The organism is Arthrobacter sp. B0427-1-12 (genome assembly GCF_059092905.1).
This window is the reverse complement of record NZ_JBNHIC010000003.1, coordinates 1-226,582: the sequence shown is the minus strand read 5'-3', so window position 1 is coordinate 226,582 and position 226,582 is coordinate 1. Positions and strand designations below refer to the sequence as shown.

Genomic DNA, 226,582 nt, shown 5'->3' with positions numbered 1-226,582 from the left:
CCCCCCCCCCCCCCCCCCCCCCCCCCCCCCCCCCCCTCCCCCCCCCCGCGTCCGGGCGGAAACCCTTAGGCGTCTTCCTCTGCCGCCACGCGGCTCTTCTCCGCGTCGGCCTCCAGCTGCGGATCCACCTTGGCGACCTTTCCGGCCGGGCTCAGCAGGCTGGCCACGGTGGCGACCACGATCGTCGCGACGATGACGCCGAGCGATACGAAGGTCGGAATCTCCGGGGCCCATTCGATCGGCTGGCCGCCGTTGATGAACGGCAGTTCATTCACGTGCATGGCATGCAGGACCAGCTTCACACCGATGAACGCCAGGATCACCGAAAGCCCGTGCTTCAGGTAGACCAGCCGGCTCATCAGCCCGCCGAGCAGGAAGTACAGCTGGCGCAGGCCCATGAGCGCAAAGATATTCGCCGTGAAGACGATGAAGGCGCTCTGGGTCAGCCCGAAGATCGCGGGGATGGAGTCGACGGCGAAGAGCAGGTCGGTCAGGCCGATCGTCACGAAGACGATGATCATCGGTGTGTAGACCTTCTTGCCGTTGACGACGGCGCGGATCTTGTTGCCGTGGTAGTGCTCGGTCATCGGCAGGACCTTGCGCAGCTTCGCAATCAGGGCGTTTTCCTTGTGCTCCTCTTCCTCGCCGTCGTCCTTGGCCTGGTGGTAGGCCGTCCAGAGCAGGAAGGCGCCGAAGATGTAGAACACCCAGCTGAAGTTCTCGATCACGGCGGCACCGATCAGGATGAAGATGCCGCGCAGGATCAGGGCGATGATAATGCCCACCATCAGCACTTCCTGCTGGTACTTACGCGGTACCGAGAACCGCGCCATGATGATGATGAAGACAAAGAGATTGTCGATGCTGAGACTGTATTCGGTGACCCAGCCGGCGACGAACTGGCCGGTATGGTCCAGATCCGTGAACACCAGCATCAGTCCGGCAAAGATCAGGGCCAGAGCCACGTAGAAGGCGACCCACAGGCCGGCTTCCTTCATCGATGGCTCATGCGGCCGCCGGGCCACGAGCAACAGGTCGAAAAGCAGCACCGCGCCGAGCACGATGAATGTGCCTACTTCAAAGGCAACGGGTAATTCGGGCATGTAGAACCTTCCGGGATACGAGTGATTTCCGCAAGTCTCTCCGCCAGCTTCCAGACAGCTGGCTGCTACGCCCGGCCGGGCTTCCGCGCCCTGCGTGTTGACGACCGTAGCACTCGGGATACTCCCCTACGCTCGGGCTAGTTTACTAGACCGGATACGGAAGTGGTGGATCCGTGGCCGGCAGGGCCGCGATGTAGGCCATCTGCACCGGGTCCACCCAATAATTGCGGTGCCCCTGCGGCGCGCCGCCGCCCCGGGGATCGGCCAGTTGCTGGTCCACCGGCCGGGCCGGGTCGCCGCGCTGGCCCCCATGGCCGCGCTCGACCGGCCCGCCGATGATGTCCGTGTCCCGCCAGAAATTGCGCCACGTCACCGCGGCGTTCTGCACGTCGTCGAACAGGCTGCGGTCGAAATACCGCGGAAAGTAGGTGGCGTAGAGCGACTCCAGCGGCGAGCCGCAGGTCACCAGGTGGACCGGCCGTCCCGGCAGCGGCTCGTGCCGGCCGCTCAGCAGCCAGGCGCAGATCACACTTCCCTGGCTGTGGGCGGCAAGCACGACGACGGCGCTGTCCCGCGCGTCGATTTCCTCCCGGATCCCCTCCGCCACGGCGCCGCGGTAGGACAGTCCGGACAGCGGATGGTGCGTCACCGGCCAGAAGCCGGCCACATCGCCGATCCTGCCGACGATTTCGCGCACCGAATCGAACTGGCCGAAGACGACGAACAGCAGCAACAGCACCGCCCCTGCGTGCATGCCGAGGACCACCAGCCGCAGCCACAGTTCTTCCTCTGCCTCGGACATCCACCATTCAACAGCCCAGGCAAAGCCGATGGCCAGCAGGCCGGGCACGGCCAGCGCGGGCCGGGCCATGGCCTCCGGCAGGGCGGCCCGGGCCCGATGCAGCCAGCGCAGCTGGCCGGTCCGGTCCCGGCGCGGCGGGATGGTGCCGACGTCGGGAAGGCGGCGCAGGATCAGGTACAGCACCGCGAGCAGGGCCATTCCGAAGAAGAAGCCTTCCAGCGGCACCACTGCAAGCCGGTTGTCGGTCAAGGTCGCCGGATCGTCCGGCGCCAGCAGGATCGGCTCCCAGCGTTGCGGAGCCGGCCCGCCGGCGTCGGGGTCCAGGAATCCGGCTACGTAGTTGACCACGATTTCGAGCGCCGTACGCAGCAGCGCATTGACGGAATGGAGCAGCACGGCCGCGCCGGCGAGGAGGGCCGACGCGCCGGCATAGTGCCGCCGCTGCCGCCTGCCAGCTCCAAGGAAGGACAGCGACAGCAGCACCAGTGCCGCCAGCAGGACCAGCAGGGTGGAACCCCAGACTCCGACGATCATGGCGTCGAGTCCCGCGCGGCTGCGTTCCTCATCCACGGACGGCAGCAGATCCGCCGGCTCCACCACGGCCGCCGCCGGCCGGAAGACGGCAATGGCTCCCGCAGCAGCCGCCACCAGCACCGTATGCATCAGGGCGTGCCCCAGGACCGGACGGCGCCGCTGGCCGGGACTGCCGGGGCCCAGCGCCAGTCCGCGGTACAGCAGCACCGCGGACATCACGGCGGCGACGCCCCACACGACGGCGGGACCCGTCCACGGCTGGTTCAGCGGATCCGGCGCCCGCCGCAGCACTGTTTCCGCCAGGACGATGGTCCAGCCGAATTGTCCGGCGGTCAGCACGAACCCGGCCAGCAGCATGGCCCAGTGGAGGGTGATGCCGCTCCTGCCCTCGCGTGCTTCCATATGGCCAACCACGTTGATGAAGGTGAAGGGGACGGCGAGATACCAGAAGAATGACCTGGTCAGCTGGCGATAGGCCCGCGACCAGTTGACCATCCGCAGGCGGTGCGACGGCAGTGTCGGTGCGTCCGCCGTCTCCACCCGCTTGCTGCGGTCGAAGGGCGGCGGTTCACCCAGTACGGCAAAGAAGCTGCGGTCCCCGATCCCGGGCACCCGGATTTCGACCTTGTCCTCACCGTTGGCCATACCGGTCTCCGCGACGTCCCCGCGGCACCGGTCAGGCGTGTCCGGCGGACCGCATCTGGCGCAGTTCCTTCTTCAGGTCCGCTACCTCGTCACGCAGCCGCGCAGCGAGTTCGAACTGCAGTTCCGCGGCGGCCGCATGCATCTGCTCGGTCATCTGGGCAATCAGGCCGGACAGGTCCTCGGCGGGAGCAGCCGCCAGGCCGTCCTTGCGGACCTTGGCCTCGGACCGGGCGGCGGAATAGCCGCGCTTGCCTTTGCCGTAGTCGAACTCGCCGAGCAGCGCCTGCGTGTCCGCATCCTCGCGCGCCAGCGTATCGGTGATGTCGGCAATGCGCTTGCGCAGCGGCGTCGGATCGATGCCGTGTTCCTTGTTGTGGGCGATCTGGATGGCGCGGCGCCGGTTGGTTTCCTCGATCGCATGGGCCATGGAGTCGGTGATCCGGTCCGCGTACATGTGCACCTGGCCCGAGACATTCCGGGCCGCGCGGCCGATAGTCTGGATCAGGGAGGTGGAACTGCGCAGGAAGCCTTCCTTGTCCGCGTCCAGGATGCTGACCAGCGATACTTCCGGCAGGTCCAGTCCCTCACGCAGCAGGTTGATGCCCACCAGCACGTCGAACGTTCCCAGCCGCAGTTCCCGCAGCAGTTCCACGCGCCTGAGCGTGTCCACGTCCGAGTGCAGGTACTGGACCTTGACCCCGTGTTCCAGCAGATAGTCCGTCAGGTCTTCGGCCATCCGCTTGGTCAGAGTGGTCACGAGCACGCGCTCGTTCCGCTCCACCCGGGCATGGATCTCGCCTAGCAGATGGTCGATCTGGCCCTTGGTCGGTTTGACGATCACCTCGGGATCGACCAGCCCGGTGGGCCGGATGATCTGCTGCACGTAACCGTCCGACTTGCCCAGCTCGTACTTGCCCGGCGTCGCCGAAAGGTAGACGGTCTGGCCGATCCGTTCCAGGAACTCGTCCCACTTCAGCGGCCGGTTGTCCATCGCAGACGGCAGCCGGAATCCGTGGTCCACCAGCGTCCGCTTGCGGGACATGTCCCCCTCGTACATAGCCCCGATCTGCGGAACCGTGACATGCGATTCGTCAATGACCAGCAGGAAATCATCCGGGAAGTAGTCCAGCAGGCAGTGCGGCGCAGTACCCGGACCGCGGCCGTCGATATGGCGCGAATAGTTCTCGATGCCGTTGCAGAACCCCATCTGCTGCATCATTTCCAGGTCGTAGGTGGTCCGCATCCGCAGCCGCTGGGCCTCCACCAGCTTGTTCTGCTGTTCCAGCTCCGCCAGCCGCACCCGCAGCTCATCCTCGATCCCGGCGATGGCACGGTTCATCCGTTCGGGACCGGCCACGTAGTGCGATGCCGGGAAGACGTACATCTCCTGCTCTTCCCTGATGATCTGGCCGGTCAGCGGGTGCAGGGTATGGATCTGTTCGATCTCGTCGCCGAAGAATTCGATCCGCAGCGCCAGCTCCTCATACATCGGAATGATCTCCACGGTGTCCCCGCGGACCCGAAAGGTCCCGCGGTGGAAGTCCGTGTCATTGCGGGTGTACTGCATGCCGACGAATTTCCGCAGCAGCTCGTCCCGGTTCATTTCCTCGCCCTGGCGCAGGGTGACCATACCGGCAACGTATTCCTCCGGCGTGCCCAGTCCGTAGATGCAGGACACCGTGGCAACGACGACCACATCCCTGCGGGTCAGCAGCGCGTTGGTCGCCGAGTGCCGCAGCCGTTCCACTTCCTCATTGATGGACGAGTCCTTCTCAATGAAGGTGTCCGTCTGCGGCACGTAGGCTTCCGGCTGGTAGTAGTCGTAGTAGGACACGAAGTACTCGACGGCGTTGTTGGGCAGCAGTTCGCGGAATTCGTTCGCCAGCTGTGCCGCCAGCGTCTTGTTCTGGACCAGCACCAGCGTCGGGCGCTGGACCTGCTCTACCAGCCATGCCGTCGTCGCGCTCTTGCCGGTACCGGTGGCGCCCAGCAGGACGATGTCCTTCTCCCCCGCCTGGACCCGCTCGGTGAGCTCGGCGATGGCCGCGGGCTGGTCACCCGCCGGCTGGAACTCGCTGACGACCTGGAACGGTGCGACAACCCGCTTGATATCCTGCGCAAGACTCATGGTTTAACGCTACAGCCCACCGGGGACAATATGGGTCCGGTATCGCTGCCGGCGGACTGCAGCGCCCAGAGCGCGCTGCTTCAGGAGCCCGCTGTGTCAGGAGCCTTCGGCTCCGCCCGAATACGACGGGGGCCGCCACCCGGAGCTGCGGATCCACGCCTCGAGCCGCGGGGTCCCAATGTCGGTGAGCCACGGCTCCTTGGCCTGCGCGTAGCCGGCCGTGCCGTCGTCGTCCGCGTGCGCCTGGGCGAGGCGGCGCTTCAGCGCCAGGTACTCTTCGACGCTGTGATGGTCCTCGCGCAGCCAGTCCCGGAAGGCCAGTGCGTAGCGCCAGCCCGGCGACCCGGCCTCGCGGATGTGGATATGGACCACCCGGCCGGGATCCGCGCTGCCGTGGAAGCGCTTGGCCCAGTGCCCGGGATCCGGATGGCCCGGCTTGGGATTGTCGAACCACTTCCCCGGATAGGCCGGAAAGCCGGCGGCGGCCAGCGCGCCGGCGAAGCCGTCCGCATCGGCGAGGCTGCGGACCGCCACCTGGAGATCGATGATGTCCTTGGCCGCCAGACCGGGCACCGCCGTCGAACCGATATGGTCCACCGCCAGGATTCCTTCCGGCACGGCGGCACGGATCCGCGCGCACAACCGAGCCGCAGCGGCGGGCCATTTCGGGTTGTAGTCGGAGATGACGGGGCGGGCCAGCCTGCTGGTCCTGCCTGCCTGCAGATTGTGGGCGAAGGGCACCAGTCGCGTGTGCCACAGTTCATCGACGGCCGCCAGTGTGGCGTCACGGCTGCCGCTGTTGTCCAGCAGGACGTCCGCCGCGGCGCGCCGCTCCCCGTCCGAGGCCTGCGAGGCGATCCGGTCCTCTGCCTCCTGGAGGGACATGCCCCGGTTGGCGACCATGCGGCGGATCCTGACCTCCTGGGGGGCATGGACGACGACGACAAGGTGGAAGCTGGGTGCCTGGCCCGTCTCCACCAGCAGCGGAATGTCCTGCACGACGACGGCGTCCGAAGCGGCGGCGGCGAGCATGCCCGCGGCGCGCTCCCGGACCAGTGGATGGACAATGCCGTTGAGTTGGGCGCGCTTGGTTTCATCGCCGAAGACGATGCTCCCGAGGGCCGGCCGGTTCAGCGTTCCTTCGGACGTCAGCACGGACGAGCCGAAGGTCTCCACGATGCGCCGCAGTCCCCCGGTCCCCGGCTCGACCACTTCCCGCGCCAGCACATCCGCATCTATGAGCACCGCCCCGAGTTCGCGCAGCCGCCCGGCCACGATGGATTTTCCCGCGGCAATCCCGCCGGTGAGTCCGATCTTGAGCATGCCGCCAGCTTACACAGCACCGCCGCCGGTAAACTGAGGCGGTGACTTCACCCGGTGGTTCCGCTGCACGCTACACGACGATTGCCGGAGACCACCGCCACGAAATCGAAATCAAGCGGTCGCGCTTCATCACCGTGCTGCGGCGCGTCGAAACCGAGGATGCGGCCCGCGGATTGGTCGCGGAGCTGCGGCGGGAATTCCACGATGCCCGGCACCATTGCAGCGCCTTTGTGCTGGGCCCCCGCCGTGAGGTCCAGCGTTCCAGCGACGACGGCGAGCCGTCCGGTACTGCGGGAATCCCCATGCTCGAGGCACTGGTCCGAAGGGAAACGGCACCCGGGGTGACGGACCTGAGCGACGTGTGTGCCGTCGTCGTCCGCTATTTCGGCGGGGTACTGCTGGGAGCCGGCGGCCTGGTCCGCGCCTATTCGGATTCGGTGTCCCAGGCGCTGGATTCGGCGGCCCTTGTTCAACGGCAGCGCATGCAGCTGTTGGCCGTGCCGGTCGATCATGCCGGTGCCGGCCGGCTGGAGAACGACCTGCGTTCCGCCGGGGTGAACGTGCTCTCCAGCGACTACGAAGCGGAACGGGTGCTGATCAACGTTGCCCTTGCGGATAACGACGACGGTCTGGCGGCTTTTCATGAACGCCTCGCCGCCCTGACGGCCGGAGGACCTGCAGCCGAAGTACGCGGCAGCGAATGGGTCGACCTGCCGAAATAGTGGGGGCGCGTCTGGTCCCCTCAACAGGAAGACCCCCGCCAAGGGCGGGGGTCTTCCTGTTACCGTCAGCCAACCGGTGGCTCCGCTCAGCGGAGCCGCTCGGTTATTAGTGGCCGGTCAGCTTCTCGCGCAGTGCGGCGAGGGCCTCATCGGAAGCCAGCGTGCCGGCGTCGGCAGCCGGAGCCTCGGAGGAGTAGCTGGTCGGAGCGGCTTCGCCGCCCTGGCCGGCTGCAGCAGCATCGTCCTGAAGGTGCTTCGCAACCTGCTTCTTGTGGGCCTCCCAGCGAGTCTGGGCTTCAGCGTACTGCTGCTCCCATGCGGCACGCTGTGCCTCGTAGCCCTCAAGCCACTCGTTGGACTCCGGATCGAAGCCCTCGGGGTACTTGTAGTTGCCCTCTTCGTCGTACTCGGCAGCCATGCCGTACAGCGCCGGATCGAACTCGGTGCTGTCCGGGTCCACGCCCTCGTTGGCCTGCTTCAGGGAGAGCGAGATGCGGCGGCGCTCGAGGTCGATATCGATGACCTTCACGAACAGCTCGTCGCCGACGGAGACAACCTGCTCAGCCAGTTCAACGTGGCGGACAGCCAGCTCGGAGATGTGGACCAGGCCCTCGATGCCGTCCTCGACGCGGACGAACGCACCGAACGGAACCAGCTTGGTGACCTTGCCCGGCACAACCTGGCCGAGGGCGTGGGTGCGGGCGAAGGTCTGCCACGGATCTTCCTGGGTCGCCTTCAGGGACAGGGAGACACGCTCGCGGTCCAGATCCACTTCGAGGACCTCGACGGTGACTTCCTGGCCAACCTCGACAACCTCGGACGGGTGGTCGATGTGCTTCCAGGACAGCTCGGAAACGTGGACCAGACCGTCTACGCCGCCCAGGTCCACGAAGGCACCAAAGTTGACGATGGAGGAAACGACGCCCGGACGGACCTGGCCCTTTTCCAGCTTGTTGAGGAAGGTGGAGCGGACCTCGGACTGAGTCTGCTCGAGCCATGCACGGCGGGACAGAACGACGTTGTTGCGGTTCTTGTCCAGCTCGATGATCTTGGCTTCGATCTGCTGGCCAATGTACGGAGCCAGATCGCGGACGCGGCGCATCTCCACGAGGGAAGCCGGCAGGAAGCCACGCAGGCCGATGTCGAGGATAAGGCCGCCCTTGACGACCTCGATGACGGTACCGGTGACGACGCCGTCCTCTTCCTTGACCTTCTCGATGTCGCCCCAGGCGCGCTCGTACTGAGCACGCTTCTTGGAGAGGATCAGGCGGCCTTCTTTGTCTTCTTTGGTGAGCACCAGAGCCTCGACCTGATCACCAACGGCTACAACTTCGCCGGGGTCAACGTCGTGCTTAATAGACAGCTCGCGGGAGGGGATGACACCTTCGGTCTTGTAACCGATGTCAAGCAGAACCTCGTCGCGGTCAACCTTGACGACCGTGCCTTCAACGAGGTCTCCGTCGTTGAAGTACTTGATGGTGGCGTCAACAGCTGCGAGGAAGTCCTCAGAGGTACCAATGTCGTTTACGGCGACCTGAGGGGTACCGGGCTTCTCGGTAGTGGTGATGGTCATGTAGTAGGGGCTCCGATGTGGATAGATTGGATAAGGTCAGTTCTTCAAGCCATGACATAGCAAGGCCCGAAAACCTGAAATGTTAATAGTGGCTCACGCGCAGGACGCGCCCCTCCAGTCTAGTGGTATGGGCCAATCAGGGTCAAAGCGCCGTCCGGCCGGTGCCCGGGCTAGTGCCCGGCCTCCTGCCAGTTGCCGCCGACGCCGACCTGCACCTCCAACGGAACCGACAGATCCGCCGCGGACGCCATCTGATCGCGGACCAGGGCCTCCACCTCGTCCCGCTCCCCGGGGGCAACTTCGAGCACGAGTTCGTCATGGACCTGCAGCAGCATCCGCGACTTCAGCTGCTTGGCCTTCAGATCTGCGTCGACTCCGAGCATGGCCTTCTTGATGATGTCCGCCGCGGACCCCTGGATCGGGGCGTTCAGCGCCGCCCGTTCGGCCATTTCCCTCAGCTGGCGGTTGTCGCTGGACAGATCCGGCAGATACCTGCGCCGGCCTTCGATCGTCGAGGTGAAGCCGTCGAGCCGGGCCTGGTCCACCACGCCGCGAAGGTAGTCGCGGACCGCTCCGAACCGCTCGAAGTACTCCCGCATCAGCGTCCGGGCCTCGTCAACCGGAATGTTCAGCTGCTTGGACAGGCCGAACGAGCTCAGCCCATAGACCAGGCCGTAGGACATCGCCTTGACCTTCGACCGCATCTCGCTGGTGACATCCTCGGGCGCTACTCCAAAAACATGGGAGCCGACGAAGCGGTGCAGGTCCTCGCCGTCGCGGAACGCCTGGATCAGGGCCTGGTCACCGGACAGATGGGCCATGATGCGCATTTCGATCTGCGAGTAATCCGCGGTCAACAGGCTTTCGAAACGGGTCCCGCTGTCCCGCCCCACCACGAAGACCTCGCGGATCCTCCGGCCGGCCTCGCTGCGGATCGGGATGTTCTGCAGATTGGGATTGTTCGATGACAAGCGCCCGGTGGCCGCAGCGGTCTGCACATAGGTCGTATGGACCCGTCCGTCCTCGGCAACGGCTTTCCTCAGTCCTTCCACCGTCTGCCGGAGCTTGGTCGCGTCGCGGTACTCGAGCAGGTGGACCAGAAACGGTTGGCGGCCGCCGGTTTTCGTGGTGAGGTCCGTCAGCGCATCGGCATCGGTGGAGTAGCCGGTCTTGATCTTCTTGGTCTTCGGCAGGCCCAGTTCATCAAACAGCACCGTCTGGAGCTGCTTCGGCGAGCCGAGGTTGATCTCCTTGCCGATGACCTCGAAGGCAGCGCTGCTGGCCGCATTGATGGTTGCCGAGAAATCGTCCAGCAGCCGGTCCAGTTTCTCGGTGGAAACGGCGATGCCGGCCAGCTCCATGTTGGCCAGTACGCGGGCCAGCGGCAGTTCCAGGCCGCCGAGCAACTGATTGGCGCCGCGTTCGATCAGCTGGCCGGCGAAGTACTCGCTCAGCTGCAGCGCCACGAAGGCCTTCATGACGGCCGGCGCCGCGGCATCCTCCGGCAGCGGCAGCGCCGGTTGGCCGCTGCCCTCCGAGGGTGCCGGTGCCACGGAAATCTTCAGGTGATACTGGCTCAGGTCCGCCAGCTCGTAGCTCCGGCGGTCCGGCTGGATCAGGTACGCCGAAATCGCTGTGTCGTCCACGACGCCGGCCAGGTGAAGCCCGCGGTTGGCCAGCAGCTTGTACGCGGCCTTGAAGTCATGGATGACCTTGCGTGCGTCCAGGTCCGCCAGCCACTGCGCCAGTTCCTTCTCAGCGTCCGCGTCCAGGCCTTCGAGCGCAATGTAGGCGGCTGCGGACGGGCTGACAACGGCCAGGCCAACGACGTCGTCACCTCCGGGGACCGGCTCCGTCACCAGCTGCAGCGCGGTGGTTCCCTGGTTGCTCACCTTGAACCAGTGGCGGAGGTCCGCCGCGCTGGCCAGGTAGGTGTGGGCCGGCGCCACCATGGCTTCCTCGGCCACCTCCGGTTCTTCCTCACCGTAGAGGTCGAACAACCGCTTCCGGAGGGTGTTGAACTGCAGCGCGTCAAACAGCTCCTCCACAGCAGCCCGGTCCGGCCGCTGGGCCGCCATGGCTTCCAGCTCCACGGGAAGGTCCAGGTCCCGGAGCAGATGATTCAGCTGCCGGTTGCGCCGGACGTCATCGACGCGCTCACGCAGCGCATCCCCCACTTTGCCCTTAATGGAACCGATGTTCTCCAGGATGCCGTCAAGGCCGCCGTACTGCGTGATCCACTTTGCTGCTGTCTTGGGCCCGACGCCGGGAACACCCGGCAGGTTGTCCGCCGTTTCGCCCACCAGCGCCGCCAGATCCGAATAGGACGACGGCGGCACAAGGTACTTGGCCTCGACGGCGGCCGGATCGAAACGCGGCAGATCCGTGACGCCCTTGCGCGGATACAGGACGGTAACGCGGTCGTTGACCAGCTGAAAGGTGTCCCGGTCGCCCGAGACCAGCAGGACGTCCCAGCCGGCGCTGCCCGCCTGCTCCGCCAGGGTCGCGAGGATGTCGTCGGCCTCGTAGCCGTCCATGGTGATGGTGGGAATGCGCATGGCCTCCATGACCTTGATGATCAGGTCGACCTGGCCGTGGAATTCCTCCGGAGTCTTGTCACGGCCGCCTTTGTACTCGGAATACACTTCGTCGCGGAACGTGGGGGTATCAAGGTCGAAAGCCACCGCAATGTGCGTGGGCTCCTCCTGCTTGATCAGGTTGATCAGCATCGAGGTAAAGCCGTAGACAGCGTTGGTGTGCTGGCCGGTATCAGTGGAAAAATTCTCGGCCGGCAGGGCATAGAACGCGCGGAAGGCCATCGAATGCCCGTCGACCACCACGAGCCGCCGCCGCTCGGTGGTCAGCGCCGTTCCACCGGCACCGGCAGCGGCAACAGCAGTGGGAGCAGCTGCGGAATCATCGGTGGAACCGGCGGCAGTACCGGCGGACACCGGTTTGTTTGTTTCAATCACAGATGCCAGCCTAGTTCCCATGACTGACAATTTCACAGCCGCAGCCGAGGACAACAGATACCGGCAGGAGCTCATCGACGCCGGTGTTCCCGGGGAACTGCATGACTGGCTGAGCCCGCACGGAGTCGGCAGGCTGGTCGCCAAAATGGGCATCAGATTTGTGGAAATGGCGCCCGAACGCATCGTCGCCACCATGCCCGTCGAGGGAAACCAGCAGGTTGCGGGCATCCTGCACGGCGGCGCCCATGCCGTCCTGGCGGAGACGCTCGGCTCCTTCGCCGCATCGATGCATGCCGGCCCTGACCGTCACGTGGTGGGAATCGAGGTCGGCGCCACGCACCACCGCAGCGTGGCTTCGGGCCTCGTGACCGGCACCGCCACGGCCATCCATCTGGGCCGGACAATCACCACTCACGAAGTTGTCATGACGGATGATCAGGGCCGCAGGCTGTCCACGGCCCGGATCACCAACATGATCCGGGATAACCGCTAACGGGACTGCCCCGGACTGTCGGCCTTGGGCAGTTCGTAGCGCAACTCCACCACGCCCTTGCCGAATTCCCTCGTTCCGAGCAGGCGGGCGGCCGCCGTCGTCGTCGTCACCGGCAGCAACTGCTTGCCGGAACCCAGGAACACCGGCACCACAGTAAGGATCAGTTCGTCCAGGAGTCCCTGGTCCGCGAACTGGGCCACCAGCTTCCCACCGCCGACCACCCAGACATCCTTGTCCCCCGCGTCGGCGCAGATGTCACGGTAGAACTCGGCAACATCCCCGCGGATGAAGGTGATGTCGGCACCGGGGATGCCGGGAAGCTCCCGGTGCGTGAAGACCCAGGTCGGAGTCGGACCGTATTCCCACGCATCGGCAGCGCCTGCGTCCAGAATGAAACGGTAGGTGTCCGCGCCCATGACTATCGCGCCGACGCCGCCGATGAATGCCTTGTAGGACTCCTCCTGGCCCTCGAAGCCATTGAATTGGAAGAGCCAGTCCAGGGAATCCTGGCTGTCAGCGATGAAGCCGTCGAGCGAACTTGCCACGTAGTAGATAGTCCTGGCCATAGGGTCATGCTAGCCGCGGGGCAGATCCTTGGCCACAGGGTCCACAGTGACGGTTCCGGCCGCCCCGTCGACCCGGATGCGCTGGCCGGTAGCAATGCGTTCCGTGGCGCCGGCGACGCCGACGACGGCGGGAATTCCGTACTCGCGGGCGACGACGGCCCCATGGGAGTTCGCCCCGCCCATCTCCATGACCAGGCCACCGGCGGTGAGGAACAGCGGTGTCCAGCCCGGGTCGGTCGACGGGGCGACGAGGATCTCCCCGGGCTCCAGGTACGCTCCCACCGGATCGGTCACCACGCGGGCCCGGCCCATCACCGTACCTGCCGATGCCGGACTGCCCGTCAGTGTGTCCGTCGCGGAAGTACCCAGCACGGAAGTACCCAGCCCAAAAGTACCCGGTCCCTGAGCGCCACCCCGGATCGCGGCTTCCGGTTCCGTTCCGTCGGACAGCAGCAGCCGGGGAACATGCCGCCGGCGCAGTTCCAGTTCGTAGGCAGCCCGCCGGTCGTCCGCCACAGCCCTGAAATCCGCGCCGCCGAGCGCGCGGCGGGCTTCGGCCAGGTCAAGGAAAAAGATGTCGGCTGCAGCTTCCAGCCGTCCGGCTGCGGCAATGTCGACGCCGGCCGCCGCCACTTCGCGCCTGGCTGCGGCCAGTACCTGGACCAGATGGTACTTGGGCAGCTCCCGCAGGCCGGCGAGCTGCCGGGTCCGCTCCAGGAGCACCCCGACCGCTGCGGCGCGCAGCCGTCCCCGGGACCGGGCCCTCGCCACCAATTCGTTCCGCATAGCTTCAGCGCCGCGGGCGCCGCGCGCAAAGAGGACATTCGGAGCCAACTGCGGATCGGCCAGGCGAAGGTAGTTGGAGAGCACTCCGATAATGTGCGCCGGGTCCTCGGACCAGCGCGGCATCCCCAGGTCGATTTCCGCCACTGCACGGTGCCCGAATTCGGCCAGGAACTCCGACAACCCGGCCTGCAGGACCGGCGGCAGTGTGCCTGATCGGTAGCGGCCGGTCAGCGTGCACACGTCCACAGTTCCGGCATCCGGCACCCTGAGCGCCGCGTCCGACTCCGGATCCCGGCGGATCCTGCCAGCCAGCTGCCACAACGCCAGATCCATCCCAGTGGTGACATTGTGCGGCAGGCCACGCAGGACCGTCTGGAGTTCCGCTGGTGCAGCCAGGTCGCCGAGCAGCTTGCGGGCCAGGCCCAGGGCCGCGAAACCGGCTGCCGGCACAGGCAGGATCCGCGGCAGCAGGGGAAAGACGGCGGAATCCAGCAGCCGCTGGGCGTTCTCCAGCCGTTCCCGGGCTCGCAGGCCCTCCGGTGCCATCCCCTCCGCCGCAGCCTCCGGCGGCGCCGCCAACCGTGCGGCGAGGCTGTCGCCGAACCGCTCCGCCCGCCGTCGTGCTTCCTGGGGTTGCAGCAGCGCCGCGGCGAAGGTCACCGGCACGTGGAAACGCACGGCAATCCTGCCCACCCGCCTGATCACCGGCAGCCCAGAGGTGTGGACCACCCGGAAACGCTCGTCCTCGAACAGCGCACGGACCACGGCCGCGGAGCGCGCCTCCATCACGTCGAAAACCCGGGTGGCGAGCGCGCGGCCAAGCCGGCTCCGGACCACCTCGGTCAGGTCGACGAAGAACCGCTGCCCTGCTTCGGCGTATGGCGCCGGCCCCTGCAGCGGGTCCGGCACGCTGAAGCCCGCCGTCCGCGCGATCGAGCTGCCGATGACCCGGAAGGCGGCAAGCCCCATCGGGGTGATCGGCCGGGTCAGGCCTTGGGCCAGGCTCAGGCACAGATACAGCCGCAAGTCCGACGGCGGCTGGCCGGAAACGCTGTGCGGTACCGGATACAGCGTGGTGATCGGCCGGGACTGGGTCAGCCAGAGCCTGCCGTCGCTGTCGGTGGCGAATTCGATGTCCTGGGGCGCTCCGAACAGCTCCTCGACGCGGCGGCCCAGCCGGGCCAGTTCTACGATCCGGTCGTCGCCCAGGGACGGCTTCCCCTGGTGCTTGGCACCAAGGCGGCGTTCGAGGATCCGCCCGGAACCGGCGTCGACCACGAAACGGTCCGGATCCACCGCGCCGGACACCACGGCTTCGCCGAGCCCCGGTGCCGCCTCGATCACCGCCTCCCGCCGCCGTCCGGTCACCGGATTGGCGGTGAACAGCACGCCCGCCGCCGCTGCGGGCACCATCCGCTGAACGACGACGGCGATGGCCACCGAGCACTGGTCGATGCCGTTCAGCGCACGGTACGCGACGGCGCGGTCGGTCCATAATGAGGCCCAGCACCGGCGCACCGCCGCCAGCACCTCCGCTTCGCCGGCAACATTCAGGAAGGTGTCCTGCTGGCCCGCGAAGCTGGCGAAGGGCAGGTCCTCCGCCGTTGCCGAGGACCGTACCGCCACCGGCTCCGGCCCACCGGGGCGGTCGGGGCCATCCCGGGCCCCCAGGCCGGCATAGGCCGCGGCAATGGCCGAAGCGATCTCCTCCGGCACCGGCGCGCCGGCCAGGATAGCGCGGGCCTGCGCTGCGAGGCGTCGAAGGTTATCGGCGTCATCGGGGACGCAGGCCTGCAGCGCCGGCAGCAGATCCGGCAGTGCGGTGCCGGAGGCCACCCGAAGGTACGCCGGCGTGAGCACGCAGAAACCGTCGGGCACCGGCAGCGCAGCGTTAATGAGCACTCCCAGATTGGCAGCCTTGCCGCCCGCGGCCGGCAGGGACGAAGCATCCAGCTGCCCCAGCCCGGTGATATAGACCACATTTTATTCTGGCGCGTCGGCCCCGGCCGCGCATACCAACCGGCATCATGGAGGCATGTCTGTTCCCGAATCCCCCGTCAGCCTGTCAGTCGGCGATATTCGAGTCTCGGGTGTTTACGCCCGGCCGGACCATCCGTTCGCGACGCTCGTCGTTGCCCACGGAGCGGGAGCAGGCATGGACCATCCGTTCCTGCACGGTTTCACCCGCGCCTTGAACGACGTGGGTGTCGCCACCCTCCGCTTCAATTTTCCCTACCGCGAAGCAGGCAGGAAATTCCCCGACCGGCCACCGGCAGCGATCGCTGCCTGGCGGGCGGCAATGGACGCGGCTGCGGCGCGCTTGGACGGCGAGCCGCTGTGGGCCGCCGGTAAATCCTTCGGTGGACGCATGGCCTCGATGGCGGTCGCCGAGGGCATGTCCGCGGCCGGGCTGGTCTATCTCGGCTACCCGCTGCACCCACCGGGCAAGCCGGAGAAACTCCGCGATGAGCACCTCTACGGCCTGACGCTGCCCATGCTCTTCCTGCAGGGCACGCGCGATCCGTTCGCGACCCCCGAACTGCTCGAGAAGGTGGTTGCCCGCATCGGACCGACCGCGGCACTTCAGTGGTACGAGGGCGGCGACCACTCCTTCGGCATCACAGGGGTCAGGCGCAGCGCGGACGAAGTGGGGGCGTCGCTGGCGGAGCCGGTCGCGGCATTCCTGCGCTCGCACAGCTGACTTCCCGCCCGGAGCGTGGCCGCCTGGAATCTGCCCGGCCGGCGGAGCCGCGTCACGCCGTCACGGCAGCAGGGACGGCATTGGGCGGCACCGGCTCATGCCGCAGGTAGCTGCGGCGGAAGCGGCCGGTCGCCGCGGTCAGGGCACGTAGCTCGATGGCATACCTCAGCAGTTCCTGATCCGGAACCTCCGCGCTGATTTCAGTTATTTCTCCGCCGGCGGATGTCGTTCCCGTCAGGCGCCCGCGACGGGCGGACAAATCGCTCATCACCGTGCCCACGTACTGGTCCGGAACGCTGATGGTCACCGCCGAGACGGGCTCCAGCAACTGGATGCGTCCCGCCGATGCTGCCTCACGCAGCGCCAGCGCCCCTGCAGCCTGGAATGCGGCATCCGACGAGTCGACGCTGTGGGCCTTGCCGCCGACCAGCGTTACCCGGATGTCCACGACCGGAAAACCTGCGGACACCCCCTTCTGCATCTGCGTCCGGACGCCTTTCTCCACCGAAGCGATGAACGGGCCGGGGACCACCCCGCCGACGATCCTGTCAACGAACTCGAATCCCGCACCGCGTTCGAGCGGTTCAACTTCGATGTCGCAAATCGCGTACTGGCCATGGCCCCCTGATTGTTTGACGTAGCGGCCGTGACCGGCGGCCGGCGCGGCGAAGGTCTCGCGCAGCGGCGTGACCACATCGACGGTCTGCAGTTTCACACCCTGTCCGCGCAGCCTGTCCAGTACTACCTCAGCGTGGGATTCGCCCATGCACCACAGGATCAGTTGATGTGTTTCGGCGTTGCGTTCCACCCGCAGCGTCGGGTCGAACGCGGCAACCTTCCCCAGGTTCCTGGCCAGCAGGTCTTCGTCACCGTGCGAGGCCGCTTCGACCGCAACGGGCATCAGCGGCTCGGGCATTTCCCATGACTCAATGAGCAGCGGCCGCTCCTTGGCCGACACCGTGTCCCCGGTTTCGGCGCTGCCAAGCCTGGCGAGGGCGCAGATGTCCCCGGCGACGGCGTAAGGAACCGGACGCAGTTTGGAGCCGAGCGGGGCGTACAGGTGCGTGATCCGCTCGTCGCTGTCGTGGTCCTGGTGGCCCCGATCGGATAATCCATGCCCGGAGACATGCACCGCCGAATCCTCCCGCAGCGTGCCGGAGAAGATCCGGACCAGGCAGACCCGGCCGAGAAACGGGTCGATGGTCGTGCGCACCACCTCACCGGCGAGCGGTCCGGCGGGATCGCAGGTCAACGGTCCGGTGGGGGTTCCATCGATCTCCGTCACCGGCGGCAGGTCCCGCTCCACGGGCGACGGGAAGGCACGAAGCAGCATGTCCAGCAGTTCGGCCAGGCCGACCCCGGTTTCCGAGGATGTGGCAAGGACCGGAAAGAACGAGCCGCGGGCGACGGCGGTCTCCAGGTCCTTGACCAGGATGTCCAGCTGTATCTGCTCGCCGCCAAGATAGCGGTCCATCAGCGACTCATCCTCGCTCTCCGCGATAATCCCTTCAATGAGCGCGCTGCGTGCGGATTCCGACGCGGTAAGTTCCTCGGTGCCCGCCTGCCGTTCGGTGAGATGGGAATCGTCCGCGGCGTAGTCCGAAACGGTCCCCGTCAGCAGCCCCAGCAATCCCGTCACCGACCCGCCTGTACGCACCGGAAGGTAGAGCGGCAGCACAGAATCGCCGAAGGCCTGCTGGCAGGCGGCAAGGACGGCGTCGTAGTCTGCACGGGGATGGTCGAGGCGGCTGATCACCACCGCCCGCGGCATCCCGACCCGTTCGCACTCGCCCCACAGTTCGGTGGTCACGGCATCCACGCCGCCGGCAGCGGACACCACGAACAACGCCGCGTCAGCGGCGCGGAGCCCGGCGCGCAACTCACCGGTAAAGTCCGGAAAGCCCGGTGTGTCGAGCAGGTTGACCTTCACGTCGTCGATGGCGAGGGGCACCAGCGAGAGCGCAACGGAGCGTTGCTGGCGGATCTCGGACGGATCCGAGTCGCTCACCGTGGTGCCGTCCGTGATGGAGCCCCTGCGCGGGATGGCACCCGTGGCGGCGAGCAGCGCCTCGGTCAGCATGGTCTTTCCCGCGCCCGAATTGCCGACCAGCGCGATGTTGCGGATCTTCTCCGGGCTGTCGCCCGGCGGCGCGGCGGACGCGTCGGTCCACCTCGGATCAGGACTGCCCCGCCCGGAACCCTTCGGCTGCCCGCTTGCACCTTTTGCCGACATGAACACCTCCTGGCATCGTCGCCATCATCCGCGCTCGTTCGCTGCTACCACAGATTCGACACCTTGGGACGACCATACGGCAAGAGCGCAGGCGATGACAGGCATGGGAGGGCGGCCATTAAAAAGCAAAACCCCTCTGACGAGGGGTTTACCGTGCCCAAGGTGGGACTCGAACCCACACATCTTTCGATACCGCATTTTGAGTGCGGCGCGTCTGCCAATTCCGCCACTTGGGCATCGTGTGACGAGTGGATCATCACTACATGCGCGAATACACTCTACATGCCTATAGGCTATTTCAGTGAACCGCGCGTTCCGCGCCGCTATTCCAACGCTTCCAAGGAGCATTAGTGCCTGAGACATCCGACCCCACCCCAACAGCTGCCTCCGCCCGCCGCGTGGTCGTCGCCGAGGATGAGACCCTCATTCGGCTGGACATCATCGAGATCCTGCGCGGCGAGGGCTTCGATGTGGTGGCTGAGGCGGACAACGGCGAGAAGGCCATCGAAATGGCCGAACAGCACAAGCCGGACCTGGTCCTCATGGACGTGAAGATGCCGGTAATGGACGGCATCACGGCGGCCGAGCAGATCGTCAAGGCCCGCATCTGCCCTGTGGTCCTGCTGACCGCCTTTAGCCAGAAGGAACTGGTGGAGCGTGCCCGTGACGCCGGCGCCATGGCTTATGTCGTCAAGCCCTTCTCCCCGGCGGACCTGATCCCCGCGATCGAGATCGCGCTGTCCCGCCATGAGGAGATCAAGGCCCTCGAGAACGAGGTGTCCGACCTGAAGGAGCAGTTCGCCACGCGCAAGCTGGTTGAACGTGCCAAGAGCCTGCTCATCACCAAGATGGGCCTGACCGAACCCGAAGCCTTCCGCTGGATCCAGAAGACGTCCATGGACCGCCGTCTGAGCATGCGTGAAGTCGCCGAGACGATCATCAACCAGGTCAACTAAGCGCCGGCTGAGCGCCGTCCAAGCCTCAACTGCCCTGACATGTGAAGAAGCCCCGGGCCAGCGTCCGGGGCTTCTTCACGTTCTGGCTGCCCCTAGATCCCGTTGACCTTGACCGGCTTGACCGGCCAGGGGCCGACCTTTTCCTTGGTGGGGCGCTGGCGTCCTTCCAGCAGCTGCCCTGCATCGGCCAGGTCGCCGACCTTGTGGACCTTGAGCAGGTTGGTCGAACCGGCCACGCCGGGAGGCGAACCGGCGGCGATGACCACCAGCTGGTCCGGTTCCACGAGCCCGCGCTCCAGCAGGACGCGGTCGACCTGCTTGGTCATCTCATCGGTGTGGGACACGAATTCCACCAGCAGCGGCTGGATGCCCCAGGCCAGCGCCAGCTGGCTGCGGACGTGTTCCACCGGAGTGAACGCGAAGACCGGCTTCACCGGACGCAGGCGGGACAAACGGCGGGCCGAGTCGCCGGACTGGGTGAACGTGCAAATGAACTTCGCGTCCAGCTGGTTGGCGATCTCCACGGCCGAACGCGTGATCGCTCCGCCGCGGGTCTTGGGCTTGCTGCCCAGCGGCGGAATGCGGTCCAGGCCATGCTCCTCGGTGGACTCGATGATCCGGGCCATCGTCCGGACCGTATCGATCGGGTACTTGCCCACGCTCGTTTCACCCGAGAGCATGACAGCGTCCGCACCGTCGATCACGGCGTTCGCGCAGTCCGAGGCCTCCGCCCGGGTCGGGCGCGGATTCTCGATCATGGACTCGAGCACCTGAGTGGCCACGATCACCGGCTTGGCCCAGCGCCGTGCCATCTCGATGGCCCGCTTCTGCACCAGCGGAACCTCCTCCAGCGGCAGCTCCACCCCCAGGTCGCCGCGCGCCACCATGATCGCATCGAACGCGTCGATGATCTCATCCAGCGCGTCCACCGCCTGCGGCTTCTCGATCTTGGCGATGACCGGAGCGCGGCGGCCCTCCTCGTCCATAATCTCGTGCACCCGCTGCACATCGGCAGCATTGCGCACGAAGGACAGCGCGACGAAGTCGACGCCGCGGCGGATGGCCCAGCGCAGGTCGTCCTCGTCCTTCTCGCTCAGGGCTGGAACGTTGACCGCAACGCCCGGAAGATTGATGCCCTTGTTGTTGGAGACGGTACCGGCGACCGTCACCTCGGTGACCACCTTCTCATCGGTGACTTCGACCGCGCGCAGGGCGACCTTGCCGTCGTCGATCAGCAGAGGGTCGCCCACCCGGACGTCCTGGGGCAGCCCCTTGAACGTCGTCGAACAAATGTCCTTGGTGCCCTCTATGTCCGCGACGGTGATGGTGAATGTGTCCCCCGCGGCCAGCTCGTGCGGACCATCGGCGAAGCGGCCCAGCCGGATCTTCGGCCCCTGCAGGTCCGCCATAATGCCCACGGCCTTGCCCAGTTCCGAGGCGGCCTTGCGGACATTCTCGTAGGTGTTGTCATGGACGCTGTGGTCACCGTGGCTCATGTTCATGCGGGCTACATCGACGCCCGCTTCCAGAATTGCCAAAGTGTTTTCGTAACTGGCGATCGCCGGACCGAATGTGGCAACAATCTTCGCTCGTCTCATGAAACCTAGCCTAGTCGTCTTGATATCGGATTAAACACTTGCCGGGTTAAACACTTGCCGGGCCGATGATCCTGCTTTCGGACGCCGTCGGCCCGGCGGTTCGGCTACAGCGGTGCGATCGCCCGGTCGGTCGGCGCCACCGGGGCCGGCAGCCGGGTCTGGCCCGTCAGCCACTTCTCCACCGCCGCGGCGCAGGAACGCCCCTCCGCGATCGCCCAGACAATCAGCGACTGTCCGCGGCCGGCGTCGCCCGCCACGAAGACGCCGGGCGTATTGGTCATGTAGTAACCGTCGCGCCCCACGTTGCCGCGGCCGTCGAACTCCGCCTGGACCTGCTCGGTGATGCCGGCCGGCTCCGCCCCGGTAAAGCCCAGCGACAGGAAGACCAGGTCCGCAGGGATTTCCCGTTCGGTACCGGCCTTCGGCAGGCGCTTGCCGTCGACGAACTCAGTTTCGGCGACCTTGATGGCGCGCAGCTGTCCGTTTTCGTCCCCCAGGAACTCGACGGTGGACGCCAGGTAAGTGCGCTCACCGCCTTCTTCATGCGCGCTGGCGACCTCGAACAGCGTCGGGAACATCGGCCACGGCTGGTGCGCGGCGCGCTCCTGCGGCGGCTGCTTGCCGATGGCCAGCGTGGTCACGGAGGCCGCGCCCTGGCGGTGGGCCGTGCCCAGGCAGTCGGCGCCGGTGTCGCCGCCGCCCAGGATCACCACATGCTTGCCCTTGGCGTCGATCTGGTTCTCCACCGGGTCACCGGCGACCACCCGGTTGGCCTGGACCAGGTAGTCCATGGCGAAGTGGATGCCCTCGAGCTCACGGCCCGGGATGGGCAGGTCGCGCGGCACCGTGGCGCCGGTGGCGATCACGACGGCGTCATAGCGCCGCCGCAGCTGGTCCCAGCTGATGTCCTTGCCCACCTCGACGCCGGTCCTGAAGCGGGTGCCTTCGGCCTTCATCTGCTCCAGGCGACGGTCGATGTGTTCCTTTTCCATCTTGAAGTCGGGAATGCCGTAGCGCAGCAACCCGCCGATGCGGTCGTCGCGCTCATAGACTGCCACGGTCAGGCCGGCGCAGGTGAGCTGCTGCGCCACGGCCAGGCCCGCGGGACCGGAGCCGACGACGGCGACGGTCTTGTCCGTCAGCAGGCGCTGCGGCGGATGCGGGGTGACCCAGCCGTTTTCCCACGCCTCGTCGATGATGGAAACCTCAACCTGCTTGATCGTGACCGCCGGCTGGTTGATGCCCAGCACACAGGACGACTCGCAGGGCGCCGGGCACAGGCGGCCGGTGAACTCCGGGAAGTTGTTCGTCGCATGGAGCCGGTCGATTGCCTCCGCGCCCTTGCCGCGCCAGGTCAGGTCGTTCCACTCGGGAATCAGGTTGCCCAGCGGGCAGCCCTGGTGGCAGAACGGGATGCCGCAGTCCATGCAGCGTCCTGCCTGGGCCTTGAGTACGTCCTGGTCCTGCGCCTCGTAGACCTCTTTCCAGTCCATGATGCGTACCGGGACCGGCCGGCGGGGCTGCGTTTGGCGTTCCCTCACCTTCAGGAATCCGCGTGGATCAGCCATTGGTAACCTCCAAAATCCGGGACCAAGCTTCGTCACCATCGGGGTCAAGGCCCTCGTCGATGGCAGTGGAACGGGCATCCAGCACTGCGGCATAGTCGCGCGGCAGCACCTTCGTGATGCGGCTTACCGTTTCCTCGAAGTCGTCCAGCAAGTGTCCGGCCAGCTGCGAGTCCGTTTCCTCGTGGTGCTTGATCAGCAGCTGGCGAATGATTTCTATGTCTTCCGCGTCCGGCTCCAGGAGCAGCAGTTCGCCCGCGTCCAGGCTCTGCTTGTTGATCCGGGACGGATCCAGGTCCAGCACATAGGCTGTTCCGCCGGACATCCCGGCGCCGAAGTTGCGTCCGGTGCGGCCCAGGATGAGCGCCTGTCCCCCGGTCATGTATTCACAGCCGTGGTCGCCGATGCCTTCGACAACGGCGGTGGCACCGGAGTTGCGGACCAGGAACCGTTCGCCGACCTGGCCGCGCAGGAAGATTTCGCCGCTGGTGGCGCCGTAGCCGATGACGTTGCCGGCGATGACGTTGACGTCCGCCGGGAAGACATTGCCCCGGTCCGGACGCACGATGATCCGGCCCCCGGACAGCCCCTTGCCGACGTAGTCGTTCGAGTCGCCGAACAGGCGCAGCGTAATGCCGGCGGGCAGGAACGCACCAAGCGACTGCCCGGCCTGGCCAGTCAGCGTCACGTCGATCGTGTCCGTGGCGAGGGTCTCCACGCCGAAGCGCTTGGTGACCTCGTGGCCGAGCATCGTGCCGACGGACCGGTCCGTGTTCACCACATCCACCGTGATGCGCACCGGTGCCCGGTGCACCAGGGCCTCGGCGCTCATCGCGATGAGGTGGTTGTCGAAGTGCTTGTCCAGCTCATGGTTCTGCGGGAGCAGGTTGCGCACCGGAACGTTTTCGTCGAACTCGTAGCCGCGCAGGATCGGGTCCAGGTCCAGGCCGTCGGCCTTCCAATGGTCGATCGCCTGGCGCATGTCCAGGAACTCATTGTGGCCGATCGCCTCTTCCAGCGAACGGAAGCCGAGCTCGGACAGGATTTCGCGGATCTCTTCGGCAATGAACTCGAAGAAGTTCACCACGAATTCCGGCTTGCCGGTGAAGCGCTTCCGAAGCTCCGGATTCTGTGTCGCCACACCGACCGGACAGGTGTCCAGATGGCACACCCGCATCATGACGCAGCCGGAAACCACCAGCGGAGCCGTCGCGAAGCCGAATTCCTCGCCGCCCAGCAGGGCCGCGATGACCACATCGCGGCCGGTCTTGAGCTGGCCGTCGACCTGGACCACCACGCGGTCGCGCAGGCCGTTGAGCATCAGCGTCTGTTGCGTTTCGGCCAGGCCGAGCTCCCAGGGGACGCCGGCGTGCTTGAGCGAGTTCAAAGGGCTGGCGCCGGTGCCGCCGTCGTGCCCGGAAACCAGGACGACGTCGGCCTTCGCCTTGGTCACACCGGCCGCCACCGTGCCGATCCCCACTTCAGACACCAGCTTCACATGGACCCGGGCCGACGGGTTGGCCCGCTTGCAGTCGTAGATCAGCTGCGCCAGGTCCTCGATGGAGTAGATGTCATGGTGCGGCGGCGGGGATATGAGTCCTACGCCCGGGGTCGAGTGCCGGGTCCGGGCCACCCACGGGTAGACCTTCTGGCTCATCAACTGGCCGCCCTCGCCGGGCTTCGCCCCCTGCGCCATCTTGATCTGGATGTCGTCCGCGTTGGTCAGGTAGAGGCTGGTGACGCCGAACCGGCCGGAGGCAACCTGCTTGATCGCCGAGCGGCGCGTGGGATCCAGCAGGCGGTCGACGTCCTCGCCGCCCTCGCCTGTGTTGGATTTTGCACCCAGCCGGTTCATCGCGATGGCCAGCGTCTCATGCGCTTCCTTGGAGATGGAGCCGTAGCTCATCGCCCCAGTGGAGAAGCGCTTGACGATGCTGGAGACCGGTTCCACCTCGGACAGCGGCACGGCCGGGCGCAGCCCGGTCCTGAACCTGAGCAGGCCGCGCAGGGTCATCAGGTCCTTGGACTGGTCGTCAATGCCCTTGGTGTAGGCCTTGAAAATGTCATAGCGGCGCTCCCGGGTGGAATGCTGCAGCCGGAAGACCGTCTCCGGATTGAACAGGTGCGGCGGGCCCTCGCGCCGCCACTGGTACTCGCCGCCGTTTTCCAGCAGGCGGTGCGGTTCCTCAACGCCGTCCGCCGGGTAGGCCGTGGTGTGGCGCGCCGCGGCCTCGGCCGCGATGACGTCCAGGCCGACGCCGCCCAGCTGCGAATGGGTGCCGTGGAAGAACTCGTCGACAAGTTCCTGCGACAGGCCCAGCGCCTCGAACGTCTGGGCGCCGCAGTAGGACGCCACGGTGGAGATACCCATCTTGGACATGATCTTCAGGACGCCCTTGCCCAGGCCCTTGATCAGGTTGTAGACGGCCTCGGACTCGGTCACGCCGGTGATATCCCCGTTGCGGACCAGCTCCTCGCAGCTCTCCATCGCCAGGTACGGGTTCACTGCGGATGCGCCGTAGCCGATCAGCACCGCCACGTGGTGCACTTCGCGCACATCGCCGGCCTCGACCAGCAGCGAAATCTTGGTGCGGTTGGCGCTCTTGAGCAGATGGTGGTGTACGGCGCTGGTGAGGAGCAGCGAGGGAATGGGTGCCCACTGACCGTTGGAATCACGGTCCGACAGCACGATGTAGTGCACGCCGCGGTTGATGGCCGCTGATACTTTTTCGCAGATCTCCGCAAGGCGCGCCCGGAGGGAGGCTTCCCCGCCCTCCGGCCGGTAGAGGCCCCGGACCTTGAGGGCAAGGCGCTCGCCCTCGTCGTTGCGGATATTGGCGATCTTCGCAAGTTCGTCATTGTTGATGACGGGGAAGTTCAGCGCCACCTGCTTGGCCCGGACCTGCCCCGTGGACAGCAGGTTGCCGTCCGGACCGATCGAGGTGTGCAGCGATGTGACCAGTTCTTCGCGGATGGCGTCCAGCGGCGGGTTGGTCACCTGGGCGAAGGACTGCACGAAGTAGTCGAAAAGCAAGCGGGGGCGCTTGGACAGCACGGCAATAGGGGTATCCGAGCCCATGGCGCCCAGCGGTTCGGCCCCCGTGCGCGCCATCGGTCCGAGCAGGATCCGCAGTTCCTCCTGCGTGTACCCGAAGGTCCGCTGGCGGTGGTTGATGGAGGCCCGCGTGTGGACCACATGCTCGCGTTCGGGCAGGTCGGAGAGGTTGATCTGGTTTTCCCTGACCCACTGGCCCCAGGGATTGGCGGCAGCGACCTCGGCCTTGACCTCCTGGTCCTCGATGATCCGTCCGGCTTCGGTGTCCACCAGGAACATCCTGCCCGGGGAGACACGGCCCTTCCTGACGACCTTTGAGGGCTCGACATTGAGGACGCCGACTTCGGAAGCGAAGATTACCAGCCCGTCCTCGGTGACCCAGTAACGTCCCGGGCGCAGGCCGTTCCGGTCCAGGGTCGCGCCGACCAGCGTGCCGTCCGTGAAGGAAACGGCGGCTGGACCGTCCCACGGTTCCATCAGCATGGAGTGGTACTGGTAGAACGCCCGGCGTGCCGGATCCATGGTGGCGTGGTTTTCCCAGGCCTCGGGGATCATCATCATGATGGTGTGGGTAATCGGCCGCCCGGACAGCATCAGCAGTTCAGCGACTTCATCGAAGGACGCGGAATCGGATGCTCCCGGGGTGCAAACCGGGTACAGCTCCTCCGGAGCGTCGCCGAGCAGCGGGTTGGACAGCTGGGACTGCCGGGCGCGCATCCAGTTGCGGTTGCCCTTGACCGTATTGATCTCGCCGTTGTGCGCGATCGTACGGAACGGCTGGGCCAGCGGCCACGACGGGAAAGTGTTGGTGGAAAACCGCGAGTGGACAATCCCGAGCTTCGTCTTGAACCGGGAATCGGACAGGTCCGGGTAGAACGGTTCCAGCTGGGCAGTGGTCAGCATGCCCTTGTAGACGATCGTCTTCGAGGACAGCGACGGGAAGTAGACGCCGTATTTGTTCTGCACGCGCTTCCGGAGCCGGAAGGCCTTGGCATCGAGCCCGCGGCCCGGCTCCGAGTCATCGCCGTCGGCATTGGCCAGGAAGACCTGGACAAAGTGCGGCATGCAGGCGCGTGCCATGGCACCCACCAGCTCCGCAACAACGGGCACGTCGCGCCAGCCCAAAATGCGCAGCCCCTCCGATTCGGCGACGTCTTCGATGCCGGCGCGGGCCGAACTCTGTTCGCCCGCCTCCGTGGGCAGGTACGCGGTGCCGACGGCATATTGGCCCGCCGCCGGAAGATCGAAGTCGACAACGGCGCGGAAAAACTCATCCGGGATCTGTGTCAGCAGACCTGCACCGTCACCCGTGCCCTCGTCGGCGCCGACCGCGCCGCGGTGTTCGAGGTTGCGCAGCGCCGTCAGCGCCGCGTCGACGATGTCATGCCCCGGTTCGCCGCGGAGAGTGGCAATGACTGCCAGGCCGCAGGCGTCCTTTTCATTCTCCGGGCTGTACAGGCCGGAAGCCTCCGGGTAGGCGGCGAACCGCTGGAAAGGGGAAACAACCCGCTCCGCCGTGCCCGGCGGGTTTTCGATATACTGGGCGGTCATGGAATAACTGTCCTTCCTCCGCGTTGGAGCGTCAGGAGGGGACGGCGCTGGCCCCGGCACGCAGCACCTGAATCAGGCTGCGCGGAATGTCACGTACAGACGATTCTATGACAGAGGCCACAAAGCCCAGCGCGGTTGGTGAGCAACGGTTCCATAAAGGCCCTCTGTCACAGCTGGCACTTCCCTGGTTTGTTGCAACCTGGTCCGTACCAATCAGTCCACGGCATGGTCTATAGCCGCCAGGGCGGTGGCCCCGGGACTATTTATCCTTGCCCGCACCTGCGGGCGGCGAAGCGTTGCCGGCCTCGCCGTGTGGTTGTGAGAGATTACCACGGTCTGCACGATTGGACGCACCGGATTCCTGCGCGGCGGCGGCGGCAGCGTCATGTTGGCTCTGTGCAGCCGCGGAATTTCCCGGTTCCTCGCGTGCGGCTTCCGTAACCTGCCGTTCACTTCCGGCAAGATTCCGTCCACCTTCTGCACCCGCCGCTTCTGGGCTGTCCGCTTTTGCGCCGTCCGTTTTTGCGTTGTCCGCTTCGGCATCATCCGCGCCGGCAGCCGGTTCCCGCCCAGGCAGGTAGACCGATGTCCCGGCGTTCCTTCCGGTTACACCCAGCACGATGAAGAAGGTAATGGCGACCAGGAAGACCAGGATACTGGTCCACACATTCAGCCGCACACCGAAGATCAGCTCGGCGTCATCGATGCGCATCGCCTCGATCCAGACCCGCCCCAGCGTGTAGTACGCCGCATACAGCCAGAAAAGGCGGCCGCGCCGGAAATGGAACTTCCGGTCCAGTGCCAGCAGGATGACGACGCCGGCCAGGTTCCAGAGCGACTCGTACAGGAACGTCGGATGGAAGAGTGTTCCCGGTTCGGTTCCGGCCGGGAAATTGGGACTGTCCGGATCGATCCGGAGCCCCCAGGGCAGGTCGGTCGGTGCGCCGAACAGCTCCTGGTTGAACCAGTTGCCCCAGCGCCCGATGGCCTGCGCCAGCAGAAGCCCGGGAGCCGCAGCGTCGATGAAGGAAGTCAGTTTGACGCCGGCCCGACGGCAGCCGATCCACGCCCCCACTACACCCAGGGCGACGGCACCCCAGATGCCCAGACCGCCGAGCCAGATCTGCGGGATCAGCGACAGATCGCCCGTGCCGTCAAATCCTGGACCGAAATACGCGTCCGGCGACGAGAAGACGTGGTACAGCCGGCCGCCGATGATGCCGAACGGGATGGCCCAGATGGCGATGTCCCAGACAGCATCCTGCGGGCCGCCGCGGCGCCGCCAGCGGACCGTGGTCAGCCAGAGGGCCGCAATGATCCCCGCCAGGATGCACAGCGCGTAGGCGTGGATCGTGAGCGGGCCGACGGTGAAACCGGACCAGCCGGGGCTGGGAATGCCGGCCGGGATCATGGAGAGTGCATTGACGGTGGTCTGCATGGGTCGGATTCCTTTGGTCCCGGAGGCATATTCGTGGCAGGCGGGATCGGCCGCTGCGCCGGCCGGCCCCGGATCAGCCCAGTCCGGTGCGCAGTTCCGCGGCCAGCGTACCAACCGCCTCCGGCCCGCCGTCCCGCAGGGCCGCGACCAGCGCCGTCCCCACGATGACGCCGTCGGAGTAGGCGGCAATCTCCCGCACATGGTCCGGGGTGGACACGCCCAGGCCCACACAGACCCGCTCCGCTCCGGCTTCCTTGGCCCGTTCGACCACGCTGCGCGCGGCATCGCTGACCTGGCTGCGTGCACCCGTGACCCCCATGATGGAGACGGCGTACACGAATCCGCGGCTGGCCTCCACCGTGCGCTTCATCCGCGCTGGGGTCGAGGACGGCGCCACAAGGAAGACCCGGTCCAGACCGTACTTGTCCGAGGCTTCGAACCATTCCGCTGCCTCATCCGGAATCAGGTCCGGTGTGATCAGTCCGGCTCCCCCGGCCTCAGCCAGGCGCCGCGAGAATTCGTCGACGCCCATGCGCAGGACGGGATTCCAGTAGGTCATGACCAGCACAGCCGCATCCGTCCGCTTGGTGATGCCCGCGACGATGTCGAAGACCTGCGCGACCTTGAAACCACCGGCCAGCGCCCTGGTGGTGGCCTCCTGGATCACCAGGCCGTCCATCACCGGATCCGAATACGGCACGCCGATCTCGATCAGGTCAGCGCCATTGTCCGCTAGGGCCACGGCGGCCTCGATCGCCTCCTCCACGGACGGGAAACCCGCGGGCAGATAACCGATCAGCGCGGCGCGGCCTTCCGCTCTGGCCTTGTCGATCGCGGCGGCGGACTTGCTGGTTACTGCTGCGCTGCTCACAACTGCTCTCCTTCGGCGCCGATCTCTGCTTCCGGCGAATTACTGTCCAGCAGGTCGAACCATTCTGCTGCGGTGGCTACGTCTTTGTCGCCGCGGCCGGACAGGCTAACGACGATGATCTTTTCGGCAGCCGCTTCAGCAGACCCGGCTTCCGCGGCAAGGCGCTGTCCTACCTTGAGTGCGCCGGCCAGCGCGTGCGAGGACTCGATCGCCGGGATGATGCCTTCGGTGCGGCACAGCAGGCGGAAAGCGTCCATGGCCTCCGTGTCGGTGATCGGCTCATAGTTCACGCGTCCGATGTCGTGCAGGTAGGAGTGCTCGGGCCCCACACCGGGATAGTCCAGCCCGGCCGAAATGGAATGCGATTCGATCGTCTGGCCGTCTTCATCCTGCATCAGATAGGAACGTGCACCGTGCAGTACGCCGGGACGGCCCAGCGTGATGGTGGCCGCGTGCCGGCCGGTCTCCACGCCCTCGCCGCCGGCCTCGAACCCGTACAGGGCCACACCGGCGTCGTCCAGGAAACCATGGAAGATACCGATGGCGTTGGAGCCGCCGCCGATGCAGGCGCAGACGGCATCGGGCAGCCGGCCGGCCTGGTCCAGAATCTGTTCCCGGGCTTCTTCACCGATGACCTCGTGGAAGTACCGGACGAGCGCAGGGAACGGATGGGCTCCCGCGGCGGTGCCCAGCAGGTAGTGGGTGGTGTGGACATTCGCCACCCAGTCCCGCAGCGCCTCGTTGATAGCGTCCTTGAGCGTGCGTGAGCCGGCGGTCACTGGTACCACCGTGGCGCCCAGCAATTCCATACGGGCGACATTCAGGGCCTGGCGCCGGGTGTCCTCAGCGCCCATATAGACGACGCATTCCATCCCCAGCAGCGCGGCCGCCGTCGCACTGGCGACACCATGCTGGCCGGCCCCGGTCTCGGCGATCAGGCGGGTCTTGCCCATGCGCTTGGCCAGCAGCGCCTGGCCCAGCACATTGTTGATCTTGTGAGAGCCTGTGTGGTTCAGGTCCTCCCGCTTGAGGAAAATGCGGACCCCGCCGGCGTGCTGGGAAAAGCGCTTGGCCTCCGTCAGCAGGGACGGGCGGCCTGAATAGTTCCGGTTCAGTTCCGCCACCTGGGCCAGGAACTCCGGATCGGCCTTGGCCTTTTCGAAGGTGTCCTCCAGCTCGTCCAGGGCCGCGATCAGCGATTCCGGCATCCATCGGCCGCCGAAAGCCCCGAAGTACGGGCCCGGCGCGTGGCGCAAGCTCTTCCCTCCGCTGAGGAACGCATCGGCCGCGTCGGGCGTGGTATCCGCCAACGGCTCCGGGCCGGCCTGCGCTTCAGGCTTGTCGGTCATGAGGTCCACCGTCCTGTCTTTCCATGCTGATGCCGGGCATGGCGAAACCATGCCCGGCGTAATGTTGCGAAGGTCCTAACTGATCCGGGCCGCTATGGCCCGGGCGCCTGCTTCGCGGAATTCCGTGACCGTGCCGGCCGGATCGTTGTGCCGGACCAGCGCCTCGCCCACCAGAATGGCGTTGGCACCGTTGGCAGCGTAGTGCTCCACGTCGGAGGCGTCCCGCACCCCGGACTCGGCGATGATCACTGCCTGCGCAGGGATCCGATCCGCCAGCGAAGCGAAGATGCCGCGGTCCACGTCCAGCGTCTTCAGGTTCCGGACGTTGACGCCGATGATGCGAGCCCCGGCCGCCACCGCGCGGTCGATCTCCTCCGCGGTGTGCGTCTCCACCAGGGCATTCATGCCCAGCTGGTGGGTCAGCGCCAGGAATTCCTGCAGCTCGGCATCGGTCAGCGCCGCCACGATCAGCAGCACCAGGTCCGCCCCGTGGGCGCGCGCTTCCCAGATCTGGTACGGATCCACCGTGAAATCCTTGCGGAGCACGGGCAGCTGGACCGCGGCGCGCACGGCGTCGAGGTCCGCCAGGGAACCGTTGAACCGGCGCTGCTCGGTCAGCACACTGATGACGGCGGCACCGCCGTCCTCATAGCTGGCCGCCAGGGCGGCGGGATCCGCGATATTGGCCAGGTCCCCCTTGGACGGGCTCTTGCGCTTGACCTCAGCGATGACCCGGAGCGCGGCGCGCGGCTGGTCATTGCCGCCCAGCGCGGCATAGGCGTCCCGCGCGGGGACTGCCTGCGCGGCCAGCTCCTTGACCCGGTCCAGCGGCACCTGCCGCCGGCGCTCCTCGAGATCCTCCCGGACGCCTAAAATAATGTCGTCGAGAACTGTCACGCTAGTGCGTGCTCTTCAGCTTGTGGCCGTCGACGCCGAAACCGGCCTTCTTCATGATCCAGCCGGCAACCAGGCCGATGGCCACGACGACCAGACCGCCCCAGAAGACCAGATGGCTGGCCATCACGAAACCGACGCACGAAGCGGCGACTCCGATCATCATGATGAAGACGCAAGTCCAGGCAGCCGGGCTGTTGCCGTGCCCGATCGGTGCATCGTGGATGCTGGCCTCTTCTTGCTGGGTAGTGGTGGCGTTGTTGGCCATTATCTATCTCCTCATAAACGTTGCTGATTTCATTCTGCCCTATTAACGGAGCAGCCAGGCGGCGAACCGCCCATGTGAAGCCTCAGCGGGTTGGATCCTGCCCCCGGCTCAGTTGGTCCCAGCCATCGATCTCATCGATCGTCCCGTCACCGTCCGCCGGATCGTTTCCGGCGGATGCCTCCGTCGGCGGTGCCTCCTTGCCGCCGGTGCCGGTCCCGGTATCAGGACCGGTACCGGTAGCCGTGCCCGTGCCGGCAGCGGACTCGAACCGCCTGGACCGCACCCAGGTACGGCCGGCAACCAGCAGCCACACCGCGGCGAGGAAAACCAGCACGCCGGACACTGCTGCCACCGCGGGGAATGCGGTCAGGGTGATGTCGACAGGCGCTCCGATGATGCCGATGGCCTTGCCGATCGAAGCGGAGGCGGCCGTGGCCGGATCCACGATGACTGCAAGGGCAGCGGCCGTGATCCCTGCGCCGACCAGCATGATGATCACCGCGATGATGATCCGAGCGACCCGACCGGCGATCGACGCCGCCAGGACACCAGCCAGCGCGACCAGGGCCAGCGCAGTGACCGACACGGCCGCGTCGCTGCCGGGAACATCCAGATTCGGTGTCTGCACCGCCGACGGCGGCAGCTTCACCTGCAGCCAGGTCTGCGTCGTCGTCCCGAAGGCGAGGGCGGCACAGAGCAATCCGCCGAGCACGACGGTCCCCTTGCGCTTCCAGCGCGCCGTCCCGTGCGACATCCCGCGGCTCACAGCGCCGCCTCCCCCACTGCGGCGGTGCCGTCGGCAATTACACTGTCCGCCGTAACAGGATGCAGGCTGGAGGCGATCAGGGCGGCACGCAGGGGCGCAGCGGCCTTGTTCACCGTTTCCATGGCCTCCGTCTCAAGCACGGAATCGGCCACGATGCCGCCACCGGCCTGGACATACGCCCGCCCGCCGCGCAGCAGCGCCGAGCGGATGGCAATGGCCATGTCCATGTCCCCGGCGAAGTCCAGGTAGCCCACCACGCCGCCGTAGAGGCCGCGCTTGTGCGGCTCCAGTTCGTCGAGCAGCCGCAGCGCGCGCGGCTTGGGCGCCCCGGAGAGCGTCCCGGCCGGGAAGGTCGCCGCCAGCACGTCGTAGGCCGAGGCATCCGGTGCGAGCCTGCCGACGACAGTGGAGACCAGGTGCATGATGTGGCTGAACCGCTCCACCTCCATGAACTGGCTCACCTCCACCGAGCCCGGTTCGCAGACCTTGGAGATGTCATTGCGGGCCAGGTCGACGAGCATGAGGTGCTCGGAACGTTCCTTCTCGTCGGCCAGCAGCTCCTCGGCGAGCTCCCGGTCCAGTTCCACCGTCCGTCCGCGGGGCCTGGACCCGGCAATCGGATGGGTGATCACCTCGTCCCCGGTGACCGTCACGAGCGCCTCGGGCGACGAGCCGACAATCGCGTATTCGGCCCCGTCGGCATCGACGAAACTGAACATGTACATGTACGGGCTGGGGTTCAGGTTGCGCAGCACCCGGTAGACGTCCAGGGCCGAAGCACCGCAGTCCAGCTCGAAGCGGCGGGAAATCACCACCTGGAACACTTCGCCGTCGACGATCGCCTCCTTGCCGCGTTCGATCGCCTTCAGGTATTCATTCCGGTCCCAGCTCTCGCGGACGTTCTTCAGGAGCTGCTCCGTATCCACGGTGCCGTTTTCCAGCACGGACACCGGCTGCTCGGCCGGAGCACTGACCCTCCGCAGCATGGACTTGAGCCGCTCCACGGCGTCGTACCAGGCATCGTCGACCCGCTCGCCGCTCCCGTCGAAATTGATGGCGTTGGCGATCAGAGTGACCGTGCCTTCGGTGTTGTCGTGCACGGCCAGGTCCGTCACCAGGTTCATGGCCAGCTCCGGCATCTGCAGGTCGTCCGCCGGAGGGCTGGTGAGCTTCTCCCAGTGCCGCACCGACTCCCAGCCGACGAAGCCGACCAGCCCGGAGGTCAGCGGCGGCAGTCCCTCGAACCGCTCGGTCCGCAGCAGCTCGACCGTCCGCCGCATCGCCTCCACCGGGTTCCCGTCCAGGGGAACACCTGCCGGAGGCTCGCCCAGCCAGTGCGCCTCGCCGTCCTTGGTGGTGAGCGTGGCCCTCGACCGTGCGCCGATGAAGGAATACCTGGACCAGACCCCGCCCACCGCGGCGGACTCCAGCAGGAAGGTCCCCGGCTCGCCCTGCGCAAGCTTGCGGTAGATCGCGATCGGGGTGTGGGCGTCCGCCAGCACCTTCAGGTGCACCGGCACCACGCGGTGGTCCAACGCCAGCGCCCTGAACTCCTCGAGCGTGGGCCTGACGACTCCGAGATCCTGCATCTGCTTCTTTTCCTTCGATTACTGGCTGTGGTTGGGAGCCCCTTTTCGGAGCTGCCGCTTTCAGTGCTGCCGCCTTCGGAACTGTCCGCCTACGACGGCGGCAGCCGGGCCTTGCGGCCGGCGCACCTGTCGGCGGCGGCAGGCGCTTGCAGCGTGCGGTTGCCGCCGGTCAGGCCGGGCCGGCCACGACGTCGATGTCCCGGCCGTCGAAGCAGGTCCGGGTCCCCGTGTGGCACGCCGCGCCGACCTGGTCAACGCGCACCAGCAGGGCATCGCCGTCGCAGTCCAGTGCTACGGACTTGACCCACTGAACATGCCCGGAGGTGTCTCCCTTGCGCCAGTACTCCTGGCGGGACCGCGAGTAGAAGGTGACCCGGCCCGTCCTCATGGTCCGGTGCAGGGCCTCGTCGTCCATCCAGCCGAGCATCAGTACCTCGCCGGTGTCATGCTGCTGCACAATCGCGGCCACCAGGCCGGCGGCGTCGCGCTTGAGGGCACCGGCAAGTTCAGGGGCCAACGGGGAGCCGTGTTGGAGGGCTTGCTGGGACATGGGTTCGGAAGACATCCCTTCAAGTCTAGTGCCAGCGCCAAATCCGGCCGGCACGGCCGGTCGTCCCACCATCCCGCCGTGCCGGCCGGATGGTGGGACGACCGCCACATTCGGCGGCACGGTCCCCACTGCAGCCTCCTTCATGCTAATTTCAGCAGTGATGCACTATGTAGAACCGTCCCGTGAAGTGTTGGCTGAAACCTTGCTCGCCGCAGGAGCCAACTCCCCCACGCTGTGTGAAGGATGGCGCACCCAGGAGCTGGCGGCGCACCTTTACCTGCGCGAACACGGACCGGTCGTCGGGCTGGGGAGCTTGTTCAGGCCGCTGGCCGGCCGGGCGGACAAGGCGATCCGCCGGCTCGCGGCGAAATCGGCGAGCCCCGAGGCCTATTCCAAGCTGGTGGCGGACTTCCGGGCCGGGCCGCCCCGGATGTCCCCGATGCGCCTGCAGTCGGTCGACACGAGCACCAACCTCATCGAATACTTCGTCCACACGGAAGACGTCCGGCGTGCCACGCACCGCTGGGCTCCGCGTGCGCTGGACCAGGGCTATTCGGATGCCCTGTGGGACGAACTCATCAAGCGGGCAGCCATCCTGTACCGCGCCGTCGACCTGGGAATCGTGCTGGTCCGCCCGGACGGTCCCCGGCATGTGGCCAAGCGGGCTCCGGTCTCGGTCGCCATCGTGGGCGAACCAGGTGAGCTGCTGATGCACGCCCACGGCCGCCGCCAGCATGCGCTGGTAACGTTCGAGGGCCAGCCGGATGCCGTCGCCCTGATGAACAGCGCCGAAATCGGCATCTGAAGCATAGGCTCCGGACCTCAGCGCACCGGGTAGCCGGCGTCGCTGATGGCCTGCTTCACCTGGGCGATCATATCGTCCGGCCCGAAATGGAAAATCGAGGCCGCCAGTACCGCATCGGCTCCAGCAGCGATGGCCGGCGGAAAGTGCGCCGGTTCGCCGGCGCCGCCGGAGGCGATCAGCGGAACCTGCACCGCGGCCCTGACTGCCCGGATCATCTCCAGGTCGAACCCGTCCTTCGTGCCGTCGGCGTCGATCGAGTTCAGCAGGATCTCGCCAACGCCGCGGTCCGCAGCTTCCTTGGCCCACGCGATGGCGTCGATGCCGGTTCCGCGCCGGCCGCCGTGCGTCGTGACCTCAAAGCCCGAAGCGATCGCCGGGTCAGTAGTCCGGCGCGCATCGAGCGACAGCACGAGGACCTGGGAGCCGAAGTGGTTGGTGATCTCATCAATGACCGCCGGCCGGGTTACCGCTGCAGTGTTGATCGAGGCCTTGTCGGCGCCGAACCGCAGCAGGCGGTCGACGTCGGCGACTTCCCGCACGCCGCCGCCGACGGTCAGCGGGATAAAGACCTCCTCGGCCGTGCGGGCCACGACGTCGTAGGTCGTGGCCCGGTCGCTGGAGGATGCGGTGACGTCGAGGAAGGTCAGCTCGTCCGCGCCGGCGCGGTCATAGCGGTGTGCCAGTTCCACCGGATCACCGGCGTCGCGCAGGCCTTCGAAGTTGATGCCCTTGACAACCCGCCCGGCATCGACGTCCAGGCAGGGAATGACACGGATGGCAAGGCTCATGGGTCGGTCCTCCGCTAGATCCGGCAGGCGTGGATGCCGCTGACCAGGATGGCCCGCGCGCCCAGGTCGTACAGCTCGTCCATGATCCTGTTCGTGTCCTTGCGCGGCACCATGGAACGGATGGCCACCCAGTCCGAATCGCGCAGCGGCGACACTGTCGGCGATTCCAGTCCTGGGGTCAGGGCATAGGCCTGCTCGACCAGGTCCTTGCGGATGTCGTAGTCCATGAGCACGTACTGCCGGGCCACCAGCACACCCTGCAGGCGGCGGATCAGCACATCCAGTCCGGCGGGCGGCTGGATGCCGCGGCGGCCGATCAGCACGGCCTCGGAAACCAGGATCGGCTCGCCGAATACCGCCAGCCCCGAAGCGCGCAGCGTGGTACCGGTGGAGACGACGTCTGCGACGGCGTCGGCAACACCCAGCCGGACTGAGGATTCCACCGCGCCGTCGAGACGGACGACGGAGGCGGAGATGCCCAGGTCCGCCAGATGCTTGCGCAGCAGGCCGTCGTAGCTGGTGGCGACGCGCTTTCCTTCCAGCTGCTTTTCGTCGGTGAATTCACCCGCGGGACCGGCAAACCGGAAGGTGGAGCCGGCGAAGCCAAGGGCCAGAAGTTCGTCCGCCTCGACCTGGGCGTCCAGGAGCAGATCACGGCCGGTGATGCCGACGTCGAGCGTTCCGGAGCCGACATACACAGCGATGTCGCGCGGCCGGAGGAAAAAGAATTCAATATCGTTTTCCGGGTCCACCATGACCAGTTCGCGGCTGTCGCGGCGCTGGCGGTAGCCGGCCTCGCTGAGCATCTCGGACGCGGACTCGGACAGGGATCCCTTGTTAGGGACTGCTACACGAAGCATTATGGAAGTCTTTCGCTTTTGGATTGTTCGCTGGAGGGCAGGCAAGCTGGCCACGAGCCGCGGATCCGGGACGGCCGGAAGGGCGGCTGCGTGGCTACAGATGCTTGTAGACATCCTCCAGCGTCAGGCCCTTGGCGATCATCAGCACCTGCAGGTGGTAGATCAGCTGGGAAATCTCTTCGGCGGCCGCCACATCGGATTCGTACTCGGCCGCCATCCAGACCTCGGCAGCCTCCTCGACGACCTTCTTGCCGATTCCATGAACACCGGAGTCCAGTTCGGCAACAGTGCGCGAACCTTCAGGACGGTCCACCGCTTTCTCGCTCAGCTCGGCAAAGAGTGTTTCGAAGGTTTTCACACCCCAAGGTTACTGCCTGCCGGTGAATGGCCCGTATTTGAGTCCGCCTATGTGACGAATGCCTCCCGGCGCTGCCGGCCGGCTCAGTGATCGAATCCGTTCAGCGGCCTAATCGGCTCACTGGCCGAATCCGCGCAGCATCGCCGCAGTGGCTACGGCGGCCGTGACCGCTTCATGGCCCTTGTCCTCAACCGACCCCGGCAGGCCCGCGCGGTCCAGTCCCTGCTCTTCGGTGTCGCAGGTCAGCACACCGAATCCTACGGGCACCCCCGTGCGGACGCTGACGTCAGTCAGGCCGTTCGTCGCCGACTGGCAAACATAGTCGAAGTGCGGCGTTCCGCCGCGGATGACGACGCCCAAAGCAACCACGGCGTCGAACTGCGGCGCCAGCCGCGCAGCTGCCACGGACAGCTCGAAGGCCCCGGGAACACGGACCAGGGTCGGTTCGATGCCTGCTTCGGCGGCGGCACGCTGGGCCCCGCCAATCAGTCCATCCATGATCCTGGTGTGCCAGCTGGCGGCGATGATGGCCAGGCGGAGGCCGGCAACGTCCTCGCCGAGCTCGCTGACATTGATGACGGGTGCTCCGTGTCCACTCATGGGTTCCTCTTCTCTCTGTATGTCTTTGCTCAGCCCGGTCTGTGTTCAGCCCGGTCTGTGTTCAGCTCTGCTGGATGGGCTGGGTTTCCAGCAGGGTCAGGAAATGGTTCATCCGGTCGCGCTTGGTCCGCAGGTAACGCTCGTTCTCTTCGCGCGAGGGAACCTCGGAGGAGACCATGTCGACGACGTCGATCCCGTACTCCACCAGGCGGTCCCGCTTGGCCGGGTTGTTGGTCAGCAGCCGCAGGGTGTGCAGGCCCATTTCCTTCAGGATGCCCGCGGCGGCCTGATAGTCCCGCGCATCCACGGGCAACCCCAGCTGCTCATTGGCTTCCACCGTGTCCGCCCCGGTCTCCTGCAGAGCGTAGGCGCGGATCTTGTTGGCCAGCCCGATGCCGCGTCCTTCCTGCCCGCGCAGATAGACGACGGTTCCCCCATGGAGGCTGACCAGGCCCAGTGCCTGTTCCAGCTGTTCGCCGCAGTCGCAACGGTAGGAGCCGAAGACATCGCCGGTGAGGCATTCGGAATGCAGGCGGACCAGCGGCACCCCGTCCGCGGGCCGGGGCGACGAGACGGTCATGTGCTCGACGCCGGTGACAGCGTCCGTCCAGACCTGGACCAGGAAGTCGCCGAAGGCGGACGGAAGCCGGACCACCGGACCACCGGTGACGGCAGCGGGAGGCTGTGCCGGGTTCATTGGGCACCTGCTCCGGTCGTGGCCTGGCTGCGCTGGAAAGCCACCAGGTCCTCGATCGAGATCAGCGGGATGCCGTGCGCGTCGGCGAATTCCCGCAGCGCCGGCAGGCGCATCATCTCACCGTCATCGTGGATCAGTTCGGCAATGACGCCCACCGGCTGCAACCCGGCCATCCTGCACAGATCCACAGCTGCTTCCGTATGGCCGCGCCGAGCCTGGACACCGCCGTCGACCGCGCGCAGTGGAAACATGTGGCCGGGCCGGCTCAGCTGGGCGGGCGTGGTATCCGGATCCGCCAGCAGGCGGGCGGTAACCGAGCGGTCCCCGCCGCTGATGCCGGTGGTGATGCCTGCTGCGGCATCGCAGGAGACGGTGTAGGCGGTGCCCTTGGCGTCTTCGTTGACCTCGACCATCGCGGGCAGCTTGAGCCGGTCGGCGCGTTCGCCGGTGATCGGGACGCAGATGACGCCCGAGGAATGCCGGATCGTCCAGCCCATCAACGCCGGCGTTGAAAATTCGGCGGCGAAGATGATGTCCCCTTCGTTTTCGCGGTCCGCATCGTCGACGACGACGACGGCACGCCCGGCAGCCATCGCCGTGATGGCGTCCTCGACCGGATCCAGGACGATCGTGTTTTCGGGGCTCATGCCTTCACCTCTGTTTCTGCTGCAAACCTGGGGGCGGAAGTGAAGGAAAGCAGCCGTTCGGCGTACTTCGCCAGCACGTCCATTTCCAGGTTCACCGGGTCCCCGGGCTGCTTCTCCCCCAGTCCGGTGTCAGCCAGCGTCATCGGGATGAGGCCCACCTCCAGCCACGGTTCCGGTTCCGCGGCCGGGCTCACGGCGGTGACGGTCAGCGACACGCCGTCAATGGCCACCGACCCCTTCTCCGCTGCGTAGCGGGCCAGGCCGGCAGGCAGTCCGATCCGCACCCGTTCCCACTTGCCCAGGTCTTCGCGCTCCAGGATGCTGCCGACGCCGTCGACATGGCCCTGCACGACATGTCCGTCGAGGCGGCCGCCGGCGGGAACGCAGCGCTCCAGGTTAACCGCCATGCCGGGTTTCAGGGATCCCGTCGTGGTGCGGACCAGAGTTTCCCCGATAACGTCGACGGCAATTTCCGCGCCGTCGATCGAGGTGGCCGACAGGCACACGCCGTTGACTGCGATCGAACCGCCCAGCGGCAGGTCTGTGCCCGTCTGCGGTGCCCGGAAGACCAGGACCGCGGTGTCGTTCTGTTCATCAAGGGTCAGCGAGACAACGGTGCCCCGCTCGGCAATGATTCCGGTAAACATTCTTTTTCTTTCCTTTGTTCAGAATTCGTCGTCGGCACGCAGGGCCGGTTCGGGTTCCAGATGCAGCCTGATGTCCCTGCCCAGCGGTACGGCGAAACCGCCGCCGGCCGCATCCCACCGCCACTGCTGCGCGTCTGCCAGCGTGCCGATACCCAGGTCCTGGACCGATGCCGTGCCGGCGCCCAGCAGTGACGGCGCCAGATAGACGAACAACTCATCCGCCAGCCCGGCGGCGATGAAGGCGCCGGTAGCTGTGGCACCGCCCTCAACCAGCAGGTGCCGCACGCCGCGTTGGTACAGCGCGGCGGCCACTTCGGCCGGGTCGTGGGTCCGGAAATGGACAAATTCAGTGTCGCCGCCGTGGACTGCGGCATCGGCCGGCAGCTCGCGCTGGCCCATGACCACCCGCAGCGGCTGCTTGGGCAACTCGGTTCCGGAGCGGTCGCGTGCGGTCAGCCGTGGATTGTCCGCGAGGGCCGTCCCGGTCCCCACCAGGATGGCGTCGATGCGGGCGCGCAGCTGCTGGCTGTCGGCACGCGCTTCCGGGCCCGTGATCCACTGGCTGGTGCCGTCCGCCGCGGCGATCCGGGCGTCCACTGTTTGGGCCAGCTTGACGGTGATGAACGGACGGCCGGAAGCCACCGAGTCGAACCAGCGGTGGTTGAGTTCCAGGGCGGCGTCCCGGAGCAGGCCGCCTGCGACGTCGATGCCCGCCTCCGCGAGCAGCGCCGCCCCGCCGGCGGCCGCGGCATGGCTGTCGCCCACGGCGTACACCAGGCGGGCGATCCCGGATTCCCTGACGGCCACCGAGCAGGGACCGGTCCGGCCGAAGTGGTTGCACGGTTCCAGCGTGACCACCATGGTGCATCCGCTCAGGCCGGCCCGCCGCGAGGCGGCATTGGCCAGGGCGTCCCGCTCGGCGTGGGGCGTGCCGGCGCCGCGGTGGTATCCCACGCTCAGCACCTCGCCCGCCTCGTCGAGGATGACCGCTCCGACCAGCGGGTTCGCCCCGCGGACCCCCTTGCGGGCGGAGTCGATGGCGAGCTGCATGGCACGCTGCTCCGCGGGGGTGAACTGTTGTTCGTGTTCCCTGTGCATGGCCATTACCTCAGCGCGGGATCGGGCAAGGGGACGTCGATCTGCTGCCTGGCGCGGTTGTGTGCACGGCGCCAGATGACGAAGCCGACCAGGGTGAACGCGCCGTAGAACAGGTACATGAAGGCGGAGGCATAGTAGCCGGCGCTGAACAGGAGCGGCACCCCTACAGCGTCGACGGCAACCCACAGCAGCCAGAATTCGACCCAGCCCTTGGCCATGCCGTAGGTAGCCAGCAGCGAGCCGACAAAGGTCCACGCGTCAGCCCAGACCGGTTCATAGGAGCCAAGCAGCGTAAAGACCGGGGTCAGGGCAGCGGTGCCCAGGATCAGGGCGGCGACCATGCCGACCCGTTCACGGCCGGAAGCCCAGCGCGGCGTAATGGCCGCTCCGCTGCCGGTCCGGCTTTCATGCCAGCGGCGCCAGCCGTAGACGGATACGGCAATGAACATTATCTGGCGGCCGGCCTGGCCCAGGAGGTTCACGGTATTCGCCCCGCCGAACAGACTGCCCAGGAATACGGTCAGGAGCAAGAGGTTGCCGATGATGCCCACCGGCCAGGCCCAGACTTTACGGCGCATTCCGCCGAGGGCGCTCAATAGCCCAAAGACATTTCCCAGCACTTCGCGTAGCAGCAGCGAACTCCCGCCAACGGGAATTTGCGCTTCGAAGAGCCACCGCAGTAAATCCATGCCGTTCCTTCCCTAAGCCGCGGCGGCTCCGGGGTAACGACAGCGAGACGGTGCGGCGGTGGTGCTCCATGGAGCGCCGGACCCGCCGGGTGCCAAACTGTACGTGCTTCTCCCATCCAGACTTTAACTGTCGGTGCCGGAATTTCACCGGCTCAACCGCGGACCTTGACCTGGTTCCAGGTCGCAGCCCACGGGTCGCGGACTATAACCGCCGGTTCGGAATTTCACCGACCCCGGAGCACGTTGTATGCGTCATTATTACATGGATCCATAACTGTCCGGCGAGGGCGGACCGGGACAGGCGTAGCAATGCGTAGCAATTCACATCCCCGGTCACTTCCCCGGCTCCTGCGGACGTCAGTGGGTGGCCGCCTGCCGAAGGCGGGCAATGGCCTCGTTTGGATCTTCGGCTCCGTAGACGGCGGAACCGGCCACGAAGACGGTGGCGCCCGCCTCGGCCGCCCGGACGATTGTCTCCTCGGTGATGCCGCCGTCGACCTGGATGGCAACCTCCAGCCCGGAGCCTTCGATGGCCTTGGCCGCCCGGCGGATCTTCGGCAGCGTGACGTCCAGGAAGGACTGGCCGCCAAAACCCGGCTCCACGGTCATGACCAGCAGCATGTCCAGCTCGGACAGCATGTCCAGATACGGTTCCACCGGTGTGGCCGGCCGCAGCGCCATTCCGGCTTTGGCGCCCCTGGCCCGAAGTTCGCGGGCCAGTTTGATCGGGGCCGTGGCGGCCTCGACATGGAAGGTCACGGATTCCACCCCGGCGTCGGCATAGGCCGGTGCCCAGCGGTCCACATCGGCGATCATCAGGTGCGCGTCCAGCGGCACCGGACTGACTTTCCGGATCCGCTCAACCACCGGCAGCCCGATCGTCAGGTTGGGTACGAAATGATTGTCCATCACGTCAACGTGCACCGCATCCGCGGTGTTGATCCGGTGCAGTTCGGTCTCCAGATTGACGAAGTCCGCTGACAGGATACTGGGGTTAATGCAGCACTTGGCCATGTATTCTCCCTTAGCCCTTGTGGGTCTGTTCCGCTGGTGTCTTTTTCCGGATGATTGCCATGAACATTGCATCTGTCTGGTGGATGTGGGGCCAAAGCTGCGCTGTACCATCATGGCCTGCGTTGACAGCACCCGGCAGGCTGGCCGCATCCAGGGCCGCTCCGGCGTCCAGCAGCTCAAGATCCTCGCGCCGGCGCATGGCGTCGGCCACGACGGCGGTCGTTTCCGCCGGGTGCGGGGAACAGGTCACATAGGCCACGATCCCTCCGGGCTTGACTGCAGCCAGTGCCGAATCGAGCAACTGCCGCTGCAGCGGGCCCAGCCCGGCAAGGTCCGAGGGTTGCCGCCGCCAGCGGGACTCCGGACGCCGGCGGAGGGCACCCAGGCCCGTGCAGGGGGCATCCACGAGAATGCGGTCGAATTCCTCCGGACTTTCGTCTCCAATGGTCCTGCCGTCACCGACCCGGACCTGCCAGACCTCATGGTCGACAGGCGCCAAGGCCTGCCGCACCAGCTGGGCCCGGTGCCCGGCCGGCTCATTTGCCAGCAGCGTCGCGCCCCGCTGCAACGCCAGTGCGCCCAGCAGCGCTGCCTTGCCGCCCGGACCGGCGCACATGTCCAGCCACCGTTCCCCCTCGGCCGGCCGGCCAAGGTCGACCTTGGCCACTGCCTGGGCGATCAACTGCGACCCGGCGTCCTGCACGCGCGTGGTTCCCTCCCGCACGCTCGACAGCCGCCCGACGTCCCCACCGGAATAAAGCGCGGAGCCGGCCACCAGTTCACCCGGCATGGCACCGGCGTCGATGGCTTCGTCCAGCCGCCCCAGTCCGGGCAAGGCCACAAGGTTGACGACGGGCGCGGCGTTGTCCGCCTCCAGAAGCTGCGTCATTTCGCCGGTGTCGCGGCCGTGGGCCGCCAATGACTGCCGCAGCGCCCGCACGATCCATTCAGGGTGGCTGTAGGCCAGGGCGGCCACCTTGGTTTCATCCGTTTCATCGGCGGTCAGTTCCGCTATCCACGAGGCCAGGTCCTGCCGAGAGACGCGCCGGAGTACCGCATTGACCAGCGTTGCCGGACCCGCGCCGATCACTGCCCGCGCCAGCCCGACGGTCTGGTCCAGGGCTGCGTGGGCGGGAACCCGCATGGCCAGCAACTGGTGGGCACCGATGCGAAGTGCGTCCAGGATCGCCGGATCAAGCTGCCCCAGCGGACGGTCCACACAGCGGGCCAGGACCGCATCATAGGTCCCCTGTCCGCGGAGCGCACCGTAGGCGAGTTCCGTGGCAAACCCCGCGTCCCGCTTGTCCAGCCGGTGCCGGCGAATGCTGGCCGGCAGCACGAGGTTGGCGTATGCGTCCTCCTCGGCCACGGCGCGCAGAACCTCGAAGGCCGCAAGCCGGGCCGGATCCGCCCTTCGGGTCCGCTGCGCGGGAGCGGTCTGCGAAAACTGCCGCTGTACGGACCGGTTGCGCTCCCGGCCCTTGGCATCGCGGCGCTTGGCGCCGCCGCCCTGCCGGGACTGACCTCCGCGATCCGGCCGTCCGGAACGGCCGGGGCCCTGTTCCGCGTTCATTCGAAAACCACGTCCTCACGGTTGGCGATCCCGCGGAGCCAGTCGGCCGCGGCCATCATTTTCCGCCCCGCCGGCTGCACCTGGGTCAGTTCGACACCGAAGGATCCGGTGCCTACGACAGCCGACGTGCGTCCGGTGATGCGCAGCCTGCCGGGCTCGATGTCCCGTTGGTCCTGGCGCAGCTTGACCGGAGCGAGTTTGAAGCGCTGGCCATCCAGTGTGGTCCAGGCTCCGGGCTCCGGCGTCACGCCATTGATGCGGCGGCTGATGGCCAAGGCAGGCTGGGACCAATCGATATGCCCGTCCTCCAGCGCCAGTTTCGGTGCGAAAGTCACCTCCCCGCTTTGGGGAACGGCAATGGCCGCACCGCTGTCGATCGCACTGAGGGTCTGTGCCAGGAGCATGGCGCCGCTGCCGGCGAGCCGCTCCAGCAGCACCCCGCTGGTGTCCGAGGGCCGGATCGCTTCCGTCAGCTGACCGAATAGGGGTCCGGTGTCCAGCCCCTTCTCCAACCGGAAGGTGGAGGCGCCGGTGATGTCATCCCCGTTGATCACCGCGTGCTGCACCGGAGCAGCACCCCGCCAGGCCGGCAGGAGCGAGAAATGGAGGTTGACCCAGCCATGGACCGGCACAGTCAACGCTTCCTCCGGGACGAGTCCGCCATAGGCCACGATGGCCGCTACGTCCGGCCGGCAGGCAGAGAGGGCGGCGGTTGCTGCGCTGTCGATGCGGTTCGCTTTGATGATCTCCAGGCCCATTTCCGCTGCCCGCTGCGCCACGGGCGAGGGCGTCAGCACACGTTTGCGTCCAACCGGAGCATCCTCTCGGGTCAGGACGGACACGATGTCGAATCCCGCCTTGACCAGCTGCTCCAGCGAGGGCACGGCCACTGCAGGTGTGCCCGCGAAGAGGACCCTCATCGTTTGGCTCCCCCGAAGCTGCTGCCCACCGTCTGCGCACGCTCGCTGACCGTCCGGGCGGCAACGTCGTTGAACTGCAGATCACGGATCCGGCGCATCGCTTCCCTGCGCTCCTCCTTGGCCAGGCGGTTGATGTAGAGCATGCCCTCGAGGTGGTCCGTCTCATGCTGCAGGGCCCGCGCCATCAGGCCCTCGCCCTCCACCACGATCGGCGCGCCGGTCTTGTCCTGGCCGGTCACGCGTGCCCAGTTCCGCCGGGGCGTGGGAAAACCGAGTCCCGGCACTGAGAGGCAGCCTTCGGAACCCTCCTGGTACTCCTCGCCAACCTCCAGCACGGGATTGACGACGTGGCCGATCCGGCCCTCGATGTTGTAGGTGAACAACCGCAGCCCCACCCCCACCTGGGGGGCGGCAAGCCCCGCGCCGTCAACGTCGAGCATGGTCTCCTCCATATTGGAGATGAGACGCTCAAGCTCCGGACCGAAGTCGGTCACGGTTTCGGACGGAGTGCCCAATACCGGGTCGCCAATGATCCGGATACCCAGAATTGCCATCGGGTCGAAAACCTCTCTATCGCCGTCGAATGCGGCGGGAGCAGGTTCCACCAGCGCGCCAAACTGCTCCCGCCAAGATACTTCAGTCTAATGAACCGGAAGACCGGACAATCACTGCACCAGCGGACCGGTTTGCGGCAGCGCCTGCTCTGGAAGTGGTGCCCGTGCCGGCGGCGGTCCGATGGGCAGCAATGCACGCCCGGCACCGGCCGCACCCCTCGCTGTGTCCCAGACCCGGCGCAGTGCCACGAATTTGTACCAGTGGTATTTCAGCACTTCCGGATTCGCGTGCATCGGACGCACTTCGGTTTCACCGATAGCGACGCCGAGCAGAAGCGGATCTTCGCCGTACCGCCAAGGTTCCCAGGTGCCTGCTGCTGCATCGACCAGGCTCTCTTCTGCCTTCATGCCTGCTACCAGCTGCATGACGACCTTTTCATCCAGCGGCTTGACCATGCCGTCCCGGTCAGTCCCCTTGGTCTTGAAGTCGATCAGGCAGACGCGTCCGCCGATCCTGGCGACGAGATCCAAGGTGCCGGCGTAGCCGACCGTATGATTCCAGACCGTGATTTCCGCGGCGACCGGCTCGACCTGGTACAGCTCCCACCATTCATCGAAACGGACGGCGAACTTCTCTTCCCCGTTGGCCGCCAGCGCTTCCCTGGCCTCGGCCATCCGATGTTCCCGCCCCATGGCGCGCAAGGCTACTTGCTCGCAGTAGGTGTGGACCCGGTCCCCGCGCAGCGCGGCTGCGTCCCGGTACCGTTCGGCAGCCTGTGCGGCGTCCTTAACCACGGCCCGCAGCTGGGCCGGACTGCCCAGGGCCCCGGGCAGCTTGGGATCCTTGGCCAGGCTGGAGGCAGCCATATGACCGAACCATCCCCCCAGCGACGAAGGGGCCTGGGAAATGACCGTCGTGATGGATGGAACGGTTACCGTTTCACCCAGGGAACGGGCATACATCCGGCCGAATTCGGTCTGCTGGGCAAGTGCTGGATCAGTCATGGTCTAAGTGTTTCACCCACCGGGGACAGAATATGGATCGCAATGAAAAGGGGCTCCCGCGCAGCCATTAGGCCGGGCGGGAGCCCCCTGTTGGTGTGGGCGATACTGGGTTCGAACCAGTGACCTCTTCGGTGTGAACGAAGCGCGCTACCACTGCGCCAATCGCCCCGACGTCTAAGAATGTTAGCCTACCTATGCGCCTGCACCAAAACCGGCCGTATGTGGTCATGATCACGGCGTCTTTGTGACCGCTTAAGCCATGATTCACGGCCGGTTAACCGCACCTTTCCCGCGCTTTTCCCGCGGCTTTCCGGGAGAAAACCCATTCCCCTGGCCCCGATTGGACGTACGCGGAAACGTCCGATAGAGTTTTTATTCGTTGGAACGCGGAAAGCGGACCGGAACTGCAGATCAGGATCAGCGGAAATCCGGTTCCTCTAAGCCAAAATCCACATGCGGACGTAGCTCAGCTGGCTAGAGCACCACCTTGCCAAGGTGGATGTCGCGGGTTCGAATCCCGTCGTCCGCTCGCAAGTCACTGTAAGCCGGTCAGCCGGCGGGCCCAATGCGGATGCATGGTCACGGTGGGGTGGCCGAGAGGCGAGGCAGCGGCCTGCAAAGCCGTATACGCGGGTTCGAATCCCGTCCCCACCTCGGTTGCGGTGCTTCGCACTAACCCTTATGGGCGATTGGCGCAGCGGTAGCGCGCTTCCCTGACACGGAAGAGGTCACTGGTTCGATCCCAGTATCGCCCACGCAGCGGTTCCGGTACGGAACCGCTTTTTCACGGAAGCTTCCCCCAGGGGCGAGCAACCACTTGCGGACGTAGCTCAGCTGGCTAGAGCACCACCTTGCCAAGGTGGATGTCGCGGGTTCGAATCCCGTCGTCCGCTCGCATTTGGGCGATTGGCGTAGCGGTAGCGCGCTTCCCTGACACGGAAGAGGTCACTGGTTCGATCCCAGTATCGCCCACGGTTCAAGCAGCATTGATGAAAATGCGAGCAAAAAGCAGCAGGGACGGCAACACCGTCCCTGCTGCTTTTTGCTCTCCCTGGGCCAATAGGCGGCACGGTCGGCCGCACCTAGTGCAGGAGCTTGAGGCCGATCACGCACGCTACGATGCCGAGGACCAGCAGGATCTTGAGCAACGAGGCGGGTTCGCCGTCGAAAATCATCGCGTAGGCGACCGTCAGTGCCGCACCGATACCAACCCAGACGGCATAGGACGTGCCGACCGGCAGCGTCCGCATCGCATAAGCCAGGCCGCCCATGCTCAGCAACAAACCGGCAGCGAAGATGACAGTGGGCCAAAGCCGGGTGAAGCCTTCCGATTTGCCCAATGCGGTGGCCCAAACAGCCTCGAGTACTCCTGAAATGACCAGAACGGTCCATGCCATGACGATTCACATCCTTGCGCCGTCTTGTCGCGGGCCGGGTACGGCGCACCTCGTCCGGGTGCTGGGTCGCAGGGATTAGTATCCCACAACCTGTCCCCCGGCCAAATTCGACGATTCGACAGTTCCGCGCCGGTCTTGGCCGCTGATCGCCCTGAACCTAGGATTAAATGCGACGGGAGTATTCGGCTCCCAGGGAAGAAGGGAGGTGCCGTGTCTGTATTTGACGAGCTCAAGGGCAAGGCCGCAGAGCTGAAGGACAAGGCAGCCGGTCTGGTTGGTAGCAACGCCGACAAGCTGAAGGACGCCGTCGGACATGCCGGCGACTTCATTGACGAGAAGACCGGCGGCAAGTACTCCGGGAAGATCGATGGCCTGCAGGAGAAAGCCTCCGGGCTGATCGACAAGACCGGCAGCGCCAACGCCCCTGAAGCCCCGGAAACCCCGGCTCCGGAAACGCCAACAACGGATCCCGGGAAGCCGGCCGACGGGACCCCTTCGGTCTAACGAGTCCACGAGCGCGACAAAGAGGGCGCCGGTCCTGCCGGGAGGCGGCACCGGCGCCTTTGTCATGCGCGGCGCCTTTGCCGCACCCTACAGCGCTGCTTCTCCCTTTTGTCCTTCCCGTGCCAGGGCGGTGAGGCGGGAAACCGCGCGGAAGTACTTCTTCATGTAACCGCCGGCCATCATTTCCGGTGTGAACAGTTCGTCGAACGGAACGCCGCTGGCGATGATCGGCACATCCTTGTCGTACAGCCGGTCAGCAAGTACGACGAACCGCAGGGCAACCGCCTGTTCGGTGATGGTCTGCACCTCGTGCCAGGCAACGGCGTCGATTCCGTCAATGAACTGGCGGTAGCGGCTCGGATGCACCTTCGCCAACTGCTTGACCAGTTCCGGGAATTGGTCCACGGCCACCGTCCGGCCCTGGAAGTTCTCCATGATGTGCTGTTCGATGCCGTCAGCGTTCAAGGGGTCCGGAGCTTCGGGCAGCCCGCGGTGGCGGAAGTCCTCCCCGTCGATGCGGAGGACGTCGAACTGGTCGGACAGCACCTGGATTTCGCGCTGGAAGTCGACGGCTGCGAAGCGTCCCTCGCCCAGCGAGCCGGGAAGGGTGTTGGACGTCGCAGCGAGTTTGACGCCAGCGTCCGCCAGTTCGCGCATCAGGCGCGACATCAGGACCGTATCCCCCGGATCATCCAGTTCGAATTCGTCGATGCAGACCAGTTTGTACTCGCTCAGCGCATCCACTGTCTTCCGAAAGCCAAGGGCGCCGACCAGGTTCGTGTATTCCACGAACGTACCGAAGGCCTTGGGGCCGGGGCTGGCGTGCCAGAGCGAGGCCAGCAGGTGGGTCTTTCCGACGCCGAATCCGCCGTCAAGGTAAATGCCCGCGCGGCTGGCTGGCTTCCGGAAGCCCAGGAGCTTCTTCAGTCCGGACGGTTCAGGCTGGGCGACGACGGTGGCGAAATGCTCGAGTGCCTTCACCGCGGCGGCCTGCGACGACTGGTTCGGATCCGGACGATAGCTCGTAAAAGAAACCTCGCCGAACCGCGGTGAGGGGTAGAAGCCCTGCAGGAGCTCGTCCACGGAAACGCTCGGCGTGCGCTGTGCGAGGTGCTCAATCTGTACCACTGAAGATCCATTCCATATTCCGGACGGCAGGTCCGCTGAAAATTGCGCCACCGCTACGATACGCCACTCAATGCCCGGTCCCGTCCCCGGCAGGAGTCCGTTACAGTCCTCCACAGTCCTTGCACCACCGCGGCAGCTGTACGAGCAGGACGGCTGCAAGCTTTAGGGCGGGGCACTCTATAGGCTAGGGATGACGAACGCACTCCTTGACGGAAAGGTCCCGTGATATGGCCATCGCAGCTGAATCCAACGAGAAATTCAATGACTACGCCCATCCCGAACGCCTCGTTTCGACGGAATGGCTCGCCGCCAACCTCGGCACCGATGGCCTGGTGGTCGTTGAATCCGATGAGGACATCCTGCTGTACGAAACAGGACACATCCCGGGCGCAGTGAAGATCGACTGGCATACCGACCTCAACGACGAATTCACCCGCGACTACATTAACGGCGAGCAGTTCGCGGCCCTCATGTCCGCCAAGGGCATTTCGCGCGACACCACCGTCGTCATCTATGGCGACAAGAGCAACTGGTGGGCAGCCTACGCGCTGTGGGTCTTCACTCTCTTCGACCATGAGGACGTCCGGCTGCTCGACGGCGGGCGCGACAAGTGGATCGCGGAGGGCCGCGAGCTGACCACCGACAAGACCGAAACCGTCCCGGCCGACTATCCCGTCGTCGAGCGCAACGACGCACCCATCCGCGCCTTCAAGGAAGATGTGCTGGCCCACTTCGGCAATCCGCTGATCGATGTCCGTTCGCCGGAGGAATACACCGGGCAGCGCACCACCATGCCCGCGTATCCGGAGGAAGGCACGCTCCGCGGCGGCCATATCCCCACGGCTGCCTCGGTGCCGTGGGCCCGCGCGGCCGCGGAGGACAGCACCTTCCGCAGCCGCGAAGAACTCGAGGCGATCTACCGCGGCGAGGCAGGACTCAAGGACGGGGACGACATCGTTGCCTACTGCCGGATCGGAGAGCGTTCCAGCCACACCTGGTTCGTCCTCACCCACCTGCTCGGCTTCGGCAAGGTCCGCAACTACGACGGCTCCTGGACCGAGTGGGGCAACGCCGTGCGCGTACCGATCGTCAAGGGCCCCGAACGCGGCACCGTCCCGGCCGCGCGCTGACAGCGGCTGCACAGGTAGGCTTAATGACTGTGAACACAACAGCACTTCCGGCGCAGCTGGCAGAAATCGTCGATGATTTCCAATCGATGGAGGAGCCCGACCGGCTGCAGCTGCTGCTGGAATTCTCCCGGTCCCTGCCTGACCTTCCGGAACGGTACACCGACCACCCGGAACTGCTCGAACAGGTCGTGGAATGCCAGACTCCGCTGTTCCTCACCGTTGAGCTTGGCAACGACGACGACCAGCCGGTGCAGCTGTACTTTTCCGCTCCTGCCGAAGCGCCGACCACCCGCGGGTTTGCCAGCCTCCTGCATGAAGGACTGAACGGCCTGCCGGCCGCCGAGATCCTCGCGGTTCCCGATGATGTGCCGGACCGGCTGGGGCTGACGCGGGCGATCACTCCGCTGCGGATGCGGGGCATGGCAGCCATGCTGGGGCGCATCAAGCGCAAGGTCGCGGAGGCGCAGCGGGGCTAAGCGTCCGGATGGGCGCCCGGAGTACATCCGCCGGTACCCCCGCGACAAAGGCCCTGGAGGCCGCGGGGGTACCGTTTGTGCTGCATGCCTACCGGCATGATCCGTCGGCGGCATCGTTCGGGCTGGAGGCGGCCCAGGCCCTGGGTGTGCCTGCCGCCCAGGTGTTCAAGACGCTCCTGGCGCACGTCGACGGCAAGCCTGCCGTCGCCGTCGTCCCCGTCAGCGGTTCCCTGGACCTGAAGCTGCTGGCTGCCGCGCTGGGACACAAGCGGGCGGTGATGGCGGACCCCAAGGATGCTGAGCGCCGGACCGGCTATGTCGTCGGCGGTATTTCGCCGCTGGGACAGCGCCGGCCCTCCGCCACTGTCGTGGACGAAAGCGCGCAGCTGCACAGCACGGTGTTCGTTTCGGGCGGCAAGCGAGGACTCGACCTGGAGCTGGCACCGGCTGACCTGATCCGGCTGACGGGTGCCGTCGTGGCCGGCATCGCGGCCCGTTGACCTACCCGGGCTGCCCGACGGCGGTCTCCTGGCCCAGCCGGTAATCCGCGGGCCGGCTGCGGCGCAGCACCGCGCCCAGCCACATCTCGACGACGTGTTCCCACCGCTCGGGATCGACGTTCCATTCCTTGGTGTGCCGGGCATGCTGGAACGGTTCATAGGTGACGATCAGCGGATTCTTCGCCGCAAGTTCGGCGGAAGGGCCGAACGGCACGAATTCATCGTCTTCGCTGTGCAGGACCAGGGTCGGGATGCGCAGCTGGTCCGCGCGTGACACCCAGTTCATGCTCTTCAGGTCCAGCGGCGCCGCCAGCCCGGTGAGCTTCCGGCCAGCCGCATTGGACAGCAGCCACAGTCCGAAGCGCCCGGCGGCGGCCGGGATGCGGTTCACGCGGGCCTGGTGCGCCAGGACATCGACCCAGTCGATGACCGGCCCATCGAGTACCATGGCCCGGATCACCCGCCGGTGGATCGACCGGTCCGCAGCCTGCAGGCTGATCGCTCCGCCCATCGACCAACCGAAAAGGACCACGTCCTCGGCTCCCGCCGCCAGCGCGTACTCGATCGCCGCTTCCACGTCCTGCCACTCTGTCATCCCCAGGCCGTAGCGGTTGTCGGCAGCATCCGGAGCTTCGCCGTCGTTGCGGTAGGAAATCAGCAGGCTGGTCAGCCCGAGCGCCTGTGCCGCCCGGACACCGCGCAGGCCTTCCAGCCGGGTAGCGCCGCGGCCATGGACCATGATGGCCCAGGTCCTGGTGGCAGGTTCCGCGCGGACCAGCCAGGCCGGTGCGATGCCACCCTCGACCGGAATTTCCACCTCTTCCTCGGGCAGGCCCGCTGCCGACGGCGACGGGTACAGCGAGCCACTCCACCAGCCGCGGGTAGCGGTGGCCAGATCTCCCGCGTAGACCTGCTCGACTTCGCGCTGGACCGTACCTTCGCGCGGCACGTAGGAGCGGATGGCGCCGATTCGCGCATGGCCGCGTCCGCCGTGGAAAAACAGGCCGTAGGTGCCCGGGACTGTCGTATCCTCGTTGGCCGGCAGGATGACTTCCAGTCCATCCGCAGTGCGCACCACCGCCAGGATTTCAAGGTTCTCGACACGGGTCCGGTTCGGGGTCACCACGGCGCGCGCAAAGTAGGTGGCCAGGCCTGAGGTCGCACCGGCGATAACGGACATGACTCCGGCCCCGATCCCCGCGCCCAGGATGGACCAGCGCAGCCACCCTGCTTCCGTGCCGGACATGTTGCCTGCCTGTCCGCCTGATTCAGCGGGGACCCTCGTGAAACGCCATGCCATGACTCTAAGCCTAACGGCCGAGGGACCCGCCGTGAGCGCAGCGAGTGGCGGGAGGGCGTTGGGCGCTAACGGCCTGTGCAGGTCCGGCCGCTCGTCCTAAGCTAAGCCCATGAGCGAAACCATCGTGGTGTTGACTGAAGAGCCCCTCAACGATGGGGATGTACGCAATCTGGCAACCCTGCAGGGCGGGGAACCGACGGAATTCCTGGTGCTGGTGCCTGAGGACACCCATCGGAACCTGTTGGCAGATTTCCTCGACCACCTGAGCCTGCTGGAAGTCGGCCAGGCCTTCCGGGACCTGGTCAAGGGACAGCCTGATGCCCGGAAGGCCCGCGCCACGGCCGAGGAGTCGTTGAAAGCCTCGCTGCACCTGCTGGCTTCCGCGGGGTTGAGCGCAGAGGGCAGGATCGTCGGGGACGAGGCTGTGCCGGACTTCGTCAAGGCCGTCCAGTCGGCGGGCTCACGGCAGGCCGTCGTGATCACCACGCCCCACGCCGTCGCGGACACCTTCCACACCGATTGGGCGAACCAGGCGCAGGACAAACTCGGGGTACCCGTGCTTCACCTCTACTCCGGTTCGGGATACATTGGCGACTCATGAACGTTAATCCAGCCATGAGTACCCCCGAGACCCCGAATCCCGTACCAGTCCAGAAGAGCGACGAGCAATGGCGCGCGGAACTCACTCCCCAGGAATACGCGGTGCTCCGCCAGGCGGGCACCGAACGCCCCTTCACCGGCGAATACTGGGACACCCACACGGCCGGCGTATATCAGTGCCGTGCCTGCGGTGCCGAACTGTTCACCAGCAAGGAAAAATTCGATTCGCACTGCGGCTGGCCGTCCTTCTGGGCACCGCTGGCCGAAGACAAGGTCCGCTACATCCATGACCGGTCACTGGGCATGCAGCGTATCGAGGTCCGATGCGCGAACTGCGATTCACACCTGGGTCATGTCTTCGAAGGCGAGGGCTATGACACCCCGACGGACCAGCGGTACTGCATCAATTCCGTGTCGATGAAGCTGGTCCCCGCGGATTAATCGCTGCGCAATAAACCCCGCGCAATAGCGGCTTCGATCCGCTGCTTGTGGCGAAGGCGGAGTCCTCATGAGCGGGGCTTCGCCTTCGCTGCTTAACCCGCAGGCCGAGCAATAGAATTGCTAATGATCTAAGGCCTCCGAGATAAGGAATGCTGACCTGTTGCTACGCTCGGAAGCAATCCGGACGGACGCCCTCGGCATGTACCGGCAGGGAAAGAACAGGAAGGTGGATTCCGATGACCGACATGGCAACCGCACCGGCGGAACCGGTGGCCGGAACCCCAGCCGACAGCCCCGCCGGCATCGGGCAGCACCCGGCCTGGCTCCGGCTCAAGGCGGCGGCGACGGCCCTGCGGCCACTGCAGGTCCACGATGGTTCCATTCCCGACGTCGGACACCACGCGGCGGCGGATGCCGCCGTCACGGCGCTCATCGCCGCCGTCGAAGAACTGCTGCCGCATTTCAGGCACGACGCCGGTTACCTCACCGCCGTGGCGGCGGACTTCCGGCGCTGGACAGCATCCCGCTACGCTGTTCCGGATTTCCTGGACTCCCTGCTGGCCTTCCAGCCGCAGCAGCACCGGGTCAATGGCCTGCAGCACCTGGTGGTGTTTCCGATGTACACCCAGAACGGCAGTCCGGACCGCCTGGTCGAGGCCGTCCTCGTGGAAGTGATCTGGCCGGAGTTCGTCGCCGAACTGGAGGCCGGGGAGTACTCCAACAAAATGTTCGTCCCCCTCCGCTTCCTGGACTTCACCCCGGGGTACAACACGAATTCCGCCGTCTTGTTCCCGGAGACCGTAGCCGTCCGGGAAACCCCCACCTTCGCCTGGGGCGCCATCTTCGCCGACCGGGAGTCCGCCCGGTTCCGCTGTGTCCTGCGCGCGGCGGCCCGCACAACGTCCCTGGAGCTGCCGGCCGAAGCCGCCGAACTGCTGGAGGACCAGCAGCTGACGCAGGAAACGTTCGTCATGTGGGACCTGATCCACGACCGCACCCACATGCGCGGCGATCTTCCCTTCGATCCGTTCATGATCAAACAGCGGATGCCGTACTTCCTCTACTCACTGGAGGAACTGCGTTGCGACCTGACCGCGTTCCGCGAAGCCATGCGTGTGGAGCGGGATTCCTCGGCGTCGGAGACCGCCCGGCGGCATGCCCGGCTGGTGCAGTACGCAGTCATCTTCGACCGCATCTTCCGCTTTGCCATTACCGGCAACCGCATCCGCAACTACGATGCGCTTGGAGGGCAGCTGCTTTTTGCCTGGATGCACCAGCATCATGTCCTGCACTGGACGGACACCAAGCTGACCATCGACTGGGCGGAGGCGGCCGGCACCGTTGCCGCCCTGGGTAAGGAGATCGACCAGCTGTACTGGCGCTCCATCGACCGGCCCAGGACGGCACACTGGCTGGCAGCCTACAGCCTCATCTCGGCAACGCTCACGCCGCACCCTGCGTCGGCCTGGGCCAAGGGACCGGACGCGCTCCCGCTGGCCGGCCCGCCCCGGATGCTCACCGACAGGGTGCTCGACGACGAATTCCCGCTGTCCATGTTCTATGAGGCGCTGGAGAAAAAACTTCGGCCGGTCATTGAATCCACTGCCGGCATTACCGGTATGGTGGCCGCATGACAGGAAGCCTGCAAGGTCTGAACGTTGTGGTGGCCGGCGCCACCAGCGCCGCCGGCATCGCCGCAGCATCCGCCCTCAGCGGAGCCGGTGCGGCCGTTATCGCGGTCGGCCGCGACCAGGCCCGGCTCGAGGAGTCCCTTGCCGGCGTCGACCGCGTCACGCTCAGGGCCTGCGATCTGGCTGATTTCGGAGCCGTGCAGGCCCTCGAGGCCCAGATCGCCGCCGATTCCGGCAACGTCGACGGACTGGTGCACCTGGTGGGAGGCTGGCGCGGCGGCGAGGGCATCGCCGGCCAGAACGACGACGACTGGGACTTTCTGCACCGCAATATCCTGACCACGCTGCGCAACACCAGCCGCGTTTTCTTCCCCCACCTGGCCCGTTCGGGACACGGGCGGCTGGTGATCGTCTCGGCGACCGCCGTCGACCATCCCACGGCATCCGGTGCTGCCTACGGAGCGGTCAAGTCCGCGGCCGAAAGCTGGGTCCGCTCGGTTGCCGAAGGCCTGGCCCGGGAACAGTCCCGGCACAAGGAGCATCCGGTCCGGCAGCAGTCGGCCGCCTGCATCCTGGTGGTCAAGGCGCTGCTGGACGAGGCCATGAAGGCCGCCGCGCCGGAGAAGGCCTTCCCCGGATTCACCCATGTGGACGAACTGGCGACAGCGATCGTCAACGTGTTCGATGAAGATGCCGCCGTCATCAACGGCGAGCGCTTCGTGCTGGCCTGACGCCGTCCGCGTACGAAGCCCGCTGTCCCCGCCCCGCTGCCCGCAGGAAACCGTAGGAGATACCCCACCGTGACCGACGCCCTGCCGTTCGCCGCGCCGCTGCACGACGCTTCCATCCGCGGCTTCGCATCCGACAACTACTCGGGCGCCCACCCCGAGATCCTCGCCGCGCTGGCCGCAGCCAACGGCGGGCACCAGGTTTCCTACGGCGAAGACGCCTATACCGGCCATCTGCAGGAGGTGATGGCGCGGCACTTCGGCGAAGGAACCCAGGCCTTTCCAGTCTTCAATGGCACGGGTGCGAATGTCGTGGGCCTCCAGTCCCTGCTGCCCCGCTGGGGCGCGGTGATCTGTGCCGCGGGCGCGCACATCAACGTCGACGAAAACGGCGCGCCGGAACGGGTGGGCGGCATGAAGCTGCTGGCTGTTCCGACCACGGACGGCAAGCTGACGCCGGAACTCATCGACCGGGAAGCCTGGGGCTGGGGAGATGAGCACCGGGCCCAGCCCCTGGCCGTCTCGATCACCCAGTCCACGGAGCTGGGCACGCTCTACAGCCTCGAGGAGATCCGCGCGATCGCGGACCACATCCACGACCGGGGGATGAAGCTTCATATGGACGGGGCCCGCGTCGCCAATGCGGCGGCCTCGCTGCAGCTTCCGCTGCGCAGCTTCACCCGGGATGCCGGCGTCGACCTGCTGTCCTTCGGCGGCACCAAGAACGGCCTGCTCTTCGGGGAGTGCATCGTCGTCCTGGACCCGGAGGCCGCCTCCGGACTTGAGTACCTGCGCAAGATGAACATGCAGCTGGCATCGAAAATGCGGTTCATCTCCGCCCAGTTTATCGCCCTGCTGGAAGGCGATCTGTGGCTCCGTTCGGCTTCCCACGCCAATGCCATGGCCGCCCGCCTGCGTGCCGGCGTCGAGGATATCGACGGCGTCGAGCCCACCCAGCCGACCCAGTCCAACGCGGTGTTTGCCAGGCTGCCGGAAGGGGTGGCCGACAGGCTGCGGAAATCGTTCCGCTTCTACGACTGGGACCAGTCCACCGGGGAGGTCCGCTGGATGTGTTCCTTCGACACCACGGAAGAGGACGTCGACAGTTTCGTGGCCGCCCTGCGGCAGGAACTGGGCTCCCGCTAGGGCACCAACCGGGCCTGCGGCAACCGCAGGCATCCATTGTCGGCGTGCCTGCCCCAAAAGAAACGCGCAAGAGCATAATCTGCCGATGTGAGCGCATTAGGCGACCTGACCCAGGTCCCCCCTGACTTCATGACGGCTCTTGGCACGCTTCGCCGTGCACAGTGCCGGAATGAACTGCGGCTGGAGGAAATCCCTGCCCCCTCCCGCCTGGCACCGTATGCCGTCGCCCTGGGTGCCGAGGTCATCGAACCGCCCGGCTTTGCCGGCCTGGTCCACGGCGGGGCGGGTGCTGCGCTGGCCGAGCAGGAGCCGTCAACTCTCGCCACGGGGCGCTTCATCCTGCTGCACGATCCGGACGGTTCCGCGGTCTGGGAAGGCACTTTCCGCATCGTGACCTACATCCGCGCCCAACTGGAAGCGGACATCGGCAACGACTCGATGTTGGGATCGGTTGCCTGGGACTGGCTGGTCGAAGCCCTGGACAGGAACAACACCCGCTACCGCGCGGCCGGCGGCACTGCGACCCGCATACTCTCGGAAAGCTACGGCACCCTCGGGAACCGCGAGGATTCCATCGACATCGAGCTCCGGGCGTCCTGGACGCCGGAATCGCCCGATGTCCGGGCGCATCTGGAGGCGTGGTCGGACATGGTGTGCACATTCGCAGGCCTGCCGCCGCTGCCGGAAGGAGTCTCCCCGCTGCCCCGCAGGCGCCTTAATTAGCAACTTAATTTGCAACGGTGCGGGCGGCGCCTGCCGCGGGAGGACACGGTCCTCGACTAGACTGGGGGGCATCATGACCTCGCAGAAACCGGAGATCCCGGGACCTCCAGCAGCACAAACCGGCACGCCTGCCCAGGAGGATGAGGGATCCCTTCCGGTCCTGCACACGCCCCGCGAGGGCATCCCGCCGGTGATCTCCACCCAGGCCGGACTCGAACGCGCCGCAGCCGCTCTGGCGGTGGGAACCGGGCCTGCCAGCGTCGATGCCGAACGCGCCTCCGGCTTCCGCTATGGCCAGCGTGCCTTCCTCGTCCAGATCCGGCGCGAAGGCGCCGGCACCTGGCTGATCGATCCGGAGCCCTTCGAGGACCTGAAAATCCTCAACGAGGCCCTATTGGGGGTGGAATGGATCCTGCACGCCGCGACCCAGGATCTGCCCTGCCTTGCCGAACTCGGCCTGCGGCCGGACCGCCTGTTCGACACCGAACTCGCCGCGCGACTGGCCGGCCTGCCCCGCGTCGGCCTGGCCGCAGTCATCGAGACGCTGCTCGGCTTCACGCTGGCCAAGGAACACTCCGCGGCCGACTGGTCGACCCGGCCGCTGCCCGAACCGTGGCTGCGCTACGCGGCACTCGACGTCGAGGTCCTGGCCGACCTGCGTGTGGCGCTGATGGAGATCCTGGAGGCCGACGGCAAACTTGCCTTTGCCGAGGAGGAGTTCGAAGCCGTCCGTGCCGCCCCGCCTGCTCCCCCGCGCGTCGATCCCTGGCGCCGCACCTCCGGCCTGCACCAGATCCGGGACCGCCGCCAGCTAGCGGCGGTGCGGGAACTGTGGCAGGAGCGCGAGCAGCTGGCCGAAAAACGCGATGTCGCCCCGGGCCGGTTGATTCCGGACTCGGCCCTGATAGCAGCCGCCCGGGCGATGCCGGCCACGGTGCCTGAGCTGCTGAAAACGAACGGTTTCCACGGCCGTGCCGCCCAGCGGGAAGCCCCGCGCTGGCTGCGCTGCATTTCGGCGGCGCGCTCAGCTATCGAGCTTCCGCCGCTGAACCTTCCCACCAATGCGCCGCCGCCGCCGCGGGCCTGGCCGGACAAGGACCCCGGCGCCGCCGCCCGGCTGGCCACCGCACGCCCGCGGCTGGCCGAGCTGGCGGAGTCGCTGCACCTTCCGGTGGAGAACCTGCTGACCCCCGACCTGCTGCGCCGTGCAGCATGGCGGCCGGACATGCCGATCAGCCTCACGAGCGTCTCCGACCAGCTGCGCTCCCTGGGAGCGCGCAACTGGCAGATCGAACTGTCCGCGCCGGTCCTTACCGAGGCGTTCCTGAATCCGGAGCCGCTGCCGGAAAAGGCTCCGGCGGGTACCGGCACAGATGCCGGCAACGCGCCGGACGCCGGCAGCGGGAAGCGGTCCGGCCGGACCTCCGCCTCCAGGTCTGCCCGCTCCGGCGGGGCCGAGGGCTCAGGACGGACGCGGCGGCGCACCAGAACGCCTTAGCTGCAGCTGCCCAGGCACTGCTCAGCCCCGGCCGGGCTCGACGAAGCCGGCCTCGTACGCCGCGATCACCGCCTGTGTCCGGTCCCGCACGCCGAGCTTGGCCAGGATTCCCGCCACATGTGTCTTCACCGTCTCGGTGCCTAGGAAGAGCGATCCCGCAATCTCGGCATTGTTCAATCCAGCCGCCAGGAGGCGCAGCACCTCCGCTTCGCGCTCACTGAGCCCCGCCGCCGCCAGCCGATCGCCTCTTGCCGTGCCGTGCAGTTCCACGAGCCGCCGGATGGCCTGCGGCATGACCAGCGACTCCCCCGCGGCCACTGCACGGACCGCCGCCACCAGTTCGCCGGGCCGGGCCCGCTTCAGCAGGAAGCCATCCGCTCCGGCACGCAGAGCCTGGTAGACGTACTCGTCGCTTTCGAAAGTGGTGAGGATCAGGATCCGGGGCCCGGACCGGCCAGTGGACTGGCCGTCGGGTCCTGTCCGGGACACAAGGGTCCGCGTGGCCTGGATGCCGTCGATGCCGGGCATCCGGACGTCCATCAGGATGACGTCGGGGGCAAGCCGGGCGGCCAGCGGCCCGACCTCGCTGCCGTCGCCTGCCTCGCCAAGAACCCGAAGATCCGGTTCCGTTTCCAGGATCGCCGCCAGCCCGGCGCGGACCAGCGGCTCGTCGTCGACAAGCAAGATCCCGATGCTGTCCGTCATAGCGGCCGTCCTTTCAATGGCAGTTCTACCCGAAGTTCCCAGCAGCCATCCTGAATGCCCGCGGCCACCGTCCCGTGGAGCAGGCCTGCGCGTTCCCGGATCCCGGTCAGGCCCCGCCCGCCGGTGACCGGCGCGCCGCCGGCGCTGCCGCCGTCGTCGTGCGTTCCGGGCAAAGCCTTGGCGGGGTTCCGCAGCACCATGACCAGGCTGTCCTCCTCCCTGCCGATCCGCAGCTCGGTCGCCGTCCCGGTCCCATGCTTGAGCACATTGGTCAGTCCCTCCTGCAGCATCCGGTAGGCTTCGCGCGATAACGACGGCGGCACACCGGCTGCCAGCCCAGGGTCCAGGCTGAGCTCCACCCTGACCCCGCCGGCTGCGGCCTCGGCGACCAGCTGCGCCACATCGGCCAGGGCGGGCACCGGCTTGGCGGGCCGGTCGTCCTCGCGGAGGACTCCGAGGACGTAGTCGAGTTCCGCCATGGCGTTCCTCCCAGCTTCCTCCACTGCCCGCATGGCTTCGGCGGCGCGCTCGGGACTGCTGGTGACCAGCAGGCGCGCGGCGGAGGCCTGCAGTGTGGTCACGGTCAGCGCGTGCCCTACGGAATCGTGCAGTTCCCGGGCCAGCTCATTGCGCCGGGCCAGCCGTTCGGCTTCCCGTTCCGCGCGGCGGCGCAGGTCCTGCTGCGATGGTCCCAGCAGGGCCCGCGCCGCCGGCCGTATCAGTCCGCTGATCGGAACCAGCAGCGCCAGCTGCGCCGCCGTAACGCCGGCCAGCAGGGCCGCTCCGCCGGTGCCCGCGCCGAAGAGCGAGTCGGCCACGCCGTCGACTGTCCGGAGATCTCCGGTCGCCGCGAAGATCGCCACCGTGGCCAGGGACGGTATCCCGATGACCAGCGCCACGATCAGCCAGGTCCCGGACAGCAGATGGAAAACGTACCAGAGGCCGCCGCGGACCACATCCCATGCCGTCGCTTTGCCTTCCGGCTCCGGCAGCTCCAGTCCCAGCAGCTCCCGCAGGGCCGTGCGTTCCAGCACCCGGGTGGCCGGCAGCACCGCCGGAACCAGCACTGGCAGGGAGGTCAGGAGCGCGGCGAGCGCGGTGGGAAGCCACGCCCCCCGGCTGTTGGCCTCCACCTGGTTGGTCCAAAAGACCATGGTCAGGAACGGGACGGCCAACAGGCCCCCAATCATGAGGAATATCCCGTAACTCAGCCAGCTGGTCCGGATTCTGCGCACAAGGTCCATTGTTGCCTACGCCAGCCCGCCATCATCCGTGCAGCCATCATCCCTGCCGGCCGCAGTCCGGGCACGCGCCCCGGCGCCGCAGATAGTAGGCCAATGTAGCGGCTCCCAGCGCCACGCCCCACACCGGCCAGAGCAGGGCTGGGCCGAAGGCTGCCAAGTTGGCCGGCGTCAGCTGCAGCGCGTTCGGCGGCGCCGTGACTCCCAGGATCATGGACAGGCCTGCCGGCACGATGCTCACCGCCACGGCTGTCGCCGGAAGCACCGCCAGCATCACCGGAACCCGCCGTCCTGCCAGGCCCGGCATCCAGCGCGGAAACCTTTCGCCCCACGGCCGGACCAGTCCCGCCGTCAGGACGGCGCCAACCACGGCCATGGAGGCCAGCCCCAGCCCGGCCAGTTGCTGGCCACTCTCCACCATCCCCCGATGGAACTCGGCATCGATTCCCAGCGGGATGCCGGCCACCCAGGCAAACCGGGTCGCCGCATACAGCAGGGGAATGACGACGGCGGCAATGGTCACCGGAAGGCCCCAGCGTCCGGCCGCGGCAGCCGACCTCCAGCCGGAACCTTCGGACGTGCGGCCGCAGCGCCGGCAGGCGTTGCGGATTCTGCGGCCAACGTCCACCGAAGCCAGCGCCCAAAGCACCGCCACTGCAGACAGCACCACCTGGTGCAGCAGCGCCGGGCCGTCCAGATTCGCGAACAGCTCCGCCGCGGGCATGCCCAGGAGGAGGTTGATCACGATGAACGGCAGGTATCCCAGCACTGCCAGCACACCCGCATCCCCCAGAAGGACCAGTGCCAGCACTGCTAGGACCCCGGCGTAGCCCTGCACCAGCCGCAGCAGCGCCCGGCGGGGGCCGGCATACAGCACAGCCAAACCGAGGACACTGCCCGCGGCGGCCAGCAGTGCCAGCGCCAGTCCGAGCGGTTCGGACGGCACATCCATCAGGAGATAGAGGGCTCCGCCGTAGCCGGTGCCCACCGGGAATTCGTGGCCGGCCAGCCGCCACAGCAGCATTCCGGCGAGATAGACCGTAGAGAGCGCCGCTGCCAGTGTCGGAACAGCGGCCATTAAGGTAGTCGAACGGTTTCCTGTTTTCGCAGCTACGCTGCTGTTCTGTGTCATGGCAAATACTCTTCCGCCGCGGCCCCGGCGGCGGACCCCGCGCCGGAGGGAAGCGGCTCCCCCGGCCGGGGGAACGTCCCCGGTCCGGGCGCCTTGCCAGCTAAGTTACTAGCAAGTAACATGACCGTTGGCGATCCCCTTATCTCAGCGAGGAGTTCCAAGTGAGCGTTGACAGCCGTCCCGTACCCCGCACCCGCAGGCAGCTCCGCGACGTCGTTTTCGTCGACGGCGTCCGGACCCCTTTCGGCAAGGCCGGTGAGAAGGGCATCTATGCCGGCACCCGGGCGGACGACCTGGTGGTCAAATGCATCCGCGAGCTTCTGCGGCGCTATCCGGAGCTGCCCCCGGAGCGGATTGACGACGTCGCCATTGCCGCCACGACGCAGACCGGTGACCAGGGCCTGACCATCGGCCGCACGGCGGCCCTGCTGGCCGGCCTGCCCCGAACGGTCCCCGGCTTTGCCATCGACCGGATGTGCGCCGGCGCGATGACCGCGGTGACGACGACGGCGTCCGGCATCGCCTTCGGTGCCTACGACGTCGTGGTCGCCGGGGGCGTGGAGCACATGGGCAACCATCCCATGGGCGCCGGTGCGGACCCGAATCCCCGGTTCATGTCCGAGCGGCTGGTGGACCCGGCTGCGCTGAACATGGGAAACACGGCGGAGAACCTGCATGATCGCTTCCCCGCCATCACCAAGGAACGCGCCGATGCCTATGCTGCCGCCAGCCAGGCCAAGCTGGCCAAGGCCTACGCCAATGAGCAGATCCAGCCCGATCTGGTACCCGTGGCAACGATGAAGCCGGAGCAGGGCTGGCGCCTGAACACGGCGGACGAACCGCCCCGGCCCGGGACCACAGTGGAGGATCTTGCCGGCCTGCGCACTCCCTTCCGGCCGCATGGCCGGGTCACCGCGGGAAACTCGGCGGGCCTGAACGACGGCGCCACCGCCGCGCTGCTCGCATCCTCCGATGCTGCCGCCGAACTTGGGCTGCCGGTCAGGATGCGGCTGGTTTCCTATGCCTTCGCCGGCGTCGAACCGGAGGTGATGGGCATCGGTCCGGTGCCCGCCACGGAGAAAGCCCTCCGCCAGGCAGGACTGTCGATCGCCGACATCGGCCTGTTCGAGATCAATGAGGCGTTCGCCGTGCAGGTGCTGTCCTTCCTGGACCATTTCGGCATCGCCGACAACGATCCCCGGGTTAACCGCTACGGCGGCGCTATCGCCGTCGGGCACCCGCTGGCCTCCTCCGGGGTCCGGCTGATGACCCAGCTGGCCCGCCAGTTCGAAGAGGATCCATCGGTGCGCTACGGCCTGACGACCATGTGTGTTGGACTGGGCATGGGCGCGGCCGTGATCTGGGAGAACCCGCACCATGCCGGATACAGCGAAGGAGATGCAGCATGAGCATCGGTGATTACCGGAAACTCGGCGAGCGGTTCCCGGACGAGACCGTCACCCATTCCCACGTCCAGGACATCGCCTTGTCCCACGGCGCGGGGACCCTGGCCCTGATCACCCTGGACAACGGGCTGGAGCACAGCCGTCCGACCACCATCGGCCCCAATACGCTCCTTGAGCTGGGCACTGTCCTGGAAGACCTCAAGGGGCGCGCGGCTGCCAAGGAGATCGACGCCGTAGGCATCACCGGCAAGCCGTACTACTTCGTGGCCGGTGCGGATCTCTCAGCCGTGAAGTCACTGACGGAGAAGGAGCATGGGCTGTGGATGGCCCAGCTGGGCCACGAAGTCTACGGAATGCTCGCGGACCTGGGCGTGCCCAGTTTCGCCTTCATCAATGGGGTGGCACTGGGCGGCGGTCTGGAAGTGGCCCTCCATTCGACCTACCGCAGCGTCTCCAGCGGAGCCAGTGCCCTCGGCCTCCCGGAATCCTTCCTGGGCCTAGTGCCCGGCTGGGGCGGCGTCTACCTGCTTCCCCGCCTGATCGGCCCGGAGAACGCGGTCAAGGTCATGATCGAAAATCCGCTGAGCAACAACCGCCTGCTGTCCGGCCCGGAGGCCTACAGGCTCGGCATCGCCGATGCTGTGTTCGAGCCGGCGGACTTCCTGGAGCAGTCGCTGGTCTGGGCCGCCGGGATACTCAGCGGCGGCGCTGCTACGGATGCCGTCCGCATCCGGCGCGCAGACCTAGGCGACGCCGACGACGAACGGTGGGATGCCGCCGTCGCACGCGGCCGCGCCTTCGTGGAAGCGAAGACAGGGAATGCCTCGCCCGCCCCCGCCAAAGTCCTTGACCTGATGGACAAGGGGCGGAACTGGACCAGGGAGGAATCCGCAGCGGCTGAGTGCGAGGTCCTTGCCGAACTGATGCAGACCCCGGAATTCCGGTTTACCGTGTACGCCTTCCTGGATCTTGTGCAGAAGCGCGCCAAGCGCCCGGCTGGAGCACCTGACCGGAAGCTGGCACGTCCCGTGACCAAGGTAGGCGTTGTGGGAGCCGGCCTGATGGCGGGGCAGCTGGCGTTGCTGTTCGCCCGTCAGCTCAAGGTGCCTGTAGTGATGACGGACATCGACCAGGCCCGGGTGGACCGGGGCGTTGCGGCTGTCCATGCGGAGGTGGACAAGCTGCTGGCCAAGGGCCGGATCTCAGCGGACGCCGCCAACCGCACCAAGGCGCTGGTCACGGGCTCTGTCGGCAAGGACGTATTCGCCGACGCGGATTTCGTCATTGAAGCCGTCTTCGAGGAGCTGTCCGTGAAGAAGCAGGTCTTCGCCGAGCTGGAGGCCATCGTCTCCCCCGAGTGCATCCTGGCGACCAACACCTCCTCCCTCTCCGTAGCCGCGATGGCCGCGGACCTGCAGCATCCGGAACGGGTGGTCGGATTCCACTTCTTCAACCCGGTCGCCGTCATGCCGCTGGTGGAAATCGTGCGGGCGCCCCGGACCGCTGACCCCGTGCTGGCGACAGCCTTCGAAACCGCCCGGCAGCTCAAGAAGACCGCCGTGCTGGTCCAGGACGCGGCCGCCTTCGTGGTCAACCGGATCCTGGGGAGGATGTTCGGCGAAATCACCAAGGTCTTCGACGAAGGCACGGACGCGGCCACCGCGGACAATGCCCTGCGCCCGATGGGCCTGCCCATGACACCATTCAGGTTGCTCGCCCTGGTGGGACTGCCCGTCGGCCAGCACGTCCAGGAGTCCCTGCACGCAGCGTTCGGGGACCGCTTCTATGTTTCCGCCAACCAGCAGAAGCTGATCGACGCCGGCATCAAGGGGCTGTGGACGGACGACGGCGGCACACAGCGGGTGCCTGAGGGCACCCTGGCGCTGCTGGACTTCGGCACCTCCCCGTCGACGCCGGCCCAGGTGCTGCGCCGCACCCAGGATGCGCTCGCGGACGAAATCAGACGCATGCTGGACGAGGGCGTCGTTGCAGGACCGGAGGATGTGGACCTGTGCATGATCCTTGGCGCCGGCTGGCCGATGTTCCTCGGCGGCATCACGCCCTATCTGGACCACTGCGGAGCCTCGGAACGGGTGAACGGGAAGCTGTTCCACCCGGAACTGGCGAGGCTGTAGAGGTGGATCATCCTCTCCGGCACCCGGTGCCCGTCGTGGTCGCGCCGCCACAGGGCCATCTTTAGGGTGGTCAGGACCAGGTCTGTGTCCTTGGACATGGCCGCGGCCAGCCCACGATGGCCCGTGAATACAGGTCGATCGCGAACGCCACGTAGGCGAAGCCTGCCCACGTTCTGACGTAGGTGAAGTCGGTGACCCATCCGTAGTTGGCCTCTCGGCGGTGAACTCGCGGTTGAGCAGATCCCCGGCCCGCTGCCCTCCCTGCCGGGCACGGTGGTCCGGTGGGCCCGGCCCCGGATGACCCCGGCCATGCCCTCATCGCGCATTAGTACGCGCGGCTAACCGAAATTCTCGAGGGCCGACGCGCTCCGCTACGCCCACACAGGACGGACCCCCATGGCCAGGATGTGCAACCTACTGATCCAATGGTGATATGGCGAAGCTGGACAAAGCGGCTGTGTGGCCGATCGTACATACCGAACGACGGAGCCTTATCGAGGACCTATCCGACCTGTCACCGGAGGATTGGCGGACCCCCTCCCTCTGTCCCGGGTGGAACGTCCATGACGTGCTCGCGCACCTGGTGGACACGGCGAAGACGGGCCGGATCGACTTCGTTCGGCGGATGATCGCCGCGCGTTTCGATTTTGACCATGACAATGCGATCGGCGTTGGGCGGGAAAAGCGGGCCGATCCCCGCCAGACGCTGCATGCGATGCACTCGGTGGCCGCCTTGACCAGGACCCCGCCGGCCCCGCTGGCTACGCGCCTGGTCGAAGCCTTTGTGCATGGCGAGGATATCCGGCGTCCGCTCGGGATCGAATCGGCCTACCCCGTTAGGTCTGTCGTGGCCGCCATTGATTATCAGGCTGGCGTCAGCGTCGCGATGGGCGGCGGCAAGGAGAGAGCCCAGGGCGTGCACCTGGTCGCCACTGACATCGATCTGGCCATAGGAAAAGGATCGGAAGTCCGCGGCCAAGCAATCGACTTACTTCTTGCGATCTCCGGCCGACCACTGCCCGGCGGCAGACTCGACGGACGTGGCGCGTCACGCTTCGCCACCACGGCCGAATAACTACCCGGCGGCCACGCTTGCCGGGCACGCCGGTTCCCCACGGAACACCAAGGCCCGGCACGGAGCCAGGCCGGCGAACAACCGGCGCCATGCGGGAGACTCTGGCTTTCGGAGTCGAATCGGGTGCATCGGATTGAAGTACACCCCAACCTGACGTCAGACGAGCTGCTGAAAAGCCGTCAGAATAGAGCCTGATTTCTCAATTCTTGACAAGTAAAGAATGAAGTCATAGAGTTCTACCTGACACTTTGGGATTGGAGGCTGCATGGCAGGTCAGCGGATCGGGTATATGCGCATGAGCACCCTGGACCAGAACGGGCAGCGCCAGCTCGAGGGCCAGGTCCTGGACCAGGTGTTCACCGACGAGGCCTCGGGCCGGGACACGGCCCGGCCGCAGCTGACCGAACTGCTCCGCTGCGCCTGCGAGGGAGACACCGTGGTGGTGCACAGCATGGACCGGCTGGCCCGCAACCTGGACGACCTCCGCTCCCTCGTCCAGAGGCTCACCAGCAATGGAGTGCGGGTGGAGTTCGTCAAGGAAGGCCTGGTCTTCACCGACGAGGACTCCCCGATGGCCCACCTCATGCTCTCGGTCATGGGCGCCTTCGCCGAATTCGAACGATCCCTGATTAAGGAACGCCAGCGAGAAGGCATTGCCCTGGCCCAACAGCGCGGCGCATACCGGGGACGAAAAAAGACCCTGTCCGCCGAGCAGACCGCCGAACTGGCCCGCCGCGCCGCCGCCGGAATCCCGAAATCCACGCTCGCCAAGGAGTACGGGCTGAGCCGGGAGACCGTTTACCAGTACCTGCGCCAAGCCGCCGGAGCTCCCGCAGTGACGGAGACAGCAAATCCGAGTCCTGAAGACTTCCCGTGATACTCATGGCGTCCCTGCGAGCAGCGGGGATACCGACGCCGTCGAAAATAACAGATGACGTGGTTAGCTCAGGTGTTTTATTTCCAACCTTGAGCGGACACCTCATGGGGCGTGCGTTCACGGCTGTCACCCGGCTCCGCAGGACATAGTCTCAACTGGATATCCCATGGAGGACATGGAGGAAGTTCTGGCTGTCGTTCTACCACGGCATCTGACCTAATGACCTGCTGCAACTGATTTCTGCAGTATCCGCATGATGGGGTGCCCACGGCAACGTGCGGCCCCTGTCCCGAAGAAAGGGGTGTTCTCGTGGCTGGAGAGAAATTCGGCAACGACTCAGAGCAACGCCGCGAGCCGACGTCCACCGACGGAGCCGCAGGAAACGGCACGGTTGAGAGAACGGCACAGGGCGGGCAGCGGCCACCCATTGAGCGCCGCCAGTTCGGCGGCACCGAGCGCCGCAGGCCTTCCTGGGACCACGACAATCCCACTCCGATCTCCCGCAGCGACCTGGGCAAAGGACCAGCAGAGCTTGTGGAGCACCGGGGCCCGCAGGTTAAATGGCGGGTATTTATCATTTCCTCCGTAGTGATCCTGGCCTTCTCGGTTTGGGCCATGATGATGCCGGACAATGCCCGGTCCACCATGCAGACCTGGGTGAGTTGGATCGCCACCAACCTTGGCTGGTACTACGTGCTCACCGTAACTCTGGTGATCCTGTTCGTGCTGTGGGTGGCCTTCTCCAAAGAAGGCAGCGTCCGCCTGGGACCAGACCACTCCCGCCCGCAGTACAACCTGTTCACCTGGGTGGCCATGCTCTTCGCCGCGGGCGTGGGGATCGATATGCTCTTCTACTCGGTGACCGGGCCGATCACCCATTACATCGACCCGCCCACCGGGGAGGGCGGGACCGCCGCCGCCCAGGACGCGGTCGTCTGGACCATGTTCCACTACGGCGTGGCCGGCTGGTCCATGTACGCCCTGCTGGGGATGGCCATGGGCTACTTCGCGTACCGGTGGGGCATGCCGCTGTCCATCCGTGCCGCCCTGTACCCGTTGCTGGGCAAGAGGGTACGCGGCGGGCTGGGAGACACCATCAGCATCTTCGCCCTGGTCGGCACCGTGTTCGGCGTGGCCACCTCCATGGGCATTGGCGTAGTGCTTCTCAACGTGGGCTTCTCCTGGCTGTTCGGTCTGCCGGAAGGTTTGAGCCTGCAGATCGCCCTGGTGGTTGTGGCAGTGATCCTGACCGTGGCAGCCTGCACCTCCGGCGTTGACAGGGGCATCCGCTGGATCTCCGAGTTGAACCTCTGGAGTGCGGCGGCGATGATGCTCTACATCCTCGTCACCGGCCAGACCGCTTTCCTGCTCAACGCGCTGGTCGAGAACATTGGCCGTTTCGTGCTCACTCTGCCCGAGCGCACCCTGCAGACCTTCGCCTACGAACCTGGCGGAGCGGAGTGGATGGGCGGCTGGACCCTGTTTTTCTGGGCATTCTGGATGGCCTGGGGTCCTTTCGTGGGCCTGTTCCTGGCCCGCATCTCCCGCGGCCGCACCCTGCGTGAGTTCGTGATCGCGGCGATCAGCGCCCCGGTGCTGTGCGATTTCATTATCGTCTCCCTCTTCGGCAACTCCGCACTTCATGAGGTGGAGAGCGGCAACACCGAGTTCGCCGAGCTGGCCATGGAAAGCCCTGAGGCAGGCTGGTACGCGCTGTTGGAGATGTTCCCGGGAGCGGCATTCCTCATCGGCCTGGCCACCCTGTCCGGGCTGCTGTTCTACCTCACCAGTGCCAACTCCGGTGCCATGGTGATGTCCAACTTCTCCTCCTCCATCCCGGATCCCTCCCAAGACGGTGCCAAGTGGCTGCGCATCTTCTGGGCTGTACTTACCGCAGTCCTCACGGTGGCCATGCTGGTGGCCGGCGGCGTGACCACCATGGAATACGCCACCTTGATCTTCGCACTCCCGGTGACGATCATCGCCTACCTGGTGATGGCCTCGTTCTCCAAGGTACTGCGCATGGAACGCGCCGAACGCGAGGGCCAGGTGTTGCGCCGTCGTTCGGCTGCGGCGGTCACCGGCGGCAACGTCCCCGAGCGATCCTGGCGCCAGCGACTGGCCGGACTGCGCGCCTTCCCGTCCAAGAAGGCGGTTGCGCAGTTCATCGATCGGGTGGTGCAACCAGCCTTGAACGACATCGCCGAGGAGTTCCAGAAGCAGGGTTACACCCTGGAACTGGGCGCGATGCCCAACTCGGAGACCAACATTGACGAACCCACCTTGGTGGTGCGCATGAACGAGTTCCGCGACTTCCATTATCAGGTCGCGGTGGTCCAAGCACCGGTCCCGATGTTCGGCGGGCGGATGACCCGGGAGACGGACGTCTACTACCGGCTCGAGGTGTTCGCCCAAACCGGGTCCGAGGGCTATGACCTGATGGGCCTGACCAAGCAGCAGGTGATCGACGACGTGCTGGACCGATTCGAAGCCCACCTGGCGTTCCTGACCTACTCGTCCGAGACCGATGCCGCCTCTGTGCTCACCCCGCGGATGCCTCACCCGACTGGTTCCCTGCCCGCGGTGCCCAAGTCTGCCGACGACATCCATTAACTCGAGGATAAATGACTCCGTAGGCGAACTTCTTCGAGCAGTAGTCATCACCTTGTAAAGGGATACGGGCTCATCCATATCGATGAGGCCGCTGTAACCGGCGCTATGGCAGGCCGGTTGCAGCGGCCTGCCCTGAGACAGTTCCGGCCGCTGCCTGGGAGACACGAATAGTCCGCTACACCGGGTGGTGGCAGGTCTCAGCTGCCCACAGCCGTTTCGAGGGCTCAGGAGCGGCCTTGTCCGCCTTCCTGCCCAGCAGCGTGACCCCCAGGACGGTGAACGTGGCCGTGAGGATGATTGAGGTGAGCCACAGGGACAGGCCGGGCAGGTCGTGGACGGCCATTTGCGGAATCCGCCCGTCGGGCACGGCAACCACCCCGATAAAGGCTCCTAGCACACCGAAATAGCTGCCCCGCATGAACGACCGGTGCAGCCGGCCGCCCTTGGTTCTGCCCAGCAACTGGAAGGCACCGAATAAGATCGAATACGCGGCGGCGACGGCGTGGACTGCTATCAGCAGCGACCATGGTGGCGACAAGAACGGAATCGTATCCCGCCTTTTCGCCTGAAAACACGCCGCCTGCTGTTGATCAGTTTCCTGATTGTCTTGACCAATGAATGCCGTTTGAATAGCTCGGTGACTGAACAGATAACCCGTGAATGGACGGTAGACGAAGCCCGGCGCCCAGCGTCGGGAACGGCGGCACAGGGCGCCGCCTGGCTGATCGCCTTTGCCCTGACCCTCTCGATCGCAGCAGTGCTCTCCTTCTTCCTGCCCCTGAATGTGGCCGTGCTGGTGGCGGTGTTCCAGGGCGGAGTCGCCCTGCCGCTGGCGTTCGCTCTGGAGCGCAAACTGGGCACCGGTCCGATGGCGGCGGACCATCCGCTGCGGTCCCTTTCAGTCCAGTTGGCCATGGTGCAGATCCTCGCTCTGCCGGCGGTCATCATGATGTACACGCTGAACCCGGCGCTGGTGCCCGCCGCGTTCGCCGCCATCGGCGGTGCGCACTTCCTGCCCTACGTCTGGCTGCACCGCACACGGATCTACCTGTTCCTGGCCCTGGCAGTATCGCTCGGCAGCTGGGCCATCACCCTGGCCGGCGGAGAAGGCGCCTGGCGGCTCGTGATGATCTGGTGGCCGGCCTGTTACATCGTCACCGCCGCCCTGCTGTGGCGCCGGCACCGGCAGCTCCACCCGGCCCAATAGCCGGACATCCTGAACGGCACCCTCAGCGGCGGTGAAGACAACGACGGTCTGCTGGGTGGATTGCTCCAGCCGAATCCTCCGTGCGGTGTGGCACCCGTCCCTGCTCCAGTCACGTGCCCCACGCAAGCCTACATATCAGTGCTTCAGCCGTGCCCTCAGCCGAGGTGGATCATGACCTTTGACGAGCCCGTCGACCGGTCGGCCGCGAGTTCGAAACCGCGAACAGCCTCGTCGATCGACACCTCGTGCGTCATCAGCGGCCGGACGTCCACGCCATCCGCCATGAGCTCGAGCGCCCGGGAGATCTCGTCGACGAACCGGTACGAGCCGCGGTAGTCGATCTCGCGGGTCACGATGTTCCCCAGGGCAGCGGACACCTCGCCCGCCGGCAGGTTGCCGACCTGGACAATGATCCCGCCGCGGCGGACCGCGGCGATGACGCCACCGAGCGCCCGCGGCGCACCGGATGCCTCGATCGCGACGTCGACGTCCTGCGGCAGGACACCGGCCCGCCCCGGGTTCACCGTCTCATCCGCTCCCATGCGGCGGGCGATGTCGAGGGCCGCATCGGAGAGGTCGGCGGCGACCACGCGTTCTGCACCGGACGATTTGGCCGCGGCGACGGCCAGGGCACCGATCGGACCGCAGCCGTTGACGAGCACTGTACGGCCCGCCACATCTCCGGCCCGTGAAACAGCGTGCAGCGCCACGCCAAACGGTTCGGCGAGTGCGGCTTCCTTCGTCGAAACGTTCGCGGGAACCACCCGCAGCTGATCCGGGCGCACCATGCGGAACCGGCTGAATCCGCCCTGTTCATGCGGCTGGAAGGCCGCCGAACCGAAGTAGCGGACTTCCGGCCACAGGTTGGTGCGCCCGGCGATCTCCGGCGCGACGTCGTACTCGCCGACCAGAGTCGCGGGGTGGATCGTCACCGGGGTGCCGACGTCGATCCCGCGCTCCGCGAGTTCCGCGGCCGCGGCCGGGCCGATCTGGGCCACGCGGCCGGCGACTTCGTGGCCCAGGACCAGCGGATCCTTGAGGATGGCGGTGCCGGAGGCGCCGCTCTTCCAGTACGAGACATCCGAACCGCAGATGCCTCCCCACTCCATCTCCACGAGGACCTCGCCGCCGCCGCAGACCGGGTCCGCGACCTCCTCGACCCTCAGGTCGTTCTGTCCATGTACGACGACAGCCTTCACGCGCCGCTCTCCTCTCTATCCACCTGCCGGCGAATCAAAATGTATGGAGTCTCAGAATGTATTGATCAGGCCCATGACGCCGACGAAGAAGACCGCCGCTGCGGAGACCAGAAGCATCACAGTGAATGCCTTGCCGTCCTTGACCAGCGGATCGGTCTGCCGGTGCGAGAGGTAGATGGTCGCGGCCGCGACGCCCATCAGGAAGACGGCGTTGAGGATGCCCGCGAGGACCACCAGGGCGAGCGGCGACGAGACGATGGTGCCGAACAGGCCCCACACGATGGGCAGAACGATCATGATGACGCGCATCCAGCGGTCGCGCTGCTTCTGGTTGTTCCAGTCGAACGCGCCGAACACAGCCAATGTGTTCCCCACCTGGCGGCCGAGGCTCGGGACATTGGCGATGATCGTCTTGAAGAGGGCAATGCCGGCGCCAATGAGGAACACGACGGCGCCCCACTGGCCGACCTGCGTCGAGAAGATGCTGGAGATCGTACCCATGACCTCGTCGCCCTTCGGTACGATTCCCTGTGGGTGCAGGACGGCGGCGCCCAGCATGTAGAACGCGGCGGTCGAGACGGTGTAGACGAGCCAGGAGACCCACGCGTCGAGCTTCATGACGGAGATCCAGCCCCGGGCGCGCTTGGTCCACGCCTCGGAACCGTCGTTCTGGCCGGTCCAGGCGGCGTAGCCCTTCTCGACGCACCAGTAGGTGTAGGCGGTGATTTCACCGGCGCCGACACCGGTGAGGCCGAACATCGACAGGGCGACGCCCATCGAGCCGAGGGCGATCTGGAACCGCATGCCGTCGCCGAGATCCCCCGCGGTCCAGGAGAACTCGGTGCCCTGGATCGCGAACACCATGACAACAGCGAAGACCGCGACGAGCAGGACTAGAGCCGTCGAGATCCGCTCCACCACTGTGTACTTGTTGGTCACGTGGATCGCGATGGCGATGGCGACCAGGATCGCCACCCAGCTGCCGATCGACACGAAGGAGTACGGGTCACCGCCGATCGGCAGCAGCGAGGAGAAGGCGAAGGCTGACGCGCTGATGACGCCGGCCTGGCTGGTGAGGAACTGGACGAACATGAGCAGGATGAGCCAGGCCATCCAGCCGCGCTTGCCGATTCTCGGCGGGACCTCGTCGTAACCGGTCACTGCGACCTTGCCGGTCGAAATGGACCAGCGGCCCAGCTCGACCTGCACCCACACCTTAATGAAGGTGGAGACCAGAACCAGCCAGAGGAGTATGAAACCGACCTCGGCACCCAGCGTCGTTGCGGTCAGCAGTTCGCCGGATCCGACGACGGCGGCGGAGGTGATCATCCCCGGGCCAAGGAACTTGAACCGACCCCGCAAGGTTGTGGGTGGCTCCTGAATGTCCCTGGGATTCAGGGCATACGGATCGGCCAGGTCACTCGTGACATGGATCGGGCCGGATTTAATGGTTGACATACTGATCCTATTGGTGGACGACCGGCCCGAACAGCCGGAAGCGCGGGCTCGCCCAGGCGCACTGCCGCGGGCGGACGCCTCGTCGATGAGGCGTACTTGAAGCGTTGAATATAGTACTCCGGCGCCCAGCGCGTGGCAAACGCTTGCCAACCGTGTCGCGAGGCTACGGAACCAGCATGCTCTCCTGCTCCCGGCCCCGGCCCGGTAGACTGCGGGTCCAGCGGGACTGAATCCTGTAAGTACTGGACGAACGGAGCAGTTATGGCCGAATCTACCTACGCACCAGGACCAATTACGATCGCCCTGCCGACGTCGGACCGGAAGACGTCATTCGATTTTTATACGCAGGGCCTGGGCTTCAGCCCTGTCGGCGATCTTGCCGACGACGGCGTCCCCGAACCACTGCAGTTCGAGCTCAACCCGGGCCTCCGCCTGATGTTCATCCCGACCGGCGGCTTCGGCTGGGTGACAGGGAACCGGACTACCGCGGAGCCGGAGGTGAGCGAATGCCTGATGGCGCTGCCGGTGTCCGGACGGCAGGACGTGGACAGCGCTGTGGAGCGCGCACGGCGCGCGGGCGGGGAGATCGTCGTCGAACCCGGCCAGCAGGCATGGGGCTACGTCGGCGTCTTCGCCGATCCGGACGGTCACCTATGGCAGGTGCTGTCCGCTGCCGATGAGAAGGCCTGACAACACCAGCACCGCCTAAGCAGCTACGGCACAGTCAGAGGATATGCCCTCCCCCTGTCCAGCGCGGCGGCAAAACCCGCCGGAGTAATGGCCTTCAATTCCAGTCCGAGCAGCCCGGCCAGGCGCCAGATCCTCGGCGGCACCAATCCTGCCGGCGAGCGCAAGGCCGCCGCATCCTCCAAGGCAGCCTCCAAGGTAAAGAGGTTTTCAACGACCTTGCCAAACGGGCCGTCGGCGACGATACGGCCCCGGTCCATGACGATCAGCCTGCCGCACACCGCTGCCGCGAAGTCCATATCGTGTGTCACCAGAACGGCCGCCCCGCCGGTGGACGTGTGTTCGGCGATCAGGGACTGCAGCAGTTCCACACCAGCCTTGTCCAGTGATGTGGTCGGCTCGTCCAACGCCCAGAGTTTCGGCCCGGCGGCCACGATGGATGCCAGGGCCACACGCTTCCGGTCCGAGCCGGCAAGCTCGTAGGGGTGCTCCCCCGCGGCTGCTTCCAGGCCCGTCCGGTACAGTGCATCGGCCACCCGGTGCGCCACGACGGCCTTGTCCAGCCGCTGGTTCCTGGGACCGAATCCCACTTCGCGTTCCACCGTGCGTTCGAAGAGCTGGTTGTCGCTGTTCTGGAAAAGATAGCCAACTTCGCCGGCCAAGTGACCGACCGGATGGTGCGCGGTATCCCTGCCGGCGACGACCGAGCGGCCGGCCTGTGGCTTGGCCAGACCATTCAGCTGGCGCAGCAGCGTGGTCTTGCCGGCACCGTTCGGCCCCATGACGGCGATGCGCTCACCGGGCCTGATCTCCAGCGACACATCGTCAAGGGCCGGGTCCGTTCCGTGGCCGCGGCGGCGGCCCACAGCCGGCGCCAGCCACCGTTGCCGGCGCTTGGCCGGCTGCCCATACGTGAACCGTGCGTGCTCGACGACGGCGAGCGGCGCGGCGGGCGAAGCCGCAGCGGGCGTCGCCACAGCTGCGGCGCCAACGGAGGCACCGCCGTCGTACGCTGCCGGTTCACCCCGGAGCCGCGGCGCAAAATAGGCTGCCGTCTCCGCCTCATCGACGGGCAGCGCGCGGGCGTCCTCCGCGGGTTCCACGAAGCGCGCCAGCTCAACATAGGGATTGCCGAAGACCGGCAGCGCGGCGACCTCGGGTGCCCGGACCACGCTCTGCCACGGTCCGCGGAAGCGGCACCGGCCTTCGTCCAGGACGATCATGTCCTCCGCCTGCCGCGCGAACCCATCGAGGGACTGACCGCAGACCACCAGGGCCACGCCGTTCCGTTGGAGTTCGTCCAGCAGTTGCCGAAGGGCAGCCCGGGACGGTGCGTCCAATCCTGCTTCGGGTTCATCGAGGATCAGGACCTTGGGGCCGGTCACGGCCATGGAGCCGATGACCAGCTTCTGCAACTGACCGCCCGAAAGGTGCAGCGGGGAGCGGTCCAGCAGCGGGCCCAGGCCCAGTCTTTCCGCCACGGCCGCTACCCGCTCACGGATCAGCCGGCGCTCGAGTCCCTGGTTTTCCAGGCCGTAGGCCAGTTCCTCGGCCACCGTGGACTTGACGGTGGAGAGCTGCGTCCGCGGGTTCTGGCTGACGTAGCCCACCAGCGAGCTCCAGGCGGGGAAATCGAGCTGCGGATCGTCGGCCAGGCCCTGGAAGGAGATCTGCTCGGAACCAAGCCCGAGGGTGCCCAGCATCTGCCCGTGCCCCGGTCCGGGAAGGTGGCCGGCGAGGATCCTGGCCAGGGTGGTCTTGCCGGAGCCGGAGCCGCCTACGATGGCCAGGCTGCTGCCGGGGGCCACCTCGAAGCCGATGCCGGCCAGCACTGGCCGGTCACCGGGGCGATAGCTGAACCGGGCCAGCTCCAGGGAGATCACAGCCACACTCCCCTGCCATACCAGTAAGCAGTGAAGAGGCCGGTGAAACCGACTGCGGCCAGGCGGAAGGCCTTCTGCCCGGCGGAGTCGACGGTTTCGGCATAGCTGGTGCGTGGTCCAGGGCGGCTGAAGCCGCGGGATTCCAGCGCCCGTGCACGTTCCTCGACGTCGACCAGCAGCCCGAGTACCAGCGGTACCGCCAGCATCAGAAACGCCCGTAGCCGGGAGCTGAGACCCCGGCGCAGCACCAGCCCGCGGGCCTGCTGGGCCTCGGAAATCTGCGCCGCACGCTCGGAGACGATGGGGGCGAACTGCAGAGCGGAGCAGACGACGAATACGAGCTTCGGATGCCAGCGGCGGCGGTTCAGCTCGGCCATCAGATCGGACACCGAGAGGGTGTAGGAGAAGATCAGGAAGGCCAGGACCAGGACGGCCAGGCGCAGGGACATCGAGATCCCGAACAGCAGGCCCTCCGCGGTGACACGGAGGATCCCCCACTGCGCCAGGACCTGCCGGCCTTCGGGAAAGAACAGCGCGTGCATCAGCAGCAGGGACACCGTCATGGGCAGCACCAGCAGCGCAGCGGCGGCAGCAATCCGCCCGCCCTGCCCGGACCAGACGAGTCCGGGCAGGAGCAGCCCGGCAATCACCGCCAGCGAAAAGACCCAATGGTTGACCACGAGGGCCAGCACCATGGTCACCGCGGCGGCGGTCAGCAGTGTCAGCGGACTGAGGCGCCGGAACATCGCTTCGGTCAGCGGTTTCCGGCCAGGACGTTGTGGGTCCGGACGAAGTGGAACTGCCGGCGGATCCGCGCCGGCAGGGCGTAGACCAGGAACGCCACGACGGTGAAGACCACGGCCTTGTCCAGCGGATCGGACAGCAGGCCCTGCTTGGTGGTGGCCGCCAGCAGCGTGTCCCCCATGGCGCGGAAGGAACTGACAATCGCGCCGGTGCCGATACCGGAGGTTCCGCCGAAGACGAAGGTGGCGATGGGCGCAGCGACGACGCCGGCCACCACGCCGACGAACAGGCCGGCAACCGGGACCAGGTAGAAGCGCCGGAACAGCCCGTAGCGCGCGGCGCAGCCGGCCAGCAACCCGATCAGGGCGGAGCCGGCGGCGAACGGCAGCACGGTGGGATTGATCAGCATCCAGACAATGTTGGACAGGGCACCCGTGGCCGCCCCGGCGGACGGTCCGGCCAGGACCGCTACCAGGACGGTGCCGATGGCATCCAGGTACAGCGGCAGGCCGAGGCTGCCGGCGAGCTGGCCGATGGCGATGTTGAGGGCCAGCGCCACCGGCAGGAGGACGACCGACGTCGTCGGCAGGGTCGGCAGGACGCCGACGATCAGCAGCACGGCTCCGGCCAGGAAGCCGGCCAGGGTGACCAGCGCGGCCGGATTTCCGACGCCGGTGACAATCTCCGCGGGCTGGGTGGCGATCAGGAAAAGGTACGTTGCGGCGATGAGTGCGCCGCCCAGCCAGCCGAGCCAGCGGCGTGATGTGTTCCGGGTGGGATCGGTGACAGTCAGTGATGTAGACATAGGTCCTCGGTGGGGTGCACGAAATCATGGCAGCACCTATGTCACCTCGGTACCTGCGGCGGGAGCCTGTCCCGGCAGGAAACCATCCTACCGTGCCGGATTACTGAGCCGGCTCCCCTAGCGATCGGGCCAGGTCGCCAATCCGCTGGATGAGTGCGGTAAAACATGCTTCGGGATCATTGCCGGTGATAATGCGTGCGTTCGGCGGTTTGCCCCATATGCCGCGGAAGTCGGCGATCGTGGTTCCCGCCAGCAGGGGCGAGTCAGCCTCCACATCCACGGTGGCCAACTGCGTTTCCCAGGCCCCCTCCCCCATGGCCACGGTCGCGGCGAAGGGATCATGCAGGTGTGCCAGGAAACCCTGGTTCTGTGCGCGGTGGAATTCCATGTAGAAACGGAGGGCATCGGACAGGCAGGCCACCAGTCGGTTGGCGGAGGTGCTGCGCCGCCCCACCGGATCAGCCGGGTCCAGCAGTTCCGGCGCAGCGCCTGCGGCCTCCGCCAGCAGCCACAGGTGCTCCGGTTTCATTTCGATCCGTTCGGTGGTCTCCAGGGCGCAGACAATCGGCAGCTGGCCCTCCGGTGCTCCCAGGTACGCCCGGTAGACGGCCTTGGCTGCGTGCGGGTCGACGTAGGTGTTCCACTCGGCGGTCGGCGTCGTGTTGCCTGCGTAGTTGAAGGCGCCGCCCATGATCACCAGTCCCCTGAGCAGTTCCGGCAGCCGCGGCTCGGCTTCCAGAGCCAGCGCCAGATTGGTCAGGGGCCCGGTCACCAGGCCGGTGATTTCCCCGGGATGCGCCCGGGCCGCCTCCACCCAGACCTCCACGGCGTGGCGCGGCGAAATCCCCTGCCGGGGTGCCGGCAGGACCGCATAACCCAGCCCCTGCGGTCCATGCGTGTCTTCGGTGGTTTGCAGCGGAACCTGCAGCGGCACTTCGCTGCCGATGGCTACCTCAATGCCGGACCGGCCGCAGAGCTCGAGCAGGGCCAGGTTGTTCTGCGCCACCTGGCGCGCCGGCACATTGCCCGCGGTGCAGGTAATGGCGAGGATCTCGGCTTCCGGATGAGCCAGCAGGTACACCAGGGCCAGGGCGTCGTCAATGCCGGTGTCCACGTCCAGCAGCAGTTTGCGCATGCTAGAACAGTGCGACCTTGGGCACCGTCGGGAAGATCTCATCGAGTTCGGCCAGTTCGTCGTCGGTCGGAACCCAGCAGACCGCCGTCGCATTTTCACGGATCTGCTCCGGCCGGGTGGCCCCGGCGATCACGCTGCACACGGCGGGCTGGGCCGCCAGCCAGGAAAATGCAACCTGGAGCTCGGTGAGGCCCCGCTCTTCGGCGAAGGCCGAGAACTGTCCCAGCTGCTCCCAGTCGGCGTCCTCGAGCATGTGCGTCCGCACCCGGCTCAGCCGGCTGCCTTCGGGCGCCTTGCCCCCCTTGTACTTGCCGGTCAGCAGGCCGTTGGCCAGCGGGAAATACGGCAGGACGCCCAGCCCGTAGGCTTCGGCCGCGGGGGTGACTTCCAGTTCCGCGCGGCGGTCCAGCAGGTTGTAGTGGTTCTGGGCGGAGATGAACCGCGTATAGCCGCCCAGCTGGGCGGTGAATTCAGCTTCCGCGATCTGCCAGCCGGCACGGTTGGAGTGGCCGATGTAGCGGACCTTTCCGCTGGTCACCAGATCGTCCAGCGCGGCCAGGGTCTCCTCGATCGGCGTCAGCGGGTCCGGGGTGTGGAACTGGTAGAGATCGATCCAGTCGGTGTTCAGCCGGCGCAGCGAGGCTTCGGCAGCTTGGACGATATAGCGGCGCGAACCGCGTGCATCCCAGTCCGGACCGTTCGCGCCCCGGGCGTCCATGCCGAACTTGGTGGCGACGATGACGTCGTCCCGCCGACCACGCAGGGCCTTGCCCAGCAGCTCCTCGCTGAGTCCGGGAACCTTGCCGTACGTGTCCGCGGTGTCGAACAAGGTCACCCCGGCGTCGATGGCGGCATGGACGACGGCGGCAGCCCCCTCGGCGGTTTCCGTCGCCGTATCGGCGCGGCCCAGATTGTTGCACCCGAGGCCGGTGACGGACACGGTCAGTCCGGAGTGGCCCACTCTGCGGTATTCAGTCATGGAACCCAGCCTAGCGCGAGGGCGTTAGGCTGGCGTGCAGTTCCGAAGCGGGACAGTTCAGAGCCGCGGCAGCGGGCCGGTATGGGACTCCTGCCCCAGGGGCCGCGCCACCGGAACCTTGGTGCCCAGCACCTGCGCCACGACATCCTGGGTGACCTGGCGCGCGGTCAGCCCCACGCGCTCCATGACCTCGCTGCGGGTGCCGTGGTCCAGGAACTCGACGGGCAGCCCGACCTCGTTGAGCGCGGTATCCACGCCCGCCTGGCGCATCTCCTGGCGGATCCGCGAACCCACGCCGCCGGCGCGCACGCCGTCCTCGATGCAGATCACGATCCGGTGCTTGGCCGCCAGTTCGACGATGGACTTCGGGACCGGCAGCACCCAGCGCGGGTCAACCACGGTGGAGCTGATGCCCTGGGCGCCGAGCCCGTCGGACACGCTCAGCGCCAGCGAACTCATCGCACCCACGCTGACGATCAGCACGTCGTTGTCGGTGGAGCCGGCCGGCCGGCGGGCCAGCACATCCACGCCGTCGGAAAGGCGTTCGATCGCTTCAACCTCCGCCCCCACGGAACCCTTGGAGAAACGGACCACGCTGGGAGCATCGGAGATGGCGACCGCCTCGCGCAGCTCCTCCCGCAGGCGGGTGGCGTCGCGGGGAGCCGCCAGGTGCAGGCCCGGCACAATCTGCAGCATGGACAGATCCCACATGCCGTGGTGGCTGGCGCCGTCCGGGCCGGTGACGCCGGCCCGGTCCAGGACCACGGTCACGCCCGCCTTGTGCAGGGCGACGTCCATGAGCAGCTGGTCGAAGGCGCGGTTCAGGAAGGTGGCGTACACCGCGACGACGGGGTGCAGTCCGCCGTAGGCCATGCCTGCCGCGCTGGTCAGCGCGTGCTGCTCGGCGATGCCGACGTCGAAAACCCGTTCCGGATACTTGGCGGCGAATTTATGCAGGCCTACCGGGATGAGCATGGCGCCGGTGATGCCGACTATATCCTTGCGCTCGTCGGCGATCCGGGAAATTTCGTCGGCGAAGACGGACGTCCAGGACTGGGCGCCAGCGGAGCCGACGGGCTCGCCGGTTTCCGGGTCGATGATGCCGACGGCGTGGAACTGGTCCGCTTCATGCGCCCGGGCCGGCGCGTAGCCGCGGCCCTTCTGCGTCATGGCGTGCACAATGACGGGCCCGCCGTAGTTCCGCGCCTGGCGGAGCGCATTTTCGACGGCGGCAAGGTCGTGGCCGTTGATCGGCCCCACATACTTCATGCCCAGGTCGTCGAAGAGGCCCTGCGGTGCCCACCAGTCCTTGAGGCCTTTCTTGGTGGCGTGCAGGCCCTTGTAGACGAACCGGCCGAGCGGTCCGCCGTTCTGCAGCCGGTGCTTCCACCAGTCCAGCGTGCCTTCGTAGACCCGGTGGGTGCGGACGGTATCGATGGTCGGCCGCAGCGAAGCCAGGTAATCGGCAACTCCGCCGACGGTCGGGGCATAGGACCGCCCGTTGTCGTTGACCACGATGACCACGCGGCGGCGTTTGTCCGCGGCGATGTTGTTGATGGCCTCCCACGCCATGCCGCCGGTGAGGGCACCGTCGCCGACGACGGCCACGACGTACCGGTCCCCTTCACCGGTCAGCACTCGCGCCCGGGAAATCCCGTCCGCCCAGGACAGCGACGAGGAGGCATGGGAGCTTTCCACGATGTCGTGCACCGATTCGGCGCGGGAGGGATAGCCGGAGAGCCCGCCCTGCTGGCGCAGCGTGCTGAAGTCCTGGCGGCCGGTCAGCAGCTTGTGGACGTAGGACTGGTGGCCCGTATCGAACACCACACTGTCGCGCGGCGAATCAAAGACCCGGTGGATTCCGAGTGTCAGTTCCACCACGCCAAGATTCGGTCCCAGATGACCGCCGGTTTGCGAGACGTGGGTAATCAGGAAACGGCGAATCTCCTCCGCCAGCTCTTCAAGCTGTTCCGGGCCCAGTTTGCTGAGGTCGTGCGGATGTTGGATCGTTTCCAGAAGTCCCAACGGTCCCTCCCCTTACTAAGAATTCTCTGCGCGGATGGGGCAGACATGCCGCAGGCGCATCCTTAACCATAACGCCCGGGGGACGGCCTGCACGCGAAACAGCCCGGTTCCCTCAACGGTTTGCCACCGCTGAGGGGACCGGGCTGTCGCCGGCAGGTTCCCCTGCTGGCCCGTTAGCTGGCCGAGATCTGGCGCAGCACGTACTGCAGGATGCCGCCATTGCGGTAGTAATCGGCTTCACCCGGCGTATCGATGCGCAGGACCGCGTCGAAGGTGACGGGCTGGCCGCCCTCCTCCGGCGTCGCGGTGACCTTCAGCGTCTTCGGGGTGCGTCCCTCATTCAGCTCGGTGACGCCCTCCACGGAGAAGGTCTCCGTGCCGGTCAGGCCCAGGGTGGCCGCGTTCTGGCCGGCGGGGAACTGCAGCGGCAGCACGCCCATGCCGATCAGGTTGGAGCGGTGAATGCGCTCGTAGCTCTCGGCGATGACGGCCTTGACGCCCAGCAGCGCGGTGCCCTTGGCGGCCCAGTCACGGGAGGAACCGGAGCCGTATTCCTTGCCGGCCAGGACCACCAGCGGGGTGCCCTCGGCCTGGTAGTTCATCGCGGCGTCGTAGATGTACGTCTGCGGACCACCGGTCTGGGTGAAGTCGCGGGTGAAGCCACCCTCGACGCCGTCCAGCAGCTGGTTCTTCAGGCGGATGTTCGCGAACGTACCGCGGATCATCACCTCGTGGTTGCCGCGGCGGGAACCGTAGGAGTTGAAGTCCTTGCGCTCCACGCCGTGCTCCAGCAGGTAGCGACCGGCCGGGCTGTCCGACTTGAAGGAACCGGCGGGGCTGATGTGGTCCGTGGTGACGGAGTCGCCCAGCTTGGCCAGCACGCGCGCATCGGTGATGTCCTCGACCGGATCCGGCTGGGGCTTCATGCCCTCGAAGTACGGTGGCTTCCGGACATAGGTGGAGTCCTGGTCCCAGGCGAAGGTGTCGCCGGCCGGAGTCGGCAGGGACTTCCAGCGCTCGTCGCCTTCAAAGACGCTCGCGTAGGACTTGGAGAACATCTCCTGGTCGATCGAGGAGTCGATGACCTGCTGCACCTCGACCGGGTTCGGCCAGATGTCCTTCAGGAAGACGTCGTTGCCGTCGGTGTCCTGGCCCAGCGGATCGTTCTCGAAGTCGAAGTCCATGGAACCGGCCAGGGCGTAGGCGACGACCAGCGGCGGGGAGGCCAGGTAGTTCATCTTCACGTCCGGATTGATCCGGCCTTCGAAGTTGCGGTTGCCGGACAGCACCGAGGTGATGGACAGGTCATTGGCCTGGACCGCGGCGGAGATCTCCTCCTCCAGCGGACCGGAGTTGCCGATGCAGGTCGCGCAGCCGTAGCCGACCACGAAGAAGCCAAGCTTCTCCAGGTATGGAATCAGGCCGGACTTCTCGTAGTAGTCGGTGACGACCTTGGAGCCCGGGGCAATGGAGGTCTTGACCCACGGCTTGGACGTCAGGCCCTTATCCACGGCATTGCGGGCCAGCACAGCGGCCGCCAGCATCACGGAGGGGTTGGACGTGTTGGTGCAGGAGGTGATGGACGCGATGGAGACCGCGCCATGGTCCAGGATGAACTCGCGGCCGTCGGACATCTGGACCGGAACCGGGTTGGACGGCCGGCCCGCGGCGTTGGCGGCGGCGGAGTGGTGGCGGACAGTGGAGGTCATGGCCGGGGCATCGGAAGCCGGGAAGGACTCTTCCAGGGCCTCGTCCAGGGCATCCTCGTCACCGGTGCCCACGTAGTTCGGCAGGTCCTTGCGGAACTGGTCCTTGGAACGGGTCAGTTCGATGCGGTCCTGCGGACGCTTGGGGCCGGCGATGGATGGCACGACGGTGGACAGGTCCAGCTCGATGTACTCGGAGAACTTGATCTCGTGGGACGGATCGTGCCAGAGGCCCTGTTCCTTGGCGTAGGCCTCGACCAGCGCGACACTCTCCTCCGAGCGGCCGGTCAGGCGCAGGTAGTCCAGGGTGACGTCATCGATCGGGAAGATGGCGGCCGTGGAACCGAATTCCGGGCTCATGTTGCCGATGGTGGCGCGGTTAGCCAGCGGAACCGCGGCAACGCCCTCGCCGTAGAATTCGACGAATTTGCCGACCACGCCGTGCTTGCGCAGCATCTCGGTGATGGTCAGCACGACGTCGGTGGCCGTGGCACCGGCGGGGATGGAACCGCTCAGCTTGAAGCCGACGACGCGCGGAATGAGCATGGAGACCGGCTGGCCGAGCATGGCAGCCTCGGCCTCGATGCCGCCGACGCCCCAGCCGAGCACGCCCAGGCCGTTGACCATCGTGGTGTGGGAGTCCGTGCCGACGCAGGTGTCGGGGTAGGCACGCAGCTTGCCTTCGACCTCACGGGTCATGACAGTACGGGCGAGGTATTCGATGTTGACCTGGTGGACGATGCCGGTTCCCGGGGGAACGACCTTGAAGTCGTCGAAGGCCGTCTGGCCCCAGCGCAGGAACTGGTAACGCTCGCCGTTGCGCTGGTACTCGATTTCCATGTTGCGCTCGAGCGCACCGGCGTTGCCGAACACGTCGATCTGGACGGAGTGGTCGATGACCAGCTCGGCCGGAGCCAGCGGGTTGACGCGCTTCGGATCGCCGCCGAGCTCCTGGACTGCCTCACGCATGGTGGCCAGGTCCACGACGCAGGGAACGCCGGTGAAGTCCTGCATGATGACGCGGGCCGGGGTGAACTGGATTTCAGTGTTGGGCTGGGCATCCGGATCCCATCCGGCCAGCGCGCGGATGTGGTCCGCGGTGATGTTCGCACCATCTTCGGTGCGTAGAAGGTTCTCAAGAAGGACCTTGAGGCTGAAGGGAAGGTTTTCGGAGCCTTCCACCGCGCTCAGCCGGAAAATTTCGTATTCGGTACCGGCTACATTCAGTACGCCCTTGGAACCGAAGCTGTCCACATTGCTCATAGCTGGACTCCTCTCGCCACGCTTTATCTTTGTCAGGTGGTCAACTGCCCGCTAGTTAGGTTCTCCTAATTCACGGCTACATGACGGATACCGGAATCCGGCCTGGAGCCGGCATAAACCGGTGGAAATCCGCCTATCACTGCTCCCATCCTAGTCCCCAGCCTGTCACGCTCTGGCTGTCACACTTTGTCCGGCACCAGCAGCGCGAAGGACTCCATGTGGTGGGTGTGCGGATACAGATCGAACACCCGCAGGTCCTCGAGCCGCCACCCCTCGGCCAGGAAGTAGCCCAGGTCCCGGGCGAAGGACGCGGGATCGCAGGAGACATAGCCGACGGCGCGGCGGGCCGCTCCGGCCAGTTGCCGGACCACCGCCTTGCCCGCGCCGATCCGCGGCGGATCAAGCACGACGGCGTCGAAGCCTTCCGCGCGCCACTGCAGTACCCGGTCGACCCGGCCTTGGATGATCTCCACCTGCGGCTGCGAGTGCAGGTTCTTGCGCGCGTCGCGGCTGGTCCCCGGGGAGCCTTCGACCGAGAGCACGCTGCCGGCTGGTCCGACGGCTGCTGCCAGCGGGGCGGTGAACAGCCCGGCACCGGCATAAAGGTCCGCCACTTTCTCCCCCCGTTCCGGACGCACCCCGGCCAGCACCGCACCGCCAAGCACGTCGGGTGCTTCGCGGTGGATCTGCCAGAATCCCTCGCCGGTCACCCGGTAGTCGTGTCCGAGGGCGCTCTCCGCCACCCAGGTCCGTCCGCGCAGCCGCTCCAGCGTCCGCTCCGCGGGGCGCCATAGGGCGACCGACGCCGGCTGTGGCAGGCTGCGGGCGATGGCCGCGGCCCGGGCGGCCGTCGGTTTGGGCTCCGCGTCCTCCGGCGGAATCAGCAGCACCAGCGGGGCGGAACCGTTCGCCGGTGCGGCCACCTCGACCCGCTCCATGCCGGCGAAGTCGAGTTCCCACAGCCGCAGCGCGTTGATCCCCGCAACGGCCAGCGGCATGTCTTCGACGGCGATTAGCCGGTTTGAGCGGTGGGCGTGCATGCCCAGCCGGCCGGCGCCGTCGACGTCGAAGCTCACCCGGGTGCGCCACGCCAGCCCGTCGGGTGCCTCCGCCGGCGTGGCCTCGACCGTTACGTCGCGGTCCACACCGGCGATCCGCCTCAGCTGCTCGGCAAAGACAGCGGCCTTGAGCCGGCGTTGCACCGGCAGGGCGATATGTCCGAATTCCGCACCGCCCACCGCCTGGCTGCCGGCCGCATCGGCCAGCAGGGCATCGGCCAGCGGCCAGGGATGCGGCACGCGGTCGGGTGAAGCCTCCACCACCTGGACCGCATCGCCGCGCCAGAACTTGGCACCGGCGTCGTAATCCGTCAGGCGAACCCGCACCACCTCGCCCGGCAGCGTGTGCCGCACGAAGATCACCCGCCCTTCGTGGCGGGCCACGCAGTGGCCGCCGTGGGCCACGGGTCCGACGGTCAGCTCGATCAGATCGTTCATCTCAGGTCCTGGTACTTTCTGGCCGCTTCGGAGGAGGCGAGCTGCCACGGCACGCTGGCCACCATGACGCCCGGTTCAAAATGCAGCCTGGTCTTGATGCGCAGCGCCGTCTGGTTATGCACCAGTTGCTCCCACCACTTGCCGACCACATATTCGGGGATATACACCACAATCAAGTCCCGCGGGGAATCGCGCCGGATGTTCTTGATGTAGTCCATGATCGGCGTGATGGTTTCCCGGTACGGCGAGGCGAGGACGGTGATGGGAACCGGGATCTCGTACTTCTCCCAGTCTGCCAGGGTCTGTTTGGTCTCTTCCGGGTCGATGTCCACGATCACCGCATCCAGCTTCGACGGGCGGGACGCCCGGGCGAAGGCCAGGGCCCGCAGCACTGGCTTGCGCAGGTGGGACACCAGAATGATCGCATGGACACGGGAGGGCAGGGCGCGGGCGGAGGTGTCCTGGCCGAGTTCGAGTTCCTTGGCCACATTCACGTAGTGCGTCCTGATGCTGGTCATCACCGCGTACAGCAGGGCGATGGCCAGCAGCGTGATCCAGGCACCGTTGGCGAATTTGGTCACCGTGACAATGAGCAGCACCAGGGCGGTCATACCGAAGCCGAAGATATTCACCGCCCGGGACTTGAGGATCCGGCGGCGGCGTCCGCGGTCGACGGTCCGCACCAGTTCCCGGCTCCAGTGCCGGATCATCCCCAGCTGGCTCGCCGTGAAGGCAATGAAGACCCCGACGATGTAGAGCTGGATGAGCCTGGTCACGTCGGCGTTGAAGGCGATGATCAGCACCAGGGCGGCCGCGGCCAGCAGCAGGACACCGTTGCTGTAGGTCAGGCGGTCGCCGCGCGTGCGCAGCTGCCGGGGCAGGAAACCGTCCCGGGCCAGCACCGAGGCCAGTACCGGGAACCCGTTGAAGGCGGTGTTGGCAGCCAGCATCAGGATCACGCCGGTGGCGGCAACGATGATGTAGAAGAAGACCGAATCGGTGCGGAAGATAGTTTCCGCCAGCTGGCTGACCACCGGATGCTGGATGTAGTCCTCCGGGACCGGGCGGCCGTCCAGCCGCAGCTGCGCCTGGGGGTCCTGCACCACGTGGAGCTGTGTGGCGGACGCCAGGTACAGCAACCCCGCCAGCATGCTGGCGGCGATTACCCCGAGCAGGAGCAGTGTCGTGGCCGCATTTTTGCTCTTGGGCTTGCGGAAGTTCGGCACGCCGTTGCTGATCGCCTCCACGCCGGTCAGTGCCACGGCCCCCGAGGAGAAGGCGCGGAGGATAAGGAATGCGCCGGCCAGACCCACCAGGCCGGCGTCGAGTCCCGCCTCCGGGAGGATCTCGAAGTCCGCACTGGGTGCCTGCCGGAGCGTGCCCGTCAGGCTCTGGACGATTCCCACCAGGCACATCCCCAGGATCGCAGCCATGAAGATATAGGCCGGCACCGCCGCGGCACGTCCGGCCTGCCGGATGCCACGCAGGTTGACCACCGCCAGGATGACGACGCCGACCGACGCGGCCAGCGTCTGGCCGCCGTGGAGCACGGGGAAGGTGGAGACCAGGTACTGCGAGGCGGAGGCAAGCGATACGGCGACCGTCAGCACGTAGTCCATCATCAGCGCGGACGCCACGGTGACGCCTGCCCGCCGGCCCAAATTGGTGCCAGCGATCTCGTAGTCGCCGCCTCCCGAAGGGTAGGCGTAGACATTCTGCCGGTAGGACGCAACGACGGTCAGCAGCACCACCATGACGCCGACTCCCACCCAGGGGGAAACGGTCACGGCGGCGACCCCGGCCAGCGCCAGCGTCAGGAGAATTTCATCCGGCGCATAGGCCATCGAGGACAGGGCGTCCGACGCAAACACCGGAAGGGCCAGACGCTTGGGCAGCCGCGTCTCCCTCAGCCGCTCACTGCGGAAGGGCCTGCCCACCAGAATCCGCTTCACGGCGTCCAGGAAAGTCAGCACAGCCCTCAACGCTAGTCCCAATGCCCTGGATTGTCATAGCGGCGCAGCCCGGGGGCCGCGCTGTTGGCGAAGCGTTCGTCGGCGGAACATAATGACGACGGGGCGGAATACCGCCGCGGGACAACCGCAGTGAACACAGGAACAGGAGCGCATGTGGCACACTTCGTGATCATGGGGTGCGGCCGTGTGGGCGTGACCCTCGCGCATACTCTCGACGACGCCGGCCATTCGGTGGCCGTTATCGACCAGGACGACCGGGCTTTTCGGCGCCTGCGCAGCACGTTCTCCGGCCGGAAGGTGACCGGGATCGGCTTCGACCGGGACACGCTGAAGAACGCCGATATCGAGAACGCATACGCCTTCGCCGCCGTCTCCAGCGGCGACAATTCCAACATCCTGGCCACCCGGGTGGCACGCGAAACGTTCCATGTCCCGCACGTCGTCGCGCGGATCTATGACCCCGGCAGGGCGGAAATCTACCAGCGGCTGGGCATCCCCACCGTGGCCGCGGTCCGCTGGAGCGCGGACCAGGTGCTGCGCCGGATCCTGCCCGAACAAAGCATCAGCGGGGACTTCCGGGAATCCTCCGGCCGGCTGATCCTGGGCGAGCTGGCACTGCATGAGGAATGGGTTGGCCATTCCCTGCGGGAGATCGAGAAGGCCACCGGGACCAGGATCGCCTACCTGACGCGGTTCGGCGAGGGCATCCTGCCGGCCGCCGACATGAGCTTCCAGCAGGGCGACGTCGTCCACGCCATGATGGCCGTGGCCGACGCGGATGAGATCAGCCGGGTCGCCTCCAAGCCCCCGGTCAAGGAGTCGGAATGAGAGTAGTAATCGCCGGCGCAGGCAGCGTGGGCTCATCGATTGCCAGGGAATTGCTGGCCCACAACCATGAAATCCTGCTGATCGACCAGAAACCGGAGGTCATCGGCCGCAGCGGGCTCAAGGGCGCGCGTTGGTTGATCGGCGATGCCTGCGAACTGACGACCCTCAAGGACGCCAGGCTGGAGGAAGCCGACGTGGTGGTCTCCGCCACCGGCGACGACAAGGTCAACCTGGTGGTGTCCCTCCTGGCGAAAAGCGAGTTCGGTGTCGGGCGCACGGTCGGGCGGGTCAACAACCCGAAGAACGACTGGATGTTCGACGATTCCTGGGGCGTCGACGTCGCTGTCAACACGCCGCGGCTGATGACGGCGCTGGTGGAGGAAGCCGTGGAGATCGGTGACCTGGTGCGCCTGCTCACCCTGCAGACCGGGGTGGCCTCGATGGTGGAGTTCACGGTCCCGCAGGATTCGGAACTGATCGGAACCACGCTCGGCGCCATCGACTGGCCCACGGATGCCACGGTCGTCGCGATCCTGCGCGACGACGTGCCGATCACCCCCAGCCGGGACGACGTCATCGAGGCCGGCGACGAGCTGTTCTTCATCACGACCATCCCGGCCGAGGACGAGCTCCGGAAGGTGCTCGCTGCCCGCCCGCGCGGCGATTAATGCCAGCGATTAATAGCAGCGATTAATCGCGGCGGTAGCACGGGCGTCGTACTGGTGCGCCGCGATTTTCTAGACGCCCGCGTTCTTCTGGGCCTCGGCACGGATGATCCCGGCGGGCCGCGACACCAGCCAGGCCACCCACAGGCCCAGCGCGTACAGCGGGACGCCCATCAGCAGGCGGGTTGTCCCGAGCGCCACCAGACCGGATTCGCCCATCAAGTACAGCGGGACCTGGACCACCAGCCGCAGCGCCAGGACTGTAATGATGATCCAGGTGGCGATGTTGTACACCCGCCGCCGCGCCCGGTCCCTGCGCCAGTGGACGCCCTCGCCCCGGATGAAGCCGAAGGCCACCCCGGCCAGCGGCCATTTGATCGCGAGGGAAATCAGCATTGCTGCGATGTACGCAGAATTGGTGACGAATCCCCAGACGTAGAAATCCTCGGCCCGGCCGGTGGTGTTGGCCACCCACGCACAGATTCCGACGCCCACCAGGCCGGACAGGGCCTGAGTGACCGGAGTGCGCTGGACCAAACGGACAATCGTGAACACCGCGGCGACTGCCAGGGACGCAATTAGCGCCGCCTGCAGCTGTGCTGACACAGTGAAGACGACCAGGAAGACAAGACCGGGCAGGATACCCTCGGCGAGGCCGCGTATGCCGCCAACGGACTTCAGCACATCGATCTGCCCGTCATCGCGCCGTTCCAGGCCGGCCTTGGCCGCGTAGTCCCGCGCCAAATCTGCGGCAGCCGAAGGCTCAACTGCATGCGCCTGCCCTGAAGCAGCCGAGGGCTCCGATGCGTCCGGGTGCTGGGACCCGGAATCCCGTTCTTCCGCCGGCTGGCTCACTTACGCCTCCTGTTGGCTAATGATCTCGTAACGGGGATTGTAGATTGTTGGCAGACCATCGACGCGGCTGACCATGCCCTCGAACCTGAGCTGGGTGCCGGCATTGATCCCCTTCACCTGCCGCTGGCCCAGCCAGACCAGGCGGACCCGGTCGTCCCCGCGTGGGGTAGTCCCGCGTCCGCTGTTGGAACGGCCGGCCTTGCCTCGTTGATCAGTCGTCCGCGACGCAGCGTCCGGGTGCGGACGAGCGTACTTGTCCGCGTCCGTCACGATGGCGGTAAACCGGGGTGACGCCCCCGCGGGCAGGATGGTGACGGCATCGATATAGCCCTGGGCCCGAGCCCGGCCCCGGACCGGCAGCCTGGAGATGGACGGCACCGCGACGGCGGGCAATGCCCCGGTCGGCGTGGCGGTAGCCGTCGCTGTATGCGTCGCAGTGCTAGCCAATGTGGGTTACTTCCGGACCGCGCTTGAGCCGATCCACATCCAGCGCAGGCTTCGCTGCCGCACCCGGGGTGGGCTGGGCGTCCTTCGGCAGCCGCAGCTGGAGCAAATCGCGAGGCGGCAACGGCTGTTCTCCGCGGACCACGACGACTTTGCGGAACAATGCTTCAAGGTCCTTCGCTGCGTCACGGTCCAGGGCGGCGGTTCCGCCGAACACCCCGCGCAGGAACCAGCGCGGCCCGTCAACTCCGACGAAGCGCGCCACGCGGTAGCCCTTGGAGCCGTCGGCTGCCTGCGCGGGAAGCTTCGCCACGACCTCCGTTCCGAAGCTGCCCTGGATCTCTTCGACCGTACCGCCCTGGGAACCGACCGAGGTGCCGATCTGGCCCCGGATGTCCTCCCACAAGCCCTCTGAACGGGGCGCCGCGAAGGCCTGAAGCTGGAGGCTGTTGCCAGCCAGGTCCAGAGTCACCGCTACGACCCGCTGGGTCCGTTCCTCGACCTCCAGGCGCAGCTGAAGACCTTCACGGGGCGCGATGCGCAGGGCGCCCAGATCCACGTACCCTTCCGCCGACTCGACTTCGGACTCGTCGAAAGGCCCATTGGCCCGGCGGTGCTCGTCGCTGCCCGGCACTGCTTCCGCAGCCGGTTCAGTCCCGGCCGCAGTGTCTTCCTGCGCGTCCGTGCCTTCCGGCGCCGCAGCGTTTTCCGGCGCGTCCGTATCCTTCTTCTTCCGGCGGCCAAAAAACATATCGGATCCTCTCCTCACATCTGTCCGGTTCCTTTGAAAAGGAAACGGTCGACAGCCGGCATACGTTACCGGCGTCCGCAATTCCGTCCGTGGTCCCTTACCGTGCCGCCGTGCTGAAGCCGCCGGTCGAACCGAATCCTCCGGTGCCGCGCAGTGAGTCCGACAATTCCGCCACGGGGACGAAGCTGGCGCGCTCGACGCGCTGGATCACCATCTGGGCAATTCTATCGCCGCGGCTAAAGCTGAGGGTTTCGGTGCGGTCCGTATTCAGGAGGGTGACCGCGATTTCGCCGCGGTAGCCGGCATCGACCGTGCCTGGCGCATTGACGATGGTCAGTCCATGCTTGGTGGCCAGTCCGGACCGTGGATGGATCAGCGCGACGAATCCCTCCGGCAGGGCGATCGAGACCCCAGTGGGGACCAGGATCCGTTCGCCCGGGCCCAGTTGGAAGTCAATGCGGCTGCGCAGATCCGCCCCGGCATCGCCCGGGTGGGCATAGCTGGGAGCTGGAAGACCGTCGTCGAGCATCTTCAACTGGACCGTCAGCGTGGGCTCTGTTTCCTGCACGATTCCTCCGGAATCCATGTTCTTCGGGCCGCTTCGGCCCAACTGCCGCCCCTCACTCTAGCGCCTCGGGCAACGGTTCAAGGCATTCGTGCCCGGCTGCCCCGCCAAGATGAAATGGCCGCTGAAAAGTGAAAAGCTGATGCCATGGCAGACGAGGCACCTACCACCCAATCCGAGTCCGTGATCTACCAGGAGCGGCTCTGGCCGGCCCCTTGGGTCTGGATCGTGGTGCTCGGTGTGTCCGTGGCCGCGATCTTTGTCTTTGCGCCGATTAACCTCACTGCCGGTTACATCGCCGCCGTCGTGCTGGCCATTATCCTGACCGTCCTGCTGGTGTTGTCCACACCGCGGATCACGGTGACAGACAGCACGCTGCAGGTGGGGCGGGCCACCATCGAACGGCACTTCGTCGGCAGTGTGGAGGCCTTCGAAGGCGATGCCGCGACCCAACAGCGCGGCCCCCAACTCAACGCCACCGCCTATCTGTGCATCCGGGGCTGGATCTCGCCGGTGGTGCGCATCGAAATCACCGATGAAGCGGACCGTACTCCGTACTGGCTGACATCCACCCGGCACCCGAAGAAGCTGGTCGCTGCTCTGGCCGGCGACCGCTCATAGCTGCCGCCCCGTACTTTCGACGGCGGACCCTGCCGTCAGGGTGGCAACAACCACATTGCCGATAATGGCCCGGTGGTGGTCCCGAAGCTCTTCGGCCAGCAGGTCCCTGCCGAAAAGGGTCCGGAAGGTATAGCGGTTGGCCACCTGGTACACACAGTAGGAACTAATCAGCATGTGCACATCGGTGGCATCCATGTCCGTGTGGAAACTCCCGTCCGCCCGGCCGCGGGAGAGCATGTCCTCAATCAGCGCGATAACCGGCATATTGAGTGCCCGGAGCTTTTCCGACCGGATCATGTACTCCGCGCGGTGGATGTTCTCGATGGAAACCAGCCGGACGAACTCCGGATGGTTCACGTGGTGGTCATAGGTGAACTCGGCGAGCTTGCGGATCCCGTCGATGGGAGCCAGCTGCCCAAAATCCAGATCCTGCTCCCCCAGTCGGATGACAGCGTAGGCGCGTTCCAGGATCTGGATATACAGCTGCTCCTTTGAGCCGAAATAGTAGTAGATCATCCGCTTCGTGGTACGCATCTGTGCCGCGATTTCGTCCACCCGGGCGCCCGCAAACCCGTCGGCTGCAAATACCTCGGAGGCGATGCGGAGAATCTCCTCACGGGTCCGTGCGGCATCCCGTGTGGACTCCGCTGCCTTCCGATTTGCCGGTCCCGCCATGTTCAGTGCCTGCTCCAATGTAGTTCCGCTTGCTGTACTGCGTGTCGTTCCGGTTTATAGGTCCGGTTTTAGGCCCGGCGCCTGAATGCCGGGAGTTTAAATACCAAGGGGCCGGCGGACCGGCTTGAGCCGAGCCACCCGCCCCCTTGAGAAACCGCCCAGGTTTGGCGCCGCCGTCTATAGAAGGATCTAGCCTTCGCAGTCCTTGCAGTAGAACAGACCGTTCTTCTCCTTGGCAATCTGGGAGCGGTGACGCACCAGGAAGCAGGAAGAACACGTGAATTCGTCGGCCTGGGCCGGAAGAACCCTGACCAGCAGTTCTTCTCCGGAGAGATCCGCACCGGGAAGCTCGAAACCTTCGGCGGCCTCGGCCTCGTCTTCGTCCACCACGGCGGACTGCTTGTCCGTGCGGCGGGTCTTCAGCTCCTCGATGGAATCTTCGCTGATTTCTTCTTCTGTCTTCCGCGGCGCATCATAGTCAGTCGCCATAGTTAGTTGCTCACGCTCCGGTTTGTGCAGTTCGTGTATCTGGAACCAGGCCGTTGGCATTCGGCTGATTCGTCAAGACACAACGTTGTAAGGGCCTGGTTTGTGCCCGTAACGCAGGAATTGTTGCTGATTTCATTCCGAAATCCAAACCGAAACAGAAAAACGGCATAACCGCTCACGTCGCAGGTCCCTGTGATCTGGAACTCCCGCGCCACACCACCGTATGGAATATGAAATCCTCCCGGAGAATGGCACAGTTGTCCACAGGTATTAATGTCTCGTGGAGGATTTTCATGCAGGATCTACGGCTGGTGGGTGTCCATGATGATGGCGAACATCTGCTGTTGAGCGGAGACTTCGGCGAAACCTACCGGCTCCGGATCGACGAAGCCCTGAGGATCGCATCCTCGCGCACCGCAGTCAGACCCTCTGCACGCACCTCGAAGCAGAAGTCAAAGCAGTCTCCCGAGACGGTACTGGCCCCCCGGGATATCCAGGCCCGCATCCGCGCTGGTGCCACGGCGGAAGAAGTCGCGGCCGAATCCGGCATGGAGATTGCCCACATCCTTCGCTACGAAGGACCTGTCATGGCCGAACGCGATTACATGGCACATCAGGCCCGGACGATCGAGGTGACCGGGCCCGTTGCCGGCCATGATGGCTACCGCTCGGCCTTCGGCGACGACCCTGCGACCCTGGGTGAGATGGTTTCCCACCGGCTCAAGGCCTTCGGCGTCGACGCTTCCAATGTTGAATGGGATTCGTGGCGCCGTCCGGACGGCTCGTGGGAAGTTGTGGCACGGTTCGAACTCGTGCAGGATTCCAAGGTGGACGTCGGGGAGGAACCCCCTGCCAAGTGGATCTTCAGCCCCACCCGCAAGACTGTCACCAACGCCAACCGGTGGGCGCAGGTCCTCAGCGAACTGGAACCGTTGGATGGGCCGTTGCCGTCGCGCCGGCTGGCCGCGGTCTCCGACCGGGTATTCGACTTCGAAACGGATGCTGCCCCGGAAGAGACACAGGCCCAGGACAAGGCGGAGGACATCGATTCCAACAATTTGCTGGACGTGCTGCGGTCCCGCCGAGGCCAGCGGCTGGGTGCTGACGAAGACGGTGACGATGCCCTCGCCTCGATGCTCGCGAAGGGCAGCATTCCGGCAGCGCACCCGCGCGACGGCCTGGACGGAATCGGGAACGACGGCGACGGGCTGGCTCCCGCAGCCAAGCAGCAGTTCGGTGGCCTCAGCCTCGCGCCGTCCTCCAAGGCGAGCAAAGAACCTGACGGACTGCCACAGTTGCACGACGGCGTCAGCACGGCAACGCGGGAGATCACCATCATCGCCCGCCCGCAGACCGGCGAAACACGTGCGGATGACCAGCCAACAGATGCCGGTACAGACGAGGCCGGGACGAGCGCCGGGCCGGAAGATTCCGGCAAGACCGATGCCAGCGAGGCCGGAGTTGACCAGTCCGGATCTGCCGAACCGGGCGCGGACGCATCCGCCCGGGCTTCGGAATCCGCTCCCCGGCCCGAAAACACGAAAGCAGACGGCACCCAGCAGCACGGCAAGTCGCCAGCCAGCCAGCCGAACGAGCGCCGGCAGTTCAAACCCAAGCGCTCAAGCGTTCCCAGCTGGGACGATATCCTCTTGGGCAAGAAGGGCGACTAGGTCGGGATACCTGTCCATTCGTTCAAATGGCGTCAGGTAACCCCAAGTGAGATCCCGTCGTGATCGATGGGTCGCAGGTGTCGCGGCAGTAATAGTCACGCTGGCCACATGGCTGGCGCTATGGGCAATCCAGAGTGTCCCCATTTTCTGCGCCCTGGCCTTTCCTTGCCCCCAACCTGATGCCCGCGTGTTTCCTGCTATCGTGTTCGGCGGACTGATGATCGTTCCGCTGATAATCATCATCTAGACGTGCGTCGGCAAACGTCGCCGTTTCGATCGGACATTGGCGAATGTCTCTTATATTGTCTTGATCCTGCTGGCCCTGACTGGCATGGCCGCAGCCCCATTTGCAGGCGGCTTCAGTATCTTGTTCTAACATTCAATGCTTCTTCTGGACCGAACGCGGTGGGATAACGCGGCTTTTACGCCGGCGTCTTATTTTGTCAGTGGTGGCTGACTGACTGATTGTCAGGAAGGCATTCAGGCACAGGCACCTGTTCGGTGAGGGGGCGATGATCCACAGCTCATCGCCGCTGCCCGGGTCCGTGCCTGCCGGGAGCATGCCGGCCGAAACCGCCGGCCAGCCGGTCCCGGTGTCACGCTCGGGGCCGGCCGGTTCCCTGACCATGGTGCCGGCCGGGCTGCTGAACCTCGCCTCCGCCGTGGACACGCTGCAGGATCCGGCCCGGCTGCGGGCCTGGCTCGACGCCCAGGAAGCCCGCGTCATCGACCGGATCACCGCCGTCGCCGAAACCGAAACCTGGATCCCCGAAGCCGGCGCCTCTCCGTTGGCCGGAACCGTCGCCGCCACCGACATCGCCACCGCCCTGACCATCCCCGAACACACCGCCCTGGCCCTGATGAGCGACTCGGCCACCCTCGTCAACAATTCCCGCCGACCTGCGCACCTGGTACCGCGTCCGCGACAAAACCTGCCGCTTCCCCGGCTGCAGCGCCCCCGCCCTCCGCTGCGACCTGGACCACACCGTCCCCTGGGCCGCCGGCGGACCCACCGGCCACCACAACCTGTGCAGCCCGTGCCGCAAACACCACCGCACCGGACACAAAACCAGATGGAAACCCAGCCAGCCCCGCCCCGGCACCATCACCTGGACCTCAGCGGCCGGCAAAACCCACACCACCCCCGACCCCCCGCCGCAAACCACCCTGCCCGACTGGCTCCGGACCCCCCCCGGCGCGCCGCAGGACAGGCCGCCCGACCCCCGGACGGACCAGGCTCCGCCGGACCCGGAAGCACCGCCGCCGTTCTGACCCGGCCGCCTGGGGGCAGCAGTAACGTCAGCGCTGCCCTCCGTCAGCGTTCACTGTCTCAGCGTCTCCTGTCTGCCCGTTCCTGCTGCCGCGGCCCTGCGGCACGGAGCACACCTCGAAATGGAACGGCAGGGTCTGCTGGCCGGTCATCAGCCTGTCAAAGCCCAGGCCGTTGGCGTGATGCGCCGTGACCCGCCGCATGTGGTGCCGGCGACACAGGGTCTCGTAGCCCACCACCGGTTCCGCTGATGTCTGCGGATCCTGCAGACCCGCCACCGGCAGCGCATCCTGACCGGGCATGCCGTCCTCAGCGACGGCGTCAGGCTTCCGCGGCTCCACATCTCCCACTACTACCTGTTCGCCATGGACGACCATGACCCCGTCCACGGTCCGGGCATTGTGCGTGGCGCGGCGCCCGCACCAGCACAATGCTTCGACCTGCAGCACCTGGATTCGGTCCGCAAGTTCGATCAGCCGCTGGGAACCGGGAAACAACCGGGTGCGGAAATCCGAGGTGATGCCGAATGCGAAGACATCCACTGCCATGTCATCGACAATCCGTGCCAGTTGCTCCACTTGCTCCGGAGCGTAGAACTGGGCCTCGTCGCAGATCAGATAGTCCACCCGCTCGCCCTTGGCGCGGCGGCGCACAACCTCGTCCCAGAAATCGGTTTCCGGGGTCACCTCGACGGCAGTGGTCTGCAGGCCCAGCCGGCTGGAAATCATGTTCCCGCCGGCACGGTCATTGCAGCTGAAGAGGATGCCGCCCCGCCCTCGGGCGCTGTGGTTGTAGTCAAGTTGCAGGGCCAAGGTGGATTTTCCGCTGTCCATCGTTCCGGAGAAGAAAACCAGCTCAGCCACGCGACCCCTTTCCAGTCTGCTTCTTCCGCCCAACCGGGCCTGGCGTTGTTTCGAGCCGCAGCAGCGGAACTTCACGCTCCACCTTCGTGAGGGAGCCGTGTTGGCCCACCACGGACATTGCCGACGAATTAACCCGCCGCGTGTCGTAGAAGGCGACCGGTTCCCGGGCGGCGACCAGGACGTCTCCGATCCTGGGCAGCACCCCGGGATCGACAGCTCCGAAATAGCCGGCTGCGATGGCTTCGGAGCGGGTCATCACCCACGCATACCTGCCATGGGCGGAGCGCCAGGCCTGCAGCACCTGCCCCCGGTGGCGTTCGGTGGCGTCCGGTTCGAAGTACAGGTGGACCATCCGCGGCTCTCCGGCGGTATGCCGGACCCCTGCCACCAGCTCCGGCGACGCTGAATAATCCAGCCGGTGCCGCGCGTGGACGTCCAGCATGCCGTGGTCCGCGGTCAGCAGCAGCAGCGTGTCGGAGGGAACCTGCCTGCTGAGGCGGCGAAGGGATCCGTCCAGTTCCTCCAGTTCGTGGCCCCACTCCACCGACTGGCAGCCGTAGCGGTGGCCGGCTTTGTCCAGTTCGTTCCAGTACAGGTACATCAGCATGCGGTCACTGGAGGCCAGCTGCTCCGCCGCCGCCGCGGTGCGGGCGTGGGCGGACGACGCCGGCACAAACGTTCCACCGCGAAGCGCTGCCTGCGTCATACCCGAGCCCGCGAACTTCGGCAGGCTCACGGTGGCTACCGGGAGCACCTTCGCCACGCGTTCCAGGACGGTCGGATGCGGCTGCCAGCGGGCAGGGACGACGTTCGGATCCCAGCCACCGAGCAGGTTGACGACCTTGTCCTGGCCGGGGTCGACGACGTCGTACCCCACCATCCCGTGGGACCCCGGCGGCAGTCCGGTACCCAGGCTGGCCAGGGAGGCGGCCGTCGTCGATGGGAAGGCAGAGGTGAGCGTCCGCGAACCGGCCAGCGCTTTCCGCAGGAAGGGCGCGTGGCCGCCGCGCTGCTTCAGCAGCGCCTTGCCCAGGCCGTCCACCATGATGACGCAGATGCGCTTTGCGTCCGGAATCTGCAGGACGTTGCTGAAGCCCTCGACGCCCAAGACCGCAGCGCAGCTGGACAGCAGCTCGGCGACCGAGTTGCGGCCATAACCGGGCGCCGGCGGGAGGGGTTCCATGTGGTCAAGGTCCGCAGTGCTGAAGCCCGCAGTGTCAAAGCCCGCATGACCGGTAGCTGAGCCGGGTACCGCTGCCGGGGTATCGCTCATCGGCTACCGCTGGTGGTGTCCGCGGTTGAACCGCGATCCCAGGCTCGCCAGGCGCGGGCGGGGTTCCCCGGCCGGTTCCGGTGCCCGGTGGGCCGCCGGCGGCGCGGTATTGACCTTCCTGAGGGCATGCGCGAAGGACTTGGCGTTCTGCACTGCCTTGATGCCGTCCGCCTCGGCGCTGACGCGCAGCACAATGTCCTCCTGCGCGATGGTTCCGGTGTAGCCGTGGTCCGCCTCGCACTGCGGATCACCGCAGCTGGCCGGGCCCATGTCCAGTCGCTGGCCCCCGGACCAGGCGATCGCCAGCGTCAGCTCCCGGGCCTGGTCGGACGGCTTGTAGTTCTGCGGCTGGGCGAACATGTAGCTCAGCACAACGGAGCTGATCTGGCTGACCGGCACCGATTCGGTCGAAACCTGGGCCATCACCTGGTGGCCTTGCTCATCCAGCTGCTGGTCATCGACGTGGGTGATGACCAGCATGTCCTCCGTCAGCACCAGCACGGTGATGTGGCGGTGCACCTCGGTCCGCTCAATGTGCGTTTCCAGATGCACCAGGTGGGACAACGGTTCCCTGCCGTCCAAAGCATCGTGGACCACATCCGCTACGAGGCACGGGTAGAACCCGGCCCGTTGAAGATCGCTGTCGAGGCTTCGGCTTTCGGCTGATTGTGCGGGAATCATGGTTCCAGTTTCCCCCACGAACGACGATTGATCCTAACCGTGTCCTCAGTCCCGCATGGCCCGGCGGGCGCTGTCGGTGCGCTGGCGGGGGTTTCCGATCCGCACATCGGCGCTGAGGATATTCAATCCGGACGTTGACACCAGGACCGGATTAAATTCCACGAGGGCGATTTCAGGATGTTCGTCCTTCATCACGGCCAGCCGCGAAATGAGTTCCTCCAGCGCGGCCACGTCAACCGGCGGCAGGCCCTGGTAGCCGAAAAGCTTGGTGGCCGCACGCGGTGCGCGGACCAGGTCCGCCACGTCCACCGTCGTCAACGGCGGAATGCTGTGCGCCCAGTCATCCAGGAGGTTCACGGCATCGCCGGCCAGGCCGAAGGACAGTACGGGGCCCAGCAGCGGATCCTCAATAGCCCGCAGCGTGCAGGCCTGGCCGGAGGGTGCCATCGACTGCACCTCCAGTCCGAAGGTTCCGAACGGAGCCAGGACCTGCTTCATCTGCTCGATGTTGCGCTGCAGCGACTCCGCGTTCAGGATGCTCAGCCGCACGCCCCCCATATCCAGCCGGTGCCGCAGGTGTTCATCCGTCGTCTTAATGGCCACGGGCCACCCCAGCCGGTCTGCCGCGGCGACCGCCTCATCCGCCGATTCGAAGGGCACCGATGGCAGGACGCGGATGCCGTAGAAACCCAGCAGTTCCGCGGTTTCTTCGGCGCTGAGCCGCAGGAGCCTGTCGCCGGGCACCCGTTCCACCAGCTGGTCGATCCGGTCCGCCGCCTTCGCGGTGTCAATGCCCTCCGGCTCCACGAACACACCGTGGTCCCGCCGGGACCAGGCGGCATAGCGTACGACGTCGGCCAGCGCGGCTACCGCTGTGCCCGGACTGCTGTAGCAGGGCACCCCCGGCTGGCGGTTGTCCACTGCAATGGCATCGGCTGCAGACGCCGTCGAGGCCAGCAGGCCCTCGGCCACAATAGCTGGGTCCAGAATGCCGGTAAAAGCTGCCACGACGGGCTTGCCCGCCAGCTCGACGCATTCCTGCAGGCAGCCGACGATACGCTCGACGGTCAGGCCATGCGCCGGCAGCAGCGCCACCACCGCCGAATGTACGTCGGGCGACTGCAGTGTTTCCAGCAGGCCGCGGCGCAGCACAGGCAGGGCAACCGACGGGCCGGCGTCGAGATCCAGATCCGCCACAATCTGCCGGACATCGAGTCCGTGGCCGGTGGCCGCATCCGCAACAATCCGTCCCAATGCCTTGGAATTGCTGAACACGGCCACTGACGCGCCACCGGGCAGCGGCTGGCTGGCCACGATCTGGGCTACGTCCATCAGCTGCTCGTTGGTCGAAACACGGATGACGCCGGACTGCCGCAGCATGGCGTCCAGCGCACCGGGGGGTGCCTGGGTGGTGCGGACCACGTGGCCGGGCGGCAGCTGCAGGCCCAGGACATCGGACTTGGCCACAATCACCGGCTTGCTGTGGGAGAGCCGGCGCGCGATCCGGGAAAACTTGCGCGGATTGCCGAAGGATTCCAGGTAGAGGCCCACGGCATGGGTGTCCGGATCGTCCTCCCAGTACTGCATGACGTCGTTGCCGGAGACATCCGCGCGGTTGCCGGCGGACAGGAAGGAGGAGATGCCCAGCCGCCGGCGGCTCGAAGCCGCGTACAGCAGCACGCCCATCGCGGCGGACTGGGTGAACAGGCCCAGCCCTCCGCGGCGCGGCATCTCCGGAGCCATGGAGGCGTTGAGGGACACCGCGGGATTCGTATTCGCGATGCCCAGCGAGGCGGGGCCGATGACCCGCATCCCGTTCGCCCTGGCTTGGCGCACCAGGTGACGCTGGCGCGCGACTCCGCGTTCGCCGTCGTCCGCGTAGCCCGCCGTCACCACCAGCAGTCCCTTCACGCCGGCCGCGATGCATTCCTCGACCACGGCAGCCACCTGGTCATACGGCACGGCGATCACGGCCAGGTCCACCGGTTCCGGCACCTCGGCGATCCGCGCATAGGAAACCATCCCCGCCAGCTCGAACGCTTCCGGGTTGATCGCGTAAACCGGGCCGGTGAAGCCGCCTTCGATCACATGTTCCAGCAGCTGGTAGCCAATGGTCCCCCAGTCCCGGCTCGCCCCGACGACGGCGATCGACTTCGGCGCCAGCAGGCCGGCGACGCTGCGGGCCTCGGCGCGGTGCTCCCGCGCTTCCATCACCGCCCGGGACTTCTCCGTCGGGTCAATGGCGAACTCCAGCGCGACGACACCGTCGTCGAACCGGCGCTGCACCTCGTAGCCCGCTTCGGCAAACACCGTGAGCATTTTCCGGTTCTCCGGCAGCACCTCCGCGGAGAAGCGCCGGATGCCGTTTTCCCGGGCGGCGGCGGCCAGGTGCTCCAACAGGATGGAGCCCACCCCGCGGCCCTGATGCTCGTCGGCGATATTGAAGGCCACCTCGGCCTCCGCCGGCTCATCGAGCCGGTCGTACCGTCCGACGCCGATGATCTCCGGACCCTTCGTCACTGCGAAGGCCACGCGGTTTATATGGTCCATCGTCGTGAACCGCTCCAGCTCCTTGGCCGACAGTTTGGCCTTGTAGGTGAAGAACCGCAGGTAGATGGAGCTCTGGGACTGGGACATGTGGAAGGTCTGCATCGCCTCCGCGTCCGCGGGCATGATCGGCCGCAGATGGGCCGTCGCTCCGTCGCGCAACACGACGTCGGCTTCCCAATATTCCGGGTAATGTCCGTGATCCGCCATAGACTCACTGTATTCCACCAAGCATCAGTAAGGATCCGCTGCACCTATGGCCCGCCGCCAAACTTCCGCTCCCGCGCAGGACTACACGGAGAACATCGTCGACGTCGACGTCGCCTCCGAGATGGAGGTCTCATTCCTCGAGTATGCGTACTCGGTGATTTATTCGCGCGCGCTGCCGGACGCGCGGGACGGCCTGAAGCCGGTGCAACGGCGCATCCTCTACATGATGACGGACATGGGCCTGCGGCCGGACCGCGGACATGTGAAGTCGGCCCGCGTGGTCGGCGAGGTAATGGGCAAGCTCCATCCGCACGGCGACACCGCCATCTACGACGCCATGGTCCGCATGGCGCAGGACTTCTCCCTGCGCCTGCCGCTGATCGACGGCCACGGAAACTTCGGCTCGCTCGACGACGGCCCGGCCGCACCGCGGTACACCGAGGCCCGCCTCGCCCCGGCAGCGTTGTCGCTGACGGACCATCTGGATGAAGATGTCGTGGACTTTGTGCCCAACTACGACAACCAGCTCATGCAGCCGGAGGTCCTGCCCGCCGCCTTCCCGAACCTGCTGGTCAACGGCGCCAGCGGCATTGCTGTCGGCATGGCCACCAACATGCCCCCGCACAACCTGGGCGAGGTGATCGCTGCTGCCCAGCATCTGATCGCGAACCCTGAGGCGCAGCTGGAGGACATCATCCGGTTCATCCCTGGGCCGGATTTCCCGTCGGGCGGAAAGATCGTCGGGCTGAACGGCATCAGGGATGCCTACGCCTCCGGCAGGGGTTCGTTCAAGACCCGCGCCAAGGTGGAGGTCGAACAGCTGACCGCCCGCCGGACCGGCCTGGTCGTAACGGAACTGCCGTACGTGGTGGGCCCCGAAAAGGTCATCGAGAAGATCAAGGATGCCGTCACCGCCAAGAAGCTCCAAGGCATTTCCGACGTCGTCGACCTGACGGACCGCAACCACGGCCTGCGGCTGGTGATCGAGCTCAAGGCCGGCTTCAATCCGAACGCCGTCCTGCAGCAGCTGTACCGCTTCACGCCGATGGAGGATTCCTTCGGCATCAACAACGTTGCCCTGGTGGACGGCCAGCCGCGGACCCTGGGGCTGCTGGAGCTGCTGCAGGTCTATGTGGGCCACCGCCTGGACGTGGTGCGCCGCCGCACCTCCTTCCGGCTCGGGAAGAAGAAGGACCGCCTGCACCTCGTCGAGGGCCTGCTGGTGGCGATCGTGGATATCGATGAGGTCATCCAGATCATCCGCGCCTCGGACGAAACGGCCGAGGCACGCACGCGCCTGATGTCCGTGTTCGACCTGACCGAAATCCAGGCCAACCACATCCTGGAACTGCGCCTGCGCCAGCTGACCAAGTACTCGCGGATCGAGCTGGAAAAGGAACAGGAAGAGCTGCGCCGGGACATCGCGGAGCTTGAAGCCATCCTCGGCTCGGACAGCCGGCTGCGCGAGCTGGTGTCCGGGGAGCTGGGCGAGATCGCGGCCAGGTACGCCACCCCGCGCCGCACCGTGCTGCTCGAGTCCGAGGCCACCGGCCCCCTTGCCGGTGCCGCTGCACCGGCGGCCGCCAAGGCAGCGAAGGGCGCCAAGGCCGTGCTGCCGCTGGAAATTGCCGACGACCCGTGCTGGGCTATCCTCTCCAGCTCCGGGCAGCTGGCCCGGACCGCGGACCAGCAGGAACTGGCCGAATCGGGCCAGCGCGTCCGGCACGATGTGTTCCGGTCCGTGGTCCGGACCTCGGCCCGCGGCGAAATCGGGGCCCTGACATCCTCCGGCCGCATGATGCGGCTGCAGGTGCTGGACATGCCGGTGCTGGCACCCGCCGCCGGGCTGCCCAACCTGGCTGGCGGCGTGCCCGCCAAGGACTTCATCACCCTGCACCGCGGCGAATCCCTGGTGGCGCTGGTGCCGCTGAATGCCATGCTGGCGCTGGGCACGGCCCAGGGCGTGGTCAAGCGGGTCACACCGGACTACCCGCTGAACCGGGAGGACTGGGAAGTCATTACGCTCAAGTCGAAGGACGAAGTGGTCGGCGTGGCCGTGCCGCAGGAGGGCGACGACCTGGTCTTCATTACCAGGCAGGCCCAGTTGCTGCGCTTCGCCGCCGACGCCGTCCGGCCGCAGGGGCGGACCGCCGGCGGTGTCGCGGGCATCAGGCTCGGTGCCGAGGACCGGGTCGTCTTCTTCGGCGCGGTCTCCCCCACGGATGAGGCCGCCGTCGTAGTCACCATTGCCGGGGGCACGGCAGCGCTGCCGGGGATGGCGCACGGGTCGGTCAAGGTCACCCCCTTTGCCGAATACCCGGCCAAGGGACGCGCCACCGGCGGTGTGCGTGCCCACCGGTTCCTCAAGGGCGAAGACGAACTGACGCTGGCATGGGCCGGTCACGGTCCGGCCAAGGCCGCCGGCTCCAACGGCGTCGCCCGGGCCCTGCCGACCGAGCACGGCAGGCGCGACGGCTCCGGCATTCCGCTGGCCCATCCGGTCGACGCCGTCGGTCCGTCACAGAGTTAGACCGTCACAGAGTTAGACCGCCCCCATGGCCATCACACCGGAGACCAAGGACTGGACCTGGGTCCTCGACAAAGCCTGCCCCGAGTGCGGCTTCGATGCCCGCACCATGACGCCCGCGGCCGCAGGAGGCATCATCTGTGACGCCGTCCCGCGCTGGCGGCAGGTGCTGCTGCGGCCGGACTGCCGCCGCCGCCCGGATGAGCGGACCTGGTCGCCGCTGGAGTATGCGTGCCACGTGCGGGATGTGTTCGGGGTCTTCACCGAGCGGCTGGACCTGATGCTGCGCGAAGACGCTCCAACCTTCGCCGACTGGAACCAGAATGCTGCAGCGATGGCCGGTGATTACGCCAGCGCAGCGCCGGAGCCCACTGCGCGCGAACTCGAACAGGCGGGCCTGGCGCTGGCCGCGCGCTTCGATGCCGTTCCCGGGCAGCAGCATTGGGACCGGAAGGGCCTGCGGGGCAACGGATCGCTGTTCACGGGGCCACACTTGCCCAGTACTTCGCCCACGACATCGTCCACCACCTGCACGACGTCAAGGGGTAGCGGCCCGGCGCTATCGCCGTTAGCCGGCCTATTGCCCGACCAGGTCGCCTGCCGGACTTCCCAGCTCCAGCCGCCTGTCGCAGTAAGCTGCGTCCTGCGGATTATGGGTCACCATCACCACGGTCTTGCCGGCCAGGCCGGAGCGCAGGTCCAGCAGCAGCTGCTGGCCCGCCTCACGGTCCAGATGCGCGGTCGGCTCGTCCAGCAGGACGACGTCCGCCTCCGTCAGCAGTGCGCGGGCGACCGCCAGGCGCTGCCGCTGGCCACCGGACAGCCAGGTGCCCGCTGGACCGATCCGGGTCTGCAGGCCCTCGGGCAGCCCCGCGGCGAAGGAACCGAGCCCCACCGCTTCCAGCGCGTCCCGGATCTCCCGTTCCGCCGGCGGATTCGACTTGTCCCTGGCGAGCAGCAGATTGGCCCGGATGCTTGAGTTGAACAGGTGCGCCTCCTGCGGACACCAGGCGATGCGCCGGCCCGCAGTTTCCTGCCCCGGAAGTTGCCGGCCCAGCGGCTGCCCGTTCACCAGGTAGTCGCCGTGTCCGGGCGCCAGGAAACCCAGCAGGACGCCCAGCAGCGTGGACTTACCGCTGCCCGACGGCCCGGTGACGGCCAGCCATTCCCCGGCCCGGACTTCGAAGGACAGGTCAGTGAAGACGGGCTCCGCCTGCCCGGGATAGCGGTATTCAACGTTCCGCAGCGCCAGGGATGTCACGGCCGTGGGTTTGCCGCCGCGGTCCCCGCGCACCGCGGCGGTTCCGGTCTCGGCAGTGCAGGTCTCGGCAGTGCCAAGCTCAGCCGTTCCGAGGCCTGGAATGACCCTATCGCCCAGTCCGCGCCAGGCGGACCACTGCTGGACCGCGGCGTTGATGGCGATGAAGGGTTCCGCCAGGGCCAGCTGCATGAGGATGACGACGGCGGCAATCCCGGGATGCACGTCCGTCGCCGCAGCTGCCTGGATCATCAGCAGCGCGCTGGCGGAGCCGGCCAGCACCGTCAGTCCGTTGGCCAGCCCCTGTGCCCAGGCGCTGCGCTGGACGGCTGAGGTCGCAAGCCCATCGATGCGGCCGACGTCGGCCCGGACCCGGTCTGCCGCACCGTTGGCCACCAGGTCCGGAGCGGCCGCCAGCAGCCGTGTCACGGCGTACAGCGAGCGGGCCTTGAGGTTGACCGTGGCAGCTTGGGCGGCCCTGTCCGCGGCCAGCGCGGCGGCCGGTGCCACCACCACACCCACCACGGCGAGCAGCAACTGCCAGATCAGGCCGGACGGCATCAGCAGCGCCGTGGCAACGCAGGACGCGGCCGCTGTCAGCAGGCCGACCAGCGGAGCGAAGACCGCCCGAGGCGCCACGTCGCGCAGTTCGTCGACGTCGCCCACGAGCCGGTCCAGCGCCCCGCCGCCGCGCGCCAGCTTCCGCCACGCTTCCGGGCGCTGCAGCAGTCCGTTCCAGAGCCGGAGCCGCAGGTTGTTCGTGCTGTCGAAAACAGCGTCGTGCAGCCGCAGCCGTTCGTGGTAGCGCAGCACGGCACGCCCGATGCCGAAGAACCGCACGCCGACGATGGTCGTCATCAGGTACAGGATCGGCGGCTGCTCGCTCGCCCTGACAATCAGCCAGCCGGACAGTGCGGTCAGTGCCACGGCGAACAGGGTCGCGCCGAGGCCAAAGCTCAGCGCCGCCACGAACTGCCGCTTCCACGGCTGCAGCATGGCCACGTTCTGCCAGAACGGCTGCCGGAACGTCGGCGCTTCAGCGGCTGCCTGCCGGGAGGCAGCGGCCGAGACACCGTCGGTACCGTCGGCAGCAGTTTCCCGTACCGGCCCGGAAACAGCGGAGCCCGTCCCCGCCGGGCCCATCCCAGCAGCACCCGCACCGGCAGCACCCGCACCGGCAGTGCCGGCCGCACGCCTCACGGGGATCAGCTGATCGGCCAGCGACGCCGTCGCAGGATCGTGGGCCACCAGCACCACGGTGACCTTCCCGCGGAGGGCGGCGAGCGCCGCCTCGATGGCACGGGCGCTTGCGCCGTCCAGGTGGGCGGTGGGTTCGTCGGCCAGCAGCAGCCGGATGCCAGGTACATGCTCAACCCTTGCCAATGCCCGCGCGACCGCCACGCGGCGCAGTTCGCCGGGGCTCAGCTCCGCGGCGGCGGTGTCCACCAGGTGGGCCGCATTGATCCGGGAGAGCGCCTGGACGGCGGCCGCCCGGGCGTCCACGCCGGCGGCCAGGCCGGCATAAAGGGCGATCTCCTCCACAACCGTCTCCCCGATCAGCACCGGATGCTGCGGGATCCAGGCCACGGTTCCCTGTCCGACGCCGGCCACCTCGCCGCTGATCCGCATCCTGGCTCCGTCCCGGCGCAGGCCCGCGAGGACCTCAAGGACAGAGGTCTTGCCGCTGCCGCTCGGACCGGTCAGGGCGGCGATGGTGCCGAAGGGAATGGCGCAGGTGAAGCCACTGACGGCTGCGGTTTCCCGTTCCGGATAGGTAATGGACAGGCCGCTGACGGTAACCGGTTCCGCGCCGTGAGCGCCGGGAGCGCCGGGAGCGCCGGTCCCGGCCGGAACCAGCGGGCGGCTGGACGGAGCCTGCAACACCTCAGTGGTCCGGTTGAGCGACTCAAGGCCGTCTTCGCTGGCGTGATGGGCCGACCCCAGGTCGCGCAGCGGCTGGTAGCACTCCGGGGCCAGGATGAGCGCCAGCAGGCCCGCCTCCAGGGTCATGCCGCCGTGGATCAGCCGGACTCCGATGAAGACCGCGACGATGGCCACCGAGATCGTCGCGATCAGCTCCAGCGCCAGCGAGGACATGAACGCAACCCGCAGCGTTGCCATGGTCCGGGTCCGGTACTGCTCCGACACGTCGCGCAGCGCCCGGGTCTGCGCCGCGGCCCGCCCCAGGCCCACCAGGACCGGCAGGCCGCGGGCCAGTTCCAGCAGGTGGTCGGAGAGCCGGTCCAGGGCGGAGGCCGCCTGCCGGACCTTGTCCTCCGTATGCAGGCCGATCAGGATCATGAAGACCGGCACCAGCGGCACGGTCAGCACGATGACCACGGCGCTGGTCCAGTCGGCGGCGAGGATGCGCACACCGATCAGCAGGGGTACGACGGCGCAGGTCACCAGCGCGGGCAGGTACTTGCCGTAGTAATTGTCCAGGCCGTCCAGTCCGCGGGTGACCAGCACGCTGAGGGAACCGGTCCCCCTCTCCGGCTGCGTGCCGCCGTCGTCCATCAGTCGCCGGATCAGGGCGCCGCGCAGCTCGTCCTTCACTCCCGCAGCAGCGCGCTGGGCCACGGCGTCCTGTCCCCACACCGCCAGCGAGCGCAGGACGGCGCCGGCAGCGCCGGCGGCCAGCACCCGCGGCAGGTCGAGCGTCCCACCGGCCAGCCCGGCGACGCCGGCGGCAACGGCGTCAGCCAGCAGGACGAGCCCGGCAGCCTTCAGGGCGGCCAGCAGCCCCAGCAGGTACAGGGCTCGTTTGCTCGTGGGGCTGACCGGCAGGACGGGTTTCATGGATCTTCCTTGCGCTCTTGGGTGCTGCCGTTACTGCACCGTGACGGCGTGGGCCGCCGGGATGCTCGAGATGCTGACCCGCTTGCGGAAAACCCAGTAGGTATACCCCTGGTACAGCAGCACTGCGGGGATACCGAACGCCGCGATAACGCTCATGACGCCCAGGGTGTAGTCCGATGACGAGGCCGACTCCACGGTCAGGCTGAAGGCCGGATCGAGGGTGGACGGCAGCACGTTGGGGAAGAGCGCTGTGAAGATGGTCGCCGTACCGGCCACCAGGAACACACCGAGTCCGGCAAAGCTCCAGCCTTCGCGGCCGCGCCGGGCCATCGCCCACGCCCCGGCGGCGCCCGCCACCGCCACGGCCAGCGTGAGCCAGGTGACGGATTTGCCGTACATCAGGTGGACGGCGGTGGCCCACACTGCCATGGGCAGCAGCCCCACCGGCAGCCAGCGCAGCAGCAGCCGGCGTGCCCGCACACGGATCACACCGTCTGTCTTCAGCATGAGGAACGCTGCGGCGTGGACCAGGCAGAAAAGCACGACGGCGGCCCCGCCCAGGAGCGCGTAGCCGTTCAGCCAGGCGAACGGGCCGCCGACCCGGTCGCCGTTGTCATTCAGCGGCAGGCCGGTGGTGGTCAGGGCAAGGGCGGCGCCGACGCCGAAGGCGGCGACGAAGGAGCCCAGCGCAATGGCCCAGTCCCAGCGGTTGCGCCAGCGGTCCGAATCCATCTTGCCCCGGTACTCGAAGGCGACGGCGCGGAAGATGAGGCCCAGCAGCACCAGGACCAGCGGCAGGTACAGAGCGGAGAACAGGGAGGCGTACCAGAGCGGGAAGGCCGCGAAGGTGGCCGCCCCCGCCGTCACCAGCCAGACCTCGTTGCCGTCCCAGACCGGGCCGACAGTGTTCAGCAGGACGCGGCGCTCGGTATTGTTGCGGGCAAACAGCTTCATCAGCATGCCGACGCCCAGGTCGAAGCCTTCCAGGAAGAGATAGCCGGTCCAGAAGAACGCGATGATGACAAACCAGACGGTGGGCAGGGTTTCCACGTCAGACCTCCGGGTTGAGGTGGGCAGGGGCGGTCGTGGGCAGAACGTCAGTAGGCAAAGGCGAGGACATCGTCTTCCTTCCCTTCGGCACCCGGGTGGCTGCCGTCGTCGTTCCCGTCCTTGTCCTGCCCGCCGTTGCGGCCGGCATGCAGCAGCTCCGGCATGGCGGAGGGCACGCCGCCGCGACAGTAGGCGACGAGCAGCTTGACCTCAACCACCAGCAGGACCGCATAGACCGTGGCGAAGGCGATCAGTGAGAAGAGCAGTTCCCCGGTGGAGACGCCGGGTGAGACGGCGGCGGCGGTGAACATGAAGACGCCGTCGACCCCGTTCGGATCCGGGTTCGGCGCCACCACGAAGGGCTGGCGGCCCATTTCGGTAAAGATCCAGCCGGCCGAATTCGCCCCGAAGGGCGCCAGGATCCCGAACACGGCCAGCCGCATCAGCCATTTGGACTCCGGGACGGTTCCGCGCCGGGTGAGGAACCAGGCCGCGAATGCAGCCAGCGCGGCCAGGCCGCCAAAGCCGATCATGATCCGGAAGCCCCAGTAGGTGACCGCCATGACCGGTACGTAGTCGATTTCGGCCCCGGCGCGCTCACCGTACATCGGATCGTCCGGCAGGTGGGTTCCGTAGTCTTCCTTGTACTGCGGCAGCAGCGTGTTGATGCCGTCCACATCCGTGGTGAAGTCGCCGTTGGCAAGGAAGGACAGGACGCCCGGCACCTCGAAGACCGCGACGATGTCGTCGCAGCCCTCCGGACTGACACTGCCCAGAGTCAGGATGGAGAAGGCGGTACCGTCGTGGCAGGCGCCTTCGGCGGCGGCCATCTTCATCGGCTGCTGGTCGAACATCAGCTTGGCCTGCAGGTCGCCGGTGAGGCCGGTGCCGGCGAAGGAAATCATGGCGACGAGGGCGCCCATCCGCAGCGAACGCAGCCAGACTTTATGGTCGGAGGCGTCGCGGCCGGTGGCTTCGTTCGTGCCGACAATGACCTTCTTGTCCGGGCCGACCGTGTCGATGCCGTCGCGGCGCCGCTTCCACAGGTGGTACCAGCTGATGCCCAGCAGGAAGCCGCCGGCGACGGCCAGGGCACCGAAGATGGTGTGTGTGAACGCCACGACAGCGGTGTTGTTCGTGAACACAGCCCAGGCGTCGACCATGACCGGCCGGCCCTCCACCATTTCGACGCCGACCGGATGCTGCATCCACGAGTTCGCCACGATGATGAAGTAGGCAGAGCAGACGGATGCCGTCACGGCGCCCCAGAGGCTCAGCAGATGCACTGGCTTGGGGACCCGGTCCCAGCCGAAGATCCAGACTCCCAGGAAGATCGATTCGACGAAGAACGCCAGCAGCGACTCCATGGCCAGCGGCGCACCGAAGACGTCGCCGACGAAGCGGCTGTATTCGCTCCAGGCCATGCCGAACTGGAATTCCTGTACCAGCCCGGTGGCCACGCCCATGATGAAGTTGATCAGGAAGAGCTTGCCCCAGAACTTGGTCATCCGCAGGTAGTTGTCCCGCCCGGTGCGGAACCACAGGGTTTGCATGACGGCCACCAGCAGTCCCAGCCCGATGGTCAGCGGCACCATCAGGAAGTGGTACACGGTGGTGATGCCGAACTGCCAGCGGGCGATTTCCAGTGCTTCCACGGCTGTCCCTTCGTCGCGGATCCGCGGCGGCCGGTCCCGCCGCCGGATTTCTACATCCCGTAGAATTTCTACGTCGCGTAGAAGACTACGCTTCTACGGAATGTAGAACAAATCGGGAAAACCCGGTAACTTTGGACAGGGACCGCAGTGGACCTAGCTGATATCGCAAGGCCGGCACGTAAAGGACATATATGGCAACTCTGGGAGATCTGGAACGCACAGTCATGGACCTGCTGTGGGAAAAAACCGAGGCCATCACCGCCAACACCCTTCGGGATCTGCTCGCCCAGCGGTCCGCGACCAACAACGGCAAGGAACTCGCCGTCACCACAGTCCTGACTGTGCTATCCCGGCTTGAGAAGAAGAACCTGGTTGTGCGCGAACGTGATATCCGGCCGCACCGTTACCGGGCCTCCACCAGCCGCGTCGAGCACACCGCTGAACTGATGCACGAGGTACTCGGTTCCGCACGGGACCGCGAGGCAGTGCTGGCCCGCTTTATCGGCACGGTCACCGAAGGCGAAGCAGAGGCGCTGCGCAAGATCCTCGGCGCCGGCTGACCTTTCATGATCCTGGCCTCCTGGCTGCTGGCAGGCCTGGCCGTCGTCCTGGCATGGCCGGCGCCGGTGATGCTCTCACGCGCCCAGTGGCCGGCACGCTCTCCTTTTACCGCCATGATCCTGTGGCAGGCAATCGCCCTCGCCGGCGGCCTGTCAATGATCGGCGCCATGCTGGTCTGGGGGATCGCGCCGCTGGGTGACAACCTGATCGTGGCCCTTGGCGGTCTATGGGAGGTGGTGGTCAACAACAGGCCGGCGGAAACGCTGGGCCTGCTCCATGTCTTCGCGCTCAGCGCAGCGTGCCTGCTGAGCGTTCATTTGGTTTTCACCCTGCTGCTGACGCTGTACCGCATCCTGACCCAGCGGCGGCGGCACCGGGACATGCTGAACCTGCTCAGCTCGCCCGCCCCCGACTCCCCCGCGACACTGGTCATCAACCATCCGGCGCCAGTGGCCTATTGCCTGCCCGGCGGCGGCCGTTCCGTGACTGTCCTCTCCGACGGTCTGCTGAGCCTGCTCAACGAGGCCGAACTTGACGCCGTCATGCGGCACGAGCGGGCCCATCTAACCCAGCGGCACCATCTGCTCCTGTGGGCCTTCGCGGCCTGGCGTGCTGCCCTCCCGTGGCTGCCGACGTCGCAGTTGGCCCAGCAGGCAGTCATCGAGCTGATCGAGATGCTGGCCGACGACGTCTCCCTCAAGCAGGTGGACGGGAAGGTCCTCATCCGCGCCATTGCCATCGTTGCCTCAGGCTCGGCCGGCGGGCCCGCCGATGCTGCCGGACCCGCCGATGCCCGTCAGGCCTCGGCCCTGCGCGGCCAGCTGGCCGAAGTGCACGACGCCAGCCAAGAGATCACCGCCCACCGGCTGAAGCGCCTGCTCAGCCCGCAGCCGCCGCTGGGAGCCGGCGGCCAGGCCGCGGCTTTGGCGGCGTCGGCCCTGCTGCTGGCCGTCCCCACCGGCCTGCTGGTGGCACCTCAGTTGTTCGGCTGAGTTCCCGGCGAGCGGCCCGGGCTCAGGCGTCGATCATGTCCCGGTCCAGCACCGCTGCGCCGGCGATGATGAATTCCTTGCGCGGGGCAACATCGCTGCCCATGAGCAGGTCGAAGGCACGCTCGGCCGCCTGGGCGTCCTCCACCCGGACCCGCCGAAGCGTCCGGTGCCGCGGATCCATTGTGGTCTCGGCAAGCTGGTCTGCGTCCATTTCGCCCAGGCCCTTGTAACGCTGGATGGGCTCCTTGTACTTCCTGCCCTCCCGTTCCAGCCGGCCCAGCAGCTGGTGCAGTTCATTCTCCGAATACGTGTAGACCAGCTCGTTCGCTTTGGCGCCGGCATTGACGACCTCCACGCGGTGCAGCGGGGGCACGGCCGCGAAAACGCGGCCTGCCTCCACCAGCGGCCGCATGTAGCGGAAGAACAGTGTCAGCAGCAGCGTCCGGATGTGGGCCCCGTCCACGTCCGCATCCGTCATCAGGATGACCTTCCCGTAGCGGGCGGCATCCAGCTGGAAGCTGCGGCCCGAACCTGCGCCCACTACCTGGATCAGGGCAGCACATTCGGCATTGGAGAGCATGTCCCCCACAGATGCCTTCTGGACGTTGAGGATCTTGCCGCGGATCGGCAGCAGGGCCTGATGATCCGAGGATCTTGCGTGCCGCGCGGTGCCCAGTGCGCTGTCGCCCTCGACAATGAACAGTTCGGAGCGGGTCACGTCGTCGGTGCGGCAGTCCAGGAGCTTGGCCGGCAGCGAAGACGTTTCCAGGGCGGTCTTGCGGCGCTGCGTTTCCTTGTGCATGCGCGCGGAAATACGGGACTTCATCTCCGCGACAACCTTCTCCAGCAGCTGTGAACTCTGCTGTTTGTCCGCGCGGGCGGTGGAGTTGAGCTTTGCCGTGATCTCCTTTTCGACCACGCGGGCGACGATGGCACGCACCGCCGATGTGCCCAGGATCTCCTTGGTCTGGCCTTCGAACTGCGGCTCCGCCAACCGGACCGTCAGCACCGCCGTCATGCCGGCAAAAACGTCGTCCTTCTCCAGCTTGTCATTGCCGGCCTTCAGTTTGCGGGCATTGGCCTCGACGACTTTGCGGAAGGTCTTCAGCAGCGCCTGTTCGAAGCCGCTTTGGTGGGTGCCGCCCTTGGGGGTGGCGATGATGTTCACGAAGCTGCGGACGGTGGTGTCGTAGCCCACGCCCCAGCGCAGCGCAATGTCCACTTCACAGTCGCGCTCCACTTCGGCAATCCTGCTATGGCCGCTGTCGTCGAGCACGGGAACGGTTTCCTTGAACTTCCCCGACCCGTGTACCCTCCAGACATCCGTCACGGCACCGTCTGCGGCCAGGAAATCAACGAACTCGGAAATTCCGCCGTCGTGCTGGAAGACTTCCTCGACAGGCCCGCTTTCGCCCGGCGTCCCCGGCAGCCGGCGCTCGTCGCGCAAGGTGAACCTCAGGCCAGGGACCAGGAACGATGTCTGCCTTGCCCGGGCCTGCAGTTCCTCGTAGGAGAACTTGGCGTCCGGGGTGAAGATCTGGCGGTCCGCCCAGTACCGGATGCGGGTCCCGCTGACACCGCGCTTTGCCTTCCCCACCACATCGAGCGAGGAGCTTGCCACGAACGGTTCGAACTTTGCCGTGGGAGTGGCCGATTTTCCGGAATCGGCGAAATGCCCCGGCTCACCGCGGCGGAAGGACATTTGGTACGTCTTGCCGCCGCGGTCCACCTGCACATCCAGGCGCGAGGACAGTGCATTGACGACGCTGGCGCCCACACCGTGCAGACCCCCGGATGCCGTGTAAGACCCGCCGCCGAACTTTCCGCCGGCATGCAGCTTGGTGAATACCACTTCGACCCCGCTCAGGCCCGTCTTGGGTTCGACGTCAATGGGGATGCCCCGGCCGTCGTCATGGACTTCGACGGATCCGTCCCGGTGCAGGATGACCGTGATGCTTTGCCCGAAGCCGGTTAGCGCCTCATCCACCGAGTTGTCGATGATCTCCCAAAGGCAGTGCATGAGTCCGCGCGAATCGGTGGAGCCGATGTACATGCCCGGACGCTTCCGAACTGCTTCCAGCCCTTCCAGTACGGAAAGATGCCGGGCAGTGTAGTCAGAACTTGGTGGCGTCACGTGCTTCGAAACTCCTAATGCGGTCGACTTGCTGGTTGTCGGCAGGAAATCCCCGACTCTACTAGCCTAATCCCGGCTGCCTGCTTGGCCGCGAAGGCGCCACCGGCGGACAATATTTGAGCGTTCAGGCAACAAAGGGGTACGCGCTGAGCGAACGGAGGCCGAACCTCCAAATATTTCCAAGGTCAGGATGGTTGTATAGATACAACGCATCATCTAAGGAGGCCATCATGACAACAGCAGTAGCAGACCGGACCCTGACTGCGGCAGACCGTTGCGACCGCTGCGGGGCACAGGCCTACGTCCGCGTTGTACTGGAGTCCTCCGGAGGGGAGCTGCTCTTCTGCGGACACCATGCCCGCAAGCACGAGGACCAGCTGCGGCCCCTTGCCGCGGAATGGCGGGACGAAACGAACCGCCTGCATGAGAAGGATTCCGCGGGCGCCAAGAACTAGGCTTTATGGCTCGCTCCCGTGGCACCGCCAGGGGAGCAACACCGGACTATTAAATGGCTGTGGGCCCCTCCTTGCGGAGGGGCCCACAGCCATTTAATCCGGCCGTTCACATCGGCACCGGCGCGCTGGACCTGGGCCTTGAGGCGCCTGCTGGAGCCGGCCCCTGAAAGGCCGGCTCCGCGGTCCTTTAGTCCAGGTAGTCGCGCAGCACCTGGGAACGGGACGGGTGGCGCAGCTTCGACATGGTCTTGGACTCGATCTGCCGGATCCGCTCCCGCGTCACGCCGTACACCTTGCCGATTTCATCCAGCGTCTTCGGCTGCCCATCGGTGAGACCGAAGCGCATGGCGACAACGCCCGCCTCACGCTCGGAAAGCGTGTCCAGCACCGAGTGGAGCTGCTCCTGGAGCAGCGTGAAGCTGACGGCGTCCGCGGGAACAACGGCCTCGGAGTCCTCGATTAGATCGCCGAACTCCGAATCCCCGTCTTCGCCCAGCGGGGTATGCAGGGAAATCGGTTCGCGGCCGTACTTCTGGACCTCGACGACCTTTTCCGGCGTCATGTCCAGTTCCTTGGCCAGTTCCTCAGGAGTTGGTTCACGGCCAAGGTCCTGCAGCATCTGCCGCTGCACACGGGCCAGCTTGTTGATCACTTCGACCATGTGGACGGGGATACGGATGGTCCGCGCCTGGTCCGCCATGGCACGCGTAATCGCCTGCCGGATCCACCACGTGGCGTACGTCGAGAACTTGAAGCCCTTGGTGTAGTCGAACTTCTCGACCGCGCGGATCAGGCCCAGGTTACCTTCCTGGATCAGGTCCAGGAACAGCATGCCGCGGCCGGTGTACCGCTTGGCCAGGGAGACGACCAGGCGGAGGTTGGCCTCCAGCAGGTGGTTCTTGGCCCGCTTGCCGTCGTGGACGACCCACTGCAGCTCGCGGACGAGCTTCGGATCCAGGTCCTTCTCCTTGGCAAGCTTTTCCTCGGCGAACAGGCCTGCTTCGATGCGCAGGGCCAGATCGACTTCCTGCTCCGCATTCAGCAGCGCCACCTTGCCGATCTGCTTCAGGTAATCCTTGACCGGATCCGCCGTCGCGCCGGCGGACACGACCTGCTGGGCCGGAGCGTCTTCATCATCGGCATCCGAGTAGACGAAGCCGGTGCTGGTGGTTGTTTCCTCTTCGCTTTCCTTCTTCAGCTGCTCTTCGTCGGGCGCCTCTTCGGCAGGGGCATCCATGTCCAGTGCCTCATCGTCTGCCGTCTCGTTGACGGTGGCAGCGGAGTCCTTGGCACCTGCCGCTTTGCCGGCAGTCTTGGCAGCGGCGGGCTTGCGGCCACGGGGCTTGGAAGCCGCCGCGGCGTCGGTCGTCTTCGCAGCAGACTTGGTGCGGGTGCCGGCCGACCTCGCACCGGTCTTGGTGGCGCCCTTGGCGCCTGCGGCAGTGCTCTTGTCCGCACCGGAGGCACGGCGCGCAGTGGTGTTGTCTACCTCAGGGGTTTCATTGGCCGGTGACACAGAGAACCTTTCATACGGCGTCTTGTGGCATCACCTGCGGGTAACACCACTATGACCCTGTCAAGTCCGTGATTGAAATCAAGCAAATCCGGCAGTTCAGGGTCCACTTAAGCAGAACCTCAACTACCGCGCCGTTGTTCCCTCAGGGGACTCCCAGCGACACTTGATACACGAACCCGACCGGGTCTCGGTTCCCATTGTCTCATGATTTTGGCGGGCCCGGCGCACCTGCGGGCGACTGCCGGAGTGAACACGAGCCCGGCGGCGTCTCCTCAGGCGGTATCTCCGGCGGCGTCTCCTCCGCCGGCCATGCGGTACGACCCCTTCCAAGCGCTTTCCCTGACGGTGCTCCAGGACGGCAGTGCACCAACGGCAAGCAGCTCGCGCAGCAGCCGCGCCAGATTGTAATCGGGACAGTCCGCCAGGCACCGGTCGAGGTACTGCTGGGCGAGCGAACCGCGGGCCCGCGCCCATTCGATCCAGGCCAGCATGGTCAGCAGCGCGGCCTTGGCATCCCCCTCCGCCACGGCCGCCAGCTCGCGGAACAAGGCATGGGCCGCATCGATGCGGCCCCAGTCCGGGCGTTCAGTGGATCGTCCCACCAGGACTGCCCCGAAACACTCCGCTGATTCCTTGAGATCTGCGTCAGCCAGAATCTCCATCAGGTCGACCGGCTCCCAGCCGCTGGGCAGCCGGAGGACGCTGGCAGATTCGGACAGCAGTCCGCAGCCTGCGGCACCGGCCACAGCGATGGACAGGCCCGCGGAGGCGCTCAACGCTCCGGCACTCCAGACTGGCAAGCAGGAATCCCGCCGTCTTCGGATCCCGGCGCAGTCCGCCGTCGGTGGCCCCGTCCCTGGCCAGATCGATGCAGCGGTCCCAGACCGCCAGAGTCTGGGCGAACTGCACCGCCTCGAGCCAGCAATTCCCCAGCCGGTCCGCTACATCCGCTGCAGCCTCCAGCACCTGGGCAGCCCGGGGCCAGCACGGCGGATCGCCTTGGGCCACTGCAGCTTCACTGGAGGGTGCGAAACTGCTGCCTTGGTAGACCATTTCGGTGCTGAGCAGGCTGGATTTGATGGTCTCAACCGGGCGTCCCGGCCACGGGCAGCAGCCGGAATCGGTGCAGAAATAGTCCCGCCAGTGCGTTTCCGAGATGTGCCAGGCCTCGCGCAGCGGCATTCCGGCGTCCGCGAGCTCCAGGCCCAGAAGGCACACAAGGTCTGCGTGCGGAGGGCTGGCACGCTCCAGCCAGGGCTCCTGCGTGTACATGGCCAGCAACGTGGCGTCCGCGGTCCGATCTGCCTCCAGGAAGCCGCGGACCTGCGAGGCATAGCCCAGCAGATCAAGCGGCTCGCTGGCCTGCGGCAGGTCCAGGCGAAGGGTCGCGCCGACCCGGGTGCCGGACAGGGCAATGAACACCAGGCTCTCGCGGGGCTGGAAGCCCAGGCAGTGGGGAATATAACCCAGGATGTCCGAAGGGGAGGTGACTTTGATGGGGGTGGAGTCGGTTGTCATGCCAGCAGTCTGTTGACCCGGCGAATCCGCCGGAACGGCCAGACGGGACTATGTGCACAGCCGGCCTGCCGCCACCGGTTGTGCAGGAGCAGTCGAGGCAGTAACAGTCGACGCCGAGCAAGCCGCCCCAGGAGCCGGTTAAGCGCCGGAGCTGGTTAAGTGCCGCGGCGCTCCCGCCGCCGGCTGCGCTCCCTAACCAGGACTTCCTTCACCGTCGGCACCCGCACTCCCTCGGCCGCCATCCGGGTACGGACCTTCCGCCGCGTGACCAGGATGCCGGTGATTCCGATGGCAATCACCACGAAATGGACGCAGAGCGCGATCCGGAAGGAATCCAGCGCATAGAGGTCGCCGCCCGAATATCCGGCGGCGAAGAGCAGATCGAGGATCACGCCGACCAGGAACATGGTGCTCAGTGCCGCGAAGAACCCGCCTACATTGACGATTCCGGTTGCCGTCCCGATCCGATGTGCCGGGTTAAAGGTCCGGGCAATGTCGAAACCGAGCATGGACCCGGGCGCGCCGATGGCCAGCACGCCGACCAGGACAATGAGAAGCCACAGCGGTGCACGCCCGGGATACAGCAGAACAGCGGCCCATGCCGCCGCGGTGGCGCAGCCCACTGCGATCACTGCGCTCGACCGGCGCAGCGGATGCCGGGCCGCCCAGTAGCCGAACATGGGCCCGCACACTATCGCGACCACCACGAAAATGGACATGAGCGCAGCAGCCGTCGTCGGGTCGAGCCCCTGCGCCGAAATAAGGAATGGATAGCCCCAAGTGAAAATAAAGACATTGCCTGCGAACTGGGTGGTGAAATGCGACCAGAGCCCCAGCCGCGTGCCGGGCTGTTGCCAGACGCGGACCACCGACACGCCGGTCTGACGCCAGGTGGAGGGCTCCGGCCGGTCCGTCGAATGCGGCGGATAGCTCCGGACCACCGCAAGGGTCAGTACCAGGGACAGCACGGACAGCGCCGCGACGGACACGAATGCCGGGCTCCAGCCGACGTTGTTCAGGATGGCTGCGAACGGCACGACGCTGATGATCTGCCCGAGCTGGCCCAGCATGCCGGTCCACTGGATCAGCATGGGGATCCGCCGGCCCTCGAACCATGCAGGCACCAGGCGCAGCACGGAGATGAATGTTGTCGCGTCTCCTGCGCCGACCAGGACACGGCCCAGGATTCCTTCCGGCACCGACGAGGCGAGTGCCAGCTGCAACTGCCCGGCCAGCATCAGCGACGCGCCGGCGGCAAGCATGACCCGTGCCCCGAACTTGTCGACGAGCACTCCCACGGGCACCTGCAGGCCGGCATAGACCAACAGCTGCACGACCGAGAAGATGGATAGGGTGGCGGCGGTGGTCCCGAATCGTTCGGTAGCGTCGATTCCGGCCACCCCGAACGACGTTCGCTGGGTAACCGCTGCAATATAGGCAAAGACGCCAACGCCCCAGACCCACCAGGCTCGTTGACTGTTCATGCCCCCTATTATGTTCGCCCGCAAATCGCGGCGGCTAATCCTCGATCCATGGCTCGTCGCCGTGGTCCCCCGGAATCGGCCACCCGGGACCGTCGTCGTGCCGGTCGGCCAGGTACGCTTCGATGGCCGCGCCGAGTTCATCCGCATCCGGCAGCTCGTCGTTCTCCTTGACCAGCAGCGAACGGCGGACGGTGGAACCGGCGTGCTCGTCGTAGCGCCGTTCCAGGCTGCTGACCACACCCTGCACCTCGGCGGAACCATTGACCTGCTCGGCAATCTGCCGCTCAACATCGCGGCCCAGCTCACGCAGCCGGTCGGTGGGAAGCATCAGCGACGTCGCGGCCCCCAGGTACTCCATCCCGGCGACGGCGGCCACCGGGTACTCGGCCTCCGCCAGATAGTGGGGTACGTGGACTACGTAACCAACGACGTCGTGTCCCCACTCGGCCAGCCGCAGTTCCAGCAGGTGGCCGACCGACGCCTGCAGGTCCGCCGTCGGTTTCCAGGCCGTGATGCCGTCGATGAGGTCGGGGCGGTTGCCGTGCGCAGTAACGCTGATGGGCCGGGTGTGCGGCACCGGCATGGGCACCGAATAGATCCAGGTGACCAGGCGGACTTCCAGCTGTTCCACCAGGAACCGCACCGCGGCAGCGAAGCGTTCCCATTGCAGGTCCGGCTCGAAGCCGGTCAGGAAGAGGAACGGACGGCCCAGGCCATCCCGAAGGCGGTAAAGCTCCAGCCGGGGCGGCTCGTATTCCTCCAGATGGTCCTCGACGAACGAAATCCGCGGACGGCGCGACCTGTAGTCGATCAGCTGGTCGGCGTCGAATGCGGCGACCAGTTCATGCTCCAGGCTGTCAAGCAGTTCGGTCCTGATCTGGGAGACCACCTGCCCGGCTTCGGTAAAGCCGGTGAAAGCCGCCAGCAAATCGAGGCCCTTCAGTTCCGCCGAATCGATGAGTTCCGCGTTGGTACTGAAGAGAGTCAGTGGATCCAGCATTCCTTCCTCCTTCATCCCGGCTCCTGCCGACTGTAGCTGCCGTTGGTCCCAAGGGTGTAACGACGCGGCCGCCGGGTTCCATTCCGCACACCTTTCGAAAATAGGGAATCAGCGCCACCGGCGCCACTTAGGCAGCCGCCGACGGCTGGGGCCCGACCACGATCAAGACTACGATCAGTACAACGCGCCCGAGCGCCGGCCCGCGCGCGCCAGCCCAGAGGAATGAGGAACAGCTTCGTGAACAACACTCCGGAACTCAATCTGACCGCGATCGCCAAGGACGTGAAGAAGGCCGCGTGCGACGCCGTAGTGATCGGCGTGGGCCAGACTTCCGATGGCCCTGTCCTGCTGGAAAATCCCCTGGCCGAAAAGTCCGCGCAGGCCCTGCGCGAGTCCCTGCCGATCCTCGGCGTGACGGGTGCCGCCGACGAGGTCCGCCGGTTACCCGGGCTGCCCGAAACCGGCGCGGACATCCTGGTGCTGGCCGGCGTCGGACGCCTGCCGGACGGCTCCGTTCCGCCTCACGCCGGGCCGGGCACATCCGCACGGGGTGCATCCTCCCTGGGCACATCGCCGCTGGGCGAAGAAGCGCTGCGCCGTGCCGCCGGCTCCGCCGTCCGCCAGCTGGCCGGCGTCGGTTCGGTCCTGCTGGCCCTTCCGGCGCCGACGGTGGCCGCGGCAGCCGCCGTCGCCGAAGGAGCCGCCCTGGGATCCTATTCCTTCACCGCGCACCGCAGCGCCACGGCCGGCAAAGTGAAGAACGACGTCGGACACGTCACCATCCTGACGCCCGCGGCCCACGACAAGCAGCTGCAGGCAGCCCTGGCCCGGGCGGCCGTTTTGGGGCGCAGTGTCAATGCCACCCGCTCGCTGGTCAACCAGCCGCCGAGCCACCTCTACCCCGAAACGTTTGCCCAGGCTGCCAAGGAGCTGGCCCGGTCCCTGCCCGTCAAGGTCACTGTGCTGGACGAGAAGAAGCTGGAGAAGGACGGCTACGGCGGCCTGACCGGGGTCGGAAAGGGCTCGGTACGCCCGCCGCGCCTGGTCAAGATCGAGTACTCCCCCGCCCGGGCCAAGGTCAAGCTCGCGTTCGTCGGAAAGGGCATTACGTTCGATTCCGGCGGACTGTCCCTCAAGCCGGCCACCGGCATGATGACCATGAAGTGCGACATGGCCGGCGCCGCCGTCGTGCTTAATGCCACGCTGGCGATCGCCGAACTGGGCCTGCCGCTGACTGTGACGGCTTGGCTGTGCCTGGCGGAGAACATGCCGTCCGGCACGGCCCAGCGCCCCTCCGACATCATGACAACCTACGGCGGACGGACCGTCGAAGTCCTCAATACCGATGCGGAAGGCCGCTTGGTCATGGCCGACGGTCTCGCCGCAGCGAGCGAGGAGAAGCCTGATGCGCTGATCGACGTCGCCACGCTGACCGGAGCGCAGATGGTGGCCCTGGGCAACCGGGTCTCCGCGGTCATGGGCGACGATGGCGTGCGCGACGCCATCAAGGCGGCAGCGGACCGGGCCGGGGAACTGTTCTGGCCCATGCCGCTGCCGGAGGAGCTGCGCCCGAGCCTGGACTCCCGCGTTGCCGACATCGCCAACATGGGCGAAAAGTACGGCGGCATGATGACGGCGGCACTTTTCCTGCGTGAATTCGTGGGCGAGGCCGACGGCGGGAAGATCCCGTGGGCACACCTGGACATCGCCGGTCCCGCGTTCAATGAGGGAGATCCTTACGGCTACACGCCCAAGGACGGCACCGGTGTCGCGGTCCGCACACTGGTGGCCTACGCCGAGGACGTGGCGGCCCGGGCCGCGTGACCGGCATCGGCCGGTGCCTTGAAGGGGCCGGTGACTCTGCGCACTACTGCCCCGGAAACACCCGCGCCAAGTGGAGGATTGAGTCCTCCGGAGGATAAGGTGAAACCCGAAGTAACCAATCCAGCCGATTGACTTACAAATCGACACCCAGACGTGCAAGAAACACGTCCTCAATAACGCGAAGGAGCGTCTAGTGGCCGAAACGGCAGCTTCGCAAGAATTCGACATCCTGGTACTCGGTGGAGGCAGCGGTGGCTACGCCGCTGCACTGCGCGCCGTGCAGCTCGGCTTCACGGTCGGTCTGATCGAGAAGGGCAAGCTGGGCGGCACCTGCCTGCACAACGGCTGCATCCCCACCAAGGCCCTGCTGCACTCGGCGGAACTGGCCGACCACGCACGCTCCTCGGCCAAGTACGGCATCAACGTCAGCCTCGACTCCATCGACATGAGCGCTGTCAATGCCTACAAGGACGGCATCATCGCCGGCAAGTACAAGGGCCTGCAGGGCCTGATCAAGGCCAAGGGCATCACCGTTATCGAGGGCGAAGGCAAGCTCGTTTCCCAGGACACCATCGAGGTCGGCGGAACCCGTTACAAGGGCAAGAACATCGTCCTGGCCACCGGTTCCTACTCCCGGACCCTGCCCGGGCTGGAGATCGGCGGCCGGGTCATTACCTCGGACCAGGCCCTGACCCTGGACTACGTGCCCAAGAGCGCCGTGGTCCTCGGCGGCGGCGTCATCGGGGTGGAGTTCGCCTCCGTCTGGAACTCCTTCGGCGTCGACGTGACCATCGTCGAGGGCCTGCCATCCCTGGTCCCGAACGAGGATCCGGCCATCATCAAGCAGCTGGAGCGCGCGTTCAAGAAGCGCGGCATCAAGTTCAGCACCGGTGTCTTCTTCGAGAAGGTCGAGCAGAAGGCCGACGGCGTGGTTGTCACGCTGGCCAACGGCAAGACCTTTGAGGCCGAACTGCTGCTTGTCGCTGTTGGCCGCGGCCCCGCCACCGCCAATTTGGGCTACGAGGACGCCGGCCTGACCATGGACCGCGGCTTCGTCATCACCAACGAGCGCCTGCACACCGGCGTCGGCAACATTTACGCTGTCGGCGACATTGTTCCGGGTGTCCAGCTGGCCCACCGCGGCTTCCAGCAGGGCATCTTCGTCGCCGAGGAAATTGCCGGCCTGAAGCCGGTCGTCATCGATGACATCAACATCCCGAAGGTGACCTACTGCGAGCCGGAAATCGCCTCCGTGGGCCTCAACCAGCCGCAGGCCGAGGAAAAGTTCGGCAAGGAGAACGTCGAGACGGCGGAGTTCAACCTCGCCGGCAACGGCAAGAGCGCCATCCTGGGCACCGGCGGCACCATCAAGATGGTCCGCCAGAAGGACGGCCCCATCGTCGGCATGCACATGATCGGCGGCCGCATCGGCGAGCAGATCGGCGAAGCCCAGCTGATCGTCAACTGGGAAGCGCACCCGGAGGACATTGCTCCGCTGCTCCACGGGCACCCGACCCAGAACGAGGCCCTCGGGGAGGCCGCAATGGCCCTCGCCGGCCGCCCGCTGCACGGCTGATCAACGCCAAGTCCGGGTATGTCCGTCCGTCCGGACGGACATACCCGGCCCATTCACTCGACCATCAGCAAGATACTTTTGAAGGAGAAACGGGGACATCATGTCGGAATCCGTTAACTTACCGGCACTTGGCGAGAGTGTCACCGAAGGCACCGTCACCCGCTGGCTCAAGCAGGTCGGCGACAGGGTGGAAGTAGACGAGCCCCTGCTCGAAGTCTCCACCGACAAGGTGGACACGGAAATTCCGTCTCCGATCGCCGGCGTCATCGAGGAAATTCTCGTCGCCGAAGACGAGACCGCCGAAGTAGGCGCACCGCTGGTCCGCATCGGCTCCGGCAACGGAGCGGCCCCCGCACAGGAAGCACCCGCCCAGGCGGCTCCCGCAGCGGCCCCGGCCCAGGAAGCACCCGTGCAGGAAGCACCCGTGCAGGAAGCCCCGGCCGCACAGCCTGCACCGCAGGGCGGCGCTGGCACCGAGGTCACCCTCCCGGCCCTGGGCGAGAGCGTGACCGAGGGCACCGTCACCCGCTGGCTCAAGCAGGTCGGCGACAATGTCGAGGTCGACGAACCGCTCCTGGAAGTCTCCACCGACAAAGTCGACACCGAGATCCCGTCTCCTGTGGCCGGAACGCTGCAGGAAATCCGGGTGTCCGAGGATGAAACCGCCGAGGTCGGCAGCGTGCTGGCCGTCATCGGTTCCGGTGCCGCTGCTGCGGCCCCGGCAGCCGAGGCTCCGGCCCCGGCCGCTGAGCCCGTCGCCGCCGCCCCGTCCGGTGACCGCGAAGCTCCGGTAGCGGTGCCCGCCCAGCAGGCACCTGCCCAGCCTGCGGCTCCGGCACAGGCTCCGGCGCCCGCAGCTCCGGCCCAGGCTCCGCAGGCACCGGCTGCCCCTGCAGCCGGCGAGGAAGGCGCCTACGTCACCCCGCTGGTCCGCAAGCTGGCCAACGAGAGTGGCATCGACCTGTCCACCATCACGGGCACCGGCGTCGGCGGCCGCATCCGCAAGCAGGACGTGCTGGCTGCTGCCGAGGCCAAGAAGGCCGCAGCAGCGCAGGCTCCGGCTGGGGCCCCCGCAGCCGCACCGGCGGCTGCCGCACCGGCTCCGACAGCAGAACCGTCGCGCCTGCGCGGCACCACGGAGAAGGCCCCGCGCATCCGCCAGGTCATCGCCCGCCGCATGCGCGAATCCCTGGACATTTCCACCCAGCTGACCCAGGTCACCGAAGTGGACGTGACCAAGATCGCCAAGCTGCGCGCCCGGGCCAAGAACACCTTCCAGGCCCAGAACGGCGTGAAGCTGACCTTCCTGCCGTTCTTCGCCAAGGCAGTTGCCGAGGCGCTGAAGCAGCACGCGAAGCTGAATGCCTCCTACGACGAGGAAACCCAGCAGATCACCTACCACGACGCCGAGCACCTGGCCATCGCGGTCGATACCGAGCGCGGCCTGCTGGTTCCGGTGATTGCGGATGCCGGTGACCTGAATGTTGCCGGCCTGGCCCGCCGCATCGCGGATGTAGCCGAGCGCACCCGGACCAACAAGATCGGTCCGGATGAGCTCTCCGGCGGCACGTTCAGCATCACCAACATCGGCAGCTTCGGCGCCCTGTTCGACACCCCGATCATCAACCAGCCGCAGGTCGGCATCCTGGGCGTCGGCAGCATCGTCAAGCGCCCGGTGGTCGTCACGGATGCGAACGGTGACGACTCGGTCGCCATCCGTTCCATGGTCTACCTGTCTCTGACCTACGACCACCGCTTGGTCGACGGTGCGGACGCGGGCCGCTTCCTGCAGACCCTGAAGGCACGCCTTGAGGGCGGCGCGTTCGAGGCGGACCTCGGCCTCTAGCCCTTTAGGGCAGTGCCCAGACCTAGGACCATGGTCCAAGGACATCAGGCGGGTGCCGCTCTTCGGAGCCGGCACCCGCCTGATGCATTTCCCTGCCCTTATACCGAGCACGCCCAGCCGGACCCGGCACCCTACTACATCTTGTAGAAATATCTGCCCCGCCGCGGCGTTATCGCCCTGTTTGTACCGTCTGCGCTGACTAGACTGGCACTATGGACATCCTCTACAACATCATGGTCTTCCTGCACATCGTCGGCGCGGCAATGATTGTCGGCATCTGGATCGGCAACATGAAGAAGCCGACGGTGCACCCGCGCCAGTTCGACGGCGCCGCCACGCAGCTTGTCACCGGCATCATCATGATGGGCCTGATCCCTGCGATGGACCTCGACGCTAACTACCCGAAGCTGATCATCAAACTGGTGATCGCCCTGGCCGTCGGCGTGCTGGCTTTCATCGGCATGCGCAAGTACAAGGCGGACCAGCCCATCGCCCCGGGAATGGCACACGCCGTCGGCGGCCTGGCCCTGCTGAACGTCGCCATCGCCACGCTCTGGAACTGACACCAAACGTACCGAAGCGGCGGCACCTGGCCGGGCGGCCGCCGTCGGCTTCGGTTGCGTGAGCCAGCGCACTTGCGCCTAGGATGAAGACGACGGGCCCGGCCCGAGTCCGGTCCCGGCGTTCGATGACCAACGTTTGAGGAGTGCATATGGCTACAACACGTTCAGCCCACACCGAATGGAGCGGAGACCTCGCCAGCGGCAGCGGGCAGACCACGCTCGACACTTCCGGACTGGGAACCTACGACGTCACCTGGAAGGCGCGTTCCGAGGAAGCCGGAGGCATGACGAGCCCCGAGGAGCTCATCGCGGCCGCGCACTCTGCCTGCTTCTCCATGGCATTCAGCCACGCGCTGAGCCAGGAAGGCAAGACGGCCGAACGCGTCGAGACCAAGGCCGATGTCGACTTCCAGCCGGGCGAGGGCATCACCGCCATCCGCCTGACGCTGAAGGCCTCCGTTCCCGGCCTCGGCCAGGAGGACTTCCAGCGCATCGCCGACGGAGCCAAGACCGGCTGCCCGGTGTCCCAGGCGCTGGCCGGCGTCAAGAGCATCACCCTGGACGCCACCCTGGAACACTAACCCCTGACTGACTGGAAGGCCCCCTCCGCCATGGAGGGGGCCTTCCGTGTCCCCGTCCCAAATGGTGGGATGGTCCCATGAGAATCATGATCGGTGGGGCCTCTGGAATGATCGGCAAGGAACTGATCCGCCGGCTGCGGGCATCCGGGCACGACGTTACGCGTCTGGTCCGACGCAGTCCGCGGAATGGACAGGAAGTCCAGTGGGATCCGAACCGCGGGCAGCTGGACCCCCGGTCGCTGGAGAATTTCGACGCCGTCATCAACCTTTCCGGCGCAGGAATCGGCAACCGTCCGTGGACGCGCAGCTACGTCGAGCAGCTCTATTCGAGCCGCATCAACGCTACCCGCACGCTCACCGCAGCTATGGTCGCCCTCCCCGCACCGCCGGCCGTCTTTGTCAGCCAATCGGCCTCGGGCTACTACGGGGACCGCCGTGAGGAAACACTCTCTGAGAATTCGGACTCGGGGCGCAACCTGCTGGCGGATATCTGCCGCAAGTGGGAGGCGGCTGCCGCCGAAGCACCCGCGCAAACCAGAACGGTTATCACCCGGACCGGCGTCGTGATGTCGCCCTACGGCGGCGCGCTGGCCAGACTGTTGGTGCCGCTCCGGCTCGGCGCCGGCGGGACGCTGGGTACGGGAAATCAATGGTGGCCCTGGATCTCGCTCAATGACGAAGCGCGCGCCATCGAGTTCCTGCTCAGCTCCGGAATTTCCGGGGCCGTGAACCTGTGCGCTCCGGAACCGGCCCAGGTCTCCGAACTGATCGCCGCCCTTGCCACTGTCCTTGGCAAGCCGGCCCGGCTCCGGGTGCCGGAGGCCATCCTGACCGCCGGACTCGGGGAACTGGCCAAGGAACTGCTCCTGGCCAGCGCCCGGATGCAGCCGCGCGTCCTGGCGGCGGCCGGCTTCACCTTCGAACAGCCAACGGTGGAGAGCCTCAGCCAGTGGGTCAAGTCCCAGATTGCCTAGGTTGACAAAGCCAGGTGCCTGCTAGGGGGCAGGCTGCTGCCGGACCTCGGAGATGCGCCAGCTTCCATTCACCTGCTGGAGGACGAATTCCAGGTGCTGCACCGTGCTGTCCACCTTGGTCCGGGCCGGGTTGCCTGCCGCATCCACCTCCGTGAATCCCGACGTCGTGGCCACGGCCGCCACCGGAATCCGGCCGTCTTCGCCTTTCGGTCCGGGGTGGACATCCGCCACCGACATCCGGAGCCCGGCCAGGACATGTCCGGACTCTTCCAGCTGCCGGGCGATGCCGCGGTCCGCCTGCATGGCCTCGGAACCGGCGGTATTGACCTGTTCGAGCAGGCCGAAGGATCCGGTCCTGAACGCCTGGGCGGACCGCGGCCAGGGCCTGCACCGCGGCAGCCGCGTCTGCTCCTGCCAGTGCTGCCGTCATCTCCGGAGGCAGTTCGTCCGCTGGCGCTCGGTCTGTGCCAGCGTCCGGCCCGTTATCCGTGCCGGCGTCCGTGCTGCTGCCGGTGCCGCCATCTGCGGCGGAGTGGGAGCGTACGGCCGTCGCCGTCGCGGCCGGTTCCTGCGCGGTCACGGACTGGACCACGCGCGGCGCCAGCGCTACCGCCAGGACTGCAACCAGGGCCGCCGCGGAGACTGCCACCGCCCCGTTGCGGGCGAGCACCCTCCTGGCGACTGCGGTCCCCGTCCCGTTGCCGCCGCGCCCGCGATCCCGGTGCGAACCCCGGCTTCCTGCCGCCGCCTCCTTCGCCCTGAGGCCCGGCCGCCCCTGTTTCAGCGGCCCGCGCTGTAACAGTCCGCGCTTCAACGGCAACCGGGACCGCTTCTGCTCCAGGACTTCCCGCCTGGTGACCAGTTCCGGCAGGACAGCCGGATGGACCGGCGCGACCAGGTCCAGCGGGGCCGCCTGGCCGGTCCGGAACACCGAGTAGGCGAATTCGGCGGCGCTGGGGCGGGCGGACCGGTCCTCCTGCAGTGCCGACTCGATCAGGGTCATCAGTTCCCCAGGCACCTCCGGAACCAGCACGGAGAGCGGAGGCCGCTGCTGCGTAGCGGCGGGAACCCGCCCGGTCAGTGCAAACCAGCCGAGGGCTCCCAAGGCGAACACGTCGGCCTCCGGATGCTGCCTGCCGGCATCCGTCCCAGCAGACGGGTCCCCCGCCGGATCGATGAACCCCGGAGTCCCCTGGCGGCTGCCGCGGACTTCGCCGACAATCCGCCCCATGTCCAGGTCTGACAGCAGCGGCTTGCCCTGGGCGGTGAAGAGAACATTCCCGGGCGCCACGTCTGCGTGCGTGACGCCCTGGCTGTGCAGGTACTCCAGTGCCTGGGCGATCGGCATCAGGACCGTGATCACCTCCCCCACCGGAGCGGCCCGCGGGCTGAGATCAGCCGGGCCAGGGAATCGCCGGGGGCAACGTCCATCAGGAGCCCCGGCCCCTGGTCGGTTTCCAGCATCCTATGGACGCGGATCAGATGGTCATGGCGGTAGCGGCCGAGGAATGCGATCTCGCGCTGCAGTTCATGGCACACGGCCGCGTCCGCAGCCAGGACCTTCAGCGCGAACTCCTCCGCCGTGATGTTGTCCGCGACCAGCCAGACGGCCGCCGAGCCTCCTCTGCCCAGCAGCCGCACCACAGTGAATCCCGGCACCAGCGGCAGGCGTTCCGCCCCGTCACCGGCGGCCGGTTCGGATCCGCCCTCGAAATCGTCCATACCCTCAGTCTGGGCCAATCCGGATCCTGCCGCTGGAGTTTTCCACAGGGCATGTGACCCGACCCGCGTAATGCGGGACGGGGAAATTTACCCGGCGGGTCTAGGCTGGTAGGCATGACTCTTGAGTTCACCCGTATGGGGCTGGCCCCGGATTATGTCGACTATGAAGAGGCCTGGGAGCTGCAGCGGCAGCTGCACGCCGACGTCGTCGCCGGAGCCGCCCCCAGCACCGTCCTCCTGCTCGAACACGCCGCCGTCTACACGGCAGGAAAGCGGACCGAAGACCATGAACGGCCCTACGACGGGACTCCCGTCATCGCCGTCGACCGCGGCGGCAAGCTGACCTGGCACGGACCCGGCCAGCTCATTGCGTACCCGATCGTGGCGCTGCCGGAACCGACCCGCGTAGCTGACTACGTCAATATCCTTGAGGAAATCCTCATCAACGTCCTCAAGGAGTTCGGCGTCGACGGCGAACGCATTGAGGGCCGTTCGGGTGTCTGGCTGCCTGCGGACAGCAGAGGACCGGCCCGCAAGATTGGGGCGATCGGCATCCGAGTGAACCGCCGGGTGACGATGCACGGCTTCGCGCTGAACTGCAACAATGACCTGCGCCCCTTCGGCCAGATCATCCCCTGCGGCATCAGCGACGCCGGCGTCACCAGCCTCAAGGAGGAAACCGGCAGGGACATCAGCCCCGCGGACGTCATTGACAAAGTGGAAGAGGAATTCCGCCGGTTCACGTCATCCCTGGTGCTGGACCGCAGCACTGCGACCGGCCCGGAATCCACCACCAACCAGCCGGAAGGAGCCCTGCTGTGACCCTCGCCCCCGAAGGAAGACGGCTGCTGCGCATCGAGGCGCGCAATGCCGAAACGCCTGTTGAACGGAAGCCATCATGGATCAAGGCCAAGGTCAACATCGGTCCGGAGTACACGGACATGAAGAAGCTGGTCCGCAAGGAGGGCCTGCACACAGTCTGCGAAGAAGCCGGCTGTCCTAACATTTTCGAATGCTGGGAGGACCGGGAGGCCACCTTCCTGATCGGCGGTGACCAGTGCACCCGGCGCTGTGATTTCTGCCAGATTGACACCGGCAAGCCGCAGCGCCTCGACGTGATGGAGCCGCGCAAGGTGGCAACGTCGGTCCAGCAGATGGGCCTGCGGTATGCCACGGTGACCGGCGTCGCCCGCGACGACCTGGACGACGAAGGCGCCTGGCTCTATGCCGAGACCATCCGGGCGATCAAGACGATGAACCCCGGCACCGGCGTCGAAATCCTGATCCCGGATTTCTCCGGCAAGCCGGAACTGCTGCAGCAGATCGTCGATGCCAATCCCGAGGTCTTCGCGCACAATGTGGAGACGGTTCCCCGCATCTTCAAGCAGATCCGGCCCGGGTTCCGCTACCAGCGGTCCCTTGACGTGATCACCTACGGCCGCGAGCAGGGCATGGTCACCAAGTCGAACCTGATCCTGGGTATGGGCGAAACTCGCGAGGAAATCTCCGAGGCGCTGCGGGACCTGCACGCTGCCGGATGCGACCTCATCACGATCACCCAGTACCTGCGCCCCACCGAACGGCACCACCCGGTGGAGCGCTGGGTGAAGCCGCAGGAATTCGTCGAACTGCGTGACGAGGCTGAAGAGATCGGTTTCCTGGGCGTGATGAGCGGGCCGCTGGTCCGCTCCTCCTACCGTGCGGGCCGCCTCTGGGCCACGGCCATGCGGAAGAAGGGACTGGAACTGCCCGCGGAACTGGCGCACATCGCCGATTCAGGAACCACGCTGCAGGAAGCCGCCACGCTGGTTTCCGCTGGTTCCTAAATACCTGCTGCGGGCGCCGGCCGGATCCGTCGCCTGCAGCAGGTAAACCCTGCCGCTCCACCGCGGTGCCGGGCCGCCAGCTCCTGCGCCATCCCGTAGAATTGAAGCATTATGGCCAATAGCACTCAATCCGATCAGCCCAACAAGAAGAGGCGTCTGTTTTCGCGCCGCCCAAAGGCTGACAAGCCAGCCAAGCAGCCCGGCCGCATGAAGCAAATCGTTGAGGTCTTCAACATGACCCGCCGCAACGATCCCAACGTTGTGTGGCTCATGCTGCTGGCTTTCCTTGGCGTCGTCGCCGTGGGCCTGGTCATCGGGTTCCTGATCAACAACTGGATCACGCTGCTGATCATCTCCATTCCGCTTGGCCTGCTGGCTGCGACCTTCATCCTGTCGCGGCGCGCTGAGCGGGCCGCTTTCGCCCAGATTGACGGGCAGCCCGGCGCCTCCGGCGCCGCATTGAGCACGCTGCGCCGCGGCTGGATCCTGCAGGAGCAGCCGGTCGCGGTCAATCCGCGCACCCAGGACGCCGTCTTCCGCGCCATCGGCCGGCCCGGCGTCGTACTGGTCACCGAAGGCCCGTCGCACCGGGTGAAGCAGCTGGTCGACGCGGAGCGGCGCCGGCTCACCCGCATTCTCCCCAACGTGGCCGTCCATGTCGTGGAGACCGGCCATGGCGAGGGGCAGGTGGAGCTGAGCAGGGTGGCACGCACCGTCCAGAAGCTTCCGAAGTCGCTGACCAAGCAGGAAGTCCACGCCGTCAACAAGCGGGTGACCGCCCTCGGCAGCAACAAGCTGCCGATCCCGAAGGGCATCGATCCGTACAAGGCGCGGCCGGACCGGCGGGCAACGCGCGGCCGCTAGGCAGGCGCTGACAACACAGAGGGAGGGCTTCCAGCCATTGCGGCCGGAAGCCCTCCCTTTGTCGTGCAAGTGCCGGGGCTCCTGCGGGTGGTCCGGCAGGTCCGGTCCTCGCTACATCCGGACCAGGACGGTGCCCATGGCGCGGTCGTGCAGGCCGCGCTGGTCGGCATCGAAAACGACGGCGGGAATCACCAGGCACAGCAGGACGGTACGGACGACGGCGGCCAGCAGGCCCGGGGCACCGCCGTCCAGTTTCCGTACGCCGATGCCCACGATCCGGTGTCCGATGCTGAAACCGAGGGTCCCCACGAGCAGCAGCTGCTCCACGGCGAAGACCCCCAGGATACCGGCCGGCGCACCGTCGAAGAGCGCGGTGCCGATCAGGTAGCACAGCAGCCAGTCGATGCACAGCGCGGCAAGCCGCCGCCCCACACGCGCAATCGAGCCGCTTCCGGACTCCGGCAGGCCCAGGCGCTGTCCGGGCCAATTTTGTATGTTCGACGGGGGCGGACCCTCAAGCCAGGACCCGACATCTCTTCTATCAACCACACTGCAAGGTTATCCTGCCCGTCCAGAAAATAGGGCTGCACTGTCCCGGCCGGCGCCCGGAACCGCTAGGCTTAGCCTCAGTCGAAGAAAGACGAAACATTGCGGAAACAATTCCGACACCAACGGGAAACTGCCGGCTTCTAGTCTGGTATCCGTTGCGGGCACGAAGTACAGCCAAGCAAGAACTTGTGGCCCCGTGCCCTCTTCAGACTAATGATGCATAAGGAGCATAGCTAGATGTTCAAAACCGCGGACGAAGTCCTCAAGTACATCGCCGATGAAGACGTCAAGTTTGTCGACATCCGTTTCACCGATCTGCCCGGTGTCCAGCAGCACTTCAATGTGCCCGCCAAGACGGTTGATGCAGACTTCTTCGTCAACGGCCAGCTCTTCGACGGATCCTCCATCCGCGGCTTCCAGGGCATCGCCGAATCCGACATGCAGCTCATCCCGGATGTCACCACCGCTTTCATCGATCCGTTCCGCATCGAGAAGACGCTGGCGCTGAATTTCTCCATCGTGAACCCCCGCACCGGCGACCCCTACCACCGCGATCCGCGCGGCGTCGCCGAGCGCGCCGAGGCCTACCTGGCTTCCACCGGCATCGCCGACACCGCTTACTTCGCTTCCGAGGCCGAGTTCTTCGTCTTCGACAACGTCCAGTACGAGTCCTCCCCGCAGGGGAGCTTCTACAAGGTGGACTCCATCGAAGCCCCGTGGAACACCGGCCGCCAGGAAGAGGGCGGCAACCTGGGCTACAAGACGCCGTTCAAGGGCGGCTACTTCCCGGTGGCCCCGGTGGACCACCAGGCGGACCTGCGCGACGCCATGTGCCTTGAGCTTGAAGCCGCGGGCCTCGAGGTCGAGCGGTCCCACCATGAGGTCGGCGCTGCCGGCCAGGCGGAGATCAACTACAAGTTCACCACGCTGGTGCACGCGGCCGACGATCTGCTGAAGTTCAAGTACATCGTCAAGAACACGGCCACCTCCTGGGGCAAGTCCGTGACCTTCATGCCCAAGCCGATCTTCGGCGACAACGGCTCGGGCATGCACTGCCACCAGTCCCTCTGGAACGGCAGCGAGCCGCTGTTCTACGATGAGAAGGGCTACGCAGGCCTGTCCGACCTTGCCCGCTGGTACATCGGCGGCCTGCTGAAGCACTCCTCCGCAGTCCTGGCCTTCACCAACCCGACGGTCAACTCCTACCGGCGCCTGGTCAAGGGCTTCGAGGCGCCGGTCAATATGGTGTACTCGCAGGGCAACCGCTCCGCCGGAATCCGCATCCCGATCACCGGTTCCAACCCGAAGGCCAAGCGCATCGAGTTCCGCGCTCCGGATCCCTCGTCCAACCCGTACCTGGCCTTCGCCGCCCAGCTGATGGCGGGCCTCGACGGCATCAGGAACCGCATCGAGCCGATGGATCCGATCGACAAGGACCTCTACGAGCTGCCCGCCGAGGAAGCCAAGGACATTCCGAAGGCCCCGGGCTCCCTGGAGGAAGCGCTGGAGGCATTGGAACAGGACAACGAGTTCCTGCAGGCCGGCGGCGTCTTCACCCAGGACCTGATCGACACCTGGATCGAGTACAAGCGCGAGAACGAAATCAAGCCGCTCCTGCTGCGTCCGAACCCCTATGAGTTCGAGCTCTACTACGGCTGCTGACCGGACGCGCAGCGCGCAGCCCTGACGAACGACGCCGGTCCCCGCCTTCCGAAGCGGGGCCGGCGTCGTTCGCTGCTGTCTTCTGTTCAGGTGGCCCGGCTGGGCCGCCCTCAGTCGATTTCCGTGACGGCGGTCAGGATAAACACCGAATCCTCTGCAGCCTCCACCGAATGCCGCTCCCGCGGGATCGGCACGATCTGGTTCTCATTCACGGTGACGCGTCCGCTGGCGGAAACGATGGCGATGGAACCTTCCAGGACATAGACAGTCGCGGCCACCGGCGGATTGTGCTCCCCGAGTTCGGCGCCGCCCTTCAGCGCCAGGACCGTCTGGCGCAGCGGGCCGTCCTGGGCGATCAGCACCGCGCTGCGTCCGTGCGGTGCCTCCAACGCCAGGGCCAGGTGTTCCTCCGCCAGTTTGGATACGTCTGTCATGGTGCCCTCCATTGTCCTCGCCGGACTTTGTTGCCGGATACGCCCAGCCTAGCGCGAGGGGACCCGGCCGAGCGGAACGAGGTTGGGGAAGCGCGACAGCGCTATCCAGCGGTCAGGCAGCGTAGAAGATCCGCTCGAAGATCCCCCGGGCCCGCCGGGTGAGCCGCAGATAGTCTTCCTCGATCGCCGCCGCATTTCCGGACTCGTAACCGCACCAACGCGCCACGGCTTCGAGGTCGCGCCGGGAGGACGGCAACAGGTCCGACGACTTGCCGCTCCAGATCACGTTCGCGGATCGGATACGGCTGGCAAGGGACCAGCTCTCCGCAAGGACCTGAGCGTCGGCTGCGGAGATCAGTTCCGCGTCGACGGTGGCGCGCAGCGCCGGCAGGGTGGAAGTCGTTCGCAGCTGGGGAATCCCGTGGGCGTGCTGCAGCTGCAGGAGCTGGATCAGCCATTCCACGTCGCTGAGGGCTCCGCGTCCGAGCTTCAGGTGGCGTGAGGGGTCCGCTCCGCGCGGAAGCCGCTCGGATTCGACGCGGGCCTTGATCCTGCGCACCTCCCGGACATCCGCTGCCGGGATGGCCTGCGGATACCGGATCGGATCGATGAGCTCCGTAAAGGCACGGGCCAGGTCGTCGTCGCCGGCCATCGGCAGGGCGCGCAGCAGCGCCTGAGCCTCCCAGATCAGTGACCACCGGCTGTAGTACTCGCGGTAGGAGTCCAGGGAGCGCACCAGCGGTCCGTTCCTGCCTTCGGGCCGCAGCGCGGCGTCGATTTCCAGCACCCGTTCCGCCCGCACCGCCGGAACCAGCGGCTGCGTCAGCAGGGCCGACAACTGGCCGACGATCTTCTCGGCCTGCTGCTGCGCTTCATCCTCGTTGGCACCGGGCAGCGGCCGGTGGACATAGAGAACATCGGCATCCGAACCGTAGCCGATCTCCCGGCCGCCCTGGCGCCCCATCGCCACCACCAGCATGCTCGTCTTCCGTTCCTCCCCGGAGAGCACCGCGTTTTCGGCCACATGGAGGGCACCCAGTACCGCTGCCCGGTCGGCATCGGCCAGGGCAAGCCCGACGGCGGACTGGTCCAGCATCCGGGAGCTGTCCGCGATGGCGGTGCGCAGGATTTCCCGCCGTCGGATCAGCCGGACCAGCCGCATGGCCTCCCGGGGTTCAGGATGGCGTGACAGCTTGGCCTGGATTTCCTGCCACTGGGCCTCGAACGGCAATGGCTTCAGGTCCGCGTCGGAGCCCAGCCAGGCGGTGGACTCCGGGGAGACTTCCAGCAGGTCCGTGATGAAGCGGCTGCTGGAGAGGATATGGCACAGCCGTTCGGCCGCAGCCGTGGAATCGCGCAGCATGCCCAGGTACCAGTGCGTCTCGCCCAGGGCCTCGCTGACCCTGCGGAAGCCCAGCAGCCCGGCATCGGGATCCACGCCGTCCGCCAGCCAGCCCAGCAGGACCGGAAGCAGCTGGCGCTGCAGCGCCGCCCGCCGGCTGATGCCTTTGGTCAGGGCTTCAATGTGGCGCATGGCGCCGCGCGGATCGAGGTAGCCCAGCGCTGCCAGGCGGGCCTGGGCGGCTTCGGGCGTCAGCTTCACTTCATCGGTGCTGAGGTTCGCCGCCGTCGCCAGCAGCGGTCGGTAGAAGATCCTCTCATGCAGGCCGCGTACCAGCCGCTTGGTCCGCTGCCACTTTTCCACCAGCGCCTCGGCCGGAGGCCGGGCAGGTACCAGCGAACCGAGCATGGCCTTCGCCAGTGCCCGCTGGGCCGCTTCACGTTCCGGCATGAGGTGGGTCCGGCGCATGTGGACCAGCTGGATCCGGTGTTCGAGCACGCGCAGCCAGCGGTAGGATTCGTCGAACTCCCTGGCGTCGTGGCGGCCAATGTAGCCGGCCGCGCTCAAGGCGGCAATGGCCGACGTCGTATCCCGGACCCGCAGCGTGCCGTCCGCCCGGGCATGGACCAGCTGGAGCAGCTGGACTGTGAACTCGACATCGCGCAGTCCCCCCGCGCCGAGCTTGATCTGGCGGTCGAGTTCGCGGGCAGGGATGTTCTCCGTCACCCGCCGGCGCATCGCCTGGACGGAATCCACGAATCCCTCCCGTTCCGAGGAGGACCAGATCAGCGGAGCGACGGCTTCTTCGTAGCGGCGGCCCAGCCCGGCGTCGCCGGCGATGCCGCGGGCCTTCAGCAAGGCCTGGAATTCCCAGCTCTGCGCCCACCGCCGGTAGTAGGTCAGATGCGATTCGAGCGTGCGGACCAACGGTCCGTCCTTACCTTCGGGGCGCAGGTTCGCGTCGACTTCCCAGAGTGCCGGTTCGGTTCCGGGCGTGGACACCGCCCGGGACAAACCGGCCGCCAGCCCTGTACCGATCGCCGCGGCCCGGGCTTCGTCCAGACCGTCCGCCTCGATGACGTACACGACGTCGACGTCGGAAATATAGTTCAGTTCCCCGGCTCCGCACTTGCCCATGCCAATGACCGCCAGCCGTACCGCGGCAACGTCCTCGGCAGGGTGCTTCGCAGCCAGTTCGGCGCGGGCCACGGCGAGTCCGGCGTCGAGCGCAGCCGCGGCGAGGTCCGCCAGTTCCTGTCCGACGGCGGGCATGTAGTCCGTGGGCGATGCTGCGCACAGATCACGGATCACCAGGTCGACCAGGTGCCTCCGGTAGCGGATGCGCAACAGATTGTAGGCATCCTTGCCGGTCAGCCGGGCCACCGGATTCGCTTCCGCAGGATCGGCCTGGACCGCCTCCAGCAGGGAGGCACGCAGCCGGTCAGCCGGCGTCGTCCGCGGTTCCGGTGAGGCAGGCACCCGCACCGCGTCAACATGCTCCGGCCGGCGGATCAGGAAGTCCGCGAGCGCCTCCGACGCGCCGAGCAGGCGGAACAGCGGCTCATTGTCGCGGTCCCCCGCGTTGACCAGTTCCTTCAGTTCCGGGACCCGGGCCAGCAGCCGCACCAGCGACTGCAGGGCCAGGTCCGGGCTGGCCGCCAGGGCCAGCCCCTCGAAGAGGCGATCTTCGTCGACACCGTGCAGCTCCGGAGCAGCCAGGAACCGGGCGCTCTTTTCCAGGTCGGTGAAGCCGCTGGCGATCAGCTGGCGGTTGAGGCTCATGGCTTTACAGGATGCCGAGATTCCGTTGCAGTTCAAAGGGCGTCACGTGCAGCCGGTAGGCGTCCCATTCCTGGCGCTTGTTGCGCAGGAAGTTCTCGAACACCTGCTCGCCGAGGATCTCGGCGACGAGTTCGGAATCCTCCATCGAGCGGACCGCATCGTGCAGGCTGGACGGCAGCGGATAATGGCCGAGGGCGCGCCGCTCGGCCGCGGACAGGCTCCACACGTCGTCCTCGGCGGCCGGCGGCAGGTCGTAGCCTTCCTCGATGCCCTTCAGGCCGGCGCCCAGCAGCACGGCGTAGGAAAGGTACGGGTTGGTGGCCGAATCGATCCCGCGATACTCGATGCGTGCGGACTGGCCCTTGCCCGGCTTGTACAGCGGGACACGCAGCAGCGCGGAGCGGTTGTTGTGGCCCCAGGACAGGTGGCTGGGCGCTTCCCCGCCGCCCCACAGCCGCTTGTAGGAGTTCACGAACTGGTTGGTCACCGCGGTGAATTCCGGCGCGTGGTGCAGGATGCCGGCCATGAACTGGCGGGCCGTCTTCGACAGCTGGTACTCGGCTCCGGCTTCGTAGAAGGCATTGCTGTCCCCCTCGAACAGCGAAAAGTGCGTGTGCATGCCGGAACCCGGATGGTCGGAGAACGGTTTGGGCATAAACGTGGCGTAGATGCCCTGCGTGAGGGCGACTTCCTTGACCACGGTGCGGAACGTCATGATGTTGTCCGCGGTCTGCAGGGCGTCCGCATAGCGCAGGTCGATCTCATTCTGGCCAGGTCCGGCTTCATGGTGGCTGAATTCCACCGAAATGCCGATGTTCTCCAGCATGGTCACGGCCGTGCGGCGGAAGTCCTGGGCGACCCCGCCGGGCACGTGGTCGAAATAGCCGGCCTGGTCCACCGGCTCCGGGTAGCCGTCCGGACCCGGTTCGCTGGACTTCATGAGGTAGAACTCGATCTCCGGATGCGTGTAGCAGGTGAACCCCATGTCCGCGGCCTTGGCGAGGGTCCGCTTCAGCACATTGCGCGGGTCGGCGGTGGAAGGTTCGCCGTCGGGAGTCAGGATGTCGCAGAACATTCGCGAGGTCTGTTCCTTCTCCCCCCGCCACGGCAGGATCTGGAATGTGGAGGGGTCCGGCTGCAGCAGCATGTCGGACTCGAAAACGCGGGAGAGGCCCTCGATGGAGGAACCGTCGAAGCCCAGCCCTTCGTCGAAGGCACCCTCGACCTCCGCCGGAGCCAGCGCCACGGATTTAAGCGAGCCGACGACGTCGGTGAACCACAGACGGACAAAGCGGACGTCGCGCTCTTCGATGGTGCGCAGAACGAATTCCTGCTGGCGGTCCATGCCTACCTCTTTCACTGCATAAATCCAAGCGTTTCCGGTCTGGAATCACTCTACTAAGCAATGTGCCCGGCGGATGCATACCGCAGCCACGGCATCCCGGTACAGCCTGAGGTATCCGTTCTCCAGTAGGCTCGGGCTATGAGTTCTGGAGAAACCACCGCCCCCTACGGATCCGGACCGGGCCGCGGAAACACGCCTCAGGAAACACCCCAGTCGGCTGTGCGCACCCGGGTGCGCACTCACCATCTGCAGCAGATCAAGGACTCCGGCCGCAGGTTCGCGATGCTGACCGCCTACGACCAGTACACGGCGCAGATCTTCGACGAGGCCGGCGTGGAGGTCCTGCTGGTCGGCGATTCCGCGGCCAACAACGTGATGGGCTATGAGAGCACGCTGCCCATCACCCTTGAGGAGATGATCGTCTTCTGCAAGGCCGTCGCCTCCGGCGCCCGGAACGCGCTGGTCGTTGCGGACCTGCCCTTCGGCAGCTACGAGGCCTCACCGGCCCAGGCCATCGGGTCCTCGGTGCGGCTGATGAAGGAAGGCCGAGTCCAGGCGGTCAAGATGGAGGGCGGCAGCCGCTATGTGGAACATGTGCAGGCGATGACGGCCGCCGGCATTCCGGTCATGGCCCATGTTGGCTTCACCCCGCAGAGCGAGCATGCCCTGGGCGGCTACCGGGTCCAGGGCCGCGGGGAATCGGGACAGTGGATCGTGGACGACGCCGTTGCGCTGGCCGAGGCGGGCGCGTTCAGCGTGCTGATGGAAATGGTTCCGGCGGAGGTAGCCGCACAGGTGGACCGGGCGGTGGCGGTGCCGACGATCGGCATCGGTGCCGGAAACGCTACCACCGGCCAGGTCCTGGTCTGGCAGGACATGGCCGGACTACGGACCGGAAAAACCGCGAAGTTCGTCAAGAGGTACGCGGACCTGCATACAGTGCTGTCCGATGCCGCCAAGGCCTATGCGGAGGAGGTGCGCTCCGGCGCGTTCCCCGGCCGGGAGCACTCCTTCTAGCGCACCTTCCCGGCCCGGAACGGATGTCCGGGCAGGACATCCGTCCGGCCCGGACATCCTGGCTAGTCGTCCTCGTCGCCGGCTTCCCAGGCCTCGTTCCGCTTGGCCACTTTCTCGAGCGCCTTCGCTGCCTCTTCGCGGGTGTCGTACGGGCCAAGGAGCTGTGTCCAGTCCGACAGGGCGTCCTCTTCCACTTCGTGGGTGACGACGTTGTACCAGTACCTGGGCATGATTCGCACCTTTCTCCGCCGGTAGCTTGGGGCCGGTAGCTTGGGCCGCTGGCCACGGACGGTCGCTGCGGCTATAAGATCGATACTATGCCTCAGAATGTCGCCAGTGCACCCCTAGGAACCCTGGTACAGGGCACGGTGAGCTCCGTGCTCCCCGTACCCGACGCCATCAAACGGCCGGAGTACGCCTGGAAACCTGCACCGGGGAAGTTCACCGGCTCCGAAGTCAAGTCCGCGGAAACCATCGAGAAAATCCGCATCTCCAGCAAGATCGCCGCCCAGGCGATCGTCGAGGTTGGCAAGCACATCCGGCCCGGCGTCACCACGGACCAACTGGACCGGGTATGCCACGAATTCCTGCTGGACCACGGAGCCTACCCCTCGACGCTGGGCTACCGCGGATTCCCGAAATCGCTGTGCACCTCGGTCAACGAAGTCATCTGCCACGGCATCCCGGACGACACCGTCCTGAAGGACGGGGACATCATCAACCTGGATATCACCGCGTACAAGAACGGCGTCCACGGCGACACCAACTTCACTTTCCTGGTCGGGGAGGTGGATGAGGAATCGAGGCTGCTGGTGGAACGCACCCGGGAGTCCCTGAACCGGGCTCTGAAGGCGGTGGCTCCCGGACGGGAAATCAACGTCATCGGCCGCGCCATCGAATCCTACGCCAAGCGCTTTGGCTACGGAGTGGTCCGCGATTTCACCGGCCACGGCGTCGGAGAAGCCTTCCACACCGGCCTGATCATTCCCCACTACGACGCCGCACCGGCCTACAGCCGGGTCATGGAGGCGGGCATGGTCTTCACCATCGAGCCGATGCTCACCCTCGGCACCATCGAGTGGGACATGTGGGACGACGACTGGACCGTGGTGACCCGCGACCGCAAGCGCACGGCACAGTTCGAGCACACTCTGCTCGTGACCGAATCCGGAGCCGAAGTGCTGACCCTGCCTTAGCGCCGGACCGGATGTCCGACGCCCCGACGACCTACGGAGAGACCATGGCTAATGACCAAAAGAAGGATGCCGGCAAGGAAGGCAAGAAGTCCTTGATCGGGATCGACATCGGCGGCACCGGCATCAAGGGCGGTATCGTCAGCCTCAAGTCCGGCAAGCTGGTGGGCGACCGGTTCCGCATCGATACCCCCAAGCCGGCAACCCCCGAGGCAGTCGCTGAGGTCCTGGCCCGCATCACGGCCGAGCTGGACTCCCGCGACAAAGCTCCGGCGCCGGATTCCCCGGTCGGCATCGACTTTCCCGCCATCATTTCCCATGGCGTGGCGTACTCGGCCGCCAATGTGGATCCGTCCTGGATCGGAACGGACGTGGACCGGCTCTTTACCGAACGCCTTGCGCGTCCGGTCCAGGTCATGAACGACGCCGATGCCGCCGGCCTGGCGGAGGTCCGGTATGGGGCCGGGCAGGGAATCGACGGGACGGTGCTGGTGATCACCCTGGGAACCGGCATCGGATCGGCATTCATCTTCAATGGACAGCTGGTGCCCAATGCCGAGCTCGGCCACCTGGAACTGGACGGCTTCGACGCCGAACAGAAGGCCTCAGCCTCCGCCCGCGAACGGGAAGACCTTGGCTGGGACGACTACGCCAAGCGCCTGCAGCGGTACTTCTCCCACCTGGAATTCCTCTTCTCCCCCGAACTCTTCATCGTCGGCGGCGGCATTTCCAAACGCAGCGAGGACTTCCTGCCCAAGCTGCAGCTGCGCACGCCGATCGTCACCGCCGAGCTGCGGAACAACGCCGGGATCGTAGGGTCGGCGCTGCAGGCGGCGCTGACCTTCGGCCACCTCAAAAATTAATACGGCCGAGCCGGGCTACTGGGCGGTGAGCCGCCGCTGGACGCCGGTCGGTGCCTGGCCGGCCGCCGCATCGGCCTGCTCGCGGAGCTGGGCGATCGCCTTCTCGAAGTCCTCGAGGGAATCGAAGGCCTGGTAGACGCTGGCGAAGCGCAGGTAGGCGACCTGGTCCAGTGTTTGCAGCGGTTTCAGGATCGCCAGGCCGATCTCATGGGCGTCGATTTCCGCCACGCCGCTGGCCCGGATGGTCTCTTCGACTTCCTGGGCCAGCATGGCCAGGTCGTCATCGGTCACGGGCCTGCCCTGGCAAGCCTTGCGCACGCCGTTGACGACCTTGGCCCGACTGAAAGGCTCGCTGACGCCCGAGCGCTTGATCACACTAAGGCTTGTCGTTTCCACGGTACTGAACCGGCGTCCGCACTCCGGACACTGGCGGCGGCGCCGGATCGAGGAACCATCGTCGGTCAGGCGGCTGTCCACCACACGGGAATCCGGATTGCGGCAAAACGGGCAGTACATTATTCTCCCCTTTGCTCGCCTGTCGCCGGATACGGATACTTCATCGTAGTGCCGGAAGGTGCGGAATTACAACCATGTGACTATCATGTGCGCCGCCGGACCCTCGACCCTAGCTGAAGCGGACGTTGATCGCGTCACCGTGGGCCGGCAGGTCCTCGGCATTGGCGAGGCTGACGATGTGGCCGTGCAGTTCCTGCAGGGCGGCCTTGTCATAGTTGATCACCTGGATGGCGCGCAGGAAGGTGGTCACGTTCAGTCCGGAGGCGAAGGCCGCCGTACCGCTGGTCGGCAGCACGTGGTTGGATCCGGCACAGTAGTCGCCCAGACTAACCGGGCTGTAGTTGCCGACGAAGATCGCGCCGGCATTGCGGATGCGGGCGGCGACGGCGGCTGCGTCCTCGGTATGGATCTCCAGGTGTTCGGCGGCATAGGCGTCGCAGACGGCGATGCCCTGCTCCAGCCCATCCACCAGAACGACGCCGGACTGCTGCCCGGCCAGCGCGGTTTCGACGCGTTCCCGGTGCTTGGTCAGCGCAACCTGGGATCCGAGTTCCGCCCGCACGGCGGCAGCCAGGTCCTCGGAGGCGGTGACCAGGACGGATCCTGCGTTCGGGTCGTGCTCGGCCTGGCTGATCAGGTCGGCGGCCACCAGACGGGGATCAGCCGTGTCGTCGGCAAGCACGGCGATCTCCGTCGGCCCGGCTTCGGCATCGATCCCGACAACACCCTTGACCAGCCGCTTGGCGGTGGCCACAAAAACATTGCCCGGACCGGTGATGACGTCGACCGGATCGATGCCCCCGGCCTGGCTGTCCGCCGGCGCGGGAATCCCGTAGGCAAAGGCAGCAATGGCCTGCGCTCCGCCGATGGCATAGACCTCGTCGATGCCCAGCAGCGCGGCGGCGGCCAGGATGGTCGGATGCGGCAGCCCGCCGAAATCCTTCTGCGGCGGCGAAGCAAGGGCAATGGAGCCGACGCCGGCCGCCTGCGCGGGGACGACGTTCATGACGACCGAGGACGGGTAGACGGCCAGTCCGCCAGGAACGTAGAGGCCGACGCGGGCAACCGGGACCCACTTATGCGTGACAGTCGCACCCGGAGCGATGTCGACGTCGACATCGGCCGGCCGGTGCGCCGAAGCAAAGGCGCGTGCCCGTGCGATGGATTCCTCCAGTCCCGCACGCACTGCCGGATCCAGCTCCTCCAGGGCCTCGGAGATTGCCTGCACCGGTACGAGCGGATGGTCCTGCTGCACGCCGTCGAACTTGGCGGCCAGTTCGGAGAGGGCCTCGAAGCCCCGCGCCCGCACGTCGGCGATGATCTCTTCCACGGCCTGCGAGGCTACGTCGAAGGTGGTTTCCGCCCGCGGCATGGCCGCCTTCAGCTGTGCCGTGGTCAGATGCCGGCCACGCAGGTCGATGGTGCGGAAAGCGGAAAAGGCAGTGTCAGTCTCGGTGGAAGTCACGCCTTCCATTGTATGTCCCGTCCTGCGCGTCCCGTCCTGCACGTCCCGCACCTGAATGTCCCGCCTGCAGGACAGTCCAGCATGACTTAATGGTTCATAAACCGCACCGCGGCCACCCGCGGACATACCGTGGAGGAAGAGGACATCATGCCTCCCCAAAGTTCAGCCGAACGACATGGAGCAGCACCGTGAGCGCGTCAACAGCCGGCATTTCCCCCGAGCCCATCGGGCCCGGCGAACACTTCGACACCTTCCGCGAGGTCTTCCGCCGCCATGCGGCCGGCGTGGCGATCATCACGGCTTATCTTGACGGCAAACCCTATGGCTTCACGGCGACCTCGCTGGCCTCCCTCTCCGCCACCCCGCCCAGGTTCACCTTCAACATAGCGCAAACCAGTTCCTCGTGGCCGGCGATCGCGCGCGCAAAATTCATCGGTGTCCACGTTTTGGGCCTGGAGAACCAGGAACTGGCGGACCGTTTTGCCCGCACCAAGGATCGCTTCGAGGGCAGTCACTGGCTGCTGGGCGAACATGGCGTTCCGGTCCTGAAGGATGTGCCCGGTTGGCTGATCGGCCGCATCGAGGCACGCTTTCCCTTCGACCAGAATGCCGTCGTCGTGGCCCAGGTCGTCGGCGGTCAGATCAGCGGCTACACCACGCCGCTGCTGTACCACTCGGGCCAGTACAGCCGGCCGGCGCCGCTGGAATACGAGATCTAGCGGCGCCTACGCGTCGAGGCAGGCCGGGCCGAGCAGCACCTTCAGGTCTCCGAAGAGCGACGGCGTCGGATTGACCCTCAGATCCACGCCGAGCTTCATCAATTCGATCTTCCGCGCGCTGTTGAGCCGTACATGGACCTCGGTGGTTCCCGGATGAGTGCGCAGCACCTCCCCGAGCGAGGTCACCACGGCTTCGGTGGCCTTGTGGTTGGCCATGGAGATGACCACGGGACCCGAATGCCCCTCGCTCAGGTCGGGGACCGTCAGTTCCTGGGCGTTGAGCGTCACCGCGCCGTCGTCCCGGCGCTGAAGCCGGCCACGGATGACCACGATCAGGTCTTCGGCCAGCACCGTCGCGATCGGAGCGTAGGCCTGGCCAAAGAACATGACCTCCATCGAGCCGCCGAGGTCTTCCACTTCCGCACGGGCGTAGGCGTTTCCGCTGTTCTTGGCAATCCTGCGCTGCAGCGAGGTGATCATGCCGGCGATGGTGACGATGGCGCCGTCGGCCGGTCCTTCCTCGCTGATCACGGAGGTGATGGACAGATCCGCGTGCTGGCTCAGGATGCCGTCGAGGCCCTGCAGCGGATGGTCGGACACATACAGGCCCAGCATGTCGCGCTCGAAGGAGAGCTTGTCCTTCTTCTCCCACTCCGGCAGGTCCGGGACTTCCACGCTCAGGCCTGCCCCGGCATCGGCATCATCGAAGGCGCTGAACAGATCGAACTGATTGGCGGCCTCATTGCGCTTGAGCACGACGACCGAATCGACGGCCTCTTCATGAATCATCGCCAGGGCGCGGCGCGGGTGTCCCAGGGAGTCGAAGGCACCGGCCTTGATCAGCGATTCGATGGTCCGCTTGTTGCAGACGACGGCGGGCACCTTCTGGAGGAAGTCGCTGAACGAGGTGAAATTGCCCTGCTCCTCGCGCGCACCCACCATGGCATGGACGACGTTGGCGCCCACGTTGCGGATGGCCCCCATCCCGAAGCGGATGTCCTTGCCGACAGGGGTGAAGTTGAGCGCCGATTCGTTGACATCCGGCGGCAACACAGTGATGCCCATGTGCCGGCACTCGTTCAGGTACATGGCCAGCTTGTCCTTGTCGTCGCCGACCGAGGTCAGCAGCGCGGCCATGTATTCCGGCGCGTAGTGGGCCTTCAGGTAGGCCGTCCAGTAGGACACCACACCGTAGGCCGCCGAGTGCGCCTTGTTGAACGCATAGTCGGAGAAGGGCAGCAGGATGTCCCAGAGGGTCTTGATCGCGGCCTCGGAGTAGCCGTTGTCCTTCATGCCCTGCGAGAAGCCCGCGAACTGCTTGTCCAGCTCCGCCTTCTTCTTCTTGCCCATGGCGCGGCGCAGAATATCCGCCTGGCCCAGCGAGTAGCCGGCCAGTTTCTGCGCGATCGCCATGACCTGTTCCTGGTAGACGATCAGGCCGTAGGTTCCACCCAGGATGTCCTCGAGCGGTTCGGCCAGCTCCGGGTGGATCGGCACGATTTCCTGCAGGCCGTTCTTGCGCAGCGCGTAGTTGTTGTGCGCATTGGCGCCCATGGGGCCGGGACGGTACAGCGCCAGCACGGCGGAGATGTCTTCGAAGTTGTCCGGACGCATGAGCTTGAGCAGCGAACGCATCGGCCCGCCGTCGAGCTGGAACACCCCCAGTGTGTCACCGCGGGCCAGCAGTTCATAGGACGCCTTGTCGTCCAGGTCCAGGTCCTCGAGGACCAGGTCGATGTCCCGGTTCAGCTTGATGTTCTCCAGCGCGTCCGTGATGATCGTCAGGTTGCGCAGGCCCAGGAAGTCCATCTTGATCAGGCCGAGGCCCTCACACGTGGGGTAGTCGAACTGGGTGATGACCTGGCCGTCCTGCTCGCGGCGCATGATCGGGATGATGTCGATAAGCGGCTCGGAGGACATGATGACGCCGGCGGCGTGGACGCCCCACTGGCGCTTCAGGCCTTCCAGGCCGAGGGCGGTTTCGAAAACCTTCTGCGAATCCGCGTCCGACTTCAGCAGCTCGCGCAGCTCCTCCGCTTCGCCGTACCGCTTGGCCTCGGTGTTGTGGACGTCCGCCAGGGCGATGCCCTTGCCCATCACATCCGGCGGCATGGCCTTGGTGAGACGCTCGCCCGTGGAGAAGGGATAGCCCATCACGCGCGAGGCGTCCTTCAGGGCTTGCTTGGCCTTGATCGTGCCGTAGGTGACGATCATGGCCACGCGCTCGTCGCCGTACTTGTCGGTGACGTACTTAATGACCTCGGGGCGGCGGCGATCGTCGAAGTCGACGTCGAAGTCGGGCATGGACACACGGTCCGGGTTCAGGAAGCGCTCAAAGATCAGGCCGTGCTTGAGCGGATCCAGGTCGGTGATGCGCATGGCGTAGGCGGCCATGGAACCGGCACCGGAGCCACGGCCCGGACCCACCCGGATGCCGTTGTTCTTGGCCCAGTTGATGAAGTCGGCAACCACCAGGAAGTAGCCAGGGAAGCCCATCTGGGTGATGACGCCGATTTCATACTCGGCCTGCTTGCGGACCTCGTCCGGGATCCCGTTCGGGTACCGGTAGTGCAAGCCCTTCTCGACTTCCTTGACGAACCACGACTCCTCGTTTTCGCCGGGCGGGCACGGGAACCGAGGCATGTAGTTGGCACTGGTGTTGAATTCGACATCGCAGCGCTCTGCGATCAGCAAAGTGTTATCGCAGGCTTCCGGATAGTCGCGGAAAATCGCCCGCATCTCCTGCGGGGACTTGAGGTAGAACTCGTCGGCGTCGAATTTGAACCGCTTGGGATCCGCCAGCGTCGACCCGGATTGCACGCACAGCAGGGCGGCGTGTGCCTTGGCGTCCTCGGCGTGCGTGTAATGCAGGTCGTTCGTGGCGACCAACGGCAGGCCCAGGTCCTTGGCCAGCTTGATGAGGTCCGCGTGGACCCCGCGCTCGATGTCCAGCCCGTGGTCCATCAGCTCGCAGAAGAAGTTTTCCTTGCCAAAGATGTCACGGAAGTCCGCTGCCGCCTGCCTGGCTTCCTCGTAGAGCCCCAGGCGGAGCTTGGTCTGCACCTCGCCGGAGGGGCAGCCGGTGGTGGCAATCAGTCCCTTGCCGTAGGTTTCGAGCAGTTCGCGGTCCATGCGCGGCTTGTACAGGTACCCTTCCAGCGACGCCAGCGAGGACATCCGGAACAGATTGTGCATGCCCTCGGTACTGGCGGACCAGAGCGTCATGTGGGTGTAGGCGCCGGCGCCGGAGACGTCGTTGCGGCCGCCGTCGCCCCATTTGACACGGGTCTTGTCCTGCCGGGCGGTACCCGGAGTCAGATAGGCTTCGACACCGATGATCGGCTTGATCCCGGCGTTGCGGGCCTTGCTCCAGAAGTCGAACGCGCCAAAAACGAAACCGTGGTCGGTCGTGGCCAGCGCGTTCATGCCGAGCTCTTCGGTGTGGCTGAAAAGGTCGGTCAGCCTGGCCGCGCCGTCCAACATCGAGTATTCGGTGTGGTTATGCAGATGGACAAACGATTCATGAGTTGCTGTAGCCACCGAACCATTCTAGGCGCTGCCGCCTACACTTCGCCGGACGACAGGCTGTCGAGAGCGAACTGCAGGTCCGCCGGGTACCTGCTCACGTATTCCACCCACTCCCCCGTCCGGGGGTGGGCAAAGCCGAGCCGGTGGGCATGCAGCCACTGCCGGGTCAGGCCCAGATCCGCGGCGAGCCGGGGGTCCGCCCCGTACGTAAGGTCGCCTGCGCAAGGATGCCTGAGCGCGGCGAAATGGACGCGGATCTGGTGCGTGCGTCCGGTTTCCAGATGCACTTCGACCAGCGTCGCCTTGCCGAAGGCCTCGATCACTTCGTAGTGCGTGACGGACGGCCTGCCGTCCTCCACGACGGCAAACCTCCAGTCGTGGCCCGGATGGCGGCCGATCGGCGCATCGATGGTACCGGTCAATGGATCCGGGAGTCCCTGCACCAGGGCGTGGTAGACCTTGTCGACCGTGCGTTCCTTGAAGGCCCGCTTCAGGACGGTATAGGCCTGCTCGGTCTTGGCCACCACCATCGCGCCGGAGGTACCGACGTCGAGCCGGTGCACGATACCGGCCCGTTCCGCAGCACCCGACGTCGAGATCCGGTAGCCTGCTGCGGCCAGGGCCCCCACGACGGTCGGACCCACCCAGCCCGGGGAAGGATGGGCGGCCACGCCGACGGGCTTGTCGATCACCACGAAGGATTCGTCGTCGCCGAGGATCTTCAGATCCTCCACGGCTTCGGGGACGACCTCCAGCGGATCGCGGCGCTCCGGGATCTGCACGTCCAGGACCGCGCCTGCAACGAGGCGGTCGGACTTGGCGACCCGCCGGCCCGCAGAGCTGACGTTGCCCTCGGTGCACAGCGTCGCTGCCGCGGAGCGGGAGATGTCCAGCAGCCGCGCCAGCGCCGCATCCGCACGCTCGCCCGCGGCGGTTTCGGGCACGGTCAGGGATTCACGCATGATCGCCGTCCGGCCCTTCAGCAGACCTGTGCGGGGGGCTTTCTGCGGCGGCCTGCTTGCCGTCCACGCCGATGCCGCGCAGGGTCAGCACACAGATGAGGATGACGGCACCGACCACGGCCGAGTCGGCAATGTTGAAAACTGCGAAATTCGGCAGGGCGATGAAGTCGACGACGTGACCCAGGCCGAAGGAGGGTTCCCGGAACAACCGGTCCGTGAGGTTGCCCAGCGCACCCCCGGCCAGCAGGCCGAAGGCGATGGACCACCACACGGAACCCAGCCGCCGCGAAAGCCAGAAGACCACCAACGGGACAACGGCCTGGACGATGGTGAAGACCCAGGTGAAGTCCGAGCCGATCGAAAAGGCGGCCCCCGGATTGCGGATGAAGTGCCAGCTCAGTACGGGCGGCAGTACCGGGATGATCTGTCCCTCGGTCATCGTTCCCACGACCCACCATTTGGTGAGCTGATCAAAGAGGTAGGCAAACGCCGCACAGCAGGCCATCACCGTTAGGTACTTGGCCCGGCCGGTACGGTGCTTCGGTCCCGCACCGGCCGTCGGTTCGGGTGCGGCTGAGGCCGCTGGTTGATCAGTCATCGCGCTTTCGTTCTCGCAGGGGGGGGACAAGTCCTGTTCCGATTATCGCGGACGCAGGAACGGGCAAAGGCCGGCAGCCGGGTAAGTCCCGGCCACCGGCCTTGCAGTCCGGAGCCGGGCTCCGGACCGGAAGTCAGGACGATGCGGTCTCCGTGGCGACGGTACCGCGGGCATCCAGATCGCGCAGCTGGCCTTCGATGTAGGCCTTCAGACGCGAACGGTAGTCGCGTTCGAAGCCGCGCAGCTGCTCCACCTTGCGCTCCAGGACAGCCTTCTGCTGCTCCAGGGCGCCCAAGGTCTTGCGGCTCTTTTCCTGCGCATCGTTGATCAGCCCATTGGCCTCGGCCTGGGCTTCGGCGATGATCTTGTCACGCTGTTCAATACCGGCATTGACGTACTCGTCGTGCAGCTTCTGGGCCATGGCCAGCACACCGGCCGCTGATTCGGCTGTCGCTGCGTGCGTGGACTGTGCTGCAGGGGCGGCGGCAGCGGCAGGCGCCGCCTTGGACGATCCGGTCTTGGACTCTTCCGCCCGGGCCGCCTGGGCGTGGGACTCTTCGGCCTTGGGTTCCGCAGCCTGGGGCTGGGCCTTGGACGCTTCGGCCTTGGTCTCGGCCTTGGTCTCGGCCTTCGTCTCGTTCTTGACAACTTCGGTCTTGGTACTGGCGGCTACGGGCGCCGGCACGGCGGTGTTCTTCTGCTGGCCGCCGGTTGCTTCCACCAGCTTCTTGCGCAGCTCCTCGTTTTCCTGGTTAAGGCGGCGCAGCTCCACGACGATCTCATCGAGGAAGTCGTCCACCTCATCCTGGTCGTAGCCTTCCCGGAACTTCGTAGGCTGGAACCGCTTGTTGACAACGTCTTCTGGCGTCAGGGCCATCTGGTCACCTCATCTGGATTCTGTCGGCGGCGGCCACCGTCTTCAGGCCGGCACCGCGGTACCGATTCCGAACGGCCAGCCCCTTGGGAACCAGGCCGTTCGTGTCTAGCATCGCTTCACTCTATAACTTTTCGGTTCGCCGGGACGAACCGGAAGTCCTATCTGGACAGCCCACCCAGAATGGCCAGCAGGATGCTCGTGGCCAGCCACAGTACGAGGAATGCGAGGTCAAGGGAGATCGATCCGATGCGCACCGGCTTGATGATCCGCCGAAGTGCCCGCAGCGGCGGGTCGGTGATCGAATACACCACGTGCGCCAGGACCAAGGCGATTCCGCGCGGACGCCAGTTCCGTGCGAACATCTGCACCACGTCGTAGACCAGCCGGATAATCAGCGCGAACTGGAACAGGAGGACCAGCAGATACAACAGTGCAAACAGGACATTCATGCAGTGGCCCCGTCACATGCAGCGGTGGCCGGCACTAGCTCTGGTTGAAGAAGCTGGTCTGGGACTCACTGGCTTTCTTGTCGTCCCCCAGGACCTCGACGTACGACGGCGACAGCAGGAAGACCTTGTTCGTTACGCGCTCGATGCTGCCGTGCAGTCCGAAGACCAGGCCGGCGGAGAAATCGACGAGCCGCTTGGCGTCGGCCTCACCCATGTCCGTGACGTTCATGATTACCGGAATACCGTCGCGGAAGCTTTCACCGATGACCTTGGCGTCATTGTAGGAACGCGGGTGGACCGTGGTGATCTGGCGCAGGCCGGAGACATCTTCGCGGGAGGAGGGTGCACGCTTGATCGGGGTCACCGGGGCCCTGTACTCCTCTGCCTGCACGGGCTTGGCAGGCGCGGGCTGGGCGGGTTCCGGGCGGCGCTCTTCGCGGTCGTAATCCACGGGTTTGTCCTCATTATTCTTCGGTGCAATATGGTGTTCGTCTGACTCGTAGTGCTCGTCACCGTCGGCGAGCCCAAGATAGATCATTGTCTTGCGCAGTGCGCCAGCCATAGGTAGCTCCTATCGTGTCCTGTTCGGCACGGTTGTCTGCCGGGTGGCCGCCGGGCGTCCGGAAAGCCTAAATATCTCCAGCACTGACGCTATCGTAAAGGCGGCCGGGGGCCGAGGACATCTGAGCCGACACGCAGGTGTGTCGCACCGGCCAGCACCGCTTCCTCCAGGTCGCCGCTCATCCCGGCCGAGATGTCCGTTGCCGCCGGGTAGCGCGCCTGGACCTGGGCCGCAAGCGCCGCGAGACGGCCGAAGGCCGCTGCAGGGTCGGCCCCCAGTGGGGCAACGGCCATCAGGCCGCCGAATTCAAGCCCCTCGGCAGCATCGATCAGCCCGGCAAGGGCCAGCACATCAGCAGGGTCCGCGCCTCCGCGCGCTGTCCCGTGGTGGCTGGCGTCGTCACCGTTCTCCGCTGAACGGTCCTCCAGATCCACCTGGACCAGGCAGCGCAGCGCTTCCCTGGCTGGCAGACCTTCCTCGCTCCGGCGCTGCTGCTCGTTCTTCATCGCCTTGGCCAGGGCCTTGACCAGCGGCCCGCGGTCCACGGAGTGGACGGCGTGGGCATACCGGACCACCGATTTTGCCTTGTTGGTCTGCAGCTGCCCGATGAAATGCCATTCGAGGTCCAGCCCCGACAGTTCCTCAGCCTTCGCTGCGGCCTCCTGGTCACGGTTCTCCCCGACGCTGCGGACCCCGAGCCCCGAGAGCAGAGCGACGTCGCTGGCTGGAAAATATTTAGTGACAACGATCAGTTCCGGCTCCGGCCGTCCGCCCGGGCATTGGGCGGCCGCGGCGCGGACGCGTTCCCGGACAGCTTCCAGCCGTTCGGCCAGTTCGTTGCGCCGCTCCGGCCTCATGACTGCCACACCAGCCCGGCGAAGCGGCCCGCACGGCTGTCCCTGCGGTAGGAAAAGAGGGATTCGTTTTCCATGGTGCAGCCGGGGATCCTTTCGACCGTGACGTCCAGGGAGGCAAGCTGATGTTCGACGCCGGCAGGCAGGTCCAGCGCGGGCGTCCCCCAGGAGGTGGTCGAGTGCAGCGCCGGCAACGCCGCCGCGGCAGCATGCTGCATCTGCTCGGGCACTTCGTAGCAGTTTCCGCAGACGGCCGGACCGATCCAGGCCCTGACGGCACCGCCGCCGCGGGCGCGCACGGCCGCCATGGTATTGGCGATGACTCCGTCGAGCAGGCCCCGCCTGCCCGCATGCGCCACCGCCGTCACGTAGCTGCCGCCTGTTCCCGCGGCAAGGACCACCGGCACACAATCGGCGACCAGTACCGCAAGCGGCCGGCGGCCGGATGCGGAGACCATGGCGTCGGCTTCAGCCCCGGGTCCGGAGTCCGGGCCGGAGGCAGACGCCTCCGCCCCCGCTTCCTCGGCCGCGAACCGGACCGTGGCGGAATGGACCTGGTTCATGAACGCGAGGGAGCCGGGCTGGATGCCCATTTCCCGTTCCAGCCCACGGCGGTTCGCCTGCACCCGCGCTGCATTGTCCGGCACATGCAGGGCGAGGTTGCCGGCTGCCGTGCTGGTGAATCCCGCCCACAGGCCGTCGTCGACCTGTTCACGCCACCAAAACACCCTCAATACCCTCGCATGATTCTGTCTAGTCCCCTCCGCCGGCATGCCGGCGGAAGCCGGGGCCCGTCAGGGCCCCGTACCTGGATTTACTGCTTACTTAAGGAAGTCCGGCACATCCAGATCATCGGAACGGCCCGACGAAAGGTCCGGTTCGACCACGGCAGGCAGCTCGACGTCGAAGCCGGCATCAGCGGGCAGGGGGGCGTGCTGCTGCTGGCGCTGCGACCAGGTGTTCCGCCCGGCCGAGGAAGGTGCAACTGCCGGCACCGCCGGAGCGGAGATGCTGCCGGCCCCGTAGCCGCCGCCCGGACGCTGGGCCGGAACCTGATTCGGAACCTGGTTGGGCCGGCCCTGGCCGGAACCGAAGCCGCCCTGCTGGCCCGCGGAGCCTCCCTGCGGCGCATGCTGCTGCCCGGCTGCAGGATTGGCCTGCGACGTGACGTCCACCTGGTCGAAGCCGGCGGCGATGACCGTGACCCGCGCTTCGTCGCCCAGGGCGTCGTCGATCACGGCACCGAAGATGATGTTCGCCTCCGGGTGGGCTACTTCCTGGACGAGGCGTGCGGCCTCGTTGATCTCGAACAGGCCCAGGTCCGAACCGCCCTGGATGGACAGGAGGACGCCGTGGGCACCGTCGATCGAGGCTTCCAGGAGCGGCGAGGCAATGGCAAGCTCGGCAGCCTTGACGGCCCGGTCCTCGCCGCGGGCGGAGCCGATGCCCATCAGGGCCGAGCCGGCGCCCTGCATCACGGACTTGACGTCGGCGAAGTCGAGGTTGATCAGGCCCGGGGTGGTGATGAGGTCGGTGATGCCCTGGACACCGGACAGCAGGACCTGGTCGGCGGAACGGAACGCATCGAGCATCGAAACGTTGCGGTCACTGATGGACAGCAGGCGGTCGTTCGGGATGACAATCAGGGTGTCGACTTCATCGCGCAGGGTGTCGATGCCGCTTTCGGCCTGGTTGGACCGGCGGCGGCCCTCGAAGGTGAAGGGACGGGTGACAACGCCGATGGTCAGAGCACCGAGGGAACGGGCGATGCGCGCGACCACCGGAGCACCGCCGGTGCCGGTACCGCCGCCTTCACCTGCCGTGACGAACACCATGTCGGCGCCGCGCAGGACTTCCTCGATTTCCTCAGCGTGGTCCTCGGCAGCCTTGCGGCCCACCTCAGGATCCGCGCCTGCCCCAAGTCCGCGGGTCAGTTCGCGGCCAACATCCAGCTTGACGTCGGCATCACTCATAAGCAGAGCCTGTGCGTCTGTATTGATGGCGATGAACTCCACCCCGCGGAGCCCCACCTCAATCATTCGGTTGACGGCGTTCACGCCACCGCCGCCGATGCCGACGACCTTGATGACGGCCAAGTAATTCTGCGGTGCTGCCACGTCCTGTGTCCCTTGTTCGAATCTGTGCACTGACCAAAAACCGGCTGATCCGAAACCCATCGCCCCGGTCAAACCTTCACCTGCGCAACCTTAACCCTCAACTTTAGGGTTAGAGTTATGTCAAGTAACTTCTTATTGAGACGCTATGGGGACCGGCACTTTCATGCAATGACCCGCACAGCGTGTCGGTTTATTCTACGTAATTTCATCCGCCTGCCCGAAACCGGACCAGCGGGCGCCGAAGGGCAGGCAGAGGTTCACTCCTGTGTTTCCGTTCCTGTTCCACTGATCCCGTTTGCCGGGCCGCTACCGCGTGACCGGCCGGGACGGCGCGCTAATATCATAGACCTCAACCGGCACCTCCCCCTCCGGGGCGGCCAGCAGGGCTTCGAGCACGCGGGCCTTCAGGTCGTTGCCCTCCGCATTGCCCCAGACGATCTTCCGGCCGCCCGTCAGCTTCAGCTCAACGGAGTCTTCGGTTGCCGCCGACGCGTGCTCCAGCTGGGCCAGGACGGGCGCCGGCAGCGCCGCAAGGACATCGGTAATCGTCGAAAAGACCGCGCCGTCAGTCGCGGCCGCACCGCCGTCGATCAGAGGGAGCCGGGCGCTTTCGCGGTCCGGAACCTCCGCCAGTTGGGTTCCTAGCCGGTCGATCAGCACGAACCGATCACCGTCCTGCAGCACGGCCACGGGTACGCGTTCGCGCACCTGGACCAGCAGGGTCGAGGGCGGCTGCGCAACGACATCGATCTCGTCCACAGGCGGCAGGGAATCCAGCAGGCCCTGCACCCTTCCTTCGTCCACCTGCGGCAGCGGAACGCCTTTGAGCGGCTCCAGCGCAGCGTTCACCTGGTCCGAGGCGGCCAGCACGTTGCCTTCCACCACGATGGTCTTGACGGCAAGCAGCGGAGAAAACACGACCGCGGCCAGCAGGCCGGCGATCACGGCGACAGCAGCGGATCCCCACACCAGCCACCGGCGGCGCCGGCGCCGGCCGGGCGGCTCCGGGAATGCCAGCACGGTTGCCCTGGCACCCGGCGTTCCGGCGGGTCTCCCCTCCGCGCCCCCGTGGGCCTCAACACCGGCCGGCACGGCCTCCGGCTTGCTGCGCCGCACGAGCCCAGCCACCCCCCGCACGCCGGCACTCCGCGCGCCTGCCAGGCGGGCACGGGCGCTCCGGGCGCCGGTCTTCCGGGCGGCTGGCTTCCGGAAACCCATCCTCCAGGCGCGCCCCGGCGAACCGGCATCGCCGTCCGGGCCCGGCGCATCCGGCACGGCCGTCCCGTCGGGGAGTGCCCTGGTCGCTGAGATGACCGCATCTTCCTGTGGCCGGCTGCCTGGCCTGGTAACCGGACCGTGGTCCGATTCCGGCGCGCGCACGGTCGCGCTGATCTCCTCATCGGCGGTCGCTGTCCGTGACAGGTCCGCAGGAACGCCCCGCGCCTTCTGCCGCGCGGATGCCTGCCCGGGCGCCACAGAGGGAACCGAAGGCTTTCGGGGCCTGCTAGGCGCCATCGCCCACTCCTGGCGTCAGGGCGGAGCCGGCTTGCTTCTGCCGCAGCAGATCCACCAGCATCGGACCGTACTGGGTAACGTCGCCCGCCCCGACGGTCATGATGATGTCTCCGTTCCTGGCCCGGCGGACGATCTGCTCCAGCGCCTCCGCGGGCTCCGCTTCGTAGCCGCCGGGGCGTTCCAGCCGGGACGTGATCATTTCGCTGGTCACTCCCGGAATCGGGTCTTCCCGCGCCGGATAGATATCCAGGACGGTGGCCGAGTCCGCCACCTCAAGGGCAGCCGCGAATTCCTGGGCGAACTGCCGGGTCCGGGAAAACAGGTGGGGCTGGAAGAGCACATGCACGTTGTGGCCGCCAGCCACCGAGCGGGCGGCACGCAGCGCCGCGAATACCTCCGTGGGATGGTGGGCGTAATCGTCGAAAACACGCACGCCGGCGCCTTCGCCCCGGAACTCGAAGCGACGTGCCGCTCCGGAGAAGGCTGCCAGGCCTGCCGCTGCCCGGGCCGGGTCCACGGCAAGTTCCAGGGCCACTGCAAAGGCCGCGGCCGCATTGAGCACATTGTGCCGGCCGGGCACCGCCAAGGGCAGCTCCTGCTCGGCTGGTTCCCCGTCGAGCGTGAACAACAGCCGACTGAGGCTGGCGCCCTCGGCCTCCTGCGTCTGCGAAATCCGCAGATCCGCCGTGTCCGCATAGCCATAGGTACGCACGCGCTGCCGCCCGCCGGCCCGGGCCACCAGCGCGGCTGCTCCGGGATCGTCCGCACAGGCGATGAGCACGCCTTCGGCCGGCAGCAGTGCGACGAACCGGTCGAAGGAGGCATGGACAGCCTCGGCTGATCCGTAGTGGTCCAGGTGGTCCGCTTCGACGTTCGTGACCACGATGATCTGAGGCGAATAGTTCAGGAAGGAGCCGTCCGATTCATCGGCCTCGGCGACGAACACTCCGCCGGTACCCAGCGCCGCATTGACGCCCAAGGCAGCGACGTCCCCGCCGATGGCAAAGGACGGATCCGCCCCGGCGGCCTGCAGCATCACGGTGACCATCGCCGTCGTCGTGGTCTTGCCGTGGGTGCCCGCCACTGCCACCAGCTGCTGGTCCCCCATGGCGGCGGCCAGCGCCACCGAACGGTGGATGATGCGCATGCCGGCCGCGCGTGCGGCGGCCAGTTCGGGATTGTCGGCGCGGATTGCCGTTGAGACCACGACGGTGTCCGCTCCGCTGACGTGCCCGGCATCATGGCCGACGAAAATCCTGGCGCCCAGCTCTTCGAGGGCGCGCAGTCCGGGCGAATCCTTGGCATCCGACCCGCTGACGGCCAGACCCCGCGCGAGCATAATGCGGGCGACCGCGGACATGCCGGCGCCGCCCAGGCCGATGAAATGGATCCGGCCAAGATCCGCCAGGGCAGGCCTGCCCCGTCCGGTGTCCGTCATTGCTGTCCCCGTTCCTGTTCGGCGGCCTCGAATACCAGCTGTGCCATCCGCCGGTCCGCATCCCGGATCCCGAGGCGCGTGCCGGCGGCGCTCATCGCCGCAAGCCGGTCCGTATCCTGCAGCAGCGGCAACAAATGACTGCGGACCCATTCTGCGCTAAAGTCCTCGTCCGCCACCAGTACAGCTCCCCCGGCGTCCACCAGCCCGGCGGCATTGAGCGCCTGTTCCCCGTTGCCGTGCGGCAGCGGAACCAGGACGGCGGGCAGCCCGACGGCGCTGACCTCGCAGACGGTGGCCGCTCCGGACCGGGCCAGCAGCAGGTCGGCGGCCGCGTAGACATCCTCCATCGCGTCCACGTATTCCACCTGGCGGTATCTGGCCGCCGCGGCCGGCCGGCCGGCGTCGTCCAGCAGCTGCTTGCCCCGTCCGGTGATGTGCAGGACCTGGACCCCGGCGGCGGACAGCTCCGGCAGGGCCGCTGCAATGGTGCGGTTGATGCTGGCCGCCCCTGACGACCCGCCGGTGACGATCAGCGTCGGCAGGTCCGGCTCCAGCCCAAGCTTCTTGCGGGCGTCCGCCCGGTGCGCTGTCCGGTCCAGCTGCGCGATGGCCGGACGCATGGGCATGCCGACCCAGCGGGCGTGCGGCAGCTTGGTCCCCTGGAAGGCGACCGCCACGAAGCGGGTCAGCCGCGCACCCACCCGGTTGGCCAGGCCCGGCCGGGCATTGGCCTCATGGATCACCAGCGGCAGCTTCCGCCGCCAGGCGGCGATGTACATGGGGGTGCAGACATAACCGCCGACCCCCACGACGACGGCGGCCCGGGCGCTGTCCAGGATGTCACCGGCCTGCCGCACGGCCCTGGCGAACCGGAACGGCAGCTTGAACAGGTCGGCGGAAGGCTTGCGCGGCAGCGGCACACGGTCGATGGTGACCAGCTCATAGCCGGCGGCAGGAACCAGCCGGGTCTCCATGCCGCTGGCGGTTCCGACGGCGAGGACCGATGCGGCGGGCTGCCGGTCTCTGATGGCGTCGGCGATGGCCAGCAGCGGGCTGATGTGCCCGGCTGTGCCACCACCGGCAAGGACAACGGACACGGAGGTCTCGGTCATGGAGCGGCTGTTTCACTTTCTCTGGCAGGGCTGGACTGACGCTGGGACAGGTACTTCCGAAAGCGGCCCGGCTTCGCGGCAGTGCCGGCTTCCCGGGGGCGGGCGAAGGCAAGCAGGACTCCGACTGCGGCCAGCGTGAAGGTCAGCGCGGATCCGCCGTAGGAGATGAACGGCAGCGGCACGCCGATGACCGGCAGCAGGCCGGTGACCATGCCGATGTTGATGAAGGCCTGGCCGATGATCCAGACCAGCAGGGCGGCGGAGAGAATCCGCACGAAGCCATCTTCCTGACGCAGGGTCATCCGCATCACGGCCACGGCGAAGAGCCCGAAGAGGGCCACCACGACCAGGGTCCCCACCAGTCCGAGTTCTTCGCCGATGATCGTGAAAATGAAGTCGTTGTGGGCTTCCGGGATCCAGTTCCATTTCTGCCGGCTCTGCCCCAGCCCCACGCCCAGCCAGCCGCCGGAGGCCAGGGCGAACAAGCCGGCGTTGGCCTGGTCGCAGAGCCCGGCGCCGCAGTCGGTGCCCAGCCAGGCGCTGATGCGGCTGGACCGGTTGTCGCTCAGGAGGGACATGCCCGCGGCGACGACAGCCGCCGCGCCGCCGCCCAGCAGCAGCAGGCGAATAGGGGCACCGGCAAAGAAGAGAGCCGCGGCGAGGATCAGCATCAGGATCATCGCCGTGCCAAGGTCCCGGCCCAGCAGGACCATCCCGATCACCAGCCCGCCCAGGGGAAGGACCGGGACGACGGCGTGCCTCCAGTTCCCCAGCAGCGTCGCCTTGCGGGACAGCACGGCTGCGCACCAGAGCGCCAGTGCCAGTTTGGCCGGTTCCGACGGCTGCATGCTGAAGCCGCCGATCTGGATCCAGTTCTTGTTGCCGTTGATCTCCTGGCCGATGAGCAGCACCAGGAACAGCAGCACGATGGCCACACCCAAGGCAGGCCATGCGAGCCGCTGGTACATCCGCAGACTGAACCGGGACAGGACGAACATGGCCACCAGCCCGCCGACGGCCCACATGCCCTGCCTCAGGAAGAGCGAGAAGGACGACGTGCCGTCGGCGATGGCTTCCACCGATGATGAAGAAAGAACCATCATCAGGCCGATGGCAGTCAGGGCCAAAGCCGATCCGAGGATCATGTAGTAGCTGGAGCCGCTGTCCTTCCTGCCGGATCCTTCGAACAGGCGCCACAAACGCAGCAGGAAGGCCCCGGCACCCGTGGCCTTGGCTGCCCGGCCGCGCTTGCCGGACGACTCCGGCACGGACACCCGATGACGGGAGGGCGTGGTCACCATTAAATCTCCTTGGCGGTCTGCTCCTGCCCTTCCACAAGCCGGCGGACCGCTTCGACAAAGGCTTCCCCGCGGTGGGCGTAGGAAGAGAACTGATCCATGGAAGCTGCCGCCGGGGCCATCAGCACCGTGTCGCCGGTTCCGGCGATCCGAGCTGCCGCGGCCACTGCCAGCGCCATGATCCTGTCCCCGTCCAGCGGTGACAGCGGACCATCGGCGGCTGCCTGCACCTTTTCAGTGTCTCCCGCGGCTGCCTCGATCACGGGAACATCCGGTGCGTGTCGCTCCAGCGCCTCCAACAGCGAGGCGTTGTCGGTACCGATCAGCACCACGGCCTTGAGCTGTTTGGCGTTGCGGCTCACCAGCTCGTCGTACGCCACGCCCTTCGACAGGCCACCCGCGATCCAGACGACTGAGGGGAAAGCCTGCAGCGAGGCATTGGCCGCGTGGGGATTCGTGGCCTTGGAGTCGTTGATCCACCGGACGCCGCCGGCCTTGGCGACGAGCTGGATGCGGTGGTCGCCGGGAAGGTAGCTCCGCAGCCCCTCGCGCACCGCTGCCGGCTCGACGCCGTAGGCGCGCACCAGCGCGGCCGCAGCCAGGGCATTGGCCACCATATGGCGCGGTGCCGTCTCGCCCAGGTCCGCCAGCGAGGCGAGCTCAGCCGCTGAATCCCGGCGCTGTTCGATGTAGGCCCGGTCCACCAGCAGGTTCTCCACGGTTCCGAGCATGCTGATGGCAGGCATGCCGGTGGTGAAGCCGATGGCCCGGCAGCCCTCGACGACGTCGGCTTCCTCCACCATGTGCTCGGTTTCCGGGTCGTCAACGTTGTAGACGCACGCGACCCGGGTATTGGCATAGACCTTGGCCTTGTCCGCCAGGTAAGCATCATAGGAACCGTGCCAGTCCACATGGTCCTGGGCGACATTGAGGCAGACACTGGCCAGCGGTGACAGGGACTCGGACCAGTGCAGCTGGAAACTGGACAGCTCCACCGCGATCACGTCATAGCCCAGCGGATCGCGGATCGCGTCAAGGATGGGAGTGCCGATATTGCCCGCGGCGATGGCCCGCAGTCCCGCTGCGCGCAGCATGGATTCGGCCATGCCCACGGTGGTTGTCTTGCCGTTGGTGCCCGTGATGGTCAGCCACTCCGCCGTCCGGCGGCCCTGGCGCTGCCGGACCCGCCAGGCCAGTTCCACGTCGCCCCAAATGGGAATGCCTGCTTCTGCTGCCGCGGCCAGCAGCGGCTGGTCCGGGTTCCAGCCAGGTGAGGTCACCACCAGTTCGGGCGGGGCACCGTCCACCGGGGGCAGCCTCCGGGCCGCCTCGCCGCCCAGCAGCACGGCGGCGGCGCCCACGATCTTCAGGGTGTCCGCCTTGGCCAGGTTTTCGTCGCTGTCCTTGGCATCAACGATGACGACCCTGGCACCGAGTTCGATCAGTGTGTCCGCAGCCGAAAAACCGGAGGCTCCGATTCCGGCCACGACCACGCGCAGCCCGGCCCAGTCGGAATCCCACGTAGTCAGTCCGGCCAGCCGTGAATCCGCTTCGTTCATTGCCCGATCACCCAGTCCCCGTAGAACAGGCCGACGCCGACGGCGACGCACAGCCCAGCGATGATCCAGAAGCGTACCACCACGGTAACTTCCGCCCAGCCCTTGAGTTCGAAGTGGTGCTGCAGCGGCGCCATCTTGAAGACGCGTTTGCCGCCGGACAGCTTGAAGTAGCCGACCTGGATGATGACCGAGAGCGTGATCAGCACGAACAGTCCGGCCAGGATCACCAGCAGCAGCTGGGTGCGTGAGAGGATCGCGAATCCGGCGATGGCGCCGCCGATGGCGAGCGAACCGGTGTCCCCCATGAAAATCTTGGCCGGTGAGGTGTTCCACCACAGGAAGCCGATCAGGGCACCGGACAGGGCGCCGGCGAGCAGCGCGAGGTCCATCGGATCACGGGTTTCGTAGCAGACAGCGCTGTCGAGGTTCGGCAGTCCGCAGGTCTGGTTCGCCTGCCAGATCCCGATCAGCATATAGGCGCCGAACACCATAACCGCAGCACCCGCGGCCAGTCCGTCCAGGCCATCCGTCAGGTTCACGCCGTTGGTCGCGGCAGTGACGATCAGGTTGGACCAGATAATGAAGAGGATGGCCCCGGCCACGGTCCCGGCCACGGCCAGGTCCAGCGGAGTGTCCCGGACGAACGAAATGGCGGTGGACCCGGGCGTCCGCCCCGCCTCGTTCGGGAAGTTCAGGGCCAGGATCGCGAAGACGACACCCACGGCGGTCTGCAGGATGATCTTCGCCTTGGCGTTCAGGCCCAGGCTGCGCTGCTTGGAAATCTTGATGAAGTCGTCGAGGAAGCCCACCAGGCCCATCCCGACCGCCAGGAACAGCAACAGCAGCCCGGATATTGACGGTCCCGGCGAGTCCGGATTCATCAGCCAGACCAGCAAGTGGGTCAGGCCATAGGCGGCCACGACGGATGCCAGGATCACCGCCCCGCCCATGGTGGGCGTGCCGCGTTTGGTGTGGTGCGCCGTCGGACCGTCATCGCGGATGAACTGGCCGTAGCCCTTCTTCACCAGCAGCCGGATGAACAGCGGGGTGCCGACCAGCGCCAACACCAAGGCCATGGCCGAACCGATAAGCAATGCGATCACAGCTGTGCCCCTCCGTCGGCGCGCCGGGCAATACGGTCCCCCAGGAAGCGGAGACCGGCGCCGTTGGATGACTTGAACAGGACCAGATCCCCGGGCTGCAGCTGCTCCTCGAGCAGCGCGGCGGCAGCGTCGGCGTCGTCCACGTAGACCGATTCGTTGCCCCAGGAGCCTTCCAGCACGGCAGCGTTGTGCATTGCTTTGGCGCCGGCGCCGACCACCACCAGCCGGGAAATATTCAGGCGCACGGCGATCCTGCCCAGCGCATCGTGCTCCAGGACCGAATCCTCGCCCAGTTCCAGCATTTCCCCCAGGACGGCCCAGGTGCGGCGGTCCTGGTCCCGGCCCAGTTCGGCCAGTGTGCGCAGGGCGGCCCGCATCGACTCCGGATTGGCGTTGTAGGCATCGTTGATGACGGTGACACCGTCGGCGCGCTCGGTGCGCTCCATCCGCCAGCGGCTGACGGGGCCCTGTCCGGTCAGCGCAGCAGCAATGTCCGCGCCAGGTATCCCTGCCGCGTAGGCAGCGGCGGAGGCTGCCAGCAGGTTGGCCACATGGTGGCCGCCGATGAGTCCGGAGTCGACACGATGGGTGGAACCGTCCGGCAGGACCAGCTCGAACCCGGGATGCCCCTCTGCGGAAGTGGACAGATTGGCTGCCCGGAGGATGCTGTCGGCGCGCCTCGGCGGCGCCCCGCCTGGCAGCTCGAAGTCGGGCGCAGCGGTGAAATAGAGCCGGGTCGCTTGGGTGCGTGCGGCCATCGCCAGCACGCGCGGATCGTCCGCGTTCAGTACTGCCGTACCTCCGGCGGCCAGCGCCTCCACCAGTTCGCCCTTGGCCTGGGCAATATTCTCCACGCCGCCGAATTCGCCGGCATGCGCCGTTCCGACGCCGAGCACCACGCCGACGTCGGGCTGGACCATCCGGGCCAGGTAGTCGATGTGCCCGATGCCTGTGGCTCCCATTTCCACGACCAGGTAGCGGGTACCGCGGTCCGCGCGGAAGATCGTCAGCGGCACGCCCACCTCGCCGTTGTAGGAACCGATCGGTGCCACGGTTCTTCCATGGCGGGCCAGGATACCTGCCAGCAGATCCTTGGTGGTCGTCTTGCCGGCGGAGCCGGTGATGCCGACGACGGTCAACTCGCCTTCAGCGCGCAGCCGGCGGACGATTTCCGCTGCCAGTTCGCCCATGGCCAGCACTGCGTCCGGCACCTGGATGCCTGCAAAGACCCGGCCGTTGCGGTCCGTGACCTCGCGCTCCACAAGCGCAAGTACGGCCCCGGCCTCGAAAGCCTTCGCGACGTAGTGATGCCCGTCCGACTGCTCGCCGGGCTTGGCAATGAACAGCCCGCCGGGTTGGATTTCCCGCGAGTCGGTAGTGGCGGACGCCACGGTCACGGACGGGGAGCCGGCGGCCTCGCCAATGAGGCGGCCGCCGGTGATTTCAGCAATCTCTGCTGCGCTTAGTTCAATCATGTCGATCTAGGACTCTATCGCTTTGTCGGTAACCACGGAGAATCCATGGCGAATTAGTGCCTCGCGCAGCTCAACCCTGTCGTCGAGTGCCAGGTTGACCCCCTTGACCTCCTGCCACACTTCGTGGCCGCGGCCGGCGACCAGGATCGTATCGGCGGGCCGCGCCATGGCCGCGGCGCGTTCGATGGCCGCTGCCCGGGGAAAAATTTCCAGCACCTCGCAGTCCGGCTGGCCCGCGTCCCGCGCCTGCAGTGCGCCCCGGAGGACATCGGCGCGGATGGCGGCATCGTCCTCGTCGTGCGGGTCGTCGTCGGTGATGATGACGACGTCGGCCAGCCGCGCCGCGATGGCGCCCATCACCGGGCGCTTGGTCTGGTCCCGCTGTCCGGTGGCGCCGAAGACGGCGATGACCCTGGAGCCGGGTGTGTCCTGCCGCACCGACTCAAGGGTGCGCTGCAGCGCGTCCGGGTTGTGGGCAAAATCGACGATCCCGGCCGGCGCTTCGCAGATCAGCTGCATCCTGCCGGGCACTTCCACGGTGAACGGGTCGTGTTCCGCCAGTGCCCGCTGGAGCACCGCCAGAGGCGTACCCCCGGCCAGCACCATGAGCGTGGCCACGGCGGCGTTGGAAACGTTGAAGGTGCCCGGCAGTCCGGTCCGCACGGCCAGCGACCTGCCATCCCGGCACTGCAGCCGGAAGCTGTGGCCCAAGCCTTCCCGGACAACGTCCTCGACGGTCCAGTCCGGCTCGGCGGAGCCGGTTACGGAAGCGCGGGCTGCCACGGTCCGTACTGTCAGGGTGTCGACGCCGGCGGCAGCGGCCATTTTCCGGCCCCACTCATCATCGACGGCGATCACGGCCGTGCGGGCGCGGTCCGGCTGGAAGAGGGCGGCCTTGGCGGCGAAGTAGTCCTCCATCGTGCCGTGCAGGTCCAAATGGTCCTGGGTCAGGTTGGTGAACCCGGCGACGTCGAAGCGGACGCCGTCGACCCGGCGGTAGGAAATGGCATGGGACGAGACCTCCATGGCCGCCGCATCGAGGCCCCGTTCCCGCATCAGCGCCAGCAGTCCGTGCACCTGGGGTGATTCCGGGGTGGTCAGCACACTCGGAATCGGTTCGCCGCCCGCATTGATCTCGATGGTTCCGATCAGCCCCGTGGACTTGCCCAGGGCGCGCAGCAGGGAATTGATGAAGTAAGTGGTCGTCGTTTTGCCGTTGGTTCCGGTCACGCCGAACAGTGTCGGCGCGGAACCGTCGGCCGGCCGGCTCTGGAAGACTTCGGCAGCCAGCGGGCCCACCAGCGCGCGGAGGTTCCCGGCCCGCAGCACGGGCAGTCCCCCGCCCTGGCCTGCCAGCAGTTCCAGGCCTTCCGGGTCAGTGAGCACGGCGGCGGCGCCGTTGGCGGCAGCCTGCGCGGTGAACTGCGCCCCATGGCGCTGGGCGCCGGGCAGCGCCACATAGAGATCGCCGGGCTCGATGCTGCGTGAATCGACAGCCAGCCCGGTGACTGCAAGCTGCCACGCGCCGTCGTCCGTTCCGTCCGCCAGCGCCACAGACGGCAGCCCCTGCGCAGCGGCGAAAGCCGCCACGGCTTCCAGGGTCACGGGGGCAACATGCTCCGGCCGCATGGCTGATGCAGAACGGACAGACCGTTCCTGAGGTGATGACAACTGCTTGCTCCAGGACTTAGTACATAACGGGGTACACAACAGGCTCCCCGGTGGACGGCTTGACGTTCTTGCTGCGCAGGGCGTGCTCCATGACCGCTTTGAACGCGTCGGCATGGGCCAGGGTCTGCAGGGCGTTCGGCGGGCGCTGGAGCGTTACGACGACCACGTACTGTGGATCATCCATCGGCGCCGCGCCGGCAAATTGAATAGTAAACCCATCGAAGCCCCCGTTCGGACCCGGTGCCTCCGCCGTGCTGGTCTTGGCGCCGACGCGGTAGTCCGTGAGGGCACCGTACTTACCGGAGCCTTCGGCCACAGTTGTCTCCAGCAGGCCCTGGACCTTCCTGGCGGTGTCCTCCGACACCACTTCGATGCCCTCAGACTGCTCCACCGGATGCTCCGTGCCATCCGGATCGATGTACGAATCGATCAGCTGCGGCTTCAGCCGGATGCCGTTGTTGGCGATCACCTGGTAGGCCATGGCCGTGTGCAGCGATGTCTGGGCCAGGCCCTGGCCGAAAAGGACCGTGTACTGCTGGCGGATGTCCCACTGGTCCGGCGGTGCCAGGATGCCTGCCGTCTCGCCGTTGAGCCCGATCTCTGTTTTCTCGCCGATGCCGAACTTCCGCAGCCAGTCATAGCGCTGCTGCGGGGTCAGCTGCTGGCCGATCATGACGGTGCCCGTGTTCATCGACCTGGCGAAGATGCCGGCCGCCGACCGCTGCTCGGTGCCGTGGCTGAAGGCATCGCTGAAGGTCTGGCCGTCCACGGTGTAGGTCGGCGGCACCTCGATCCGCGTCGTCGGCTCGATGATGCCCTCCTCGATGGCGGCGGCCATCGTGATCATCTTCGTCGACGAGCCGGGCTCGTAGGACGTAGTAACGGACAGCGGCTTGCGGAATTCGGCCGGGGTGGCACCGGGATTGTTGGGATCCGGCGTCGTGGATTCGGCCATCGCCGCGATGCGTCCGGTCTTCGCTTCGACGACGACGATGTTGCCCCATTCGGCGCCGGTTTCCTCCACCTTTTCGGCGATGGTCTGCTGGGCGAACCACTGCAGGTCCTGGTCGATGGTCAACCGGACGGACTGCCCGTTGACGGCAGGCGTTTCCTCATTCGTGGCGTAAGGAATGCGGGCCCCGTCCCCGCCGATCTCAAAGGTCTTGGTTCCCGGTGTACCTTTCAGATGCTCGTTCTGGACCAGCTCCAGACCTTCCAGCGGCTCATTGTCCGAGCCGAGGAAGCCCACTATGGATCCGGCCACTGCCCCCGACGGGTAGGTGCGCAGCGTCGTTTCGTCCGCGTAGACGCCCGGGACTTTGATCTCCAGTGCCTTGTCCTTCAGCTCCGGGGTGACGGATTTGGCCACGAAGTTGAAGGGCTTGTCGCCCAGGACGGCCGCTTCGGTTTCTTCGGGCGTTTGGCCCAGCACCTCGGCCAGCTCCGCCAGGCCCTGGTCCATGGAAACCTTGACAATGTCGCCGGTTTCGGGGTCGCGGCGGGTATATTCCTCGATGCCCTGGGAGAGCCTTTGGTCGACGACCACGTCGAAACGCTGGACGCTGCGGGCCAGCACATTGCCGTTGGCGTCCAGGATGTCGCCGCGCAGCGGCGGTACCGTGACATTCACCAGCCGCTTGTTGACCGCTGCCTGCGCCATGCCCGCGGGGTCGAGCCCCTGTATATGGAACAACCGGCCGCCCAGCACGACCAGCAGCACCAGCACGATCGCCAGTCCGGCCCGCAGCCGCTTGATGCCGAGCACTGCCCGCTGATTATCCCTGCCTTCGGCCTCTGCTGTGTCCACCACGGGTCCTCGTCACTGTCGTTGGTGGACAGTATCCCTACTGTCCGTTCTGCTATCCGTTCTGCTCCCCGCGCTGCTGCATGGGGGCTGGAATGGTTCCGCCATTAAGTTCGGCCGGATCCAGTTCAGCCTCGGCTGCCGGAGCCCGCTGGAGCGGAGTCCGCTGGAGCGGAGTCCGCTGGACCGGCGCGTCCTGGACTCGTGCTTCCTGGGCCGGCGCCTCGGCTGCCGGATCCTCCCGGGCCGGATTTTCGGCGCCGCCGGAAGCCGGAGCGGCAACCGCCGGTGCCGGAACCAATGCGTCCGGATCGCCGCCCTCCTGGGCCGCTTCCGGCTCACCGGTCACCGCCAGGGTCTCCAGATCGATTGAACCAAATGATGACGACGCCACCATTCCCAATTCTGCCGCCTTCGCGGACAAATTCTGTGGAGCCAGCTCGTTTTCGACCTGCTGTGTCAGGCTTTGGTTCTCCTGAGCGAGGCTGACCTGCTCATTGCGCAGCTTGACCAGTTCGTACTGGCCCGTCGATACCGAGATGTTCAGCACCAGCACGGTTGCCAGTGCCGCGACCAAGACTGCGAAGCAGAAGACGACAAAGGGAGCACGGCGCCGCACCGGTCCGTCCGGCACCAGCGACAGCGGCGTCCGCCGGCGCTGGGAGTCGGCTGTCCGCGGCGAAGTGCTCTCCAGGATGCGGACGGCATTGCCGTCAAAGGCATGCATGGTCGGCTCAGCGTTGGGGTGCGGCTTGGTGCTCATGCTGTCTTCCTATCCTTGATTCGCTCTACTGCTCGCAGTTTGGCCGAGGCGGCCCGGGGGTTTTCCTGGATTTCCTGCTCGGTGGGTACTTCGGTTCCCCGCGTCAGGGTCTTCAGATGGGGTTTGTGCTCTTCAAGCTCCACTGGGAAACCCAGCGGAGCGGACGATCTTGATCCGGTGGCAAACACGTTCTTGACGATCTTGTCTTCCAGGGAGTGGTAGGAAAGCACGACGATGCGGCCGCCGAGCCGGAGCGCATCTACCGCTGCCGGGATGGCCCGCTCCAGTACGTCGAGTTCCTCATTCACCTCGATGCGCAGGGCCTGGAAGGTCCGTTTTGCCGGATGGCCGCCCGTGCGTGCCGCGGCCGCAGGGACGACCTTGCGGATGGCGTCGACCAGCTCTCCGGTCGTGGCGAACGGCCGCAGAGTCCGCGTGGCAACGATGCTCGCGGCGATCCGGCCGGCGAATTTTTCCTCGCCCCAGCGGCGAATGATGCGCAGCAGGTCCTGCTCAGGGTAGGTGTTGACGACGTCCGCCGCAGTCCTGCCTTTGCTGGTGTCCATCCGCATGTCCAGCGGGGCGTCATAGGAATAGGCGAATCCCCGTCCCCTTTCATCCAGCTGCAGCGACGAGACGCCGAGGTCGAAGAGCGCGCCGTCTATACCGTCGAAGCCGAGGTCCTCGACGACCTCCGCGATCTCGTCATAGACGGCATGGACCAGGTCGGTGCGGTCCGCGTAGGCCTTCAGCCGTTCCCCGGCAAGGGCCAGCGCTTGTTCGTCACGGTCGATGCCGATCAGGTGAAGCTGCTCAAAGCGCTGCAGCAGTGCCTCCGAGTGGCCTCCCATGCCCAGCGTGGCATCGACGACGACGGCACGGCCGCGGCGGCTGGCGGCGGCTTCGACCGCCGGAGCCAGGAGGTTGATGCAGCGGTCGCGCAGTACGGGGATGTGCCGCTCCTCGGTGGGGCGCTGCTCACCCATCCGCCTCGTCCTTTCGCCGCCGTCGTGGTTGAATTCCGCATTAAGCGGCGGATTCTTGGACCAGATCCCCATCCGCGCCTGACCGGTGCCGGCCTGACTCCGGGGAAGGTGAGTCAGGAAGTTCTCCGGTGGGGCGGCTGGAGATCTCATTCAAGAATCCGCCGTCGTACTGTGAGCGACTGTGCCCTGAGGGATCAGTCAGAAAATTCCAGGTAGTGCATCTTCGTCAGTTTCCGAGAACGCGTTCTCTTTCTCTGCCAGGTAGGTGTTCCATGCTTCGGCATCCCAGATTTCAGCCCGCGTGCCTGCGCCGATCACGGCAAGCTCCCGGTCGAGTCCCGCATACGTCCGCAGGTTGGACGGTATGGTGACCCGGCCCTGCTTATCCGGGATTTCATCGGAGGCTCCCGACAGAAAGACGCGAATATAGTCCCGTGCCTGACGCGAGGAGATAGGCGCTGCCCGCATCTGCTCGTGGACCTTTTCGAATTCCTTCTGGCTGAAGACGTAGATACAGCGCTCCTGACCCCGGGTCAGAACCAGCCCATCGGCCAGTTCGTCGCGGAACTTGGCTGGAAGAATCAACCGCCCCTTTTCATCCAGGCGCGGCGAATATGTTCCGAGAAACAAAGCCACCGCCCGTCTGATCCGGGGAAACTGACCACCCCCTGCGCCACTACCCTCCTAATGCCTCCACTTTACTCCACAACCCTCCACGAACAGCAAACGCCGAACCGCGTGGCGCGCCCCGGACACGGAAAATATCCCGGGAATCCGCGGCGGGAACTCTGGTGGTGGGAAGTGGAGGAAAAAGCGGCCTCTGGCAGCCCTTAAATATCAAAAGACCCACACACGGTGGGTCTTTTGCCCAGACGGAGAGCCCGGCGGGGAGGAAAGTGGAGGACGCCCGGGGAACCTACTGCTGATCGCGCTTGCGTTCTTCCCACTTGTCTTCGAGGTTCGACATGAAGCTGCTGCGCGGCGAATGGGACTTTCCGCGGCCGGAACCGCCGGCCGGCATCCTGCCGCCGTTCCGCCTGGTAGTGGCCCAGTACACTCCGGCGCCCATGATGATGAAGCCGAGCACCCCGACGGGGATGATCTGGGCGCTGACACCGATGAGCAGGACGAGAATGCCGACGACTGCTGTCAGCGCACCAAGGACGATGTGGCGGGTGGAAAGGGAACGTCCAGCCGCTGTCCCGAGTGAGTTGGCGAATTTGGGATCGTCGGCGTGCAGCTGCTGCTCCAGCTGTTCCAGCAATCTCTGCTCATGTTCCGAGAGTGCCATCACTGCCTCCTTGCTGGTCCGTTCCGGAATGCCTCTTATTACCGAGAACGGACGTGAATTCCCATTAGTTCCGCCAGCATATCGCTGGCGGTTCCCTTTATCTAAGGATAGTTGGCATCGCACGTAACTGAAAGTCGGAGAGCTTCGTGACGGCGCCGCGAGATCCCTGTATTCACGCGGGTTTTTCGGGTTTCCTCTCCGCCTTCGGGGTCCCCGGCCTGAGCAGCGCAGCAGGCTGCACTCCATGGGCTCCGAACCTGGTATTGACCCGGTCCAGGGCCTCCTCTGCGAGGCGCCAGTTGTCCTGGCGGCGGTCCAGGGACAGCTGCTGTGCCGTACCGGCAGCTTCCTGGAGCTGCTCGGCCCGCAGCCCGATCAGGCGCACTGGCATCGGCCGGTCCCCCACGGCCGCCAGCAGCGCCACTGCCGCCCCGTACATCAGCTGCGCACTGTCAACGGGTTCAGCCAAGGTCCTGGTCCGGGTGATGGTGGAAAAATCCGCATACCGGAGCTTCAGGGATACGGCGCGGCACTGGAGGCCGCCAGCCCGAAGCCGGGCAGCGGTGCGGTGCGCCAGCCGAAGCAGCTCCCGGTGCAGGACGCCATCCTCAGCCGTGTCCTGCGCGAAGGTTTCCTCGGCCCCAATGCTCTTCTCCTGCCGAACCGGGGTGACGGGCCGCGGATCCCGGCCCCAGGCCAGGTCATGCACGTGCACTCCCGTGGCTCCCAGCAGCCGGCGCAGGACGGACACCGGAGTCTGTGCCAGGTCCGCAACCGTGGAGATACCGACCCGGGACAGTACTTCCCGCGTTCTGGCGCCGACGCCCCAAAGGGCTTCGACCGGCAGCCCGTGCAGGAAGTCCACGGTTTCCTCCGCCGGTATCAGCAGGAGTCCGTCCGGTTTGGCCCGCGTGGAGGCGATCTTGGCCACAAATTTGGTTGAAGCGATGCCGACGCTGGCGGTGATCCCCAGTTCCGCGGCCACCCGATTCCGGATCAGCTCTCCGATCCGGCGCGGCGGCCCCAGCCGCCGGAGCGCACCAGCGACATCCAGGAAGGCTTCATCAACGCTCAGCGGTTCAACCAGCGGAGTAATGGCATCGAACACCGCCATGACCCGCTTTGACATCGCATAGTACTTGCCGTGCTCCGGCTCCAGGAAAACCGCTTGGGGACACAGCCGCCGCGCGGCTCCCACGGGCATCGCAGAACGGACGCCGTACCGGCGCGCCTCATACGAGGCCGAGAGGACCACTGACCGGCCGGCCTGTCCTCCGACAATAACCGGCCTGCCCTTGAGCTCCGGATGGTCGAGCAGTTCGACAGAGACAAAGAAAGCATCCATATCAACATGCAGGATCGTGCAGTCTGCATCGTGGTTCACTCCTACATGGTAGGCACCGGGGCTGACAGTTCCATCCCCACTCTCTGCGCGGGCGGCACCCCTGCGGCGGCAACCTAGACTGGTAGGGAGCAAATCACCGAAACAAAGGGTGCACATGAACTCGGAAACGTCCCGGACGCTCCTGCCATCGGTCGCGGGTGAACAGACAACTTACACGGAGGCCCTCACCGCGGAACTGGCATCATTCCTGGAGGCGCAGCGGGCCATTCTGGCCGGCGTCTCGGCGGACACCCTCCCCCTGGTGGACGCACTGCGCGACCTGACCCGGGGCGGCAAGCGGCTCCGGGCTCTGCTCTGCTACTGGGGTTGGCGCGGTGCCGGCGGCGGCAGGACCGACACTGCGGTGGTGCGCGCCGGCGTCGCACTGGAACTATTCCAGGCGGCCGCCCTCATCCACGATGACATCATCGACAGGTCGGACACACGGCGGGGCGCCCCGAGCGTACACCGGCGCTTCAGCAACACCCATGGCAGCATGGGCTGGCACCTGGACGGCGACCGTTTTGGTGAAGGTGCGGCAATCCTGGCCGGCGACATGTGCCTATCCTTCAGCGAAGAGGTGTTCGCCGCCGTCGGACCGCGGACTGCCCACGGGACAACGGCACGGGCCATCTTCAACCGCATGCGCACCGAGGTCATGGCCGGCCAGTACCTGGACATCCTGGAGGAAGTGGCCGGACCGGGCCAGGCACCTGGGTCGGCGGTCGACCGGGCAATGAACATCCTGCGCTATAAGTCCGCCAAATATTCCACCGAGCATCCGCTCATGCTCGGCGGGGCGCTTGCCGGTGCACCTGCCGACCTGATCGATGCCTATTCGGACTTCGCCCTCCCCCTGGGCGAGGCCTTCCAGTTACGCGACGATGTGCTCGGTGTTTTCGGCGATCCGGCTATCACCGGCAAGCCTGCCGGCGACGACCTGCGCGAGGGCAAGCGGACCATCCTGATCGCCCAGGCGCTCAACCTCGCAGCCCCGGCCGAGGCCAGGCTGATCACCGAACACCTCGGGCAGCCGGCTCTGACGGACGCACTCGTCGGGCGCATCAGGAACATCATCGTCGAGTCGGGAGCACTGCAGGCGACGGAAGACCTGATCACTGAACGCTCCGCGGCCGCCTATGAGGCACTCGACCGCCTGACTGTCGACGGCCTCTCCCGCGCCGCGCTCGACCAGCTGGCCCAGGCCGCGATCAAGCGAACCGCCTGACCGGCGGCAGGGCATCCGCAGGCGTTACCAGGCCAGGGCCTGGGCGCGCCGGCGGATCTCGGTTTTCCGGCCTTCCCTCAGTGCATCCACTGGACGTCCCGGCAGGGACTCGTCGCTGGTGAAAAGCCAGCGCAGGATCTCCTCATCGCCATAGCCGGAATCCGACAGCACGGCAATAGTTCCCTTTAGGCTGTCCAGCACCTTGCCTTCAACGATGAACTCCGCGGGAACGCTGCGAATATTGCGCTCACCCACGCGCACTGCCAGGAGGGCGCGCTCATCCAGCAGGCTGTGCACCTTATTGATCGGCAGGTGCAGCCGTTCACTGACATCCGGAAGCGGCAGCCAGTCGGCAATCAGTTTTTCAAGTTCACTCACACCATAAGCGTGCCACGGCAGCGGGCCCACCAGCTACCTGAGAGTGGCACGGCCAGGCAGACACGCCGTCCAACGTTACGGACGGCTTTTCCCGGACTGTTGTGGTAGACGCCGAATAGTGTACATTCACAAGCGTCACAAGTGTCACACAGACAACTTGAGACTCACTTGTACCTACAACCACATAAGTCACAACCGAGGTGAACCGCAGCCCGGCGCTGCCGACCGCCAACAACAGACGAGGAACGCCCATGACTGCCCAGCGCCCGACAAGGCCGAAAAGACTGCTCGCTGTCAGCACCGCCCTCCCGGCCGTAATTCTTTCTTCGGTCGCGCTCGCACAGCCCGCCCAGGCGGATGTTCCGGCCAAGTCCGTCCTCATGCCCCGGACCCTGCCCGCGACGCAGGCGCCGTCCCTCGGCGCCGCACGTACCGCCGTCGTTCCTGCCGCCGACGTTCCGGCGATGCTGCCGTCCACCCTGCGGGCCGGCACCCCGGATACCTACACTGTCGAGGCGGGGGACACCGTCACCGCCATCGCCGCCCGCTTCGGGCTCAATGTAAGCGCCGTCTTGGGCGCCAACGGCCTGCAGGCCCACACGGTCATCTACCCCGGCCAGACGATCAAGCTCGCCGGCGGAGCTCCCGCCGGTGCTGCTCCCGCCGGTGCTGCTGCCCCAGCCTCCACCTACACCGTGGTCGACGGCGATACGCCTACGGCCATCGCAGCCCGGCACGGGCTCGACCTGGCCACCTTCCTGTCTGACAACGGTCTGTCCATGAATTCGGTCATCTACCCGGGTCAGCAGTTCACGGTCGGCGGGGGCGGACTTGCTGCTGCGTCCGTCACGACGGCGTCCAGCCAGCCGGCCACCTTCCAGGCCGCCTCCACAGAGACCGGTGGAAAGTACACCATCGAGGAAGGCGACACCCTGACGTCGATCGCTGCCGGCCTGAATGTCGGGCTGGGCGAACTGATGCAGGCCAATAATCTGAGCGCCAACAGCGTCATCTACCCCGGCAAGGAACTTTCGGTTCCGGGCGGTGCCGTAGCCAGCCATGCCATGGACCTGGTCCCCTCGACCTTCCTGCACTACACCTACCCGGCCGACGTCGTCGCCGATGCCAACAAGAACAAGGCGACGCTGCTGTCGATGCCGGCCCCGAGCCCGGAGCAGATGCAGGCCATCGTCCGGGACACCGCCGTGCAGATGGGTGTCGACCCCTCGCTGGCACAGGCGTTCTCCTGGCAGGAATCCGGCTTCAACCAGCAGGCGGTCTCCCCCGCCAACGCCATCGGCGCCATGCAGGTGATTCCGTCCTCCGGCCAGTGGGCTTCGGAGCTGGTCGGCCGTGAGCTGAACCTGCTGGACCCCTACGACAATGCAACGGCCGGCGTGGCCATCATCAGCGCCCTCCTGCGCAGCACCGACAGCATGGACGACGCCATCGCTTCCTACTACCAGGGCCAGGGTTCGGTCCAGGCACACGGCATGTTCGAGGACACTAAGAACTACGTCGCCTCCGTCAAGTCCCACCAGGCGCGGTTCTAGAACACACTGGACAATCGGGGCAACCGCCGCGGTTGCCGCAGGGGCCCGGATCTAGCGATCCGGGCCCGTTTGCGTTCAACACTTAGGATTTAAGAGTGCAGGAACGCGGAACGGATTCATTGACAGGCGCTGTGATCGACCAGCGCTACCTCATTAAGTCGCGCCTGGCACGCGGCGGCATGTCGACCGTCTATCTGGCCACGGACCAACGCCTTGAGCGCGACGTCGCCCTCAAAGTGCTGTTCCCGCATTTGGCCGAGGACAGCAGCTTCCTGGAGCGGTTCGAACGCGAGGCGAAGTCCGCTGCCCGGCTGTCCCACCCGCACGTCGTCGGTGTCCTGGACCAGGGCACCGACGGTTCATTGGCCTACCTCGTGATGGAATACGTACCCGGCCGGACCCTGCGGGCGTTGCTGGACGACCAGGGCCAGCTGTCCCCGCGTCAGGCGCTGGCACTGCTGGACCCGGTCATCGAAGGGCTGGCCGCGGCCCATGCCGCCGGACTGATCCACCGCGATGTCAAACCGGAGAATGTCCTGCTCGCGGCCGATGGCCGGATCAAGATCGCGGATTTCGGCTTGGCCCGCGCCGTAACGGCCAATACCAGCACCGCGACCCTCGTCGGGACGGTGGCCTATATTGCCCCCGAACTCGTGACCGGCGCCGCGGCCGATGCCCGCTCGGACATCTATTCGGCCGGGATCATGCTTTATGAAATGCTGACCGGCCGCCAGCCCTTCTCCGGAGAGGCTCCGATCCAGATCGCTTTCCAGCACGTCCATTCCACCGTACCCGCCCCGTCGGCGGTCATCCCCGGCCTGGCCCGGGACCTGGACGAACTGGTCCAGTGGTGCACTGCCCAGGATCCGGAGGAAAGGCCTGTGGACGGCACGGCGCTGCTGGGCGAACTGCGGCATATCCGGACAGCCCTCAGCGACGCGGAACTGGACTTCGACGGCGGTACCGCCCCCGCACACGGGATTACCGGGGCCGCGGCAACCGAAGTGGTCTTCTCCCCCGCGCCCAGGCCGCAGTCCACCGAAGTCATCCGCGGCGCGGACCATCCCACCGCGGTAATCGCCGCTGGCCACCATCCCACGCAGGCCCTGCCGGACCTCCGCCAAGCCGGCCTTGGAGGCGCCGGTGACACCGGCGGCGCAGGCGATGCCGGCGGCGGCTTCAGCCCGGGCGGGGGCAGGCAGCTGAGCCGGCGGACCCAGGACCGGCTGGCGCGGAAGGACTTCAAGGCCTACCAGAAGCGGCAGGCGCGGGCAGCACAACGCCCCGAACACAGCCTGCGCCGCGGCAATCCTCGCCGGCGCGCGGCCCTCTGGATGGCCCTGTTCGCCGTCCTGGCGGTGCTGGCCGCCGCCGGCGGGTGGTTCTTCGGCTCGGGCCCTGGGGCCGCCGTCGAACTTCCGGACGTTTCCAACCGGCCGGTCTCCGAAGCACAGGCGGTGTTGGCCGGACTGGGATTATCGTCCCGGACCGAGGAAGCCTTCGATGACAACATCGGAAACGGCCTGGTGGTACGTTCGGAGCCCGAGGCGCCTGCCATGATCCGGAAGTTCCAGCCTGTCGTCCTGGTCGTCTCCAAGGGCCCCGAACTCTTCGAAGTTCCCAACCTGCTCCAGAAGGACGTCGGCGCAGCAACCGAAGATCTCCGTGAGATCCGGCTCACCCTCGGGCAGGTGACTGAAGCCTACGACGAAACGGTGGCGGCCGGCTTGATCGTCGCCCAGGAACCGCGGGCGGACGACCAGGTCCGTCGCGGCACGCCCGTCAACCTGGTCGTCTCGCTGGGGCCGGAGCCCATCGACGTTCCCGTGGTGACCGGAATGAGCCAGGATGAGGCTGTCCAGGAGCTGGCGGACGCCGGCCTGAGGGCCTCAATCGCCCCGGAAACCGTCTACGACCGCGATGTTCCGGCCGGAGCGGTGGCAGCCCAGCGCCCGGACAGCGGCCGGTTGAACCGTGGGGATGCGGTGGCGCTGACGATCTCCAGAGGCCCGCGGATGGTCGAAGTACCGAGCTTCATCGGCCAGCCGGTGAACCAGGCCCGGCGTGAGCTCGAACGGCTCGGCTTCCGGGTGGAAGTGGACGAAATCCTGGGCGGTTTCTTCGGCACGGTCCGGGCCCAGGATCCGGTGGTCGAAAGCGTGCCCGAGGGATCCCTGATCACACTGACCGTCGTCTAAGGCCAGGGGCCGGCTCAGCGCTTGGCCAGGGCTCCGGCCACCAGGAAGGCCATCTCCAGCGACTGCATGTGGTTCAGCCGCGGATCGCAGACTGACTCGTAGCGTTCCAGGAACGCTTCCTGGTCGATCGGATCCGCTCCGCCCAGGCATTCGGCGACGTCGTCGCCGGTCATCTCTACGTGCAGCCCGCCGGGGAATGTTCCCAGCGAATTGTGCACCTCGAAGAACCCCCGGACCTCGTTGATGACGTCGTCGAAGTTGCGGGTCTTGTAGCCGTTGGGGGACGTGACTGTGTTGCCGTGCATGGGATCGGAGACCCACAGCACCTGCGCCCCGGATTCCGTGACCTTCCGGACCAGGTTGGGCAGCTTTTCCCGGATGTTTCCCGCGCCCATGCGGGTGATGAACGTCAGGCGGCCCGGTTCCCGGTGCGGATCCAGCTTCTCGATGAGCGCCAGGGCGTCATCGGGCGTGGTGGACGGACCCAGCTTCACGCCGATGGGGTTGCGCACGCGGGACAGGAAGTCCACGTGGGCGCCGTCCAGCTGGCGAGTCCGCTCCCCAATCCAGAGGAAGTGGCCGGATGTGTCATAGGGCAGTCCCGTGCGGGAGTCGATCCGGGTCAGCGCGCGTTCGTAGTCCAGCACCAGTGCCTCATGGCTGGAGAAGAATTCGACCCGCTTCAGCGCATCAAAATCGGCACCGCAGGCATCCATGAACCTGACCGCGCGGTCGATTTCGCGGGCCAGGGACTCGTAGCGCGAGTGCGCAGGATTGGCGGTAAAGCCCTTGTTCCAGTGGTGCACCAGGCGCAGGTCGGCGAACCCGCCCTGCGTGAAGGCACGGATCAGGTTCAGCGTGGAGGCGGAGGTGTGGTACGCCCGGACCAGCCGGGAAGCGTCGTGCCCGCGGGACTCAGGAGTGAAATCGAACCCGTTGACCATGTCCCCGCGGTAGGCCGGAAGGGTGACGCCTTCGCGGGTTTCATCATTGGACGAGCGCGGCTTGGCAAACTGGCCTGCCATCCGCCCCATCTTCACCACGGGCAGCGACGCGCCGTACTGAAGCACCACGGCCATCTGCAGGATCGTCCGCACACGGGCGCTGATCTTGTCCGCGGTAGCACCCTCGAAGGTTTCGGCGCAGTCGCCGCCCTGGAGCAGGAACGCCTTGCCCTGGGCTGCCGCGGCCAGACGCTCGCGCAGAATGTCCACCTCGCCGGCGAAGACCAAGGGCGGGAGCGAGGAAAGTTCGGCGACCGAGGACTGAAAGACCTGCGGATCCTGCCAGGTCGGCTGCTGGACCTTCGGGAGCTCACGCCAGGCATCCAGTCCCGGATAGGTGGTCGCGCCCGGGGCGGCGGCGGAACGAATCTGCTGTCCGGAAGTCGTTGTTTCAGTCACCATTTAAGGGTAATGGCAATTCCAGGCTGCTTCGTCCGGCATCGTAACGCTGGCACATACGCCTGTCATATAGGCGCAGATTAAGCTAGGCTGCGCCGCCCCGCACTGGACCGGGACCTTCGGATCCGCTGCCGTCGGCTGCCGGACCCGGGACGCCTTCTGCGCCGCCCGCCTCCGCAGCCGGGCTGCCGCCGTCGTCCCGTTTTTCGGTGTTGCGTGCCTGCGGACCGGGCCTGCCGTCGGGAGGGAGTCCAGCCGCTGGACCGATCACGGTGATACTGCCCGGCGCTTTGCCTGCTTCCGCTTCCTCCGGTGCCTCCGGTTCCTCCGGGGGCATCCGCACCGCGGCCTTGCGGGCTTCCTCGCCGGACTTACCGGCCTTCCGGGCCGCCGCCAGCTTTTCCTTGACGGTGCTGGCGTACACGTCCACATACTCCTGGCCGGACAGCCGCATCAATTCATACATGATCTCGTCCGTCACCGAACGCTGGACGAAACGGTCCTCGGCAAGCCCCTTGTAGCGGCTGAAGTCCATGGGCGTGCCGATGATGATGCCTATCCGGCGTATGTTCGGAATGCGGCGCCCGATCGGCTGGACCTTGTCTGTGCCGATCATGGCTACTGGAACCACCGGCACTCCCGCGGTCAGCGCAAGCTTGGCCACCCCTGTCTTGCCCCGGTAGAGCCGCCCGTCAGGGCTGCGTGTTCCCTCCGGATAGATGCCCAGCAGGCCGCCCCTTTCAAGGACGCCGAACCCGGCCGTCAGGGACGAGGCGGAGGCCGCACCGCCGGAACGGTCCATGGGGATCTGGTTGGTCAGCTTGAAGAACAGGGCCGTGAGCTTGCCCTTGAGGCCCGTGCCGGTGAAGTACTCGGATTTGGCCAGGAAAACCACCGGACGCGGCACGGCCGACGGCAGGAAAATGGAATCCGAGAAAGACAGGTGGTTGCTGGCCAGGACCGCGCCGCCGTCGGGGATGTTGTCCAGTCCTTTAACCCAAGGACGAAACAGCAGTTTCACCAGCGGACCAATGAATATCCGTTTCATGACCCAGTAGAACACGCTGCCAGCCCTCCACGTCCGGACAGTTTCGCCGTAAGTTACGCCGAAAGTTACGTCGACAACTCCGACGCAACCACACTATGCCACCTTACCGGCGCGTGCATTCGGCCTGCGCCCATGCAGCGGACGAGCCGGTGTGAGATTCCCGCCGGGCAGTGACACCATATACCTATGACGACGATTGCGGGCGCCGAAGCCTTCGCCAGTGACGGGCATGGCCCCAACGCACGGACAGGCGTGGTCCTGAGCCACGGCTTCACCGGTTCTCCGTCCAGCATGCTGGATTGGGCGCAGTATTTGGCGCAGCAGGGCTACGCTGTCCGGCTGCCGCTGCTTCCCGGCCACGGCACGACCTGGCAGGATCTGGCCCGCACTCCCTGGAAGCTGTGGTACCAGGAGTATGAACGTGCCTACCGGGCACTGAGCGAAGTGACCGACACCGTCGTCGCGGCCGGACTCTCGATGGGCGGCACCCTCGCCCTGCGCCTGGCCGCCCACCAGCCCGTTGCCGGCGTCGTGGTCGTCAATCCCGGCCTGACTTTCTACGACCGGCGCGCGCCATACACTGGCCTGCTGAAGTACTTCATCCGTTCGGTTCCGCCGATCGCCAACAGCATCAGCAAGGAAAATATGGACGAGGGCGCCTATGAGCGCACTCCGGTGGCCGCGGTGCACCAGCTCTACCTGCTGTTCCGCAGCACCATCGCCTGCCTTCCCCGGGTCACCGTGCCAACCCTGCTCTTCCGATCGGAAACGGACAACGTGGTACCGGAGAGCAGCGTGGAACTGATCCGGCGCCATATCGGCACCAGCCAGCTGGACATCGTGCGCCTGAAGAACAGCTACCACGTGGCCACGATCGACCATGACGCTCCGCTGATCTTCGAGCGCTCCGCAGATTTCATCCACACGCTCACTGCAGGAGCCGACCATGAGCGGACGTGAGCCAGGCTCCAATGGATCCACCGAGGACGAGGTGTGGCGGGACCTTGTGGCGCGGCTTGAGCAGACGCCCAGCATGGATGAGCTCACCAGCCTGGACTCGGACGCCGGCCCCACCGAGGGCCCTCTGGACGGCCGGACCGGCCGGGGGGCCCCTGGCGCTGCCGGGCCGGAAAACACCGGACCGGCAGGACTCAAACCGGCCGACGGCGGTGGCCCGCCTTCCAGCGGTCCCGGCGGTTCCGCCCACGGCGGCTCCGATGCCGGCGAGCGCGTTCGGGCGATCTTCGCCAACCAGCCGCTGATCAGGCCCGCCCCGGCTGCCAAACCCACCGGTGCCCAGCCGCCCGAATCGGGCAGGGCCGTAACCCCGCCCGGCGGACCCCGGGACTATGTGGCCGCCGAGGATGGGGAGGAAGGTTTCATCCCGCCCGAGCCTCCCCCCTTGGGCGCCGGGGATCCGATGGTTGTCCTGGCCTGGATCGGCGCGGCAGGCGGTCCGCTTGCCCTGCTGCTGGCGTCGATGTTCTGGCGCAGCCTGCCGGCGGCTGCCATTGTCGGCATCGTGGCCGTCTTCATCGCCTCGGTCGGCTACCTCGTCTACCGCCTTCCGCAGCACCGGGAGAATGACGACGACGACGGCGCCGTCGTCTGAGCAGCCCCGGCCGCCGGGGTTCCGGCCGTTACCTTCGAACGGAAACCCGTGACAGGTCCGCCGCGCCGACCATCCCCGCCTCCGGCCCCAGCGCCGCAAGATCAATGGCGGCGGCGGGCCGGAAACCCCGGCCCGTGAGATTGCGTGCGAACGACCGCCGGACCGGCTCAAGCAGGAGCCGCCCGGCCGCGGACAGGCCGCCGCCAATCACGAATTTGCCGGGATCCAGCGCAGCGGCGAGGTTGGCCAGGCCGAGTCCCAGCCAGTCGCCGACTTCTTCGATGAGCTCAATGCAGGCCGGGTCGCCCGCAAGGGCCAGCCGGGTCACCAGCGCACCGGTGATGGCCTCCACGTCCCCGTCCACGGCGTCCAGCAGGTCCTGAGCCATTGGCGAACGGGCCGCCGCCAGCTCCCGGGCCTCCCGGCCCAGGGCGTTCCCGGAAGCGTACTGCTCCCAACAACCCCTGTTTCCGCATTCGCAGCGGAGCCCCTGCGGCATGATGATCTGGTGGCCGAACTCTCCGGCCACACCGTAGCGGCCGCGTTCCAGCCGGCCGTCCATGATCATGGCACCGCCAATACCGGTGCCCAGCGTCACGCACACCAGGCGGCTCTGTCCGGCCCCGGCGCCAAAGCGCCATTCCGCCCAGGCGGCGGCATCGGCGTCGTTCACGATCAGCACCCGCCGCCGCAGGAGCCGTTCCAGGTTGCCCCGCAGCGGTTCATTGCGCCACGCCAGATGCGGACTGAAGAGCACAGTGCTGCCACTGGTGTCCATCCAGCCGGCGGCGCCGATACCTACGGACCCGATGCGGTGGCCGGCCGAAAGCTCGGCCACCAGTTCGGCAATGACCCGCTCGACTTCCCGCGGATCATGACCCGGAGTGTCCCGCCGGGCGCTGGCGAGGATCCTGCCGCCGTTATCGACGACCCCGGCGGCGACCTTCGTCCCGCCGATGTCGATCCCGATGGCGTTGCCGTGCCGGCCCAGCCGCAGCGGCAGGTTCGGATGCATCCCCCGGTACGGCTGCGGCGGGGACATGCCCAACCTTGAAGGCAGCCACGGCCGCCCCAGGGTACGGTTCAGCCGGCGCGGACGGAACCGGGGCGGGAAGCGGCGTGGGGCTGGCATCACGTCCAATTCTAGGACGCCGCCGGCCCGCGAGGGACCGTTGCGGATCCGTAAGTTACCAGCGGGTAGAGGCCATCCGGGCTGGTGTACGCTGGTGTCTACCGTGGTCCACGGCAGGTATCGAAGGAGCTATCGTGCGCGAATACAGCATTCCCACTTTGGTGGACACCCCGGCGAACTCCAACATCACAGACCTGGTGCTCCGGCATACCGGGGCGGCGGAAAATCCGGCGTTGTTTTCACGCCGGGACGCCGCGGGAAACTGGCAGGACATCAGTGCGACCGACTTCCTGGCGGATGTACAGCGCCTGGCCACCGGCCTGATTGCTTCAGGCATCCAGCCCGGGGACCGGGTGGCGATCATGGCCCGCACCCGCTACGAATGGTCGCTGGTGGATTTTGCCATCTGGTTCGCCGGTGCCGTCTCCGTTCCCGTCTATGAAACATCCTCCCCCAGCCAGGTGGCGTGGATCCTCGGGGATTCCGGTGCCGTGGCCGCGTTCGTGGAATCGGCCCGGCACGGAAACGTGGTCCGGCGGGCGGCCGCCCTGGCGGATTCCCCGGCGGGTATTTCAGCGGATCTGTCCGCCCTCCGGCATGTCTGGGAACTGGACGGCGCCGGGCTGGACCCGCTCCGGGAGGCGGGCGCCGCCGTCGGCGGGGATGTCCTCGAGCGCGCCCGGTCCACGGCGGGACTGGAGGACCTGGCCACCATCATTTACACTTCTGGCACCACCGGGCGCCCCAAGGGGTGCGAACTGACCCACGGCAACTTCGTCAGGCTGGCAGACAACGCCGCTGCGGCCCTGCCGGAGATTGCCCGCCGGGACGCCAGGACCATCATGTTCCTGCCGCTGGCCCACGTCTTTGCCCGGTTCATCTCCGTCCTGTGCGTAGCGGCCGGGGTAACCGTCGCCCATACTCCGGATGTGAAGAACCTGCTGCCGGATCTGCAAAGCTTCCGCCCTGACTTCATCCTGGCCGTCCCGCGCGTGTTCGAACGCGTCTACAACAGTTCGCTGCTGAAAGCCGAGGACAACGGCAAGGGGAAAATCTTCGCCGCCGCCGCGCAGGCGGCCATCGACTGGTCCAGGGCGCAGCAGGAAGGCTCCGTGGGCCTGGCCCTCAAGCTCAAGCATGCACTCTTCGACCGGCTCGTCTACCGCAAGATCCGCGAGGCCTTGGGCGGGCGCGTCAAGTATGCCGTCTCCGGCGGCGCGCCGCTGGGCGAGCGGCTGGGGCACTTCTTCCACGGCATCGGCGTGACGGTGCTTGAAGGCTACGGACTGACCGAGACAACGGCTCCAGTGTCCGTGAACACCCCCCGCCTGATCAAGATCGGCACCGTGGGCGCCCCGCTTCCCGGAAATGCCGTGCGGATCGCTGACGACGGCGAGATCCTCGCCAAGGGTGTCTGCGTGCTCCGCGGTTACTTCGGGCGGCCGGACCTCACCGCGGAGGCGTTCGACGACGGGTGGTTCCGTACCGGGGACATCGGCGAGCTGGACGAGGACGGATTCCTGAAGATCACCGGCCGCAAGAAGGAAATCATCGTGACGGCCAGCGGCAAGAATGTCATCCCGGCAACATTGGAGGACGCCATCCGGGCCAATGCCCTGGTCTCGCAGTGCGTAGTGGTCGGTGACCACAAGCCGTTCATTTCCGCCCTCATCACGCTGGATGAGGAGGCCCTTCCGGGCTGGCTGGAACGCAACGGGCTCCCAGCCGCCATGCCCATGGCGGAGGCAGCCGGAAACGACAAGGTCCGCGCTGCGATGCAGGCCCTGATCGACGAAGCGAACCAGGCCGTGTCGCGGGCCGAAGCCATCAGGGAGTTCCGGATCGTTCCGCAGGACTTCACGGAGGCCAGCGGCCACCTGACCCCGTCGCTGAAGGTCAAGCGGGCCCAGGTGCTCGCCGATTATGCGTCGGTGCTCGATGACATCTACGGGATGACGTCCACTTCGCGCTGAGCCAGGGCTAGATCGGCTGGGAGTCGCTGACCGCCACGTCGAGGGACAGCAGCGCGTTCTCCACGACCTCGGTCAGCGCCGGATGGATCCAGTACTGTCCGCGCGCCATCGTCCTGGCGTCCAGGCCGAAGGACATGGCCTGGACCAGCGGCTGGATGATCATGGAGGCCTCGGGCCCCATGATGTGCGCGCCGAGCAGCAGCCCCGACTCCTTCTCCGCCACCAGCTTCACAAAGCCGGTGGTGTCCTCCATCGCCCAACCGTACGCCGTCGAACCGTACTCCTGCACCGCCGTGACGATCTCCACGCCGCGGCCCGCGGCGTCCACGCGCGCCTGGACTTCGGACATCCCGACGCTGGCGATCTGCGGCGAGGTGAACACAGCGCCGGGAACGAAGCGGTGGTCCCGCGCACGCAGCGACTGTGGATTCACCAGGTTGTGGGACACGATCCGGGCCTCGTGGTTGGCCACGTGCTTGAGCTGGTACTCGCTGCTGACATCGCCCAAGGTCCACACGCCCTCCACCGGCGCCCCGTCCGCGAGCACGCGTTGGTACTCGTCGGCCAGCAAGCGCCCGTCGGGCGCCAGATCGAAGCCGGCCGCGGCAACGTCCAGCCGGTCCGTATTGGGGATCCTGCCGGCGGCGAAAAGGACGACGTCGGCATCCAGTTCCTGGGTGGCCCCGCCGTGGGTGCCGGTCAGCACGGCCCGGACGCTGCCGTCGTCGTTCGCGGCCACGTGCGACAGCTCATAGCCGAGGCGGACATCCCAGCGTTTGGCGGCTTCGACGGTGAATCGCTCCGACACCAGATCGTCCTGCGAGCGCAGCAGCTGGATGGAGCGGTTGATCTGCGTGACCCGGGAACCGAAACCGGCGAAGATAGCGGCGAACTCCGCCGCAATGTAGCCGCCGCCGACGACCAGCACCCGGTCCGGCAGCTCATCGAGCCGCATGACGGTGTCCGAGGTGTGGACTTGGGGCAGGTCGAGGCCCGGGGTCGCGGGCAGCCTGGGCCGGGAACCGGCGGCCACGACGATCTGGTCTGCCTCGATAACCTCGCCCGACTCCGTGACCAGGCTCTTCGGTCCGGTGAACCGCACGTTCTCGGTATAGAGGGTGACATGGTCCAGTTCCACGTCGCGGTACCGCTTCCCAGCCTCGGAGATCGCGTCGATCCGTCCGAAGATCCGGTCGCGGATCTGCGGCCAGTGCACCGCGGCGATTGCCGCATCCACGCCCAGGCGCCCGGCTTCGGCGGCTGCGGCGGCAAGCTGGGCCGGATACACGTACATCTTGGTCGGGATGCAGCCAACGTTCAGACATGTTCCGCCGAAGGTGCCGCCGTCGATAATGGCGACCCGCTTGCCGTCCCAGTCCGGGGTGATCAGGGAGTTGCCGGAGCCGGAGCCGATGATGGCCAGATCAAAATGAGTCACGCTAGGCAGTCTAGCCGCGGGCGGCACCGGGAAGGCGCCACCCGCGGCAGCGGGACCTACTAGCGCGTCGCGCCTTCCCCCAGCCTCGCAAGCTCGGCCGGGGCCCGCGGCGCTAGCTTGCGTCGATGGCCAGCAGCAGGTCGCCGCCCTGGACCTGCTGCACCCCGTCGATAGCCAGGCGCTGGACGGTGCCGCCCACCGCAGCCGTGATCGAGGCTTCCATCTTCATGGCCTCGATGGTGGCCACGGTGTCCCCGGCCTTGACCGTGTCGCCTACCTTGACCGTGAGCGTGACGGCGCCGGCAAAGGGAGCCGCGACGTGGCCGGGGTTGGATGCGTCGGCCTTTTCGGCGACCCTGACATCGCTTTCGACGCTGCGGTCCCGGACCGTGACCGGACGAAGCTGGCCGTTCAGCGTGCACATTACGGTGCGCATGCCCTTCTCATCCGGTTCCGAAATGGAGCCGAGCGTGGCGAGCAGGCGGACGCCCTTCTCCAGCTGGATGACATGCTCGGAACCGCGCTGCAGGCCGTACAGGTAGTCGCGGGTGTCCAGAACCGAAACATCACCGTAGGTTTCCCGGGTTTTCGCATAGTCCTTCGCCGGCCCGGCAAAAAGCAGCCGGTTCAGCGTGCTGCGGCGGGTAGCGGAGTCCCCCTTGAGCGCGGCCTGGTCCGCGTCGCTGAGCTCCGCCGTGAGGGGCTTGAAGCTGCGCCCCTGCAGCGCCTTGGTCCGGAACGGCTCAGGCCAGCCGCCGGGCGGGTCGCCCAGCTCGCCGTTGAGGAAGCCGATCACCGAGTCGGGGATGTCGTAGTTCTGCGGATTCGCCTCGAAGTCCGCCGGATCCACGTTGCTGCCGACCAGCTGCAGCGCCAGATCGCCGACGACCTTCGAGGACGGGGTGACCTTGACCAAGTGGCCGAGGATCCGGTCCGCGGCCGTGTACATGTCCTCGACCGCTTCGAACCGCTCGCCCAGGCCCAGCGCGATGGCCTGCTGCCGCAGGTTGGACAGCTGGCCGCCCGGGATCTCGTGGGTGTAGACGCGCCCGGTGGGACCCGGCAGGCCGGATTCGAACGGGGCGTAGACCCGGCGCACCGCCTCCCAGTACGGTTCCAGCGCGCTGATGTTCTCCAGGCTGATCCCGGTGTCGCGCGGCGTGTGCGCCAGCGCCGCCACCAGCGCGGATGCGGACGGCTGGCTGGTGGTCCCGGCCAGGGACGCACTGGCGACGTCGACGGCGTCGACCCCGGCATCCACGGCGGCCAGCAGCGTGGCCAGCTGGCCGCCGGCAGTGTCGTGGGTATGCAGGTGGACCGGCAGCGGGAACTTCTCCCGCAGCGCGGTGACCAGCTTCGCGGCCGCGGCCGGGCGCAGCAGCCCGGCCATGTCCTTGATGGCCAGGATGTGCGCGCCGGCGTCGACAATCCGCTGCGCCAACTCCAGGTAGTAGTCCAGCGTGTACAGCTTCTCGGCCGGGTCCAGCATGTCGCCGGTGTAGCACAGCGCCACTTCCGCGACGGCAGTACCGGTGGCCCGGACCGCCTTGATGGCCGGCTCCATCTGGGACACATCGTTGAGCGCGTCGAAGATCCGGAAAATATCGACGCCGGTGGCGGCCGCCTCCTGCACGAAGGCCTCGGTGACCTCGAGCGGATACGGGGTGTAGCCGACCGTGTTGCGGCCGCGCAGGAGCATCTGGATGCAGATATTGGGCAACGCCCGCCGCAGCGCCGCCAGGCGGTCCCAGGGATCCTCGCCGAGGAACCGGAGGGCGACGTCGTAGGTGGCGCCGCCCCAGGCCTCCACGGACAGCAGCTGCGGGGTCAGCACCGACACGGCCGGCGCGGCAGCGACCAGGTCACGGGTCCGCACCCGCGTGGCCAGCAGGGACTGATGGGCGTCCCGGAAGGTGGTGTCCGTGACCGCTACCGGCGTCTGGGCCCGCAGCTCGGCGGCGAAGCGCTCCGGACCGAGTTCCGCCAGGCGCTGGCGGGATCCGGACGCCGGAACCGCAAGCTGGGTCCCGGTGGCATCGCCGGCCCTGCGGACGGGTGCGGGCAGCTTCTCCGCCGGGTCCACGTGGACTTGCAGCTCGCCGTGTGGCTTGTTGACCGTCACGTCCGCCAGCCAAGTCAGCAGTTTGGTCCCGCGGTCGGCGGAGACCCGGGCTTTGAGCAGTTCCGGACGTTCATCGATGAAGGACGTGGCCACATTGCCGGCGACGAAGTCCGGGTCCTCCAGGACCGCCTGCAGGAAGGAAATATTGGTGGACACCCCGCGGATGCGGAATTCCGCCAGTGCGCGGCGGGCCCGGCTGACCGCCTGCTTGTAGTCCCGCCCACGGCAGGTCAGCTTCACCAGCATCGAGTCGAAATGCGGGCTGATCTCAGCCCCGGCATAGACGGTGCCGCCGTCCAGGCGCACGCCGGCGCCGCCAGCCGAACGATACGCTGTGATCTGTCCGACGTCGGGCCGGAAGCCGTTGGACGGGTCTTCTGTGGTGATGCGGCTCTGCAGCGCGGCGCCCCTGAGGAAAACCGTGTCCTGGCTCAGTCCCAGATCCGCCAGCGTCTCGCCTGCGGCGATGCGCAGCTGGGCCTGGACCAGATCGACGTCGGTCACCTCCTCGGTCACCGTGTGCTCCACCTGAATGCGCGGGTTCATCTCGATGAAAACATGCTGGCCGGCCCTCTCACCCACCGTATCCACCAGGAATTCGACCGTACCGGCGTTGGTGTAGTTCAGCGCCTTCGCGAACTTGACCGCATCCCGGTACAGCGCCTGGCGGATATTCTCATCCAGGTTCGGGGCGGGGGCGATCTCGATCACCTTCTGGTGGCGGCGCTGCAGCGAACAGTCGCGCTCGAACAGGTGCATGACATTGCCTTCGGCGTCGGCCAGGATCTGCACCTCGATGTGCCGCGGGCGCAGCACCGCCTGCTCCAGGAACACGGTCGGATCGCCGAACGCCGTGCCGGCCTCGCGCATGGCGGCATTGAGGGCTTCAGGCAGCGCTTCCCGGGTATCCACCCGGCGCATGCCCCGGCCGCCGCCGCCGGCTACGGCCTTGACGAAGATCGGAAAGCCGATCTGGTCGGCGGCGGCCAGCAGCTCCTCCACATCGGCGCTGGGAGCGCTGGAATTCAGCACCGGAATACCGGCCTTGCGAGCCGCCTCCAGGGCGTGCACCTTGTGCCCGGCCAGTTCGAGTACTTCCGCGGGAGGACCGACAAAGGTGATGCCCGCGGCGGCAGCCGCACGAGCCAGGTCCGGGTTCTCGGAGAGGAACCCGTATCCGGGGTAGATCGCGTCACAGCCGGCGTCCTTGGCGACGCGCACGATCTCGTCAACGTCAAGGTAGGCCCGGACCGGATGGCCTTCCTCACCGATCAGGTAGGCCTCGTCGGCTTTCTGGCGGTGGATGGAATTCCTGTCTTCGCGCGGGAAGACCGCTACGGTCTTGGCGCCCAGCTCATAGCCGGCGCGGAACGCGCGGATGGCGATTTCACCGCGGTTCGCTACCAATATCTTCGAGAACATGCCTCTCCTGCATCTTTACGGGGTCGGTAAGAATACGTGATGACAGTCTCACGGAGGTATGCCATCCGATACAAATTGTCCGTCCTACATGACGAACCAACCAGTATTTGTGGCGAATCCTACAATTCGCGGCCCGCTCCGAAGGGCATCGTCGGCGAGGGCAGTCTTTCGGCCGCTGGCCGCAACCGGCCCCGGAATTCGGAACCTGCAGCATTGAACATATGATGATGCCTGGATCTTGGGCACACAGGTTAGGCAGCGGTTTATCAAGTGCAGGTAGTGAGCATCAGCAGCCTCAAGGGCGGCGTCGGCAAGACGTCGGTAACCCTGGGATTGGCGTCCGCTGCACTCGCAGCGGGAATTCCAACCCTGGTCGTGGACCTGGACCCGCATGCCGATGCCACCACCGGACTATCCGTCCGTGTCCGTGGGCACCTGGACATCGGGCAGCTGCTCAGGACAGCCCGGAAGGCGGATCTTGCGGCCAACGTCGTGCCCAGCCGTTGGGTGACAACGGAAGCCGCCTTGCGCAGCAACCCCGCGGGTGCCGCACCGGTCCTTGATGTGGCGATGGGATCGGCCTTCTCCGGCATCTATGACCGGCCGGATCTGGGCCGCCGGGACCTGCGCAGACTGGACACTCTGCTCTCGCGGGTCGGCCGCTATGGCCTGGTGCTCGTGGACTGCCCGCCCTCGCTCAATGGCCTGACCCGGATCGCGTGGACGGCCAGCAACCGCGTCATGCTGGTTGCGGAACCTGCCCTGTTCTCGGTCGCCGGCACGGAACGGACAATGCGTGCCATCGAACTCTTCCGGCGGGAGTTCGCGCCGAATCTGTCCACCGCCGGCGTCATCGCGAACCGTGTCCGCTCCGATTCCGGCGAGCATACCTACCGGCTCGCCGAAATGAGGCGGATGTTCGGCCAGTTGCTGCTCTCCCCCATCATCCCCGACCAGCTTAACTGGCAGCAGGTGCAGGGGGCTGCGCACGCTGTGCACCACTGGCCCGGTGAATTGGCCAGGCAGTCGTCCGCACTGTTCGATGAGCTGCTCAGGAGCCTGCTGGACTCCGGGCGGCAGCGCAGCCGCACACCACGCCTTAGCTGATCTTCCGGGCCGCCCGGCGCTTGCTCAGCTCGTCGTCGGGAAATTCCTGGTCCACCGCGTGTTCGCTCGGCAACTGCGCAAGGCTGCCTTCGACCTCGCGCCAGACCCGCCCCACCGCGATGCCAAAGACCCCCTGGCCGCCCTGGACCAGATCGATGACCTCATCCGCGGACGTGCACTCGTAGACACTGGCGCCGTCACTCATCAAGGTAATCTGGGCCAGGTCTTCGACACCGCGTTCACGCAGGTGTTCCACCGCGGTGCGGATCTGCTGCAGCGAGACACCGGTGTCCAGCAGCCGCTTCACCACCTTGAGCACCAGGATGTCGCGGAAGCCATACAGCCGCTGCGACCCGGAGCCTGAGGCTCCGCGGACCGCCGGTTCGACCAGTCCGGTCCGCGCCCAGTAGTCGAGCTGCCGATAGGTGATGCCTGCAGCCTTGCAGGCCGTCGGACCACGGTACCCGGCGTCTTCATCGAGCACGGGCAGGTCTTCGGTGAACAGCAAGCCCTGGGCGCTGGCCGGAATGGCCGCGCCCGGTGCCGCGGCATGGGAAAGCTTGCCGGCGTTGCCTTTCGGACTCACGTGTACCCTCCTCGTCTTAGTCCCCCCAAAGGGAAGTCGGCCTTAGCCGCACCTGCGGAGAGCTCCATCTAAGTCTGCATGGAGATACGGGCCGGTGCAACGGAAACCTTGTGATTCCACGTTAGGCCCGCGGGAGCCGTTGGGCAAAGATCCTGCGCCATTCGCCCAGGCGTGTCGCGCGGTCAGTTCTCGAAATCTTCGGGTTCCACGTCCGCCAGGAACTCACGGAAACGCTTCATCTCCGTCTCAGCGCTTTCCTCGCTTTCCGGTTCCGATTCCTCTTCCTGGGTTTCGGAGATCCGCACGCCGGCGTCGTCCATGACTTCCTCGGCGCAGTAAATGGGACAGGGAATGCGCAGGGCTATGGCGATCGAATCGGAAGCACGGGCACTGACCGTCGTGCCGTCGTCAAACACCAGCCGCGCGTGGAAAACGGTGTCCTGGACCGTCACCAGCTGCACCTGGGTGATGGAGCGGCCCAGCGCATGGACCACATTGCAGAGCAGATCGTGGGTCATGGGACGGGGTGGAACGATTCCCTGCTGCGCGAAGGCGATGGCGCTGGCCTCGGGGGCACCGATCCAGATCGGCAGGTGCCGGTCCCCGTGGGTCTCCTTGAGCAAGACAAGCGGCTGATTCGAGGGAAGTTCGATCCGAACTCCGACGACGTCTACTTCCAGCATGTGAAGTCCTCCATTCAGCGGTCAGTCTGTCAACGGGCCGGCACCCGGCCGGAGCCCGGCGGCTCAGCGGTCCATGCGGGCAATCTGTCCGTGCACCAGCGCGGTGTGCAGGCTCAGGCAGAGGTCGCTGATTTCGCGGGCAGCCTCCGCCGCCCGCGCCTTGGACGCGACGTCCTTCCGGGATGCGGTCGGGGCAACCGCCCGTTCCACCAGCCCCAGTTCCCTGTCGGCTGCGGCGCGGATGGTACGCAGATGGCGCGGTTCGAGACCGTGCGCCTCGAGCTGCCGGCAGGCCTTAACGACCCTGAGGGCATGCTCGTCGTACTGCCCGTCCAGATCGCCGATCAGGCCGAAGCTCATCAGCTCCCGGATGAATTCCGGCGTCGCACCGGAATCCGCAGTCAGCTGGGCGAGCGTCATGATCCGCGACTTGCCCGCCAGTTCGTCCGCAAGCTGGTCCGAGACCATCCGCGGGGCCAGCGTCATGCCCCCGGGCAGGGAATCCGGGCGTTCGCCCCGGTCGATCGCGTCGACGTAATCCTTGATGACCTTCAGCGGCAGATACTGGTCCCGCTGGAGCGCCAGGACGAACCGCAGGCGCTCAACGTCCTGGACCGTGTACTTGCGGTACCCCGCGGGTGTGCGCTGCGGGCTGATCAGGCCCTTCTCCTCCAGGAAACGGATCTTGGAGGCACTGATCTGCGGGAAATCCTCACGCAGTTCAGAAAGGACTTGCCCGATGTTCAGGACGCCGCTGTGGAAGCGGTCCCTCGCTGCGCCCAGCGGACGGCGCGCAGGCTGTGAAGCTGGCACTGTTGTTAATCCTGCACCTTGGTAGCGGACGGGGCGGGTACACCTGCGGCATAGAACGTCAGGCGGAACTTGCCGATCTGGACTTCGTTTCCGGTGCGGAGGTTGACGCTGTCCACGCGGTCGCCGTTCACATAGGTGCCGTTGAGGCTCCTGGTGTCCACCACGGAAAAACCGCCCGGTGTCCGGCGGAACTCGGCATGCTGGCGCGAGACGGTCACGTCGTCGAGGAACACATCCGCATTGGGGTGGCGCCCTGCCGTCGTGACATCCTGGTCGAGCAAAAAGCGCGCGCCGCTGTTGGGGCCGCTGTGGGCGATCAGCAGAGCCGAGCCGGCTGGCAGCGCCGCTACGGCCGCCCGTTCCTCGGGGCTGAGCTTCGGTTCGATGGTGGCAGCCTGCGGCAGGGGCGGGAGACTGATCGACGTCGTCTCGTTGGCCGGAACGGGCTCCGCGCCCACTTTCCGTTCTTTACCTGCAGCTGTGCTGCTGTCGCCCACCATGGGTAGTCCTCCCGTTGAATTGGTAATGGCCAACCGGTCCCGGACCGGCTGGCCATGACGATTGCTGAACCGCGCTTATTGAACCGGTAGTCCTAGCCTACCTGCTGCTCGTACTCCGAAGCACTGAGAAGGCTTTCCAGCACGGAGGGGTCCTCAAGCCGCACTTCCATCAGCCAGCCTTCGCCGTACGGATCGGAGTTGACCAGCGACGGATCCGAGTCGAGGGCTTCGTTCCTGGCCACGACCTCGCCGGAGACCGGAGCGTAGATGTCGCTTACGCTCTTGGTCGATTCGACTTCACCGACCACATCGGAAGCCGAGATGGTGGAACCGGGTTCGGGCATCTGGACGTAGACGACGTCGCCGAGTGCGTCCTGGGCGAAGTCAGTGATGCCAATGCGGACGATGCCGTCTTCGGCTTCGCCGATCCACTCATGTTCGGCGGTGTACTGCAGATCTGCGGGAACGTCGCTCATGGAAGACCTTTCTCAAACAGCGGACTGACGGTTGCCCAACGGGTCACCTCTGAAAGTATATGCACAGGTGCCTGCCCTACAAACGCAAAAGTCCCCGCGGTCTTTGCGACCGCGGGGACTTCCCTTCGCGTCGGGTTGACAGGATTTGAACCTGCGACCCCTTGACCCCCAGTCAAGTGCGCTACCAAGCTGCGCCACAACCCGTTGTCCAGCGGAAATCATCCCGGCTGAACCACCTCCACGAGTTTACAGCATATCCGAAGACATTTTGACCACCGCGGCTCCCGGCGCGCCCATGACCTGCCGGACCACCGGGGAGCCCCTGTCAGTGCTTGCGGGCGCGTTTCTCCCGCACGCGCATGCTCACCTCGATCGGTGTGCCCTCGAATCCGAACGTCTCGCGCAGCCGGCGGGTGATGAAGCGCCGGTACCCCGGGTCCAGGAATCCCGTGGTAAACAGTACGAACTTCGGCGGGCGGGCCGAGGCCTGCGTGCCGAACAGGATCCGCGGCTGCTTGCCGCCGCGGACCGGGTGCGGATGCGCTGCCACGAGTTCGCCAAGGAAGGCATTCAGCTTGCCGGTTGGAATCCGCTTGTCCCAGGATTCCAGCGCCCGGTCCAGTGCAGGCACCAGCTTGTCCTTATGCCAGCCCGTCCGGGCGGAAATGTTGACCCGCGGTGCCCAGTCCACGTGGGCCAGGTCCTGCTCGATCTCGCGCTCCAGGTAACGGCGCCGTTCGTCGTCGAGCAAGTCCCACTTGTTGAAGGCGAGCACCAGCGCGCGGCCCGAATCGATGGCCAGCTGCAGAATGCGCACATCCTGTTCGCTGAGCACCTCATCGACCGCCAGGAGCACGACGGCGACCTCCGCCTTCTCCAGCGCGGACTGGGTCCGCAGCGAGGCGTAGAAATCCGCCCCCTGCTGCATATGGACCCGGCGCCGGATGCCGGCGGTATCGACGAAGCGCCAGGTCCGCCCGCCGAGTTCGATCATCTCGTCAACCGGATCGCGGGTGGTTCCGGCCTGCGGGTCGACCACTACACGTTCGCTGCCGGCCAGCTTGTTCAGCAGCGAGGACTTGCCGACGTTGGGACGGCCGATCAGCGCTACGCGCCGGGGGCCGCCGGTGCGCTCCAGACCGCCATAGGCGGAGAACTCCGGCAGGACCTCCAGCACGGCGTCCAGCATGTCGGCGGTGCCGCGGCCGTGCAGTGCGGAGACGGGGTACGGCTGGCCGAAGCCCAGGGACCACAGCGCGGCGGCGTCAGCCTCCTGCACCATATCGTCAACCTTGTTGGCTACCAGGATGACGGGCTTCTTCTTGCGCCGCAGCATCCGCACCACAGCCTCGTCGGTGGCCGTGGCGCCGACATTGGAATCGACCACCAGGAGCACGGCGTCGGCCATGTCGACGGCGATCTCCGCCTGGTCGGCCACGCGGGCATGGATGCCGCGCGCGTCGTGCTCCCAGCCGCCGGTATCGACCAGCGTGAAGTTCCGTCCGCTCCAGTGTGCTGCGTAGGTCACGCGGTCACGGGTAACCCCGGGCGTGTCCTCCACGACGGCCTCCCGGCGGCCGAGGATGCGGTTGACCAAGGTGGATTTTCCGACATTCGGCCGGCCCACGATGGCCAGCACCGGGTCCAGCCGGAGCGGGCCCTCTTCCTCGGGTTCCTCGCCGAGTCCGGCCAGCAGAGCCGCATCCTCCTCGTCGAGTTCATAGTCGGCCAGGCCGGCCCGCAGGGACTCGGCCCGGCGCTCAGCCTCGGCGTCGTCCAGGGCCTCGAGGTGTTCGGCGATGTGGTCCTCGCCCTCGGGCAGATACTCCTCGCCGGCAGATCCGCTGGCTGCCGAGTCGTCGCGAGCGGCGCTGCGGGATAATTTCTCGCTCATGGTCGCCTTCCTGTTGTTGATGTCATGTGAAGCGGGACGGGTACGCGGACGCGCACCTAGCCCGCGGTACCGGTGACGACGCCGAGCACCGCTTCGACGGTCTGCTCGAAGTCCAGCTCCGATGAATCGATGGTGACCACGCCGTCCGCGGCCTGCCGGAAATTGACCACCCTGGAATCCTTGGCGTCCCGCGCCAGCACCTGGTCCTTCAGCTGGTCCGCGTTCTGCGTTCCGCCCAGCTGGGCGTCCCGCCGGCTCAGCCGTGCCTCCTCGCTGGCGGTCAGCAGGATCCGCACCTCGGCGGTGGGAGCGACGACGGTGGTGATGTCCCTGCCCTCAACGACGATGCGCTGGCGTGCCTCCACGATGATCTGCCGCTGGCGGCGGATCAGCTCGGCCCGGGCGCCCATGGTCGTGGCCACGGCGCTGACCGCGGAGGAAATGGAGGGTTCGCGGATGGCCTGGGTCACATCCGTGCCGGCGACCCGCACCTCTTCCCGGTCCGGGTCGACGGCGATGGCCAGGTCCAGCTCCCGCGCGGCCCGTTCCACTTGCTGCGCGTCCGAAAGATCCACACCGGTGTCGATGCAGTGCCAGGTGACGGCCCGGTACATCGCACCGGTATCCAGATAGGCGGCGTGCAGGCGGCGCGCCGCCTCCCGGCTCACGCTGGACTTCCCCGAGCCGGACGGCCCGTCGATGGCCACGACCAGCGGCTTGCCCAGTCGATAGGCGGCGAGCTCTTCCAGGGCCAATGTCATTGCACAACCTTCCAACCGCGTCCGGTCAATGATTCAGTCAGTTCCTGCCGTTTGCTCGGCAGCACGGAGATTTCGGCCAGACCAACCGGTTGCCCGGGCGAATGGTCCAGGCGCAGGTCCTCCAGGTTGACCCCGATCTCCCCGATCTCCGTCAGCAGCCGGGCAATCTGCCCGGGACGGTCGTCCACCAGGACGGTCAGCCGTGCGAAGGACTGCGGCGGCGCACCGTGCTTGCCCGGAATCCGGGCCTGGCCGGCATTGCCTTCGGAAATCAGCTGCGCCAGGTCCAGCCGGGCGCCTTTCGCCGTCGGATTCTCCAGCGTACCGATCAGCCGGTTCAGGTCCGCGCGGACTCCGTACAGGATGTCCACCAGCTTCGAGGCGTTGGCGCCGAGGATCTGCACCCACAGCCCGGGATCACTGGCAGCGATCCGGGTCACGTCCCGCAGTCCGTTGCCGGCCAGCGCCAGCGCATGGGGTGGTGTTTCCTGCAGGCGGCTGGCCACCAGGGAGGAGACCACCTGCGGCAGGTGGGACGTCAGCGCCACGGTTTGGTCGTGTTCATCCGCCGGCATCCGGACGACGACTGCGCCCAGGTCAATGGCCAATGCTTCGGCCATCTTGAGGGCGCCCGGCGACGTTCCCTCCGCCGGACAGAGCACCCAGGTCATGCTGGTGAAAAGCTCGCCGCGGGCGGCCACGGGACCGGATTTCTCCCGCCCCGCCATCGGGTGGGTTCCAACGTAGCGGGATAGATCGCCGCCGCCGGCCTGCAGTTCGGCCAGGACAGAAGCCTTGACGCTGGCGATGTCGATGACGACGGCGTCCGGATAGTCCGCGAGCGCCCGCGCCACCAGGGACGCGGTCACGTCCGGCGGCGCGGCAACGACGACCAGTTCGGGGGCAAAGGATTCATCGGCGGAACCCAGCGGACGGCCGGCCCCGATGTCCACGGCCACGGCCTCCGTGGAGGGCGAGACATCGGAAAGCACGACGTCGATGCCGCGGGCGCGCAGGCCCAGGCCGATGCTGGCCCCGAGCAGTCCCGCGCCGATCACCAGGACGGGTCCGGACAGGTGGGTATCGCGTTCGTGGAATGCGGTCATCGCCTACATTCCCACCGCGGCCAACAGGTGGCCGACCTCGTGGCGCCCGAGCGCGCGCACGGTGCCCTGCCGCTGGTCCCCCAGCGAAATGGGGCCGATCTTGATCCGGACCAGCCGCTCCACCGGGTGTCCGACCGCGTCAAACAGGCGGCGCACGATCCGGTTCTTTCCGGAGTGCAACACCACCTCAACCAGCACGTGGCCCGGGGTAGAGTCCACCAGCCGGAAGGAGTCGACGGAGGCGATGCCGTCTTCCAGTTCGATGCCTTCGCGCATCCGTGCCCCAATTCCGTGGGCCATGGGTCCCCGGACCTGGACGAGGTAGGTCTTCGGCACCTCGTAGGAGGGGTGCGTGAGCCGGTTGGTGAGCTCGCCATCGTTGGTCAGCAGCAGCAGGCCTTCCGTGGACACGTCCAACCGGCCGACATGGAACAGACGCTCCCCCTTGTTTTTGAGGAAGTCGCTGATGCAGGGGCGCCCTTCGGGGTCCTCCATGGTGGAGACCACGCCCTTGGGCTTGTTGAAGACGTAGTAGACCAGGGTCTCGTCGAGCTGGATGCGGATGCCGTCCACGTGGATCACAGAACGCTGCGGGTCGATCCGCACGCCCAGTTCACGGACCACCTGGCCGTCGACCTCCACCCGGCCGGCTTCGATCAGCTCCTCGCAGACCCGGCGGGATGCAACACCGGCACCGGCCAGCACCTTCTGCAGGCGCACGCCCTCCGGATCGTGCAGCTCGGACTGGACCGGCGCCGTGCGTGGCTTCGAAGGACGACGGCGGACCGGACCAAGGTTCCGGCCGAACCGTTCGTTGCCGAACGGCCGGGCGCCGGACTGCTGGGCGGGACCGCCCCGGGCTGCGCCTGTCTTGTCCACGTCTGCCTTGCCAGCCTTGGAACCGGCGCCCTTGGAACCGGCGGCACGCGAACCTGCGCCCTTGGACGAGCGCCGGGATTCGGTGCCGTGCCCGTAGGATTCCTTGCGTCCGTACGAATCCTGCCGCCCATGGGCTTCCTGCCCGGCCGATGCTTTCCCGGAGGTGCCCCTGCCGCGCTCACCGGCGCCGCCGGAATCCGCACCACGCGGGCTCCCGCCGCTGAAGCCCCTGCCTTTGGAGTTCCCACCAGTGGAGCTTCCGCTCTTGTAGCCGCCGGAGGATGCGCCGGGGCCGCCGGCCCTCCGCTGTCCACCGCGGGGGTTGTTGCGGCCGGATCCGGAGCGGGGCGCCTGAGTCATTGAATGTCCTTACAGCTAGCGGGTCAGTACATGGTGTCGTCAAAATCGGCGAGATTTTCGAGCCCGGGAAGGTGCGGCGCCAGCTGGGGCAGCTCGGCAACACTTCCAATACCCAATCTTTCCAGAAAATACGACGTTGTCCGGTACAGCAGTGCACCGGTTTCCGGATCGGTTCCGGTCTCTTCGATCAGGCCGCGCTGCACCAGTGTGCGCACCACGGAATCCACGTTCACTCCGCGGATGGCGGAAACCCGGGCCCGCGAAACGGGCTGCCGGTACGCGATGACTGCCAGCGTCTCCAGCGCCGCATGGGTCAGGCGCGCGGTCTGGCCTTCCATGACGAAGCGGGAAACGATGGGGGCGAAGTCAGAGCGGGAAAAAATCCGCCACCCGCCGGCGATACTGCGCAGCTCGAACCCCCGTGGCTGGATTTCCCGGAGCGGACGGCCGGCTTCCTCGGCTTGATCCTGATCAGTATAGCCGTCGTACTCGCGCTGCAGCCGGGCCAGCAGGTCCTGCACCTCGGGAACGGGCAGGGCCAGCGCCGTCGCCAGCTCGACGTCGGTGACCGGCTCGTCGACGACCATGAGCACAGCCTCCACCGCGGCTTTGGCGCCGCCCGGAACGGCGTCCAGCTCTGCGTCCCCGCCGTCGGTGCGCAGCTCCTGCTCCGCGATGCGTTCAGTCATCCGGTCCCTCCGCTGTCGTGTCGGTTGTCGTGTCAGTGTTCCCTCCGCCCTCGAACTCTTCGCTCAGCCCGGCGCTCGTCCAGCCGGTTCCGGACCCGGTCCAGCGGACCTTCAGCTCGCCCAGCGGCGACGCCTGGTCGAAGGCCACCACGCCGTCGCGGAACATTTCCAGCAGCGCCAGGAAACGCGCGACGACCACCATCGTGTCCCCGGCATCGGCGGTCAGCCGGCGGAAGCTCAAGGCCGCGCCGGGGGCGAGCATGGCGCCGAGTACATCAGCCTGCTCCTTGACGCTCACCGGCGGCGCGTGAAGGTGGTCCAGCCCAACCTCCGTCGGAGCCGGTTCCTTCGGTTTGAGCGCCTGCCCGGCCAGTGCTGCGAACTGCTCCGGTGTGGTCCGCCAGATGAGTTCGGGCAGCAGCGCGGCAAACTGCGGCTCCAGCCCGGCCTGGCGCGGGAACCGTTTGCCTTCTTCGGCGAGCCGGTCCCCCAGCACGGCGGCGATCTGCTTGAACGCCTTGTACTGCAGCAGCCGCGCAAACAACAGGTCCCTGGCCTCCAAGAGCGCTATGTCCTCGTCGCTTTCAGCCTCCCCCGCCGGCAGCAGTCGGGCCGCTTTCAGATCAAGCAGCGTCGCCGCAATCACCAGGAACTCGCTGGCCTCGTCCAGGGCCCATTCCTGGCCCAGGTCCTGGAGCCGGCGGATGTAGGAGATGAACTCGTCGGTCACCTGTGCGAGCGCAATCTCCGTGACGTCCAGCTCATGCTTGGCGATCAGCCCCAGCAGCAGGTCGAACGGACCGCTGAAGTTATCCAGCCGGACTTCGAACCCGGCCGGCTGCCGCTCTCCGGACTCCGTTTCAGCCACGGACTCTCAGGATCAAGGGGCTCCGCCGCGGGCGATGAGTTCCTTGGCCAGACGGCGGTACGCGTCCGCACCGGAGTGATTGCCGGCGTAGGTGGTGATCGGTTCGGCCGCGACGGTGGCATCGGCGAACTTGATGGTCCGCTTGATCACCGTCTCGAAAACCTTGTCCCCGAACGCCTCCACCAGACGGCCGATGACCTCGCGGGCGTGCAGCGTGCGGGCATCGTACATGGTGGCGAGCACACCGTCGAGCTGCAGCCGCGGATTCAGCCGGTCCTGGACCTTTTCGATCGTTTCCATCAGCAGCGCCACGGCACGCAGTGCAAAGAACTCGCAGATCAGCGGGATGATCACGCCGTGGGCGGCGGTCAGGGCGTTGACCGTCAGCAGGCCCAGCGATGGCTGGCAGTCGATGAGGATGACGTCGTACTGGTCCTCGACGTTGCGCAGGGCCCGGGCCAGGACCTGTTCGCGCGCCACCTCATTCACCAGCTGGACCTCTGCCGCGGACAGGTCGATGTTAGCCGGAAGCAGGTCGATGTTCTCGATCTCCGTCGCGTGGATGGCCTCGCGGACATCCACCTTCCGGTCCATCAGCACGTTGTACACGGTGAGGTCCAGTTCGTGCGGGTTAGCGCCCAGCCCCGCGGACAAAGCGCCCTGGGGATCGAAGTCCACCAGCAGGACTTTGCGCCCGGCTTCGGCCAGGGCCGCGCCCAGGTTGATGGTGGATGTCGTCTTGCCGACTCCGCCCTTCTGGTTCACCATGGCGATGACCCGGGCCGGGCCGTGCGCGGCCAGGACCGGCGGCTCGGGAAATTCAGTCAGCGGGCGCCCGGTGGGGCCCACGACTGCATCGTCCGCTTCCTGCAGAGTTGCTGAACTCTGTTCGCTGCTCACGTATTTATCCCAGCTTCCGTCATCGTGCATGTTCTGTTCAACGTTACCGTGGCCGATTGCCGATCCCTGAATGCGGCGGCGAGCCTTGACCCTCAACCTGAGGGTGAAAGTGCCTGGCTGCCGGCGGTTTAACACGGCAGGCGTGGCCGGTCCCGTCCGGGTACCGGCCACGCCATTCTATCTGTTCTATCCATCTCCAGCCGCTCGGCTGTGGCTGAGCGCCGCCTAGTTGATGCCGGCCCCCACAAGGCGCTTACCGTCGTCGGACTTGTCCTCGGCCACCGAGGCGGGCAAGGCTTCGCCATCCGGAGCGGCCCCCACCGCTGCACCGTGTCCATGGTCCGCATTCATCGTGCCCTCGTCGAAAGGCATCCGGCCGGACAGGACATCGGTGACCCGCGGACGGTCGACTTCCTTGGTCCAGGTGCCGATCAGCAGTGTGGCCACGGCGTTGCCGGTGAAGTTGGTCAGCGCGCGGGCCTCAGACATGAAGCGGTCGATGCCGACGATCAGGCCAACTCCGTCCACCAGGTCCGGCCGGTGCGACTGCAGGCCGCCGGCCAGGGTGGCCAGGCCGGCGCCGGTGACGCCGGCGGCACCCTTGGACGCGATGATCATGAAGACCAGCAGGGAAATCTGCTCGCCCAGTTCCAGCGGCGTCCCCATCGCCGTGGCGACGAACAGCGCCGCCATGGTCAGGTAGATGGCGGTGCCGTCCAGGTTGAAGGAGTAGCCGGTGGGCACGGTCACACCGACGACCGGCTTGGACACGCCCAGGTGCTCCATCTTGGCGATCAGCCGCGGCAGTGCTGCTTCCGAGGAGGAGGTGGAGAAGATGAGCAAGTATTCGCGGCCCAGGTACTTCATCAGCTTGAAGATGTTCACGCCGGTGACCAGCTTCAGGATCGTACCGAGCACCACCACGATGAACAGCGCGCAGGTGATGTAGAAGGCAACCATGAGGGTCGCCATGCTGACGATCGCCTGCACACCCGTGGCGCCGACGACGGCGGCAATGGCTCCGAAGGCGCCGATGGGAGCCAGCCACATGATCATGATCAGGATGCGGAACACCAGCGCCTGGATGTGGCCGATGCCCTTGAGGATCGGCGCGCCGGCCGGACCCATCTTCTGCAGCGCGAAGCCGACCAGCAGCGCCACGAACAGGGTCTGCAGGATGCTTCCGGCCGTCAGCGAGGACAGCAGCGACGTGGGGATGATGCCGAGCAGGAAGTCGACGGTGCCGCGCGCCTCTTCCCCGGAGCCTTCGACCTCATAGGTGGAGCCGGCGATGTCCAGGCCTTCGCCCGGGTGGATGAGGTTGCCGACCACCAGTCCGATACCGAGCGCGAAGGTGGACATCAGCATGAAGTAGCCCAGGGCCAGACCGCCGACCTTGCCGACAGTGGCCGCCTTGGCAATGGAACCGACGCCGAGGACGATCGTGCAGAAGATGATCGGGGCGATCATCATCTTGATCAGCGCGATGAACCCTGTGCCGATCGGCTTGAGGGACTGCGCGAACTCGGGGGCAGCCAGGCCGACGACGGCACCGAGCACGACGGCGGCAATCACCGCGATGTAGAGGAAATGGGTCTTGTCCCTCTTGGTCCGCGGTTTGATGTTGCGGGTCATGTTCGGGCCTGCGGCGGTATCTGCGGGCACCTGCGGCGTGGAAGCCATTGGTTTCTCCTTCGAAACGGCTGATGGATAGCTGACACCCATGGTGCGGCACGCGGGTGAGCGGAATCACTATTGCGTTCATAATGTTCGCCGCGCCACATTGGCGGCCCTGCCGGCGCCTAAAGTAGAGCCATGAAAAGCTGGAGCATCGCCCGCCGTTTCCTGGTGGGCCAGCTGATCTTCATCGCGCTGTTGACGGCCGTAGTCTCCGCCGCGCTGTTCATCGATGCCCGCAGCCAGAATTACGCGCGGGCGGAACAGCGGATGCTCTCCATCGCGACCGCCTTCGCGGACAGCCCGTTTGTTGTTGCCGAGGTGCAGAAGCCATCCCCCTCGGAAACACTCCAGCCCTATGCCCTGAAGGTCATGCAGGATGCCGGCGTGGATTTCATTACGATCATGGCCCCGGACCGGACCCGGTTCACCCATCCCGATCCCGAGGAACTTGGCCGCCCGTATATCGGCTCCATCGAACAGGCCCTGGCCGGGCAGCCGTTCACCGAGGTGTTCGCCGGTACCCTGGGGCCATCTGTGCGGGCCATTGTCCCCGTCCGCGGCGCAGCCGGCGAGGTGGTGGCGATGGTCGCCGCCGGGGTGACGGTGACCAATGTTTCGGTAGCCATGAATGCGCGGCTGCCGTTCGTCATTGCCCTCTCGCTGGCGGTGATGGCCGCCTCCGCGCTGGTTTCCTGGCTGCTCAGCCGGTACCTGCGCCGGGTGACCCTGGGCTGGGGGCCGGAACAGCTCGCGCGGATCTTCATCTCCTACGACGCCCTGCTGCATTCGGTGCGCGAGGGCCTTGCCCTGGTGGACCCCGCCGGCCAGCTGGCACTCTACAACGACCAGGCGGCCCGGTTGCTCAACCTCCCGCTGCGCAAACCCAATGCGCCGGCCGCTGCGGTCGAGCCGCTCCCGCTGCCGCCTTCCCTCAAGGAGCTGTTCCTGTCCGGCCGGAGTGCCCAGGATGAAGTCCATGTGACCGAGGACCGCGTACTCATTGTCAGCCAGGCCGAGGCCATGCCGTCGGCATCGGGCGGCAGACCGCAGGGGACCGTCGCGACGCTGCGGGACCACACGGAAATCGAGGCCCTCACCGGCGAACTGCAGACGATGCGCACGTTCACCGAGGCCCTGCGGGCCCAGACCCATGAACATTCCAACCGCCTGCACACCATCGTTTCCCTGATTGAACTCGGGCGCGGCAACGAGGCGCGCGAATTCGCGGCACGGGACCTGCAGCACTCTCAGCAGCTGACCGACGAGGTGGTCTCCGCCGTCGATGAACCGTTCCTCACCGCACTGCTGATGGGCAAGGCCGCGCAGGCCAACGAACGCGGGATCGAGCTCAGCATCAGCGGCCACGGAGACCTGGGGCAGGACACCCTGGGCAACGCCGGGCTCGATCCCGCGGAGCTCGTCACCATCGTGGGCAACCTGCTGGACAACGCCTTCGACGCGGCGGCCGGCTCGGCTGCCAAGCAGGTCGCGATCGATTTCCTGACGGCAGACGCCACGCTTGAGATCATGGTGGAAGACAGCGGCCCCGGAATCGACCCCGAACTGCGGGAGCGGGTCTTCGACCTGGGCTTCAGCACCAAGGAACCAGGCCCCCAGGGGCGGGGCGTCGGCCTGGCCCTGGTCCGCCAGTCAGTCAGCAGGATGGGCGGCGAGCTCTACATCGAGAACGCCCCCGGCGCGGTCTTTACCGTCCGGCTGCCGCTCCATCCCCGAAACAGCAAAGGCAGAGGCGAAGAGACAAAGTGAGCGAACCGATCCGTGTCCTTGTCGTGGAGGACGAGGACCTCACCGCCCAGGCCCATGCCGAATATGTCCGCCGGATGGACGGCTTCGAAGTCGCCGGCATCGCCCGGACCGGATCCGAGGCCACGGCCCGCCTCGGGCTGGGACGCCCGAAGGAAGCGGCCGGCCCCCGTGCGGCCGACGTCGACCTGATACTGCTGGACATGAACCTGCCCGATCTGCACGGCCTGGACATTATCCGGCGGATCCGCGGTGCCGGCCTGCCGGTGGGCATCATCGCCGTGACGGCGGTCCGCGAGCTGCCGGTAGTACGCCAGGCCATCGGCGCCGGCGTCGCCCAGTACCTGATCAAGCCCTTCACCTTCGCGGCCTTCGCCGAGAAGCTGACCCACTACCGGAGCTTCCGCGAGAGCCTGGACCGGCAGGCCGCCGCCACCACCCAGGCGGAGGTGGACAAGGCGCTGGCCGCGCTGCGCGCCCCGGGCCAGGCGGCGATGCCGAAGGGTCTGGGCGAGGAAACCCTCAACAGTGTCATCGCACTGCTCCAGCAGAGCAGCCGGCCGGTTTCGGCCGTGGAGGTCACGGAGCAGCTGGGCATCTCCCGTGTCACCGCGCGGCGCTACCTGGAGCATCTGGCCGACCAGCAGTCCGTCCTGCGGTCGCCCCGCTATGGCACCCGCGGACGCCCCGAATTCGAATACAGCTGGCGGCGGTGACCGTCAGCCGCGCAGCACGCGGGCCAGGGATTCCAGCACCGAGGCGTCCTCAATGGTCGACGGCACCGTGTAGCTGTCGCCGTCCGCCATCTGGCGCATGGTCTTGCGCAGGATCTTGCCGGAGCGGGTCTTCGGCAGCGCCGGGACCACGCGGACGTCCTTGAAGTCGGCAACCGCGCCGATACGGCTCCGCACCAGGGCCACCAGTTCCGCCCGCAGGTCCTCCTCGGCGATGTCCGCCCCGGCCTTGAGCACCACGTAGCCGCTGGGCCGCTGGCCCTTGAGTTCATCGGCGACTCCAATGACGGCGCATTCGGCCACGGCCGGATGGGCGGCGACCGCCTGTTCCATGGCCCCGGTGGAAAGCCGGTGGCCGGACACATTGATCACATCGTCCGTCCGGCCCATGACGAAGACGTAGCCGTCCTCGTCCATATACCCGGAGTCGCCCGTCGTGTAGCAGCCCTCGAAGACCTTCAGGTAGGAAGAAATGTACCGTTCGTCATTGTCCCAGAGCGTGGGCAGGGTGCCCGGCGGCAGCGGCAGCCGGATGACGATGTTGCCCTCGGTTCCGGCCGGGACCGCCTGTCCGGCGCTGTCTACGATGCCCAGCCGGTAGCCGGGCACCGGCACGCTGGGCGAACCCGCCTTGACCGGCAGCGGTTCCAGGCCAATCGGATTGGCGCAGATCGCCCAGCCGGTCTCGGTCTGCCACCAGTGGTCGATCACCGGAACCTCGAGCGCGGCCGAGATCCACGCGTAGGTCTCCGGATCCAGCCGCTCCCCCGCTGCAAACAGCGTCCGGAGGCTGCCGACGTCGTACTTTTCCAGTTCCAGGGCATCCGGATCCGCCTTCCGGATGGCGCGCAGCGCTGTGGGCGCGGTGAACAGAACGTCCACCTGATGGTCCTGGACCACCCGCCAAAAGGCGCCCGCGTCCGGCGTGCCCACGGGCTTGCCCTCGTACAGGACCGTGGTGGCTCCGGCCAGCAGCGGCGCGTAGACAATGTAGGAGTGGCCCACCACCCAGCCGACGTCGGAGGCGGTCCACATCACCTGGCCGGGGCCGACGCCGTAGATGTTCGCCATGGACCACGCCAGCGCGACCGCGTGGGAACCGTTGTCCCGCACCACGCCCTTGGGCGCACCTGTGGTGCCGGAGGTGTACAGGATGTACAGCGGATCGGTGGCGGCGACGCTGACCGGACCGGCGGGCGCGGCCCCGGCCGCCAGCGTGTCCCAGTCATGCCAGCGCGCGCCCTGCTGTCCCGCCCCGCCGGCGACCTCCTCAATCGAATGGGCGAAGCCCTTCCGGGCCTTCACCACAACGTCCGCCACCGGATGCACGGCCAGCGCCAGCGCCTCGGCGACGGCCGGGAGGTATTCGATCCGCCGGCCCGGCTCCATGCCGCCGGTTGCGGTGACGACGGCGGCGGGCCGGGCATCGTCGATCCGCGCCGCCAGCTCGCGCGGGGAGAAACCGCCGAAGACCACCGAATGGATGGCGCCAAGGCGCGCCGTGGCCAGCATGGCGATCACCGCCTCGGGAATCATCGGCATGTAGATGATCACACGGTCGCCGTGCCCGACGCCCAGGCCGGCCAGGACGCCGGCGAACGTCTCCACCTCGGCCAGCAGTTCCGCATAGCTGTACCGGCGCTGGATGCCCAGCATCGCAGAATCGTAGATGAGCGCAGTGGCACCACCGCGGCCGGCCGCGACGTGGCGGTCCAAGGCATTGAAGCTGGTGTTCAGCCGCCCGTCGGGAAACCAGCGGTAGAGCGGCGCCCTGCTGTCATCGAGGGCCCGCCGCGGCGCGGCATCCCAGTCCACCAATGAGGCGGCCGAGAGCCAGAAGGATTCCGGATCCTCCATGCTCTGCTCGTAGCAATCCCGGTAGCTGCGGCCTTTAGCCGGTCCCATAATGCCCTCCGCGCGACGGTAACGTGATGCAGCTCATACTAGCGCCGGAGTGAAGAGTAGGGCAAGATGTTTGTATACACAAAGCCGTTGACTTTCCAATCTTTTCAAGAAAAAGGGTTGCCGGAAGCGGGCGGATGTATACAATCGAAGGGAAGACGATCAGTGCGGAGCACTACGGAGGGAGGGCCAATGCGGGCCAGCGACCGCGCCTACCGGGCGCTTCGGGAAGACATCGTCGAATGGCGCCTGCCCCCGGGCACCGTCCTGGGGGAGGTGGAGCAAGCCGAGCGGCTTGGCGTCTCCCGCACTCCCCTGCGCGAGGCGCTGGCCAGGCTGACGGCGGACGGCCTGGCCAGACCGCAAAGCGGACGGGGCGTCGTCGTGACCGATATCTCACTGGAGCACATCAGCGAACTCTTCGAGCTGCGGCAGGCACTCGAATGCCAGGCCGCGAACCTGGCGGCCCGGCGCGGAAATCCCGAGGTTTTCCGCCGGCTCCGGGAGGAGTTCCTGGACGCTGCGTCGCTGCTGCAGGACGATCCGAGCCGCCACGACTACTACGACCTGGTGGAAAGACTGGACTCGGCAGTGGACGATGCCATGGCGAACTCCTATCTGCAGCAGGCCCTGCGGAACCTGCGCCTGCACTTGGTGCGGGTGCGGCGGCTGGCCAAGGACAACCCCAGCCGGCTGCTTGCCGCGGCGAACGAGCATGCAACCATCGCCGAGGCGATCGCCAGCGGGGACGGGCCGCTGGCCAGCGCGGCCACCGCCATCCATCTGCACAAGAGCCTCGAGCACCTGCGCGGAACCCGGAACCTCAGCCCCCAGCCGGCGGGCAACGAACCTGATACAGCATCATCTGAAAGGACAGCTTCATGACTGTGAACCACCACGTGCGCGTCTACCGCAGCGAAGAAAACCTGGCCCGCAAGGATCAACTGGCGTGGAAGATCGCCGAGGTTGCGGCCGACCCCGTCGAGGTTGCCGACGACGTAACCGACATGGTGATCAACCGGATCATCGACAACGCCTCCGTCGCGGTCGCTTCGCTGCAGCGCGCGCCGATCGTCGCCGCCCGGGCCCAGGCGTTGACCCACGCACCGACCACCAACGGCAAGGGCGCCTGCGTCTTCGGCATCACGGAGCGGGTCTCCCCCGAGTGGGCGGCCTGGGCCAACGGTGTTGCGGTGCGCGAACTGGACTACCATGACACGTTTCTCGCCGCCGAATATTCCCACCCCGGGGACAATATTCCGCCGATCCTTGCCGTCGCCCAGCACGTCGGCGCCGGCGGCCGGGACCTGATCCGCGGCATCGCGACCGGGTACGAAATCCAGGTGGACCTGGTCAAGTCGATCTCGCTGCACAAGCACAAGATCGACCATGTGGCCCATCTTGGTCCCTCGGCGGCCGCCGGCATCGGCACCCTGCTGGGCCTCGACGCCGAAACCATCTTCCAGGCGGTCGGCCAGGCCCTGCACACCACCACCGCCACCCGCCAGTCCCGCAAGGGCGAAATCTCCACCTGGAAGGCGCATGCACCGGCCTTCGCCGGCAAGATGGCCGTCGAGGCAGTGGACCGCGCCATGCGCGGGCAGACCTCCCCCACCCCGATCTACGAGGGCGAAGACGGCGTCATCGCCTGGCTGCTGGACGGCCCGCAAGGCTCCTACGAGGTTCCGCTGCCCGCCCCCGGCGAAGCCAAGCGGGCGATCCTGGACACGTACACCAAGGAGCATTCCGCCGAATACCAGGCCCAGGCCTGGATCGACCTGGCCCGCAAGCTCCACCGCGAGCATCCGGAACTCGCGGACCCGGCCAACGTCAAGAGCATTGTCATCCACACTTCGCATCACACGCACTATGTGATCGGCTCCGGCGCCAACGACCCGCAGAAGTACGATCCGACCGCTTCCCGCGAGACGCTGGACCATTCCATTCCCTACATCTTCACCGTGGCCCTGCAGGACGGTGCCTGGCACCATGTCGACTCCTACACTCCGGAGCGCGCCGGACGCCAGGACACCGTGGACCTGTGGCAGAAGGTCAGCACCGAAGAGGATGCCGAATGGACCCGCCGGTACCACTCGCTGGACCCGGCCGAGAAGGCCTTCGGAGGGCGCGTGGAAATCACCCTGACCGACGGTTCCACCGTCGTCGAGGAGATCGCCGTAGCGGACGCCCATCCGCTGGGTGCCCGGCCCTTCGCCCGCGAACAGTACATCAGCAAGTTCCGCACCCTGGCCGAGGGCCTGGTGGAACCGGCGGAAATCGAGCGCTTCCTGGACACCGTCCAGCGGCTGCCTGAGCTGAGCGCCGGCGAGCTGGACGGGCTCAACATTACTGCCAAACCCGGCGTCATCGACCTGGCCGCCGGACCGAAGGGGCTGTTCTAGATGCTCTACGCCCACACCACCCCGGAGCAGAAGCGCCGGACGCTGCGGGACGGACTCGCTTCCGGCGAACTCCTCCAGTTCCCGGGCGCCTTCAACCCGCTTTCGGCCAGGCTGATCGAGGAGAAGGGCTTCGACGGTGTCTACATTTCCGGCGCCGTCCTGGCCAATGACCTTGGCCTGCCGGACATCGGCCTGACCACCCTGACCGAAGTGGCAACCCGCGCCGGCCAGATCGCCCGGATGACCGACCTGCCGGCCCTGGTGGACGCGGACACCGGCTTCGGCGAGCCGATGAACGTGGCCCGCACCGTCCAGGAACTGGAAAACGCAGGCCTGGCCGGCTGCCACATCGAGGACCAGTTCAACCCCAAGCGCTGCGGGCACCTGGACGGCAAGAACGTGGTCGACCTGGACACTGCCACCAAACGGATCCGCGCCGCGGCCGACGCGCGCCGGGATCCCAACTTCCTGATCATGGCACGCACCGACATCCGTGCGGTGGATGGCCTGCAGGCCGCACAGGACCGGGCCAAGGCCCTGGTCGACGCCGGCGCGGACGCCATCTTCCCGGAGGCAATGCGGGACCTGGGCGAATTCGAGGCCATCCGCAACGCCGTCGAGGTGCCGATCCTGGCCAACATGACCGAGTTCGGCAAGAGCGAGCTGTTCACCGCCAAGGAGCTGGCTTCCGTGGGGGTCAATATGGTCATCTACCCGGTGACGCTGCTGCGCATGGCCATGGGCGCGGCCGAACGTACCCTGGACACACTCAAGGCCGAAGGTACCCAGCAGCCCCAGGTGGAGAATATGCTGACCCGTGCGCGTTTGTACGAATTGGTGGATTATGAGGCATACAACCGCTTTGATACGTCCGTGTTCAATTTCCAGGTACCCGGTACCCACTGATGTGGCAGCCATCCAGGCAGCCTGATCGACAGCCAGAACTTTCGATAACAGACAAGGAAGTCCCATGAACGCCGAAACAATCGAAGTCCGCAAGGGCCTGGCCGGAGTTGTCGTCGATACGACCCGGATCTCGAAGGTCAACCCGGAAACCAATTCGCTGCTCTACCGCGGCTACCCAGTGCAGGAGCTGGCAGCGAAGTGCAGCTTCGAGGAGGTCGCGTACCTGCTGTGGCACGGTGAGCTGCCCAACCAGGAACAGCTCGCCGCCTTCCAGAAGGTCGAGCGCGCCGGCCGCGCGCTCGATCCGGTGGTCAAGCAGGTCATCGATGCCCTTCCCGCGACGGCCCACCCGATGGACGTCTGCCGCACCGCCGCCAGTGTCATTGGCGCCCGGCATCCGCTGGCCGAGGATTCGACGGCCGAGGCCAACCTGACCAAGTCGATGGACCTGTTCGCGGCGATGCCCGCCGTCGTGGCCTACGACCAGCGCCGCCGGCACGGCCAGGACCCGGTGCCGCCCCGCGCGGATCTGGACTACTCGGCCAATTTCCTCTACATGACCTTTGGCGAAGAGGCGGCCCCGGACGTGGTGGAGGCCTTCAAGGTATCCATGGTGCTGTACGCGGAGCATTCCTTCAATGCCTCCACGTTCACCGCACGGGTGGTCACCTCGACGCTCTCCGACCTCCACTCCGCCGTCACCGCAGCCATCGGCGCCCTGAAGGGACCGCTGCACGGCGGAGCCAATGAAGCCGTCATGCACACCTTCGAGGAGATCATCTCCTCCGCGAAGGGCGGCGATCTTGCCGGCCATGCGAAGGCGTGGCTAGAGGACGCGCTGGCCAGCAAGAAGAAGATCATGGGCTTCGGCCACCGTGTCTACAAGCACGGCGATTCCCGGGTGCCGACGATGAAGGCTGCCTTGGACAAGATGATCGCGCACTACAACCGTCCGGACCTTGCCGAACTCTACGCAGCGCTGGAAGCGGCCATGGGCGAGCGCAAGAACATCCAGCCGAACCTGGACTATCCTGCCGGGCCGGCCTACCACCTGATGGGCTTCGACACGCAGACCTTCACGCCGCTGTTCGTCGCCAGCCGCATTGTCGGGTGGACCGCCCACATCATGGAGCAGCTGGAAGCCAACTCGCTGATCCGTCCGCTGAGCGTCTACGACGGCCACGACGAGCGCCACGTGTCCTAGCTGACTGCCACAAAAAATGCAAGGGCCGTTCCCGCGCCAGCGGGAGCGGCCCTACGTATAGACCGCCGACAGCACCGATTCATGGTCCTGGGCCAGGGTGATGCGGACGTTGAACCGCTCGCCGGCCAGGAACCGGGGCAGCCAGTGCTCGGCGTCCTGCCACATCTGCTCCACCGGCAGCCGGCCGACGTCGAACCACTCCGGATCGATCTCGCTGGAGCCCGTGGGCTCGCCGGACCAGCGCCATCCGACGAAGACGGTGGCATGCATGTCCCACTCGGACCGGCTGGGAAATTCAAAGAGCACAGCGCCCATTTCCCGTAAGTGCCGCGGCTGTACCCTGATCCCGGTTTCCTCCTGCAGTTCGCGGCTGGCCGCTTCCGCCAGAGATTCCCCCGGCTCCACCTTGCCGCCGGGCCCCACGATCTTTCCTGTGCCGAAGCCGGTCTTCTTATGGCCCAGCAGGACCTGCCGGCCGCCGTCCGGGGTATTCCGGAGCAGGAAGCACAGGACAACCGCCTTCGGAACCGTCTTCGGAGTCATGGAGCCAGTGTAGGGTGTTACCGCTCAGCCGGGCTGCCCAGTGCCCTGGGGTGGGCGGCCGCATAGACCTCCCGCAGGGTTTCCGCGGTGACCAGTGTGTAGACCTGCGTGGTGGTCACCGAAGCGTGTCCCAGCAGTTCCTGGACGACGCGTACATCCGCTCCGCCCTCCAGCAGGTGCGTCGCGAACGAATGCCGAAGGGTGTGCGGGGACACGTCCTGCGTGATCCGCGCCTTGCCTGCGGCGGCCTTGAGGATGGTCCAGGCGCTCTGGCGGCTCAGCCGGCCGCCCCGCGCATTGAGAAAGAGCGCCGGTGTCCCCTTGCCCTTGGCGGCAAGGCCGGGCCGGGCGCGGACCAGGTAGTCGTCAATCGCCTTGGCCGCATAGGAGCCCAGCGGCACCAGCCGCTCCTTGGAGCCCTTGCCGAAAAGACGTACGACGGCGGGACCGCCGTCGGTGCCGGCGTCACCGGCCGCTGCGGTCTGCTCCGCCCCGGCTGCAAGGTCGTCGATGTCGAGTCCGACGGCCTCGCTGATGCGCGCGCCCGTGGAATAGAGGAACTCCAGCAGGGCACGGTCCCGCAGGCCGGACGGTGTATCCGTCCCGACGGCCTCGAGGATGCGCGTCACCTGGGCAACGGAGATCGCTTTGGGCAGGCGTTTGCCCGGCATCGGCGGATGGACATCGCTGGCCGGGTTAGCGGTGCTGATTCCCTCCAGCGCCCAGAATCTGTGCAGTCCGCGGACGGCGACGATGGTCCGGGCCGCGGACCGCACACTCAGCGCGGCGGCTCCGTCCGCCCCGTCCGCCAGCGCCTGCGCAAAGGCAGTCACATCGTGCCGGGTGATCCGGTTGACTGAGGATATGTTGCGGGCGGCCAGGAAACGCAGGTACCGCAGCAGATCCCGGCGGTAGGCCGCCAACGTATTGGCGGCCAGTCCGCGCTCCACGGCCATGTGCTGAAGATAGTCGCCAATGGCCCTGCCGAGTTCGGAGGACCGGAGCGCGGACGGTGCCGCCGAAGTCTCCCGGACACCGGGGTCTGCCGTCATCGACTAGTCCTGCAGTGCCGTCCCGGCCGGCCACAGGTGGTGCTGGCTGTGGTGTTCCGGCCACGGCGCATCCGCTGGACGAAGGTTGGCAAAGCCGTCCCGCTTGGCTGCGGCCGCGGCCAGGACACCGACAACGGCCGACGGATTGTGCAGCCGCCCTTCAAGGGCAGCGCGCACTGCGTCTTCCAGCTCCACCCACTGAAACTCGATTTCCGCTTCTTCATGGGTCCGGACATGCCGCTCCGCTTCAGGGACCGGGCTGATGCCGCGGGCCAGATAAATCCGGATGGCCTCGCTGGAGGATCCCGGCGAATTGAAGAAATCGACCAGGACGTTCCATTCGGCGGCGGCCAGGTCGGCCTCCTCCGCCAGTTCCCGGGCGGCAGCGGCCACGAAATCCTCGCCGTCCACGTCCAGAAGTCCGGCCGGAACCTCCCACAGCGCCATGCGTACCGGCTGCCGGTACTGGCGCAGCAGCAGCACCTTGCCGTCGTCGTCCAAGACGACGACGGCGACGGCGCCCGGATGCTTGATGTAATCGCGGACCAGGGGCTCCGCCCCCTCGGTCAGCCGGAACTTGTCCTGGACCACATTCCAGATGCGCCCCTGGTAGACGATGCCGGAACGGATCAGCCGCCGGGGGCTCTGCTCATCGGCGAAACTGCCCGGCTGGTCGCCGCTGGACTGGTCACGGGTGAGCCGGGCCATGGCCTAGGCCTTCGCCTTCTGCGGCGTTGCGGCCTTCGGAGCCCGGCCCGCGGGCCGCCCGGAGGTCCGGTCACCCTTCTGGTGCGCCAGTGCGGCCGCGATCAGGCCGGCGAACAGCGGGTGCGGCCGGGTCGGACGCGAGCTGAGCTCAGGGTGCGCCTGGGTGGACACGTAGTACGGATGCACGTCCTTCGGCAGCTCGACGAACTCCACCAGCTTGCCGTCGGGAGATGTTCCGGAGAACACCAGTCCGGCCTGGCCGATCTGGTCGCGGAACTGGTTGTTGACCTCATAACGGTGGCGGTGGCGTTCGCTGACCTTCGTGGTGCCGTAGGTCTGCGCGACCACGGACCCCTCAGTCAATGCTGCTTCGTAGAGTCCCAGCCGCATGGTGCCGCCCATATCCCCTTCACCGGCGACGATTTCCAACTGCTCTTCCATCGTGGCGATGACCGGGTACTTGGTGTCCGGGTCGAATTCACTGGAGGACGCGCCCGCCAGGCCCACGACATTGCGGGCATATTCAATCACCATGCACTGCAGGCCCAGGCACAGGCCCAGGGTGGGCAGCTTGTTCTCCCGGGCGAATTTCAAGGCGCCCAGCTTGCCTTCCAGGCCGCGGATGCCGAAGCCGCCGGGCACACAGATCGCGTCCACGCCGTCCAGCGCCGTGGACGCTCCCGCGGGAGTGTCACAGTCGTCGGAAGGCACCCAGCGGATATTGACCTTCGCCTTGTTGGCGAAGCCGCCGGCACGCAGCGCTTCGCTGACGGACAGATAGGCATCAGGCAGATCGATGTACTTGCCGACCAGCGCGATTTCGACTTCATGGTCCGGGTTGTGGACGGCTTCCAGCAGCTTGTTCCACTTGGTCCAGTTGACGTCCTTGAACTTCAGGTCCAGTGCCTGGACGATGTAGGCGTCCAGGCCCTGTGCATGCAGCGTCTTGGGGATGTCGTAGATGCTCGGCGCGTCCGGGCAGCCGATGACGGCATCCGAATCGACGTCGCACATGCGGCCGATCTTCTCCCGCATGGCCTCGGGGACCTCGCGGTCCGAACGGATGACGATCGCGTCGGGCTGGATGCCGATCGAGCGCAGCGCGGCCACGGAATGCTGCGTCGGCTTGGTCTTCAGTTCGCCGGACGGGCCGATGTAGGGCACGAGGGAAACGTGCACGAAGAACACATTGGAACGGCCGATGTCCTGGCGGACCTGGCGGGCCGCCTCCAGGAACGGCTGGGATTCGATATCGCCGACAGTGCCACCGATTTCGGTGATGATGACATCCGGGGCCTTCTTGGACTGAGCCGCCAGGCGCATCCGGTGCTTGATCTCGTCGGTGATGTGCGGGATCACCTGGACCGTGTCGCCGAGGAACTCGCCGCGGCGTTCCTTGGCGATGACCGCTGAGTACACCTGGCCGGTGGTCACATTGGCCGAGGCATCGAGGTTCTCATCCAGGAACCGCTCATAATGGCCAATGTCCAGGTCCGTTTCGGCGCCGTCGTCGGTCACGAAAACCTCGCCGTGCTGGAAGGGGTTCATCGTGCCCGGATCCACATTCAGGTAGGGATCCAGCTTCTGCATCGTCACGGACAGGCCGCGCGACCTCAGGAGATGGCCGAGGCTGGACGCCGTCAGCCCCTTTCCCAGCGAAGACGCTACACCGCCGGTGACGAAAATATGCTTGGTTGGCTGGGGGGACTTGGAAAATCGGGAAATTGATCGCTGCACCACGGAATTCGAGCCTATCATCTTCACGGGCTTCCCCGCCGCCGGGACCGCCCTCGTTTATGCATCGTGGTGAACCGCACACGCGGTTCGGTTACTGACGCGCGGTAATTTCTTGAGCCGATGCTCCATCCTCCCACAGCGCGCGGGCATCCTCGAGCAGTTCGCGCGCATGCTCCCGGGCCGAGCTGGAATCCTCCTGCCCAGCCAGCATCCGGGCCAGTTCCTTGACCCGCTCGGCATCGTCGAGGACCGACACGTCGCTGGCGGTGACCCCCTGCCCGTCGCCGCCCTTGGGGGAGGTCTTGATGACCCGGATGTGCCGGGTTGCGAAGGCCGCGACCTGCGGCAGGTGCGTTACCACGATGACCTGGACGTGGCGGGCGAGTATGGCCAGCCGGCGGCCGATTTCGACGGCGGCCTTGCCGCCCACGCCCGCATCGACCTCGTCGAAGACGAAAGTCGGCACGGGATCGACGGCGGCAAGCACCACCTCGATGGCCAGCATGACGCGGGAGAGTTCACCGCCCGATGCACCCTTGCCCAGAGGCCGGGCCGGAGCTCCGGGATGGGGCTGCAGCAGGAAGGAGATGTCATCCGAACCGTGGGCCATGAGTTCACCGGTCGGCTCCACCTGCACCACCAGCGTCGCAGCGGCCATGGCCAGGGCGGAGAGCTCATCGCTGACCCGCTGCCCCAGCTCCCCGGCCGCCTGGCTGCGCAGCGCGGTCAGCTCTGCGGCCTGCTCCTTCAACTGCTCCTCAAGGGCGGAGATTTCCTGCTCCAGCTGTTCGATCCGGGTCGAATCATCCGAGAGCTCGTCAAGGCGGGTCCGGCTGGCAGCGCTCCACTCAAGGACCTCGTCGATGGACGGTGCATACTTGCGCACCAGCTTGGCCAGGTCCGCCCGCCGCGCTTCGACTTCGGCCAGCCGCTCCGGTCCCTCGCTGTCCAGGGAAGCACTGTAGCTGGAGAGTTCCGCCGCCACATCCGCCAGGATATAACCCACTTCCGCCAGGCGTTCGGCAGCCGCGGCCAGCTGGGGATCATGCCCCCCGGCCTGTTCCAGCGTCCGCTTGGCCGCATCGACCAGGGACGTCGCGTCCCCCGATTCGGTGTACTCCTCGGCGACCAGGGCCTGGTGGGCCAGCAGCGCTGCCGCCCGAAGTTCCTCGATATTGCCCAGGCGCACGGCCTCGGTCTTCAGCTGCTCGTCTTCCCCGGGCTGCGGGTCGATCCCGTCGATCTCCTCGAGCGCGGTCTGGAGGGATTCCGCCTCGCGCAGCCGCTCCCGGGCATCCCGGTGCAGCTGCTCGACCTCCGCCGAGGCGGCGCGCCAGCGGTCGAAGCCGCGGCGGTACTGAGCCAGCAGCTCCGCGAGCCCGGCTCCTGCGTATTTGTCGAGCGCTTCGCGCTGGGCCACGGCGCTCTTCAGGCGCAGCTGGTCCGTCTGGCCATGGACCACCACAAGCTCTTCGCCCACCTCGGCGAGGACGCCGACCGGAGCGGCGCGCCCGCCCACATGGGCGCGGCTGCGGCCATCCGCATTGACGGTACGGGCCAGCATCAGCTCCGCGCCGCCGTCGTACTCTTCGATGTCCCCGCCGGCCTCCGCCACGCGCCGGGCGGCCGGGCCGTCCGGTTGGACGCGGACCACGGCCTCCGCGACCGCGGACTTGGCCCCGACACGGACCGCACCGGCGTCCGAACGGGCGCCAAGCAACAGCCCCAGTGCCGTAACGACCATGGTCTTGCCCGCGCCGGTCTCGCCCGTGACGACGCTGAAGCCCGGGCCAAGCGGCAGGGTGGCGTCCGCGATGACGCCCAGGTCCCGGATGCGGATTTCCTCAATCACGTGGTGCGCCCTTCCTCCTCGGACCTCGGCGCCTCGACCGGCCCGTCCTCCGGTGCCGGCGCCAAGTGGTGCGGTTCAACAGTGTGCAGCGGTTCGATCGCGGGAATCTGCGTCGTCTTGGCCGCCGCCGCGTCGCCGTGGGTGACCGGTCCGCGCCAGCCCTGAGTCGGCAGCTGGAACTTGCGGACCAGCCGTTCGGAGAAGGGCGTTGGATGGGTCCGGGCCAGACGGACCGGTATGTCCGAACGGGTCACCTCGATCCGTGCGCCCGGCGGCAGCTCCAGCGTGCGCCGGCCGTCGCACCACAGCACGCCGCCCGCGCCGGTGCGTGAGAGCACCTCCACGGCCAGCACCGATGTCGGCGCCACGACCAGGGGCTTGGTGAACAGGGCGTGGGCGCTGATCGGCACCAGCAGCATGGCATCCACCTCGGGCCAGACCACCGGACCGCCGGCGGAGAAGGCATAGGCCGTGGAACCGGTGGGGGTGGCCATGACCACACCGTCGCAGCCGAACGAGCTCAAGGGCCGGGCGTCCACTTCCATAACGACTTCCAGCATGCGTTCCCGGTTGGCTTTTTCCACGGCGGCCTCGTTGAGCGCCCAGGTGTGGGCGATCAGCTGTTTGTCCAACCAGACCTTGACATCAATGGTCATGCGTTCCTCGACGGTGTAGGACCGGTTGACCACCCATTCCACGGTCTGGGCGAGGTCCGCCCGTTCACTTTCGGCCAGGAAGCCGACGTGGCCCAGATTGACCCCCAGCAGCGGCACCCCGGCGTCCCGGACCAGCTCCGCCGAACGCAGGATGGTGCCGTCGCCGCCCAGGACCATGCCCAGGTCCACACCTGCCAGCTCCACATCCTCATCGAGGATTTCCGTGGGCGCTGTGAGGATGCCGTAGACCGTCTGGATGTTCTCCAGTTCCTTGCGGCGCATCACCGGGACCAGGCCGGCGGTGTGGAGCTGGGTGCAGGTTTCATGCGCCGCGGCCATGGCGTCCTGCCGGCCGGTGTGGGCCAGGACAAGAATCCGTCTGCTCATTTACGCTCCTCCGCTGCCATTGACGCTGCCTCCGGTACCGCCCCAGTCTCCGGTGAAGCAGGCAAGTGCCCGGGAGACCTCTTCCTCCAGCCCACCTTCGATCCTAGGTGCGGCCTGTGACAATGGCACAACTATCCACATAAAGAATTCCACGTTGCCGTCCTGGCCGGGCAGGGGGCTGCGCGCGATCCCGCGCACCTGCAGCCCCAGCCGAAGCGCCGCGCGGACCACTTGGGCAACCGCCCGCCGTCGTTCACTTCCCGAGGTCACCACCCCGGTGCTGCCGAGCCGTTCCCGGCCCACCTCGAACTGCGGCTTGACCATCAGCAGCAGGTTTCCGCCCCGGCGCGTGGCCGTGGCCAGCGGCTCAAGGACCAGCGTCAGCGAGATGAAGGACAGGTCCGCCACGGTCAGGTCGGCAGGTCCACCGATGTCCGACGGCGTCAAATAGCGCACGTTCATGCCCTCGTAGACGCTCACCCTGGGATCGGTCCGCAGTTCTTCCACCAGCTGTCCGTGCCCCACATCGACGGCGGCGACGTGCCCGGCTCCCGCCCGAAGCAGCACATCCGTGAACCCGCCGGTCGAGGCGCCGGCGTCCAGGCACCGCAGTCCGGCAACCTTGACCTCGGGAAAGGCCGCCAGCGCGCCGGCCAGTTTGTGTCCAGCCCGGCTGACATATTCCGGTCCGGTCTCCGCGGCCAGCTCGAGGGGCGTGTGCGCGCTGACGGAGGCCGAGGCCTTCTGCAGCACGGTTCCGGCCGAGCTGACACGGCCGGCGGCGATCATTTTCGCGGCGAGTGTACGTGAGCGGGCAAGGCCGCGGGTGACAAGTTCCTGGTCCAGGCGGGTCATCAGCGGCTAGTCGGATTCCGCGTCGAGCTCGGCCAGCAGCCGGTCATGGAGCTGCTCGTAGGCGGCTGCGTGCTGTTGTGTCGGCAGGCCCGGCACCTCCGCCAGCGCCGCCATAATCGCGTCAACGTCGGGGTTTCCGGTGGCTTCCATCTCCTCCGGCCAGTACGCCGCGGCCGATTGCGGCTCTTCGTCTCCGGTCGTCATCTGCCTGTCCTTGCGTCAACCCTCGATTTCCGGCAGACGGGCGGATTCCGCCCCCGGGGTGGCCGTCCACCAGGCCGCGCATGCCGCACGCCAGGTGTCCAGGTCCCCGCGCCCGCCTTCCAGCATAACGACGCCGTCAGCCACCCGGGCGGCCGATCCGCCGCAGCGGAAGATCCCGCCGGCTTCGACAACCTCCGGATACGGCTCGTACAGGCCGCCCAGATCCTGCAGCAGGTACTTCGGACGCTCGGCGGCACGTGCAGCCAGGATGGTTTCCACCGTATCGACGCCGGTGAGCACCGCGGCGGTATCGATCCCGGCGTTGGTGCCGCCAAGAATATCCGTGTCCAGCCGGTCCCCCACGATCAGCGGCCGGCGCGCGCCAAGGCCGCCTGCCGCCGTCTTGAACAGCGGCGCTTCGGGCTTGCCCGCCACCAGCGGTATCCGGCCGGTTGCGGCCCGCACCGCCGCAACGAGGGAACCGTTGCCGGGTGCAATGCCGCGCGCCTGTGGAATGGACATGTCGGTGTTCGTGGCTACCCAGAAGGCGCCGGCGGCGATCGCGTACGATGCCTCGGCGAGGTCCCTCCAGCCCAGACCGGGATCAAAGCCCTGGATCACCGCCTCCGGCTGATCGAGGGCAGAGTGCACCGGCTCCATCCCGTGCGCCCGAATCTGCTCGGCAAGCTCGGCGCTGCCGGTGACCAGGACCTTGGCACCGGCGGCCACATGCCCGGCCAGCAGCGCCGCTCCCGCCCGGGCGGATCCGAAGACCTGCTCCGCGGTAGCCGGCGCCCCGAGTTCCCGCAGGTGTGCCGCAACCTCTTCGGCGGAGCGCGAAGCATTGTTGGTCACGTAAGCCAGGGCCACGCCGACCTCCGCCAGCCGTTCCAGTGCTTCGGCAGCCCCGGGAACGGCATGCGGCCCCCGGTAGACGACGCCGTCCAGATCGGCCAGGACGGCGTCGTACCCGGAAATGAGCATGCCTGCGGACGCAGACGGTACCGAGCCGGATTCAGTCATCAGTCCGCCCGGTGTCCTCCGCCGAGTCCGGACCGGCCGAGTCCGGGCCTGTCGGCTCCGGTTCCGGAGCAGATTCCGGTTCCGCGGTTTCGTCCTGCTCCGCTGGGGCCTTGGCTGCTGCCTCCCCGCCCGGTTCGTCCGGTGCTTCTGCTGTGCTTTCCCCGCCGCCCTGCGGTGCGCCGCCCTGCGGTTCAGAGGAACGCGGCTTCCGCGGCTCCTCCTCATCACCGACCAGGTCGATGATCTCCGGTTCCGCGAAATCCCCGACTCCCAGCGCCTTCTCGGCAACCAACGCCTGGCGCCGCCACTGGCCCGCCTCATCGGCGCGGCCAACCCTTTCGAGCGCATCGGCGTAGGCCCTGAACAGCCGCGGGCTGAAGGAGAAGGCCCGGTTGCGGTCCAACTGGGGAATCTCCAGCGCGGTCACTGCGGCTTCGTACTCCTCAAGATCGGCACGTGCACCGGAGGCAACCATCGCCAGTTCGACTTGACCGGCGGAATCAAGTTCCGCCGCGTCCTCCGAACGGACTAGATCCAGGGCCCTGTCCGGCCGCCCCAGGCCGCGTTCGCAGTCAGCCATGGTCGGCAGATGGACATTGGAGCCACTGATCCTGCGGAAGGTACGGAATTCCCGAAGAGCCTCACCGTAGTGGCCCGCGGCATAGGCGGTGACCCCAACGGCTTCACGGACCGCTGCCATTCGGCCACCGCGCCGGCTCGCCGCCAGCGCATGCTGGAACGCCAGCTCCGGCTCTTCATCGATGAGCCGGCCTGCCATGACCAGATGCTTGGCCACCCATTCCGCGCTGCGGGATTCCAGCGTCTTCAGCTGCGCCCGGGTGGCACGGTCCAACTCCGAGCCGGTTACGTCCTCGTCGATTTCCGGCGAACGCGGGCGTTCCGGCCGGTTGGAGCTGCGCAGGTCAGCTGCGGTCCCATGCTGCGGTGCAGCCGTCTCAACCGATTCCGACACCGACTCCTCGCCTGGCCTGCCCCGGTACGGCTTGCCGTGACGTTCCTGGCCACGGTGCTGACGGCCGTCCTGCGGCTGGCCTTGATATGGCCGCCGCTCGGATCCCCTGTCACCGCGGTACCCGCGGTCTGCATTCTCACTGCGCTCACCGCGTTCACCACGGCGATCGAAAGAGCGCTCACCGCGCGGCTCGAATCCGCGTCCGCCCCGCCGGCGATCGTCCCCGCCAAAACCGGAACCGGAATCGGTGCCCCTGCGCTCGGGCCGTCCGCGTTCCGGGCGTCCGGCGGAGGCCCCCCGGTCGAAGCGGCGATCATCGCGCTGTTCCCGACGCTGGAAGCCGCCGCGCTCACCGGTCTGGCCTTCCCGGCGGAAACCGCCGCGCTGGGCATCCTCGCGCCTGCCGCGATACTCACCCTTTTCGCCTTCGCGGCCGAATCCGCTGCCGCCGCGGCCTTGGCCGTCCGTGCGCCGGTCGTAACCCGGCGTCCTGCCTTCACCGCGCTGATAGCCGCCACGGCCCTCGGCACCGCCGCGCTGACCTTCCCGGCCCTGGTATCCACCGCGCTGGAAATCGCCCCGCTCGCCCTCACCGCGCCGATAGCCGCCACGGCCTTCAGCACCGCCGCGCTGACCTTCCCGGCCCTGGTATCCACCGCGCTGGAAATCGCCCCGCTCGCCCTCACCGCGCCGATAGCCGCCACGGGCTTCAGCACCGCCGCGCTGACCTTCCCGGCCCTGGTATCCACCGCGCTGGAAATCGCCCCGCTCGCCCTCACCGCGCCGATCCGGGCGGTAACCGCCGCCCTCGGTGCGGCCTTCACGCGACCGGTAACCGCGAGGAGAACCACCTGAATTGCTGGTGGGGCGGTATGCACCGCCTGAGGATCTGCCGCGCCCGCCGCCGTGACCACCAGAACCGCGGCCTTGGCCTCCGTCGTTGTGCTCTGACATGGCTGTTGATTCCTCTCGTCGTGAGCCGACCAACGGGGTCAAATTGCAGTCGCTCGTCGCTATGGATCTGTTATCAGGACACCAGTAAAAAATGTCCCGATCAATTCTAGTGCGAATCGCATCCCGTGCATTCGACTTTACCGCCCGGCCCGGCAGTCCACCCGAGGCAGCCCAGGACAATCCGCGCGGCTTGCTGTCCGGGGTGCAAGGGGGTGTGTAGCGGGGTGGGGTGGTGTTAAAGGGGTCAGGCCCCGCCGTCGTCGGCGGGGCCTGGCCCTGTTACGGTGTGTCCGGCGGTGTCCTACTCTCCCACACCCTCC

The 226,582-nt window shown here is 66.7% G+C and carries 194 protein-coding genes, 8 tRNA genes, 2 pseudogenes and 2 riboswitches; of the genes and pseudogenes, 65 read left to right on the top strand and 139 right to left on the bottom strand.

The genetic code is table 11. The annotated features are described in order from the left end of the window. Window positions 1-65: 65 nt before the first annotated feature. The 4 genes from AC5RWU_RS04425 to coaE form a co-directional block, all read right to left on the bottom strand. The gene (locus tag AC5RWU_RS04425) at window positions 66-1,103 is read right to left on the bottom strand and encodes a TerC family protein (RefSeq protein WP_494029268.1); all 1,038 of its coding nucleotides are present in this window, start codon (window positions 1,101-1,103) and stop codon (window positions 66-68) included. Window positions 1,104-1,248: 145 nt separating this feature from the next. Continuing rightward, window positions 1,249-3,084 (bottom strand): hypothetical protein, encoded by a 1,836-nt coding sequence (locus AC5RWU_RS04420; protein WP_494029269.1) that lies wholly within the window; start codon window positions 3,082-3,084, stop codon window positions 1,249-1,251. 31 nt (window positions 3,085-3,115) lie between these two features. Then, window positions 3,116-5,212 (bottom strand): excinuclease ABC subunit UvrB, encoded by a 2,097-nt coding sequence (gene uvrB, locus AC5RWU_RS04415; RefSeq protein ID WP_494029270.1) that lies wholly within the window; start codon window positions 5,210-5,212, stop codon window positions 3,116-3,118. Window positions 5,213-5,308: 96 nt separating this feature from the next. Then, window positions 5,309-6,535, bottom strand: a complete 1,227-nt coding sequence (gene coaE / locus AC5RWU_RS04410; RefSeq protein WP_494029271.1) for a dephospho-CoA kinase — start codon at window positions 6,533-6,535, stop codon at window positions 5,309-5,311. 41 nt (window positions 6,536-6,576) lie between these two features. Here coaE and AC5RWU_RS04405 point away from each other — a divergent pair, with 41 nt between their 5' ends. After that, window positions 6,577-7,257, top strand: a complete 681-nt coding sequence (locus tag AC5RWU_RS04405) for a YigZ family protein (protein WP_494029272.1) — start codon at window positions 6,577-6,579, stop codon at window positions 7,255-7,257. A 106-nt stretch (window positions 7,258-7,363) separates the two neighbouring features. Here the strand turns inward: AC5RWU_RS04405 and rpsA are convergent, their stop codons facing one another. Together rpsA and polA are read right to left on the bottom strand one after the other, a co-directional pair. Further along, a complete protein-coding gene (rpsA, locus tag AC5RWU_RS04400; protein ID WP_494029273.1) occupies window positions 7,364-8,830 on the bottom strand; it encodes a 30S ribosomal protein S1 in 1,467 nt (488 codons plus the stop codon). 170 nt (window positions 8,831-9,000) lie between these two features. Then, the gene (gene polA, locus AC5RWU_RS04395) at window positions 9,001-11,649 is read right to left on the bottom strand and encodes a DNA polymerase I (RefSeq protein WP_494029450.1); all 2,649 of its coding nucleotides are present in this window, start codon (window positions 11,647-11,649) and stop codon (window positions 9,001-9,003) included. 172 nt (window positions 11,650-11,821) lie between these two features. Here polA and AC5RWU_RS04390 point away from each other — a divergent pair, with 172 nt between their 5' ends. Continuing rightward, window positions 11,822-12,295: a hotdog fold thioesterase gene (locus tag AC5RWU_RS04390; RefSeq protein ID WP_494029274.1), complete on the top strand. Its 474-nt coding sequence runs from the start codon at window positions 11,822-11,824 to the stop codon at window positions 12,293-12,295. Here the strand turns inward: AC5RWU_RS04390 and AC5RWU_RS04385 are convergent. After that, window positions 12,292-12,861: a dihydrofolate reductase family protein gene (locus AC5RWU_RS04385; RefSeq protein ID WP_494029275.1), complete on the bottom strand. Its 570-nt coding sequence runs from the start codon at window positions 12,859-12,861 to the stop codon at window positions 12,292-12,294. The two genes, AC5RWU_RS04390 and AC5RWU_RS04385, sit on opposite strands and share 4 nt — an antisense overlap. Window positions 12,862-12,870: 9 nt before the next feature. Next, entirely contained in the window at window positions 12,871-15,627 is a 2,757-nt protein-coding gene (locus AC5RWU_RS04380; RefSeq protein ID WP_494029276.1) for a PEP/pyruvate-binding domain-containing protein, read from the bottom strand. 55 nt (window positions 15,628-15,682) lie between these two features. On the opposite strand from AC5RWU_RS04380, the gene AC5RWU_RS04375 reads away from it, so the two are divergent. After that, window positions 15,683-16,348, top strand: a complete 666-nt coding sequence (locus AC5RWU_RS04375) for an alpha/beta hydrolase family protein (protein WP_494029277.1) — start codon at window positions 15,683-15,685, stop codon at window positions 16,346-16,348. A gap of 52 nt (window positions 16,349-16,400) precedes the next feature. On the opposite strand, the gene AC5RWU_RS04370 is transcribed toward AC5RWU_RS04375, so the two are convergent. Further along, the gene (locus tag AC5RWU_RS04370) at window positions 16,401-18,581 is read right to left on the bottom strand and encodes an elongation factor G-like protein EF-G2 (protein WP_494029278.1); all 2,181 of its coding nucleotides are present in this window, start codon (window positions 18,579-18,581) and stop codon (window positions 16,401-16,403) included. Window positions 18,582-18,735: 154 nt separating this feature from the next. Further along, window positions 18,736-18,817, bottom strand: a tRNA-Leu gene (locus AC5RWU_RS04365). Between the two features lie 114 nt (window positions 18,818-18,931). Here AC5RWU_RS04365 and AC5RWU_RS04360 point away from each other — a divergent pair. Further along, window positions 18,932-19,537: an ANTAR domain-containing response regulator gene (locus tag AC5RWU_RS04360; RefSeq protein ID WP_494029279.1), complete on the top strand. Its 606-nt coding sequence runs from the start codon at window positions 18,932-18,934 to the stop codon at window positions 19,535-19,537. Window positions 19,538-19,629: 92 nt separating this feature from the next. Here the strand turns inward: AC5RWU_RS04360 and pyk are convergent, their stop codons facing one another. From pyk to hisI, 11 genes are all read right to left on the bottom strand, one after another. After that, complete coding sequence (pyk, locus tag AC5RWU_RS04355) at window positions 19,630-21,135, bottom strand: pyruvate kinase (protein WP_494029280.1); 1,506 nt, start codon at window positions 21,133-21,135, stop codon at window positions 19,630-19,632. A gap of 104 nt (window positions 21,136-21,239) precedes the next feature. Further along, the gene (locus tag AC5RWU_RS04350) at window positions 21,240-22,703 is read right to left on the bottom strand and encodes a glutamate synthase subunit beta (protein WP_494029281.1); all 1,464 of its coding nucleotides are present in this window, start codon (window positions 22,701-22,703) and stop codon (window positions 21,240-21,242) included. Then, window positions 22,696-27,306: a glutamate synthase large subunit gene (gene gltB, locus AC5RWU_RS04345; RefSeq protein ID WP_494029282.1), complete on the bottom strand. Its 4,611-nt coding sequence runs from the start codon at window positions 27,304-27,306 to the stop codon at window positions 22,696-22,698. The genes AC5RWU_RS04350 and gltB overlap by 8 nt, the downstream gene beginning before the upstream one ends. Window positions 27,307-27,565: 259 nt before the next feature. Then, window positions 27,566-28,744 carry a prolipoprotein diacylglyceryl transferase gene (gene lgt, locus AC5RWU_RS04340; protein ID WP_494029283.1) on the bottom strand — a complete coding sequence of 393 codons (1,179 nt, stop codon included), beginning with the start codon at window positions 28,742-28,744 and terminating at the stop codon, window positions 27,566-27,568. Window positions 28,745-28,817: 73 nt separating this feature from the next. Continuing rightward, a complete protein-coding gene (gene trpA, locus AC5RWU_RS04335) occupies window positions 28,818-29,615 on the bottom strand; it encodes a tryptophan synthase subunit alpha (RefSeq protein WP_494029284.1) in 798 nt (265 codons plus the stop codon). Then, window positions 29,612-30,964, bottom strand: coding sequence for a tryptophan synthase subunit beta (gene trpB, locus AC5RWU_RS04330; protein ID WP_494029285.1), 1,353 nt, complete (start codon window positions 30,962-30,964; stop codon window positions 29,612-29,614). Before trpB ends, trpA begins: the two co-directional genes overlap by 4 nt. 75 nt (window positions 30,965-31,039) lie before the next feature. Continuing rightward, window positions 31,040-31,861, bottom strand: a complete 822-nt coding sequence (gene trpC, locus AC5RWU_RS04325; protein WP_494029286.1) for an indole-3-glycerol phosphate synthase TrpC — start codon at window positions 31,859-31,861, stop codon at window positions 31,040-31,042. Window position 31,862: 1 nt separating this feature from the next. Next, complete coding sequence (locus AC5RWU_RS04320; protein ID WP_494029287.1) at window positions 31,863-32,126, bottom strand: HGxxPAAW family protein; 264 nt, start codon at window positions 32,124-32,126, stop codon at window positions 31,863-31,865. An 82-nt stretch (window positions 32,127-32,208) separates the two neighbouring features. Continuing rightward, window positions 32,209-32,892 (bottom strand): Trp biosynthesis-associated membrane protein, encoded by a 684-nt coding sequence (locus AC5RWU_RS04315; RefSeq protein ID WP_494029288.1) that lies wholly within the window; start codon window positions 32,890-32,892, stop codon window positions 32,209-32,211. Next, the gene (locus AC5RWU_RS04310; RefSeq protein ID WP_494029289.1) at window positions 32,889-34,481 is read right to left on the bottom strand and encodes an anthranilate synthase component I; all 1,593 of its coding nucleotides are present in this window, start codon (window positions 34,479-34,481) and stop codon (window positions 32,889-32,891) included. The genes AC5RWU_RS04315 and AC5RWU_RS04310 overlap by 4 nt, the downstream gene beginning before the upstream one ends. 169 nt (window positions 34,482-34,650) lie before the next feature. After that, entirely contained in the window at window positions 34,651-35,031 is a 381-nt protein-coding gene (gene hisI, locus AC5RWU_RS04305; protein WP_494036910.1) for a phosphoribosyl-AMP cyclohydrolase, read from the bottom strand. A 160-nt stretch (window positions 35,032-35,191) separates the two neighbouring features. Between hisI and AC5RWU_RS04300 the strand changes: the two genes are divergently transcribed. Then, the gene (locus AC5RWU_RS04300) at window positions 35,192-35,836 is read left to right on the top strand and encodes a TIGR03085 family metal-binding protein (RefSeq protein ID WP_494029451.1); all 645 of its coding nucleotides are present in this window, start codon (window positions 35,192-35,194) and stop codon (window positions 35,834-35,836) included. A 17-nt stretch (window positions 35,837-35,853) separates the two neighbouring features. Here the strand turns inward: AC5RWU_RS04300 and hisF are convergent, their stop codons facing one another. The 15 genes from hisF to AC5RWU_RS04225 all read right to left on the bottom strand — a co-directional run bounded on the left by hisF (window position 35,854) and on the right by AC5RWU_RS04225 (window position 47,454). Further along, complete coding sequence (gene hisF, locus AC5RWU_RS04295; RefSeq protein WP_494029291.1) at window positions 35,854-36,624, bottom strand: imidazole glycerol phosphate synthase subunit HisF; 771 nt, start codon at window positions 36,622-36,624, stop codon at window positions 35,854-35,856. 14 nt (window positions 36,625-36,638) lie between these two features. Then, window positions 36,639-37,484 carry an ATP phosphoribosyltransferase gene (hisG, locus tag AC5RWU_RS04290; RefSeq protein ID WP_494029292.1) on the bottom strand — a complete coding sequence of 282 codons (846 nt, stop codon included), beginning with the start codon at window positions 37,482-37,484 and terminating at the stop codon, window positions 36,639-36,641. A gap of 94 nt (window positions 37,485-37,578) precedes the next feature. Then, window positions 37,579-37,842 carry a phosphoribosyl-ATP diphosphatase gene (locus tag AC5RWU_RS04285; protein WP_494029293.1) on the bottom strand — a complete coding sequence of 88 codons (264 nt, stop codon included), beginning with the start codon at window positions 37,840-37,842 and terminating at the stop codon, window positions 37,579-37,581. A 117-nt stretch (window positions 37,843-37,959) separates the two neighbouring features. Continuing rightward, complete coding sequence (gene ribH, locus AC5RWU_RS04280) at window positions 37,960-38,442, bottom strand: 6,7-dimethyl-8-ribityllumazine synthase (protein ID WP_494029294.1); 483 nt, start codon at window positions 38,440-38,442, stop codon at window positions 37,960-37,962. Between the two features lie 61 nt (window positions 38,443-38,503). Then, a complete protein-coding gene (gene ribA, locus AC5RWU_RS04275; RefSeq protein ID WP_494029295.1) occupies window positions 38,504-39,139 on the bottom strand; it encodes a GTP cyclohydrolase II in 636 nt (211 codons plus the stop codon). Further along, window positions 39,136-39,786 (bottom strand): 3,4-dihydroxy-2-butanone-4-phosphate synthase, encoded by a 651-nt coding sequence (gene ribB / locus AC5RWU_RS04270; RefSeq protein ID WP_494029296.1) that lies wholly within the window; start codon window positions 39,784-39,786, stop codon window positions 39,136-39,138. Before ribB ends, ribA begins: the two co-directional genes overlap by 4 nt. After that, window positions 39,783-40,433 (bottom strand): riboflavin synthase, encoded by a 651-nt coding sequence (locus AC5RWU_RS04265; RefSeq protein ID WP_494029297.1) that lies wholly within the window; start codon window positions 40,431-40,433, stop codon window positions 39,783-39,785. Before AC5RWU_RS04265 ends, ribB begins: the two co-directional genes overlap by 4 nt. An 18-nt stretch (window positions 40,434-40,451) precedes the next feature. Further along, window positions 40,452-41,531 carry a bifunctional diaminohydroxyphosphoribosylaminopyrimidine deaminase/5-amino-6-(5-phosphoribosylamino)uracil reductase RibD gene (ribD, locus tag AC5RWU_RS04260; RefSeq protein ID WP_494029298.1) on the bottom strand — a complete coding sequence of 360 codons (1,080 nt, stop codon included), beginning with the start codon at window positions 41,529-41,531 and terminating at the stop codon, window positions 40,452-40,454. 5 nt (window positions 41,532-41,536) lie between these two features. Next, window positions 41,537-42,220, bottom strand: a complete 684-nt coding sequence (gene pnuC, locus AC5RWU_RS04255) for a nicotinamide riboside transporter PnuC (RefSeq protein WP_494029299.1) — start codon at window positions 42,218-42,220, stop codon at window positions 41,537-41,539. Window positions 42,221-42,320: 100 nt separating this feature from the next. Then, a riboswitch (FMN riboswitch) is annotated at window positions 42,321-42,465 on the bottom strand. A gap of 112 nt (window positions 42,466-42,577) precedes the next feature. Then, window positions 42,578-43,234 carry a ribulose-phosphate 3-epimerase gene (gene rpe, locus AC5RWU_RS04250; protein ID WP_494029300.1) on the bottom strand — a complete coding sequence of 219 codons (657 nt, stop codon included), beginning with the start codon at window positions 43,232-43,234 and terminating at the stop codon, window positions 42,578-42,580. 10 nt (window positions 43,235-43,244) lie between these two features. After that, complete coding sequence (locus AC5RWU_RS04245) at window positions 43,245-44,807, bottom strand: RsmB/NOP family class I SAM-dependent RNA methyltransferase (protein ID WP_494029301.1); 1,563 nt, start codon at window positions 44,805-44,807, stop codon at window positions 43,245-43,247. Further along, window positions 44,804-45,727, bottom strand: a complete 924-nt coding sequence (fmt, locus tag AC5RWU_RS04240) for a methionyl-tRNA formyltransferase (RefSeq protein ID WP_494029302.1) — start codon at window positions 45,725-45,727, stop codon at window positions 44,804-44,806. Before fmt ends, AC5RWU_RS04245 begins: the two co-directional genes overlap by 4 nt. After that, window positions 45,724-46,281 carry a peptide deformylase gene (gene def / locus AC5RWU_RS04235; RefSeq protein WP_494029303.1) on the bottom strand — a complete coding sequence of 186 codons (558 nt, stop codon included), beginning with the start codon at window positions 46,279-46,281 and terminating at the stop codon, window positions 45,724-45,726. Before def ends, fmt begins: the two co-directional genes overlap by 4 nt. 111 nt (window positions 46,282-46,392) lie before the next feature. After that, window positions 46,393-47,286, bottom strand: a complete 894-nt coding sequence (locus AC5RWU_RS04230; RefSeq protein ID WP_494029304.1) for a cytochrome — start codon at window positions 47,284-47,286, stop codon at window positions 46,393-46,395. Window positions 47,287-47,382: 96 nt separating this feature from the next. Beyond that, a tRNA-Val gene (locus tag AC5RWU_RS04225) sits at window positions 47,383-47,454 on the bottom strand. Between the two features lie 287 nt (window positions 47,455-47,741). On the opposite strand from AC5RWU_RS04225, the gene AC5RWU_RS04220 reads away from it, so the two are divergent. From AC5RWU_RS04220 to AC5RWU_RS04200, 5 genes are all read left to right on the top strand, one after another. Then, window positions 47,742-47,815 (top strand) — tRNA-Gly (locus AC5RWU_RS04220). Between the two features lie 54 nt (window positions 47,816-47,869). Further along, window positions 47,870-47,940 (top strand) — tRNA-Cys (locus AC5RWU_RS04215). Between the two features lie 29 nt (window positions 47,941-47,969). Then, window positions 47,970-48,041: transfer RNA gene (locus AC5RWU_RS04210), tRNA-Val, on the top strand. 64 nt (window positions 48,042-48,105) lie between these two features. Further along, a tRNA-Gly gene (locus AC5RWU_RS04205) sits at window positions 48,106-48,179 on the top strand. A 7-nt stretch (window positions 48,180-48,186) separates the two neighbouring features. Further along, window positions 48,187-48,258, top strand: a tRNA-Val gene (locus AC5RWU_RS04200). A 110-nt stretch (window positions 48,259-48,368) separates the two neighbouring features. On the opposite strand, the gene AC5RWU_RS04195 is transcribed toward AC5RWU_RS04200, so the two are convergent. Further along, the gene (locus AC5RWU_RS04195) at window positions 48,369-48,683 is read right to left on the bottom strand and encodes a DMT family transporter (RefSeq protein ID WP_494029305.1); all 315 of its coding nucleotides are present in this window, start codon (window positions 48,681-48,683) and stop codon (window positions 48,369-48,371) included. A gap of 13 nt (window positions 48,684-48,696) precedes the next feature. After that, a riboswitch (guanidine-III (ykkC-III) riboswitch) is annotated at window positions 48,697-48,761 on the bottom strand. A gap of 132 nt (window positions 48,762-48,893) precedes the next feature. Between AC5RWU_RS04195 and AC5RWU_RS04190 the strand changes: the two genes are divergently transcribed. After that, entirely contained in the window at window positions 48,894-49,187 is a 294-nt protein-coding gene (locus tag AC5RWU_RS04190; RefSeq protein WP_494029306.1) for an antitoxin, read from the top strand. A gap of 87 nt (window positions 49,188-49,274) precedes the next feature. Here the strand turns inward: AC5RWU_RS04190 and zapE are convergent, their stop codons facing one another. Further along, window positions 49,275-50,315 carry a cell division protein ZapE gene (gene zapE, locus AC5RWU_RS04185; protein WP_494029307.1) on the bottom strand — a complete coding sequence of 347 codons (1,041 nt, stop codon included), beginning with the start codon at window positions 50,313-50,315 and terminating at the stop codon, window positions 49,275-49,277. A gap of 227 nt (window positions 50,316-50,542) precedes the next feature. On the opposite strand from zapE, the gene AC5RWU_RS04180 reads away from it, so the two are divergent. The 3 genes from AC5RWU_RS04180 to ybaK are packed head-to-tail and all read left to right on the top strand — an operon-like array spanning window position 50,543 to window position 52,421. Further along, entirely contained in the window at window positions 50,543-51,445 is a 903-nt protein-coding gene (locus tag AC5RWU_RS04180) for a sulfurtransferase (protein WP_494029308.1), read from the top strand. Window positions 51,446-51,468: 23 nt separating this feature from the next. Beyond that, on the top strand, window positions 51,469-51,921 hold the full coding sequence (locus AC5RWU_RS04175) for a SufE family protein (protein ID WP_494029309.1): 453 nt from the start codon (window positions 51,469-51,471) through the stop codon (window positions 51,919-51,921). An 8-nt stretch (window positions 51,922-51,929) separates the two neighbouring features. Beyond that, the gene (ybaK, locus tag AC5RWU_RS04170) at window positions 51,930-52,421 is read left to right on the top strand and encodes a Cys-tRNA(Pro) deacylase (protein ID WP_494029310.1); all 492 of its coding nucleotides are present in this window, start codon (window positions 51,930-51,932) and stop codon (window positions 52,419-52,421) included. A gap of 1 nt (window position 52,422) precedes the next feature. On the opposite strand, the gene AC5RWU_RS04165 is transcribed toward ybaK, so the two are convergent. Continuing rightward, a complete protein-coding gene (locus tag AC5RWU_RS04165) occupies window positions 52,423-53,667 on the bottom strand; it encodes an alpha/beta hydrolase family protein (RefSeq protein WP_494036909.1) in 1,245 nt (414 codons plus the stop codon). Between the two features lie 163 nt (window positions 53,668-53,830). Here AC5RWU_RS04165 and AC5RWU_RS04160 point away from each other — a divergent pair, with 163 nt between their 5' ends. The 7 genes from AC5RWU_RS04160 (at window position 53,831) to AC5RWU_RS04130 (ending at window position 60,488) form a co-directional block, all read left to right on the top strand. Continuing rightward, window positions 53,831-54,322 (top strand): hypothetical protein, encoded by a 492-nt coding sequence (locus AC5RWU_RS04160; protein ID WP_494029312.1) that lies wholly within the window; start codon window positions 53,831-53,833, stop codon window positions 54,320-54,322. A gap of 14 nt (window positions 54,323-54,336) precedes the next feature. Beyond that, window positions 54,337-54,762: a peptide-methionine (R)-S-oxide reductase MsrB gene (gene msrB / locus AC5RWU_RS04155; protein WP_494029452.1), complete on the top strand. Its 426-nt coding sequence runs from the start codon at window positions 54,337-54,339 to the stop codon at window positions 54,760-54,762. A gap of 236 nt (window positions 54,763-54,998) precedes the next feature. Then, window positions 54,999-56,396: a DUF6421 family protein gene (locus AC5RWU_RS04150; RefSeq protein ID WP_494029313.1), complete on the top strand. Its 1,398-nt coding sequence runs from the start codon at window positions 54,999-55,001 to the stop codon at window positions 56,394-56,396. Then, the gene (locus AC5RWU_RS04145) at window positions 56,393-57,124 is read left to right on the top strand and encodes an SDR family oxidoreductase (RefSeq protein WP_494029314.1); all 732 of its coding nucleotides are present in this window, start codon (window positions 56,393-56,395) and stop codon (window positions 57,122-57,124) included. Before AC5RWU_RS04150 ends, AC5RWU_RS04145 begins: the two co-directional genes overlap by 4 nt. Window positions 57,125-57,193: 69 nt before the next feature. Then, window positions 57,194-58,267, top strand: a complete 1,074-nt coding sequence (locus tag AC5RWU_RS04140; protein WP_494029315.1) for a threonine aldolase family protein — start codon at window positions 57,194-57,196, stop codon at window positions 58,265-58,267. A 129-nt stretch (window positions 58,268-58,396) separates the two neighbouring features. After that, complete coding sequence (locus AC5RWU_RS04135) at window positions 58,397-58,990, top strand: DUF3000 domain-containing protein (protein ID WP_494029453.1); 594 nt, start codon at window positions 58,397-58,399, stop codon at window positions 58,988-58,990. Window positions 58,991-59,063: 73 nt separating this feature from the next. Beyond that, window positions 59,064-60,488 (top strand): HRDC domain-containing protein, encoded by a 1,425-nt coding sequence (locus AC5RWU_RS04130; protein WP_494029316.1) that lies wholly within the window; start codon window positions 59,064-59,066, stop codon window positions 60,486-60,488. 21 nt (window positions 60,489-60,509) lie between these two features. On the opposite strand, the gene AC5RWU_RS04125 is transcribed toward AC5RWU_RS04130, so the two are convergent. The 3 genes from AC5RWU_RS04125 to AC5RWU_RS04115 all read right to left on the bottom strand — a co-directional run bounded on the left by AC5RWU_RS04125 (window position 60,510) and on the right by AC5RWU_RS04115 (window position 63,512). Beyond that, on the bottom strand, window positions 60,510-61,193 hold the full coding sequence (locus AC5RWU_RS04125) for a response regulator (RefSeq protein WP_494029317.1): 684 nt from the start codon (window positions 61,191-61,193) through the stop codon (window positions 60,510-60,512). Continuing rightward, a complete protein-coding gene (locus AC5RWU_RS04120; protein ID WP_494036908.1) occupies window positions 61,190-62,383 on the bottom strand; it encodes a sensor histidine kinase in 1,194 nt (397 codons plus the stop codon). Before AC5RWU_RS04120 ends, AC5RWU_RS04125 begins: the two co-directional genes overlap by 4 nt. Window positions 62,384-62,474: 91 nt before the next feature. After that, window positions 62,475-63,512, bottom strand: coding sequence for a hypothetical protein (locus tag AC5RWU_RS04115; RefSeq protein ID WP_494029319.1), 1,038 nt, complete (start codon window positions 63,510-63,512; stop codon window positions 62,475-62,477). A gap of 215 nt (window positions 63,513-63,727) precedes the next feature. Here AC5RWU_RS04115 and AC5RWU_RS04110 point away from each other — a divergent pair, with 215 nt between their 5' ends. Together AC5RWU_RS04110 and AC5RWU_RS04105 are read left to right on the top strand one after the other, a co-directional pair. Further along, window positions 63,728-64,975, top strand: coding sequence for a thiolase family protein (locus AC5RWU_RS04110; protein WP_494029320.1), 1,248 nt, complete (start codon window positions 63,728-63,730; stop codon window positions 64,973-64,975). After that, the gene (locus AC5RWU_RS04105) at window positions 64,972-67,107 is read left to right on the top strand and encodes a 3-hydroxyacyl-CoA dehydrogenase NAD-binding domain-containing protein (protein WP_494029321.1); all 2,136 of its coding nucleotides are present in this window, start codon (window positions 64,972-64,974) and stop codon (window positions 67,105-67,107) included. The genes AC5RWU_RS04110 and AC5RWU_RS04105 overlap by 4 nt, the downstream gene beginning before the upstream one ends. A 70-nt stretch (window positions 67,108-67,177) precedes the next feature. Here the strand turns inward: AC5RWU_RS04105 and AC5RWU_RS04100 are convergent, their stop codons facing one another. Further along, entirely contained in the window at window positions 67,178-67,426 is a 249-nt protein-coding gene (locus AC5RWU_RS04100) for a DDE-type integrase/transposase/recombinase (protein ID WP_494029322.1), read from the bottom strand. A gap of 114 nt (window positions 67,427-67,540) precedes the next feature. On the opposite strand from AC5RWU_RS04100, the gene AC5RWU_RS04095 reads away from it, so the two are divergent. From AC5RWU_RS04095 to betT, 3 genes are all read left to right on the top strand, one after another. After that, a complete protein-coding gene (locus AC5RWU_RS04095) occupies window positions 67,541-68,182 on the top strand; it encodes a maleylpyruvate isomerase family mycothiol-dependent enzyme (protein ID WP_494029323.1) in 642 nt (213 codons plus the stop codon). A gap of 265 nt (window positions 68,183-68,447) precedes the next feature. After that, window positions 68,448-69,059: a recombinase family protein gene (locus AC5RWU_RS04090; RefSeq protein WP_494029324.1), complete on the top strand. Its 612-nt coding sequence runs from the start codon at window positions 68,448-68,450 to the stop codon at window positions 69,057-69,059. Between the two features lie 426 nt (window positions 69,060-69,485). Continuing rightward, on the top strand, window positions 69,486-71,672 hold the full coding sequence (gene betT / locus AC5RWU_RS04085; protein WP_494029454.1) for a choline BCCT transporter BetT: 2,187 nt from the start codon (window positions 69,486-69,488) through the stop codon (window positions 71,670-71,672). A gap of 175 nt (window positions 71,673-71,847) precedes the next feature. Here the strand turns inward: betT and AC5RWU_RS04080 are convergent, their stop codons facing one another. Further along, on the bottom strand, window positions 71,848-72,210 hold the full coding sequence (locus AC5RWU_RS04080; RefSeq protein ID WP_494029325.1) for a DUF2306 domain-containing protein: 363 nt from the start codon (window positions 72,208-72,210) through the stop codon (window positions 71,848-71,850). 99 nt (window positions 72,211-72,309) lie between these two features. Here AC5RWU_RS04080 and AC5RWU_RS04075 point away from each other — a divergent pair, with 99 nt between their 5' ends. Continuing rightward, window positions 72,310-72,879, top strand: coding sequence for a DUF7010 family protein (locus AC5RWU_RS04075; protein ID WP_494029326.1), 570 nt, complete (start codon window positions 72,310-72,312; stop codon window positions 72,877-72,879). A gap of 155 nt (window positions 72,880-73,034) precedes the next feature. Here the strand turns inward: AC5RWU_RS04075 and AC5RWU_RS04070 are convergent, their stop codons facing one another. Together AC5RWU_RS04070 and AC5RWU_RS04065 are read right to left on the bottom strand one after the other, a co-directional pair. After that, window positions 73,035-74,078 (bottom strand): L-idonate 5-dehydrogenase, encoded by a 1,044-nt coding sequence (locus tag AC5RWU_RS04070; RefSeq protein WP_494029327.1) that lies wholly within the window; start codon window positions 74,076-74,078, stop codon window positions 73,035-73,037. 51 nt (window positions 74,079-74,129) lie between these two features. Next, complete coding sequence (locus AC5RWU_RS04065; RefSeq protein WP_494029328.1) at window positions 74,130-75,536, bottom strand: Nramp family divalent metal transporter; 1,407 nt, start codon at window positions 75,534-75,536, stop codon at window positions 74,130-74,132. Window positions 75,537-75,797: 261 nt separating this feature from the next. On the opposite strand from AC5RWU_RS04065, the gene AC5RWU_RS04060 reads away from it, so the two are divergent. Then, window positions 75,798-76,226 carry a VOC family protein gene (locus AC5RWU_RS04060; protein ID WP_494029329.1) on the top strand — a complete coding sequence of 143 codons (429 nt, stop codon included), beginning with the start codon at window positions 75,798-75,800 and terminating at the stop codon, window positions 76,224-76,226. 23 nt (window positions 76,227-76,249) lie between these two features. Here AC5RWU_RS04060 and AC5RWU_RS04055 read toward each other — a convergent pair whose 3' ends face one another. The 9 genes from AC5RWU_RS04055 to AC5RWU_RS04015 form a co-directional block, all read right to left on the bottom strand. Beyond that, a complete protein-coding gene (locus tag AC5RWU_RS04055; protein WP_494036911.1) occupies window positions 76,250-78,055 on the bottom strand; it encodes an ABC transporter ATP-binding protein in 1,806 nt (601 codons plus the stop codon). Between the two features lie 47 nt (window positions 78,056-78,102). Then, window positions 78,103-78,852 carry an energy-coupling factor transporter transmembrane component T gene (locus tag AC5RWU_RS04050; protein ID WP_494029331.1) on the bottom strand — a complete coding sequence of 250 codons (750 nt, stop codon included), beginning with the start codon at window positions 78,850-78,852 and terminating at the stop codon, window positions 78,103-78,105. 8 nt (window positions 78,853-78,860) lie between these two features. After that, entirely contained in the window at window positions 78,861-79,655 is a 795-nt protein-coding gene (locus AC5RWU_RS04045) for an ECF transporter S component (protein WP_494029332.1), read from the bottom strand. Window positions 79,656-79,755: 100 nt separating this feature from the next. Then, window positions 79,756-80,790 (bottom strand): nucleoside hydrolase, encoded by a 1,035-nt coding sequence (locus AC5RWU_RS04040; RefSeq protein ID WP_494029333.1) that lies wholly within the window; start codon window positions 80,788-80,790, stop codon window positions 79,756-79,758. Between the two features lies 1 nt (window position 80,791). Continuing rightward, on the bottom strand, window positions 80,792-81,769 hold the full coding sequence (locus AC5RWU_RS04035) for an aldo/keto reductase (protein WP_494029334.1): 978 nt from the start codon (window positions 81,767-81,769) through the stop codon (window positions 80,792-80,794). 57 nt (window positions 81,770-81,826) lie between these two features. Continuing rightward, window positions 81,827-83,794 carry a 1-deoxy-D-xylulose-5-phosphate synthase gene (gene dxs, locus AC5RWU_RS04030; RefSeq protein WP_494029335.1) on the bottom strand — a complete coding sequence of 656 codons (1,968 nt, stop codon included), beginning with the start codon at window positions 83,792-83,794 and terminating at the stop codon, window positions 81,827-81,829. 173 nt (window positions 83,795-83,967) lie between these two features. Next, a complete protein-coding gene (gene acnA / locus AC5RWU_RS04025) occupies window positions 83,968-86,763 on the bottom strand; it encodes an aconitate hydratase AcnA (RefSeq protein WP_494029336.1) in 2,796 nt (931 codons plus the stop codon). 179 nt (window positions 86,764-86,942) lie between these two features. Next, on the bottom strand, window positions 86,943-88,259 hold the full coding sequence (locus tag AC5RWU_RS04020) for a class I SAM-dependent RNA methyltransferase (protein WP_494029337.1): 1,317 nt from the start codon (window positions 88,257-88,259) through the stop codon (window positions 86,943-86,945). Further along, window positions 88,256-90,232 (bottom strand): APC family permease, encoded by a 1,977-nt coding sequence (locus AC5RWU_RS04015; RefSeq protein ID WP_494029338.1) that lies wholly within the window; start codon window positions 90,230-90,232, stop codon window positions 88,256-88,258. Before AC5RWU_RS04015 ends, AC5RWU_RS04020 begins: the two co-directional genes overlap by 4 nt. A 153-nt stretch (window positions 90,233-90,385) precedes the next feature. Here AC5RWU_RS04015 and AC5RWU_RS04010 point away from each other — a divergent pair, with 153 nt between their 5' ends. Further along, window positions 90,386-91,060, top strand: coding sequence for a potassium channel family protein (locus AC5RWU_RS04010; protein WP_494029339.1), 675 nt, complete (start codon window positions 90,386-90,388; stop codon window positions 91,058-91,060). Next, window positions 91,057-91,728 (top strand): potassium channel family protein, encoded by a 672-nt coding sequence (locus AC5RWU_RS04005; protein WP_494029340.1) that lies wholly within the window; start codon window positions 91,057-91,059, stop codon window positions 91,726-91,728. The genes AC5RWU_RS04010 and AC5RWU_RS04005 overlap by 4 nt, the downstream gene beginning before the upstream one ends. 69 nt (window positions 91,729-91,797) lie before the next feature. On the opposite strand, the gene AC5RWU_RS04000 is transcribed toward AC5RWU_RS04005, so the two are convergent. The 4 genes from AC5RWU_RS04000 to dut all read right to left on the bottom strand — a co-directional run bounded on the left by AC5RWU_RS04000 (window position 91,798) and on the right by dut (window position 94,343). Next, window positions 91,798-92,580, bottom strand: coding sequence for a DUF3159 domain-containing protein (locus AC5RWU_RS04000; RefSeq protein ID WP_494029341.1), 783 nt, complete (start codon window positions 92,578-92,580; stop codon window positions 91,798-91,800). After that, complete coding sequence (locus tag AC5RWU_RS03995; protein WP_494029342.1) at window positions 92,581-93,027, bottom strand: single stranded DNA-binding domain-containing protein; 447 nt, start codon at window positions 93,025-93,027, stop codon at window positions 92,581-92,583. Next, window positions 93,020-93,775 (bottom strand): DUF3710 domain-containing protein, encoded by a 756-nt coding sequence (locus AC5RWU_RS03990; RefSeq protein ID WP_494029343.1) that lies wholly within the window; start codon window positions 93,773-93,775, stop codon window positions 93,020-93,022. The genes AC5RWU_RS03995 and AC5RWU_RS03990 overlap by 8 nt, the downstream gene beginning before the upstream one ends. Window positions 93,776-93,872: 97 nt before the next feature. Next, entirely contained in the window at window positions 93,873-94,343 is a 471-nt protein-coding gene (dut, locus tag AC5RWU_RS03985; protein WP_494029344.1) for a dUTP diphosphatase, read from the bottom strand. 144 nt (window positions 94,344-94,487) lie between these two features. Between dut and AC5RWU_RS03980 the strand changes: the two genes are divergently transcribed. Beyond that, on the top strand, window positions 94,488-94,961 hold the full coding sequence (locus AC5RWU_RS03980; protein ID WP_494029345.1) for a DUF3093 domain-containing protein: 474 nt from the start codon (window positions 94,488-94,490) through the stop codon (window positions 94,959-94,961). Here the strand turns inward: AC5RWU_RS03980 and AC5RWU_RS03975 are convergent. Beyond that, window positions 94,956-95,636, bottom strand: a complete 681-nt coding sequence (locus AC5RWU_RS03975) for a TetR family transcriptional regulator (RefSeq protein WP_494029346.1) — start codon at window positions 95,634-95,636, stop codon at window positions 94,956-94,958. The genes AC5RWU_RS03980 and AC5RWU_RS03975 overlap by 6 nt on opposite strands. A 189-nt stretch (window positions 95,637-95,825) precedes the next feature. Next, window positions 95,826-96,125, bottom strand: a complete 300-nt coding sequence (locus AC5RWU_RS03970; protein ID WP_494029347.1) for a DUF4193 domain-containing protein — start codon at window positions 96,123-96,125, stop codon at window positions 95,826-95,828. Between the two features lie 293 nt (window positions 96,126-96,418). Here AC5RWU_RS03970 and sepH point away from each other — a divergent pair, with 293 nt between their 5' ends. Beyond that, window positions 96,419-97,795 carry a septation protein SepH gene (gene sepH, locus AC5RWU_RS03965; RefSeq protein WP_494029348.1) on the top strand — a complete coding sequence of 459 codons (1,377 nt, stop codon included), beginning with the start codon at window positions 96,419-96,421 and terminating at the stop codon, window positions 97,793-97,795. A 118-nt stretch (window positions 97,796-97,913) separates the two neighbouring features. Here sepH and AC5RWU_RS03960 read toward each other — a convergent pair whose 3' ends face one another. From AC5RWU_RS03960 to AC5RWU_RS03940, 5 genes are all read right to left on the bottom strand, one after another. After that, window positions 97,914-98,174: a hypothetical protein gene (locus AC5RWU_RS03960; protein WP_494036907.1), complete on the bottom strand. Its 261-nt coding sequence runs from the start codon at window positions 98,172-98,174 to the stop codon at window positions 97,914-97,916. Between the two features lie 920 nt (window positions 98,175-99,094). Continuing rightward, the gene (locus AC5RWU_RS03955; RefSeq protein ID WP_494029350.1) at window positions 99,095-99,928 is read right to left on the bottom strand and encodes a thymidine kinase; all 834 of its coding nucleotides are present in this window, start codon (window positions 99,926-99,928) and stop codon (window positions 99,095-99,097) included. Continuing rightward, window positions 99,921-101,111, bottom strand: a complete 1,191-nt coding sequence (locus AC5RWU_RS03950; protein WP_494029455.1) for an alkaline phosphatase family protein — start codon at window positions 101,109-101,111, stop codon at window positions 99,921-99,923. Before AC5RWU_RS03950 ends, AC5RWU_RS03955 begins: the two co-directional genes overlap by 8 nt. Window positions 101,112-101,204: 93 nt before the next feature. After that, window positions 101,205-101,882 (bottom strand): DUF5998 family protein, encoded by a 678-nt coding sequence (locus tag AC5RWU_RS03945; RefSeq protein ID WP_494029351.1) that lies wholly within the window; start codon window positions 101,880-101,882, stop codon window positions 101,205-101,207. Window positions 101,883-101,927: 45 nt separating this feature from the next. Continuing rightward, the gene (locus AC5RWU_RS03940; protein ID WP_494029352.1) at window positions 101,928-104,639 is read right to left on the bottom strand and encodes a bifunctional acetate--CoA ligase family protein/GNAT family N-acetyltransferase; all 2,712 of its coding nucleotides are present in this window, start codon (window positions 104,637-104,639) and stop codon (window positions 101,928-101,930) included. A gap of 46 nt (window positions 104,640-104,685) precedes the next feature. On the opposite strand from AC5RWU_RS03940, the gene AC5RWU_RS03935 reads away from it, so the two are divergent. Next, window positions 104,686-107,169 (top strand): DNA gyrase/topoisomerase IV subunit A, encoded by a 2,484-nt coding sequence (locus tag AC5RWU_RS03935; RefSeq protein ID WP_494029353.1) that lies wholly within the window; start codon window positions 104,686-104,688, stop codon window positions 107,167-107,169. 25 nt (window positions 107,170-107,194) lie between these two features. Further along, window positions 107,195-107,715, top strand: a pseudogene (locus AC5RWU_RS03930) (DinB family protein). 28 nt (window positions 107,716-107,743) lie between these two features. Here AC5RWU_RS03930 and cydD read toward each other — a convergent pair. From cydD to AC5RWU_RS03915, 3 genes are read right to left on the bottom strand one after another with little or no spacing between them, the layout of a single operon-like run. After that, the gene (gene cydD, locus AC5RWU_RS03925) at window positions 107,744-111,223 is read right to left on the bottom strand and encodes a thiol reductant ABC exporter subunit CydD (protein ID WP_494029354.1); all 3,480 of its coding nucleotides are present in this window, start codon (window positions 111,221-111,223) and stop codon (window positions 107,744-107,746) included. Window positions 111,224-111,253: 30 nt separating this feature from the next. Then, window positions 111,254-112,273, bottom strand: coding sequence for a cytochrome d ubiquinol oxidase subunit II (gene cydB / locus AC5RWU_RS03920; RefSeq protein WP_494029355.1), 1,020 nt, complete (start codon window positions 112,271-112,273; stop codon window positions 111,254-111,256). A gap of 47 nt (window positions 112,274-112,320) precedes the next feature. Beyond that, window positions 112,321-113,928 (bottom strand): cytochrome ubiquinol oxidase subunit I, encoded by a 1,608-nt coding sequence (locus AC5RWU_RS03915; RefSeq protein WP_494029356.1) that lies wholly within the window; start codon window positions 113,926-113,928, stop codon window positions 112,321-112,323. 191 nt (window positions 113,929-114,119) lie between these two features. Between AC5RWU_RS03915 and AC5RWU_RS03910 the strand changes: the two genes are divergently transcribed. Continuing rightward, window positions 114,120-114,488, top strand: coding sequence for a BlaI/MecI/CopY family transcriptional regulator (locus AC5RWU_RS03910; protein WP_494029357.1), 369 nt, complete (start codon window positions 114,120-114,122; stop codon window positions 114,486-114,488). A 6-nt stretch (window positions 114,489-114,494) separates the two neighbouring features. Continuing rightward, window positions 114,495-115,481, top strand: a complete 987-nt coding sequence (locus AC5RWU_RS03905; RefSeq protein WP_494029358.1) for a M56 family metallopeptidase — start codon at window positions 114,495-114,497, stop codon at window positions 115,479-115,481. Window positions 115,482-115,503: 22 nt separating this feature from the next. Here AC5RWU_RS03905 and AC5RWU_RS03900 read toward each other — a convergent pair whose 3' ends face one another. Further along, complete coding sequence (locus AC5RWU_RS03900; RefSeq protein WP_494029359.1) at window positions 115,504-117,615, bottom strand: DNA gyrase/topoisomerase IV subunit B; 2,112 nt, start codon at window positions 117,613-117,615, stop codon at window positions 115,504-115,506. Between the two features lie 230 nt (window positions 117,616-117,845). Here AC5RWU_RS03900 and AC5RWU_RS03895 point away from each other — a divergent pair, with 230 nt between their 5' ends. Further along, a complete protein-coding gene (locus AC5RWU_RS03895) occupies window positions 117,846-118,070 on the top strand; it encodes a DUF7455 domain-containing protein (protein ID WP_494029360.1) in 225 nt (74 codons plus the stop codon). Window positions 118,071-118,257: 187 nt separating this feature from the next. On the opposite strand, the gene AC5RWU_RS03890 is transcribed toward AC5RWU_RS03895, so the two are convergent. The 5 genes from AC5RWU_RS03890 to AC5RWU_RS03870 all read right to left on the bottom strand — a co-directional run bounded on the left by AC5RWU_RS03890 (window position 118,258) and on the right by AC5RWU_RS03870 (window position 123,588). Next, window positions 118,258-119,586: an RNA polymerase sigma factor gene (locus AC5RWU_RS03890; protein ID WP_494029361.1), complete on the bottom strand. Its 1,329-nt coding sequence runs from the start codon at window positions 119,584-119,586 to the stop codon at window positions 118,258-118,260. 272 nt (window positions 119,587-119,858) lie between these two features. Next, window positions 119,859-120,248 (bottom strand): DUF4192 family protein, encoded by a 390-nt coding sequence (locus AC5RWU_RS03885; protein WP_494029362.1) that lies wholly within the window; start codon window positions 120,246-120,248, stop codon window positions 119,859-119,861. After that, window positions 120,232-121,104, bottom strand: coding sequence for a DUF4192 domain-containing protein (locus AC5RWU_RS03880; protein ID WP_494029363.1), 873 nt, complete (start codon window positions 121,102-121,104; stop codon window positions 120,232-120,234). The genes AC5RWU_RS03885 and AC5RWU_RS03880 overlap by 17 nt, the downstream gene beginning before the upstream one ends. A 155-nt stretch (window positions 121,105-121,259) precedes the next feature. After that, window positions 121,260-122,588, bottom strand: a complete 1,329-nt coding sequence (locus AC5RWU_RS03875) for an MFS transporter (protein ID WP_494029364.1) — start codon at window positions 122,586-122,588, stop codon at window positions 121,260-121,262. A gap of 34 nt (window positions 122,589-122,622) precedes the next feature. Then, complete coding sequence (locus AC5RWU_RS03870; protein WP_494029365.1) at window positions 122,623-123,588, bottom strand: proteasome assembly chaperone family protein; 966 nt, start codon at window positions 123,586-123,588, stop codon at window positions 122,623-122,625. Between the two features lie 222 nt (window positions 123,589-123,810). On the opposite strand from AC5RWU_RS03870, the gene AC5RWU_RS03865 reads away from it, so the two are divergent. The 6 genes from AC5RWU_RS03865 to AC5RWU_RS03840 all read left to right on the top strand — a co-directional run bounded on the left by AC5RWU_RS03865 (window position 123,811) and on the right by AC5RWU_RS03840 (window position 130,952). Then, on the top strand, window positions 123,811-125,412 hold the full coding sequence (locus tag AC5RWU_RS03865) for a leucyl aminopeptidase (protein WP_494029366.1): 1,602 nt from the start codon (window positions 123,811-123,813) through the stop codon (window positions 125,410-125,412). Window positions 125,413-125,605: 193 nt separating this feature from the next. After that, window positions 125,606-126,988, top strand: coding sequence for a dihydrolipoyl dehydrogenase (lpdA, locus tag AC5RWU_RS03860; RefSeq protein ID WP_494029367.1), 1,383 nt, complete (start codon window positions 125,606-125,608; stop codon window positions 126,986-126,988). Between the two features lie 100 nt (window positions 126,989-127,088). After that, on the top strand, window positions 127,089-128,834 hold the full coding sequence (gene sucB / locus AC5RWU_RS03855) for a 2-oxoglutarate dehydrogenase, E2 component, dihydrolipoamide succinyltransferase (RefSeq protein ID WP_494029368.1): 1,746 nt from the start codon (window positions 127,089-127,091) through the stop codon (window positions 128,832-128,834). A gap of 212 nt (window positions 128,835-129,046) precedes the next feature. Next, a complete protein-coding gene (locus tag AC5RWU_RS03850; RefSeq protein ID WP_494029369.1) occupies window positions 129,047-129,397 on the top strand; it encodes a hypothetical protein in 351 nt (116 codons plus the stop codon). Window positions 129,398-129,546: 149 nt separating this feature from the next. Next, window positions 129,547-129,978, top strand: a complete 432-nt coding sequence (locus AC5RWU_RS03845; RefSeq protein ID WP_494029370.1) for an OsmC family peroxiredoxin — start codon at window positions 129,547-129,549, stop codon at window positions 129,976-129,978. 77 nt (window positions 129,979-130,055) lie between these two features. Next, on the top strand, window positions 130,056-130,952 hold the full coding sequence (locus tag AC5RWU_RS03840) for a TIGR01777 family oxidoreductase (protein WP_494029371.1): 897 nt from the start codon (window positions 130,056-130,058) through the stop codon (window positions 130,950-130,952). 21 nt (window positions 130,953-130,973) lie between these two features. Here the strand turns inward: AC5RWU_RS03840 and AC5RWU_RS03835 are convergent, their stop codons facing one another. The 3 genes and pseudogenes from AC5RWU_RS03835 to AC5RWU_RS03825 form a co-directional block, all read right to left on the bottom strand. After that, window positions 130,974-131,255, bottom strand: a complete 282-nt coding sequence (locus AC5RWU_RS03835; RefSeq protein WP_494029461.1) for a hypothetical protein — start codon at window positions 131,253-131,255, stop codon at window positions 130,974-130,976. Between the two features lie 649 nt (window positions 131,256-131,904). Then, a pseudogene (locus tag AC5RWU_RS03830) lies at window positions 131,905-132,300 on the bottom strand (protein kinase domain-containing protein); the annotation flags it as partial. A gap of 11 nt (window positions 132,301-132,311) precedes the next feature. Next, a complete protein-coding gene (locus tag AC5RWU_RS03825; RefSeq protein ID WP_494036906.1) occupies window positions 132,312-132,692 on the bottom strand; it encodes a protein kinase domain-containing protein in 381 nt (126 codons plus the stop codon). A 96-nt stretch (window positions 132,693-132,788) separates the two neighbouring features. Here AC5RWU_RS03825 and lipB point away from each other — a divergent pair, with 96 nt between their 5' ends. The 3 genes from lipB to AC5RWU_RS03810 all read left to right on the top strand — a co-directional run bounded on the left by lipB (window position 132,789) and on the right by AC5RWU_RS03810 (window position 135,364). Further along, window positions 132,789-133,496: a lipoyl(octanoyl) transferase LipB gene (gene lipB / locus AC5RWU_RS03820; protein WP_494029373.1), complete on the top strand. Its 708-nt coding sequence runs from the start codon at window positions 132,789-132,791 to the stop codon at window positions 133,494-133,496. Continuing rightward, entirely contained in the window at window positions 133,493-134,500 is a 1,008-nt protein-coding gene (gene lipA, locus AC5RWU_RS03815) for a lipoyl synthase (RefSeq protein WP_494029374.1), read from the top strand. The genes lipB and lipA overlap by 4 nt, the downstream gene beginning before the upstream one ends. Before the next feature lie 111 nt (window positions 134,501-134,611). Beyond that, window positions 134,612-135,364: a DUF4191 domain-containing protein gene (locus tag AC5RWU_RS03810; RefSeq protein WP_494029375.1), complete on the top strand. Its 753-nt coding sequence runs from the start codon at window positions 134,612-134,614 to the stop codon at window positions 135,362-135,364. Between the two features lie 111 nt (window positions 135,365-135,475). Here the strand turns inward: AC5RWU_RS03810 and AC5RWU_RS03805 are convergent, their stop codons facing one another. Then, window positions 135,476-135,913 (bottom strand): RDD family protein, encoded by a 438-nt coding sequence (locus AC5RWU_RS03805; protein WP_494029376.1) that lies wholly within the window; start codon window positions 135,911-135,913, stop codon window positions 135,476-135,478. Window positions 135,914-136,150: 237 nt separating this feature from the next. On the opposite strand from AC5RWU_RS03805, the gene glnA (AC5RWU_RS03800) reads away from it, so the two are divergent. Further along, window positions 136,151-137,575 carry a type I glutamate--ammonia ligase gene (gene glnA / locus AC5RWU_RS03800; RefSeq protein ID WP_494029377.1) on the top strand — a complete coding sequence of 475 codons (1,425 nt, stop codon included), beginning with the start codon at window positions 136,151-136,153 and terminating at the stop codon, window positions 137,573-137,575. A 110-nt stretch (window positions 137,576-137,685) separates the two neighbouring features. Here glnA (AC5RWU_RS03800) and AC5RWU_RS03795 read toward each other — a convergent pair whose 3' ends face one another. From AC5RWU_RS03795 to glnA (AC5RWU_RS03785), 3 genes are all read right to left on the bottom strand, one after another. Beyond that, on the bottom strand, window positions 137,686-138,009 hold the full coding sequence (locus tag AC5RWU_RS03795) for a cupin domain-containing protein (RefSeq protein WP_494029378.1): 324 nt from the start codon (window positions 138,007-138,009) through the stop codon (window positions 137,686-137,688). A gap of 112 nt (window positions 138,010-138,121) precedes the next feature. After that, the gene (locus tag AC5RWU_RS03790; RefSeq protein ID WP_494029379.1) at window positions 138,122-141,133 is read right to left on the bottom strand and encodes a bifunctional [glutamine synthetase] adenylyltransferase/[glutamine synthetase]-adenylyl-L-tyrosine phosphorylase; all 3,012 of its coding nucleotides are present in this window, start codon (window positions 141,131-141,133) and stop codon (window positions 138,122-138,124) included. Window positions 141,134-141,137: 4 nt separating this feature from the next. Beyond that, entirely contained in the window at window positions 141,138-142,478 is a 1,341-nt protein-coding gene (gene glnA / locus AC5RWU_RS03785) for a type I glutamate--ammonia ligase (RefSeq protein WP_494029380.1), read from the bottom strand. A gap of 138 nt (window positions 142,479-142,616) precedes the next feature. On the opposite strand from glnA (AC5RWU_RS03785), the gene panB reads away from it, so the two are divergent. Next, complete coding sequence (gene panB / locus AC5RWU_RS03780; protein ID WP_494029381.1) at window positions 142,617-143,495, top strand: 3-methyl-2-oxobutanoate hydroxymethyltransferase; 879 nt, start codon at window positions 142,617-142,619, stop codon at window positions 143,493-143,495. Between the two features lie 62 nt (window positions 143,496-143,557). On the opposite strand, the gene AC5RWU_RS03775 is transcribed toward panB, so the two are convergent. Beyond that, complete coding sequence (locus AC5RWU_RS03775) at window positions 143,558-143,725, bottom strand: SPOR domain-containing protein (protein WP_494029382.1); 168 nt, start codon at window positions 143,723-143,725, stop codon at window positions 143,558-143,560. An 87-nt stretch (window positions 143,726-143,812) separates the two neighbouring features. Here AC5RWU_RS03775 and map point away from each other — a divergent pair, with 87 nt between their 5' ends. Both map and ppgK read left to right on the top strand, forming a co-directional pair. After that, window positions 143,813-144,691: a type I methionyl aminopeptidase gene (gene map, locus AC5RWU_RS03770; RefSeq protein ID WP_494029383.1), complete on the top strand. Its 879-nt coding sequence runs from the start codon at window positions 143,813-143,815 to the stop codon at window positions 144,689-144,691. Between the two features lie 44 nt (window positions 144,692-144,735). Beyond that, window positions 144,736-145,551: a polyphosphate--glucose phosphotransferase gene (gene ppgK, locus AC5RWU_RS03765; protein WP_494029384.1), complete on the top strand. Its 816-nt coding sequence runs from the start codon at window positions 144,736-144,738 to the stop codon at window positions 145,549-145,551. A gap of 15 nt (window positions 145,552-145,566) precedes the next feature. Here ppgK and nrdR read toward each other — a convergent pair whose 3' ends face one another. Continuing rightward, the gene (nrdR, locus tag AC5RWU_RS03760) at window positions 145,567-146,067 is read right to left on the bottom strand and encodes a transcriptional regulator NrdR (RefSeq protein ID WP_494029385.1); all 501 of its coding nucleotides are present in this window, start codon (window positions 146,065-146,067) and stop codon (window positions 145,567-145,569) included. 109 nt (window positions 146,068-146,176) lie between these two features. Next, window positions 146,177-147,541 (bottom strand): histidinol dehydrogenase, encoded by a 1,365-nt coding sequence (hisD, locus tag AC5RWU_RS03755; protein ID WP_494036905.1) that lies wholly within the window; start codon window positions 147,539-147,541, stop codon window positions 146,177-146,179. Window positions 147,542-147,720: 179 nt separating this feature from the next. Here hisD and AC5RWU_RS03750 point away from each other — a divergent pair, with 179 nt between their 5' ends. After that, on the top strand, window positions 147,721-148,251 hold the full coding sequence (locus tag AC5RWU_RS03750) for a flavin reductase family protein (RefSeq protein ID WP_494029387.1): 531 nt from the start codon (window positions 147,721-147,723) through the stop codon (window positions 148,249-148,251). 6 nt (window positions 148,252-148,257) lie between these two features. Here AC5RWU_RS03750 and dnaE read toward each other — a convergent pair whose 3' ends face one another. From dnaE to dinB, 23 genes are all read right to left on the bottom strand, one after another. Beyond that, window positions 148,258-151,791, bottom strand: coding sequence for a DNA polymerase III subunit alpha (gene dnaE, locus AC5RWU_RS03745; protein ID WP_494029388.1), 3,534 nt, complete (start codon window positions 151,789-151,791; stop codon window positions 148,258-148,260). Between the two features lie 23 nt (window positions 151,792-151,814). Continuing rightward, window positions 151,815-152,741 (bottom strand): RluA family pseudouridine synthase, encoded by a 927-nt coding sequence (locus AC5RWU_RS03740; protein ID WP_494029389.1) that lies wholly within the window; start codon window positions 152,739-152,741, stop codon window positions 151,815-151,817. Continuing rightward, window positions 152,734-153,339 carry a signal peptidase II gene (lspA, locus tag AC5RWU_RS03735; protein ID WP_494029390.1) on the bottom strand — a complete coding sequence of 202 codons (606 nt, stop codon included), beginning with the start codon at window positions 153,337-153,339 and terminating at the stop codon, window positions 152,734-152,736. Before lspA ends, AC5RWU_RS03740 begins: the two co-directional genes overlap by 8 nt. Window positions 153,340-153,472: 133 nt before the next feature. Then, a complete protein-coding gene (locus tag AC5RWU_RS03730; protein ID WP_494029391.1) occupies window positions 153,473-154,216 on the bottom strand; it encodes a DivIVA domain-containing protein in 744 nt (247 codons plus the stop codon). 158 nt (window positions 154,217-154,374) lie between these two features. Beyond that, window positions 154,375-154,665, bottom strand: coding sequence for a YggT family protein (locus AC5RWU_RS03725; protein ID WP_494029392.1), 291 nt, complete (start codon window positions 154,663-154,665; stop codon window positions 154,375-154,377). Between the two features lie 34 nt (window positions 154,666-154,699). Next, entirely contained in the window at window positions 154,700-155,227 is a 528-nt protein-coding gene (locus AC5RWU_RS03720) for a cell division protein SepF (RefSeq protein WP_494029393.1), read from the bottom strand. Window positions 155,228-155,316: 89 nt separating this feature from the next. Continuing rightward, entirely contained in the window at window positions 155,317-156,084 is a 768-nt protein-coding gene (locus tag AC5RWU_RS03715) for a YggS family pyridoxal phosphate-dependent enzyme (protein WP_494029456.1), read from the bottom strand. Further along, entirely contained in the window at window positions 156,081-156,809 is a 729-nt protein-coding gene (locus AC5RWU_RS03710) for a purine nucleoside phosphorylase YfiH/LACC1 family protein (protein WP_494029394.1), read from the bottom strand. Before AC5RWU_RS03710 ends, AC5RWU_RS03715 begins: the two co-directional genes overlap by 4 nt. 93 nt (window positions 156,810-156,902) lie before the next feature. After that, window positions 156,903-158,198, bottom strand: a complete 1,296-nt coding sequence (ftsZ, locus tag AC5RWU_RS03705; RefSeq protein ID WP_494029395.1) for a cell division protein FtsZ — start codon at window positions 158,196-158,198, stop codon at window positions 156,903-156,905. Between the two features lie 306 nt (window positions 158,199-158,504). After that, complete coding sequence (locus tag AC5RWU_RS03700) at window positions 158,505-159,335, bottom strand: cell division protein FtsQ/DivIB (protein ID WP_494036904.1); 831 nt, start codon at window positions 159,333-159,335, stop codon at window positions 158,505-158,507. A gap of 367 nt (window positions 159,336-159,702) precedes the next feature. Then, complete coding sequence (gene murC / locus AC5RWU_RS03695; protein WP_494029397.1) at window positions 159,703-161,151, bottom strand: UDP-N-acetylmuramate--L-alanine ligase; 1,449 nt, start codon at window positions 161,149-161,151, stop codon at window positions 159,703-159,705. Continuing rightward, a complete protein-coding gene (gene murG, locus AC5RWU_RS03690) occupies window positions 161,148-162,263 on the bottom strand; it encodes an undecaprenyldiphospho-muramoylpentapeptide beta-N-acetylglucosaminyltransferase (protein ID WP_494029398.1) in 1,116 nt (371 codons plus the stop codon). The genes murC and murG overlap by 4 nt, the downstream gene beginning before the upstream one ends. Next, entirely contained in the window at window positions 162,260-163,564 is a 1,305-nt protein-coding gene (gene ftsW / locus AC5RWU_RS03685; protein ID WP_494029399.1) for a putative lipid II flippase FtsW, read from the bottom strand. The genes murG and ftsW overlap by 4 nt, the downstream gene beginning before the upstream one ends. Beyond that, window positions 163,564-165,120, bottom strand: a complete 1,557-nt coding sequence (gene murD, locus AC5RWU_RS03680; RefSeq protein WP_494029400.1) for a UDP-N-acetylmuramoyl-L-alanine--D-glutamate ligase — start codon at window positions 165,118-165,120, stop codon at window positions 163,564-163,566. Before murD ends, ftsW begins: the two co-directional genes overlap by 1 nt. Further along, complete coding sequence (gene mraY, locus AC5RWU_RS03675) at window positions 165,117-166,223, bottom strand: phospho-N-acetylmuramoyl-pentapeptide-transferase (RefSeq protein WP_494029401.1); 1,107 nt, start codon at window positions 166,221-166,223, stop codon at window positions 165,117-165,119. Before mraY ends, murD begins: the two co-directional genes overlap by 4 nt. Beyond that, window positions 166,220-167,698 carry a UDP-N-acetylmuramoyl-tripeptide--D-alanyl-D-alanine ligase gene (locus AC5RWU_RS03670; protein ID WP_494029402.1) on the bottom strand — a complete coding sequence of 493 codons (1,479 nt, stop codon included), beginning with the start codon at window positions 167,696-167,698 and terminating at the stop codon, window positions 166,220-166,222. Before AC5RWU_RS03670 ends, mraY begins: the two co-directional genes overlap by 4 nt. Before the next feature lie 6 nt (window positions 167,699-167,704). Then, window positions 167,705-169,327: a UDP-N-acetylmuramoyl-L-alanyl-D-glutamate--2,6-diaminopimelate ligase gene (locus AC5RWU_RS03665; protein WP_494029403.1), complete on the bottom strand. Its 1,623-nt coding sequence runs from the start codon at window positions 169,325-169,327 to the stop codon at window positions 167,705-167,707. 58 nt (window positions 169,328-169,385) lie between these two features. After that, window positions 169,386-171,176, bottom strand: a complete 1,791-nt coding sequence (locus tag AC5RWU_RS03660) for a peptidoglycan D,D-transpeptidase FtsI family protein (RefSeq protein ID WP_494029404.1) — start codon at window positions 171,174-171,176, stop codon at window positions 169,386-169,388. 52 nt (window positions 171,177-171,228) lie between these two features. Next, complete coding sequence (ftsL, locus tag AC5RWU_RS03655) at window positions 171,229-171,936, bottom strand: cell division protein FtsL (protein ID WP_494029405.1); 708 nt, start codon at window positions 171,934-171,936, stop codon at window positions 171,229-171,231. After that, the gene (rsmH, locus tag AC5RWU_RS03650; RefSeq protein ID WP_494029406.1) at window positions 171,933-172,922 is read right to left on the bottom strand and encodes a 16S rRNA (cytosine(1402)-N(4))-methyltransferase RsmH; all 990 of its coding nucleotides are present in this window, start codon (window positions 172,920-172,922) and stop codon (window positions 171,933-171,935) included. Before rsmH ends, ftsL begins: the two co-directional genes overlap by 4 nt. Before the next feature lie 198 nt (window positions 172,923-173,120). Beyond that, window positions 173,121-173,552, bottom strand: coding sequence for a division/cell wall cluster transcriptional repressor MraZ (gene mraZ, locus AC5RWU_RS03645; RefSeq protein WP_494029457.1), 432 nt, complete (start codon window positions 173,550-173,552; stop codon window positions 173,121-173,123). Window positions 173,553-173,838: 286 nt separating this feature from the next. Beyond that, window positions 173,839-174,213 (bottom strand): SCO2097 family morphological protein, encoded by a 375-nt coding sequence (locus AC5RWU_RS03640; RefSeq protein ID WP_494029407.1) that lies wholly within the window; start codon window positions 174,211-174,213, stop codon window positions 173,839-173,841. Between the two features lie 172 nt (window positions 174,214-174,385). Then, a complete protein-coding gene (gene dinB, locus AC5RWU_RS03635; protein ID WP_494029408.1) occupies window positions 174,386-175,597 on the bottom strand; it encodes a DNA polymerase IV in 1,212 nt (403 codons plus the stop codon). Between the two features lie 115 nt (window positions 175,598-175,712). Here dinB and AC5RWU_RS03630 point away from each other — a divergent pair, with 115 nt between their 5' ends. Beyond that, entirely contained in the window at window positions 175,713-176,825 is a 1,113-nt protein-coding gene (locus tag AC5RWU_RS03630) for a polyprenyl synthetase family protein (RefSeq protein WP_494029409.1), read from the top strand. Between the two features lie 24 nt (window positions 176,826-176,849). Here the strand turns inward: AC5RWU_RS03630 and AC5RWU_RS03625 are convergent, their stop codons facing one another. Next, window positions 176,850-177,203: an Rv2175c family DNA-binding protein gene (locus tag AC5RWU_RS03625; RefSeq protein WP_494029410.1), complete on the bottom strand. Its 354-nt coding sequence runs from the start codon at window positions 177,201-177,203 to the stop codon at window positions 176,850-176,852. 251 nt (window positions 177,204-177,454) lie between these two features. On the opposite strand from AC5RWU_RS03625, the gene AC5RWU_RS03620 reads away from it, so the two are divergent. Together AC5RWU_RS03620 and pknB are read left to right on the top strand one after the other, a co-directional pair. Beyond that, entirely contained in the window at window positions 177,455-178,756 is a 1,302-nt protein-coding gene (locus AC5RWU_RS03620; RefSeq protein ID WP_494029411.1) for a lytic transglycosylase, read from the top strand. Between the two features lie 95 nt (window positions 178,757-178,851). After that, the gene (gene pknB, locus AC5RWU_RS03615) at window positions 178,852-180,954 is read left to right on the top strand and encodes a Stk1 family PASTA domain-containing Ser/Thr kinase (RefSeq protein WP_494029412.1); all 2,103 of its coding nucleotides are present in this window, start codon (window positions 178,852-178,854) and stop codon (window positions 180,952-180,954) included. Between the two features lie 14 nt (window positions 180,955-180,968). Here the strand turns inward: pknB and AC5RWU_RS03610 are convergent, their stop codons facing one another. Together AC5RWU_RS03610 and AC5RWU_RS03605 are read right to left on the bottom strand one after the other, a co-directional pair. Beyond that, window positions 180,969-182,360, bottom strand: coding sequence for a class II 3-deoxy-7-phosphoheptulonate synthase (locus AC5RWU_RS03610; RefSeq protein ID WP_494036903.1), 1,392 nt, complete (start codon window positions 182,358-182,360; stop codon window positions 180,969-180,971). 82 nt (window positions 182,361-182,442) lie between these two features. Beyond that, on the bottom strand, window positions 182,443-183,420 hold the full coding sequence (locus AC5RWU_RS03605) for a lysophospholipid acyltransferase family protein (RefSeq protein WP_494029414.1): 978 nt from the start codon (window positions 183,418-183,420) through the stop codon (window positions 182,443-182,445). Window positions 183,421-183,591: 171 nt separating this feature from the next. Here AC5RWU_RS03605 and AC5RWU_RS03600 point away from each other — a divergent pair, with 171 nt between their 5' ends. Both AC5RWU_RS03600 and AC5RWU_RS03595 read left to right on the top strand, forming a co-directional pair. Beyond that, entirely contained in the window at window positions 183,592-184,365 is a 774-nt protein-coding gene (locus AC5RWU_RS03600) for an alpha/beta hydrolase (RefSeq protein ID WP_494029415.1), read from the top strand. Continuing rightward, window positions 184,352-185,017, top strand: coding sequence for a hypothetical protein (locus AC5RWU_RS03595; protein WP_494029416.1), 666 nt, complete (start codon window positions 184,352-184,354; stop codon window positions 185,015-185,017). Before AC5RWU_RS03600 ends, AC5RWU_RS03595 begins: the two co-directional genes overlap by 14 nt. 28 nt (window positions 185,018-185,045) lie before the next feature. On the opposite strand, the gene AC5RWU_RS03590 is transcribed toward AC5RWU_RS03595, so the two are convergent. Then, the gene (locus AC5RWU_RS03590) at window positions 185,046-186,059 is read right to left on the bottom strand and encodes an ROK family glucokinase (RefSeq protein ID WP_494029417.1); all 1,014 of its coding nucleotides are present in this window, start codon (window positions 186,057-186,059) and stop codon (window positions 185,046-185,048) included. Between the two features lie 224 nt (window positions 186,060-186,283). On the opposite strand from AC5RWU_RS03590, the gene AC5RWU_RS03585 reads away from it, so the two are divergent. After that, window positions 186,284-188,122, top strand: a complete 1,839-nt coding sequence (locus AC5RWU_RS03585) for an AMP-dependent synthetase/ligase (RefSeq protein WP_494029418.1) — start codon at window positions 186,284-186,286, stop codon at window positions 188,120-188,122. A gap of 7 nt (window positions 188,123-188,129) precedes the next feature. Here AC5RWU_RS03585 and AC5RWU_RS03580 read toward each other — a convergent pair whose 3' ends face one another. Next, a complete protein-coding gene (locus AC5RWU_RS03580; RefSeq protein WP_494029419.1) occupies window positions 188,130-189,560 on the bottom strand; it encodes a mycothione reductase in 1,431 nt (476 codons plus the stop codon). A gap of 112 nt (window positions 189,561-189,672) precedes the next feature. Further along, window positions 189,673-193,104, bottom strand: coding sequence for a pyruvate carboxylase (locus tag AC5RWU_RS03575; RefSeq protein WP_494029420.1), 3,432 nt, complete (start codon window positions 193,102-193,104; stop codon window positions 189,673-189,675). Between the two features lie 270 nt (window positions 193,105-193,374). Between AC5RWU_RS03575 and AC5RWU_RS03570 the strand changes: the two genes are divergently transcribed. Then, the gene (locus AC5RWU_RS03570; protein ID WP_494029421.1) at window positions 193,375-194,211 is read left to right on the top strand and encodes a ParA family protein; all 837 of its coding nucleotides are present in this window, start codon (window positions 193,375-193,377) and stop codon (window positions 194,209-194,211) included. On the opposite strand, the gene AC5RWU_RS03565 is transcribed toward AC5RWU_RS03570, so the two are convergent. From AC5RWU_RS03565 to AC5RWU_RS03500, 14 genes are all read right to left on the bottom strand, one after another. Continuing rightward, window positions 194,204-194,797 carry a MerR family transcriptional regulator gene (locus AC5RWU_RS03565; protein ID WP_494029422.1) on the bottom strand — a complete coding sequence of 198 codons (594 nt, stop codon included), beginning with the start codon at window positions 194,795-194,797 and terminating at the stop codon, window positions 194,204-194,206. The genes AC5RWU_RS03570 and AC5RWU_RS03565 overlap by 8 nt on opposite strands. 182 nt (window positions 194,798-194,979) lie before the next feature. Continuing rightward, entirely contained in the window at window positions 194,980-195,480 is a 501-nt protein-coding gene (locus tag AC5RWU_RS03560) for a bifunctional nuclease family protein (protein WP_494029423.1), read from the bottom strand. Between the two features lie 63 nt (window positions 195,481-195,543). After that, complete coding sequence (gene ftsR, locus AC5RWU_RS03555; protein WP_494029458.1) at window positions 195,544-196,263, bottom strand: transcriptional regulator FtsR; 720 nt, start codon at window positions 196,261-196,263, stop codon at window positions 195,544-195,546. A 35-nt stretch (window positions 196,264-196,298) separates the two neighbouring features. Continuing rightward, window positions 196,299-196,793, bottom strand: a complete 495-nt coding sequence (locus AC5RWU_RS03550; protein WP_494029424.1) for an FHA domain-containing protein — start codon at window positions 196,791-196,793, stop codon at window positions 196,299-196,301. Window positions 196,794-196,885: 92 nt separating this feature from the next. After that, window positions 196,886-197,269: a glycine cleavage system protein GcvH gene (gcvH, locus tag AC5RWU_RS03545; RefSeq protein WP_494029425.1), complete on the bottom strand. Its 384-nt coding sequence runs from the start codon at window positions 197,267-197,269 to the stop codon at window positions 196,886-196,888. A 130-nt stretch (window positions 197,270-197,399) separates the two neighbouring features. Next, window positions 197,400-197,473 (bottom strand) — tRNA-Pro (locus tag AC5RWU_RS03540). 121 nt (window positions 197,474-197,594) lie between these two features. Continuing rightward, window positions 197,595-199,163, bottom strand: coding sequence for a ribosome biogenesis GTPase Der (der, locus tag AC5RWU_RS03535; RefSeq protein ID WP_494029426.1), 1,569 nt, complete (start codon window positions 199,161-199,163; stop codon window positions 197,595-197,597). Window positions 199,164-199,219: 56 nt separating this feature from the next. Continuing rightward, window positions 199,220-199,924, bottom strand: a complete 705-nt coding sequence (cmk, locus tag AC5RWU_RS03530; RefSeq protein WP_494029427.1) for a (d)CMP kinase — start codon at window positions 199,922-199,924, stop codon at window positions 199,220-199,222. Then, entirely contained in the window at window positions 199,921-201,030 is a 1,110-nt protein-coding gene (locus tag AC5RWU_RS03525; RefSeq protein ID WP_494029428.1) for a prephenate dehydrogenase, read from the bottom strand. The genes cmk and AC5RWU_RS03525 overlap by 4 nt, the downstream gene beginning before the upstream one ends. A 3-nt stretch (window positions 201,031-201,033) precedes the next feature. Beyond that, window positions 201,034-202,269, bottom strand: coding sequence for a pseudouridine synthase (locus AC5RWU_RS03520; protein ID WP_494029429.1), 1,236 nt, complete (start codon window positions 202,267-202,269; stop codon window positions 201,034-201,036). A 23-nt stretch (window positions 202,270-202,292) separates the two neighbouring features. After that, on the bottom strand, window positions 202,293-202,958 hold the full coding sequence (gene scpB / locus AC5RWU_RS03515; protein ID WP_494029430.1) for an SMC-Scp complex subunit ScpB: 666 nt from the start codon (window positions 202,956-202,958) through the stop codon (window positions 202,293-202,295). After that, window positions 202,951-203,826: a segregation and condensation protein A gene (locus AC5RWU_RS03510; RefSeq protein WP_494029431.1), complete on the bottom strand. Its 876-nt coding sequence runs from the start codon at window positions 203,824-203,826 to the stop codon at window positions 202,951-202,953. Before AC5RWU_RS03510 ends, scpB begins: the two co-directional genes overlap by 8 nt. Before the next feature lie 12 nt (window positions 203,827-203,838). Continuing rightward, window positions 203,839-204,726, bottom strand: coding sequence for a ParA family protein (locus AC5RWU_RS03505; protein WP_494029432.1), 888 nt, complete (start codon window positions 204,724-204,726; stop codon window positions 203,839-203,841). A gap of 225 nt (window positions 204,727-204,951) precedes the next feature. Further along, the gene (locus AC5RWU_RS03500; RefSeq protein WP_494029459.1) at window positions 204,952-206,361 is read right to left on the bottom strand and encodes a cation:dicarboxylate symporter family transporter; all 1,410 of its coding nucleotides are present in this window, start codon (window positions 206,359-206,361) and stop codon (window positions 204,952-204,954) included. 180 nt (window positions 206,362-206,541) lie between these two features. Here AC5RWU_RS03500 and AC5RWU_RS03495 point away from each other — a divergent pair, with 180 nt between their 5' ends. Both AC5RWU_RS03495 and AC5RWU_RS03490 read left to right on the top strand, forming a co-directional pair. Next, window positions 206,542-208,173, top strand: a complete 1,632-nt coding sequence (locus AC5RWU_RS03495) for a sensor histidine kinase (protein ID WP_494029433.1) — start codon at window positions 206,542-206,544, stop codon at window positions 208,171-208,173. Next, window positions 208,170-208,886 carry a response regulator gene (locus AC5RWU_RS03490; RefSeq protein WP_494029434.1) on the top strand — a complete coding sequence of 239 codons (717 nt, stop codon included), beginning with the start codon at window positions 208,170-208,172 and terminating at the stop codon, window positions 208,884-208,886. Before AC5RWU_RS03495 ends, AC5RWU_RS03490 begins: the two co-directional genes overlap by 4 nt. Before the next feature lie 3 nt (window positions 208,887-208,889). Here AC5RWU_RS03490 and AC5RWU_RS03485 read toward each other — a convergent pair whose 3' ends face one another. Next, complete coding sequence (locus AC5RWU_RS03485; RefSeq protein ID WP_494029435.1) at window positions 208,890-210,809, bottom strand: AMP-binding protein; 1,920 nt, start codon at window positions 210,807-210,809, stop codon at window positions 208,890-208,892. Window positions 210,810-210,998: 189 nt separating this feature from the next. Here AC5RWU_RS03485 and AC5RWU_RS03480 point away from each other — a divergent pair, with 189 nt between their 5' ends. The 4 genes from AC5RWU_RS03480 (at window position 210,999) to AC5RWU_RS03465 (ending at window position 215,318) form a co-directional block, all read left to right on the top strand. Then, window positions 210,999-211,691 carry a GntR family transcriptional regulator gene (locus tag AC5RWU_RS03480; protein ID WP_494029436.1) on the top strand — a complete coding sequence of 231 codons (693 nt, stop codon included), beginning with the start codon at window positions 210,999-211,001 and terminating at the stop codon, window positions 211,689-211,691. Further along, window positions 211,688-213,208 carry an MmgE/PrpD family protein gene (locus tag AC5RWU_RS03475; protein WP_494029437.1) on the top strand — a complete coding sequence of 507 codons (1,521 nt, stop codon included), beginning with the start codon at window positions 211,688-211,690 and terminating at the stop codon, window positions 213,206-213,208. The genes AC5RWU_RS03480 and AC5RWU_RS03475 overlap by 4 nt, the downstream gene beginning before the upstream one ends. Then, window positions 213,209-214,114: a methylisocitrate lyase gene (prpB, locus tag AC5RWU_RS03470; protein WP_494029438.1), complete on the top strand. Its 906-nt coding sequence runs from the start codon at window positions 213,209-213,211 to the stop codon at window positions 214,112-214,114. It abuts the gene before it with no gap. A gap of 64 nt (window positions 214,115-214,178) precedes the next feature. Beyond that, the gene (locus tag AC5RWU_RS03465) at window positions 214,179-215,318 is read left to right on the top strand and encodes a bifunctional 2-methylcitrate synthase/citrate synthase (RefSeq protein ID WP_494029439.1); all 1,140 of its coding nucleotides are present in this window, start codon (window positions 214,179-214,181) and stop codon (window positions 215,316-215,318) included. Between the two features lie 51 nt (window positions 215,319-215,369). Here AC5RWU_RS03465 and AC5RWU_RS03460 read toward each other — a convergent pair whose 3' ends face one another. The 10 genes from AC5RWU_RS03460 to AC5RWU_RS03415 form a co-directional block, all read right to left on the bottom strand. After that, window positions 215,370-215,861 carry an 8-oxo-dGTP diphosphatase gene (locus AC5RWU_RS03460; protein ID WP_494029440.1) on the bottom strand — a complete coding sequence of 164 codons (492 nt, stop codon included), beginning with the start codon at window positions 215,859-215,861 and terminating at the stop codon, window positions 215,370-215,372. A 17-nt stretch (window positions 215,862-215,878) separates the two neighbouring features. Beyond that, on the bottom strand, window positions 215,879-216,913 hold the full coding sequence (gene xerD, locus AC5RWU_RS03455) for a site-specific tyrosine recombinase XerD (RefSeq protein WP_494029441.1): 1,035 nt from the start codon (window positions 216,911-216,913) through the stop codon (window positions 215,879-215,881). A gap of 3 nt (window positions 216,914-216,916) precedes the next feature. Then, window positions 216,917-217,621, bottom strand: coding sequence for an NUDIX domain-containing protein (locus AC5RWU_RS03450; RefSeq protein WP_494029442.1), 705 nt, complete (start codon window positions 217,619-217,621; stop codon window positions 216,917-216,919). Window positions 217,622-217,624: 3 nt separating this feature from the next. Continuing rightward, window positions 217,625-219,379 carry a CTP synthase gene (gene pyrG, locus AC5RWU_RS03445; protein WP_494029460.1) on the bottom strand — a complete coding sequence of 585 codons (1,755 nt, stop codon included), beginning with the start codon at window positions 219,377-219,379 and terminating at the stop codon, window positions 217,625-217,627. Between the two features lie 70 nt (window positions 219,380-219,449). Then, window positions 219,450-221,210 (bottom strand): DNA repair protein RecN, encoded by a 1,761-nt coding sequence (gene recN / locus AC5RWU_RS03440; RefSeq protein ID WP_494029443.1) that lies wholly within the window; start codon window positions 221,208-221,210, stop codon window positions 219,450-219,452. Further along, window positions 221,207-222,253 (bottom strand): NAD kinase, encoded by a 1,047-nt coding sequence (locus AC5RWU_RS03435; protein ID WP_494029444.1) that lies wholly within the window; start codon window positions 222,251-222,253, stop codon window positions 221,207-221,209. Before AC5RWU_RS03435 ends, recN begins: the two co-directional genes overlap by 4 nt. After that, entirely contained in the window at window positions 222,254-223,108 is an 855-nt protein-coding gene (locus AC5RWU_RS03430) for a TlyA family RNA methyltransferase (protein WP_494029445.1), read from the bottom strand. It abuts the gene before it with no gap. A 6-nt stretch (window positions 223,109-223,114) separates the two neighbouring features. Further along, window positions 223,115-223,312 carry a hypothetical protein gene (locus AC5RWU_RS03425; RefSeq protein WP_494029446.1) on the bottom strand — a complete coding sequence of 66 codons (198 nt, stop codon included), beginning with the start codon at window positions 223,310-223,312 and terminating at the stop codon, window positions 223,115-223,117. Window positions 223,313-223,327: 15 nt separating this feature from the next. Next, window positions 223,328-224,335, bottom strand: coding sequence for an HAD-IIA family hydrolase (locus AC5RWU_RS03420; RefSeq protein ID WP_494029447.1), 1,008 nt, complete (start codon window positions 224,333-224,335; stop codon window positions 223,328-223,330). Then, complete coding sequence (locus AC5RWU_RS03415; protein ID WP_494029448.1) at window positions 224,328-225,308, bottom strand: hypothetical protein; 981 nt, start codon at window positions 225,306-225,308, stop codon at window positions 224,328-224,330. Before AC5RWU_RS03415 ends, AC5RWU_RS03420 begins: the two co-directional genes overlap by 8 nt. A 36-nt stretch (window positions 225,309-225,344) precedes the next feature. Here AC5RWU_RS03415 and AC5RWU_RS03410 point away from each other — a divergent pair, with 36 nt between their 5' ends. Further along, complete coding sequence (locus tag AC5RWU_RS03410; protein ID WP_494036902.1) at window positions 225,345-226,163, top strand: hypothetical protein; 819 nt, start codon at window positions 225,345-225,347, stop codon at window positions 226,161-226,163. The last annotated feature ends 419 nt before the right edge of the window (window positions 226,164-226,582 follow it).

What these genes read in the sequence shown, in the direction of transcription:
- AC5RWU_RS04425 (WP_494029268.1), bottom strand. Translation starts at nt 1,103, where the DNA reads ATGCCCGAATTACCCGTTGCCTTTGAAGTAGGCACATTCATCGTGCTC.
- AC5RWU_RS04420 (WP_494029269.1), bottom strand. Translation starts at nt 3,084, where the DNA reads ATGGCCAACGGTGAGGACAAGGTCGAAATCCGGGTGCCCGGGATCGGG.
- uvrB (WP_494029270.1), bottom strand. Translation starts at nt 5,212, where the DNA reads ATGAGTCTTGCGCAGGATATCAAGCGGGTTGTCGCACCGTTCCAGGTC.
- coaE (WP_494029271.1), bottom strand. Translation starts at nt 6,535, where the DNA reads ATGCTCAAGATCGGACTCACCGGCGGGATTGCCGCGGGAAAATCCATC.
- rpsA (WP_494029273.1), bottom strand. Translation starts at nt 8,830, where the DNA reads ATGACCATCACCACTACCGAGAAGCCCGGTACCCCTCAGGTCGCCGTA.
- polA (WP_494029450.1), bottom strand. Translation starts at nt 11,649, where the DNA reads ATGGCCTTCCGCGCGTTCTATGCCCTGCCGGCCGAGAATTTTTCCACT.
- AC5RWU_RS04390 (WP_494029274.1), top strand. Translation starts at nt 11,822, where the DNA reads ATGACTGACAATTTCACAGCCGCAGCCGAGGACAACAGATACCGGCAG.
- AC5RWU_RS04385 (WP_494029275.1), bottom strand. Translation starts at nt 12,861, where the DNA reads ATGGCCAGGACTATCTACTACGTGGCAAGTTCGCTCGACGGCTTCATC.
- AC5RWU_RS04375 (WP_494029277.1), top strand. Translation starts at nt 15,683, where the DNA reads ATGTCTGTTCCCGAATCCCCCGTCAGCCTGTCAGTCGGCGATATTCGA.
- AC5RWU_RS04370 (WP_494029278.1), bottom strand. Translation starts at nt 18,581, where the DNA reads ATGTCGGCAAAAGGTGCAAGCGGGCAGCCGAAGGGTTCCGGGCGGGGC.
- pyk (WP_494029280.1), bottom strand. Translation starts at nt 21,135, where the DNA reads ATGAGACGAGCGAAGATTGTTGCCACATTCGGTCCGGCGATCGCCAGT.
- AC5RWU_RS04350 (WP_494029281.1), bottom strand. Translation starts at nt 22,703, where the DNA reads ATGGCTGATCCACGCGGATTCCTGAAGGTGAGGGAACGCCAAACGCAG.
- gltB (WP_494029282.1), bottom strand. Translation starts at nt 27,306, where the DNA reads ATGACCGCCCAGTATATCGAAAACCCGCCGGGCACGGCGGAGCGGGTT.
- lgt (WP_494029283.1), bottom strand. Translation starts at nt 28,744, where the DNA reads ATGCAGACCACCGTCAATGCACTCTCCATGATCCCGGCCGGCATTCCC.
- trpB (WP_494029285.1), bottom strand. Translation starts at nt 30,964, where the DNA reads ATGACCGACAAGCCTGAAGCGCAGGCCGGCCCGGAGCCGTTGGCGGAT.
- AC5RWU_RS04320 (WP_494029287.1), bottom strand. Translation starts at nt 32,126, where the DNA reads ATGGCCAACAACGCCACCACTACCCAGCAAGAAGAGGCCAGCATCCAC.
- AC5RWU_RS04310 (WP_494029289.1), bottom strand. Translation starts at nt 34,481, where the DNA reads ATGCAGGATCTCGGAGTCGTCAGGCCCACGCTCGAGGAGTTCAGGGCG.
- hisI (WP_494036910.1), bottom strand. Translation starts at nt 35,031, where the DNA reads ATGTCCCAGCAAGCCCTCCAACACGGCTCCCCGTTGGCCCCTGAACTT.
- AC5RWU_RS04300 (WP_494029451.1), top strand. Translation starts at nt 35,192, where the DNA reads ATGCACTATGTAGAACCGTCCCGTGAAGTGTTGGCTGAAACCTTGCTC.
- hisF (WP_494029291.1), bottom strand. Translation starts at nt 36,624, where the DNA reads ATGAGCCTTGCCATCCGTGTCATTCCCTGCCTGGACGTCGATGCCGGG.
- hisG (WP_494029292.1), bottom strand. Translation starts at nt 37,484, where the DNA reads ATGCTTCGTGTAGCAGTCCCTAACAAGGGATCCCTGTCCGAGTCCGCG.
- ribH (WP_494029294.1), bottom strand. Translation starts at nt 38,442, where the DNA reads ATGAGTGGACACGGAGCACCCGTCATCAATGTCAGCGAGCTCGGCGAG.
- ribA (WP_494029295.1), bottom strand. Translation starts at nt 39,139, where the DNA reads ATGAACCCGGCACAGCCTCCCGCTGCCGTCACCGGTGGTCCGGTGGTC.
- ribB (WP_494029296.1), bottom strand. Translation starts at nt 39,786, where the DNA reads ATGAGCCCCGAAAACACGATCGTCCTGGATCCGGTCGAGGACGCCATC.
- AC5RWU_RS04265 (WP_494029297.1), bottom strand. Translation starts at nt 40,433, where the DNA reads ATGTTTACCGGAATCATTGCCGAGCGGGGCACCGTTGTCTCGCTGACC.
- ribD (WP_494029298.1), bottom strand. Translation starts at nt 41,531, where the DNA reads ATGCACAGGGAACACGAACAACAGTTCACCCCCGCGGAGCAGCGTGCC.
- pnuC (WP_494029299.1), bottom strand. Translation starts at nt 42,220, where the DNA reads ATGGATTTACTGCGGTGGCTCTTCGAAGCGCAAATTCCCGTTGGCGGG.
- rpe (WP_494029300.1), bottom strand. Translation starts at nt 43,234, where the DNA reads ATGGCCAAGTGCTGCATTAACCCCAGTATCCTGTCAGCGGACTTCGTC.
- AC5RWU_RS04245 (WP_494029301.1), bottom strand. Translation starts at nt 44,807, where the DNA reads ATGAACGCGGAACAGGGCCCCGGCCGTTCCGGACGGCCGGATCGCGGA.
- fmt (WP_494029302.1), bottom strand. Translation starts at nt 45,727, where the DNA reads ATGAGGGTCCTCTTCGCGGGCACACCTGCAGTGGCCGTGCCCTCGCTG.
- def (WP_494029303.1), bottom strand. Translation starts at nt 46,281, where the DNA reads ATGGCAATTCTGGGTATCCGGATCATTGGCGACCCGGTATTGGGCACT.
- AC5RWU_RS04230 (WP_494029304.1), bottom strand. Translation starts at nt 47,286, where the DNA reads ATGACTGATCCAGCACTTGCCCAGCAGACCGAATTCGGCCGGATGTAT.
- AC5RWU_RS04195 (WP_494029305.1), bottom strand. Translation starts at nt 48,683, where the DNA reads ATGGCATGGACCGTTCTGGTCATTTCAGGAGTACTCGAGGCTGTTTGG.
- AC5RWU_RS04180 (WP_494029308.1), top strand. Translation starts at nt 50,543, where the DNA reads ATGGCCATCGCAGCTGAATCCAACGAGAAATTCAATGACTACGCCCAT.
- AC5RWU_RS04175 (WP_494029309.1), top strand. Translation starts at nt 51,469, where the DNA reads ATGACTGTGAACACAACAGCACTTCCGGCGCAGCTGGCAGAAATCGTC.
- ybaK (WP_494029310.1), top strand. Translation starts at nt 51,930, where the DNA reads ATGGGCGCCCGGAGTACATCCGCCGGTACCCCCGCGACAAAGGCCCTG.
- AC5RWU_RS04165 (WP_494036909.1), bottom strand. Translation starts at nt 53,667, where the DNA reads ATGTCCGGCACGGAAGCAGGGTGGCTGCGCTGGTCCATCCTGGGCGCG.
- AC5RWU_RS04160 (WP_494029312.1), top strand. Translation starts at nt 53,831, where the DNA reads ATGAGCGAAACCATCGTGGTGTTGACTGAAGAGCCCCTCAACGATGGG.
- msrB (WP_494029452.1), top strand. Translation starts at nt 54,337, where the DNA reads ATGAGTACCCCCGAGACCCCGAATCCCGTACCAGTCCAGAAGAGCGAC.
- AC5RWU_RS04150 (WP_494029313.1), top strand. Translation starts at nt 54,999, where the DNA reads ATGACCGACATGGCAACCGCACCGGCGGAACCGGTGGCCGGAACCCCA.
- AC5RWU_RS04145 (WP_494029314.1), top strand. Translation starts at nt 56,393, where the DNA reads ATGACAGGAAGCCTGCAAGGTCTGAACGTTGTGGTGGCCGGCGCCACC.
- AC5RWU_RS04135 (WP_494029453.1), top strand. Translation starts at nt 58,397, where the DNA reads ATGACGGCTCTTGGCACGCTTCGCCGTGCACAGTGCCGGAATGAACTG.
- AC5RWU_RS04130 (WP_494029316.1), top strand. Translation starts at nt 59,064, where the DNA reads ATGACCTCGCAGAAACCGGAGATCCCGGGACCTCCAGCAGCACAAACC.
- AC5RWU_RS04125 (WP_494029317.1), bottom strand. Translation starts at nt 61,193, where the DNA reads ATGACGGACAGCATCGGGATCTTGCTTGTCGACGACGAGCCGCTGGTC.
- AC5RWU_RS04120 (WP_494036908.1), bottom strand. Translation starts at nt 62,383, where the DNA reads ATGATTGGGGGCCTGTTGGCCGTCCCGTTCCTGACCATGGTCTTTTGG.
- AC5RWU_RS04115 (WP_494029319.1), bottom strand. Translation starts at nt 63,512, where the DNA reads ATGGCCGCTGTTCCGACACTGGCAGCGGCGCTCTCTACGGTCTATCTC.
- AC5RWU_RS04105 (WP_494029321.1), top strand. Translation starts at nt 64,972, where the DNA reads ATGAGCATCGGTGATTACCGGAAACTCGGCGAGCGGTTCCCGGACGAG.
- AC5RWU_RS04100 (WP_494029322.1), bottom strand. Translation starts at nt 67,426, where the DNA reads ATGAGGGCATGGCCGGGGTCATCCGGGGCCGGGCCCACCGGACCACCG.
- AC5RWU_RS04095 (WP_494029323.1), top strand. Translation starts at nt 67,541, where the DNA reads ATGGCGAAGCTGGACAAAGCGGCTGTGTGGCCGATCGTACATACCGAA.
- AC5RWU_RS04090 (WP_494029324.1), top strand. Translation starts at nt 68,448, where the DNA reads ATGGCAGGTCAGCGGATCGGGTATATGCGCATGAGCACCCTGGACCAG.
- AC5RWU_RS04065 (WP_494029328.1), bottom strand. Translation starts at nt 75,536, where the DNA reads ATGTCAACCATTAAATCCGGCCCGATCCATGTCACGAGTGACCTGGCC.
- AC5RWU_RS04060 (WP_494029329.1), top strand. Translation starts at nt 75,798, where the DNA reads ATGGCCGAATCTACCTACGCACCAGGACCAATTACGATCGCCCTGCCG.
- AC5RWU_RS04050 (WP_494029331.1), bottom strand. Translation starts at nt 78,852, where the DNA reads ATGTTCCGGCGCCTCAGTCCGCTGACACTGCTGACCGCCGCCGCGGTG.
- AC5RWU_RS04045 (WP_494029332.1), bottom strand. Translation starts at nt 79,655, where the DNA reads ATGTCTACATCACTGACTGTCACCGATCCCACCCGGAACACATCACGC.
- AC5RWU_RS04040 (WP_494029333.1), bottom strand. Translation starts at nt 80,790, where the DNA reads ATGCGCAAACTGCTGCTGGACGTGGACACCGGCATTGACGACGCCCTG.
- AC5RWU_RS04035 (WP_494029334.1), bottom strand. Translation starts at nt 81,769, where the DNA reads ATGACTGAATACCGCAGAGTGGGCCACTCCGGACTGACCGTGTCCGTC.
- acnA (WP_494029336.1), bottom strand. Translation starts at nt 86,763, where the DNA reads ATGAGCAATGTGGACAGCTTCGGTTCCAAGGGCGTACTGAATGTAGCC.
- AC5RWU_RS04020 (WP_494029337.1), bottom strand. Translation starts at nt 88,259, where the DNA reads ATGAACGATCTGATCGAGCTGACCGTCGGACCCGTGGCCCACGGCGGC.
- AC5RWU_RS04005 (WP_494029340.1), top strand. Translation starts at nt 91,057, where the DNA reads ATGAGAGTAGTAATCGCCGGCGCAGGCAGCGTGGGCTCATCGATTGCC.
- AC5RWU_RS03990 (WP_494029343.1), bottom strand. Translation starts at nt 93,775, where the DNA reads ATGTTTTTTGGCCGCCGGAAGAAGAAGGATACGGACGCGCCGGAAAAC.
- AC5RWU_RS03980 (WP_494029345.1), top strand. Translation starts at nt 94,488, where the DNA reads ATGGCAGACGAGGCACCTACCACCCAATCCGAGTCCGTGATCTACCAG.
- AC5RWU_RS03975 (WP_494029346.1), bottom strand. Translation starts at nt 95,636, where the DNA reads ATGGCGGGACCGGCAAATCGGAAGGCAGCGGAGTCCACACGGGATGCC.
- AC5RWU_RS03970 (WP_494029347.1), bottom strand. Translation starts at nt 96,125, where the DNA reads ATGGCGACTGACTATGATGCGCCGCGGAAGACAGAAGAAGAAATCAGC.
- sepH (WP_494029348.1), top strand. Translation starts at nt 96,419, where the DNA reads ATGCAGGATCTACGGCTGGTGGGTGTCCATGATGATGGCGAACATCTG.
- AC5RWU_RS03960 (WP_494036907.1), bottom strand. Translation starts at nt 98,174, where the DNA reads ATGTTAGAACAAGATACTGAAGCCGCCTGCAAATGGGGCTGCGGCCAT.
- AC5RWU_RS03950 (WP_494029455.1), bottom strand. Translation starts at nt 101,111, where the DNA reads ATGGAACCCCTCCCGCCGGCGCCCGGTTATGGCCGCAACTCGGTCGCC.
- AC5RWU_RS03945 (WP_494029351.1), bottom strand. Translation starts at nt 101,882, where the DNA reads ATGATTCCCGCACAATCAGCCGAAAGCCGAAGCCTCGACAGCGATCTT.
- AC5RWU_RS03940 (WP_494029352.1), bottom strand. Translation starts at nt 104,639, where the DNA reads ATGGCGGATCACGGACATTACCCGGAATATTGGGAAGCCGACGTCGTG.
- AC5RWU_RS03935 (WP_494029353.1), top strand. Translation starts at nt 104,686, where the DNA reads ATGGCCCGCCGCCAAACTTCCGCTCCCGCGCAGGACTACACGGAGAAC.
- cydD (WP_494029354.1), bottom strand. Translation starts at nt 111,223, where the DNA reads ATGAAACCCGTCCTGCCGGTCAGCCCCACGAGCAAACGAGCCCTGTAC.
- AC5RWU_RS03910 (WP_494029357.1), top strand. Translation starts at nt 114,120, where the DNA reads ATGGCAACTCTGGGAGATCTGGAACGCACAGTCATGGACCTGCTGTGG.
- AC5RWU_RS03905 (WP_494029358.1), top strand. Translation starts at nt 114,495, where the DNA reads ATGATCCTGGCCTCCTGGCTGCTGGCAGGCCTGGCCGTCGTCCTGGCA.
- AC5RWU_RS03895 (WP_494029360.1), top strand. Translation starts at nt 117,846, where the DNA reads ATGACAACAGCAGTAGCAGACCGGACCCTGACTGCGGCAGACCGTTGC.
- AC5RWU_RS03885 (WP_494029362.1), bottom strand. Translation starts at nt 120,248, where the DNA reads ATGGAGATTCTGGCTGACGCAGATCTCAAGGAATCAGCGGAGTGTTTC.
- AC5RWU_RS03880 (WP_494029363.1), bottom strand. Translation starts at nt 121,104, where the DNA reads ATGACAACCGACTCCACCCCCATCAAAGTCACCTCCCCTTCGGACATC.
- AC5RWU_RS03875 (WP_494029364.1), bottom strand. Translation starts at nt 122,588, where the DNA reads ATGAACAGTCAACGAGCCTGGTGGGTCTGGGGCGTTGGCGTCTTTGCC.
- AC5RWU_RS03870 (WP_494029365.1), bottom strand. Translation starts at nt 123,588, where the DNA reads ATGCTGGATCCACTGACTCTCTTCAGTACCAACGCGGAACTCATCGAT.
- AC5RWU_RS03865 (WP_494029366.1), top strand. Translation starts at nt 123,811, where the DNA reads ATGAGGAACAGCTTCGTGAACAACACTCCGGAACTCAATCTGACCGCG.
- sucB (WP_494029368.1), top strand. Translation starts at nt 127,089, where the DNA reads ATGTCGGAATCCGTTAACTTACCGGCACTTGGCGAGAGTGTCACCGAA.
- AC5RWU_RS03850 (WP_494029369.1), top strand. Translation starts at nt 129,047, where the DNA reads ATGGACATCCTCTACAACATCATGGTCTTCCTGCACATCGTCGGCGCG.
- AC5RWU_RS03845 (WP_494029370.1), top strand. Translation starts at nt 129,547, where the DNA reads ATGGCTACAACACGTTCAGCCCACACCGAATGGAGCGGAGACCTCGCC.
- AC5RWU_RS03840 (WP_494029371.1), top strand. Translation starts at nt 130,056, where the DNA reads ATGAGAATCATGATCGGTGGGGCCTCTGGAATGATCGGCAAGGAACTG.
- AC5RWU_RS03835 (WP_494029461.1), bottom strand. Translation starts at nt 131,255, where the DNA reads ATGCAGGCGGACCGCGGCATCGCCCGGCAGCTGGAAGAGTCCGGACAT.
- lipB (WP_494029373.1), top strand. Translation starts at nt 132,789, where the DNA reads ATGACTCTTGAGTTCACCCGTATGGGGCTGGCCCCGGATTATGTCGAC.
- AC5RWU_RS03810 (WP_494029375.1), top strand. Translation starts at nt 134,612, where the DNA reads ATGGCCAATAGCACTCAATCCGATCAGCCCAACAAGAAGAGGCGTCTG.
- glnA (WP_494029377.1), top strand. Translation starts at nt 136,151, where the DNA reads ATGTTCAAAACCGCGGACGAAGTCCTCAAGTACATCGCCGATGAAGAC.
- AC5RWU_RS03795 (WP_494029378.1), bottom strand. Translation starts at nt 138,009, where the DNA reads ATGACAGACGTATCCAAACTGGCGGAGGAACACCTGGCCCTGGCGTTG.
- AC5RWU_RS03790 (WP_494029379.1), bottom strand. Translation starts at nt 141,133, where the DNA reads ATGAGCCTCAACCGCCAGCTGATCGCCAGCGGCTTCACCGACCTGGAA.
- glnA (WP_494029380.1), bottom strand. Translation starts at nt 142,478, where the DNA reads ATGGACCGCCAGCAGGAATTCGTTCTGCGCACCATCGAAGAGCGCGAC.
- panB (WP_494029381.1), top strand. Translation starts at nt 142,617, where the DNA reads ATGAGTTCTGGAGAAACCACCGCCCCCTACGGATCCGGACCGGGCCGC.
- AC5RWU_RS03775 (WP_494029382.1), bottom strand. Translation starts at nt 143,725, where the DNA reads ATGCCCAGGTACTGGTACAACGTCGTCACCCACGAAGTGGAAGAGGAC.
- map (WP_494029383.1), top strand. Translation starts at nt 143,813, where the DNA reads ATGCCTCAGAATGTCGCCAGTGCACCCCTAGGAACCCTGGTACAGGGC.
- ppgK (WP_494029384.1), top strand. Translation starts at nt 144,736, where the DNA reads ATGGCTAATGACCAAAAGAAGGATGCCGGCAAGGAAGGCAAGAAGTCC.
- nrdR (WP_494029385.1), bottom strand. Translation starts at nt 146,067, where the DNA reads ATGTACTGCCCGTTTTGCCGCAATCCGGATTCCCGTGTGGTGGACAGC.
- hisD (WP_494036905.1), bottom strand. Translation starts at nt 147,541, where the DNA reads ATGGAAGGCGTGACTTCCACCGAGACTGACACTGCCTTTTCCGCTTTC.
- AC5RWU_RS03740 (WP_494029389.1), bottom strand. Translation starts at nt 152,741, where the DNA reads ATGCGTGAATCCCTGACCGTGCCCGAAACCGCCGCGGGCGAGCGTGCG.
- lspA (WP_494029390.1), bottom strand. Translation starts at nt 153,339, where the DNA reads ATGACTGATCAACCAGCGGCCTCAGCCGCACCCGAACCGACGGCCGGT.
- AC5RWU_RS03730 (WP_494029391.1), bottom strand. Translation starts at nt 154,216, where the DNA reads ATGGCCCTGACGCCAGAAGACGTTGTCAACAAGCGGTTCCAGCCTACG.
- AC5RWU_RS03725 (WP_494029392.1), bottom strand. Translation starts at nt 154,665, where the DNA reads ATGAATGTCCTGTTTGCACTGTTGTATCTGCTGGTCCTCCTGTTCCAG.
- AC5RWU_RS03720 (WP_494029393.1), bottom strand. Translation starts at nt 155,227, where the DNA reads ATGGCTGGCGCACTGCGCAAGACAATGATCTATCTTGGGCTCGCCGAC.
- AC5RWU_RS03715 (WP_494029456.1), bottom strand. Translation starts at nt 156,084, where the DNA reads ATGAGGCCGGAGCGGCGCAACGAACTGGCCGAACGGCTGGAAGCTGTC.
- murC (WP_494029397.1), bottom strand. Translation starts at nt 161,151, where the DNA reads ATGACGGACACCGGACGGGGCAGGCCTGCCCTGGCGGATCTTGGCCGG.
- murG (WP_494029398.1), bottom strand. Translation starts at nt 162,263, where the DNA reads ATGACCGAGACCTCCGTGTCCGTTGTCCTTGCCGGTGGTGGCACAGCC.
- ftsW (WP_494029399.1), bottom strand. Translation starts at nt 163,564, where the DNA reads ATGGTGACCACGCCCTCCCGTCATCGGGTGTCCGTGCCGGAGTCGTCC.
- murD (WP_494029400.1), bottom strand. Translation starts at nt 165,120, where the DNA reads ATGAACGAAGCGGATTCACGGCTGGCCGGACTGACTACGTGGGATTCC.
- AC5RWU_RS03670 (WP_494029402.1), bottom strand. Translation starts at nt 167,698, where the DNA reads ATGATTGAACTAAGCGCAGCAGAGATTGCTGAAATCACCGGCGGCCGC.
- AC5RWU_RS03665 (WP_494029403.1), bottom strand. Translation starts at nt 169,327, where the DNA reads ATGCGGCCGGAGCATGTTGCCCCCGTGACCCTGGAAGCCGTGGCGGCT.
- ftsL (WP_494029405.1), bottom strand. Translation starts at nt 171,936, where the DNA reads ATGAGCACCAAGCCGCACCCCAACGCTGAGCCGACCATGCATGCCTTT.
- rsmH (WP_494029406.1), bottom strand. Translation starts at nt 172,922, where the DNA reads ATGGGTGAGCAGCGCCCCACCGAGGAGCGGCACATCCCCGTACTGCGC.
- AC5RWU_RS03640 (WP_494029407.1), bottom strand. Translation starts at nt 174,213, where the DNA reads ATGGCACTCTCGGAACATGAGCAGAGATTGCTGGAACAGCTGGAGCAG.
- AC5RWU_RS03630 (WP_494029409.1), top strand. Translation starts at nt 175,713, where the DNA reads ATGAACTCGGAAACGTCCCGGACGCTCCTGCCATCGGTCGCGGGTGAA.
- AC5RWU_RS03620 (WP_494029411.1), top strand. Translation starts at nt 177,455, where the DNA reads ATGACTGCCCAGCGCCCGACAAGGCCGAAAAGACTGCTCGCTGTCAGC.
- AC5RWU_RS03610 (WP_494036903.1), bottom strand. Translation starts at nt 182,360, where the DNA reads ATGGTGACTGAAACAACGACTTCCGGACAGCAGATTCGTTCCGCCGCC.
- AC5RWU_RS03600 (WP_494029415.1), top strand. Translation starts at nt 183,592, where the DNA reads ATGACGACGATTGCGGGCGCCGAAGCCTTCGCCAGTGACGGGCATGGC.
- AC5RWU_RS03595 (WP_494029416.1), top strand. Translation starts at nt 184,352, where the DNA reads ATGAGCGGACGTGAGCCAGGCTCCAATGGATCCACCGAGGACGAGGTG.
- AC5RWU_RS03590 (WP_494029417.1), bottom strand. Translation starts at nt 186,059, where the DNA reads ATGTCCCCGCCGCAGCCGTACCGGGGGATGCATCCGAACCTGCCGCTG.
- AC5RWU_RS03575 (WP_494029420.1), bottom strand. Translation starts at nt 193,104, where the DNA reads ATGTTCTCGAAGATATTGGTAGCGAACCGCGGTGAAATCGCCATCCGC.
- AC5RWU_RS03560 (WP_494029423.1), bottom strand. Translation starts at nt 195,480, where the DNA reads ATGCTGGAAGTAGACGTCGTCGGAGTTCGGATCGAACTTCCCTCGAAT.
- AC5RWU_RS03550 (WP_494029424.1), bottom strand. Translation starts at nt 196,793, where the DNA reads ATGGTGGGCGACAGCAGCACAGCTGCAGGTAAAGAACGGAAAGTGGGC.
- gcvH (WP_494029425.1), bottom strand. Translation starts at nt 197,269, where the DNA reads ATGAGCGACGTTCCCGCAGATCTGCAGTACACCGCCGAACATGAGTGG.
- der (WP_494029426.1), bottom strand. Translation starts at nt 199,163, where the DNA reads ATGAGCGAGAAATTATCCCGCAGCGCCGCTCGCGACGACTCGGCAGCC.
- cmk (WP_494029427.1), bottom strand. Translation starts at nt 199,924, where the DNA reads ATGACATTGGCCCTGGAAGAGCTCGCCGCCTATCGACTGGGCAAGCCG.
- AC5RWU_RS03525 (WP_494029428.1), bottom strand. Translation starts at nt 201,030, where the DNA reads ATGACCGCATTCCACGAACGCGATACCCACCTGTCCGGACCCGTCCTG.
- AC5RWU_RS03520 (WP_494029429.1), bottom strand. Translation starts at nt 202,269, where the DNA reads ATGACTCAGGCGCCCCGCTCCGGATCCGGCCGCAACAACCCCCGCGGT.
- scpB (WP_494029430.1), bottom strand. Translation starts at nt 202,958, where the DNA reads ATGACTGAACGCATCGCGGAGCAGGAGCTGCGCACCGACGGCGGGGAC.
- AC5RWU_RS03500 (WP_494029459.1), bottom strand. Translation starts at nt 206,361, where the DNA reads ATGACCCGCAACATCAAACCGCGGACCAAGAGGGACAAGACCCATTTC.
- AC5RWU_RS03495 (WP_494029433.1), top strand. Translation starts at nt 206,542, where the DNA reads ATGAAAAGCTGGAGCATCGCCCGCCGTTTCCTGGTGGGCCAGCTGATC.
- AC5RWU_RS03485 (WP_494029435.1), bottom strand. Translation starts at nt 210,809, where the DNA reads ATGGGACCGGCTAAAGGCCGCAGCTACCGGGATTGCTACGAGCAGAGC.
- AC5RWU_RS03480 (WP_494029436.1), top strand. Translation starts at nt 210,999, where the DNA reads ATGCGGGCCAGCGACCGCGCCTACCGGGCGCTTCGGGAAGACATCGTC.
- AC5RWU_RS03475 (WP_494029437.1), top strand. Translation starts at nt 211,688, where the DNA reads ATGACTGTGAACCACCACGTGCGCGTCTACCGCAGCGAAGAAAACCTG.
- prpB (WP_494029438.1), top strand. Translation starts at nt 213,209, where the DNA reads ATGCTCTACGCCCACACCACCCCGGAGCAGAAGCGCCGGACGCTGCGG.
- AC5RWU_RS03465 (WP_494029439.1), top strand. Translation starts at nt 214,179, where the DNA reads ATGAACGCCGAAACAATCGAAGTCCGCAAGGGCCTGGCCGGAGTTGTC.
- AC5RWU_RS03460 (WP_494029440.1), bottom strand. Translation starts at nt 215,861, where the DNA reads ATGACTCCGAAGACGGTTCCGAAGGCGGTTGTCCTGTGCTTCCTGCTC.
- xerD (WP_494029441.1), bottom strand. Translation starts at nt 216,913, where the DNA reads ATGACGGCAGACCCCGGTGTCCGGGAGACTTCGGCGGCACCGTCCGCG.
- AC5RWU_RS03450 (WP_494029442.1), bottom strand. Translation starts at nt 217,621, where the DNA reads ATGGCCCGGCTCACCCGTGACCAGTCCAGCGGCGACCAGCCGGGCAGT.
- pyrG (WP_494029460.1), bottom strand. Translation starts at nt 219,379, where the DNA reads ATGATAGGCTCGAATTCCGTGGTGCAGCGATCAATTTCCCGATTTTCC.
- AC5RWU_RS03435 (WP_494029444.1), bottom strand. Translation starts at nt 222,253, where the DNA reads ATGAGCAGACGGATTCTTGTCCTGGCCCACACCGGCCGGCAGGACGCC.
- AC5RWU_RS03430 (WP_494029445.1), bottom strand. Translation starts at nt 223,108, where the DNA reads ATGACCCGCCTGGACCAGGAACTTGTCACCCGCGGCCTTGCCCGCTCA.
- AC5RWU_RS03425 (WP_494029446.1), bottom strand. Translation starts at nt 223,312, where the DNA reads ATGACGACCGGAGACGAAGAGCCGCAATCGGCCGCGGCGTACTGGCCG.
- AC5RWU_RS03420 (WP_494029447.1), bottom strand. Translation starts at nt 224,335, where the DNA reads ATGACTGAATCCGGCTCGGTACCGTCTGCGTCCGCAGGCATGCTCATT.